Here is a 230,686-nt window from a genome sequence, read left to right on the forward strand (position 1 = left end):
ATTAACGGATAAAATAATAAAATATTATTAATTATAACTTAAAATTGTCCCACTGCAGTCCCACTAAAAATAGAGTTGTGCGACCTAAAAGGGTTTTGGAGATATTGCTTAATCCTGTCGAGGTCACGAATAAATACTACAATTAGAAAAAACGCCAAGCTCGCTTGAGCGTTTTTTTTGTTGAAGTTATTTCAATACAACATTTAGAATGTATAGTAATCCTTTTTTATATCTAAATATCACAAGCTCCAGATTTCAACTTAATAGTATCTAATGTTTCCCAAATAGAGTGGTCAATCTCTTGAGGTGACAACTTAAAGATAATTATGGAAATTTTTTGGGATTTACAAAAATGCTGCTGTGCTACTATATTAATGTCGATGACGTTTCCAGTATGAAAACCATCAAATAACCTCATTTTTCCTATATAGACTTCATTGTCAGTTTCATTTTTAATAAACAATACGTTAGGGTCTGGAAAATCTGAAGACCAGTGGTTGGGTTTCATAAGACCATCAAAATAAGCATCAAAATTAAGTTCAATAGTTTTAACATTTAATGGAGCGTCAGCCTTAATGCTCCAAGCAATTACTAAAGACCAAAAGCCATCATTTTCTTTATTGGACCAATCTTTATGAAACCTCAATTCTTCAAAACCAGTTAGTGTCATTTTTGGTGCCCAGTCTATAGGAAATTTAATGATTTCCTTTGCCCAAGTACTATCTGCTTCTAATATTGATAGTTGTTCGTTTTCTTGGGTATTAGCGTTACACCATATTAAAAGAATCAATAGCATTGCTAGTTTTTTCATAGTATATATTTTTTGGATAAGATAAAGAAGGTTGAAAACACTTGTGTCAAAAAAATGCAAAAAGAATGTCAAAGTATCATTGGTTGTAAAATTTTATAAAAAAAATGGCTAGTGTTAGCCACCTAACATTTTAATCAGTGTCGCTATTCTAAATTTGTGATGAACAATTTAAATAACGAGCAATGATTAAAAAAACATTTTTAGGATTACTAGCATTAAGTTTATTTGCAGTATCCTGTAGTAGCGATGACGATAGTAATGCGTCAACAACATCAAATTTAACCTTGAATTTTCAAGGTTTGGAAGCCTTAGGAAGTGATTATGTTTATGAAGGTTGGATTATAGTCGATGGTCAACCGGTTAGTACTGGGACATTCTCTAGTGTAACTTTTCCTCAGACATTTCCAGTAAATTCAGTTCAATTAGAAAATGCAACAACATTTGTTTTATCTATTGAGCCAGCAGTAGATCCAGATCCTGCTCCTGCAGCAACTAAATTATTAGCTGGAAACTTTTCGGGCAATGTAGCCAGTGTTAATTCTGATAATATAGTTGTGGCTTTAGGAAGTAGTTTATCCGCTTTAGGAGCTTCAACAGGAAAATATATTCTAGCGACACCAACAGACATGGATGATACCAATGAAGCTAGTGGTGTTTGGTTTTTAGACAATACCAATGCTCCATCTGTTGTGGCAGGTTTAAGCTTGCCAACTTTAGCAGATGGCTGGAAATATGAAGGATGGGTAGTTTTCGATGGTACGCCAATAAGTACAGGAACATTTACAGACGCAGAGAGTGCGGATGATAATGCTGTAACATCAATTTTTAAAGGAGATTCAGGTAATGGACCAGGTTATCCCGGTGAAGATTATTTGCAAAATGCACCTACTGGACTAACTTTTCCTACGGATTTAAAAGGCAGAACAGTGGTAATATCTGTAGAACCTTATCCAGATAACAGTACTGCGCCATTTACATTAAAGCCTTTAGCGCATGTTGTACCGTCGGACGCTATGAACCATACGGTAATAAATATGGGTGATGGGCCAGTGGAAACTTTATCTGGTTCTGTAACAAGAAATTAATAATTGAGAAAGTAAATTTGCCGCTAATGCGATAGATTAAATTGAGTTTATTAAAAGGCTACCAATCGGTAGTCTTTTTTTCTTCTAAAGCATTTTTTGTTATGTAAGCGCGCCAACCGATAATAGCAAGCTGAAGCTTCGTAGCTTTGCTTAGGTCTAATTGCTTTTTAGTAAAACTTGGAAGAATTGCCTTGTTGGCTTTTGCAATAAGCTTAAAGATAGATTTCTTCATGTTTTTTTGATGGTTGCAAAAGTACTTGATGCTTTTGCGTGTTGTCATTTAGTGACAAAAATAGTAAAACTTATTCTAGAACTAAGTTTTACTTTTTTAATTGGTTGTTGGTTTTGGTCGGTTTTTAATTTAGAATATTGAGAAAATAATATCAATAATCAATTTAGCTATTGTCATCATAATTTTTTTGGTTTTGAGGTTAATATTCGTTTTACATTTTTTGATTGAGTTTTCAATATATATCCGCAACGAATAATCTTCCAAACGTTTTTGTAAAAATCGATGAAATTGCATTTATATTTATAAGTAAAATGATGATAATTATTACTATAATTTGTGACTTGCCTACAAAAGATTTATTATTTGTAACTATAAACGATGATTGAGGTTATAAATTTATATGTTTAAAGGGCATTTTTTGAATGAATTTTAAAATCGTAGAGGCATTTCATCTTTAAAATGCCATTATTTGGGCATTTCATCTTTTTGAAATTTATTTTACTGATAAAACTCATAGTATTTTTTAGTAGCTTTTTGTAAATAATATTTACTTAACATTTTTGCTTCATTTTAAGTTTATCTTTGTAAAAAACATGAAAATGAAGAAAATCATTATTTTATTTATTCTGTTTGTTTCCTTAACAACCTATGCTCAGGTTTTAGTGATAAACGAGTTCGATCCTGATTCCCCTAGTACAGATACGGCTGAGTTTATAGAGTTAAAATCTGCAACGCCAAATTTTTCTACTGATGGCTATATTTTAGTGTTTTTTAATGGTTCTTCTAGTGGAGCAGATTCCAGTTACATGGTTATAGATTTGGATGGTTATACAACAGATAACAATGGTTTGTTAGTGATAGGCAGTGAAGGAGTTTCGCCTTTTCCTCAAGTATTAATATCAGAAAATGTTATTCAAAACGGAGCAGATGCACTTGGTGTGTATCAAGCTTCAGTAAACGATTTTCCAGAAGGTACTTTGGCAACGCAAACAAATCTTATAGATGCTATGGTTTATGGGACAAACGATGCGGATGATACAGATTTGTTGACGTTATTGGGCGAAACAATTCAGTATAATGATAATGGTACAAATGCCAATCCTAGGTCTATTCAACGTTTTGTTGATGGTATGGATAATGAATCATATTCTACAGCCACACCAACACCTCGACGCGAAAATGATGGCTCTGGTATTCCAATAAATCCTGTATTTATTTCTGTAGCTGAAAGTCAGTATGATGAAGGTGAGAGTTTTGATATCACATTTATTTCTGAAACCAATGTAACTTCAGATTTAAACTTTACAATAAGCCTGAATAATTTTGGCTTTAATACATCCGATTTTACAGGAAATTTAAGTTTAATGATACCAAATGGCCAAAATACAACCAGCACAACAATAAGTATCGTTGATGATTCTGCTGATGAAGGTGATGAGGTATTGCTAATAAAGTTTGTGGACTTGATAGAACCTATTGTGCCTTCAAATAATTTTGTTGAGGTAAGGATTGTGGATAATGATTTTACAATTGCGGCTTGGGGAACTCCTCTTAATCCTACTACAGGAATAGTACAGAGTACCCAACCAGAAGGATATTACGATAGTTTAGATGGTTTAGCAGATGTAGCTTTAAGACAGGCGCTTCAGGATATTATTGCAGATCCTACGATTGTGAGAGCACAGACCTATGCAGATGTTATTGATATTTTAAATGAAGCAGATCAAAACCCAGAAAACAGTAACCAGGTTTGGTTGTTGTATACGGAAGAAGGTCGCGCTAAATTAGATATTCAGACAGGGAGTAGTAACGCTGGTAAATGGAATAGGGAACATACTTATCCAAGATCTAGAGGTGGTTTTTTCGATATTGAAGAAGACGAAATTGCAGATGGTATTGATGTGTTTTGGACGACAAAAGCAGATTCACTTCGTCATGGTAATTCAGATGCTCATGCATTACGAGCAGCAGATGCCGCAGAAAACAGTTCGCGTGGTAATCAGCATTATGGACAATATACAGGTCCTAGCGGAACTTTGGGTAGTTTTAGAGGTGATGTAGCACGTAGCGTGTTGTATATGGAGATTCGCTATAACGGACTCGAAGTTGTAAATGGTTTTCCGGAGGTTACTGGTCAGTTTGGTGATTTGGCTACTTTGTTAGATTGGCATAGAAACGATCCGCCAGACGATTTTGAAATGAACAGAAATAATGTTGTTTACAATTGGCAAAAAAATAGAAACCCGTTTATAGATCAACCGTTGTTGGTGGAATATATATGGGGAAACAATGTAGGTGATACTTGGGATCAGTCGTTGAGTATAGACGATAACGAATTTTCTGAGATAACTATGTATCCTAATCCGACAAATGGAAGGCTTTATATTTTAGGATTAAATAATGTTGAACTTGTTGAAGTGTTTTCGGTTGAAGGGAAGCTTTTAAGGACTTTTACCGCAGTAAATAATTATATAGATTTAGATATTACATCTGGTTTGTATTTAGTAAAACTGACACATAATAACCGCTCTATAATTAAGAAAGTGATTAAAGACTAAAACTAACAATCGTTTTTAATAGAAAAAGCCAAACTAAATTAAATAGTTTGGCTTTTTCAGTTTTGATTGATTGATGAAATTTATTTTAGTCCTTTTTGGTTTTAATGATTAGGACTCCGTCTTTTCCTTTATCACCATACTTTTCAAATGCACTTTTGTCTTTTAATACAGTTACGGATTCAATAGCGTCTGGTAAGATTTTGTTCATATCTTCTTTAGTCGATTCTTTTCCATCTATGATAATTAAAGGAGTCTTATTGTCATCGCTGGCAAAGTAAATTTTGTTTTTACTGTCTGAGTCATTAAGTATAATGACATTGCTGTCGTCTTTTTTACTAACCCAAACATTTTTGCTATTGCCCTTTCCGTTGATGATAATTTTTTCTTCTATGACTTCTTTATCATCACCATCTTCGTCGATGATAACTTCAATAACTTCGTCATTATCACCAGATATCACGTGAACATCAGTTGAATGCTTGACCTTCTTTAGTTTGCCTTTTTTTCCATTACTCCTAACTATGACTTTTGCATCATGCTCATATTCACTATCATGTTCGTTTTCGTCGTCAGATATTACATAGACATTGCTGCCACTACCTGTTTTATGAATTTTGTGTTTGCCACCATGACGAGTTTCATAAACATAGGTGTTTTTGCCATGTTTTGCATGTCCATTTCCAATAGAGATGGTATTGTTTTCTTCATCAAAAACGATTTTAATAGGTTCAATGGTTTCGTCATCTGAGCTTATATGATAATTAGTGCTAGAGTTTTTTGATTTGGCGTCAATTTTAATAGCCATAATCTCACCTTCTTTATTTCGTTTTACACTTTTGAACTTTATCGTTAGTCCTTGCTTTTTTAGGTCTTCTTTAATTTTGTCTAATTCAGAATCCGTTGTGTTTTTGTCAATTATTGTTATTGAGATGTCTCCTATAACATTTGAACTGTTTTTAGCTGCTTTGGTAGAAGAAGCTTGAGTAGTTAAATTATTATTCTGATTATTTTTTTTAGGTGTATTCGTGCTTTTTGAATACTCCGTTTCGGTTTCTTTGTCAAAGTCTACATGGTCATTGAAGTTATTTGGTTCAACAGAGGCTTCAATCTGAGGTGTATTATGCAAATTTAATTGGTCTTCGATTTCAATAAAAACTTCCTTAGTATTAAAGCTCATTAAGAAAAGTGCTAATGCTGGAAGAATCAATCCATATTTCCAGGCATTTAATCTGTTTGATTTTGTTTTGTGTAACATAATTATTCGTTTTTTGATTTGTGAATTATAGAAATTGTTTGTAACCAAAAGGTTGTGTTTTGGGATACTCGATTTTAATAATACGAGTTGATAACTTTTTTCGCATTCTGAAAAATTTTGCGCTTTTTTATCGGCTATGAATTCCAGGTTTTGCTGAATTTCTTTTCTGTACAGCCATATAAAAGGGTTAAACCAAAAAAGTACGCAAGCCAATTGAGTTATTATGATATCAATAGAGTGTAGCTCATTAGCGTGTGCTTTCTCATGATTTAAAATATGTTGTAATTCTTCCTTAGAATATTTATTTGGATTATAAACTATCCAATTAAAAAATGAAAAAGGAGGAATGTTATTCTCCGTTTCTATCAATAGGTATGATCCGTTTCTATAATAATTATGCTTGTTAAATAGGAGTTTAAGCGAGGCTAATTCTATTAATAATTTGCTTAGAAAGAATGCAACTCCAATACTATAGATTGTAAATAATAATTGCAACCAATCAAATGCCACAGTAGTATCAGGTGTTTGATGAATTTCAGAATTTATAGCAAAAGGCATTGAAGTTTCTACTATAGAAGGGGTGATTTCCACATAGATTGGTATAACAATCAAAGGAATAAAAACGGATGCTAATATACCGACCATCAAGTATATGCGGTTAGTTTGAAAAAATGTTTCACGCTGTAAAAACAGCCAGTAAAACAAATAAAATATTACTATTACAGCCGAAGCTTTTAAAAGATATTCCATTGTTATTTCTTGTTTTCTATTAATGCAATAATTTCCCTCAGTTCGTCAACACTTATTTTTTCTTCTTTAGCAAAAAATGAAACCACGTTTTTATACGAGCTATTAAAGTAATTTTCAATGGCTGTATTCATAAACTTAGTTTTGTAATCCTCTTTAGAGACAATAGGGAAGTATTGGTGTGTTTTGCCAAAAGCATTGTAACCAACATAACCTTTTTCTTCTAAGTTTCTAATGATTGTAGAGAGTGTATTGTAGTGTGGTTTTTCGTCTTCAATTTCTGCTAATACATCTTTAACGAAAGCCTTTTCAAGCTTCCATAAAATGTGCATGATCTCTTCTTCCTTATTTGTTAGTTTTTGCATTGATATATTAAATTTCATTTTGTTGAACTCAAATATAACTATTTTTGTAGTTATATAACTAAAATGATAGTTATTTAACGAAATTTTTAGTTTTTAGTTGCTTTGAAAATGAAATGTTATCTTCGCGACTTTATTAAAAACGTGATTAAATAATTGAAAAATAGATGAGTGTATTCCTTGTTATAGCTGGTTTGGCTTTGTTGGTAGTAGGTGGTGATTTTTTGGTAAGAGCCTCTGTTGGGTTATCATTTAAGCTTAAAATTTCAAAGTTAGTAATTGGTATGACGGTTGTCTCTTTTGCAACCTCTGCTCCTGAGTTGTTGGTGAGTCTCCAAGCTGCTCTAGATGGAGTTTCGGATATTGCTTTGGGTAACGTTATAGGTTCTAACATAGCTAATATAGGACTCGTATTGGGTATTACAGCGATAATATCTCCACTTGTAGTAGATCGAGATTTTTACAAACTTAATTGGCCAATGATGATGTTAATGTCATTTGTGCTTTATTATTTTTTGAAGAACGATGAGGTCTTAACTGCTGTTGAAGGTTTAGTGATGTTTATTGCATTGGTGCTTTTTTTAATCATATTAATTAGAAGTTCTAGAAAGCTAACAAAAGCTAATTTAGAGGAGGTTGATGATGCACTTGCTGAAGTTTCAAACTTTAAAATTGTGATGTGGTTATTAATTGGATCTGCTGGTTTATACTATGGTTCTGAGTGGCTCGTTGAAGGTGCAAAAAGATTAGCTGTGGCTGTAGGTATAAGTGATTATGCAATTTCAGTTACCGTAATTGCGATTGGTACAAGTGTGCCAGAGTTAGCAGCTTCTGTAATTGCAGCGCTTAAAAAGGAAAAAGCTATCTCATTAGGAAATTTAATAGGCTCTAATATTTTTAATATTGCTTCGGTATTAGGTTTAACTGCTATTATAAAGCCTATTGTGGTTAATCCAAATACTCCTCAAATTTTATCGACTAATATTTTTTGGATGATTGCCTTTGCTGCTATACTTATTCCATTGATGCTTATTCCAAAACGTTTTGAGATTGGCCGACTTAAAGGCATGCTTTTGTTTGGAGCGTACATTGTATTTATATATATCACACTGGCATAAAAAAAGCTCCAATAACTATTGGAGCTTTTTAGTTTATACGTAGTTAAAACTGCTTATATCTTAGCACTTTTTACGGTTTTAATAATTCTACCAGCAATTTTGTATGGGTCACCATTAGAAGCAGGTCTTCTGTCTTCTAACCAACCTTTCCAGCCTTTTTCTACAGTAATGATAGGAATACGAATTGAAGCACCTCTATCTGAAATACCATAACTAAAATCATCAATAGAAGCTGTTTCGTGTAAACCAGTTAAACGTTGGTCGTTAAACTCACCATAAACTGCAATGTGTTCTTTTACAACAGGTCTGAAAGCTTCACAGATTTTTTCATAAACTTCTCGACTTCCACAAGTTCTTAATGTTGAGTTAGAGAAATTAGCGTGCATACCAGAACCATTCCAATCCATATCTTTTCCTAATGGTTTAGGATGATATTCTATATAGTAACCGTATTGTTCAGTTAAACGATCTAATAAGTAACGTGCTACCCAAATTTCGTCACCAGCTTTCTTTGCTCCTTTAGCAAATAATTGAAATTCCCACTGACCAGAAGCAACCTCTTGGTTTATACCTTCAAAGTTTAATCCAGCAGCAATGCATAAATCAGCGTGCTCCTCTACTAAATCTCTACCATGAGTATTTTTTCCACCAACAGAACAATAATACATTCCTTGAGGTGCAGGATAACCACCAATTGGGAAACCTAAAGGTAACTGTGTAGCAGTGTCCATAATAAAGTACTCTTGCTCAAACCCAAACCAGAAATCATTATCCTCGTCCTCAATTGTAGCTCTTCCGTTAGAAACGTGTGGTGTTCCATCAGCATTTAAAACTTCAGTCATTACTAAGTATCCATTCTTTCTTGCAGGATCTGGATAGATTGCAACAGGCTTTAATAAACAGTCAGAAGAACCTCCTTCAGCTTGTCTCGTTGATGAACCATCAAAAGACCAGATTTCGCAATCTTCTAGTTTGCCACTAAAGTTATCTACTACTTTAGTCTTACTTCTCATGTTTTGAGTAGGCTTATAACCATCAAGCCAGATATACTCTAATTTAGATTTACTCATTGTGTATTTAATTTAAATAAATTCGCAGTACAAATATTGTGTTTTTTTTCTTTTGGTCAAAAAAAATAGGGTCTTTTAGACGAAAGGTTATTAATAATTGTTGATAACCCTATTTTTACATGGGTCTATATCGTAAATATTAAATAATTCGTATTTTTGACCTATAAAATTTATTAATATGTCAACACTTAGATTTCACGCAGTAAAAGAATCATTAAATAGAGTACCATTAAAGATTAAAGAGTCCAAAAGACGCTCTGAAGTTTTTGGTGGCAATGTCTTTAATGAAACAGCAATGCGTCAATACTTAACCAAAGATGCTTTAGTTAGTGTTATTGAAGCAATAAATAAAGGAACAAAGATAAACCGATTAATAGCCGACCATATTTCAACCGGAATGAAGGAATGGGCTATTTCTAAAGGGGCAACACATTACACGCATTGGTTTCAGCCTTTAACAGGTGCCACAGCAGAAAAACATGATGCTTTTTTTGAAACTATAGGAAATGGATTAGCAATAGAAAAATTTGGTGGCAGCCAATTGGTGCAGCAAGAGCCAGATGCGTCTAGTTTTCCAAACGGAGGTATAAGAAACACATTTGAAGCTAGAGGTTATACAGCTTGGGACCCAACGTCTCCAGCTTTTATATATGGTACAACATTATGCATACCAACAGTATTTGTTTCGTATACAGGTGAAGCACTAGATTATAAAACACCTCTTTTAAGAGCGCTTCAAATTGTTGATAGCGCAGCTGTAGCAGTATGTAAATATTTTGATAAAAATGTAAGGAAAGTTAATGCTTCATTAGGCTGGGAGCAAGAGTATTTCTTAATTGATAGTGCACTAGCTGCATCGCGACCAGACATTATGTTAACAGGAAGAACCCTTTTTGGACATTCGCCAGCCAAAGGTCAACAGTTAGATGACCATTATTTTGGAACCATACCTAATAGAGCAATGGCTTATATGCGAGATTTAGAAAACGAATGCATGTTATTGGGTATTCCTGTAAAAACAAGACATAATGAAGTAGCTCCAAATCAATTTGAATTAGCACCCATATTTGAAGAGGCTAATTTGGCGGTAGACCATAACTCTTTACTTATGGATGTCATGCAGAAAGTTGCAGAGCGTCACAAGTTTAAAGTATTAATGCACGAAAAACCGTTTGCAGGTGTTAACGGTTCTGGTAAACATAATAACTGGAGCTTAAGTACAGATACAGGTGTTAATTTGCTATCTCCTGGGAAAACGCCAATGAGTAACCTTCAGTTTTTAACCTTCTTTATTAATACAATAAAAGCGGTACAAACTCATGAGGAATTATTAAGAGCTGCAATAGCATCTGCTAGTAATGATCATAGATTAGGAGCTAATGAAGCTCCGCCTGCAATTATTTCGGTATTTATTGGAGAGCAATTAACTAGGGTTTTAGAAGAATTAGAAACCGTAACCAAAGGCAAGTTATCGCCAAAAGAGAAAACAGACCTTAAATTGAATGTGGTTGGAAAAATTCCTGAAATCCTTTTAGATAATACAGATAGAAATAGAACGTCTCCTTTTGCCTTTACGGGTAATAAGTTTGAATTTAGAGCTGTTGGGTCTACGGCAAATTGTGCTAATCCTATGACTGTTCTTAATACAATTGTGGCAAAACAATTAATTGAATTTAAGACTGAGGTAGATGAGTTAATAGACAAAAAATCCATGAAAAAGGATGATGCAATTTTTAATGTGCTTAGAGAGTATATTAAGACATCTAAAGCTATCTTGTTTGAAGGTAATGGTTACAGTGATGAATGGGAGAAGGAGGCTAAAAAGAGGGGTTTAAGCAATAACAAAACCACTCCAGAAGCTTTAAAGGTAAAAGTTGCCAAACCATCAATAGAACTTTTTGAGAGTTTAGGAGTAATGAATAAAGTAGAGGTAGAGGCACGCTATGAAATAGAAATGGAAGAGTATATTCTTCATATTCAAATTGAAAGTCGTGTTATTGGTGATCTTGCAAGAAATCATATAGTGCCAACTGCTGTCCGTTATCAAAATATATTGATAAAAAATGTAACGGGCTTAAAAGCTATTTATGGAGATGAATTTAAAAATTTAGCAAAAGAACAATTGTCTCTCATCGAAGAAATTTCTAGTCATATTGAAGCTATTAATTCATTGGTTACCAAAATGACTGATGAACGTAAAACTTTAAATAAATTAAATGATATTGAGAAAAAAGCAGGTGGCTATTGTAACAAAGTAAAACCAATTTTTGAGGAGATTAGATATCATTGTGACAAGCTAGAATTAATGATAGACGACGAGCTCTGGCCACTAACTAAGTATAGAGAGTTATTATTTACCAAATAGCCAAGAAATAGGATTCTTAACGCATAAATTTAATTAATAAAGAGATAACCTTATGTTAATATCTAAGTAATAATACGTAGTTGATTAAATTTTAAATTGCAGTTTAGTGTCGTTCGTCGATTACAATGGCTAATTATCGAAAAGCCTATATTTTATTGTTAAAAAACAGTGATTCTTCATTTACACAAGGAGTTAATTTAGTATTTTTGAAGTGCTATTAATCAATATTTGTAAATATGAAGAAGTTACTACTTAGTGTAGCTATTCTTGTAGGCGCGACTTTAATTCTTTCTCAGGATAATTCTGAAGACATAAAAGATGTTGTAAAAGATGAGGTTGTAAACATTCAACCAGAGCTACAGACAGAATCTTAAAATTTAAGATAATTCGAAAGGCTTAATCGCCTTTATGGATAAAAAAGGACATAACTATATATTATTGTTGTGTCCTTTTTTTATTGCCTTAATTTTAGATTTTTTTATGATTTGAAGAATATTTTTCTATATTGCGCCGCACCCTAATCTTAAATGACGTCAACTTATTTGTTAATTAAGTTATATGATTACCAAATATAAGCACGTTTTGTTTATTGTCTTTGTGGTTTTTTTCGGACTGAGCCATGTTAATGCTCAGGAGCAAGAAGAGGACAAAAAGGTAAATGAAAAACTTTATAGAAAATTAGAATTCTTCGATTTGCGCGGTACAAATGCTTTTGATGCAGCAGTTGGTACGGCACTTCTAGGTGGTGACTTCCCTAAACCTGAATTTGAAACTTATTTTAGGTTGGGCTATAAGCGCTTTATAAATGAACATATTGGAATTAGTTTTGGTTTCAATAAATATAGCCTTGCGTTTGACGATACCTATTACCAAGGCTTCATGTCTTTTGATTTAAATCTCGAATATTTTATAACTCCGTATAACAATGTTAGTCCTTTTATTTATGGAGGATATGGTTATAATGCATCAAATTACTTTGAGGGCACAGGCGCAAAAGTTCAAGGAGGTTTGGGAGTTGAGTTTATTGCCGTTGAAAAAATAGGTATTAAACTTTTTGGTGAGTATAACCATGTTATTTCCAATGAGGCAAATCCTATAATATTAGAAGAGAGTAGTATTAGTTTTCTTAGAATTGGGTTGGGTGTTAACTTCTATTTTGGTGGTAAAAAGAAAAAAGAAAGGCTGCTTGAGGAAGTCGAAACAGTAATTCAATCGAATTATATTAAATAATAGATATCAATTCTTACTTTTGCAGTACCAAAGTATAAAATTCTTCAATGAGTAATTCGGTCAGCAAAAGATATGCGCAACGAGGTGTTTCAGCTTCTAAGGAAGATGTCCATAATGCCATAAAAAATATAGATAAAGGTTTATTTCCTAAGGCGTTCTGCAAGATAGTTCCAGATTATCTAACCAACGATGATGATTATTGCCTAATTATGCATGCAGATGGTGCAGGTACAAAGTCGTCTTTGGCTTATATGTATTGGAAAGAAACAGGTGATATTTCAGTATGGAAAGGTATTGCACAAGATGCTTTAATAATGAATATAGATGATTTGTTGTGTGTTGGTGCTACAGATAATATTATGTTATCCTCCACTATAGGTCGTAATAAAAACCTTATTCCAGGAGAGGTGATCTCTGCAATTATCAATGGAACAGAAGAATTAATAGAAGATTTAAAGTCTTTCGGTGTAACCATTCATTCTACTGGAGGTGAAACTGCAGATGTTGGCGATTTGGTAAGAACAATTATTGTAGACTCTACTGTTACTGCTCGGATGAAACGCTCAGACGTTATTGATAATGCAAATATTAGTGAAGGTGATGTAATTGTAGGTCTCGAATCTTTTGGACAAGCATCTTACGAAACCGAATATAATGGTGGTATGGGAAGCAACGGTTTAACTTCTGCCAGACATGATGTGTTTTCAAAATATTTAGCAAAAAAATACCCAGAAAGTTTTGATGCAGCTGTACCAGAGGATTTAGTTTATTCAGGACAAGTAAAACTTACAGATTCTGTAGAAGACGCTCCAATAGATGCAGGTAAATTAGTGTTGTCGCCAACCAGAACCTATGCACCAATTATAAAGTCAATATTAAAAAAATATAAAAGTGATACTATTCATGGAATGGTACATTGTAGTGGAGGTGCACAGACTAAAATTCTTCATTTTATAGACAACCTTCATATTGTAAAAGACAATATGTTTACTATTCCACCATTATTCAAATTAATACAAGAGCAATCCAAAACAGACTGGAAAGAGATGTATCAGGTTTTTAACTGCGGACATCGTATGGAATTATATGTAAAGCCAGAAGTTGCTGAGGATATTATTGCTATATCAAAGTCCTTTAACGTTGAAGCTAAGATTGTTGGTAGAGTAGAGGCTTCAAAGAAAAAAATGCTAACAATAAAAAGCGAATACGGTACGTTTTCTTATTAATTTTTTTAGCATGAAAATCTATTCTTGGATTACATTTTGTTTAGCCATACTGTGGTCAGCCCAGTTATTTTCGCAGCCAGATTCGTTGTTTTTTAATAAAAAAAACAACGACCAAATTAAAATAGGATGGAGAACCAAAAAGGAAGTGGGCTTCTATCTTAATCAAGTTTCGTTTACTAATTGGAATGCTGGTGGTACTAATTCTATTTCAGGAATTATAACAGGAAAAGCATCTGCAAAGTACAAACAAGAAAAATGGTTTTGGAACTCTAACTTCAATATACGTTACGGTTTAAATAAACAAGAAGGACAAGGAGTTAGGAAAACCGAAGATGTTATAGAGGTGATATCTAATATTGGATTAGAAAAAGATCCACAGAGTAATTGGTTTTATTCTGGTAGATTTAGTTTTAATACACAACTTGCCAACGGATACAATTATCCAGACAGAGACGAGCCAATATCTAAGTTTTTAGCACCTGGCTATATGTTTTTGGGATTAGGAATGGAATATGGTAGGCATATAGAGCGCTTATCTTTTTACGCTTCGCCATTTACTTTAAAAACCACATTTGTTTTAGATTCTGATTTAGCAAACCAAGGAGCATTTGGTGTAGATCCAGCAATTTATGATATGGAAGGTAATATTATAAAAGATGGAAAGAAAGTAAGGCAGGAATTCGGGATATTATTCACAAATCAATTTGAAGAAGAGGTTTTTGAAAACATAAAAGTAAATAGCCTTTTACGGTTATATACAGATTATATAAATAGTTTTGGAAATATAGATGTTGAGTGGGAACTCAACTTAGATATGAAAGTCAATAAATATGTAAAAGCAACATTTGGCTCTCATATTAGATACGATGACGATATTAAGATTGAAGTTGAAAGAAATGAAATGACCAATGAAGAATTTGTCATAGAAGGACCAAAATTACAATGGAAACAAATTTTGGGAGTAGGTGTTGTTGTCGATTTAGATAATTTTATCAAAAATGAAGTTACTCCGTAGCAAAAGCCATGCTTAAATAAACCCTTTAACCAAGTGTATAAACACACAGGTTATAGTACAATCCAGTAAAAAGATTACACTAAAAAATTTCAAATTAGAAACTCCGCTAATTCTATAAAACCTTAGACGTTGTCTTAGTTTTCTATCGCTCAGCATAAACCATAAGATGAAGACCAAAAATAATTTGGTGCTTATGGCAAGAATTAATTCCGGATTAATTATGGTAATCGTTAGGGTTACCATAAAGGAATATAATGCCATTGACTTGTAGTAGTTTAGTATAGAGACAACTTGCCTTCGCATATAAACTAAAACGTTAAATATTAAAAAAATATTTTCTAAGACTCTAAAGAATTTTTCAAGCATATAAAATTCATAAATTATCGTATTTTTGAAATTCAATTTTTTGAAGAGAGATGTTAGAGAAAATACAGATAGTTAAGCAACGTTTTGATGAGGTTAATGACCTGATTATTCAACCAGATATTATATCAGACCAAAAGCGTTATATACAACTTAATAAAGAATATAAAGACCTTAAGCAGATTGTAGATAAAGGTGATATATACAAAGAGCTTTTAGATAATATTTCTGAAGCCGAAGAGATAATTGCAGATGGTTCTGATGCCGAAATGGTTGAAATGGCAAAAATGCAACTCGATGAAGCTAAGGAACAACTGCCTAAGTTAGAAGAAGAAATTCGTTTCCTTTTAATTCCAAAAGATCCAGACGATGCCAAGAACGTTGTTGTTGAGGTGCGTGCTGGTACAGGTGGTGATGAAGCAAGTATTTTTGCTGGAGATTTGTTCAGGATGTATTCAAAATTCTGCAGTGATAAAGGTTGGAAAGTTGATGTGGTAAGCCAAAGTGATGGAACATCAGGTGGTTTTAAAGAAATTATTTTTGAGGTTTCTGGTGAAGATGTTTATGGCACAATGAAGTTCGAAGCAGGTGTACATCGTGTACAACGTGTACCACAAACCGAAACGCAAGGTCGTGTACATACAAGTGCAGCAACCGTAATGGTACTGCCAGAAGCAGAAGAGTTTGATGTTGAGCTAGACATGACTGAAGTGCGTATTGAGCGTACAACGTCAACTGGTCCTGGAGGTCAGTCTGTAAATACAACGTATTCGGCAATTAAATTACATCACGAGCCAACAGGTATGATAGTAAGTTGTCAAGACCAAAAATCATCTCATAAAAACTTAGAAAAAGCCTTAAAAGTTTTACGATCGCGTTTATACGAATTAGAATTGGCTAAAAAGCAAGCTGCTGATTCAGAAAAACGTAAAAGTATGGTAAGTTCTGGTGATAGAAGTGCTAAGATTAGAACCTACAACTATCCACAAGGAAGAGTTACAGACCATAGAATTGGTTTAACGCTTTACGATTTATCAAATATCATTAATGGTGATATTCAAAAAATAATAGACGAATTAATGTTAGCTGAAAACACAGAGTTGTTGAAGGCTAATGATGACGTCATTTAAATCTGAAAGGTAGTTTTGTCCTTTTCAAATGCTAGAAAAAAAAAAGACTGTATGTTTTCAAAGTAAAGCATACAGTCTTTTTTTTAAATAATTAAAAGTTAATTATTGAAACTCACATTATCTAATGTAAAGGCTGAAGAGTATATTGTGTCAGATACATCTGTAATTGTAAAAATTACTAAAGCATCGTTTCCAACATTTCCAAAATTTATTGTCTTTGTCATCCAACCTGTTTCTCCGGAATAATTATCACCATCATCTGGCATACCAGCAAAATCAGAACATTGTGTATTGTTAGTTCCTACTGTATTAACACTAGTTAGAAATTCAGAGTAAACATTGTCTGTACCTACAATAGTTATCATAACGGAGTCATCAAATTCACTATCTACATATTCTTGGAATTCAGAGGATAAAAAATTATAGTCAAAATTTATACTTGAGAATCCATTACTAATTGTACCTAAAATCATCATACTAGATGCTTGACCAATTGACGATTGTGAACTGACTAATGAATTTCCAGATGTTATAGCTGCAAAACTATTACCATCTGTAGGTGAAACACATCCTTGGGTACCTGATAGTATATTTCCATCTCCTAAAAATAATACACCATCATCGCCGTTTTCAAAACTTAAATTATCATCAAAATTACCACCATCTTGTGAATTAGTCTGAAAAGATAACGTGTAATCCATATCAAGATTTAAATGATTTCCACTTGCATCCTGAATTCCGTTTTTGAGTGTTAAAACTATAGTTGAATTTGAAGAAAAGGTATTTTTTGGCACAAATGTTAATATAGCATAACCATTGGCGGCTTCATTAATATAAATTGTTCCACCAATTAACTCATCATTTTGGGTAACTTCAAAATTACCTTTAAGGGAATCAAAATAAACCTTGTCATTGAGGAATAATAGAATAGGTAGTGATTTTGGATAGATCTCATTTTGTACAGCAGGAACTGCTTGAGCAACACCTAAGCCAGTAACATCACCAGAATTTGATAGTGTAGTTACAGCACCACCTCCATTATTCACAAAGGTATAAAGTTCATTGTTATCATTTGAGCTGTCATCATTAGAACAGCTAAAAATAACGAAAAACACAAGTAAGCCAAGATTTTTTAAAAGTTTCATAATTTATAATGTGTTGATTAATAGCGTTATAAAGATAAGTAAAAATTCTCATTTTATTATGTGTATTGCATTGATAGCCAATTATTATTAATAGGATAAATTTTTTTTGATACAAAAACGAGAAGTTAATTAATTTAGGTTTGTTAAAAGGTCATATAATTATGAGTGTCTAATTTTTCTTTATTTACATTTGTACAGAAACTTTTTATTCTAATGACAACAACTCAACTAATCAACCAAATAACAAAAAAGAAATCCTTCCTCTGTATAGGATTAGATGTAGATTTAAATAAAATCCCCAAACACCTATTAAAAGAAGAAGACCCAATCTTTGCTTTTAATAAAGCGATTATCGATGCAACACATCATCTCTGCGTGGCTTACAAACCAAACACAGCGTTTTATGAAGCTTACGGAATTAAAGGTTGGCAAGCTTTAGAGAAAACAATTAATTATCTCAACGAAAATCATCCTGAAATTTACACCATTGCAGATGCAAAACGAGGAGATATAGGCAATACAAGTAGTATGTATGCCAAAGCATTTTTTGAAGATTTAGGGTTTGATAGCGTTACCGTTGCGCCATATATGGGAAAAGATTCGGTAGAACCGTTTTTAGCTTTTAAAGATAAACATACCATTCTGTTAGCGTTGACCTCAAATCAAGGAGCATTCGATTTTCAAACAAAAACTGTTGATGGAGTCGAACTCTATAAGCAGGTTTTAGAAACGTCTAAATCTTGGGAAAATTCAGAGAATTTAATGTATGTTGTAGGTGCTACCAAAGCAGAATTTTTAGCTGATATCAGAAAAATTATTCCAAATAGCTTTTTATTAGTTCCTGGTGTTGGTGCTCAAGGTGGTAATCTTCAAGATGTTTGTAAATATGGTATGAATGATTCTGTTGGTTTATTGATAAACTCTTCAAGAGGAATTATTTATGCATCCCAAAATGAAAATTTTGCTGAAGCTGCTGCTGAAAAAGCAGAGGAACTGCAGCTGCAGATGAAAGAAATTCTATCTAATTAATTGTTATACTGAACTCCTGTACTGAGCATAGTCGAAGTATGTTTCAGCATTATAATCATGATATTTAAAGACCAACTCAATAGAGAGCTTGAACTCAAGCGAACACCCAAACGAATTATTTCGTTAGTGCCTTCGCAAACAGAGTTATTGGTAGATTTGGGTTTGGAAGATTTTGTAGTTGGAGTTACAAAATTCTGTGTGCATCCAAAACACCTTAGAATGTCTAAGAAAGTTATTGGAGGAACTAAGCAGATTAATATTGAAAAAATTAAATCACTTCATCCAGATATAATTCTGTGTAATAAGGAAGAAAATACAGAAGCTATAATTGAAAGTTTAAAGGATGTGGCGCCAATCCATATCAGTGATATTTATAATCTTGAAGATTGCTTTGAGCTCATCAATATGTACGGTACGATTTTTAAAGTTGACAAAACCGCTTCAAGCTTGATTTCTAATATTCAAAAAGAACGTGAAAATTTTCAAAATCAACTTCAAAATAAAGAGCGACCTAAAGTTGCCTATTTTATATGGAAAGATCCTTGGATGGTAGCGGCTTCAAATACATATATTGATTATATGCTTGGCGAAGCTGGTTATCTTAATGTGTTTAGCAACGAAGAACGTTATCCTGAAATTGACTTAAGCCATTCAAAATTAAAAGAAACCGATATTATTTTTCTTTCTTCTGAGCCTTATCCTTTTAAAGAAAATCATATTTCAGACCTAAAAACACAGTTTCCTGAAAAGAAAATTAAAATTGTTGATGGCGAATTGTTTTCTTGGTATGGAAGTAGGTTAAAGCAATCTTATAGTTATTTTAGCTTGCTTAAAAGTGGAAAATAAAAAAGTCGATACCTAACTAAAATACCGACTTTACTAACTAACTTCGTAATCTTAAAAGATTTAACTAACTCTCTTTTGCACTACAAAGATGCTGACTTTTAGTGCGTTTAATGTTATGTTAATATTAGCATATAATTAAATGTAGTTTAATAACTTAGGGGAAACTATCAGGCATGAAAAACGTATTACCACTATTTGTTGCATTGATTTTTACGGTTTCTTTAAGCGCGCAATCCAATCAATGTATTTGTTGTACAGAGAAGCACTCAGAATTCGATTTTTGGATTGGAGAATGGGAAGTGACCAATCCAGATGGTTCTAAAGCTGGTAAAAACAAAATAGAAAAAGTTCAGGATAGCTGCGTGTTACAAGAAAACTGGATAAGTGCCTCACCTGGTTATACAGGTACTAGCAACAATTTTTACAATTATAAAACCAAGCAATGGGAGCAAATTTGGATTGATAATAAAGGATCGAGTTTGCACCTTAAAGGAAATAAAGTTGGCAATCAGATGATAATGAGAACAGATGATGAAACCAATGCAGAGGGCAAAACTTTTTTTCATCGTGTCACTTGGACAGATAATGAAGATGGTACCGTGAGACAGTTATGGGAAACTATAACAGATAAAACCGAAATTTCAATAGCTTTTGATGGACTTTATAAAAGGGTAGAGGAATAGTTACTAGATATAATTTTATTGGTATCCTCTAAGTTTTTAAAAACGTCAAACCCTTTGCCTTGAGTTCTCATAGCGCCAAGTGCATTGGCATAATGCGCTGCTTTTACGTAGTCGTTGTGTAAGGTAAATCCATAAGACAAACCACCAGCAAAAGAATCTCCACAACCTGTGGTATCTACAACATTACTCACAGCTACAGATTTTATGAATTCTTGCTTTAAGTCGTTGTTTTCTTTAAAGAAAATAGCACAACCTCTTGAGTCTAGAGTAACATAAAGATATTCTACGCCTTTGTTTAGTGTTGCTTTGGCGAAATCGTTAAGGTGATCGGTTCGGTTTTCATCATATAACTCACCGGTTGAATAGTCTTCGTCAACCCAAGAACAGATAGATTCTTCGAGGTTCATTTTTAAGACATCAATGTATGGTAACCAATCGTCCTTGTCTTTCCAATACTTTCTTAAGCGTTTACCTTGGTTAGTTACGTAGGTCGTTGGGCCATGTGCATCGAAAATGACCTTAGCGTCACTGTTTTCTTTTATGAATTTTAAAGTGTCAAGTTCAACTTCAAAATCGGTAATGGGCACAAAAACAAAAGCATCAACATCTAAAAATGGTTTAACATCTTCAGGCGAAATAGGCTTCATGTTAGACAATTGCTTTTCTTGTCTGTTATTCTGATCTAAAAACTTCAGTTCTATGGTTGTACCTTGGTTGGCATCAGAAAGAATACCATTGGTATTAATATTTGAATAAGGTTTAAATAACTCTGTAATCTCAGAAACATCACGCTTATTAACTTGCGAAATTGGGATAACTTCACCCAAACCTTCTAGTAGCCTAGATAATGCAATTGTAGGATGAGTAACGCAGCCATATTTTATTATGGTTTCTCCTTTATGTGTTATAATGGTATCATGCGGAATTGGTCCTACTACTGCAATTTTATAAGCCATAAGTCTTAGTCTTGTAATGCAAACACTTTCTTTAATAAGTCAGTGGTGCGTGAAGCAACTTTGTTTCTGATTTCCTTTTCTTCTACTGCAATCATTGTATAAACTCCTTTTAAAGCTTCTTGGGTTACATAGTCCGTTAAATCTGGGTTAACGTTGTTTGTAAACGGAATTGCGTTGTACTTATTAATCAGGTTATTCCATATCTGATCAGCACCAACCTTAGAAAAAGAATTATTAATAACAGGCTGAAATTTATTATAAAGCTCAGTTTGTGTTTTTGTGGTTAGGTAACTCGTCGCCGCATTGTCATCACCTAAAAGGATGTTTTTGGCATCATCAAATGTAATATCTTTTACCGCATTGACGAAGATAGGAGTTGCTTCTTTTACGGCATCTTCTGCAGCTCTATTTAAAACTTTAAGACCTTCATCAGCTAGATTGCCTAAGCCAATATCTCGTAAGCCTTTATCAACTTTTTGTAATTCTTCAGGCAAAAGAATCTTTACCAAATCGTTTTTAAAAAAACCGTCTGTTTGAGTTAGTTTTGTAACTTGTTTCTCAATACCTTGGTCTAGAGCTTGTCTTAAACCAGATGCAATATCAGCATTACTAAGCACTTCAGATTGCGGAAGCGAATCAACAACTTGTTGTAGTTCAGCACAAGCTGTTAAATTAAAAATCATAAGTAGGGCAAAAATTCTTCTAATCATGTGTATGGTTTTATATCTTTAACAAAGATAATTTATACTATTGAAAAAAGTTTCAATATTCATACCTAATATTGCTAATGCTATTATTTAATTGTGAAAAACACTTCATAGTTGGGTTTAGGTTTGCTGAGTAAGGAGACAATTTTGAGTTCTAGTAAGCGTTTAATATAAATCAATATATTAAAAGTGTTATTTTTAGCACAGTATTTGATTATCCATTAGTAAATTATATTATTCATTATGAATGGTTTTATGAAAAAACGACTTTCATTAATTATAATTTGCATCCTAACAGCAACTTATTCTTACGGTCAAATTAAGGTTTCAGAATTTATTCAAGAATCCAAAATAGCATCTACAGATAATAATAAACTATTTTTTGTTGATTTTTGGGCTACTTGGTGTGGGCCTTGTATTACGGCAAAAGAGCATTTAGGAGTTTTGCAAAAGCAATTTCCTTCGGATTTGTATATCGTGTCTCTTTCTAGCGAAAATCCATTAATAGTAGAGCGATTTTTAAAGAAAAAGCCTACAGGTTTGGCTGTAGCTATTGATTATTATGGTGAAACCTTCAAAGCTTATAATGTACAGGCTCTGCCAGATGGTGTGTTGTTTAATGCAAGTGGAAAAGTACTGTGGCAAGGAGGAGCTCCAGATTTAAAGAAAGAAATCATTTCAAAATATTTAAGACAACAAACTAAAAGAGCATCATCTGAGTCTTTTTTCAATGTTATTTCTGATACGGAGGAAAGTATTTCTGAATATTTGCCTACTGAAGCATTGGAAATAAAACCATTAACTGGCAAGTTGGATGAGTTGCAGGTTATAGACAATGATAACTATTTAAAACTGTCTGGTTCATTAAAAAATATCATAGGCTATTTAGCAAAAATATATAAGAATCAAATTGTATTAGAAGAAGGTTTAGATACTGATTATGAGATTTATTTAAAGAAACCGTTTAGTGCAAACGAAAATCTGGCATACAAGCTTATTACAAAAATGAATTTAGGTGTAGATAGAAAGTCTAGTGAAGGTGAAGGTGTGACTTTTATGGTTGAAACTCCAAAATTCTGGGATACCAATCAGATAGATTGGGGACAAAATAATGCACGATTTTTAATAGGTGATTCTCAAATTAAGGGAGATAATGTTTCCTTAAGGGATATTGCATACCAATTGGCTTATGTGTTGGATATGCCAGTAATTGTGCCAGATGATACTGCAATTAGTCTTAGTCTGCACGATTGGGATTTTCATTATAAGTTCTTCCAGCTTATGCAATCAGATCTTGAAGATAATTACGGTATCAAAGCCGAAAAGAAAATAGTTACTTATCCAGTATATCACATACAAAAAAAAGCTCCTTAATTAAGGAGCTTTTTTATCTTAAAAACGTTTTGTGTTTAATCTTAGTTACTTAAAACTCTAAACTCAGTACGTCTGTTTCTTTGGTGTTGTGCTTCTGAACACTCAACTCCATTAGAACATCTGTTAGTTAAACGAGACTCACCAAAACCTCTTGCAGTTAATCTGCTTCTAGAGATTCCTTTAGAAACTAAGTAGTTTACTACAGAGTTTGCTCTTTGTTGGGATAAAGACTGGTTAAAATCATCGTTACCTCTAGAATCTGTATGAGACATTATCTCAATGCTTACATTAGAATCTGATAAGATTGGTAATAAAGTGTCGTCAATAGTTTTCTTAGAAGCTGACGTTAATCTAGCGCTACCCAGTTCGTAAAATACTGGTAATACATTTGGATTTAGTAACTCGCAATCAACTTCTTCCCAAGTAGTAATACCACCTTTTTTATCTAATACAGTTCTAGTAACTGTTTGGTATTGCGCTGGGATTGTGTTAGTAGTAGTAGAAGCTGGTGTATCAATCACTCTTCTTTTAATAGTAGCATATTCAGCAGGAATTTCAATTTCGTCCATTCTTGCTGGAGTTTTAACTACACGCTTTTTGTATGTTGCAGTTGTTTCTGGTACAGGTACAGAATTTGTGCTAGCATCCGATGATAATGTCGTAAAAGTTACATCTCTTGATTGAGCTGGATACTCAACAAAACAAGCAGCAACACAATCGTCCTTATTCACAGATGGGCAATCTTCCAAGACTTTATACTCCCATCCTGAGGTTTGAGGGTATATTTCAAAAGTTCTAGAATCATTGCCAAAAGTTGCAGGTACAACTTTTAAATCCGTACGCCCTTCTTGGCTTACGTAAGGGACTTCAACAGTCTCGTAAGTAGCAGGTACGTAAACAAACTTCTTAGAAGCTTCTTTTACTAATACACGCTCTTCAACGGTTCTGTAAGTAGCAGGTACAACTTTTAAAGTTGTGTAAGCAGGATAAGTTTGGATTGTTTCTTCAACTTCCTTAAATTCATCTTTTGTAATACATTTTACATAGCATTTACCTGGTTCTGGATTTGTTGGTAAGCCTTGAGCATGAGAAAATCCAATCCCAGCGACAAAGCAGACTAATAATAATAGTTTTTGTTTCATAGAAATAAAAATTAGTTAATGGTTATAGTTTATCTTATACGTAAGAGGTTTTCTCACGTATTTGTTTAGACACACATTTTTTAATAAGAGTCACTATTAACTTTTTTGAAGTTAGGGTAAAGTTAATGGTAAGCGTTAGCTAGTTAAGTGGATATTTGTCTTATCAATCAAATATTTGTTAAAAATATGAAAAATTAATAAAAAATTAACATATTTTTTGAATTAATATAAATTCGGAATGATTATAAGCCAAAACATGCTGTTAAAAAGAAATAAATTTTAAGAAAAAATGACAGTTTTGTTATTGAAAACCATAACTTTTCTATTCGCGTGAAGCTTAATGGCGTTCGATAAAACAATTTTCTCTAAATCCCTTCCTTTTGAAATTAGATCATTTATTGAATAGGAGTGTGAGACATGTGCAACATCTTGTTCTATTATTGGTCCTGCATCTAGCTCTTCGGTTATATAATGACTCGTTGCACCTATAATTTTTACACCTCTTTTATAAGCTGAGTGATATGGTTTTGCACCTACAAATGCTGGTAAAAATGAATGATGAATATTAATAATCTTATTTTGGTATTTATCAATTAGAAGGTTAGAAATAATTTGCATATATCTTGCTAAGACTATGAAGTCTATTTTATAGGATTCTAACAATTCCAGTTGTTTTAATTCTGCTTTTTGTTTAGTGTCTTTTGTAACTGGAACATGATAAAACGGGATGTTGAAACTGTCGGCAATTGGTTTAAGATCGTTATGATTACTTAATATAAATGGTATTTCTAGAAACAGTTCACCAGAATTATACCTTCCTAAAATATCGTACAAACAGTGATCGTATTTAGATACAAATAAAGCCATTCTTGGCTTTCTTTCAGCCGCATACATTCTCCATTTAAGCTTAAATTTTTCAACCAATGCATTATTGAATGAGGTTTTAAAATTCTCAATAGAAAAGGTCTTTGAGTCAAACTCACATTCCAAACGCATAAAGAATATATTTTGCTCTCTATCTACATGTTGATCTATATATACAATATTACCTTTATTGTCTGCCATAAAGTTGGTAACCGATGCGATAATATTTGGTTGATCTTCACAGTTTATGAGTAATGTAATTTTATTCATGTTAATAGCTTAAATGAGTAAGTAAAATTAACTAAAATAGCATACTATCATACTTTTGCACAAGTTTTAGATAATTAATATTATCTGCTTAAAATTTTTGAATATTCCGTAAATTTGCCACTCAAATAAGCTAGATTTTTACGAATGGAACAAGTTGCACCCTATAAACCAAAATATAAAGTACGAATTGTAACCGCAGCATCACTCTTCGATGGACACGATGCTGCCATAAATATTATGCGTCGTATCATCCAATCAACTGGAGTAGAAGTGATTCATTTGGGTCATGATAGAAGTGTAGAGGAAGTGGTGAACACAGCAATCCAAGAAGATGCTAATGCAATAGCAATGACCTCTTATCAAGGTGGACATAATGAGTACTTTAAATACATGTACGATTTACTTAAAGAAAAAGGAGCAGGTCATATAAAAATCTTTGGTGGTGGAGGTGGTGTCATACTTCCTGAAGAGATTAAGGAATTAATGGATTATGGTATCACCAGAATTTATTCGCCAGATGATGGGCGAGAACTTGGCTTGCAAGGCATGATTAACGATTTAGTTCAACAATCAGATTATGAAAGCCCATCCTTAGTCCTTCCCAAAGGGAAGGAAATCACTCAAAGCCTTAAAGATAAAGATGTAAATACAATAGCACGACTTATTTCATTTGCCGAAAATCAACACGATAAATTTGAAGACTTATTTTCAAGCCTGAGTAAGAGTTCTTCCCCTTTGGGGAAGCTAGAAGGGGCTTGTCCAGTATTAGGTATTACTGGAACAGGTGGAGCTGGTAAATCATCATTAGTAGATGAGTTGGTAAGACGTTTTCTAATCGATTTTCCGGAGAAAACAATTGGATTAATTTCTGTAGATCCATCAAAAAGAAAAACAGGTGGTGCTTTATTAGGTGACAGAATTAGAATGAATGCCATTAACTCACCACGAGTTTACATGCGTAGTTTGGCAACACGTCAATCTAATTTAGCATTATCTAAATATGTAAACGAAGCTATTGAAGTTCTAAAAGCTGCAGAGTATGATTTAATTATTCTTGAAACTTCTGGAATCGGACAATCGGATACCGAAATTATAGAACACAGTGATGTGGCTTTATATGTAATGACTCCAGAATTTGGTGCAGCTACGCAGTTGGAGAAAATTGATATGCTAGACTTTGCTGATTTAGTAGCGATCAATAAATTCGATAAAAGAGGTTCGCTTGACGCTTTACGCGATGTGAAGAAGCAATACATGCGTAACAATAATCTTTGGGATATTCCGCAAGATCAGTTGCCTGTTTATGGAACCATTGCATCTCAATTCAACGATCCAGGAATGAATACGCTTTATAAAGCTATCATGGATAAATTGGTGGAGAAAGCAGATTCTCAATTAAAATCGACATTCGAGATTTCTAAAGAAATGAGCGAAAAGATTTTTGTGATTCCACCTAGCAGAACACGTTACTTATCTGAAATTGCAGAGAACAATCGTGCTTATGATAAAAAAGCGAATGAACAAGTTGAGGTTGCTCAGAAGCTTTATGGAATATTTAAAACTCTTGAATCTGTTTTAGATGCTACACCAGAACTAGATAAAGCTGGCATTGCTTCTGAATCTGTCAGTTCGAGCGTAGTCGAGAACCAAGACTTTATCAAATTATTAATTGGTGAATTTGACCGTGTAAAACTAAACTTAGATCCATATAATTGGGAAGTCATTACAGGTTGGGACGAAAAAGTAAACAAATACAAAAATCCTATCTATTCCTTTAAAGTAAGAGACAAGGAAATAAAAATTGAAACACATACAGAATCGCTTTCGCATACACAAATACCTAAAGTAGCTTTACCAAAGTACCAAGCTTGGGGAGATATTTTAAGATGGTGCCTCCAAGAAAATGTACCTGGTGAGTTTCCTTACACTTCAGGATTATACCCATTCAAAAGAACAGGTGAAGATCCTGCACGTATGTTTGCAGGTGAAGGTGGGCCAGAGCGTACAAACAAGCGTTTTCATTACGTGAGTATGGGCTTACCAGCAAAGCGACTTTCTACTGCTTTCGATAGTGTTACACTTTATGGAAACGATCCAGATTTACGTCCTGATATTTACGGTAAAATTGGTAATGCAGGTGTGTCTATTTGTTGTTTAGATGATGCTAAGAAATTATATTCTGGTTTCGATTTAGCAAACGTAATGACGTCTGTAAGTATGACGATAAATGGGCCAGCACCAATGTTGTTAGGTTTCTTTATGAATGCTGCGATTGATCAACAATGCGAAATCTACATTAAAGAAAACGGATTAGAAAAAGAGGTTGAAGCAAAAATTGCTAAACTTTATAAAGGTAAAGAACGACCAAAATACAATGGCGAATTACCAGAAGGGAACAACGGTCTTGGCTTAATGTTATTGGGAGTTACTGGCGACCAAGTATTACCTGCTGACGTTTATTCTGAGATTAAAAAGAACACCATTGCTCAGGTAAGAGGAACTGTTCAAGCTGATATTTTAAAAGAAGATCAGGCACAGAATACTTGTATTTTCTCCACAGAGTTCGCATTGCGACTCATGGGAGATGTACAGGAATATTTTATAGAAAATAATGTTCGTAATTTCTATTCGGTTTCAATTTCGGGTTATCATATAGCAGAAGCTGGTGCAAACCCAATTACACAATTAGCATTGACTTTATCTAACGGCTTTACTTATGTAGAATATTACTTAAGTAGAGGTATGGATATCAACAAATTTGGACCTAATTTATCATTCTTCTTTTCAAACGGAATTGATCCAGAATATGCTGTTATTGGTCGTGTTGCTCGTAAGATTTGGGCGAAGGCTATGAAAAATAAGTACGGAGCTAATGCAAGAGCACAGATGTTGAAATATCATATTCAGACTTCTGGGCGTAGTTTGCATGCTCAAGAAATCGATTTTAACGATATACGTACAACGCTTCAAGCATTATATGCCATTTATGACAACTGTAATTCATTACACACCAATGCATATGATGAAGCCATTACTACACCAACAGAAGAATCTGTAAGAAGAGCAATGGCCATTCAGTTAATTATTAATAAAGAATTAGGTTTAGCTAAAAACGAAAACCCAATTCAAGGGTCTTTCATTATAGAAGAATTAACCGATTTGGTTGAAGAAGCGGTATTGATGGAATTCGATAGAATAACAGAAAGAGGTGGAGTACTAGGTGCCATGGAAACGATGTATCAACGAAGTAAAATACAGGAAGAAAGCTTATATTATGAAACGCTAAAACATAATGGTCAATTTCCAATCATTGGTGTCAACACTTTTTTAAGCAGTAAAGGTTCTCCAACTGTTATTCCTGCTGAAGTTATTAGAGCAACTGAAGAAGAAAAGCAATTTCAAATTAAAACATTAGAAAATCTTCATAAGGCTAATGATACTGAAGCTTTATTGAAAGACCTACAGCAAAAGGCAGTTAATAATGAAAATATTTTTGAAGCCTTAATGGATGTTTGTAAAGTATGTTCATTAGGTCAGATTACGTCTGCGTTGTTTGAAGTTGGTGGACAATATAGAAGAAATATGTAAGCAGGATTCCAATTTTTAAAAAGTTTGCGCATTCAAAATTGTGAATATCGCTTATCCCGAACTTGTTTCGGGATCTCAGAGAATCACTTTTTTATATTAGTAAAATTGCATCTTTTTGAAGTATTAGTCGTCTATTCGTAAAACGAAAAAATGACTAAACTACAGCTAAAGCAAGAATTTTACAACCAATTAAGTTTAGGTAAAACAGCTCTAAAGCAGAAAAGCTATTCTGAAGCTTTTTATCACTTTGAAAACGCTCATATTCTTGGGCAAAAACATGTGTGCAGACATACCATAAGTCATTTGTGGATGTTGCTTTATGGTGTAAAAACTAAGAATGTAAAAGAAATTATTGGGCAAATTTTAAGAACTATAGCTTCAATTTTTTTTACCTTAGTATGGATTCCTGATGGCAATACAGGTGGAGCAAACGTTTCGGCAATAAAACCTATGCCTATTAGAAATGAGTTGCAAAAATATTTTGACTAAACAATGCATCTTTTTAATGCTTTCTTCGTCTATTATATGAACATTAAAAAATCTTGAATTATGAAAAATAATAATGAATGCACTTGTAATTGCTCATCCTGTATAGATGGTCAATGTAGTAACTGCACGTGTGAAAATTGTACTTGTACAAATTGTAATTGTTAATTTAATCGTCAGTTCGAGTGAATTTGGTGTTGCCAAATTTGTATCGAGAACATTTGAAGACTTCTCAATACAATTCCGAAATTTTTCGGAATCACTCGAAGTGACTTATTAGTTTTGTGTATGACAACAAATGAAGTTTGGAAAACCTATTCAGAAGACTTAAGACGTTTCATTTTAAGTAAGGTTAAGGATGCTGTAATTACAGAAGATATATTACAAGACACGTTCATAAAAGTGCATACCAAATTACATACCTTAAAGGATGAAAGTAAACTAAAACCTTGGTTATTCTCTGTAGCACGATATACGTTACTAGATTATTTTAAAGCAACTAAGCATACACTTCAAGTTGCTGATTTAGAAATAGAAGCAGAGTCCTCAATTAAAGAACATACAGAACAAGATTGTCTTAGAGGGATCTTAAAAAACTTACCCAAAAAATATAGAGACCCTTTATTTCTATCAGATATAAAAGGGCTGAAACAACAAGAAGTAGCAGACCAATTAAAATTACCATTAGCTACAGTTAAATCGCAAATACAAAGAGCACGAAAGCAAATAGCACAAGGCTTTATGGACTGTTGTGGTTTTGTTATGAATGACGAAGGGCACTTAGTTGGTGAAATACAGGACAAGGCAGATTGTAAAGTCTGTGGTTAATAGTATCTTTGAAGGAAATTGTTTTAAATGTCCTTTAAAAAACTACATCCTTTATTAAAAGAATCTTTAGAAAATGCAGGTTATGAAACCTCTAATGCGTTTCAGAAAAAAGTACTACCAACTTTAAAAGGAGGTGCAAGTGCTTATGTTATTGCTCCAAAAGGAAGCGGTAAAACAACAGCATTAATAATTGCTACAATTCATAAATTAAAAGCAGCCGCTTTTGAAGATTCTCCTAGAGCTATAATTGTTGTTAGGGATAAAGCAGATGCTTTAGCTTTAAAGGAAGAATTTGAAAGGTTTACCAAAAACACGGACCTTAGAGTCTATGCACTTTATGATGAATATGATATTGAAAAACAAAAGGAAGAAGTGTACTACGGACAAGATATCGTCATCGCAACTCCAGCGCGATTAAGTAAACTGTATTTTTTAAATGGTATTCATTTAGGCGAAATTCAGTTGTTCGCTATTGAAGATGCCGATTATTTAGGTAGAAATAACGCTTATAATCATATTTTACGATTATCGGAAAGCTTAAGTAAATGTCAGTATGTAATTATTGCTGATGAGATGAATTCTAAAATTCTCAATTATCAGAATTCATTTATGAATAATGCACATCTTGTAAAGGTAAAATAGTAATTACAAAGTCATCATCCAACTTCGTTGTAGTTTTCTAAATTTTTTAAGCTCACCTCTAAGAATAGGTAAATAATCTCTACCGTTACTATTAGAACGTTCTAGTCTTCGGCAGTTACTATACATTTTTGCTGTTAGAAGTTCTAAACTCTCTAAATGCTTATGCTTTTTGTCCGAAAAGCGCTCGCGCTCTGCATTAATAATTTCTGGAGCGAGATTGGTAGATTGCTGTATAATATCTCCAGTAAAATAAATATTATTGTCTTCAGTACCATCCGGATTTAAGTAAGATAAATCTTGACTTATATAGGTAGATATGCTTCGCGAAAGCATAATAATATCCATTGCCTTCTTATATATAGGCAAATCTGATAAGTGAGATGGTAGGTTATAATTCATAATTCAATAGCAATGCACACGAAATTAAGCACTAGAAATGATATTTTACTTTAATTATTAAAGTAAAAATGTATATTTGATTTAATTATTATGTTATTATAGATCATTTTCTTTAAATATGAGTATAGATAGTTTAAACTGGAAGATTTTGAAGTGCTTGCAACAAAATGCAAGAATGTCTAATGCCGAAATTGGCAGACGTGTAGGCATAAGTTCACCAGCCGTAAGTGAACGGATAAAAAAGATGGAAGACGCAGAAATTATTCAAGGCTATACTACGTTTGTATCTCCATTTGAAGCAGGTTATCAGCTAAAAGCTTTAATCACGCTTCGTGCTTTTATGGGTATGCTAAAACCTTTTCTAGAAAAGTTGAAAACTTATGATGAGGTAGTTAATTGTTACAGAATTACAGGCAATGAAAATATAGTGATGGAAGTAGTGTTGAAAAACCAAAAACACTTAGAATCATTTATTGATCAATTGATTAGTTATGGTGAAACTAAAACGCAAATAGTATTGTCTCATGTCATTAAATACAGTGAGATAAAACCTTTAAAGTAGAAGTTTAATTAATTCGCCAAGGTGGATTCTTCCTGTTTTTTCCAGCGTGATAGATGATAATTGCATTACCATCAGGATCATTTAAATATGCTTCATTCCAAAGCCAAGGTTGTTCTAATATTTCAGTATTAAAAGTAATACCTTTTTGTTTTAAGTCGCTAATTGTTTCTGGAAGATTATCGACTTCAAAATATAAGATTATACCATTACCTTTAGGTAACGCTTCAACTTTATGAATAGAAAATGTGGAGTCTCCATCAGGACATTCAAACCGTACATATCTTGGCAGAGACTTTACAATTAATTTTAAGCCTAATTTTTTATAAAATTCCGTCGCAGTCTCAACATCTAACGACGGAATTGTAACTTGATTTAAATTCATATTAATAGGTGCTATATTCAGATGATGTTTTTAAACGTTTTAATAAGTACAAGGTTAGTAAACCAGCAAATAAGAGCACTAAAAATAATATAACCCAAGTAGTATTATAACCAAATTGATATATAGAATTTAGAACCGCATTATGTCCAATAATATGAGAGAATGAAAAACTCATACTAAATAAACCCATGTAACTACCTTTACGACCTTTTGGTGCCATGTCTAATGCTAATGCACTAGAAAAGGGTGAACCAACCATTTCTCCAAGTGTCATTAGTATCATTCCTATTATTAGCACTCCAAACCAATCTGAAAAGATAAGTATTATAAAACTTAGAGCTAATAAGATGATACCCCAAAAAGTTGCTATAGTTTTAGACATTTTTTTGCGTTCTAGCCAAGAGATAAGAGGCATTTCAAGAAATACTATCATTACTCCATTGAGAAACATTATCCAGCCAATAACATCTGCTGAAAGTTTGTGGTGATCACTATAATACAAAGGTACAGACGAAAAGTATTGAACGAATACAATGCTATTTATCACCATTATTATAAAGAAAAGTAAAAATAAACCATTCTTGTATGGTTTTACACCTTGTTTTTCAACATTTGTATGTTCTTCTTTATGTTCAACTTTCTTTGGCTTTAGTGCAAATAAAAGCATTAAAGATGCTAGAATACAGGTGGCACCATCTACCCAAAATATTGAATTGTAGCTCACTTTAGCAATTAATAAGCCACCAACTACAGGACCAATAGAAAATCCTAAATTAATTGCCAGTCTAATTAGACCTATATTTCTAGTAGTGTCACTTTCCTTTCCATAAGTACCAGCAGCAACGAATATACCTGGACGATAAACATCTACTGCAAACATTAAAGTGAAAACGCCAATACACATGGCAATATATGTTTCTATAAATTGAATTGCGATAAAGCCTAATCCACCAAAAAAGAGACTTAAAACAATGGTTTTATAAAAGCCTATAATGTCTGTTAGAATACCACCAACATAATTGCCCAATAATGAACCAACACCATAGCAGGTCATTATCATTCCTACTTGTGGTAAAGAGAATCCTTTATTGTTTACCAAGTATATTGATAAAAACGGAATTACCATTGCGCCAGCTCTATTTATAAAGGTAACGAAAGATAATATCCATATTTCGGGAACTAATCCTTTAAAGGAATTTACGTAATTGGCATAGAGTTGTTTCATTTTGGTTGTTGTTATAAAAATAAAAAGTCCGACGGTATCGTCGGACTTTTAAATATTGTTTAATAGAATATAGGTATTGCTACAATAGATAATGCGTCCGAATGTTTTCCGTAGAAATCACACAGGTTTGCTTGGTATATCTATTGATTTGTAACATTATTTTATTTTGTTTAACTAATCAAAGCTACAATAAAATTCAATAAGTTGTATTTTTGAACTTTAAATAATTACAGATGAAGAATTTATTTTTACTCTTTTTAATGGTCTTTTCAGTGGGTTGTGCCCAAGAAAAACAAACAATTGTTGGCGAAACTGAATGGCAAAAGAAGCAGAATGCCGATTTTAAAGACGCTACTAAATCGCCATTAAAAGACAAGGATAGAAAGACGTTTAAAGGTCTTGATTTCTATAAGTTTGACTCTACTTATGTAGTAACAGCCAAGTTGACTAGAACACCTGATGCAAAACCTTTTAAAATGAAAACCACAACTGAAAGGCGTCCAGATTATGTACAATATGGAGTTGTTACCTTTACCTTAAAAGGTCAAGAATATCAATTAAATATTTATCAAAATTTAGGATTATTAGATACAGAAGGATATGAGGATTATTTGTTTCTGCCTTTTTTAGATGATACTAATGGAAATGGTAGTTACGCAGGTGGACGTTACACAGAAGCAAGGATTCCTGAAGGAGATACCATAATTATTGATTTCAATACAGCGTATAATCCGTATTGTGCCTATAACGAAAAATATTCTTGCCCAATTGTGCCGAGAGAAAATTACTTAGCTACAGAAATTAAAGCAGGAGTAAAGGCGTTTAAAAAGCATTAAGCTTTAACCAAATACAATCCGAGAAAAACAGCTAAAAACCCAACTACAAAACTAGCAATTGTATAAAGTGCAAAACTTGTAAAGTCACCCGATTTTAAAAACACATGATTCTCATAAGCAAAGGTAGAAAAGGTGGTAAAGCCACCACAAAAACCTGTGGCTAGTAATAATGTCTGACTTTCGGAAAGTGTATCATTTTTAGCAGCGAGTCCTAAAATAATTCCAATTAATAAACTGCCAACTATGTTTGCCGCAAAAGTGCCATAAGGTATACCGTTTTCAGAATTATTAAGCCACTTGCCAATAACAAAGCGAAGTACACTACCAAAGCCACCTCCTACAAATACAAGTAATAATTGTTTCATATTTATTTTACAGCAACATATATTTCCGTCACCCAATCCGCAGGATTTGGTTGGCTCATAGGATCTGTTATATAAGTTTCAAGCATAGGACCAGCATCTATTATTTCTAAATTATTTTCGGTAATGTATTTCATAGTAGCTTCCCAAGCCTCTTTTAGATTGTCATAGTTTCCTTTTAAAACGGTTTTTACAGCTTTAAAAGATTCTAACTGACCCGTTAAAATACCAGGTTCTTCAGATACAATTTTTGAGTTTGTTGGTACACAACATGAAAAAATAACAGCATTATTTTCTTCGTCCCATTTATGGTATAATACAAAAGGAGGGCCAGCCAAAGTAATATTATGTGTCATAGCATAAGCACCAACTTTAGGGAGCATAGCTTTCATGTTTTGTTCAAATTCACTGAATTTACAAGATGTGGTATTGTACAAATAATAGCCACCACTATGCTGTGTTACGCCTTCAATATTAATGCTATAGACTTTCATTTCTTCTTGCAAAATACTATCTAATAATGTTAGGCCTCTTTCGTAATGAGGTCCAATTTGCTTTTCCATTCCTCCCATAAGAGTTGAAAATGCCTTAAAAATAAAAGGTAAATCTTTACCAGATATAGTCCATGTAACTTCAGTTGTACCGTCTTCATTTGGTTTTAAATCCCAAGTCACATCGTTTTTAGGAAAATCATCAAACTGCATTTCTTGAGTAATGGAATTATTTGGAGTAGTGGCTACCGTTTTCATAGTGCCAATACCATCCTCATCTTCCCATGAAAAAGAACCTCCAACACCTTTGGTTTGTTCTGGAAGTGTAACTTTAGTCTCTGGCTTTGCTTCAACCCAAGAGTTCCATGCTTCCCAGTTTTTAAAATCTATGACATTATTATAAACCACAGCCTGAGGTGCCTTAATAGTTTTTGTTCTTGTTACCTCAAATGAATTGGGCTGTACTGCAATATAAATTGAAAAGCCAATGATTAAAACTAACAACAACAGCAGAATATATTTAAGTGCTTTCATTTTTTGATTTGATTTAGTAGTTATCCAAAGATAGTAATTTTATGATATGTGATATATATGTTACATTTGTGTACAATTCAAAAATAAACTTACTAAAATGAAACTAAAATCAATAATCGTAATTTGCCTTATTACTGTAATGGCGTGGTCTTGTAAAGATGATGCTAAAGATTCAGTTAATACTGAGGTTAAAGAAAACGTTGAAGCTAAATTTGACTTTAACGTAGAGCAATTTGCCGACATTAAAATTCTTCGTTATCAAATTCCTGGATGGGAAAATCTAAGTCTTAACGAGCAAAAATTAGTCTATTATTTAGTTGAAGCTGGTTTGGCTGGTAGAGACATTATGTGGGATCAAAACTACAGGCACAATCTTAAAATTAGAAAGGCTTTAGAAAATGTTTACACAAAATATAATGGTGATAAAAGCACTAACAATTGGAAAGCTTTTGAAACCTATCTTAAACGTGTTTGGTTTAGTAATGGTATTCATCATCATTATTCTAACGATAAACTAAAGCCAGAGTTTTCTAAAGATTATTTAAATGAATTATTCTTAGCTACAAATACCAAATTAGATGGAGAAGCTTTTGATGTAATCTTTAATGATAAAGACTCAAAGAAAGTAAACCAAGCAAAAGGTGTAGACAATGTAGCGCTTTCTGCGGTTAATTTTTATGGGCCAAATGTAACCAATGCCGATGTAGAAAATTTCTACAAGAAAAAGAAATCACCAAACCCAAACAGACCATTATCTTATGGGTTGAACTCTCAATTAGTTAAAGAAAATGGTGTTCTAAAAGAGCGTGTATACAAATCTGGCGGTTTGTATGGCTCTGCAATAGACGAAATTGTAAAGTGGTTAGAAAAAGCACAAGGTGTCGCAGAAAATAAAGCACAAGGTGATGCTATTGGTCTTTTAATTCAGTATTACAAAACAGGAGATTTACAAACTTGGGATGACTATAACGTAGCTTGGACCGCTGCCACTGATGGCAATGTAGATTATATTAATAGCTTTATTGAAGTGTACAACGATCCTTTAGGATATAGAGGTTCTTATGAAACTATTGTACAAATTAATGATTTTGATATGTCTAAAAAAATGGCTGTGCTTTCAGAAAACGCACAGTGGTTTGAGGATAATTCACCATTAATGGATGCACACAAAAAAGATAGCGTAGTAGGAGTAACTTATAAAGTTGTAACAGTTGCTGGTGAAGCTGGTGATGCGTCTCCAAGTACACCAATTGGTGTCAACCTTCCTAATGCAAACTGGATTAGAAAAGAAGTTGGAAGTAAATCGGTTTCTTTAGGAAACATTATCAATGCTTACAATAACGCTGGCAGTACTGGTCGTTTAAAAGAATTTGTTCATGACAAAGAAGAGTTAAAGCTTGAAGAAGAATATGGTCAGTTAGCGGATAAACTTCATACTGCACTTCATGAGGTTATTGGGCATGCATCAGGTCAGTTAAATCCTGGAGTTGGTGAAACAAAAGAGACTTTAAAAAATTATGCTTCAACGTTAGAAGAAGGTCGTGCTGATTTAGTAGGTCTTTATTATTTATACGATTCTAAGTTGCAAGAACTAGGTTTGGTAGAAGACTGGAAAAAAGTTGGAATGGCTGCTTATGATGGTTATATTAGAAATGGTCTAATGACACAGCTTATTCGTTTAAACCTTGGAGATGATGTTGAAGAAGCACATATGAGAAACAGACAGTGGGTAAGTGCTTGGGCTTATGAAAAAGGAAAAGCTGATAATGTAATTGAAAAAGTTACCAGAGATGGTAAAACCTATTTCAACATTAATGATTACGATAAATTACACGAATTATTTGGTCAATTATTAAGAGAAACCCAACGAATTAAATCTGAAGGCGATTATGCAGCTGTAGAGGCTTTGGTAGAGGGTTATGGTGTTAAAGTAGACCAAGCTATTCATAAAGAAGTATTAGAGCGTAACAAACAATTTACGTCAGCTCCTTATAGTGGTTTTGTTAATCCTGTAATTATACCAGCTAAAGATGGTGATGGTAATATTACAGCATTTAAGATTGAACAACCTAAAAGTTTCTCAGAGCAAATGTTAGAGTACAGTAAAAAGTATAGCCATTTGCCAGAGGTGAACTAGTAAAGCTACAGATATTAGTAATTATTAAAAAGCAACTATTTAGATGGTTGCTTTTTTTTGTTTTTACTAAATCTTAAAAGAAATGTATTGATGCTTAATAATATGAAAAGTACAATCATAATTGTTGTTTTATATTGGTTGAATAATAGATCTTCTAAAAGTAGGGGTCGTTAATCCATAAAAAAATCCCCAACAATGGGGATTTTTATTGATAGCTGGTTTTTATTTCCCTATGATTAATAGTAACTCAACTATCCCGATTAACAACTAACTAAATCATCGTTTTTAAATTCTTTCAAAAAAGAGTGCAAAATACTCCTCTTCTCCAGTATCTGGATCTACATAATAATCGCCACCAATAACCAAAGAACTATTTGTTAGTGTAAAGATTATTGCAGATGGGTAGCCATTTTCCATTATTACATGCTCAAATCCTTCATAAGAACCAATTGTATAGCTAATAGTATCCTCATAGTCATAATCACCATCGCAGTCATCATCTTCTTTTGCTGTGATTTCTGTACTTGTTATAATCATTCGAGATTCGGTACTGCAACCAGCATTATAAGTTTCGGACATGCCGTTATAGTATTCTACTTCTTTTTTAAGTTTCCATTCTCCTTCAATAAGGTTTATGTTAATTGGGCCGTTTGGGTCACTGCTGCTGTTACTATCGTCATCTTTACTACATGAAAAAGTTAAATTCAATAAAATTGCTAATGTAGTACACAAAAAATGTTTTTTTAGTTTCATGATATTGTCGGTTTAAATTAATTAAATGCAATTTACTTTATCATAGGACACAAAAAAATCCCCAATACTGGGGATTTTTTAAATGAGATATCTTAATTGGTATTACTTTCTATAAATAGGAATCTTTAGTCCCAAATATACGTCTGTTGTCTTGGAACTATCAGTTAATAAATTTGAAAACACGGATCCTGAACCAACCGTTAAAGGTCCTAATCTAAAACCACCTCCAAATGCTACATCTCCGTATTCCCTAAAACTAACTGGTGCATAAAAACTAAACCACTTGGTTTCTAAACGAGGTGCTAGAGTAACTGTATTTAAAACAGAGTTTGAGAGTTCACTTTCCTTATCAGTCATAGACAAGCTTGCATGGGCACTTACAAACCACTTTTTTGCCAAACGATAATCTACTGATAAATTTAATGCAGTAGGTAGTTTTACCTTTACCTTTTCCGTAGTTTGTGTGCTACCATAGTTGTCTTCAAGGAATTCTTCAGTGTCATCATCATAATCAGAAGTGCTTACACTGTTGTTCATATCGTAAGTGGTAACTTCACTATCCTTATAGCTAATAGATCCAAGGTCGTTTAAAGAAACTCCAACTTTAAGTTTATATTGATTTTGAAACACTCTAAGGGAATCTTCTCGTTCAGAATGCCACTCATAGGTAAAACCTATATCGGCTCCATAACCAGCAGAAAGATTATCAAAATTGATATTGTCATTGTCAAAATCCTGAGTGGTGCCATAGTTAAGAGTGCCTTGTGTATCTAATGTTTCGGAAGATGCGGTGTATTGACCTTGAAGTCCTGGACTAGATATAAAGAGACTACCAGCGCCTTGTAGGTATTTTAAAGTAACTCCACCTTTAAGGATGTGGTTAGGTTTGTCTATTAATATTCTTCCGTAAGCTACACCAAATTCAGCCCAAGCATGTAGGGTTCCGCTTAGATTGGACGAATCGAAGTCAAAATCGTTATCAGTATCAAAGTCATCGGCTAAATTTTCATATAGCTCTCCATTAATATTATTTAAGTTAAAGAAAGCTCTTGCTCTAGTAATAATTCCTATGCTGCTTTTTGGTGTAAGGTTGAACATAAAAGAAGGCCCAAGTACATCTGTATTTAAAAAGAAGTTATTATCGTTTTTTGGGAATTTTTTAATGTCTTCATCAAAATCAAAACCATCATCAGACTTTAAAGCTGTACTGATATCTATACCGAAATAATCGCTTCCTACTAGAGCGCTACCAGATATAAGATTAATATCAGTTTTAAATTTTGAGCCTACCACATTAGAAGGGTTAAAACTAACAGCATGAATACCTGCATAATTGTCTAAAGCATGACCCACGTAACTTTGTGACGTTAAGGTGTTACTATAACATAGTAGTGTGATTGATAAAATAATAAGTAATCGTTTCATAAAAATTTATTGTTAAGTTAATAGCTAAGCAAACCTAAATACATATTTCAATAAAAAAAATCATTGTACAAGGTTTTTTTAAAATTTATATTTTTTTTCTAGTGCATAGCGCATCAATTCGCCTTTGCCGTGAAGTCCAAGAATCCGAATCATATTTTTCCGATGTGTATCTACTGTATGAATACCAATGAAAAGCTCATCGGCTATTTCACGCGATGTTTTGCCTTGAGCTATGAGGCCTAAAATTTCAATTTGTCGTTTGGTAAGCATACCTTTTCCTTTTTTGTTGCTATTGTTTTTAACGTCAACTTTAATGTTAGCATCAAAATAAGTATTGCCTTCATAGACAGAGCGTACTGCTTTTAGTACTTCTTCTAATGGTGAGTTTTTTAAAAGGTAACCAGAAGCTCCAGCATCTAGCATTTGCTGTATGGCTTCAGTTTGGTCAAACATGGTAAATCCTAGAACTTTAGTGTGTGGTAATTCTTTTTTAATCTCTCTTGTTGCTGAAATACCATCAACTTTGGGCATTCTGATATCAGTAATGACGACATTAGGTTGTTTTAATCTTACTAAGTCCATGAGTGCCTCGCCATCATTGGCAGTGCCTACAATTTCAATATCTTCTTCATATTCTAGTAATAACTTAATACCGTCAATGAGGGATTGGTGATCTTCTGCTATGGCTAATCGTATCATAATGGTATATCTATTATTACAGTTGTCCCTTTATTTTTTTCAGACTCAATAGTGAGTTTTCCGTCTAAATGCTCAATGCGTTTATCAATACTACTTATGCCCATACCTTTATTGTTTTTAGTAATTTGGTTTGGGTTAAACCCTTTACCATTATCCTCTACCATAATATTGATGCTATCTTCGTGATTGGTTAAATGAATAGTGATTTCAGTAGCTTCAGCGTGTTTTATAACGTTGGTGATTAACTCTTGTATAACCCTGAAAATAGTGAGCTCTAAACTATTTTCTAAGCGGTTGTCCAAACCATGGTCTAGAACTTCAATCTGTATTTTGTTTGAAGTAGATACTTTATCAGCCATATGCTGTACAGCTTTTAAAAGGCCTTGTTTTGCAATAACTCCAGAGTTTTTGGCATGTGCTACAGTGCGTACTTTTTGGTAGGCTTCTTCAATAAGGTTATTGGTTTTTTCAAATAGTTCAGGTGAATCTTTTTCTTTTAAGGCATTAAAATGAAGTTTAACATTTGCCATAAGGCCTCCTAAATCATCATGCAAATCGTTGGCAATGCGTTGGCGTTCTTTTTCCTGACCTTCTATCATAGCATCGATGGCTGTGAGCTCTTGTTCTTTTAAAACAGTTGCTAGTTTTTGGGATTCTATTTCTTTTTCTTGCTCAGCAAGTTTTTGCTTACGTTTTGTATTTTTAAAGAGAAGAAAAGCTATTATACTTCCTAATGCTAAGCTACCACCTAATCCAATGGCTATGTTTTGGTTTTGTTTTCTTTTGGCTTCAATTTCAAGGTTATTTGCTCTTAACTTCTCATTTTGATATTTTTCTTCGATATCTGTAATTGCAGAATTTTGTTCTTTTAAGTTTATAATATCTTTTATAGAATCGTATTTGTATAAGTAATCGTATGCATTAGCCCAATCTTCCATATAGTAATAAGTTGCATCGATATTAGAAAAAAGAATTTTTTTGCTTTTGGTATTTAATTTAGGTAAATCAATTTGTTCTGCTACACTGTAGAATTCTAAAGCTTTACTGTAGTCTTTTTTTCTTCTGTATGCATTTCCTAAATTATTATATATATTAAATTCTGTGTTTAAGTTTTTATAGGTTAAGGTATCGCTGTAGTAATTTTTTAAAGCATTATTGTAATAAAAAATTGCAGAATCCTGATTTTTGTATTTTCGAGAATACGTAGATCCTATATTAATTGAAATGTTTGTTTGCATTTGAGTGCTATCAATCTCTTCAGCTAATTTTAGAGCTTTAAAAAAATAAAGTTTAGCAGAATCACTGATATTATTTTTCAATTTATCTACTCCGTAATTAGTGTAATATGATGCTAACCATTTTTTTGATTTTGTAGAGATGGCATAATTATACACTTCTTTCAAATAGATATCTTTGTTTGCCACGAGATTATTCTGACTATCTAACAACAAATAGATTTCAAGGTTAGTTTTGGCAATGTTTTCATGTGCTTGTTCTGCTTTAAACAAGTCTAATGCTTTTTTGTAATAGCTTAGAGCAGTGTCTTCTTGGTTTAAATTTTCATAAGACTTAGCCATTATAAAATTTAATTTAGCAAATTCTAATTTACTCTGGTAAGCTACTTTGGTTATGTCTATTGATGTAAGTGCTTTGTATTTTTCAAATTGATATAAAGAATCAATTTCAGCATACTCTACAGTAGAATTCCCTTGCCCATAAAAAATAGTAGGCAAGAGAATTGATAGAACTATTTTTAGTTTGAATTTATCCACCAGTAATGATATCACCACCATCTTCGTTGGGTTTAATAAAGTCATTTTTAGGCATAAGACAACTTGACTTAGAATATTTGTTAATAGTTTTTAGACAGTTATGATAAAATGCAGTATGGGCAGAAATATCAGAATTATTTTCATTTAGGATAATAATTTTAATTTTCTTATCCTTACTAAGCTCATTTTCATCTAGATTTAAACTCTTAATGCTGAAGTCTTTTTTGATGACTTTAGTTATTGGTAATTCTTTAGTATCATTATCAGAGCTATTACTTATTCTAATTAATAAAGCATTAATATCCGGTGTCGAAATATCTCTGTAGTGTTCAATTTTTAATTTATCATCAGTAACAGGAATGAATACTGTAAGTCTATCTTCTTTAATTGAAAAATCACCAAAAACATCATATCTTCTAATATTTTCAATATCCATATTTGTCTTATCTAAGGCAACAAATTCTTGAACGATATTACCATTTTCAAGTTTTGGGTAAGCTAATAAATCTAAATATTGAGATTCATTTATAACTGCGTTAGCATTTTTTAATTCTTTTGATATTTCATCATTCTTTTTCTGACAATCTAGTTTTTCGTTTTTTAATTCTTCACAATCACAACATCCAAAAAAAAGTGTAGCTGCCACAAGAACAAAGCCAAGTTTAAACAATCTAGTTTTCATACATATAGGGTTTTATTGGTTAGTTACAAAAACAAAGATGCAAAGCAGGAGTACATCAAAACATACCCATTACAAGGTATATTGATGTAAAAATTAAGAAATAAAAGTGAGTTAATAGGAAAATTAAGACAAACGACTTGAAAAAAAGGTGATTACACCGAAATAGCTTTTCTTAACCTATTCAGTTTTATTTACACTAAAGCCTAACAAAAGAAAATTAAAGGCAATAAGGACTATAAGCGAAAGTACCATCTTGTTACGTTTTTTGTAACATCGCATAATTAGTAGAATGTCATCAAGATTGAGATTTAAATCTACATTTACTTTTAATGATAAGGGTAACTTACATAAAAATAAACTTAACCGCAGCAATCATACCTATAAAGCCAATAAAAGCAATCAGTATCCAAACGGTACCTTTGTAATGGGCTTTATGAACCTTAATATCTTTACGATATTGATAGCCAACAGCAAAGACAAAAGCTATAAAAAATAAAATTCCAAAAATCCATTGACCAGTTGTAAACATTAGCTTATTTTTATGCAAAAGTACAAAATTAAAGACTAATAAATAAAGACAGATGCAAGATAAAATCAATGCTGTTAAGGCATTTCATACAGCTTTCAAGATAGGACACAGAGAAACACCAAAAGCAGATTTAGGAATAGAAAAGAACATGTTACGCTATAAATTAATGCGCGAAGAAAATGAAGAATACCTAGAGGCTGCAAATGATAATGATTTGGTTGAGGTTGCAGATGCTCTTGGAGATATGTTGTACATTTTATGTGGAACCATAATAGAACATGGTTTACAATATAAGATAGAAGAGGTTTTTAATGAAATTCAACGAAGTAATATGAGCAAACTAGGTGAGGATGGTGAGCCAATTTACAGAGAAGATGGTAAAGTGCTAAAAGGACCAAACTATTTTAAGCCTCACATTAAAGAAATTTTAGAATCTTAAATAAAAAAAGCAGCCAAAAAGGCTGCTTTTTTTAGTATTACTTATTTTACTTCATACCTCCAACCGTGTTTGTCTTCAGATACGTTATGTTGTATATTTAATAAACTCTTTTTGAAAAGTTGACCATAAGAATTTTCGAGTTCTGGGATTTCAAAAAGCTCATTTTTATGCTCAAATGCTGAAACCGGACTAACAACAGCAGCAGTTCCTACTCCAAAAACCTCTTTTAATTCACCTGCTCTTGCTGCAGTTTTAATTTCTTCTACTGTAATTTGTCTTACTTCACATGTTATGCCCAAATCACTCGCCAGCTGAATGATACTTTTTCGTGTTACTCCATCTAAAATTCTATCATTATTTGGAGCCGTAATCAATTTGTCATTGACTCTAAAAAAAATATTCATCGTACCTGCTTCTTCAAGGTATTTGTGTGTGTTGGCATCTGTCCAAATCACTTGCTGAAATCCTTTTTGTTGCGCTAAGCTTGTTGGATAAAATTGCGCAGCATAATTACCAGCTGCTTTGGCATAACCAACACCACCATCTGCAGAACGACTATATTCCTCTGCAATTAAAACACGCACAGGAGAATTGTAATACGACTTGGCAGGCGAACAAATAATAATAAACTTATAAGAGTTTGCAGGTGATGCAGAAATTGCAGGTTCTGTAGCTATTACAAATGGACGAAGATAAAGTGAATTACCTACACCTGGCTTAATCCATTCACTATCTAGTTTTAACAATGCTTCTAAACCTTTAAAAAAATAATTTTTAGGAAATTCTGGCATTGCCAAACGTGCTGCAGATTTATTAATCCTAGCATGGTTTTCGTCTGGTCTAAACAAAAAGATCTTACCATTATCATCTTTATAGGCTTTCATGCCTTCAAAAACGGCTTGTCCATAATGAAATACACGTGCCGAAGGTTCAAAAGATAATGACTGATATGGCATAATTTTAGGTGCTTGCCATTTGCCATCTGCAAAATCACAAACAAACATATGGTCCGTAAAAACGCGCCCAAAGTCTAATTTATTAAAATTAACACTGTTAATTTTAGAAGTTTCGGATTTTTCAATTTGCAGATTTTCAGTATATTCCATGGTCGTATAGCATATCGTTTATTCAGCAAAAGTAAACAATCAAAAGCGTTAATAAAAGGCAATATTCTCTTAAATTGTGTAAATTTGTAATTCAATAAAAATTCAATTTAAAATATATTAATAATGAAAAAAATAATCTTATTCCTTGCAGTTGGTTTAGTAATAATATCTTGTAAAAACGAAGCTAAGGAAGTAGAAACTAAAGTTGAAGAAGTAAAAGAAGAAATTGCTTATGCTTCTTATGGTATGGAAATTAATGATGTCGATGCTTTAACGTCTGAACGCATGATGGAACACTACAAAGGCATGAAAGCAGGTGATACTGTACCAACTAAAATGAAAGCCAAAATTATAGAGGTTTGCTCTAAAAAAGGATGCTGGATGACGCTAGATATGGGTGAAGAAAATGAAGTAATGGTTAAATTCAAAGATTACGGTTTCTTTATGCCTTTAGATGCAAAAGGTGATGTTGTAGTCAACGGTTTAGCTTATGTTGCTGAGACACCAGTAGATGAGCTAAAGCACTATGCTGAAGACGCAGGTAAATCTAAGGAAGAAATTGATGCTATTACAGAGCCAAAGTTAGAATACCACTTTTTAGCTGATGGTGTATTGCTTAAAAAGTAATTTTTGAAACGAAAAATCATCACCACTTCTGATGGTTCTAAAACCATACAGATTGAAGAATGGAATGAACAATACCATTCTATTCATGGTGCAATACAAGAAGCAAACCATGTGTTTTTAAAACATGGTTTGCTTTTCTTTTGTGCTGAACTTGTTTCGGCATCTCACAAAAATTGTCATTCTGAACTTGTTTCAGAATCTAAACCCATTTCAATTCTAGAAATCGGTTTTGGTACTGGTCTCAATGCCTTTCTTACATTAATAGAAGCCGAAGCGTTACAATTAGATATCAATTATGTTGGAGTAGAAGCTTATCCTGTAAGTTTAGATGAAATAAATCAGCTTAATTATGTTGAGCTTATTTCAGAAAAACATAAAGATGAATTTCTAAAAATACATGAAGTATCTTGGGAGGCAAGACATGAAATTACACCACTTTTTCAATTGCTAAAACAAGAAAAATTCTTCAAAGATATTAATGCAGAAAATGAATTCAATATCATCTATTTTGATGCTTTTGGAGCTCGTGTACAACCTGATTTGTGGACAGAGGCCATTTTTGCTATAATGTATAGAGCACTTAAAGAAAATGGTGTTTTAGTAACGTACTCTGCAAAAGGAAGTGTGAGGCGTGCCATGCAAGCTGTTGGGTTTTTTGTAGAACGACTTCCTGGACCTCCTGGCAAGAGAGAGATGCTTAGGGCAACGAAGCATCCAACGAATGAAATGAGTTAAATGCTTAGGGCAACGAAGCGCACAGCAAACGAACAGTGAGTTAAATGTTACGAGCACGCAAAATGTGCTATCCAAACGTTAAATCCAATCTAAAACAGGACTTAACGATTTCTACCTTTCGTATCTTTATAAAAATGAAAAAGACGGTTTTAATAACAGGAGCAACAGGTTTAATTGGGCAAGAAATTGTAAAGCAATGTCATGCTGAAGGTATTAATGTTCATTATTTAACGACTTCAAAGTCTAAAATCAGTACTACTTCGAATTATAAAGGTTTTTATTGGAATCCAAACACTAATGAAATAGACCATACCTGTTTTAAAGATGTTACCTCAATTATAAATTTGGTTGGTGCTTCAATTGCTAAGAGATGGACCAAAGCTTATAAAAAAGAAGTCATAGAAAGTAGAACCAAAACGGCAGAACTTCTACAAAATACAATACAGGTGCATAATTATAAAATTGAATACGTTGTCTCTTCAAGTGCTATAGGTATTTATCCAAATAGCTTAACCAAATATTACGATGAAAGCTACAATGAGATTTCAGATACATTTTTTGGTGAAGTAGTTGAGCAATGGGAAGCTGCAGTAGATGGTTTTAAAAGTTTGGGTTGTAAAGTTGCTAAAATAAGAACTGGTTTGGTTTTAGCTAATAAAGGAGGTGTTTTACCAAGATTGGTAAAACCCATTAAATATGGTGTGGGAGCTGCTTTTGGTAGTGGCAAACAATGGCAAAGTTGGGTTCATGTTACAGATATTGCATCGCTTTATATGTATGCCTTAAAGTATCAGCTTGAAGGAATTTATAACGGTGCTGCTCCTAATGCCGTGACAAACCAAGAGTTAACTAAAATGGCAGCACGTATATTACATAGACCGTTGATTTTACCAAATATTCCGAAGTTTGCTATGAAATTAGTGCTTGGTGAAATGCATATTCTTTTATTTGAAAGCCAACGTGTCAGTTCTCAAAAAATTGAAGAGAAAGGTTTTCATTTTAAGTATGCTAATTTAAGACCAGCTTTAGAAAATTTACTACACTAACTTTTTTAAACACAATCTATTTATTCCAATTCTGAAGGCGATCTAGATATAAATAGCTTTCCACAAAATTTTTATGTTCAGGACTTGTCATTTTTTCTAATAAATTCAATGCAGAAATGTAACTCGCTAAATTTCCATTAGAAGAGCTGAATTTTCCATCTTCAACAAAGGTTACTAAACTGTCGTTTTCAACTTTTAAATTAGGATAATCTTTCTGTAATTGTTCTCCGCCACCAATCCAGGTTACAATTTTATGTCCATCAGCAATACCAGACTTTCCTATAAGTTGTGCACCTGCACAATTGCTTACAACGTAATCAGTTTCTTTATTCTTTTCTTTAATAAAATCTATTACTTCTTTATTATGAACTTGCGCATACATATCATAAGCGCTAGGAACAAATAGAACAGTTAATTTTGGGCAATTCTCAAATGTATAATCTGGAACGATTTTAATTCCTTCCTCAGTTGTAATTATGTGTTCTGTTTCTGCAATGGTAATAACATTAAACAGTTGTTTTCCGCCTTCAGAAGGTTTTGCAAAAACATCGGATGTTGCAATAACTTCACTTTGCAAAACACCATTAAACATCAATAACCCAATAGTTGGTAAATCTGACTTAAAAGGTTTCAAGTGTTTTGTGAGCGTATCGGTTTTTGTGTTTTCTATACTATTTGTTTGATTATTTGCCGTTGTTTTAGATTTATTCGAGTTACAGCTAAATGTTGTAACGAATAAAATCAATGCTATAATAATTTTAAAACTTTTCATCTTCAATGTTATTTAGTGTGTCTTTCAGTAGGTTTAATAATCATTCTAAAGTATTGGTCCTTATAAATGTAATAGCCTAGCCAATTGTATAATGTTCTTATTTTGTTTTTAAAATTGACTAGTCCCATAATGTGAACAAAAATCCAAATTAACCAAGCTACAAAACCTTTTAAAGAGCGTTTTTGATTTGGAAAATCTAATACAGCTTTGTTTCTGCCAATAATAGCTAAAGAGCCTTTGTCGTTATACTGAAATGGTTTCCAACTTTGTGTTTTGCCACTTAAGTTAAGAGCCAAATTTTTAGCTTGCTGAAGTGCTGGTTGTGCTAATTGAGGATGGCCGTTGGGATACTTTTTATCTCCAAGAACTAAGGCGCAATCTCCAAGAGCATAAATATTTTTATAGGAATGTACTAAGTTAAATTGATCTGTTTTCAGCCTTTTACCAGCACCAAAACTGTCTTTTGAAAAGCCTTCAAACGTTTTTGCAGATACACCAGCTGCCCAAATAAGATTTCTAGACTGTATTTCACTTCCGTTGGATAAATACACAGTCTCACCATCAAAATCCTTAACCATAGTGTTCATAATTAATGTAACACCGAGTTCAGATAATTTTTTAGACGTATATTCTTGTGCGTTTTTAGACATTGCCGCTAAAACTGAACCTTGACCATCAATTAAACTAATTTCGCCAAGGTCAGTTTTGCTTAACTCAGGATAATCTTTGGTAATGATTGAGTTTTTCATTTCAGAAAGTATGCCAGAAAGTTCAACTCCTGTAGGTCCAGCACCAGCAATAACAAAGGTTAAGTACTTTTTTCTTTCCGCTTCGTTAGCAATTCTGGTTGCACGATCTAATCGTGTAAGAATAACATTTCTAAGCGATAAAGCATCACTTATGGTTTTCATTGGTAAGCTTTTTTTAGCAATATTTTCATTGCCAAAAAAGTTGGTTTCAGTACCAGTTGCCATCACTAAGATATCATACTCTAGTTCACCGTTACTCAATATTATTTTGTTTTCTTCAGGAACTACTTTTTCTAGAGTACCAAGTCTAAAACGAGCATTTTTAAATTTTCGTAGAATTTTTCGAAATGGGTAACTTATCGCTGATGGCTCCATAAAACCTGTGGATACCTGATAAATTAATGGTGGAAAAAAATTGTAATTGTTACTGTCTACTAAAACAATTTTGTGGTTTGCTGAATTTCCTAACCGTTTAACAAATTCTAAGCCAGCAAAGCCTCCTCCTACAACAACAATTTTTTTGGTATTTTCCATAGTAATTCTGCTCTTTATTTATGGTAAAACAAAGGTAGTTAAATCGATTATGACAAAAATTAAACTGGTTTAAGAAAGTTGTTTTCTTTTAATTTCGCTTAAATATTCTGGAGTTAAACCCAGAAAACTAGCTAAAAGATATTGTGGTACACGTTGTACAAATTCAGGGAACTCACTCCTAAATCTAAAAAACATTTCTTCCTTGGAATAACTGTTCAAATATTTAAAACGCATTAAAGCAGAGCCATAGGCTGTTTCGTAAATAGCTCTAAAGTATTTTTCCATTTTTGGAAATTCATCTAATAACTCATTATATTTTGAAAACGAGATTGATAATACTTTTGAATTTTCGACGGCTTCAATATTAAAATTAGAAAGCTTTTGATTTTGAAAAGCTAGAAAGTCTGTTAACCACCAACTTTCTATTGCAAATTGAGTGGTTTTTTTGTTGCCTAAATTATCTATAAAGTATAATTGCAGACAACCCTTTGCAACAAAAAATAATTCTTCACATCGGGTTTCTGAAAATAACAGCGTTTCCTTTTTCTTATAAATTTTATAATCGAAAAACGAAACAATTTCTGATGATTCTTTTTCTGAAAGAACTACATAAGTTTTTATATGGTCGATTAAATTATTCGTCATTTTAAAGTTCTTGAGTATGTCTCACAAACTGTTTTAATTAAAATCTAAGTGTATCATAAAAAAAAGCACCTACAATATAGTAAGTGCTTCAATTTTTTAAAAAAAGACAGCTTTTACTATTCTTTTTCAGCAACTAAAGTTACTTTCAATTCTATGTCGTCATTAATAAACTTATCTCCTAAGTTGTCAAAAAATGATTTAGAACCATATTCTACATTCCACTTAGAACGGTCGATAGTAAAGGTTTCACTTGTTAATGTCATTGTGTCTCCTTCAATTTTGGTGCTCACAGGAATACTAATATTATTCGTGGCATCTTTCATCTTTAAGTTTCCAGATAGCATTGTTTTTCCTTCTGTAGTAGTCACTCCAGTAACCTCAAATTGAGCATTTGGGTAGGTTTCTACATCAAAGAAATCAGGACTCTTAAGGTGGGTAGTAAGTTTGGTATTTCCTTCTGCTTCAGCTGGCATATCTTTTACGACAATACTGTTCATGTCAATAACAAACTTTCCACTTTCTATAGCGCCATTGTTTACTTTTACTTTACCTTGTTTTATACCAATGGTACCAAAATGAGAACCTGTTGGTTTAAATCCTTTCCATTCTATAGTAGATTTTTCAGTATTAGCATTATAGGTAACGGCTGCGTCTTCAGATTTTGCGACTGCTTCAGCTTCTTTTGTTTCAGCTTCTTTGGCTTTATCACCACAACTGGCGAATGAAATTAAAGCTACAATTGCAAAAATTTTTAAAAGTGATGTTTTCATGTTAGTGTTTTTTAATTTTTCTTTTGATTTTGTAAAGATACAAATTTGGTAAGCCAAATAATTATAAAAAATTGTTAATGACATTTTGACATTTTTATAATAATGGCAGTACTTTTGCACCTCTAAATCGAAGATTTAAAAATAAATATCAAAATAGAACTCAAAAATGAGTAAAAAAGATAAAAATAAAAAGGTTGAAGAACCACAAGTTGAAGATACAGCAACTGAAACAGCAGAGGCTGAAGTAGAGCAGCAAAAACAAGAGAAATCTGCTGAGGAGCAATTGCAAGACCAGTTAGTTGCTGAGAAAGATAAATTTATGCGTTTGTTTGCTGAATTTGAAAATTACAAAAAACGAACCAATAAAGAGCGCATTGAACTCTTTAAGACTGCTAGCCAGGATGTTATGATGTCTATGCTGCCAGTGTTGGATGATTTTGAACGTGCCTTAACGCATATTGAAGAAGACAAAGAAGCTGAAGAGTTACGCAAAGGTGTGTTGTTAATTTACAATAAACTACTAACAACCTTAGAGCAAAAGGGCTTATCAAAAATTGAAGTAAATAAAGGTGATGCTTTTAATGCAGATGACCATGAGGCTGTAACTCAAATTCCTGCGCCAAGTGATGACCTAAAAGGGAAAATCATTGATGTGGTTGAGCGTGGCTATAAATTAGGAGATAAGGTTATACGTTTTCCTAAAGTGGTTATTGGACAATAATACTAAAAAAGTGTTTCCATTGCTGTGGAAATGAATAACAAGTCATTTAGATGAAAGAAGATTATTACGACATACTAGGCATTGACAAAAATGCAACTGACGCTGAAATAAAGAAAGCCTATAGAAAGATGGCTTTAAAATACCATCCAGACAAAAATCCAGATGATAAAGAAGCTGAGGAAAAATTCAAAAAGGCTGCAGAAGCTTACGAGGTTTTAAGTAATGCCGATAAAAAAGCACGTTATGACCAGTTTGGTCACCAAGCATTTGACGGAGCAGGTGGCTTCGGTGGAGGTGGCATGAATATGGATGACATCTTTAGCCAATTTGGTGATATTTTTGGTGGCGCTTTTGGTGGTGGTGGATTTAGTGGCTTCGGTGGTGGCGGCAGACAGCGTGTTGTTAAAGGTAGCAATCTGCGCATCCGTGTAAAGCTTTCTTTAGAAGAAGTCGCCAATGGTGTTGAAAAGAAAATAAAAGTAAAACGAAAAGTACAAGCGCCTGGGACAACTTATAAAATCTGTGGAACGTGTAATGGTTCTGGTCAGGTAACTAGAGTTACCAATACTATTTTGGGTAGAATGCAGACAGCTACTACTTGCCAAACATGTGGAGGAGCAGGACAAACTATAGCTAAAAAACCATCTGATGCAGACGCTCAAGGTCTTAAAGTTGCAGAGGAAACAGTTTCTGTAAAAATTCCTGCAGGTGTTGTAGATGGTATGCAACTTAAAGTCACTGGAAAAGGTAATGATGCACCTGGAAATGGTATTGCAGGTGATATGTTGGTTGTAATCCAAGAAGAGGAACATGAAACCTTAAAGCGTGAAGGAGATAATTTACACTACGATATGTATGTAAGTTTGCCAGATGCTGTTTTAGGAACTTCTAAAGAAATAGATACAGTTACTGGTAAGGTGAGGATTAAGATTGAAGCAGGTGTGCAATCTGGAAAAATATTAAGACTTCGCGGTAAAGGTATTCCAAATATCAATGGATATGGGAAAGGTGATCTTTTGGTTCATGTAAATGTTTGGACACCAAAGACTTTAAGTAAAAAACAAAAAGAGTTCTTTGAAGATATGCGCGAAGATGAGCACTTTGAGCCTAAACCAGAGAGTTCTGATAAATCTTTTTTTGAAAAGGTAAAAGATATGTTTTCTTAAAAAGCCTATAATTCATAAAAAATACTATCTTTGAATTATCGCTAATGCTAATTAGCGGTAATTTTTCTTTTTCATAGCAATTTTTTCCCATCCTTATCTAACCATAAGGGTGGGTTTTGTTTTTTATATCAACACCTTATTATTTATTTGTGAAAATTGCCATAAGAAGTATAAGGAATATGCTTTAAAACTCTGTAACATTTAATATATTTACAGACTAACCTTCTATAAAAAATCGAGTTATATATGAATGACTTATTAGTTGCTGATTCCGTGTCTAAAAACTTTGGGAATTTTAAAGCGCTAAACCAAGTATCTATTGCTGTACCTAAAGGTAGCATATTTGGCTTGCTTGGTCCAAACGGAGCTGGTAAAACGACATTGATTCGTATTATTAATCAAATTACAATGCCAGATCAAGGTTCTGTTTTATTAGATGGACAACCTCTAAAACCAGAACATATTAGAGATATTGGATATTTACCAGAAGAACGTGGGTTATACAAGTCTATGAAAGTTGGTGAACAATGTTTGTATTTGGCACAATTGAAAGGTATGTCTAAAGCAGAAGCTAAAAGCCGATTAAAGTATTGGTTTGAAAAGCTAGAAATTGGCGACTGGTGGAACAAGAAAATCCAAGAACTTAGTAAAGGACAAGCACAAAAAATTCAGTTTGTTGTAACGGTTTTGCATAAACCTAAACTTTTAATTTTTGATGAGCCATTTTCAGGTTTCGATCCTATAAATGCCAATTTAATAAAAGACGAAATTTTACAATTAAGAGAGGAAGGAGCAACAGTAATATTTTCTACACATAGAATGGAATCTGTTGAAGAATTATGTGACCATATTGCATTGCTTCACAAATCAAATAAAATATTAGACGGTAAACTAAATGATATAAAACGCCAATACAAAACCAATACGTTTGAAGTCGGTTTGCAATCCAATAACAGTGAAATGGTTTTAAATGAAATAAAGGATAAGTTTGAAGTGCTTCCTGCAACTTTCAAAAATTTAAATGATGATATTAAATTGAATATTAAGATAAGTGAAACAGCATCATCCAATGATTTGTTGTCATTTTTAACTTCAAAAGCTGAGGTTCATCACTTTGTTGAGGTTATCCCAACGGCAAGTGACATTTTTATTCAAACAGTAAAAAACAACTAAGATGAATCATTTACCACTTATTATAAAACGCGAATACCTCACTAAGGTAAAGAATAAATCATTTATTATAATGACATTTTTAAGCCCATTGATAATGATTGCTTTAATTGCAGTTGTGGCTTATTTGTCGCAATTAAATAACGATAAACAACGTACCATTTCAGTATTGGATGAATCAGGATATATGACCGATGTTTTTCATAATACTGATAACACAACTTATAATAACCTAGGTGATTTAAGACTGGAAGACGCTATTGCTTTAGTAAAAGAAAGTGGAGATTATGGTCTGTTGCATATTGCCAAAGTAGATTCGATAGATGCTTTATCTAATAATGTGAAATTTTATTCAGAAGAGTCTCCTTCATTATCAGTTATGTCTGGTTTAGAGCGTAGGATTGAGAAACGCGTTCAAGAAATGAAACTTAAGAAAGAAGGAGTTTCGCTAGCGCAAATTGAAGCTTCTACAATAAATTTAGACATCGCCCAAGAAAGTTTTGATGGAGAAAAAAGCTCAAAAGAGGGCAATGTTGTAAAGTTGATTTTTGGTGGTGTAGCAGGTTATTTGTTGTTTATGTTCATTATTATTTATGGTAATATGATAATGCGAAGCGTTATCGAAGAAAAAACCAGTAGAATAATTGAGGTTATTATATCATCGGTTAAGCCTATACAGCTTATGTTGGGTAAAATAATAGGCACATCTTTAGCAGGTATAACACAATTTGCTATTTGGGTTGTTTTGGGAGGTGTATTAATGGTAGTGGTCTCTGCAATTTTGGGTATAGATTTAAGCCAGTTACAAACACCACAACAAGAATTGGTCAATCAGGCTATGGAAGCAAAAGGAGCTCAGGCAGTTGCGGAAAATGTATTTATAGCAGTGACGAATTTGCCTCTTTTTAACCTTATCATTGCTTTTATATTCTTTTTTATAGGAGGTTACTTATTGTACAGCTCACTTTATGCTGCTATCGGTGCAGCAGTAGATAATGAAACGGATACACAGCAGTTTATGCTACCTATTCTTATGCCATTGATTTTGGCGGTTTATGTTGGTGTATTTACGGTTATTGAAGATCCGCATGGAACTGTTTCAACAGTATTCTCTTTTGTACCATTAACTTCGCCAGTAGTGATGTTAATGCGTATTCCATTTGGTGTACCGATTTGGCAGCAAGGCCTATCTTTATTAATTTTAATTGGTACATTTATATTTGCTGTATGGTTTGCAGCTAAGATTTATCGTGTTGGTATTTTAATGTATGGAAAGAAACCAACATATAAGGAACTATTTAAGTGGTTAAAATATTAATGATTCAAGATTTAAGTAAAATAGAAGAAACATTAACTGAGAGTTCTGCTTGGGAAGCTACCAAGGAATTCTTAGGAAGACATATAACTATTGGTAAGGATATAAGTATTTCAATATTTGATGTATTGGTAATAATTACCGCAATTTTTATAACCACTATTATACTTAGAATTGTATTGAGAGTAATCACTCGTAATCTTCCAGAGGATGATAAAGGGAAATTCAATGTTGTGTATGGGTATTTCAGATGGTTGATTTATCTAGTTATTTTGCTCATTACCTTACATTCTGTTGGGGTTAACGTTACTGCCGTATTTGCAGCTTCTGCAGCATTGTTAATTGGTGTTGGTTTAGCGCTTCAAACATTGTTTCAAGATATTATTTCTGGTGTGTTTATATTAATAGACCAATCGGTACATGTTGGAGATATTATTGAAATTGAAGGCAAAGTAGGTAGAGTGGAAGAAATTAAATTAAGAACCACAAGAGCAGTAACTATTGATAACAAAGTATTGGTAATTCCTAATCACTTATATTTAACCAATTCTTTATACAATTGGACACAAAACGGAACAACAACACGAGAAAGTGTAGAAGTAGGTGTGGCCTATGGTAGTGATGTGCAGTTGGTAAAAAAACTATTGTTGCAAGCAGCAAGCACACATGAAGCTGTAATAAGTGAGCCAGAGCCTACTGTGGTGTTTACTAATTTTGGAGATAGCTCATTAAATTTTAAGCTTGTATTTACACTTGCCGATAGTTTTAAAGCACAATTTCCTAAGAGTGATATTCGTTTTGAAATTGATAGGTTATTTAGAGAGCATAACGTTACAATTCCATTCCCTCAACGCGATGTTCATATTATTAAAAAATAAAGACTTTGTATGATTTTACGCTTTTCAAAATGTATTACGGTATTTATAATTATCTTTTTTAATGTACATTTTGTAGAAGCGCAACTTACTGATTTAGCTAGGTTGGAGTATTCGTTTATCCCAAAAGGAAATTCAGAAGACCAATACACAAGATTGAGAGCACTTGTTAACTATCCTATTGAAACAAGTGAAGATTGTTACTTAATTTTTGGTGCAGAATACAACAGGGTTATCCTAAACTTAGAAGATGATTATCCTTTTGATAAATCATTATTAGAAACCATCAATATCATAGATCTTAACATAGGTTATACATTTAAGTCTAGTACAAAATGGCGTTTAGGTTTAAAATTCAATCCAAGGATTGCATCTACGCTCACTGAAAAATTAACCTCTGACGATTTTCTTCTCAATGGAGGTGTTTTTGCCATAAATGATAGGACTAAAGATGAAACTGCAAAAAAACCTTATCGTTTAGTACTAGGACTTACATACAATGCAACTGCAGGTGTGCCATTTCCGTTGCCTTTTGTTAGTTATTATAGACGTATCAATGAAAATTGGTCTTTTAATGCAGGTGTGCCTAAATCCAACATTAAGTATTTTTTTAATGAAAAAAATATGCTTCAAACTTTTGTAACTTTAGATGGTTACTATGCTCACCTACAAAGGCCACAACAAGTTAATGGTAAACAAGTAGATAATATATCATTATCTTTAGCTGTTGGTGGACTTGGGTACGAATATTGTTTTACAAAACATTTAGTAGCCTATCTATACACAGGTTACACATTTAGATTAAACAATGCTTTACGAAATGAAAATAGAGATGAAGTATTTAAATTAAATGATGTTAATACGTTTTACTTAAGAACAGGATTAAAATTTAAAATATAAATATGTCTAAAATATTAATTATAGAAGATGAAGCTGCTATCCGCAGAGTATTAGTTAAGATACTATCTGAGGAAAGTGATACATATCAGGTAGAAGAAGCTGAAAATGGATTAGCCGGAATTGAGAAAATTAAAAAAGACGATTACGATTTAGTGCTTTGCGATATTAAAATGCCGAAAATGGATGGTGTTGAGGTACTGGAAGCTGTAAAAAAAATAAAACCAGAAATACCAATGGTAATGATTTCTGGTCATGGCGATTTGGACACAGCAGTAAACACGATGCGTCTAGGTGCCTTTGATTATATCTCTAAACCGCCAGATTTAAATAGACTTTTAAATACGGTTCGTATTGCTTTAGATCGAAAAGAACTCGTAGTTGAAAACAAAATGCTGAAGAAAAAAGTCAGTAAAAATTACGAAATGATTGGTGAAAGTGATGGTATCGCTCGTATTAAAGATATGATTGATAAAGTTGCACCAACAGATGCTAGAGTTTTAATTACTGGGCCAAACGGAACAGGAAAAGAACTTGTGGCACATTGGTTACACCAAAAAAGTGAACGTTCTAAAGGGCCGATGATTGAGGTGAATTGTGCTGCAATTCCAAGTGAATTGATTGAAAGCGAATTATTTGGTCACGTTAAAGGTGCTTTTACATCTGCTGCAAAAGATAGAGCGGGTAAGTTTGAAGCCGCTAATGGTGGCACTATATTTTTAGATGAAATAGGTGATATGAGCTTGTCTGCACAAGCCAAAGTATTACGTGCGTTGCAAGAAAGCCGTATTCAACGTGTAGGAAGTGATAAGGATATAAAAGTTAATGTAAGGGTTGTTGCTGCAACAAATAAAAATCTTAAAAAAGAAATAGAAGACGGTAAGTTTAGAGAGGATTTGTATCACAGGTTAGCCGTAATTTTAATTGAGGTTCCTGCTTTAAATGATAGACGAGAAGATATTCCGCTGTTAGTGGACTATTTTGCAGATAAAATTTCGAGTGAACAAGGTACAGCTAAAAAATCATTTTCTGATAAAGCTATAAAATTGCTTCAAAATTATGATTGGACAGGAAACATACGTGAACTGCGCAATGTAGTTGAACGATTGATTATCTTAGGAGGTAAAGAAGTTAGCGAAGCAGATGTAAAGGCTTTTGCTTCAAAATAATATGAAATTAAAATTAACTACATATAACAAAAGAGCTGTTTTCGGTGGTGTTATCTCTGCAGTAGTTATTGGTTTGGGAGCCTACGGTCTGGGAAATATAAGTGGCTATGAGGCAAAATCATTGATAACATCTTCTTTACCAGGCATTAATGCACTTTGTAACACTATAGTGCTTGCTTCTGCAACAATTCTGGCGCTCTTATTAACACTTTTAAGTATAAGTTCTAGTACAAAGTCTCAACTTAAAGACGAACATTACAAACATGTTTTACTAATTGCCAAGATAGATACTATAGTCTTTGTTACGGCAATGATAGTTTTTCAATTAATGAACATCCCTGTAACTGAAGCGGATAATGTGCCTAATTCTTGGTATTCAATTATATATTATATCAGTTTGGCTTTGTCTGCTATTTTAAGTGGTGGATTGATAAGTGTTGTGTTAATGTTATATAATACTGTAGTTAGTATCATTAAAATAGTTGGTTTAGGTATAGATGACCATCCACTTGCCCATAATGAAGAAGATGAAAGTAATGATGAATAAAAAAGAAAAAATAGTCAAAATTATAGATGGATGAAAGCAATTAAAATCGAGGAATTTAAAATCTCATCTGAGATAAATATTAAAAACTTGCCAACTCATATAGACTTAGGTGCAAGTGAAAAAGACCTAGAAAAAGCTTTAAGAAAAGTTAGTAAAGAATTAGCAGACATACAAAATGCCATGTATGCCCATGGAAAATATTCGGTTTTATTTTGTATTCAGGGCATGGATACAGCTGGAAAAGATAGCTTGATAAGAGAAGTATTTAAGGAATTTAATGTTAGAGGAATAGTTGCACATAGTTTCAAAAAACCAACGGAATTAGAGCTAAAGCACGATTATTTGTGGAGACATTATATAGCACTTCCGGCAAGAGGTAAATTCGGGATTTTCAATAGAACCCATTACGAAAATGTTTTGGTTACTAGAGTTCATCCCCACTATTTAATGTACGAAAACATGCCAGACATCAACTCTGTTAATGATGTTACTGATGCGTTTTGGGATAGACGTTTTAAAGAAATTAATAATTTTGAAAAGCATATTGCAGACAATGGCACAATTATCTTTAAGTTCTTTTTAAACTTGTCCAAAGACGAACAAAAAAACAGACTGCTTAGACGATTAAACAAAGCAAATAAGCAATGGAAATTTTCATCAGATGACTTAAAAGAGCGAAAACTTTGGGATAAATACCAAGATTGTTATGAGGATTTACTTAATAGAAGTTCAAAGCCTCATGCACCTTGGTTTAACATTCCTGCTGACGATAAACCAACTGCACGATATGTGGTTGCGAAGATTTTGTTAGATACCTTAAAAACCTATACAGATATTAAAGAACCAGAGTTGCCAACAAAGGAGAAAGAAAATATAGATGTGTACAAACAACAATTAGAAAATGAAAATTAGAGTACTTACCATAATTTTATGTTGCTTTTATGCATTTAGCTTTTCACAAGAAGATGAAAGTGTACTAAAAACAATATACACAACTTCACTAACTAATGGAATGAGTTACCAGTGGTTAGATCATTTATCTAATCAAATTGGTGGAAGGTTATCTGGCTCAAAAAACGCAGAGCTTGCGGTACAATACACAAAAGCAGAGCTTGAAAAATTAGGTTTAGACAAAGTGTGGCTACAACCTGTTATGGTACCAAAATGGGTTAGAGGTGAAAAAGAAACTGCATATATAGTTACAGCAAATAAGGACCATAAAATTAATCAAGATGTAAATATTTGTGCCTTAGGTGGTTCTGTGGCTACTCCTAAAGATGGCATTACTGCTAATGTAATTGAAATTAACACCTATAAAGACTTAGAGCTTTTAGGAGAAGAAAAAATAAAAGGTAAAATAGTGTTTATTAATAGATCTTGGAATCAAGAACTTGTTAGTACATTTCAGGCTTATGGTGGTTGTGCTTCAGAACGTTATAATGGAGCTGCAGAAGCGGCAAAATACGGTGCTGTAGGTATGATAGTGCGTTCGTTGAGTTCTCGCCAAGACGATTATCCACACACTGGCAGTATGAGTTATGGAGATTTACCAGTAGAAAAGCGTATTCCGTCCGCAGCAATTAGCACTAACGATGCTGTAAAATTGAGCGACGCTTTAAAAGAAAATAAAGATCTAAAATTTCACTTTAAACAAAGCTGTCAACAATTTGAAGATGTACTGTCTTATAATGTTATTGGAGAAATCACAGGAAGCGAATTTCCAAACGAATACATCATTGTTGGTGGACATTTAGATTCTTGGGATTTAGGTGATGGAGCACATGATGATGGAGCAGGAGTAGTACAATCTATGGATGTTTTAAGACTTTTAAAAGAAAGTGGCATAACACCTAAGCGAAGTATTCGTGTAGTGTTGTTTATGAATGAGGAAAATGGTTTGCGAGGTGGACGTAAATATGCTGAAGTTGCAAAAGAAAAAAATGAAAAGCACGTGTTTGCTTTAGAAAGCGATGCAGGCGGATTTACACCAAGAGGCTTCAGTTTTGATTGTAGTGACCTTATGTTTTCAAAAATTGAAGCATGGCGACCATTATTCAAACCTTACTTAATCCATTATTTTGAAAAAGGAGGTAGTGGAGCAGACATTGGCCCATTAAAGAATGATGATATTGTTTTGGCAGGACTACGACCAGATTCTCAACGTTATTTTGACCATCACCATGCAGCTAATGATACTTTTGAGCATGTAAATAAACGTGAGTTAGAATTAGGTGCTGCAACCATGACAGCCTTAGTGTTTTTGGTAGATAAGTATGGTACAGAGACCATAACCAACATTAAAGAAATTAAAGACTAATTTAATTGCTTTGGGAAGCTTTATTGCAGAAACAATAGCCTTTATTTTAGAGAGTTATCTCGATATTAAATTTTGGTTTAAAAAAAGAAAGCGACGAAAGTTTGAAAAGGAAAATAATTTACCAAAGAAACTAATGGTTTATCCTTCGGATAAAATCCATATTATTTTTTTTGTAATTGTTGTTGTTTTGGTATCGTTTTATATGTTTTTTATCCAACCATCTATAGACATCAACAGAACAGAAAAGAAGCTCAATGAAATATCTCAAATATTAGAAAAGGAAAAACAAACAATAGGACATTTTCCTAAAGAATTAAAAGCAATAATTAGAAACAACCCATTGCGAAAAAGCATAGTGTATGATGCTTGGGATAATGAGATTCAATATAATTTAGAAATAGACGAGCAAAGTTATGTGTTGTTTTCAGTTGGAAGAGATGGACTTTCTAATACAGAAGACGATATTTATTTAAAACATTAAACATATTCATATGAAAAGTATCCCATTTGTATTTGCACTTTTTATAACCACGATTGGTTTTTCACAAGAAACTTCTGAAGATTCACTTCCATATTACGAAATCCCAGAATATTCTGAGGAATTTACAGCTGGTACAATGGCAGCACGAATGGTTGATGCGTTAGGTTTTCGATTTTATTGGGCTACGGATAGTTTAACCGAAAAAGACTTGGCTTATAAGGCTAATGAAGATGGAAGATCTGCTGAAGAAACCATCGAGCATATTTATAATTTATCTAAGGTTATTGTCAATTCAACGCTAAAAAAGCCAAACACTAAAGTTGACGAAGATTTATCTTATGAAGAACTTAGAGCACAAACGCTCAACAACCTTAAAACCGCTGCAGATATTTTAAGATCTAGCGATGATATATCGCAATACAAAATCATTTTTGGAGAACAAGAGATTCCGTTTTGGAATCAAGTTAACGGACCAATTGCCGATGCTATTTGGCATTGTGGGCAAATTGTAATTTACAGACGCACCACAGGAAATCCAATCAACCCAAAAGTGAACCATTTTTCAGGTAAAGTAAAAAACTAGCCTATATTTTCCGTTTGTAGTACTTGCCTTGTTTTAATTTTTTTCTCTTCTGTCCTCTAAAATGAAAAGGTATTGATATTCCACCATACTTATATAAAACCAAATGTAAATGAGGTATTGTGGTAAAACCGGTCATGCCAGAAATAGCAATGGGTTGACCAGCTTCAACCATATCTCCAATATCAACCAAGGCTCCTTCAAAATCTAAATGAACATAGTGGGCCATTGAACCATCATCATGCAAAATATAAATTTTGTTGGCATTATTAATGCATTTTTTTGTTTTACAATGTTCTTTAGAGTCTTCTTTTACAAAAAACACTTTTCCAGATCTTACAGCAGTTATGGTATCTCCAACTTTTAACCCAAAATCGATAGCGTATTTAGAATGTGGTTCATTATGAGAAAATTTTCCACCAAAAGATTGTATTATTTTATAACGTTTTCCTTTTGTGTATGGCAACAAATAAGAGTGGTTTTTATTAAAATCGGTATTAGGATTGCCAAAATTGGCTTTAAAATTGAGATAAGATTTAATATTTATTTTAGAGGTGTCAGCGATGCGATTTAGTGGAATAACGACTGCATTTTTAAGTGTGTCCCTATATTTTATTAAACCAAATGAACTAACCTTAATAAAAGAAGCAGTAGAATCCAAGGGAGATAAATTTACTTCCATCGGAGCGTAATACGGATTAATAAAATTTATATATACAGTGTCATTATCAATATGCTTATAGCTCTTTATGCTTTGACTATGACAATGTTGAATGGTGACGATCCCTATAATAAGGGCTATCAATTTTTTCATATAGTAGAGATACGGATATAATTAAATTGTTACATTTATAAAGATAAATATTAAAAAAAATGTCCAAAGGATATCTAAAACAAATTCATCCTGTATTACCTGTTAAAAGTGTAATTAAAGCCATAGATTTTTACGTAGAAAAGTTAGGTTTTAAATTAGCTTTTACAGACACCTCAAGTGATAGCGGTTATGCAGGAGTAACTCGTGATGGTGTTGAAATTCATTTGCAATGGCATGACGAAAAGGAATGGATAGAAGGTTTAGATAGACCAATGCTGAGAATTCAAGTAGAAAATATTACCAAACTGTATAAAGAATACAAAACAAAGGACGTTTTCCATGAACGAACGTCTTTAAAAGAAACACCTTGGGGAACTAAAGAGTTTGCTTTTTATGACTTGTATGGTAATGGTCTAACGTTTTATAGAGATTTATAAGGACAATACATTGCTTAATCATTCTCGTTTATTCTACTATCAATTTGTTTAATTAATTCAATAGCATTGTTTTTATACTGTTTTGTGGCGTTGAGGTGATTTCCAACAGCTAGCATTGAATGCGATGCCACACGAGTTCTATAATCTTCACTTAGAACAAAGTATTCTATCATCTCATCACTAATTTTATTTTGAGATAAGTCTACAAACCATGGATGTTTTTCAAACTCATAAAAATTCTTCATTACTATAGCTTCCATTCTATCATTATTTTTTTCTATCACAGGTGAAAATATAGAATAAACCTTAGTAATATCATTTATAAGACTGTCTTTGGCTATGCCTTTATCGTTAGTGTAATTTTGCAATAGATTTATGCCTTTTTTTTGTATTGTAAATGGTTGGTAAATAGTAACTAGACTAATACATTGTGGACACTCTTTATAGTTGTCCATTGTAATTTCTCTGTTAATAATCTTATTACTGTTTTTCTGATTTTCTTCATAAAACTTAATAATACCTGTTGCTAAAAGCGTATCAGCTACCAAATCTGTTTTAATGGTTTGCAGTACAGCATTAAGTTGGTTTTTTTGTTTTCGTTCTTCATTTAGATTATTTACATAGAGGGCTAATAAAATACCAATCATAACTAGGGCAATTTCACCGATAGCATAAAGCAAATAACTACTTACTTTTTTTGAGAAGAGCATATTTTTTCTAATTTTTCTAAAGATGTTAATCATAGTTTGTTGTCATTTTTGTTAGCGTCATCTTCACGTTTCATTTTTATATATCTTGATACTAATCGTACTCCTAATCTTGCGAAAAGGATAACCGCAAACACCATAACAATATCAAATCCATCCATATTCATTGGTTTACTATATGTATGTATAAAACGGTCATAGTTACAAATAACTCAGCCATGATTTGTCTTTATCAGTTAGAGTTCAAAAGACTTGAGGTGTTTAAAGGTATAAAAAAAGCGTTGCAATTTTGCAACGCTTTAAATTCTTTTAGAAGCTAATTTCAACTTGGTTATTTAATATATCATCAAAGGTTTCTCGCTTTCTAATGAGTTGAGGTTTGCCTTTGTATATAAGTACTTCTGCAGGTCTGTAGCGCGAATTATAGTTGCTAGCCATAGAGAAGCAATAAGCTCCAGCATTTTTAAAACATAAAATATCACCTTCATTTATTTCAGAAATACGTCTGTTATTAGCAAATGTATCTGTTTCGCAGATATAACCAACTACTGAGTAAAAACGCTCTCGTCCTTGTGGGTTTGATATGTTGACAATTTCATGTTGAGAACCATATAGCATAGGCCTTATAAGGTGGTTAAAGCCTGAATCTACCTGAGCAAAAACAGTAGATGTGGTCTGTTTTACAACATTGACGTTTACTAAAAACACTCCAGCTTCACTCACTAAGAATTTTCCAGGCTCAAAAGCCAAGGTTAAATCTTTACCATAGCTTTTGCAAAATTCATTGAATCGCGTTGATAATTTTTCACCTAATTCTTCAATATTAGTTTCAATATCTCCTGCCTTATATGGCACTTTAAAACCAGAACCAAAATCTATAAACTCTAGGCTTTTAAAATTCTTGGCGGTTTCAAATAAAATCTCACTGGCATATAAAAACACATCAATGTCCAAAATATCACTACCAGTATGCATATGAATACCATTAATATTCATTTTAGTATTCTCTACAATACGAAGCAATAATGGAATTTGATGAATTGAGATGCCAAACTTACTATCTATATGTCCTACCGAAATATTGGTGTTACCACCAGCCATAACATGTGGATTAATACGAATACAAACAGGTGTTTTTGGGTGTTTAGTTCCAAATTGTTCTAGTATGGAAAGGTTATCAATATTAATCTGAACACCAAGCTTTGCAACAGCTTCAATTTCTTCAAGGGAAACACCGTTTGGTGTAAATATGATGTTTTCTGGCTTAAAACCTGCTTTAAGGCCTAGTTTTACTTCTTGTATTGAAACAGTATCCAATCCAGAACCTAAGGTATTAAATAACCTTAAAACAGAAATGTTAGATAAGGCTTTAGCAGCATAGTTAAGTTTCAATTTTTTAACCTTACTAAATGCTTGGGTTAAGCGTTTGTATTGACTGGTAATGGTGTCAGCATCATAGACATAAACAGGGCTTCCAAAGTCCTTGGCAATCTTTAATAAGGTGTTGCTATTCATTAGTGGTATCTTAATATTATATGTAATGTGCTAAAGTATAAGTATTATTAAGTATAAACATAAAAATTAAAAAATATTGCTATTTTTACACAATATGTTAAATAGTTAACAAAATGAAAACCATTGCATCTTGTGTCGAAGAAATCATTATATCCAGTCCTTTTCTAGAAGAAGGTTTGTCTCGTGAAATTATTAACTATTCTGCTTTGGCCAAAGAATTAAATAAGCCAATCTCAGATATGTTGCGAAAGCCTGTTAAAGATGGTGCAATAATGATGGCATTAAGGCGACATCATCAACCTTTAAATCTTGATAATTCTGTTCGTTTAAAAAAGGCATTTGAAAATTTAGGTGATATAACCGTACGCTCAAATTTAAGTGATTTTACATTTCAAAATTCTAAGACTTTAATCCATAGTCATTCTCGGATTTTAGAAAAAATAAGTGCAAATCATCAAATATTTTATGCATTTACTCGTGGTATGTTTGAGAGTAATATTATTATTTCAACTTCTGAAAAAGAAAATATTCTCAAGGCATTTAAAAATGAAACACTTATCGGTTCTCAAGAATGGCTCTCAGCCATCAGTATTTATTTGCCAAAAGGAAACTCTAAAATTGCAGGTTTGTATTATCAAATTTTTAAACGCTTGGCTTGGGAAAAGATTACCTTATACGAAGTAGTTTCTACAACTAATGAGTTTACCATTGTGGTTGAAGATAGTTTGGTTGATAAAGCGTTTTCTGTAATTAAGAGTCTAAAGAATTAAATCAATATAAAAAACTATTGGTAAAAACGTTTAAGTATGCTTACTTTTGTGGCACGAAATAAATTTCTGATAACAAATGAATTTACACGAATATCAAGGAAAAGAATTATTAAGCAGTTTTGGTGTACGCATCCAACGCGGTTTAGTAGCAAAAAACGCTAAAGAAGCTGTTGATGCAGCAAAGCAATTAACAGCCGAAACAGGTACAGGATGGCACGTTATTAAAGCTCAGGTTCATGCAGGTGGACGTGGAAAAGGTGGTGGAGTAAAGCTGGCTAAAAACCTTCAAGAGGTTGAAACAATTGCTGGTCAAATCATAGGAATGAATTTGGTAACACCTCAAACTTCTGCTGAAGGTAAAAAAGTACATCAGGTATTAATTGCAGAGGATGTTTATTATCCAGGCGAAAATGAACCAGATGAATATTACATGTCTGTATTATTAAATCGTGGAACAGGAAGAAACATGATTATGTATTCTACTGAAGGTGGTATGGATATAGAAACTGTTGCAGAAGAAACACCTCATTTAATTTTTACTGAAGAGATTGATCCTTCTACTGGAATTTTGCCTTTTCAAGCACGTCGTGTAGCATTTAACTTAGGTTTGTCTGGTACAGCTTTTAAGGAAATGACAAAATTTGTTACAGCATTATACACAGCTTATGTAAAATCTGATGCCTCTTTATTTGAAATCAACCCAGTTTTAAAAACTAGTGATAGTAAGATCATGGCAGTCGATGCTAAAGTTACTTTAGATGATAATGCACTATATAGACACAGAGATTTAGCAGAAATGCGCGATTTACGTGAAGAAAACCCAATTGAAGTAGAAGCAGGAGCTTTAGGACTTAACTATGTTGACCTAGACGGAAACGTTGGTTGTATGGTTAATGGTGCTGGTTTAGCAATGGCAACTATGGATTTAATAAAGCAAGCAGGTGGTGAGCCAGCTAACTTCTTAGATGTTGGTGGTACTGCTGATGCGGCTAGAGTGGAAGCAGCTTTTAAAATCATATTAAAAGATCCTGCTGTTAAAGCCATTTTAATAAACATATTTGGTGGTATTGTACGTTGCGATAGAGTAGCTCAAGGTGTTATTGATGCCTATAAGAATATGGGTAATATCAATGTGCCAATTATTGTACGTTTACAAGGTACTAATGCTGACATTGCTAAGGATTTAATTGATAATTCTGGATTAGATGTGTTAAGTGCAACTGAATTTCAAGAAGCTGCAGATAAAGTACAGAAAGTATTAAGTTAGTTTATAACTATCTTAAAATTAAAAGTCTGCTATATTTTAGCAGACTTTTTTTATTATTAATCGTCTCATTTTTAGTAATTTTAATGCTGAATAAAAACAATACACTATGAAAATAAAATTACTCTTTACTTTATGTACATTATCAATGATGGCCTATTCACAAGCTCCCATCAATAGTTATTTTAGTGAGCCCTTGTCTGAATATGCAATTGTAACTGGTACAATAGATCATAGCCCAACTGGTGCTAGTGCAAATTGGAACTTTACTTCGTTAACGGCATCAGGTACAAATACCGATACTTATGCTGCACCAACAGCAGGCGAGTTAACGGATTATCCTGGCACAACAGAGGTGTTGACTATTACGGATAACTCTATGAACGAAAATCAGTTTTTTTATAAAGTTGAAACTTCAACATTATCTTTAACTGGTGCTAGTAATGCAGAATTCACCTTAAATTATAATACTGATAATGCACTTGTTGGTACGTATCCATTAGCTTACGGAAATGCAGCAACAGTAGATAATATAGCTGGACAGATTATGGCTCAAGGACAGTCACCAAATTATACTGGTACAATAGAAACTGAAGTAGATGCCTATGGTACATTAACTTTTGATGTAGCAGGTCAAGGCAGTTACACAGGTAGTGTTACGCGCATAAAAACAGAGCAAAATGTTTCTTTTAGTATTGCAGGTATTTTTCCTGGAACTGCAAATCTTGTCAACTATAATTATTATAAAGATTCAGATGGTTCTTTAGTTTTTAGAACTTCGGATGGTGCAGTTGAAGTTAGTGCTCTTAGTATTAACGAAACATTTTCAACGTCTGAAGCATTAATTACCAATACCTTGTCAACTAATGAAAATGCACAGGTATTAAACGCTGTTAAGCTTTATCCTAATCCAGTTGAGGACATTTTAAATATTGAGTTGGGTGATAACATTTCAGTTGCATCAGTACATATTATGGATTTAAATGGTAGAACGGTATTGGTTTCTCAAGGAAATACTATAAGAACAAGTCAATTACAGAGTGGTTTCTATGTCTTGAGAATTGATACGGAAGTCGGATCTGTAACTAAGAAATTTATAAAGAAGTAAACATCTTTATATTAAAATTATGAGGCTGTCTGAAGAGTAAATGTTACGGTCATTCTGAAACAAGTTCAGTGTGATAAATCTACTTTTCAGACGGTCTCTTTTTTTGTTTAGGCTTATCAGATTCACCTTTTTTTGGCATAGGTCCTCTTAGATGGATAATTAACCCATTAAGAAAATTCCTTAGTATCTGGTCACCACACTCCATATATTTAGGATGATCTTCTTTTCTAAAAAAGGCATTAAGTTCACTTTTAGAAATTCTAAAGTCAACTAGCGCTAAAATTTTTACAATATCATCGTCTCGTAGCTTATGTGCTACTCTTAGCTTTTTAAATATGTCGTTGTTTGTCATAATTTGATTTTTAGTTATTATTTGTTGATGTGAGCCATTGATAAGCATTGGCAAAATGAGATGACCAAAGGGCTTCATTGTGCTTTCCGCCTTCAATCACGTGACTTTTTATTTGACTATCCTTAACTCCTTTCGATTTTAGTAATGCTACCATACGCTCTTGATCTGGAACCATGTTTTCACCTTCTTGGTCACCGACCAGAAAATAAAACATAGAAGATTCAGGGATTTCTGTTGATTGAGCCAAATCAAATATTTTTTCACTAAACCAAAACGATGGAGAGAACACGCCAGCTTTACCAAAAGTTTCAGGATATTTTATGGCTCCATAAAAAGATATTAACCCTCCTAAAGAGGATCCAAATATAGTTGTGTTTGCTGCATCAGGCTTAGTTTTATAAACCACATCAATATGAGGTTTTAGTGTGTTTTTTATAAAAGTGAGGTATGCCTCTCCTTTTCCTCCGCCATATTTCTCATGTATATAAGGAGTTAATTCGTCGATACGTTTTTCGTTACCATGCTCTATACCGATAATTATACTTTCATTGTTTGTTAACTTATCCATATACTCATCAATTTGCCATTCACCAACATAAGATGTTGAAGCATCAAACAAATTTTGAGCATCGTGCATATATATTACAGGATAGCGTTTTTCAGAATTTTGATAATTTTTAGGTAAATACACCCAAATAGTCTTTAGAGTATCTAATTGAGGAGCAGCAATAGTAAATTTCGTAATCTGTTTAGAAGCAGTACTTTGAGCATTAATTTTAACGAAAAAACATGCTATAAAAATTATGAAAATATGCTTGAATCTCATGCTATAAGTGATGTTTCGGGTTGACAAAAGTTTAAAAAAACCGACAAAGTACATTTAATTTTTCGACAAGATACATTATATCAACGACAATAAAATAATACAACTATTTAACTTTACATTGTAAAATAATTCCCTCGACACTATGATTAATCGTGCTGAAAAGTTGAGCTTGTTATCCGAGATGATAGCATTCGCACAAACAGATGACAATATAAAATCCATTGAATATAACTTTTTGTTTAGTATTGCAAAACAATTAGACATATCTAAAGAAGATTTTGAATACCTTTTTGAACATCCAGTAACCTATGTGCATTTAAAATCGCACAGTGAGCGCATTGTTCAATTTCACAGACTCGTATTATTAATGAATTTGGATCATAGGATAGAACCAAAACAATTGGTTAAGATTCATAATTTTGGATTACGCATGGGATTAAGCCATGAGTCGATTAATCGTGTATTGGATTTAATGGATAGTTTTCCTAATAAAATTGTACCACCAGATTTTTTAATTGATATTTTTAAAGTTCAATACAACTAAAAGCTTTTCTCGCAAAGGCGCTAAGACGCAAAGGAATAGTTGAACATTGTGTTTTATCTTTGCGACTCTGCGCCTTTGCGAGGGCAGTATCTACTTAACCTTCAACTTCTCCAGTTTCTCTTGGTAAGCTGTAATTAGGTCTCTAAAACGTGCTGCTTCCATAAAATCTAAGGCTTTGGCAGCTTGTTCCATCATCTTACGGTTTTCTCTAATTTTCTTTTCCAGTTGACTCTTTGTAAGATATTTACTTTCTGGCTCTGCGGCAATTTTGGCATCCAATTCTGTGCGGTAAGTACTTACAGAATTTTTTGCTAATGCACTGTCTAAGCTTTTGTTTAAGGCTTTTGGTACAAGGTTGTTTTCGGTATTGTAAGCAATCTGTTTTTCGCGTCGGTAATTGGTTTCGTCAATAGTTTTTTGCATGCTGTTGGTAATCTTATCTGCATACATAATCGCTTTACCGTTGAGGTTTCTTGCTGCTCTACCAACCGTTTGTGTTAGAGAACGTGCAGAACGTAAAAAACCTTCTTTATCAGCATCTAAAATAGCAACTAGGGAAACTTCTGGTAAATCTAAACCTTCACGTAACAAGTTAACACCAACTAGAACATCAAAAATACCTTTTCGCAAATCTTGCATAATTTCTACACGTTCAAGCGTATCTACATCACTATGAATGTAACGACAACGGATGGAAATTCGAGTTAAATATTTCACTAATTCTTCAGCCATTCTCTTGGTTAGCGTAGTGACTAAAGTACGCTCATCTTTTTCAACGCGATTTTGTATCTCTTCAATTAAATCATCAATTTGGTTGAGACTTGGTCTAACTTCAATTATAGGATCTAATAATCCTGTTGGGCGAATAACCTGCTCAACATAGATACCATCTGTTTTTTGCATTTCGTAATCTGCTGGTGTTGCAGAAACATAGATGACTTGGTTTTGAAGCGCTTCAAATTCTTCGAATTTTAAAGGTCTATTATCCATTGCGGCAGGTAAACGGAAACCGTAATCAACTAAATTTACCTTCCTACTTCTATCACCTCCATACATGGCATGTACTTGTGAAATCGTCACATGGCTTTCATCAACGACCATTAAATAATCATCTGGAAAATAATCCAACAAACAGAACGGACGTGTGCCAGGAGCTCTGCCGTCTAAATACCTTGAATAGTTCTCAATCCCAGAGCAGTAGCCTAATTCGCGAATCATTTCCAAATCAAATTCGGTACGTTCCTTCAGACGCTTAGCTTCAAGATGTTTTCCTATTTCTTTAAAATAGTCGTACTGTTTTACCAAATCGTCTTGAATATCCTTAATGGCTGCATTTAGAACATCTGGTGATGTTACAAACATATTCGCAGGATAGATGTTCAATCTATCATAGCGCTCAATAATTTCGTTGGAATGCGCATCAAAAGCTTCGATTTCTTCAACTTCATCGCCAAAAAAATGTATTCTAAAGGCATGGTCTGCATAACCTGGAAAAACATCTACAGTATCACCTTTTATTCTGAAGTTTCCATTTTTAAAATCGGCTTCAGTTCTAGAATACAAACTTTGCACCAGTTGATGCAATAATTTTGTACGAGAAATGACTTGGTCGCGTTCAATGGTTATAACATTCTTTTGAAACTCAACAGGATTTCCAATACCGTACAAACAAGATACGGATGCTACTACCAAAACATCACGTCTTCCTGATAATAGGGAAGAGGTAGTGCTTAATCGCATTTTTTCAATTTCCTCGTTAATGGATAAATCCTTTTCTATATAAACACCAGAAACCGGAATATAGGCTTCGGGTTGGTAGTAATCATAATAGGACACAAAATATTCGACAGCATTTTCTGGAAAGAATTGCTTAAACTCAGAGTAGAGCTGTGCTGCTAAGGTTTTGTTGTGTGCTAAAACCAAAGTTGGTCGTTGCACTTTTTCAATAACATTGGCAACCGTAAAGGTTTTTCCAGAGCCTGTAACACCTAAAAGCGTTTGGTATTTTTCATTTTGAATAATACCATTTGCCAATTGCTTAATAGCTTCTGGTTGATCTCCTGTAGGCTTAAATTCTGACTCAATCTTAAATCGCATAGAGCAAAGTTACGATAAAGTTTTTGTCAATCCATAGTAGATTTTAAGTCTAAATTATAGTTGCTGATTTTAGTTTTTTGATAGTAATTTTCTGATTGATGCTAACTCAGCTTCAATGCTATCAAAACGTTTTAATTTTTCGTTTTGTGATTCAATTATGCTTTGTTGTTCTTTTATAGCTTCTAACAATACAGGAATCATCTGTATATAACTTACACCTAAGTATTGGTTTTCTGAATCTATAACGGATACCATTTCAGGGAATACCTTTTGTAAATCTTGCGCAATAACTCCGTATTCTCTTTCTTTTGTTTCATCAGAAATCATATTATAAGAATAACCTTTTATATTTTGAAGGCGTTCTAAAACATTGTTTATAGGCTCTAAATTTTCTTTTAGACGTCTGTCTGAAACGTCGGTAATTGTACCTGTGTATTCTATATCGCCAACAACAACCAATTCTGCATTAGGATTTGTAGCTGCAGGACCAATACCTATACCAACATTATCAGAAAAATAGTTGGCAGAACCACCAAAACCATAACTAAAATAAGTACCGTTAAACCATAGGGCTTCTGCACCATTGACACGTAATGCCACTCCTGTTCCAGCATTTCGGCGAAGATTGGCTTCTCCACTTACCTGAAAGTTTCCATTAACCCGTATAAAATCGTTATCAAATTCTCCGTAGATTAAAGCATTGTTGGCATCTGCACTAGAGTTTTCTATGTAAAGTTTATTACTGCCTAGTTCATTGTGTCCTGCATTATTTCCAAGGAAAACATTTCGACTTCCAGATACATTTGACCATCCAGAACGATTCCCTAAAGCGGTGTTGTAATTTCCATTATTGTTCTGATAAAATGAATAATTTCCTATAGCCACATTACCATCACCACTTGTATTGCTTGTTAATGCAATGCTTCCGAGTCCTATATTATCAGTACCATCGGTGTTATTTTGTAGTGCATATGCTCCAATACCTAAGTTTTGATTATCTGTGCCATCATCACTTAGGCCAGCATCAACTCCTAAAAAAATAGAAGAACCATTACTAATATCACTTTTACCATCAGTCAGATCATTTATTCCGTGGTCTATTGTAAAATCTGTCCAACTCAAACTACCAGATCCATCAGTTTGTAAAACTTGGTTTACTGTGCCATCTACAGTTGGAAATTGATAAGCATTGTTAATGTCTAATGTACCATTGACGCGTAGTAGGTCATTGTCAAACTCACCATATATTAGAGGTGAAGAAGAGTTTGAGTTTTCAATGTACAGGCGGTCACTATTAGTTTCATAGTAACCAGACGCATGACCAATGAATATATTGTTTGATTTGGTATGTCCTAAAGAACCTGCGCCTGAACTATTGCCAATCAATATATTATTAGAGCTATTGCCATTCAAATGCCTACCTACGCTTGTGCCAATGCCAATATTACCATTTCCAACAGTGCTATAATAAAATGATTCATAGCCAATTCCTATATTAAATGCACCTGATGTAATTGACCGAGTAGCTGAAAATCCTACAGCAATATTATTATAACCACTATGATTGGTATGTAGAGCCGAAGTACCGATTCCAACATTTCCATAACCGTTAACGTTATTTTGCAATGCGTTATTTCCAAGTGCGCTATTCCAGGTACCAGTTGTATTTCTTCTCAATGCATTATATCCAAATCCTGCATTATGATTACCAGAACCATCATCGTTTTGTCCTGCGCCAACTCCCAGAAATATAGATGAACCACCTGTATCAGATTTCCCATCGATTAGGTCATTGACCCTTTCCGCTCCTTGAATATTTATCCAAGAGGTTACATTATTATCCCAATAATAAAACCCTTTATTATAAGTTACTGAAGCGATTATTACATCTGCTGTGAGATATACCATCATACCATCCATAACAGCCGTTGGGTTTGTAGCAGGAAAGTTGTCAATTTTTGGAATTAAAATTCCGTCCGTATTAGCAGGACTTGCTTGGTCAGAAGAGCGAATATCTAGCAAAACTTCTGGATTTGTAGTGTTAATACCAACTTGACCATAAAGTACGCCAATGAATAGCATACTGATTAAAGATAAGCGTATATGTTTTTTCATAGCTAATGTATTTATCGTTAAACTTTTTTAAAAGAAAGCCGTTCCCTACAACGGCTTTCTTGGTATATAGATAGATGCCGAAATACCTATCTAGATTTAGTTTTTATTTCCGTTTTAAGTGATTCAACACTTTGTTTTAGGGCATTGAGCTCAGCTTCTAACCTTGAAATATTATTATTTTGATTTGAAATTATCTCTTGTTGTTCTTGTATGGCCTTTACCAATACTGGAATAAAATCGTTGTAACGTAGACTCATAAAACCGTTGTCATCAGTAGTGAGAATGCCTTGATCTTTATAACCTAACTCTTCTAAAAGTTGCTTGACATCTTGGGCAATAAAACCAGCTTCACGAGTTTCGTGCTCGTTATTTTTGCGGATATAATCTACAGGTCGTAATTGTGAAACCATATCAAGACCGTATGGTAAATCTCTTACCTTATCTTTCCATCGTTTGTCTGAAGTGACAGTCCATGCCACCTGTATACCTGCATACGTTACTGAAGTATTACCAACTCGCACTTGGTTGGAACCTGTAGCATTAGGTACTTGAGCACCTCTTCCCAATCCTGTGTTATTGTTGCCTGTTGTAAGAGTAGTTAGTGAACCGTATCCTAGCGCAGTATTACTGTCTCCATCGATATTTCCTATTAAGGCACTTCGTCCTACTGCAGTATTTTCGAAACCTATTGTAGTTGCTTTCATCGCTTGTGCGCCTACTGCTGTGTTAGAATTGGTGGTGTTGTTAAGAAGCGCCTCCATACCTATAGCAGTATTATTATATCCTTCCATATTTTCTTTCGATGCCGACCAACCCAAAGCGGTATTATTACTTCCGTCATTATTTTTCTGCATCGCATAAGGGCCTATACCTACAATATTGTTTGAGTAGCCACCTAGACTAGAAGCTGCCTCAACGCCAATACATAAACCAAATGTGCTAGAAACGCTTACATCACTAAAGTCCCATATGTGAAAATTATTGAACTGGCTATCAACAAATTCCTTTGTTACAAGTGCTTTATACCCAGCGGTTTCAATTAATGAGTTTGTTAATGATGGTGCAGTAATAGTTCCGTTTTTTAATACGGTTAAAGCATTTTTACTAGCAGAAAAGTCTCCTATACCAATTTCAAATATAGGATCTGCTTCAAACCATTCCAAAGGGTTTCCCCCACCAACATTATACCTCCCGATTGAAGTTGAATAGACTGATTCTGCTTTAGTTTGCGACCCCATTGATGTAGATAGTCTTCCCGATGCAACTGTAAGACTTCCCAATGCGACAGATCCAAAACCTGTTGCGGAAGTAAAATGACCCATCGCAGTTGAATATCGTCCTGATGCTGTTGTAGAATAACCAGTAGATGTTGAGGCTTCACCAGTTGCACCATTACTTTCTGTATCCGCATTGCTAATACTTAAATCTACAGCAGTTTCTCCAATATTCCCATAATTTTGTGGATTCCTACCTTTTATCCGCCATCCAATCCCATTGCCTTCGTCTAAGGCTTCTAGTCCAGATGCCAATAAATTGGCGTCAGCATATTCTTTTGTAATAAGCGCCTTGTCTCCAGCGGTTTCGATTAAGGAATTGGTTAATGAAGGTGCAGTGATAGTACCATTTTTTAAGATGGTTAGGGCATTATGCGGTGTTGCGAAAGTGCCATTTCCAATTTCAAATAATGGGTCAGTACCAACCCAGTTATTTGGGTCTCCTCCTCCTATGTTATGGCGACCCAATGCAATAGAGTTGTGAGATTCAGCTTTAGTTTCAAAGCCCATTGCTGTAGAATTATAGCCAGATGCAACTGTTTGACTTCCCATTGCGGTTGAATAAGTCCCACTCGATTCAGTTGCAGACCCTAAGGCAACTGAATTTCTTCCCGTTGCATCTGTATAAAGACCTATCGCAGTAGATTTTTCTCCTATTGCTTCAGTATAAGTCCCAATTGAAGTTGAAAAATCGCCAGATGCAATGGCTCCAGATCCTATTGCTATCGCTAAATTTCCAATGGCTTCAGATGTTGAACCCATAGCAGTTGAGATAGAACCAGAAGCTTTTGTTTGATATCCTGAAGCAAATGAATAATCTCCGGTTGCCCCGTTTAGTATAGAATTAGTATTGCTATAACTTAAATCAATCGCTTCATTTCCAATATCACCATAAAAATTTACATCCCTACCTTTTAACCGCCAACCTATTCCATTACCCTCATCTATGGCTTCTAAACCGTTAACATTCTTCGCTTTTTCTGCGATGAGTGCATAAGGGACGTATGTAAACGGTGTTGTTCCCATATCCATAAAGCCGTCTCCAATATTCACTAAAACTTTTAAGTAATGGTCGTCTGCATCCCAATCTATTGCCGAATATGTTCCAATCGTTGGGAATCCTGATCCAATTTCTAGAATTACGATGCCGTTGGCATCGGTTGTTGGTTTATGCGACTCTGTAAACACATTGGTTTGTGCAGCACCTTCTAAAATAGAAAAGTCCACCTCCACGAGTTGATTTGCTACAACCGATCCCATATCATCTTTGATGACCGCTTTGTAATTTATTCCGCTTTGCGAGAAAAGAAAACAGGTAATTAATAGTGCTATGAGTGTACTAATATTTTTCATTTTTTATAAGTTTAGTTTATTTTATAAGTGATAAATGTAAAATGTGCCTGTACCCAGTCATTATTGGGGTTTACAAAAACTACTTGAATTGTTCCAGGAGCAATAACCCAACTTGATGATATATCATCATTACCTGGAAACGCATTATTAATCACCGTAATGTAATTGTACCATTGAGTATTTGTCTCATTTGTTATTGCGATATGGTAGGATTCGTCTATAGCATTCCAAGTCGCGGTAAAATTCCCTGAACCAGCAAGTATAGTCCCGTTAATATTAATTGCACCATAAGCAAGAGGTACAAGTGCCGCTGAAGTTTGTACCGTATTATCACCAAATTCAATTGACTGTACTTTTGCCGTACCATCAACAACTAGTTTCTTGTCTGGTAATAGGTTGCCAATTCCAACATTTCCATTATTTAAAACGCTTAATGCATTATTTACTTCCAATGACCCATTGATTCTCAAAAAATTGTTGTCAAATTCACCATAAATTAAAGGGTTAGATGTATTTGAGTTATCAACATACAATCGGTTATTATAGTCTGCGCCAGAGCCAGCTTCATTACCAATTACAATATTTCCGGAGTTTGTTGAGTTTGGTAACCCTAAACCTGCACCTCTTCCCACAAATACATTATTGTTGCCATTGACATTATCACCTGCGCCATTGCCCACAGCTGTATTGTTGCTCCCAGTTGTATTGTCTCTTAAACTACCATGTCCCATTGCGGTGTTTCCTGGGCCTGTTGTGTTGGATTGTAGAGCATGTCTTCCAAAAGCATTATTGAAAAAGCCTGTTGTATTTTCTCTTAATGCATGAGTTCCATAAGCATTATTATTTACACCTGTTGTGTTACTGAACAAGGCTTCATAACCAATAGCTAAATTATCACTCCCAGAAGTATTTGTAAATAAAGCACGGTATCCTAGACCAATATTAGCGTTCCCAGTTGTGTTTTGTAATGAGGTAGTTCCTATAGCAATATTTGAGTGTCCGGTTTGATTGGCGTATAAAGCTTGAAATCCAATTGCCACATTATCAACACCAGTTGTATTTGTATAAAGCGAGTGATAACCAATACCTACATTTTGATTGTATGTACCATCATCATTGTGTCCTGATTCTGTTCCCAAAAATATTGAATACCCATCGTCATCAGATTTTCCGTCTGTAAGATCATCTATGCTTTTAACTGAATTTGCAACACTTAAAGCATAAGGGACAGTTTTAAACTCACTTGTTCCCATATCTACAAAGCTCCCGTCCTGTTCTGGGTCAATTTCTGTTTTTAGTGAATGGATATCACTTTCCCAGACTATATCTGTAAATACATCGGTTGTTGAACCCTCTCCTATGTTAACAATTACAATTCCGTTACTATCCGTTAAAGCAGTGTGCGTTTCTTCATAAACATTTGGGTTGGTTGTGTTTAAAATTGTGAAGCGGATATCTACGTTTTGGTTCGCAATGACATTACCTAGATTGTCTTTAATAACAGCTTTGTAACTAATACCATTTTGGGCGAAGCTTGAAAAAGTAATACTTAAAAGTGCGATTAATGTGATGATGTTTTTCATTTTACGTTTTTTTTTAGATTATCAAACAATAATTAGCTACTGGATGTTTTAGTGACTTCGTGTTTTCTATACCGACAAAATAGCTTTCTATGTTTTTTTTATAATTTTAACCGTTTTAACGATTTTGTTTTTGTGTGTGATTTTAAGAACGTACTTACCAGGCTCTAAATGGTTAACATTGAGATAGATTGTTTTTGTGTGGATATGGTCTATCTCACCGTGGTGTGTTGTACGTTTTTTTTTCATACACATCAAATCTAATCGGAAGGCGAATAGAACGTTGTGAGGCATGTAACAAAAGTTGCAACTGATGTAACATGCCAGTTATAGCATACGATGTGATGAATGTTAATATGAAGTATTTGTGGGTTAGCTCCGTTTTGAAAACTCAGTTGGCGTACAATTGTAGGCTTCCTTAAAGCATTTGGCAAAGTAGGAATGGTCATTAAAACCTACGGAATAACCAACTTGAGAGATGTTAATGTCTGAAGACTTTAATAGTTTTGCTGCCAATTTAAGACGTTGCGAACGTATAAATTCTGATGCTGTAAGACCTGTTAGAGCTTTTAGTTTTCTGTGTAGTTGCATTCTACTCATACCAACGGCTTCAGCAAACTCGGTTACATTGAACGACGATTCCACTAGGTTTTCATCGAAAACGGTCTGGACTTTTTTAAGAAACTTTTCATCTATATTGGAAATGGCAATGTCTTTAGGCATTAATACCAATTCCTGGCTGTATCGTAATTGCAATTGGATTCTCGACTCTATTAATTTCTCAACTTTAAGAGCCAATAACCTCTTATCAAAAGGTTTTGTAATATAATCATCGGCACCTGTATCAATACCTTTAAACTGGTTTTCTACTCCTGCTTTAGCCGTGAGCAAAATAATGGGAATATGTGCAGTACGCTCGTCATTCTTTAATTCTTTAGTAAGTGTAATGCCATCTTTTTCTGGCATCATAATATCTGAAATAATGAGGTCTGGAATGTGCTCTAAAGCCAGTTCTAATCCAATTTTTCCATTTGGTGCAGCAATTACATTATAATTGTTCTCAAAGGTTTGCCTTAGTAGATTGCGTAAGTCGTCATTGTCCTCAACAATTAATAAAATCGGTAAATCACTATGTGTAAATTCTTCATCTTCAATAATAGAATTATAAACATAATCCCGTTTTTCAGTTTCTAATTTATTATTCGAAGCGGTAAAAATAGCATCGTTTTTAAAACTATTTTTATCTATTGTAAGACTAATACTAAATGAGGTTTTTTTGTTTGAAGTACTTTTCGCCTCAATATTACCTTTATGAAGTTCAACAAGCTCTCTAACGAGTGCTAAACCAATTCCTGTGCCTTGATTTTGTTCATTGGTTTGGTAAAAGCGCTCAAAAATATTATTCAATTCATAATCTGTTAACCCTTTTCCTGAGTTAGTGATTTTTATGACTAGTTTGTTTTTTTCTATATAGGCTTTGCATGAAATTGATCCATCTTCTGGTGTGTATTTTATGGCGTTTGACAAAAGGTTGACCGTAATCTTTTCTACAGCATCTTTATCGAACCAAACATTTTCATCATTTTGAGCTATGTCGATGTTATAATCAATATTTTTTTTGTTTGCTTGAAACATAAAGGATTCACTGAATGCAGAAATAAGCTGAAGCACATTGCCTTGCTGAAGGTGTAGTTTTAAATGGCCTGCATCAATTTTTGATAGATCCAACAATTGATTGACGAGTTCTAATAGACGATCAGAGTTTTGTTTGGCAACAGTGAATTGTTGCCGTTTTTTAACTGATATATTATTGTCTGCCAAAACATCGTCAATAGGACTGGATATTAACGTTAAAGGTGTGCGGAACTCATGGGAAATATTGGTGAAGAAGTTAGATTTTAATGCATCCAATTCTTTTAATTTAGTATTTGTTTTTTGATGATTACGATAGAGGAAAAATAAAAATAATCCTGCAATGGTGGTTATACCAATACCGCTTAGCATGAGGATTCTTTGGTTTTTTTTCTGTTGTTCTACGGTTTCATTTTGAGATTTTAAGAGGTTAATCTCTTGTTCTTTCTTTTCGGTTTGGTATTTTTTTTCGAGCTCTGATATATTCTGTTTATTAAAATCTGTTTGTATGACTCTAAGATGATCTCTTGCTTTTTCAGATGCTTCAAAAGCCTCTTTATAGTTACCAAGATTAAAATGTACACTGGCAAGAATGGCCTGGATATCGTACTTATGTTTCTCACGAACCAAATAGGCATCTTTCATTAAATTCTGGGATATGATAAGATGGTTCAGTGCAGCTTTTGGGTTGTTATTTTTATTATAAAATCCGGCAATCTTATAATTGGTAATGGCTTTCAACAATGTATCATTAGTTTTGTTGATAGCTACCAACTCTTTTTTAAAATAATGCAGGGCAGAGTCTTGCTGTCCTTGTTTATTATATAGGTTTGCCAATCCATCATATATGGAGGATTTCCTAAGATGATTGTCATTGGCTATGGTATTGCTAAGTGCCTTTTTGAAATTAGCAATGGCCTTTTTTGATTCGTTTCTTTCAAGATAGATATTTGCTTTTTTTTCATAAAGAATAGCTGCTGGAACATTTAGGTCATGTACATCAAAAAAAACTAGGCTATCTGTACTAACTTTCAAACCAGATTCTATAAGCTTAAGCCCATCCTCAATATTTTTGTTCATTTGAGAAAAGTGACTAGTATCCATGGCAGTACGCGAATCATTTAATACATTGACAATACTTACCTTTGTCATTGCCGCTAGAAAATAATTATCTTTTCTCACTTCTAAAAGAGAATCTAATTTTAAAAAATGAGATAGGGCACTCTCATAGTGGGACCTGAAGTAATAGATGGCTCCTCTTGTGTGGTAGATGTCTTCTAGATACTTCCATTGCTTGTTTTTAATGGCCAATGGTTCTGATTCTGATAAATAAGACAATGCTTTTTCCAAATCTGGTTCGAGATTGCTCAAAAGATCTACAATATCCAATTGTAAAGAATCTGCCTTACTAGCTTTGGCTAAATGATAACTTCTCTTTGCGTAACAGTAAGCACTGTCTAACCGACCTTCTTTATAAATTTTTTTTGATGTACTAATTAATGTTTTTAAAGAATCTATTTCTACTTGGCTTTGACCAATGCAAAAAAAGGGCATTAATAAGATAATAATGACGCCTTTTAAATTCATAATACTTTACAAATAGGATAATTAAATATAAACAATATTATGAAGATGAATTTGTTAACTCTGATAATTTTGTAGATTAATCAGTTACATAAATTATATCAACTTTACTTTAATCCTTATAAAAGTAAAGCTGTTGCATAGACTTAAAAATAATTTTATGATTTATTCCTTGACAAATCTTTTGATTGTTGTTTTGGTACCAGTAAAAACTTTTAATAAATACACACCAGAATTATATTCGCTAACATCTAAAGTTTTAGTGTTATAAGTATTTATCAGTTTTCCGGTAATATCATAAAGTTCTACCTTATCAAGAACTAAATCAGTGTTAACTGTAATCTTATTTTTTGCAGGGTTAGGATGGATACTGAATTCTAATGTAGGTACTTCATCATCAATTCCCAATGTGCCGAACATAAAGCTACCTTGACCAGCAGCAATACCACCAAAATAGTCTTGGGTACTGGTATTGTCTATGTTTGAATTATAAAAACTATCAAACGCTCCGCCAAGACCTTGGGCGATAGGATCGGAATTGGCTAAGATTTCTAACTGACCAGAAGTGGGCATATTGGTTATGTCAAAACTGGTGACAACTATTAGTTGGCCAGATGTATGAGCTAATATGGTTTGTCCTGGTGGTAGGTTTATTAGAAAACTATCTCGAGTACCATCACCAAGTCCATTTGCACTGAGGGTTGCAGCATCAACTTGTGTTGAGGATAACACGCGACCATTAAATTGAGCTAAATTGGCTACATCAGCGTTACCAGCTGGTAACATTAATGCAAAACCAATATCTGATATGTCTGTATCGCCAACAGAATCAAAATCTGGTATTGCTACTACCGAGAAATTATAGCCTCCGTTATGCACTAGTGCAAATTCATAACTTTGGCCTAGAGCACATGTTAATGTAAAAAGCGTTATTAATGTAAAGTAAAATCGTTTCATAAGTTAAGTTTTTAATTGTTAATTGGCGGAACTGTTGTTGATATTGTATAAGTTGGTATGTTTAGAAAGTTTCCAGGATGATCTAAGATATTATCTTTAATAAGGTTGCTGTCATTGAAAGGGCCAGAAAAACGCGCAATACCATCTAGGTTAACATCTTCCAATAGATACCCTGTTGAGGAAAATGTTATTAAATTAAGAAAATTGCTTGGGTCTCCTAAAATGTAATCTTTTATGGCATTGGCGTCATTATTTGCACCAGAGAATATTATCGTATTGCTAGCATTTGCATCACCTGTCCATAGCGCAGTATCACCACTGTCAAGTACAACCTGTGCATTATTGCCAAAAGTATTAAACGCACTATCTGTAAAATCAACAACTGTTGTTGTGCTTTCTGAAAGTGTAATGGATAAGTTGCTCATTGCTCCTAAATGATTGCGATGTTTTACTACTACATAGTGGTCTTTCGGAGGAGCATTCATTGTTAATGTAGATGTGCCATCTGTGGCAACTACATCACCATCGCGCTGCAATAGTGCGGATTTACCATTTATAAGCTTTGTGTTGTCATTACTAGCACGCAATTCTACCCAAACCCAATCTACTATGGCATCATCACCAGTTATAGAAAACACAGAGGCATTACAAGTAGCATTATCTTCGTAAGGACTTGTAGTCGGGATGAGGTCCGCAACACGTAAGTCGTCATTCATTAAACTAGGATTGTCAGGATTAAGAATTGGTCCTTGTAGATACATAATTGGATCTACTTTAACTTTAAAACTAGAATTTATAAATCCTTCAGAAATTGATAGAGTAGGCGTGCTAACTTCTTGTACAGCTACTTCGCCTATGGTGTAGAGTATCTCAATACCTCCTGCCGAAGCTGATGCACCACCAGAATCTATACTCGATTTTTCGATTTGCTGAGCATTCAAAGAAAAACCTATACCAGTTAATAAAGCGAATAAGAGTATTTTTATTTTTTTCATAATTAAAAAGCGTTTAATATTTATATTTTTTAGCAAACTATATCAAAAGTTACCGTAAAATCACCTCCGCAAATACCATTGAGGTCTCCATCTATAGGCCGATTATTAATGTCTAAAACGTTATTTCCTCCATCTCCTTTAATGGTTAGGGTTAGCCCTCCGCTAAAACAAGGTGATAAAGCAGTGAATGACTCATTGGTAGTTATTACCAAACGTGTTCCTCCGTTGTGCCAAGACAGTGTACCAGTAGCAGTTCCTCCCGAACCTGTTAAGGTCACTGAGCTGCCCAAAATAAAAGTGGCTTGGTTCATTCTTATATTAAAGGTGACTTCAACCCTAACACGGCTTCCACTAATTAAACTGAATTCTGTATAATTCAAATCCAAATATCTAGGTGAAGTAACAACAGCATTAGTGGGTGCATTATCTGCGGAAGCAGCATAAGGCACATGTTTAAACTGTGTGGTTCCCATATCGGTAAATCCATTGCCAATATCAACTTTAACATTTAAAAAATGGTCGTCGCTCTTCCAGTTTATATTGCCAAAGACGTCATTGTTTTCAGGTGTGCCTTCACCAATACATACGGTAATTATCCCGTTGTCATCAGTGGTTGGTTGATGCATTTCTGCATATTCTGTTGTGCCCGAAGGTGAACCCGAAATAATTGTCAATTGTAATTCAATACTTTGATTTGCAACTACATTACCTAAATTGTCCTTTATTACAGCTTTATAGTTAAATCCATTTTGTGAAAAAATTGACGTAGAAATCAATCCTAATACGATTACATAAAATAAACGTGTCATTTTAAAATAAGCTTAATTGGTTAATTATGTCAAATTTCGTGTAGATTACTGTTTTAGGGTATGTCATATGTCACATATGATATTACATATGTAACATTGGTAGAATTAATAGCCCTTGGTAGGCTATACATACTATCTAAATAATTCAGGTTGAAATTTATGACTGTCTAATCCGTATAATTAGACCTTATTGTATTTCTTTATCAACGCCTTAAGGCAAAATGACCAGTATAGGTTTTGCCATCTATAAACTTAGCTACAAACCAATAATCACTACTAGGTAATAGCTTACCATTGAGGCTTCCATCCCAAGCGCGATTTGAGGCATTAATTTCAGAAAGAAATTTTCCGTAACGATTAAAAATACGAATGTGTTCTATAGCGTTATATGGTGTGTCAAAACCTAAAACTTGCCAAACATCATTAGTGTTGTCTCCATTTGGCGTAAAGAATTTTGGAAACCCTAAAACCGTAATTGTTTCTTCAGTAATGCCACAGCTGTTTATGTCCCTTACATAAACTGTGTGATAACCATGAGAAACATTGTTAAAAACATTACTTTCTTGGTAAAATCCGTCAGCATCATCTAAAGCAAACTCATACACACCTTGTCCAGAAACAGAAATTGTTACTGAGTTATTAGGCGCAATACCTTCTACGGAGATATTTTCTATAATTGCAGTTTCAGATGGGTTTACTATAATTGTTCTACTAGACGAACAGCCATTTGGGTCAGTAACAACTACAGTATAACTGCCTGTTTGGTTAACTTCATTAAATAGTGTTGTAACGTCCGTTAGTGCTCCGTTAAAATACCATTGGTAGTAATAATTGTTAGGTATATCATTTTGTACTCCACCAAAAATTGTAATAGGTTCAGGGAAAGTGTTTAAACAATATATTACAGTTTCATCATCTTCAATAACTGGAGTATGAATAACGCTTAGGTTTACTGTGGAAATACTAAAACACTGATTGTCACTTTCGATTTTAGCGTATATGGTTTGAAAGTTGATAGAGGTATTTACGTAATTATTTGGTAATTCATTAGACTCGCTAAAAGCATCTGCTTCGGATTCATAATAGCTTACCTCGGCACCAGTGGGAATCTGATTGATAATTGAAGCTTCAATATCACTTAATGTAAAGGTTGCAAAACCATCCAAATCATCTCCATCACAAGCTTCTAAATCCGGGATATTAATTGTATTGTTAGATGTTTGCAACTCAAGTTCAACAATATCAAAACAATTTACGTCATTTACAACTCGAGCATATACAGTTTGAAAAGGAACCGTATTCTGAAAATCAGTTTGGTTACTTATAGGATTGGTGTCTGTTAAGGCATCAGTTTCGGTAAGATAAAAATCTAAAACTTGTAGCGCTTGGTCATTATTGATTAAATCATCAGAAGCAATAAAGAGGTTGAAAGTTGTTAATCCATCATTATCAACATCGCACTCAATTAAAATAGCATTCTGACCCATTGGAACAGGAGCATATTCAATAACAACTTCGCCGTATGAAATACAATTGTTATTCAATCCAACTTCTACAGTATAAGTTCCTGGTTCGGTAACTGTATAAGTTCCACAAGTACCACATCCAGTAGGGACACCTTGTACCAAAACACCATCTCTATACCAATCGTAGGTGTTTTGACCATTTTGATATGCAAATAGTTCTAGTGTTTCCCCTTCACACAAAGCATTTCCTGTAGCGATTAACCTATTTGGTCCTAAGTCTGTTGATAGCTGAAAACTTCCTGCTTCTAAAAAAACGGCTGAATCATACCTGTAGTTTTGTTCGTCTGCAATAACCAATTTTACATGATAGGTTTCGTTAGGTATAACATTAGCTGTAGCAGTAAGAATAGCGGTTTGTCCATTGAAATTTATTGGTGAATTAACTCCATTGTAACTACCGAAATAAGTCTCGTTTTGAGGAGGACAAGCTCCAGGCACTCCTGGTGTAACAGTCGTCGCTTTTACAGGTGTATTTGTATCTGGTACTAAAGCTATATTCTCATATTGATTTTGACCATTAACAGGCCTAATTAAAAAACCAAATAAATCGGAATACTGACAACTATTAGAGTTGTTCTCTTGGTATTCTTCTGAAGCAAAGATATATCTAAAGCTAACTTGAGTAGCTACGGAAGTAAAATCAAACTCTAAAATTGTTGCATTTAATGTATTGGATTCATTTAATGCCATTTCTAAATCTAAATCTCCTTGCCAGTTTGGAGCATCATCATCACTTAAGCTATTATTTGGACCAGGAACATTTGTTAAACGTCCTGTGCTCATTACAATACCACTTTGAAAAGGAAATGCTGTGCCAGTAGCGTCAAAATAACCATAACTTTGGTCATTGCCACTAAAGTCACCACCAACAACATTGGTTACGCTAATATTAGTGATACAGTCACTATCAATTAAAATATCTTCTATAAGCTGCTGTGGAGTATAGGTTTGACTATCTACGGTAATATTTTGCGAATATGCAGTTAGTGCAAGTAAAAAGATATATAATTTAAATATTTGTTTCATTACAATTTGTAAGGTTGGCAAAGATAAGTATGAAACATAAATTAGAATTTAAAAAAGATGTTAATGTTAGACTTATCGTCTTAAAGCAAAATGCCCTTTAATTTCAAATCGTTCACCATTTTGAACAACTTTTGCAATGTACCAATAATCACCGGCAGGCATGTCGTTACCATTGAAGGTGCCATCCCAACCTGGAGTATTATAGCCAAGTTCCTTTAATAGTTTTCCGTAACGGTCAAAGATATGGATAATGGTTCCTGGTAGCGTTTCTACACCAGTAATATGCCAAGTATCAAAATCACCATCTCCATTAGGTGTCATATGTTTAGGGACATCAATTACTAGTACTTCGCGAGTAATGCGAGCACAACCATTTTGGTCAATAATTGTAATGGTATTATAGCCAATAGGTACATCCACAAAAACATTAGAGCTTTGGAATGGTAAATCATTGAGCTGATAGAGGTAATCACCAATACCAATTACGGTTAAAGTAATGTTGTTAGGGTCCGAAAAATCTATGGTCTCTACCACATCAATAACAGCAGATTCAGAAGGTGTGACATTGAAGGTACTTGTGTGCTCACAACCAAAGGCGTTGGTTACGGTTACACTATATGTTCCGATATCGGTAATCTCAATTTGTGACGTAGTTGCATTTGTAGACCAAAGATAGGTGTCTAGAGGATTTTCTGTTTCTGCAGAAACTATCAACGGTAGGTCATTTAAACAAAGTACTTGATCTTCAATAGCAACGGAAGGTAATGGGTTGATGATTATTGAAAACTGGGTAATATCAAAACAACCAGTGGTATTGTTTTCTACTCTTGCAAAAATAATTTCGTTGTTAAATGCTATATGGTCAGTTTCCAGTGCATCTGTATTTTCGATAGCATTATCTTCAGAGCTATGGTAGCTTACAGAATACTCATATGGGTCTTGCCCACTTAAGATCACAGTGTTTTGCAGGGATAAATCAAATTCAAGAAAGCCATCAAAATCATCATCGCAGGCAATTAAGTCACTTGGTTGCGTAACAATAGGAAGAGGATTGACAATTAACTGAAAAGGGTAAATGTCATAACAATGCGTAGTGCTGTATTCTGCTCTGGCATATAGTGTTGTATTTGTGTTGGTATATGTGTAATCTGTGTTTAAGGCATTTTGGTTGGCTTCAGCATCAGCCTGATTTGTATGGTAACTTACAAGTACATTGAACGTGTTGTCTAGAAGAACTTCGTTAATCTCTGATAAGTCTACAAAGTTGTCATCATTTTCACAAATATTATAGGCTTCAATATCATTGAATTGTGGTGGCATATTTACAATTAACTCTATTTGGACAGAGGTGTAACATTCGGTAGTGGCATTTCTAATTTTTACATAAATAGTCTCAGGATTTGAGCTATTAACATAAGATTCAGGGTTTGCAATGGGATTGGTGTTGTTTTCTAAGTCCGCTTCTGACGTAAAGTATGTAAAATCTATATTGTATTGTCTACCATCTAGAATTTCAATTTCTTTTGAGGTTAAATCCCATTCTATGTTAGTGTCATTGTTAATAGCACAGCCAACAAAAGTGTGTTCAAAGGTTACTTCTGGAAGTGATAGAGCATTGACAAAGAACGTTGAAACTTCAAAACAACCAGAATCTGTATTTTCAATTCTGGCATATAGTATTTGTGGATTTTCAGTAGAGGTGTAGTTTAAAGGTAGTGGGTTGGCACTTACACGCGCGTTAAGATATGTAGTATGAAACGTTACGTTTAGGTTTTGTGATGTTCCATCTGTTATCTCAGCGATTTTTTCATTCAAGTTTGTAGAAACCAAGCCATTGTTATTGATGTCACATTCATAAACATCATTAGGTTCATTATATATAGGTGCTTGCTTAACTTCAATGCGCATTGGAGCTATTTTATAACAACTATTTTCATTAACGTTTTCTAATCTAACATATATGGTTTGCGGATTAGAATTGGCAAAATACATGCTGTTTTTGTCGATGGGATTGTCTTTGTTAATCGCATCGTTTTCAGTCTCATAATACTGAACTTCCATATCGTTTTGCCCATTGATGATCTCAAAATCTTTGTTTACGAACAAAAATCCTGAAGGGTCAGTAGGGTCTAATTCGCAATTAATAAAATCTGAAATGGTATTTAGTTGTGGGTCAGCATTAACTGATACATCAAAATTGAAAATGGAAAAGCAGCCTAAAGTACTATCTTCTGCTCTCAGAAATATTTCCCTACTTGTGGTTGTGTATGTCGTTGGGTTTTCAATTTGGTTAATATTATCTAAGGCATCATCAAAGGATTCAAAGAAATAAAAGTTAATATTACTAACGTCATCGGAAATACCTTCAAGTACAGTTTCTAAGTTTAAGGTAGTTGTTAAATCTTGGTCTGCATCGCAAATGATTATGGACTCGGGATTAGAAACATTAAATGAGTTGGTAATATTTACCTGCATTGTCGTAATATCATAACATCCTGTGAAGATATTAGTCATTCTTACATAAAAGACTTGTTGATTTCCAGAAACGTTATAGGTATCAGTAATTCTGTTCTCTTGATTTTCCGCATCCAAGATATTGGTGTAAAACTCAACAGGTCCAGTAATGGTCATATCACTTAAAAATTGTTCCTCTAGAGGAGGTATGGCAATATTAGAGGTGTTATTTTCAACGTCTGTACTACCGCAAACATCAATTGATACAGGTTGTAAGTTCAGACCTGGATCTATGTTTAAAGTAACTTGAGACCTGTGCGTACAACCATCATAGGAAGAGAATAGGTATAAACTTTGACCTTGGGCCATAGCAAGCGTGCTATTAATATCTAGTGGGTTTGACTGATTGTTTCTGTCTTCTTCAGTAAGGTAAAAATTTATATCAATATCAAAACCATCTTTTAATTCTTCAGATAAATCAGATAGGCTAACATCTACAATGCCATCATTAGAATTGTCATCGCAACGCCTTATTTGGTAATCACTTTCCAATAAATTATAAAGAAGATTTTTATGTATTTCAATACTCATAAGAGTAGGGCAGTTCTCACCTACATATCGTATGCTTATAGGAATAAATAAGCTTGGTGCTGAGGTAGTGATAAGAGGTGGTACACCTATAACAAGAGTTTCTAATTGCGCTTCAATTTCTGGGTGTTGTGCTTGGAGTTCATCAAAAAGCTCAAAAACATCATAGGTTACAGGTAATGTTTCGTAGTTGAACGTTTCTCCGTCAATAGTCTCTGTATAAGAAGGTGACATACAAGAATCGAGTATGTAACGGCCAATATCTGGTTGGTCTGCATAGACCAAATGAATAGGAACAATAGAGGGACAGCCAGTAAAGTCATTAACCACTCTCGCGTAAAAGGCTTCTGGCTCATTTTGAAAATCTGGTATTTCAGTAATTTCATTATCAAAACTCATTGCATCTTCTTCAGTTAAATAATAACTAACAGTTGTGTTAAATTCAAAATTTGAAACTGCAAAATCAAAAAAGCTTAAAGTAGTATATGCCAGGTCTGAAAATGTATTATTACATACTTCAGCTGTTAACTCATAAGTGTTTGGTGAATAGTAAACCGAAATATTAAAGTTTCCTATCTGAAGGCAATCTCCATCTAAACTCTCTATCCTTACATATATGGTTTCCGTTTCTTCAGTGTTCTGGTAATCTCCTATAATTGGGTCTATATTATTTTCGGCATCAGCTAAACTTAGGTGATATGAAATATTATAGTTAACAGAAGGTAATTCCGATAAAATCTCACCATCTTTTAAGTCGTGAAAATCAAAATCGTAAAAACCATCGCTAGGAATTGTATCACAAATTGAAAGATCTGCAATTGGTGCTGCTTGTTGAAAAGGGATTATTTCTATTTCTATGCTATCGGTGAGAATACAATTTGTACCTCCAAATGGTAAAGATACTTCTACAGTATATGTGCCTGATTGAGTAACTTGTAAGGTAGGATTGGTTTCAGTAGCAATTAACTGATTATTTAAAAACCACGCATATACTGCTGCTGGGTTATTAACTTCAGCATTTAGGGTTAGGTCACTACCACAAATAAATTGGTCTGGTCCTAAATCAATAGAACTACCAAAACCTTCACCTGAAATAAATACAGAAGAGTCAAAACGTTCATCAATATGGTCTGCAATTACAAACTTTATGTGATAAGTTTCATTTGGTATAATATCACTGTATGCAGTTAAGACTGTTGTATTACCATTATAGTTAGTGTGTCCAAGATTATAACCTTGGTAAAAATCTTCATTTAGTGCTTCACAAAACCCATTGATTGTTGGTCGAACAGAATTAGTACTAATTTCTGTTGCTGTTTCTGGAACTGTAGCAATATTTACATAAGGATCTGTAGTTCCTGCTCTTTTTATAAGAATGGCAAATACATCTTTAAAAGTACAAGGGTATTCTTGTTGGTATTCGTCTGAAGCAAATAAATATTTAAAAGCTATAAAGTTATTGGCTGAAGTGAAATCGAATTCTATAGAAGTAGCATTTAATGTTTGATCTATACCTAAAACATCCAAGATATCAGAATCTGTTTCCCAATCAATTCCTCCTTGGCTTAAATTTTGGGCAATTACATTATTTCCAGCTGAAGAAATATCACCAGTTGATAGAATTAAACCATTTTGAATAGGGAAATCCGATGTGCCACGATCAAAAGTTCCAAACGTATTTAGATTATTAATGCTTCCGTTAATTGATGAGGTTATGTTGCTTGCAGTAGCACAATCATCGCCTACAAGACTTTGAATAAGCTCATTGGGTTGTTGAGAACTGTCTGTAGTTATCTGTTGCGCATATAAAAAACAGATATGCGTGAAAAGGAATAAGAATATGAAAATACTTTTCTTTTTCATCATTAATTAATAAAACAATAGCAATGTAGGAAACGAGTCTCCTTTTTTTTGTATAAATGTAAGAAAAAGTAATTTAAGCTAAGCTATAAAAGAGTTGTATTAACTAATTAAGAGGTTAAACTTTAAAACTTAGATCCTTTAAACTCATAAAAGAAAATCAACGACGAATGGCAAAATGCCCTTTAACTTCAAAAGATTGGCTACCACGTTTTACCTCTGCTAAAAACCAATAATCACTTGCTGGTAATTTATTACCATTAAAAGTGCCATCCCAACCAGGAGTATCATGTCTTAAAGTAGTTAGATGCTTGCCATAGCGGTCAAAAATATGGATAATGGTTCCTGGTAATGTTTCTACACCTATAATATGCCAAGTATCAAACTGACCATCATTGTTTGGTGTCATGTGCTTTGGTATATCAATAACTAAAACATCTCTTGTAACCTGTGAGCATCCATTTAAATCTATAATAGTTATCGTATGGTAACCCATGGCGACATTTTCAAATACATTAGATTCTTGCGGTTCTCCGTCATCTAACTGATAAAGGTAATTACCAATACCACTAATGGTTACAGTAATGTTGTTTGGATCAGAGAAATCAACTACCTCAGTGGCTTCAATTGTGGCTGCTTCAGATTCTGAAACAACAAAAACACGCGTGTTTTCACAACCAAATTCATTTGTAACGCTTATCCAATATGTACCTATTTCTGTAATTTCAATTTCAGGAGTTGTTTCTCCGGTTGACCATAGATAATCATCTGCTGGATTATTTGTATTAGCAGAAACAAGCAGCGGTAAGTTGTCTAAACAAATTACCTGATCTTCAATATCTATTACAGGCAATGGATTAATGATAGCCGTGAATTGCGTAATTGCATAACAACCTGTGCTGTTATTTTCAATTCTTGCAAAAATTTGTTCACTGTCAAAAGCCATATAGTCTGTATCTAGTGGAGAATTATTTTCATTAGCTTGCAACGCTGTATTATGGTACGTAATAGTGAATTCTGAAGCATTTTGAGTTCCAAGAATTCCAGCATTTTGCTGCGTTAAATCAAATCCTAATATACCATCGAAGTCATCATCACAAGCTATTAAATCATTAGGCTGATTGGCAAATGGCAATGGGTTAACATTTAAGATAAACTCATAAATCGTATAGCAATGTGTGGTGCTAAGCTCTGCTCTGGCAAAAAGTGTGTCATTAGTTGTTAGATAGGTGTAATCTGTGTCTAATGCATTTGTATTTGCAATGGCATCTGCTTCATTTGTATAATAACTAAACAGGACATTGAAACTTTCATCCATTAAGACTTCGTTTATTTCATTTAAATCGAAGCTACTGTCATCGTTTTCACAAATACTATAAGATTGAAAATCGTTAATTACTGGTGGTGTATATACAATTAATTCTATTGGAACCAAGGCATAGCAATTAGATATAGTATTGGTGATTTTTATGTAAACCGTTTGTGGATTACTTGTATTGGTATAGGTTTCAGGATTTTGAATCGCATTAATATTTGCTTCAGCATCATCAAAATTTTCAAAATAACTGATTTCAATATCATCTTGTCTTACGTCTAGTATATCAAATTCTGCTTCTGTTAAATCAAATTCAGTGAATCCATCATAATCTTCATCACAAGAGGTAATAGGAATAGATTCGTTAACCTCTGGTACTTGTATGACATTTAATTCAAAAGAGGTTATGGAATTACATATTGTACCATTATCTATCTGAACAAATATAGTTTGTGGATTTACGGTATTTGTATATTGAAGCGGTAGCGCATTTGTGCTATTTTCTGCATTGGCAAGAGATAAATAAAATGTTACTGATAAATTATCTGGTGAACCATTTGAAATTTCTTCAACTTTGGTTGATAAGTCAAAAGTTTGAAAACCATCATTATCTATATCATCACAAACAAACCAATCTGCAGGTTCATTAAATATAGGATTGGTACCTACCTCAATAGTAAAGCTAGATGTACCAAAACAATTTTCATCGGTTAAGTTTTCAACTCTAACAAAAATACTTTGCGGGTTATTTGTATTTTGAAAAACAATATCCTTATCAATAGCATTGGTTCTGTTATCAGCATCATTTTGATTGAGATAATACAGCACTTGTTTGCCAGTTTGGCCATTCAAAATTTCGGCATCCATGGTGTTGAAAATAAAATCACCAAAACCATCACTATTATCTTCACATATTTTATAGTTATCTATAACCGTGAAAACAGGTAATGTATTAACCGTAATACTTAACGTTTCAGTAGAAAAACAACCTGTTGATGTGTTTTCTACACGAATGAATACGGATTCCGTTTGTGCATTGTAATTATTAGTGCCAGCTATAGGATTTGTGGCATTATCTGCATCTTCCTGGCTATTATGAAAGCTAATTTCTCTTTGATTGGTGCTGTTTACAACTTCTGGTATAACATCCAGTAAATTAATTATAGAAAATCCATCATGGTCATCGTCACATATTACGATATCTGATGGTGCAGAAGTAATAGGTGCATCTAGCACTGTAATTTGAAAAGATGTTACATCTGAACAGCCAGTTTCATCAGATAATATTCTTGGATAAACCGTAAAAGGATTTGTTGTATTGGTATAAAAATTAGGTAATACATTGGTGTCATTTCTGGCATCATCTTCAGTTAAGAAATAAGTGACGCTAAAACCTTCTTGGGCATCTGAAACTAAGACATCAAATTGAGATAAATCGGTTGTGGTAATGCCATCTTGATCTTCATCACAAACAGATTGATTGACTATAGATTCAAACTCTTGTACAGGAGTTAAAGTCAACTCAATTTCATCCACATCCATACAAGTAGGACTATAGAGGTTTAAATAAATAATTTGAGGATTATTCTGTGGAGTATAAGGTACAGATTGATCTAATGCGTTGATTTGATTATCTCTATCATTAGCCGTTTCGTAAAATTCAATTGAAACATCTGGTACGTTATTAATTATGGTAAGTGCTATAGCTGCAAAACTAAACTCTTCGGTACCATCATTTCCTATATCACAAATTGAAAAATCTCTAATATTTGTTGCTGTAAGCAAAAGATTGGTATGTATTTCTATAGGTGTAACAGAAGCACAGCCTGTTGTATTGTCTTCAACTCTTATATATACAATCTGCTCATTTGCATTAATGTTGGCGTAATTGGTGTCATCTACTATTGGGTTTGTACCTGCCAATGCATCTTCGTTTGTTTCATGGAAAGTTACTGTAACACCTGTTAATCCTTCAAGGACATCAGGAATTATACTTGTTAAATCAAAATTTGCAAAACCATCATGGTCTTGATCACAAGCATCTATATAATGGTCTTCGGTATTTATAACAGGATTATCAAAAACTTCGATATCTAAAGTTGTAGTACTAATACAATCTGTTTGAGGATTTCTTACACTTACAAAAACCTGCTCCGTAACATTGGTGTTAACGTATGGCATTGGTAATGCATTTGTTCCAGAAGCAGCATCAGCTGCAGTACTATGGTATGTAACGACTAAATTGGTTTGTCCGTTAGTGATTTCATCATCTTTTATACTGAGGTCAATGGTTGTAACACCATCTGCCGTTTGGTCATCACAAACCTCTAAAGGTGTTGGGTCTGTTATAACTGGAAGAGGATTCACAACTAAATCAAAATTTGAAAATGCCAAACAACCGTTATCAATATCTTCTATTCTTACATGGATAGTTTGCGGATTTATTGCATTCTGAATTGTTCCAGAAATAGCATTGATTCCAGCTTGTGCCTCGGCATTGGTATTATGATATGATATGGTATAGTTTGAAGCTGGTACAGACGCCAATACTTCAGCATTTTTAGTGGATAAATCAAAAGTTTCAACACCATCATTACTAATGTCATCACATAATTCATAATCCATAATTGGACCTGAAGATTGTGTAGAGCTAAGCGTAATGTTAATGTCGTCTTCTATAATACACGTGCTTCCTGATAATGGAATTTCTATTTCAACACGATAATTTCCTGTTTGTACAGCATCAAAAGTAGGTTGTGTAGCTCCGGGAATAATAGCATTGTTAAAATACCAAGAGTATGTTGCTTGCGGATTTTCTATGTTTCCATCTAAGATGACATTGCTTGCACAGGTAGAAAAATCTTCACCTAATTCTACAGTAGCATTAAAACTATTACCTTCTATAAAAACTGCAGAGTCATAATTTTCATCCGTTTGATCTGCAATAATGAGTTTTATTTGGTATTGTACATTTGGTTGAATAGCAGCAGTTGCAGAAAGTACGGTTGTTCTACCATTATAGTTTGTATCTCCTAGGTTATAGCCTTCAAAAAATTGTTCGTTTGAAGCATCACAAAATCCCACAATTTCGTCATGAACTGTATTAGTGTTAACAGGAGTCGTTGTTCCTGGCACTAATGCAATATTGGTATAAGGGTTGCCTGAGCCAGCTTCTCTGATTAAAAATGCAAAACCATCAGAATATTGGCAAGGAAAATTACCGAAGTATTCCTCAGAAGCGAGTATATAATTAAACTGAATTTGATTTGAGATGGATGTAAAATTAAATTCAATGGATGTTGCATTTAGGGATCCTGTGATTCCTAAAGTTGCTTCAAGATCTGGATCTGTTGTCCAACTTGCGTTTCCATCATTTAAAATCGTTGTGTTTTCTCCGTTTCCTGCGGAATTAGCATTTCCTGTTGTTAAAACAATTCCGTTTTCAAATGGGAAATCAGAAGCTCCACGTTCAAAATAACCATAACTTCCCAAGCCTATTGAGCTACCGTTTGAAGGAGAACTTATGTTAGAAACCTCTACACAACCTTGAATTAAAGTGTTTTCAATTAGCTCTTGCGGAGATACCGTATTGTCAACAGTTATTTGTTGGGCATAAGTTATGCTGCAAATAATGCATAAAAATAAACTGAGGGAACGACGAAAACAATCCATTAGTTGCGGTTAAGTTTAAAGGGTACAAATAAGTTTAGATTTGGGGCTAACTCTCAATTTGTACGGGTTAAGCGAGGAAAAATAGATTTAATAAAGATTAAATACAAAAAAACACGACGAAATGCACAAAACGTTAACATTTATGTTTGTTAATGTTGTGTGTAACTTTAAAAAGACCTCAAAAAGAGGTCTTTTTCCCAAATTGAAATTTCGAAACATTAAAGCCTCAATATATAATGTTTCTTAACCCGAAACTCAATATTGTTATGTTATTTGAATAAATGAAATGCATACTTAAAAGGGTAATTCTTCAATGCTTTTGAGGGAGGTGATTCAATGATTTATAATGAATTCAAAGAATGAATTAATCAAGGGTCTTAAAGTTAAATAAAGTCATTAATATGGGCAAAAGAAAAAGACGAATGCACTAAAAACTTAACATATTTAGTAATTTACGTACACCCAACCTACCATTGGTCGATAGTTGGAATCGTTGAGGTTTAGAATATAAAAATATGTACCAACAGGAACTGTTTCTCCATGGTTGTTTAAACCTCTATTAATAACACCATACCAAGGCTTGTCATTATTGCCTTCAAAAATAATCTCTCCGTAACGGTTATATATTTGGAGTTCGTGCTCGGTAAAGATGTTATATAATCCTTGAATGTTGAACCAGTCGTTGCGAGAATCATCATTAGGAGAAAATCCATCAGGAACATATGGTGGACAATTTTCAGTGGTTAAATTGAATTGAAATATTTCGTAACAAGGAGGACTTTCTAGCCTTACGTATATGGTTTCTGGATGACTAGAATTGTTATATGAAGTAGGAATTAAAATGGCATTAGATTCCGTTTCCAAATCTTCAAGAGTGGTATAAAATGTAATATCTTCCTCCGTATAGTCAAAACCTTCCAATACGTCAAATAGATTGTAAGTTGAGGTTTCAAAACCTTCGTTGCAGCCAATGAGTCGTGGTAACGTTACGATATCTGGTACAATCAGCAATTCAATATCAACAAAATTTATATTATTGTCCTCGTTGCTCTCTGTTACAGTACCTTCCATAATACCGTTGTCATCTACACTAGCAATGATTGTTAAATTGGGATCTGCATCATCTGGTATAGTAACCATTATAGAATTACTTTCACTTGCACCAATCGCAATATCATTTACAGTTAGACTCTGACCAATTAGCAATCCATCTAAGTAAAAAGCAATTGGTGTATTGGCAGGTAAAACAGCTGTACTATTAAAATTATTAACTGTGTAAAATAGCTCAATACTATTATCTCCACAATTAACTATGTAATCATCAACTGTGATAGTAGCATCTGGTAATTGGCTATTGAGTACGGTAATAATATTGTTTATCATCACGTAATCCTGGCCAGAAGTAAGTGTAATTGTAGCTGAGGTATCTCCGATGTTTATATTGTTTTGAATATTGTAAACATCAATATCCATATTATATAAATCCGTTGCTCCAGTAAATGAATTGGTACCATTAAATGCATTATTGGCAGGATTCAATGGTAAGTTACTAATAACGTTACCGTTTATGGTGAGTTGCTCATTAACAGCTAAAGCTCTGTCTCCTTCCCAAGCAATAAATCCTATTTTAGCATCTTCGTTATCCAAAACATTTAGGTTATTTAGGGTAATGCTCAAAAATGTAGGAACACTTTGTAAACCATCATAAATGTTTAATTGGTTTAAAGGTAAACTTGCGTCTTCATAAATAATAGTTATGGCCCAGCCACCAAAATTAGTGCCTGTTGGGCAATAGGGAGAAATAACACCTGTAAGATCAAAATCTGAAATGGTATAAGTGCCACTACCTTGCGTGGTTATAATGTCAGTGACATCAGCAAAGGCTGCAAAAAATATTCGTGTAGCATCTAAAGCATCACTAAACGTACGTTCAGCACTGATAGGAACTCCATTAATAGCGATATCAAAATCACCACTCCCAGATCCAGCCCAATACAAATAAGCTGCTGTTACATTTTGTCCAGCATTAAGACTTAAATCTGCAGAAGAGGATGTTAGAATTGAACAAGGTCCACCTAAACCATTTTCTACAGTGTTTAATGTATTGCCAATTGCGACATAATCATATCTACCATTAAATTGTTGGAACAATGAAACATCTTGTGCAAGTAAAGGGATTGTTGCGCCAAATAAAGTGAAGTAGAGTATGAGTTTTACGTTTTTCAAAATGTTAGTTTGGTGGGACTAAATTAAGGTTTTTAATTTACCGTTTCAAACTAAAATGACTGGTAAAGGTTCTTCCATCTTGTAGCTTTACTTTAAACCAATAATCACTTGTTGGCATGTTTATACCATTATAAGTCCCATCCCAACCTGGACCCAGAGGATCAAGTTCTTTGAGTAGTTTTCCATAGCGATCAAAGATTAAAATTGATGAGTTGGCTTGAAACACATTATTAATGCCCTTAACCTGCCAAAAGTCGTTGGCATCATCATTGTTTGGAGTGAAAAATTTTGGGAAACCAATAACAGAAACCAACTCTTCAATAACACCACAATTATTTTTATCTCTAACAAAAACAGTATAAAGACCAGGTTGCACATTGTTGAAAACATTACTATCCTGATATGGTCCATTTATATCATCAATAGCAAATTCATAATCACCTTCGCCACTAACAAATACCGAAATGGAATTATTTTGTGAAGCGTCAATGATTTCAATGTCAGTGACAGTTGCAATGTTAGAAGGTAAAACTGTTATAGTTCTGTCTTTATAACAACCATCGGTATTGGTAACCCTTACAGTATATGTGCCTGGTGAATTGACCTCTATTGTTGCCGTGTCTTCTCCTGTAGACCAATCAAAGAAATAATTACTTGGAGAATCATCAATTACTCCAGCATCTAGCACAATAGTTTCTGGGAAAAAGTTAAGGCAGTATTGCGTCTCAAACTCAGTTTCAATATTTGGTAATTCAAAAACGGTAAGCGCTATCTCACTAATGCCATAACACGCATTGACATTCTCTACACGAGCATAAATTGTTTGGTTATAAGGAATGGTATTGGTAAAAGTTGTACCTAATGGATTAGCTTCTAAAAGAGCATCTAAATAGGTTTCGTAGTATTGTAAATTCATTCCTGCTGGAGCACCAGCTAGGACAATAGCATTGGTGTCGCTAAGATTAAAGGATGCAAAACCATCTTCGGTGCCATCGTCATCACAAACAGAAAGACTGGCATTGTTTGATGATGTTGTACTCACTTCTAAGGAAACTTCACTAAAACTTACACAACCCGTTGTGGTGTTACTTACTCTTGTGTAAATAATCTGTGGGTTAAAGAAATTTTCAAAAGCATTAGCATCTATAGCATTAACATCATTTTCAGCATCTATTTGTGAAAGGTAATAGGTTATAGATGCATCTGGATTCCCTCCTGTAATGGCATCTGCAGCTTCGGTAATATTAAATGTGGTAAACCCTTCAGGAATGCCATCTTCGTCACATTGTATGAGTGAAACATCATTAGAAATAGGTTTTTCTGCAACAACAATATTAAATGACGAAAAGCCTACACACCCTGTATTAATATCTTCAATACGAACAAAAATCTCAGTAGGAGTTGGAGTTGTATTGGTATAGTTTGTTGGAAGTGGGTCAGCAGCGGTTTCAGCATCAGCCTGACTTAAGTGATAGCTGATATTATAATTAGCACCTAAAATTCCATTTGTTATTTCTTGGGTTTTTATATCAAAATCAAAGGTCGTTATACCGTTCTGGTCGTCTCCATCGGTATCATCATCACATAACTCATAAGGCGTCGGTGTATTGAAATTGGTTAAGTTAGTAACGTTGATTTCAAAATCATTAATGATGAAACAACCTGTGGTGGTATTTTCAATTCTTATAAAAATCGTTTGATTACCACTTGTAGTATTAAAAATATCTCCTAAGGCAGCAGTTTTTATATTAGCATCACTTTCCGAAATATGGTATGTAACAGCAACATCTCCTACACCATTAATTATGTCTTGAGTTAACGTCGTTAAATCTATTTCTGTAATGTTATCATCAAAGGGAGCATTTCCATCACATACTTCCATGCTTGGTAGGCTTGTAGAGTTAGGATTAGCTAAAACTGGGTTTGAAGGGCTATCAGGGAAAGATGCTGTTCCTGTCCATTCTAGTGAAAAAGGGCTGTTACCAACAGGTCTGTCAATCACCAAAAAATAGGTTTCACCAGCTAGTACATCTAAATCACTTACAAAGCTATCACCATCAGCTCCTGGACCTTCATCTGGATCTGGATCTGTAGCGCTCATACCAGTTAAATTATTTCCTTGATTAGCAGCTGCAGGATTTGTTGTAGAACAACGTATGGTTTGTCCGAGGTTTCCACAAGTTGCATTTGGACCAAATAAGAAAAAATCGTAGTCTTCATTTATTGATGTACTTCCAGGTGTTAGTGTAAATGCTAATGTGCCAGATGTAGCTATGGTTACTTGAAACCAAATACTGTTGTTTTCTCCACTGCCGCAAGCACTTAATCCTTGAACTTCTTCTACCCCTTGACCATTAACATCAAAACTAAAGCTAGAATTACCACAAACCGTTACTGCATTTTGGCAGTCGTTTGGTTCTTGACTAAAGCCTACAAAAGGTATACTGAATAGCAAACAGAGTAAAAGTGTAGATTTAAAAATAAGATTTGGATTTAGATTCATCGTTTAAGTGTAAAATGACTGGTAAATGTTCTCCCATCTTGTAGTTTCACCCTAAACCAATAATCACTTGCAGGCATTCTTGCTCCATTATAGTTACCATCCCAGCCAGGACCAAGTGGGTCTAGCTTTTGGAGTAGTTTTCCATAGCGATCAAAAATATAGATTAATGAATTAGCTTGAAACTGATTGTTAATACCATAGACTTGCCAAAAATCGTTAGTGTCGTCATTGTTTGGTGTAAAAAACTTTGGAAATCCTATTACAGAAACCAGTTCTTCCGTAATTCCGCAGTTGTTTTTATCTCTTACAAAAACTGTATATAAACCAGGTTGTACATCGTTAAATATATTACTATCCTGATAAGGACCATCAATATTATCTAAGGCATATTCATAATCGCCTTCGCCAGTAACAAATACAGAAATTGAATTGTTTTGTGAAGCATCAACAATGTTAATATCAGTAACGGTAGCAATGTTAGATGGTAAAACGGTTATAGTCCTGTCTTTAAAGCAACCATTAGCATTGGTTACTCTTACATTGTAGGTTCCAGGAGCATTTATTTCTATAGTTGCTGTGTCTTCTCCAGTAGACCAATTAAATAGATAATTACTTGCTGAGTCGTCAATAATTCCAGCATCTAATACAATTGTGTCTGGAAAAAAGTTGATGCAGTAGAGTGTCTCAAACTCAGTCTCAATATTTGGCAATTCTAAAACTGTAAGTTCTATTTCGCTAATACCATAACATGAATTTGAATTTTCAACACGAGCAAAAATCGTTTGATTATACGGAACAGTATTGGTATAAGTTGCACCAACTGCATTAGTTTCAAGAAGTGCATCTAGATAAGTTTCGTAGTATTGAACATCCATTCCTGCAGGAGCACCAGCCAATACAATGGCATTGGTGTTACTAAGATCAAAAGAGGTAAAACCATCTTCGGTACCATCATTATCACACTCAGAAATACTAGCATTGTTGGATGATGTTGTACTCACTTCTAATGAAATCTCACTAAAATTAACACAACCAGAAATGGTGTTAGTAACTCTGGCAATAATATTTTGAGGATTGAAGTAATTTTCAAAAGCATCTCCATCTATTTCATTTTCTTCATTCTCGGCATCGGTTTGCGATACATAAAAAGTAATAGTTCTATCTGAAGCATTATAAGTGATATCTGGTATAAATTGACTAATGTTAAATGTTGTAAAGCCTTCAGGAATACCATCTTCATCACATTGAACAATAAAAATGTCATTGGCAATTGGTGCATCGTTAATCGTTAATTCAAAACTTGCAGTACTATAACACGATGTGTTGGTTGTGTTTTCTATTCTAACAAAAATAGTTTCATTAAAAGCGGTGTTATTGGTGTAAGTTAATGGGAGCGGAGAGGTGTTGTCGTCTGCATCTGCTTGTGTTGGGTGAAATGTGATATTGGTTTCGGTTTCACTTTGTGTACCACGAATTGTTGGTATTAAATCTCCAAGTTCAATGGTTGCAATACCATCCATTTCATCTCCTTCGTTATCGCAAAATTCAATATTATTGAGTTGAACGATTTGTGGTGTGTTAAAAACTTCCAGTTCAAAAGAATTTATATCATAGCAATTGGTGTTTTCAACATTATCCACACGAACATAAATAGTTTGTGGATTACTCACATTAGTATAAGGGAACGTGATTTCATTTTCAAGATTGTTGGCATCATCTAGCGATTCAAAATAACGAACATTATGTAGTAATGGATCTTGATTCAATAATGCCTCAGGATTTTTGTCTGTGAAGTCGAATTGATAAAAACCATCATTAGCAAGATTGTCACATACCTCAACATCTGTCAGTGGATTTGCAACAGGTATTTCATACACTCCAACTACTGCACTACCAATTATTGGGCAATCACCATTATTGGGTTCAATATAAACTTCGTAGAGACCTGGTGTATCAACAAAAAGTTCAAATGTATCTTCAGTAACTGGATTGCCATCAAATGTCCAAAAATAGTCAGCACCTGCAATATCATCGGCTCTTAGTGTGTAACTATCTCCAGTACAAAGCCGTAGTTCAGTTGCGCTTATGTCATTTCTTATAATATCAATTTCAGAATTAAATAATGATTGAATAAAAGGTGGTAAGCCAATTTGACTTAAGTTTTGGTTAGTGCCGTTAATATCTAACAGAACACCTTGTTCATTATAATTAACCATAGCTCCATCAGCCTCTGGGTTATCAATAACACCAATAAAACGATTAGACCCATCTACAGTTGTGAGACTCAATTGTGCTCTATATATTCTTCTATCTAAACCAAGTTGTAGTGCACCAGCACTAATATTTCCAGAGCTATGTACAACTTGTAATGAAGCAGGAATGTCAATGCTTTCTAAATCCCATTGTACCACTTGACTAGATCCATTTCCTGTAATACCTAAGCCTATCGTAGCATAAGCTTTACTATTGTCAGCAGAAAATTCTACACCATAAGGACTGTCATTATTCTCCGTGCCGTAAAGCTCTAAACCATTTGAAATAACACCAGTATTGTTGTCAAAATCATACAAGTGTACACTGCCTGCACCATCACCACCAGTAGTAGTTGCTTCTCCATAATGCGCAACAATAATTTTTGAACCATTCGGAGAGGCTTTGAGATAGCCCAAGGCATTACGTCGATAACCAGTAACTGGAATATTTGGGCCAACTGTAGAAATAACAGGAGTGGTGTCTACACCATTTACATCTACTCGGAAAGCATAAAACGAATTTGTAAAATGTGTAATTACCCAAAAGGAGGAACAATCTTCAGCTCTAACAGCAGTGATTTTTTCAGAACATTTATATTTAACCTCTTCAGAATCATTTTCGTCGTAAGTAACCAAATGGATGTTCTTTTCAGCAATATCAACATCTCCTAATCCACCATTTAAGTTCATATCTACTAACGAGTAGTTGAATCCGTTGTTAAAACCATCATCAACGCTTGGTACAGTACCTCCTCCGCTAATATAGGTGCCTGTAAATTGATTAGGGTAAACTGCTGCATTTTCGTGATGCGGTTCGTCAACTGTAAAAATGTAATATTTTGTTGGGTCTTCTGGTTTTGGAACAATAAGACCAGATGAGGTGCTCGATGGGTCACCTAGTAAACCAGTACCTCCAAAATAATTACCATTAGGCATAATTTGGTGGTTTTGGTTCCAAACTGTTCTACCATCTGTATAAAATCGTAGATTACCATTTTCATCCGAAATGGATGTACAGCCTTCTAAAGTGTTAATCTGTCCGTCAGTTAGTGCTGTAACTGCTCCAGTATTAGCATCAAAACGTAAACCTGCGTTTCGTCCAAAGTACCAATAAGATGCCTCGTTTTGCCCAAAAATTGGGATGCAAAAAGTTAGTAAGAGAAATACGAAACTTATCTTTTTCATAACATCTTTAGTGTTGAAAACACAGTAGTATATACTATATAACAACTAGAACTCTTATTCTCCTAGTTTTAGTATTAACTCAAAATTAAATAGCAATTGCTATCAAAGATATTACAAATCTCTCTTTTTTAATAATCGGTACGACAAAAAGATAAAAAGGGCTGACCAACCAATTACAGTAGCAATCTCATACCAATGTACAGCGTAATCGTAGATAATATCAGTCTTCTCAGGGAATTTAGTCATTACAATACGTTGAATAGGCTGGTCTATTAGTTTGTACATCGATTCTAGCGGCAAAAAGTTTTTTAATTTAAATGCACTATCGGCATTTCCAAATGCTTCGTAAGCTCCCCAGAAAACAAGCCATTCAGCTATATATAATACTACTAAAAAGCCTAATGCAAATGCGGATCGTTTTAATAGCATACCAAAGAAAAGACATAAACTAAAGAAGCCAACAAGTTTTACAAAATAGGCTAACAAGAATTCAATTTCTCTAAAAACTATGGTTGCTTCAGTGTAACTAGAATAGTACATACCTATGAAAAAGGATGCGACACCAATTAAGATTGTTGCACAAAGTGAAAAGAAAACAATTGTATCAAATTTTGATAGTATAAACTCTTTTTTACTTAATCCATCTATAAGATTTTGTTTCAGTGTTTTGTTGCTATATTCATTTCCAATCATGCTAACCACAACTATAGCAAAGAAAAACTTAAAGTAGGATGCAAAAAATGTTGTAATATGCCAGATTATTGGGAAATTAAATATACCAAGTTCTCCTAGCTCTAGTGTGAAAAATCCAAAGAAATTAATTTTAATTGATGATAGAATTAATACTGTAAAAGGGAGTATAAAAGATATAAATATAAGTATTCGGCTTACTTTATTAAGCCAAAGTTTTTGTAATTCTAATTTTATAAGACGTAACATAATAATGATTGGTTGTGCTTAATTTTTTTAATAAATTATGCTGTTTTTTGATTGGTTTCTAAAGTGTCGGTTAGCTGTAAGAACTGTTCTTCTAAGCTTTCTTTACGCTTTACTAAATGCGAAAGTATGATGCCTTTTTCAAACATTAGCTTATTAAATTCTGAAGCAGACATAGGCTCGTTTAAGAACGCTGTGATTAAATCTCCTTCAACTTTTATCTTACCAAAATTTGAATTTGTTTCAAGCAGTGAAATTAATACATCATGCTTTTCAGTTTTTAATTCAAAAAAACCATGACTACTAATCATCTCATCAACGCGACCAGAATATAATTTTTCGCCTTTTCGTAATACAACAACATGCGAACACACTTTTTCAACTTCATCAAGTAGGTGAGAGGCTAAGAGAATGGTAGTTCCGTTTGCCGCAATATCTTTTATGATTTGACGTATTTGATGTATACCTTGTGGGTCTAATCCATTAGTTGGTTCGTCTAAAATTAAGATTTCAGGATCGTTGAGAAGGGCAGAAGCAATGGCCAATCGCTGTTTCATACCAAGAGAATACGTTTTGAACTTATGGTCTTTTCGGTCTAATAAACCAACAACTTCTAGCTTTTCTGAAATTTTACTGTAATCAACTCCTTTTATTCTACATACAAGCTTTAAGTTTTGCTCTGCAGTCATATAGGGATAAAAGTTTGGTCGCTCTATAATTGCGCCTACTTGTTTCAGCGCATCGTGAGTGGTTGTATTGCCATCAAACCAATGAAAGTCTCCATGGGTTTTGTTGACAACATTCAGAACAATACCTAATGTTGTGGATTTACCACTTCCGTTAGGTCCCAAAATGCCATAAACATTCCCTTTGTTTATAGTAAAACTTAAGTCTTTAACGGCTGTTAAATAGCCGAACTTCTTTGTAAGATTGTTGATTGTAAGGATTGGCTCCAAAATATGATTGGTTTTTAATTGATTGGTTGAACAAGATTCTGAAACAAGTTCAGAATAAATTGGTTATGTAGGTAAGACGATTGAAGCTTTTATTTGTTACAATAAAATAAAAAAAGCATCATAATTGATGCTTTTTACTGTTTATATAGGTCTGTTTTTAATTCCAATTCTCGTCAAAATCTAAATCGCTGTAATCGTCAACGTCGATATCGTCTTCAAACTCATTGTAGTCATCATCGTCACTGTCTGCTTCAAAAACTTTTTCTGGTGCTTGGTCTGGAATTTGCCCATGTACAAACATTAGATTAGGATAATCTGTACTCTGAGCTTCTTCAACAATTTCTCCAAGTTCTACATAGAAAGTCCACATCGACAGAAAGTCATATACATAAATTAGTCGTGTAGATGCTTCATGTACAATAGCGTTAATAATTGTAGTACTCATCATCTTAACTTCATTACCAGTTTCGCTCATATCAAACATGGCAATTTCTTCACCTTGATTCCACTGGTCGTCACTAACATAAAAAGATGCCATTTCCATACCATCAAACCCAAAAGATTGAGCTATAGCATTATGGAGATCTTCCATGGTATCCGTTTCACGGATTTCAATATCGCGAAACACATCGTCTTCTGTGTCGTTGTCTAAGATGACTCTAAATCTGTAAATCATTTTGCAAAGATAAGATTTCTATATTCCAAAATCCAAAAACTAAATTCCAATTTTTTAAAACAGAATTCAACGTTAATTACTTTAAAGATTATTTTTTTATTTACTAAAACGATGAAGTGTAAAAGTCATAGTACTCAATAAAATAAACGCTCCAACCTGATGCAATACACCTAACCATACTGGTACAGCAAGTATAAGTGTTAGTACACCCAATAAAAATTGTACTCCAACCATAATTATAAGTGCATTGACACCTTTATTTTGCCATTTGGTTAAATCCACTCGTGTCGCTTTGTACCAAATAGCAAGTATCAATATTACTACAATATAAGCTAGTGTTCTGTGTACAAACTGCACACCACTTTTGCCCTCAATAAAGTTAAGGTATGTTGTGCTTTGTTCTGTGTAAACAGTTTCGTGAATAAACTTTCCTTCATTCATAAACGGCCAATGATTATGAATCCAGCCAGCATCTAATCCTGCAACAAAAGCACCATAAATGATTTGTATAACCAAAACGACCAAACCAACTCTTATGAAATTTCGCAGTTTTTTATCGATGATTTTTTTGTTAGGAAACATTAAATCTAGAGCTACCCAAAACGTATAAGCAAAGGTTAAAAATGCCGTGGTTAAATGTGCTGCTAATCTATAATGACTTACATCTGGTCTGTCTACCAAACCACTTTTAACCATGTACCAGCCTAGAAATCCTTGAAAACCACCCAGTATGAGTAGTATGATTGATTTTTTTATGGTTGATTTTGAAAGCCTTTTTTTAATTAAAAAATACACGAATGGTATGATAAAAACCAAACCAATAAACCGACCAATAACACGGTGAATCCACTCCCAAAAGTAGATGTCCTTAAACTCTTCTAATGTAAAGTGGCTATTGAGTTTTTTGTATTCTGGATATTGTTTGTATAAATCAAAGGCTTCGTTCCATTCTAATTCATTCATTGGTGGAATAGTACCAGAAATAAGCTTGTAATTAGAAATGGATAAACCAGAATGTGTTAACCTTGTAATACCGCCAACGATAACCATTATAAAAATTAAAATACAACCAGTAAGTAACCAGTAGATTACGGCTTTATTATCTTTTTTCATTTATTAAGATTTTTTTTGAAACAAAGACTATTTTCTATACCAACATATTGACCATAGTTAGGAATAATGTTGTACAAATTTTTTTTATAAAATTCAACGGCTTCAACCTGCCTAATTCCAGTTTCTAATATGCAATTTGAATAGTTTAACTCTTTAGCCCAATCTTCCAATTCTTTTAGAATTACTGATGCAACACCTTTTCCGCGAGTTTCGGGTAAAGTAAACATACGTTTTACTTCTACAGTTGTATTATTAAATGCCTTAAAAGCACCACAGCCAACAGGTTGCCCATTTTTATAGGCTACTATAATGTGCTTTAAAACATCAATATTGTTGAATTGGTTGTAAAAATCGTGTTCATCTCCATCGGTTATTTTTAAATACGCATCGAGTTGTTTTACCAATAAAATAAAGTCTTCGTTTTCTGAGTTGGTTCTAACAAGCTTTATCATTTTCAGGAAGTTTTTAAGCCTAAAGCTTTGCCTTTTTCTAACATTAATTGAAATGCTGCTTCGTGTTCGTTTGGAATTTCACCTTCTAAAATAGCTTCTTTAATTGCTTCTTTTATGATACCAATTTCTTTTGAAGGCTTTAAATTAAAAGTTTCCATAATCTCTTCACCAGTAACTGGAGGTTGAAAATTACGAATTTGGTCACGCTCTTCAACTTCAACTATTTTATCCCTAACGAGTTTAAAGTTGTGATGGTATTTTTTAAACTTTTTAGGATTTTTTGTTGTAATGTCGGCTTCACATAATGTCATTAAGTCATCAACATATTCTCCTGCATCAAAGACCAAACGCCTAACGGCAGAGTCTGTAACTTCGGATGCTAATACTATTGGTCGCGAACTCATCATTACCATTTTTTGAACAAATTTCATTTTGTCATTTTGTGGCATCTTAAGTCGTTTGAACAATTTGTAAACCATTTTTGAGCCTACAAATTCATGGGCATGAAACGTCCAACCTATTTTTTTATGGAATTTTTTGGTGGGTGCTTTTCCTATATCATGCAATAATGCAGCCCAACGCAACCATAAATTATCTGTGGTTTTGGCAATATTATCAACAACCTCTAGTGTATGGTAAAAATTGTCTTTGTGTCGTTGCCCTTCAATTTCGTCTATGCCTTTTAAAGCTGTCAGTTCGGGAAGAATATAATCTAATAACCCTGTTTTTTCTAAAAGAATAAATCCTATAGATGGCGTATTGCTTTCAAGGATTTTATTTAGTTCAACGACAATACGTTCTTTTGTAATAATTTTTATACGGTCTTTATTGTTGGTAATGGCCTTAAGCGAAGCGTCTTCAATTTTAAAATTTAATTGCGTTGCAAAACGTATGGCTCGCATCATACGCAATGGGTCGTCACTATACGTAATATCTGGATTTAAAGGTGTGCGGATTATACCTTGATCTAAATCTGCAATGCCATTAAAGGGATCTAATAATTCTCCGAAATTATTCTTGTTGAGACTAAGTGCAAGTGCGTTAATTGTAAAATCACGTCGGTTTTGGTCATCTTCTAACGTTCCGTTTTCCACAACTGGATTCCTGCTATTTTCGTTATAACTTTCCTTTCGTGCACCTACAAATTCAATTTCTATATCGTCAAAACGCAACATAGCTGTACCATAGGTTTTAAAAATTTGAACTTTTGGTTGTGAGGCTATATTTTTAGAAACCTGATTGGCCAAATCTATACCACTACCTACAGCAACAACATCTATATCTTTTGCATCACCACGTTGTAAGAGATAATCGCGGACAAAGCCACCGATTACATAAGAATCTAGCTGTAATTCTTCAGCAGATTGTGAGATGATTTCGAAAATTTGATGCTTTAATGCCTGTTTGTAGTTCATTTTTAAAAACCATTTTAAAATGGCTGTGCAAAGATACGATTCGTTGGTAATCTTTTAAAATCAATTCGTATTAAAAGAAAAAAACTAATTGTAGTTTTGTACTATGAAATATGAGATTAATTCTAGTTTTTTAGACATTAAGGATTTCTTAGATGATTGTATAAGCAATTTTGAAACTAAGGGAGAACCTTTTGGTGACCAAAAGCGGAATTCACTTAAATTATTTTATAAAGACGACCTTGTTATTAATATTAAGTCGTTTAAGATTCCTAATATTTTCAATCAAATAGCTTATCGTTTTTTTAGAAAAAGTAAGGCACAACGTTCTTTTGAATATGCTTTAAAACTTAAAGAATTAGGGATTGGTACACCAGAGCCCATTGCGTATTATGAGTTTAGAACTCCGTTGCTTTTTAAAAATAGTTATTATCTCAGCAAACAATTGGAGTGCGATCTTACTTACCGCGAATTATTAAACAATCCTGAATATCCAGATTACGAGAACATTCTCCGTCAGTTTACGCGTTTTACTTTCGATTTGCATGAGAAAGGTATTGAGTTTTTAGATCATTCTCCCGGTAACACACTTATTAGTAAATCAGATAATGGTTATACGTTTTCTCTAGTTGATTTAAACCGGATGAAATTTGGTGAAATGGATTTTGATAAACGTATGAAGAACTTTGCCAGACTATCTAAATACAAAGATATGGTAGAGCTTATGAGTGATGAATATGCAAAATGTATTAACAAACCTTATGATGAGGTTTTTAACGCTATGTGGAAAGAGGTAAAGGCTTTTAGGGCTATTGTTGAACGAAAAAAACGCGTAAAAAAACGATTTAAGAATTAGTTTTTTTAATCCACAACTCTCTCAGCTTAGAGTATTTTAAAAATGTAATGTTTGCAGTTTGATAGCAAATTATTAATCCATTAAATCCATCTAAAAAGCCTAATTTTAGAATATAAGATTTGAAAAAAGCCCAACTAGGATTCCAAATGATTTTCCAAATTGGCGCTTTTTTTCCTTTGTCAAAGTATGCTTTTGCTGCAATTGTGGAGAAATATTCTGTTTTTTGATTAAATTCTGAATAACTCTGATAAGTCTTATGTAGTATATCTCCTTTTAATTGACCTGTTTTTGCAGTTGCATCATGTAATTGTACATTGTCGTGAGGGTTGGTACCTTTCCATGCAGCTTTTCGTCTATCAAAAATGCGTAATTTTTTATTAGGATACCAATCGGAATGTCTTATCCATTGTCCGCAGAAATTATTAAAACGGTTAGCAACATATCCATCAAATTTCCAATTGTTTTTTAAATCAATTATAGATTTTTGTAGTGTTTCAGACAATGCTTCATCTCCATCTAAAGATACGATGTGGTCATAACTTGCTTGAGTTAACGCGAAATTTTTCTGCTCAATATATCCCAAGAATTCTTGTTCAATGAAATTAACATTAAAGTCTTTGCAAATAGATTTGGTATGGTCTGTAGAAAACGAATCCACTACTACGATTTCATCTACCACATCAACTAAAGATTCTAAACACTGTTTTATGTTACGTTCTTCATTAAAAGTTATTATGACGCCAGATAGTTTTATCATAGTTTGATTTCCCTGCTGTAAAAATAGTATTTTTGCGCTTATGCAGGCAAAACCAAAAGCATCAGTTATAATTAGTACTTACAATCAGTCAGAATGGTTGAGGTTGGTTTTGTATAGTTATCATATTCAAACGGTTAAAGATTTTGAAATTGTGATTGCGGATGATGGCTCTGACGAAAGAACAAAAACTATTATTGATGAATTTTCTGCAGAAACTGATATAAGTGTTTTTCATGTTTGGCAAAAGGATGATGGTTTTAGAAAAACAAAAATTGTAAATAAAGCTATCTTAAAAACCAACACTGACTATTTAATTTTTACTGATGGAGATTGTATAGCTAGAAAAGATTTTGTTGAGACACATCTTAAATTAAGACAGCCAAAGAATGCCTTGTCAGGAGGTTATTTTAAGCTAACTGCAGCTATTTCTAAAAAAATTTCAAAAGCAATTATTTTAGAACAAAAATGTTTTGATAAACAATGGTTGTTAGAATGTGGACAGCCCAAAAGCTTTAAGTTAAATAAATTGACAACTTCAAAGTTTAAGGCTCAATTTTTAAATACAGTAACTCCAACTAAAGCTACTTTTGATGGTATGAATGTGTCTTGCTGGAAAGCTGATATTTTAGCCGTGAATGGCTTTGATGAACGTATGGAGTATGGTGGAGAGGACAGAGAGGTTGGTGAAAGAATGATGAATAACGGAGTTAAGTTTTTGCAGGTCAGGTACAGTACAATTTGTGTACACTTGCATCATGAAAGACCATACAAAAATGAGTTGAGCCAAACCTTGAATAAACAAATAAGACAAACTACAAAAAAGGAAAAGGCGAAGTGGACAGCTTATGGGATTGAGAAGTAGAAAACACAACTTTTGATGGTTTTATAGTATTGTGCAATTTCTTTTTATTCTTTACACATTTTTCCTTCCATAACCTGCTCATGTTCTTCAACTTTCATAATTGATTTATAATAAAAACAATTTCCCTCAATTTTAATCACTTCAGTTGTTATTCCTCCAATGCTATTTATGAATTTTTGACTTTCAGTCAATTTAGATTTTGAGTCGTCATATGTTGCTCTATATGAACAATCGTCAATCCATTCAATTTTTACATAATGTGGGTCAGAAGGATAACCCAAATCTTTGTATTCTTCAGGTATTTCTTTTATTATTTCTGTTTGTTCATTTTGTGTGCGAATTATTTCCCATTTAATTTTTATAGGTTCTGAAACCTCTGTTTTAAATGTCCCTTCTTTAAAATCTTCGCAAGTCAATTCTTGTCCAAAACCGCTAATTCCGCACAAAATCGTTAGCATAAATATTGTTTTTCTCATATTGTGACATCGTTTATGTATAAGGAAAATCAGAAGCTAGCAAACAAGCAACTCACTTTGGTTTAGGTAAAACTAGCAATATTTTTATACGGTGTTACCTACAGTATTTTTAATTCAGATTCGTGTATATTAAATCTAAGAATAATTTCCGATACATTATTTTTTGAAATTTATTTTCTGGAATTTTATTCAGCGCATCAATTAAATATTCACTATTACTGTCTAAATTTCCGTAAGCCTCAAATTTGTTATATGCTAGACCAAATTCAAATTGCCAGCTTGATTTATCTAAAATTTTTAATTGTTCAAATAAATAACCATAACAAGATAAATGGGAATTAATTGGAAATAACAAATAAGGGTCAAACCCTAAATCCGATTTAAGTTTCTCAAAAAATTCAGGTTTTATTTCTTTCCGATTCGCTTTTTTTAATAATTCCGAATATCCGCTTTTGCTTATTTCAGTCAGATATTTTTCTTGAAGTAGTGAATTTTCTAATAAACTATGAATATTCTGTTTGTAAATCAGTTTACCCTCAATCGATCCAACTTCCGTTACGAGTCGATTATATTTGATTTCAGAGCATAATTCAAACTTTTCATCCGCAATTAGGTCAGCCGTATTTTTAGTTGAACCGCAAGCTGTGATTAAAGTCAGAATTATTATTTGAAGCAATTTTTTCAATAATGTTAAGTAACTTAATTTAATTATAACTCTTCAAAATTTTATAACGTGTTTTTAACTTTCTAAAGGTTGAGATTTTACGTTTTTCGGGTACTTTATTTGTTTTTAAATAGTCTTCTACTGCTTCTACCATTCTCAATGCAGACTTTCCATCGTTGTATGGATGGTAATCTCTTATAATATTTTGGCGTAATTGTACATTACTATCATTCTTAAAAGTATCTAAAACCTCAGTATTTAAATTATCATATGATTTAAGATCTTTCCATACAATATTTTCTGAAATACTATTAAAAGTAATCACAGGTTTATTTAAAAGTAAAAACTCATAGACAACTGAAGATGTGTCGCTTATAAGCAGGTCTGAAATGATCAAAAACTTAGTAATATCGCTTTCTGTCTGGTAGATTATATTTTCTGTTTCTTCAGCAAGTTGTTGGTACTTGTTTACCCATTCTTCTGCCATTAATGGGTGAAACTTCAACAGGATTAAATAGTTTTTATCTGTTGCTAGTGATTTTATTTCTTCAAGTAGGTGAGGAGCTGAAGTGAGTTTAGGAGAGAACGTTGGTGCGTACAGAATTATATTTTGAGCCTTATAATTTTTTAATAACGAATTTTTATAATGATTTAATTCGTCATTGTTTTTATAATAAACATCGAGTTTTGGCCAGCCAGTTTCTATAACATCAAAATCTTTGTGTATTTCCTTTAATTTATTAAACCGATTTGTGAAGTATGGTCCTTGGGTTAGGTATAAATCAAAGTATTCTCTTATTCTAAAATGCCCTTTTTTTTCACCAGCCAGACCATGAAAAATTTGTGTTTTAAGTCCTCTTAAAAAGTAAGGAACTTCGTTTCCTGGTGCAAAAATGACATCGCTTTTGTAAGCTTTTAAATCTTTTATTTTAGTAGTAAAATTTTCATTTTTATAAGGAAAACTACTTTCTATTTTAGGTGTAACATACCAAATATAGTCTTGTTTTCTATCTTCTAGTACAACTTTTATTGGCTGTAAAATAGCAAATGCATAATTATTAAGGCAAAAGAGCACATACTTCATTACAGTCGCTTATTTACTTCATCTAAATCTTCAACAAAGTCTATTTCCATACAATCGTATTTAGAAATATCCACAGCCTGAATTTTTAAATTGTCTTTTTCAATAGCAATTTCTAATCCTCGTTCAAAGTAATCATTGTCATCGCATTCTTCTAAACGTGTTATAAACGTTTTTATATCATTTGACGAAATAAAATTAATACCAACAGCTTCTCCCAAACCATTTTTTACAGTTTTTGATAATTCATCAATATAACCGTCTTTTAACGTGTATTTTACTTCTTCTTCTGCAACTTTACTAGTATTTACTGCAACAAAAGAGGAGTTGGATTTCATGTATGGATCTAAGATATCGAGTAAGTTCTCGTCAAAAACGACATCACCATTAAACCAGAGTACAGGCTTATCTTTATGTTTTTTTAGTGCTTGCAATAAGCTTTTAGAGGTATTTGTTCTGTCAAAAAAAGGATTATAAACATAGGTTAATTCTGGAAAACGCTCCATAATCAAGTCTTTTTTAAAACCCACAACAACATTGATGTCGTCAATATCATAACGAGAAGCAATATTGTCGGTTTGCATTTTCATAATGCTTTTGCCATTTTTTAATGGTGTTAAGGGTTTTGGAAATGGGTTTCCTAGTCTAGAGCCTATGCCAGCAGCAAGTATTATTATCTTCATCTATCTATAAAAGTCTAAAGTGTTTTCAAAGATAAAGCTTAAAATGAAGTATAAAAAAATATGTCATTTTTTAATATGAAAACCTAATGCTTTGCTCACTGAATAATAACTATTAAATTAGCTTTATGATTCAATTGGAAGACAGGCATTACATTGGAGAAGGTGAAATAAGATTTTGCTATGAACACCCTAATAAAAAGGGTTTGTGTATAAAAATTCCACGACCAGAAACTACAAGAGCGTACACCAATAAAGAACTTTTGTATTTTAAAAAATTGTCTAAACGTAACAAAACAAAATACAATTACCCTTTTTATTCAGATTTTTATGATGAAATACAAACGAATAAAGGTTTGGGTCAGGTATTTGATTTGGTAAGAGACGAAACAACTGGAAAAATTTCTAAAACCTTAGAATATTACCTAATACAAAGCAACGAAATAGATGATAAAAAACTTGAAAATGCTCTATTAGAATTAAAACATCAAATGACAAAGCATAAAGTTTTTACCAGAGACTTAAGAGCTAGGAATATTTGTTGTAAAATAAACAAAGATGGTTCAATAAGGTTAATTATTATAGACGGTATTGGGCACAGAGATTTTTTTCCATTTGCAGATTGGTTCCACTATTTTTCACAAAAAAAGGTAGACCGTACATTTACTAAATGGCATTTTAATAGTATAGATGAGCAACGAAATTTTCTTAAAAAAGGCTAATATCAATTTAGTTAAAACGATTTGTTAACCAATTTGTAATGTAGTTTAAAATATGTTCTGGACTTTTATTTAAACTCTGCAAGCCCATAAAAAGTTTGTTTTTTGAGTTTATATTTAATTTAAACTTATACCAGAATAAAGGTTTTTTATAAGATCTGAAATAAAGTAATTGTAAATCTGTTTGTTTACGGCATGTTTTGTTTTTTATCTCAAGATGATTTGCAAGTGCCACAGGTAAAAATTGTGCTTTATTCCTGAATTTGTACTTTATGTTCTCTAAAAAGATTTCTGGATTTTCATTAAAAAATTCTGTTAATGTAGATTTACGTATTGGGTGAGGAGTGTGTTTAAATCTAAATAGTTTTTTGAATCCAAGAAGTTTCGCAGCTTCATCCTGTGCTTTTTTATGGCCAGCTTTATCTTTTTTCTTCGTGTCAAATTTTTGCCATTTACCTCTTAATACAGGAAATCCTTTTTCAGTAAAAAAATCACTTTGAGTTGTTGGGTTTATGATAAAAAAATCATCATTAAGGTAGATAAAATGCTCTGATAGTTCCGGTATTCTATGTATACAAGTCTCTATTGTTCTACTATTAAAAGTAGGTAAATTACTTTCATAACCTTTGAAAAGCACCGTGTGATCTACAATTTTTACTTTAGAATAGTTGTCGTTATGTTGGTTCTGTTTTAAAAAAGGTGGTGTTTGGTTATCAGTGACTATAAATATAGTGTCTACAAAAGGAGCATATTTTAATATAGATTTTACAGAATATTCTATTTCGTTTACCTGTACATATCTAGAGTTGAAACTTTTTGTAGCATTAGGTTGCTCATCTAAATAAGGTGAGAGTTTAGAATGATACGCTTCATCATTACCATCTACCCAAAGTATAACGGCATCAATCTTTATGTTTTTGATTGGCTCTGTATTCATGATGTATAAGCAAGTTTAGTACTTAATATCTTCAAGCGTTGTAATAACATCATTTGAAGCGTTTAGTTTTGGTAATTTAAAATAATCACCAATGATTTTATTGTATTCTTCTGGGTAAAATTTCTTTCTGGCATCAGAAGGATAAAATGTCAATTCACCAAATATAGTTTTTCCATTTACAGAATAAAAATCTACTCTAACAAATGGTAATTGTGTAGATAATTTTCTGGATAATACTACCATTTCCTCAAGGTTAGAGGGTTTTTTTAATTCTGATGAAATGCTCTTATAGCTTTTGCTTTTTCCAAACGGAAGTAAATTCCAATCTAAATCAAAGCAGCCTTGTTTGTGGTCGTCTTCCCTATCTAAATGTACATCTATAAATTTTGGCTCACCATTAAAACAATAAAACTTATAATCAACCAAAGTGTTTTTGTCGTCTTCTTTCAAGAATTTTTCGATGATGATTTTTGGCTTAATATCTTTATAAGCCCATTCCTGACCTCTTCGATAATATTGGTTTTTACCCAACCATTTTTTAAATGTTTTAATTACTTTTTCTTTGTCAAGGTCTTCTTTGTTTGTTACGATAAGATTATGACCATTGGTGTGATTGGCTTTTATAATAAATTTATTTGGTAATCCATCAAAATCCATCTCTTCCGGATTGTCATAGACAGCATAAAGCTCATTAAGATATTGCGCACCAATCTTTTTTTTTACATAAGATCTTACCTCATATTTATCTGCTAATGTGTTTAACAGTTTTGGTCTGAAAAAAACTTTGTACCACTCAATTTTAGCATTAAACTCTTTAGGATTTTTTAAATCTAATTTTTTGCCACTAAAATATTCGTAGTGAATTTTAGCGTAGAGCTTTGGTGGCAAAAACCGCATTTTGCGCAGATGCCTTAAAAAAAAACGTCTTATTTTTTTAAGCATTCAAGAGAGTATTTTAAGTAAATATAATCGATTAAATTTATTGTAAAAAGTGGTTGTTGTTGTTATTGGTAATTAAGTTAACTACTTTAGCCTGTAACCAAACCCATCAATAACATATTGCTTGCATGGAGCACACTCTCCACAAGGTTTGTCTCCAGAACGATGACAGAACCAAGTAGCGTTTAAAATATCTATAAATCCTTGTTCTTCAGCTTGGCTTTTCATCTCTAACTTAGAAATATAACAAAGGGGAAACCTAACATTTTTAAAAAGTTGTCTTTTTAGGAAGCCCATTTTTTTGGGATTAACCTCCCAGTTTTTTCCACCAGTTTCATCTTTTATCTCAGTCAATTCAGTAATTGAGATTAACTGGTCTCTATCTTCTTTGTGAAAGCACTGTTCTAAATTAGGATACTTTTTTGCTAAACTCGCCAGCCAATAATATTGTTTACCAATACGTTGTCGTTTTTTAATTTGCTTATAAATAAACTTGAGATAAGGGTTTGAAGGAATGTTTTTCCGCTTTATAAATATCGGAGGATGTATAGCGCCTTTAGAGTCTTTGAATCTTTCCTTTATTTTCTTAGTGAGTAATTCAATAGTTTCTATTTCTTTTTGTGCAGACTTTCTATTATGATCTATAACATAAATTGGCTTAATTACGACATCTCTTTGATAAAGCTGAATGATTCTAAAAGTAGAGTCCCAGCCACCAGTCCATAAAGCAAATTGTTCTACACTCATTCTATACGGCTACATTATACTCTCTCAAAGCGTCATTAAGTGATGTTTTTTTATCCGTACTTTCTTTACGTTTTCCAATAATTAATGCGCACGGCACCTGAAACTCACCAGCCTTAAATTTCTTGGTGTAACTTCCAGGAATTACTACAGATCGTGCTGGTACAACGCCTTTTGTTTCAACAGGCTCGTCACCAGTAACGTCAATAATTTTTGTGCTCATAGTCAATACTACATTAGCACCTAAAACAGCTTCTTTTTCCACACGGACTCCTTCTACAACAATACAACGACTGCCAATAAACGCACCATCTTCAATAATTACGGGAGCAGCTTGTAATGGCTCTAGAACACCACCTATACCAACACCACCAGAAAGATGTACATTTTTACCAATTTGAGCACAACTACCAACGGTTGCCCAAGTATCTACCATTGTACCTTCATCTACATAAGCTCCGATATTTACATAACTCGGCATCATAATAACACCTTTAGAAATATAAGCTCCATGTCTTGCGACTGCATGAGGTACAACTCTGATTCCTTTTTCGGCATAATTGCGTTTTAGAGGGATTTTATCGTGATACTCAAAAATACCAACCTCAAAAGTTTCCATTTTCTGAATTGGAAAATATAAAACCACAGCTTTTTTTACCCATTCATTTACTTGCCAACCATCTTTAATTGGTTCAGCAACTCTTAAAGTGCCTTCGTCAATAAGGTTAATAACGCTCTTAATAGCATCAATAGTAACATGGTTAGTTAAAAGAGAGCGATCCTCCCAGGCATTTTCTATAACGGTTTGTAGTTGTTTCATCCAGTAAAAAATTTCGTCAAAGATAAGCCGATATTAAGGCTTCAGAAAATTTTTTCATAAAAATTGTGACCTATAAAAAAATAGTGTGTCTTATATTTGTTAAATCCGATGATTATTTATTTCATAATAATTAATCTGAGAATTTAATTAATAGCTAATTATGAAAACTCCTCTCCCCATAAATTGAGGAGTTTTCTTTTTTTGTGAGAAAAAAGTGACTTAAATAAAATTATTGGGTCTTAAAAAATAATTAACGTGATTTATTTATAGAGGGTAATAAAATCATAGACTTAATTAATAGCTAATTTGAAAACGCTTCTTTTCTTAAGAAGCGTTTTTTTTGTTTATAAGAATTATTTAAAAAAAGTATAGTTAAACTAATCCAAAATTTTCTTTTGAAACATTCTCTAACCTATAACATTCAATAATCATATCTTTGTACCGATGGGAAGAATATTAGCCATAGACTACGGAACAAAACGAACAGGATTAGCTGTTACCGATGAGATGCAAATTATAGCCTTTGGGTTGACCACTGTTAATACCAAAGACCTTATGGTTTTCTTAAAGGATTATATGCTTTCAGAAAAGGTGGATAAATTTGTTGTAGGCGAGCCTAAACAAATGGACAACACAGCTTCTGAGAGCGAAATTTATATTCAGAAGTTTTTAGAGAAGTTAGAAAAAGAAATTCCTAATGTTCCAATTGAACGTGTAGATGAGCGTTTTACTTCAAAAATGGCATTTCAGACGATGATAGATAGTGGACTAAAGAAAAAACAAAGACAGAATAAAGCACTTATTGACGAAATTAGTGCGACGTTGATATTGCAAAATTATTTAGCTTCAAATTCTTAAATAAGAATTGTATTTTTGCATCCGAAAATGAAAAAATCATGATTTTACCAATAGTTGCCTATGGCGATGCCGTACTTAAGAAAAAAGCTAAGGAAATAGATAAAGATTACCCTAAGCTTTCAGAACTTATAGAGAACATGTACGAAACTATGTATGGCGCTTATGGTGTTGGTTTGGCAGCTCCACAAATTGGCTTACCTATTCGTTTGTTTTTAGTTGATACAGAACCGTTTTCTGATGATGAAGACCTATCTGAAAAGGATAGAGAGCAAATGAAAAACTTTAAGAAAACATTTATCAATGCTCAAATATTAGAAGAAGAAGGTGATGAGTGGGCTTTTAATGAAGGTTGTTTAAGCATACCAGATGTAAGGGAAGATGTCTTTAGACAACCAAAGATTAAGATTCAGTATCAAGATGAGAATTTTGAAACGCATATTGAAGAATATGATGGTTTAATTGCTAGAGTTATTCAGCATGAGTACGATCATATTGAAGGTATTTTATTTACTGATAAACTATCATCATTCAAAAAGCGTTTAATAAAAGGTAAGCTTACTAATATTTCAAAAGGAAAGATAAAAATAGATTACAGAATGCGTTTTCCTGCCATGAGTAAAAAACGCTAATTACAATATATATGAGTTTAGATAAAATTTTATCCATTTCAGGAAAACCTGGATTATATCAAATAGTTACACAAACCAGAACAGGTGCTGTTGTAGAATCATTAATTGATAAAAAACGTCTTACTGTTGGTGCACATAGCAACATTAGTATCCTTAGTGAAATTGCTATTTATACCTTAACAGAAGAAGTGCCATTAAGAGAGGTGCTGAAAAAAATTAAGGATAAAGAAAATGGCAAACCAACTTCTATCAGCCATAAGGATGGTAAAGACACTTTAGAAGAATACTTTTTTGAAGTATTGCCAGATTATGACGAAGATAGAGTGTATGCATCAGATATTAAAAAGGTGGTGCAATGGTATAATTTATTACAAACAAATGACCTTTTAGGTGATTTAGAAGAAGAACCTACTGAAGAATCTGACACTTCTGAGGAAGAATAACATGTCTGATAAAACAGCCCAATTAAAAGCTTTTGAGCGTTTGTTGATCATTATGGATGAGTTGCGTGAGCAATGTCCATGGGATAAAAAACAAACGTTAGAATCGTTACGTCATCTTACCATTGAAGAAGTTTACGAACTTGGAGATGCTATTTTAGATAATGATTTAGATGAGGTTAAAAAGGAATTGGGAGATGTTTTACTTCATATTGTTTTCTATGCCAGAATAGGAAGTGAAACCAACGATTTTGATATTGCAGATGTATGTCATAGTATCTGCGATAAGCTTGTGGATCGTCATCCGCATATTTACGGAGATGTAAAGGTTGAAAATGAAGAAGATGTTAAGCGCAATTGGGAGCAACTAAAGCTTAAGGAAGGTAAGAAAAGTGTGCTTGAAGGTGTGCCAAAAAGTTTACCAGCTATGGTTAAAGCTAATCGCATACAAGATAAAGTTGCTGGAGTTGGTTTTGATTGGGAGCATCCTGAACAAGTTTTTGAAAAGGTAGAAGAGGAGCTAGCAGAGTTAAAACTAGAAATTACAAATGGAAACAAAGATGCTATAGAAAGTGAATTTGGTGACGTTTTGTTTTCTATGATAAACTATGCACGTTTTCTCAAAGTAAATCCAGAAAACGCTTTGGAACGCACCAACAAAAAATTCATTAAACGCTTTCAATATCTCGAAAGTAAAGCTAAAGACCTAAATAAATCCCTAAAGGATATGACACTATCTGAGATGGATGTCTTTTGGGAGGAAGCGAAATCACTTTAGTTGTTTCTCGTCATTCCGCAGTGTCCCGCTGAGCGTAGTCGAAGTGTGACGTGGAATTTACTTTTATACTTTTTTAAATTCCTGCCTTGCACCTTCGCTAAAGCTATGACGACACATGGACGCAGGAATGACAAAAGGTATAGATCTGTTAAAAATTTCTAAAAATTTAAAACCAAACATCCAAACAGAATTTTCGTACGTAAATAGAATATATAAAAGCAAAAAACGTTTTTATAATCTTAGTAGGAGATCTTAATTATTATTTAAGCGGTTGTAATTAAGGTTAATTTAGTTTAGTTAGGGCAAAACCCATCTGTAAGGAACAGATGGGTTTTGATTTATTCCGTACTTGATACGGAATCTTTTTATTGAAATCACTCGTTGCAAACGAGCGCTAGCGAATGTTTTTTATTTTTTTTAAGAATACATACCACGAAGTTTGCTCAACTTTTCTTTCCAGGTTTCTAATTCTTTTTTGTGCTTTGCAATGTTTTTATGAACATCCTTAACCAATGGATTATCAGATTCTACATTAGAGAAAAACTGTAAATTGTTTTCCAATTGGTTAATCTCAGATTTTACCTCGCTTATTCTTTTGCGAATAAAGTTTTGCTCATTATCAAGCAATCTGGTGTCATTATCGTCATTGGCTAAATTTTCAAGCTTGCTTTCAAATTTTACCATTTCTAATTTAGACTTTTCCATTTTTAATTTGTCAAAAGCTTCATCAATGGCTTTGTAGAATTTGCCATCTATGTAGCGTTTGTTTTGCGGAACGTATCCTATGGATTTCCAGTCCGCAATTTTAGTTTTTAAAGTCTCAACATCAGCTTTGTTATCTCCACTAAGCTCTAAAGTTTTTAGCTCGTCTAGGAGTTTTACTTTTTTGTCAAAAGCATCATACAAATGCTGGTTTTCAGCTTTACGTTCAGCATGCATTCTGTCAAAATAATGATTACATGCAGCTTTAAATTGCTTCCAAATCTTATCACTATCGCGTCTTGGTACATGACCAATTTTTTTCCAATCGTTCTGAATTTTCTTCATCAACGGAGTTACAACTGCAAAATCCTCACTGTCTTTGTTTTCTTCAGCAATTTTAATAAGTTCTTTCTTTTTCTGAAGATTTTCGTATTGGTCTTTTTTAAGTTCCTTGTAGAATTTATTTTTTCCACGGTTAAAGGTTCTAACTGCATCTTTAAATTTAGACCAAGTTGCTTCGTTTACTTTTAAAGGAACTTTGCCTGCATTAAAAAATGCTTCGCGTAAAGCTTCAACTTCTTTTATTTTCTTCTGCCAAGCACCATGAGAATTTGCTTTATCCTCAGCAATAACTTGTATTTTTGAAATTATATCTTCTTTCTTTTCAAGGTTTTTTTCGTAAGCTTTGTCTAAATCAGCATAATATTCCTGACGTTTGTCATGTATGGTTTTAGTAGCATTACTAAAACGTTCCCAAATGTCTTCTCTGTGTTCTTTTGCCACAGGCCCAAGCTCTTCTTTCCAAAGTTTATGAAGTACTTGTAGCTCTCTAAATGAACGGTTGATATTGTCATCTTTAGCAAGTTCTTCCGCACGTTCTATGATTTTTAACTTTTGCTCATAGTTGTGCTTAAAGTCCATATCTCGCAAATCATTATTGAGGTGCAAAAAATCATAGAAACGTTCTACATGGTGATGATACGTGTTCCATGCATTATTGTACTTGTCTCTAGGAATTGGACCAGCATTACGCCACTTCTCCTGTAGTTCCTTAAAGTGTTTGTATGTGGTGTTGATGTTTTCTTCAACATTCAGTAAACCTTTAATTTCCTCAATTATGGCTAACCTGTTTTCTAGATTTTGCTTTAAATTTTGTTCACGCTCTTTGTAATATGCGTTGATAGATTGCTTATAATCTTTATAAAGCTGGTTGAACAGTTTTTTTGTATCGTTGGTATAATAGAAGTCAATTTCATTACCACCATCATTTATAAACTCTTCTTTTTTCTCGTCGAGTAACTCACTAAACTTAGAATTAAATTCAGATTTAATTTCATTGACCTGTTTAGATATGGTCTGGATTTTATGGTGTTTTAAAAGACGGTTGAATTCCGTTGCTAAATCTTGCATAGACATAGCATGATAGTCCTTTTCTTCTACCTCATGACGCTCAGCATTTGACTCATCTTCTGCATCTTCTGCAATTGAAGAGTCGATTTCATCTACGTAATCGTCATCTTTTGCTTTGGTTTCTGTTTCAGTTACTTCAGCATTTGCTGAATCTTCTGCCGTTACCTCAGTTGCTTCTGTATCAGCTTTAGTTTCAGAAACCGTTTCTTCTTTTGGAGTAGGTTGTTTCGTTTCTACTTCGTTTTTTCCATCTGCTTCTTGCAGGTTATCATTCTCAGACATATGTCAATAATTTTTAATAGGAGGTTAAAGATACTAACAACTCGTTGAAATACAAAGGAAATAGAGGGTTTGCTAAATATTAAGACTTATTCCAGATCTTCCAAGATTTTTCTGCTTGTAATTTTAACATTTCTAACCCATTGATTGTTGTTGCTCCTTTTATGTCTCCACAACTCAAAAATTTTGTTTGTTCTGGGTTGTAGATAAGGTCGTATAGAATGTGCTTTTCTGTGATAGCATCGTAAGGAATATCTGGACAAACATTAACATTTGGAAATGTCCCGATAGGTGTACAATTTATAATAATGCTGTATGAAGAAATGATGTCTTCTGTTAAATCTGAATACAAAAATTTAACACCTTCTTTTTCTGAACGAGACACATAATCATAGCTAATCTTTAATTTTTTTAAGGCATGAGCAATAGCTTTTGATGCTCCTCCTGTGCCTAAAATAAGTGCGCGTTTATGGTATTTCTTTAAGTGTGGTTGTAATGATTTCTTGAAACCATAATAGTCTGTGTTGTAGCCGATTAATTTTTGGTAACGTGTAATTCTTATAGTGTTTACTGCACCAATCTTACGAGCACGTTTATCCAAATCATCTAGTATCGGAATTACATCTTCTTTATAAGGAATTGTAACGTTTAGTCCTTTTAAGTTCTCAGTGTTTCTGATGATAGCATCTAGTTCGTCAATAGATTGTAAATCGAAATTGACATAAGAATGTGGTAAATCTTCTTGCTTAAATTTTTTAGCAAAGTAATCACGTGAAAAAGAGTAGGAGATATCTCTACCTACTAATCCGAACTTAAATTTTGATTTGTCTTGTGCGTTGTCCATACCATTCCAATCCTAAAACTATTAAGATTCCAAGGGCAATATAAGCAATTGCAATATAAGTTTCGGTGGACGCTTCAGGGAAAAATCGTTGGTAATTTTCAATGACTTGTTTTCCAGTGGAATCTAAAATAAAAGCTCCTTCAGAATTAGCTTTATAAATGGTTTCTTTCCATGGCCAAACCACTCCTAAAGAGCCAATAATAAAACCCATTATGGTTGCAAGAGTGATTTTTTTGTAGTGCTTGAGGATATAATTTAAGATATGGGAAAAGGTAACCAAACCTGTTACAGAACCTAATGTAAATACTCCAAGAACCTTCAACATTCTTATTCTTGCTTCGTTTTTAATAAATTCAAAATTACCACTAAAAACTTCAGTAATTGTATCGTAGAGTGCGTTTACAGAATCTACAAGCAGTAACACATAATTCCCCAATAAAATAAGAATAAAAGACCCGGAAAAACCTGGAAGCGTCATGCCTGAAACACTAATAATTCCACAAAAGAAAACAAAAAATAAATTGTCATTTTCCTTGGCAGGATCTAAAAAACTTATGCTAATTCCAACAGCAGCACCCAAAATCAGTGCTATAACGGTTTTTCTATTCCAAGCTTTAAAATCTTTACTGATATAGTAAATAGAGCCTAAAATCATTCCGAAAAATGTACTCCAAACATATAATTGGTAATTAACTATGAGGTAATCGAGAATTTTAGACACACTAAAATAACTCACCACCATACCCAAGAACAGTAAACTTAAAAACTTACCATTGATGTAACGGTAGAAGCTTTTAAAACGACCGTTAAACAAAAGTTTAAATGCTGTTTTGTTAACACGTTGAAGTGAGTAAATAAATTCTTGATAAAAGCCTGCAACAAAAGCGACTACACCACCAGAAACGCCAGGAACTTTATTGGCGGCTCCCATAGCCAAACCTTTAATGACCAAAAATATACGATCCTTAAGGGTTCTGGTACTTTGCATTAAAGGCTGTTTTTTTGATTGCCCAAGCGTTCCAAGATCAGAATGGTAAAAAAGCCTACAATCATTAGGATAATGGCATATAGAACCTGTGGTTCTCCACTAAAATCAGTTGGTAAAACACTTTCTTCCTTAAATGGTACCTTAAGACCTTCAGAGTCCGTTCTCCAAGAAAGTACGCGTTTCCATGGCCATACTTTATTGAGAGACCCTATAATAAAACCCGATAACAATGCCAAGGTTGCATTGTGGTAGTTTTTGAAAAGCCATTTTAAAACTCTGCTGAATGATAATAAACCGATAATTGCTCCTGCTATAAAAATGGCTAAACGTTTAAAATCGAAATCGTGTATGGCATCGCTGAGTGTTTTGTATGCTCCAAGGACGACTAAAATAAAAGATCCTGAAATACCAGGAAGTATCATAGCACATATAGCAATGGCTCCTGCGAAAAAGAGGAAGAGGCTACTATTACTATTTCCCATCGAAGGTAAGGTGGTAATATAAAAAGCAATTAAAGCACCAACTATTATAGCAACTAGCGTTAAAATTCTCCATTTTGTGATCTGCTTGGCAACATAATAAATACTCGCAACAATAAGCCCAAAAAAGAAAGACCAAATCAAAACAGGATGGTGCTCTAGAAGGTATTTGGCAAGTCGCATAAATGTTACAAAACTGACAATAATACCAGATAATAAAGCTAAAAGAAAACTACCGTTGGCTGCTTTCCAGAAGGTCTTAAAACCTTCTTTTCTCCAAACCGTTATCAGTGATGGTTTTATGTTACTGATAGTAGTTATTAGTTCTTCGTATATGCCAGAAATAAATGCTATGGTACCACCAGAAACTCCAGGAACCGCATCTGCCGCTCCCATGGCTATACCTTTAAAAGCTATGATGAAGTAGTCTAAAAAACGTCTTTGCATTCCTTTAAAATATAAGAAACGCTAAGGTATGGATTTTTTTAGTTTGAAGGCTTTTTAGATTCTGAAATTATAGCTTTAACCATTTGCCTTTCATTAAGTCTTGGAAATAATTCTGAAATGATAAAACTATAATCTGCATTAAGTCTTACTGCATTTTTTAAGTGAAAGCGTCCTTCTTCCGATTGGTGTGTTGTGAAGTATAAACCACCAAGGCGGTATTCTATTTCGGCATTTTCTGGATAGAATTCCGCAGCCTGAATCAAATTAAAAATAGCAGCTTCGTATTCGCCTAAAGCTATTAAAATATCACTTCTATTTAGCCAAGTATCTAATTCGTAATTGCCAAGCTCTAAGGTACGTTTGTATCCTATTTCGGCTTCTTCAAGAAAATTTAAGCGCTTGTTGATCGTTGCAAAAAGTTTCCAGTATAATACGTTTTCACCATCAATATTTACAGCTGTATTAATGTATTCTAGCGCTTTTTGATAGTTTAAGCGCTTCATGTAAAATTTGGTGATTGCAATCCAACCTTTGTCTAACAACACGTCTTCTTCTACAGTTTTCTTAAAGAATTGTATTGCCATATCTTCTTGGTTCAATTTGTCATAGCAATGACCTATACGCAATAAGGCAAACGAAGTAGGCTCATCTAAAGCTAAAGTGATTTTATAGTTTTCTATAGCTTCTTCATAGTGTTTTAATTTTTCTAACACTTTACCTTTTTCAATGTAAGCACTTACAAAGGTATCGTCTGATATAATAGCAAAATCAAAAGCTGCATTTGCTTTGGCATAATCTTTTATGGTAAAATATTGACGACCCAATTGGTGCCAAGCTACTTCGCAATACGGATGGCTATCTAAAAATTCATTAAGGTAAGTAATGGCCTCTTCATTTTGATTTAAAAAATCATAGCAATAGACAATGTTGTGTAGTGCAGAATAATCAGATGTATCAGTTTCTAAACACTTTTTAAAATAAATGATAGCATTTTCAAACTGGTCTAAGAATAAATACTCCATACCAACCAAAGCGTAAAGATCAGCATCGTCTTCTGGTGTGCTGGACATGTCTATAGCAATAAGAAGTGTATCTATAGCTTTTTCGTGTTCATCTTGTTTTGATAAAACATTAGCTTTTTGAATAAAAATTTCCTCATTATGAGGTTCCAATTCATGAAGCATATCCAATATATCGTCAGCCTCGGAAAACTTGTTTTCAATCACCAATATTTCAACCTTAAATAATCTCAGGCTAATTGAAGTAGGGTGTTGCTCTAGCCCTAATTTAATAGCCCTTTTTGCTAAAGCAATTTTACCATTTTCGAGATAGTGGTGGATGATATTTTCAAATTCACTTGAATCAAAAAACAAAATATCATTTGTCTTAAGCATGGATTCAAATCTGGTAAGCGGAAAGTTTTCGTCGTTCTGACTGTAATTCATAAGCGGTTTAATGATTCACGCAAATAAAATTACTCTTATCGTTTGCACTTTGTCGATTTTTGGAGTAATGTTTTTAACAAATTAATTAACATTGAAACAACACTTTACTTAAGGTGTGGTTTGTGTATTGAAAATCAATATGTTAAATTGTTTGAAATATAATTAAATAGAATCTAAAATTGAAGTTATTATCTTACAACCTTCAATGATTTCATTATTAGAAATTGTTAATGGAGGCGTAATTCTGATAGCCTTAGGCTCAAAAAGCAACCAAAATAGAATCAATCCTTGGTCTTGAGCGCGTAAAATTATCTCATTTGCCATTTCCGAAGTCTCAACTAAAGCAGCTAACATTAACCCTTTTCCTCTAATAGATTTAATATGCTTATGCTGAAGGTGCTTTCTTATGAGTTGTTCTTTTTCTAAAGCTTCAGTCATGAGGTTAGAGGTCGTAATTTCCTTTAACGTGGCAAGAGCTGCTGCAGCTATTACAGGATTACCACCAAAAGTTGTGATGTGTCCCAATTTTGGATTATCACTCAAAGTAGCCATCATTTCTTTTGATGTCGTAAACGCACCAATTGGCAAGCCACCTCCTAAGCCTTTACCAGTTACCACTATATCTGGTTGGCAGTTGTAGTTTTCAAAACCAAATAGCTTACCTGTTCTGCCTATTCCAGGCTGAATTTCATCTAAAACAAAAACAGCACCAACCGCATTGCAACGTTCCTGTACTTTCTTTAAGTAATTATTTGTAGGTTCTATAAAACCTGCACCACCTTGTATGGTTTCAAGTATAACAGCCGCTGTGTTTTTGGTTATTTGAGCTAGGTCGTTTTCGGCATTAAATGTAATGTGCTTTATATCTGGTATAAGAGGTAAAAAAGGGGTTTTGCGTTCTTCATAGTCCATTAAACTCAATGAACCCATAGTGTTGCCATGATAAGCATGTTTTGCAGCAATAATTTCGCTTCTGCCAGTATATCTTCGAGCTAGTTTAAGGCTACCTTCTATGGCTTCAGTGCCAGAGTTAACCAAATATGTGGTTTCTAAAGGTGCTGGTAAATGTTTTGCTAATAATTTTGAAAGCTCAACTGAAGGCTCTTGAATATATTCACCATAAACCATAACATGAAGGTACTTCTCCAATTGGTCTTTTACAGCGCTAACTACTTTAGGATGTGAATGGCCTAAACTGCAGGCAGACACTCCAGCAACAAAATCCAGATAAGCGTTACCAGATTTATCATAGATATATGAGCCCTTAGCATGGCTAACTTCCATAGCTAATGGATGTGGTGTTGTCTGTGCCTGATATTTAAAAAAGTCGCGTTGCAATTATTGACCTTCTTTTTCTTTTGTTTCTTTTGATGCTTCAGCTGGTTTTGCTTTTGGCTTTTTTGGTACTGAAGGAGGTGCTTCTGTAGGTAAATTTCGAGCCGCCTTGTTAGGTTTGTTTGGCGTGGATTTACCTGCTTCTTCTACACGTTCGTTTACACTATCGTCAACAAACTCTTCTGGTGGAACATAGTCTTCAAGTCCTTTTATTTTAGGTAATTCTAAAGGAGGGTCGTCTTTAAATAAGTCTTCAACAGACATTGGTTGTTCTTCACCTCTCCAATCAAAACCTCTGAGTCGTCTTCCGCTTTTAGGAAATTCAGATTCTGGAAAAATATTTCCATCTATTTGATTGATGAATCGGACTTCCTCAATGGCTTTTTCAATAATTTGAATGTTAATACTTCCGGACTTCGATTTCTGAATTCCGATTAATTCATTTTTATCATTTCGCATATAGCGAATGGTTTCAGCATTTTTAATGATGTCCACATTATAGAGTTCATTGTCTCTAAACAAACCAATAAGGCGTTGCCCTTTTATTTGATTATAACCATCTTCACTTAGCGTGTCTTTACTAACCAAAAAAGCGTTATTGAATACTTTTAATGAATCTAGTTTTTCAGTTTCTACATTGGAAATCAAATGAATAGTATCTCCTGTCATTTGATTACCTAAGTTCCACAACACAGGTTTTCGTTTTGTAGCAAAAGCATCTGTAGAGTTAAAACGATTTAGGTTTATAAGTTTTGTTAATCCTGTTTGGTGGTCAACGTGAATGGAATCTGCCTTTCCTGCTAAATCACTTTTGTATAATCTGGCATTGTAATAAGCTCTTGTAATACGGTTATCTTCTTTGCCAGTGACCATTAAGGTATCCGCATGCAAATACACCGAATCTTTTTCTTGCACTGTAATTGCTAAAGCGCGTTTAGTGATAAATAAAGAATCTTTATTGCGCCAAACTTCGGCATAATGGCCTCTAACAATACTGTTATTTATGGTGTCTGTAACGGTTATGTTATTTGTAGCAGAAGCAAAACTTTTGTCACGATCAAAATAAAGACTATCTCCTTCTACAATTCTGTTTTCGTAATAAATTTTAGCGTTGCGTTGAAAATGACCTGTATTGCTTTTGGTGTCGTAAAAACCACGTTCGGTATATATTTTATTTTGTTCACCAACGATGGTTGAAGGTCCAAATAAGTACGCATGACCATTATCAGGAAAAAAATCGAGACGTTCAGTATTAAGGGTGTAATCTGGATTTACCAAAACAACATCTTGAGTGAATTGGTACTTTTTGGCATTCATATAATAACGTCCAATTTGGCTAGTAATCGTACCAGAAGAGTCTCTTACAACCTTACCTGTGGTATTGTAATATGCTAATTGTCGGTTTCTGTCAAAGTAAAGCTTGTCTGTTGTTAATGTAGATTGTGGTTCGGTTAGCACAACATCGCCTTGGGCAAAAGCCAGTTGCGTTTTACCGCTATATTCCACATATTTAGAAACCATATTTATGGTATCTCCTTGCTTCATTACCACATTGCTAAAAGCTTCTATAAAATCTTGATCTTCGTAATAGATAGCTTTATCGCACCACATGTTTACACCTTTGTGCTTAAAATGAACTTGCTGTGACTCATCACGTAGAAAAACAAATGCACCTTCTTCGATCTCTGGATTAGAAGAAGCAATACCAGCATATTCTATGGTAATTCTTTGTTTTTCTTGTGCAAAGCTGAGTGCAGATATGCTCAGAAAAAGTATAAAAAGTAGATTCTTAAAACTATTCAAAACCAAATGTTTTTTACAAAGTAACACTTATAGATTTGCTTTAGTATGGGTTAACAGTTTTTTTAACAGAATCTAATGATTTTACTATAACTCTTTCCTAACAATCGTCTGCTTTCGGTCTGGACCTACAGATACAATCGTTATCGGTATGTTAAGCTCATTTTCTAAAAACTCAACGTATTCGTTGAATTCTTTTGGCAATTGTGAAGCTTCAGTCATTTGTGTTAAATCCTCTGACCAACCTTTAACTTCGGTGAAAATTGGCGTTACATTTTCTGCTTCAATATTATATGGTAAATGCGAAATTTCTTCACCTTTATATTTGTAAGACGTACAAACTTTTAGGGATTTAAAACCAGAAAGTACATCTCCTTTCATCATTATTAATTGTGTAACTCCGTTGACTTGACAAGCATAACGTAAGGCTACTAAATCTAACCAACCACAACGTCTTGGACGACCAGTAGTTGCTCCAAACTCATGACCAACACGAGCCATAGTCTCGCCATCCTCATCGAACAATTCTGTTGGAAAAGGACCAGACCCAACACGCGTTGTGTAAGCTTTAAAAATTCCGAAAACATCACCAATTTGGTTTGGTGCAACACCTAAACCAGTACATGCACCAGCAGCTGTGGTGTTTGATGATGTTACAAATGGATAGGTTCCAAAATCGATATCTAATAAAGAGCCTTGTGCTCCTTCTGCCAAAATAGTTTTTCCAGATACTTGTGCTTGGTGTACAAACTCTTCAGAATCAATAAATTTTAAAGATTTTAAAGTTTCAATTGCAGCAAAGAAATCAGTTTCTAACTCTTTTAAATCGTATTGAATATCTACGTTGTAGAAGTCAATCATAGCTTCGTGCTTGTCGGCTAAAGCTCTGTATTTTGTTTTCCAATCGGCGAGCTCAATATCTCCAACTCTTATGCCATTTCTACCAGTTTTGTCCATGTAAGTTGGGCCAATACCTTTTAGTGTAGAACCTATTTTTGCTTTTCCTTTTGAAGCTTCACTAGCAGCATCCAATAAGCGATGCGTAGGTAAAATAATATGTGCCTTGCGCGAAATACAAAGGGATTTTTTATAATCAACATTTTGCTCATCTAATTTCTCTAGTTCCTTTTTAAAAATAACAGGATCTATAACCACACCATTACCAACAAGGTTTACAGTGTCGTTGTGAAAAATTCCTGAAGGGATGGTATGCAACACATGTTTTTTGCCATTAAAAACCAAAGTGTGTCCTGCGTTTGGGCCACCTTGAAAGCGCGCAATAATATCGTATTTAGAGGTAAATACATCGACAATTTTTCCTTTGCCTTCATCTCCCCATTGTAATCCAAGTAGTAAATCTACTGCCATTTTTAAAAATTAGTTAGTCGTCTTTTTTACGGTTGCCGTAAAAGTATAGTGAATGATTAGTTATTTTGATGTCAAAAACCTCTTCGATGGTTTTTTTGATAGACTGAATGCGTGGGTCACAGAATTCTATAACTTCACCTGTATCTGTAAGGATGACGTGATCATGTTGTTTATCGAAGTATGACTTTTCGTAATGCGATTGATTTTGACCAAACTGATGCTTTCGAACCAATGCACATTCTAAGAGTAATTCAATTGTGTTGTAGAGCGTTGCACGACTTACACGATAGTTTTTGTTTTTCATTTTGATGTATAATGATTCAATATCAAAATGTTCGTCACTATTATAAACTTCTTGAAGTATAGCATAGCGCTCAGGCGTTTTTCTATGGCCTTTATCTTCAAGGAATTGTGTAAAAACACGTTTTACAATTTCCTGATTACTCTCTTCTGTTGTTGCATTCATAATTAAGGTGCAAATTTACATAAATTTTGTAGGATATGAGTTATTAAATATAGCTTTAAAATAGAAAAGAAATGAACAAGTTTTCAAGAATAATTTAAACCTATAGAATAGCTTAAACTCTAGTCACCTTATCTATACCATTAATTTTTTTGAGCTTATCAATAAGGTTTTTAAGCATGGTCTGGTTTTTAACTTCAACCGTGATTTTTCCCGTAAAAACACCATCGTCACTAGAAAAACTGATGCTTTTCATATTTACATGTAAGTTTTGTGAAATGAGTTTGGTAATATCGTTTACCAAGCCCAAATTATCAATTCCGGATAAAGTGATTTGCGATGTAAAAACTTGTTGGGACGAATCTATCCATTTTGCAGCTATGATTCTATAAGCATAGTTAGATTGGAGGCTTACCGCATTTGGACAGTTTTTTTTATGAACATTTATACCATCGTTTACGGATACAAATCCAAATACTTTATCACCAGGAATTGGGTTGCAGCAGTTGGCAAGAGAATAGTCTAATCGTTCTTCCTCCTTACCAAATACCAACATATCATACTTTGAGGTAATCTCATCCTTGTGTATGTCTTTTGGTACAGTTGGTTTATAGATTTTATTTTTAATATAACTTACAAAAGCGTTGCTACGTGACGATGCAAAAGCCTTAAGTTTAGTATTGTCAATGGTGCCAATGCCAACTCGGTAAAATAAATCTAAAGACGTACTGAGCTTAAAATAATTGACCAACTCATTAATCGATTTTTCATTTAAGGTAATTTTGAGTTGTTTAAGCTTTCGTCTTAATATTTCTTTGCCTTCCTCTGCAATTTCTTTTGTATGCGCATTTAGAGCCGATTTAATTTTACTACGAGCTCTCGCTGTTGTAGCGTAATCTAACCAGTTTACATTTGGTTTAGCATTCTCTGAGGTTAATATTTCTACACGGTCTCCACTTTGTAACTCGTGGCTTAATGGTACTAATTTACCATTTACCTTTGCTCCACGTGTTTTCATACCAACTTCGGTATGTATGCTAAATGCAAAATCGAGTGGAGTAGCACCTTTTGGTAATGATTTTAAATCACCTTTGGGTGAGAATACAAATATTTCTTTGGAATAGAGGTTGAGCTTAAACTGTTCTACAAAATCTACAGCATCTGCTTCATTATTTTCTAATGCTTCTTGTAAACGATTAATCCAAATGTCCAGATTATCCTCTTTATCATTTTCGTTTTTATACTTGTAGTGCGCAGCATAGCCTTTTTCTGCAATCTCATTCATACGCTCACTACGAATCTGAACTTCGACCCAGCGTCCTTTAGGGCCAACTACAGTAATATGCAATGCTTCATAACCTGTAGATTTAGGCGAAGAAATCCAATCTCTAAGTCTAATTGGGTTTGGAGTAAAATGATCTGTAACCACAGAATAAATCTTCCAAGCTATGAATTTTTCATTTTCCAAATCTGACTTGTAGATTATTCTTACCGCAAACTTATCATATACCTCTTCAAAGGAAACGCCTTGTTTTACCATTTTTCGTCTGATACTAAAAATGGATTTAGGTCGTCCTTTAATTTCATAGTTGAGCCCTTCTTTATTCAATGATTTTTCAATGACTTTAGAAAACGCTTTTATATAAGCATCTTGCTCTTCCTTACTTTCTTTTATTTTTTCTGCAATGTCATTGTAGACTTCTGGTTCGGTGTACTTAAGTCCTAAGTCTTCGAGCTCAGTTTTTATATTGTAGAGTCCAATTCTATGGGCAAGAGGTGCATATATATACAATGTTTCTGATGCAATTTTCACCTGTTTATCTGCTCGCATGGAATCCATGGTTTGCATATTGTGCAAACGGTCTGCTATTTTTATAATGATAACACGAACATCGTCGTTGAGCGTGAGTAACATTTTTCGGAAATTCTCAGCTTGCAACGAGACATCCATGTCTTTTTTTAAGGATGAAATTTTGGTCAACCCATCTACAATTCTAGCCACTGTTTCACCAAAAAGGCGTTCCATATCTGCTATGGTGTAATTTGGGTTGTCTTCTACAACATCATGAAGTAAAGCAGCAGCAATAGAAGTGGCATCTAAGCCTATTTCTTTTGCTACAATTCTTGCCACAGCAATAGGATGAAAAATATAAGCTTCACCAGATTTGCGACGCTGATCTTTGTGCGCATCAAGTGCAACCTCAAAAGCATGACGAATTAATTTCTTATCGTCTTCGCTCAAAGTCTGGTAACTTACCTTAAGCAATTCTTTATATGCTTTGGCAATGGCTTTGTTTTCTATTTCTATGGCTTCCTCAGTCATAGAACTAAAGTAGTGAAAGCTTATTTAATGTGCAATGGTTTTTTAGTAGTAAATTTTAGTTCTCCGTTACAGTTGCTGTGTTAGTTTCAAAATTATAGATAATTGTTGCGCTATTTCCAGCTGTGTTATTTATTGTTCCAGTTTCGTCCATAACTTCGTTCTGGTCTGATACTTTTGTTAGAGTAGCATTAACCCAACTAATATTACCTGTTACAGCTATAATTTTTACTCCAACAACTTTATATTCTTTTACTATTCTTGAGTCAAGTGTATAAGTGTCTGTACAACAATTTACTCCTGAATAAGTTTGAGCGTCCTCAACTAAAACATTATCTCCGTTTGTAGTCATATAAATGGCTTGGAATTCGAATGGCTCACCCATTGTAGTAGATTCTACTCTTATGGCAAGTTCATAATCTGGAAACTGGTTTAGATCAACTGTTGCGTTTTGATTTTTGCTAAAAGTTTCAATAAGTGTTCCTTCACCATTTATTTCTGTTCTCCATTTTAGGGTGGATTCATTAAGCTCCAGTATTTCTAAAATATAGTTTTCGAGTCCTGGGTCTGAATCGTCCCAGTTAATAGTTAAAAGATTTTCATTTTTTGTCCAATCTCCAAATTCAGAAATGTCTTCTCCGTTATTTCCTGAATTTTCATAAACAAATTCTACACGATTATCTGATGTAAATCTTAAAATACTATTATCAGGTATTCCAGAGTTATTTCCATTTAGTGTACTTGAAATTCCATACCACGTTCCTATTAAGTCATCGTTGTTTCCATTGTCATTTTCATCACTAGACGAACAAGATAAAATTATAATTCCGATAAAAATTGTAAGTAGTAAATTCAGTTTTTTCATTGGGTTGATTGGGTTTAAATTATTTAGTATCAAATTATCTGTTTTGGATCAATATTAAGTTATGTAGTAGTTATCTCACATAATGTCATGGCGAAATTCGGATTTTTATTTTAAAATGTCAAGTGCTATAATTTTTTTTTGAAGTATTATTCATTTTGATTTTAGTGGCGTTTTCCGCTTAAAAATTACACATATAAAAGGCGCTTTAATACCAATTTTTAGTGATTAGAGTTCTTGTTTATGTTTTTTAGTAGAGGTTATAAAATAAAAGGAAATTTGTAAATTTAGAAATCTAACCCTATTAAATATGAAAGTAGATTTAAACCCTTTTAAAAATATAGCACAATTTATCAAAATTAATAGTGGTAAAACCAATTTATGTGTTTTATTTCTGCTAGTTTCTAGTTATATGTTTGCACAGAATTTAGGTGTTGATTCCTCTGTTCCACCTCCTCCTTGCTATGCCAATGGTAATGTTGGTTTTGGTGGAGCAGTAGGTGAAGGACATTTTTTAACAACGGATCCTAATACTATTGTGTACTTTCATATGTCAACGTCTTCTAATCCTATGAATGATATTTTAGTATTATACATTGATACTGGTGCGCCAGGACGTAATGTCATTGACCAGAGTATTGATGATAGTGCAGACGCACACCGTATTGCCATAACAAATAGTAACGCTTTTGGTTTTGGTAGTGTTATACAATTTCCGCCTGGTTTTGAAGCTTCTTATGCTGTAGCTATCAATGTAGATTTTGCTGGTTTATGGGCAATACCAAATACAGGCTCTGTCGGCAATGGAGGTTTAAATTTTGTTACTGCAGTTAATTCTACATTAACTTCTAGTACGCAAGGATTTTACGATTTTGATTTTGGTTGGGCAGATATTGGCTTAACCGAAACAGATACGTTTAATTTTGTAGGAGTATATGTTAGCAACACAGGTTATTCGTCTGATGAAGGTTATGGTAGTGGTATTGTAAGTGGAACACAAGGCGCTGATAACATTACATTTAATGGTTATATTTCATTTCCTACTTGTAGCGAAACCTTAAGTGATGAAGATTTACAGGATGATGTTAGCGTAAATTATGTTAACAATCAGTTGTTTATTAAAGGCATTAATGATGTTGCTATAATACGAGTTTATGATATGCTTGGTAGAGAAATATATAAGAAAACCCATCAAGCACAAGATTCTGAACCTATTACTTTAACGCTAACTAAAAGTGAATTACAATTTATTGTCATTGAAAGTTCTGATAAAAAAAAGGTGCTAAAAGTTATTCCTAATTAGTTGTGCTTTATAGCTTTATTGACTGCAGGTTTATGTCATTTTTGTTTAACATGGGGAAATTTATCTCCTATTAAATTCAGTTTAATTCCAAATTCAAGATATGCTTTAAGACCGTCTAACACAGTTGTAAATCCGCCAGTATTATTCTTAATAGCTTCAATCAGGTCATTCCCAGTTTGTTGAAATCCATAATTCTTGATTACAACATAGGTGTTTTTATTGGATAATTCTGAGAACTCAAAATCTACTGTTGTTGAAGGGTTGCCCCATATGATTGATATTTTTTGATTCAGTATAAGCTCAATGACCTTTATTTTATCAGAAACACCATACATTTCCCATTCCCAAGTAATACTTTTTTCTTTTTCAAGAATTCCACTTGATTTTGTAAACCAAAACTTGGTTGTGATTTTTGGGTCAACAAATGCTTGAAACACTTCCGAAATCGGTTTTCTTATCATCATTTGGCATTCAACAATTGGTTTTTCTGTTTTATCCATTTTTCAAATCAGATTTTATTTTTATTTAACTTAAAACTAGCGGTCTGGTATTACTACAGTTAAGTTGGGTTTGATACTAATTTAGTTAAAAATTAAGAATGTTTGGCACTAAAGAGGATTCCCTAAAAGGAAAGCCTGAAACAATTACAGTTAGATTGTTTTAGTAGGCTTATTTGGTTTCAAAAACCAAAGTTAAGACCTAAACTTATGGTTGACGCGCTTCCTCCTTTTTCATTAATGTTAGAGTAAGAACCAATAAATGCAAATTTTTCTTTTAGATTATAAGTTATATTTGGTCTAAAATAAAATCCACCTCCTTCATTAATTGTGTTTGCACTAATTCCATATCCAATATCTGTTCCTAGTGTAAACTCTTTTGAGATATCAACCCGACTAGCAATGGCAATTGGTATATACACATCAGGAATAGAACAAAAGAAACAGTTAGAACCACTTGTATAATTTCCATCACCTAAGAAAACCAGAACACCTGTAGTAGGTCCAATAGTTATGTTATCTGATACATTCCATAAATAATAAAAATTGCCTAAGAGTGTATAAGAAAAGTATTCACGCGAATCACCTGTAGTAGGTCCAATTCCAACTTCAATTCTAAAACCTTTTTGTGCATTTATAGAGGAAATAAATAACAACGCTATAATAGTCATAAAAATTAATCTCTTTTTCATAGCAGTTAGTTTTATTTTGATATCTGTACGTTTGTTCTGCCTGCAGGTTAGGGTTTTGCGTATGGTTAGGTCGGTGAAAATGAGCTATGATGGGCGACTGTAACTTAAAGATAGCAAATTGCAATGAATTTTAATCAGAAATTCAACAGCAATACGCTGTAAATATTACTTTGTGTATTATTTGTTTTACTAAATGTAAAATTTATTTGTCATTTAGTTTTATTTGTTTTACATTTGCTCAGAATCAAAACCTGTTTTATTATGAAACTAAATTTTTTATTTCAGAATAAGTTTAAAAAAATTGGGTGGTTTATTCTTATTCCTTCTGCAATTATTGGTTTAATAACACTCATCTATGATTATGAACCAAGTTTTTTCGATTTTAATGTTCCTGCAATTTTTGTAGGTGAAATACTTTCTGATGGTAAAAAAACTTTTAGAATGGTTAATAATAATGTTTTAAATGAAATTCTAGGCGTTTTAATTATTATCAGTTCTTTATTAGTTGCTTTTTCAAAGGAAAAGTCTGAAGATGAATATATTTCTAAAATAAGATTAGAGTCTTTGGTTTGGGCTGTCTATTTTAATTATGCTATTCTTTTATTATCATTTATGTTTATTTATGATTTGTCTTTTTTATGGGTTATGATATTCAATATGTTTACAGTCTTGTTATTTTTCATTGTTAGATTTAATTGGCAAATTTCCAAACTAAAAAAATCAGCTTATTATGAAGAATAGTATAAAAGTCGAAAGAGCAAAAAAGAATATTACACAAGCTGAATTAGCTAAATTGGCAAAAGTTAGTAGGCAAACAATAAATGCAATGGAATTGGGTAAATATGTTCCGTCAACAGTTTTAGCTTTAAGGTTAGCTCAAATTTTTGAAGTCGAAATAAGTGAAATCTTTACTTTGGAGGATTCTGATTGGGATTAGGTAGAATTAATGCCAGCGGTCTCCGCTATGAATGTTTGTAATTGCTTATAGTTATTATTGTAATCAGTTATTTTCTAGTTTGGCAAAACTTTCTAATTCTATAAAAATCTCTGGTTTTTATTTTATTAAAAATTTTATTGCTTTATATCCAGACTTTTCAGGAAGATGCTAATTTTTTCTAAATATATTTTTCTTTGGTCTAGCCAACCGTAATGACCGCATTTGTCTATAAAAAAAATGGTTGATTTAGAAAATACTGAATTTGTTCTATATGCTATTATATCCGGAAGTATATCTTGCTTACCCTGAAGAATAAGTACAGGTTTGTCAAATGATTTAAGCCTATTCTTACAATCAAAATTTATTGCACGCATATCATTCCAAACCATTCGATTTAGCTCAGTATTTCCTTGCATTAAACGATTTGCTACGGTCGGTATATGCTTTTTATCGTAAACATAGGCAGAAGCTAAAACCGAATTGTACTTAAACCTGTTTGAATAATTATTTTGATTTAACATTTTTGTTCTCCAAAATTGAAGAGAGTCTATTTCTTGGTTTGTTAGTCTAGCATAAAGGTTCTCTTGAGCATTTTCTAAAAGATGCAAATCCAAACCTCCTGAAGAAGAATGAATCATAGCAAGTACCTTTTCAGGATATATTGATGTGTAATAATTAGCTAACATCCCTCCAAAAGAATGACCGAACAAAATCCATTTGTCGATACCCAGATCTTTTCTGATGGACTCAATATCAAGAGCCATTTGTCTCATAGATATGGTGCTGGTGTCAATTTTTTTTAAGGTAGATTTTCCTGTGCCTCTTTGGTCAAAAAGTATGGATTTATATCCTAAAGAAGATAATTCCGTTGCAATATCCTTAAATCCTTCACTACTAAAACCTGGTCCACCATTAATGATTAGAATTGGTTTTCCATCACCAATAGTTTCATAATACAACACACCATCCTGTGTTTTGAGAAAGTGCGATTTTTGACCAAAACATGTCAAAGTGCTAAAAAGTAAGTATAATATTTGTACTGCTATTCTCATTTGCTAATTGATTACTATGTTCTCGTGCAACTATCTGTTACAGATAAATATACGGAGTTTTTGGCTTAGTACTGAAGTTAATAATTCTCCGCATGTGTTGGACTACGTCTAAATCTATTCAGAATAACGGTTATGCCTTCTTGGTACCACTTATTTATATTTCCAGTTATTTAAGATATCAGCTATTTCCTTTCCAACCTCCGTTTTTAAACGAGTCGATAATTCCAAATCAGAAAGTATTTCGGTTTTGCTTAAATCTGTGTTAATTAAAAATTCATGTAACTTTATTAAAATATCACTTTTATTGGAGTCAATTATTGACTTTGCGTTTTGATAGAATTGCATTTGATACCATTCATAATTTTGTGGAGACAGTTTCTTAACATATTTTTCCTCAAAGTCTTTAAGGGTTTTAAATTCAGCCATTTTATCTCCAGATTGAATTACAAATTCTGGATAGGTATCCATTAATTCAAAAGAAAAATTAGATGCCTCTTTTACAAAAGAATACATACTCATTGTAGCAAATAATTCTTGTAGCCACTTTCTTTGCGGTTTAGTTCCTTCTTTAAAATGATAAAGATGAGCTAATTCGTGAATAGATAAAGTCTCTCTGTAAAAGAGGTCCAAATCAATTTCCTCTCCGTAAACTGGTTTTAGTGAAGCCCAATATTGTTCAGGTAGTTGAGTTATCATTTTTTCTACCTCTTGTGAAATTACGGATTTGTCTAATCCGAGTATTACATTTCCCTTTCCTGCTTGTGGTAAACCTGGAGGTGGAAAATAAGCATGATTGTTCCATTCTTTATTTTCAATGAATAGAACCGCAAAGTCTAAATCTGTTTGAAAAATTTTATCAAAGTATAGTTTAGCATTGTTTAAGTTGTTTAGAGTTTCTGCTGTAGTTTTAATAGAATCATTAGAAACCAAAGTTTTAAAAGAATAATCTGTTTTTAGTTCTATTAATCCACTATGAATAGAAGTGTCAATCCAAGCCTCTTGACAGTGTAATTGAGTTGTTAAACAACAACTAAAAATTGCAATTAGATTCGTTAAAATTGTTTTTTTCATGGTTACTGTTTAGTTATGCTACGGTTTTGTAAATGTTTAATGGCGTGTGTAAGCACTTAAATTTAGCAAATATTCACGAATCAGAGGAATTACTGAAGGGAATTTCGAGCCTATCTAAACCTGTATTAATAATACACGTTGCTGAATGTAGTTTCTTACTTTTTAATAATCTCATTATTGGATTTTATAGTTTTATAATCATTTTCAAACATTCTCATAACGTCATTAGAGGGTGGTTTAATTTCATACTCAGAATCACTATTTTTCATTATTTTTCTTATGTCTTGTGCTTTTTTATTCTTCCAAAAACCAGCTTTAGTAAATCCTATTGCACATATTTGACCATCTTGTTTAAATGTTTGTCGATGGTAAACCCATTTTTCATCAAAGCCTTCAATGACAAGTGTTATATCAAATTTTTTAAAAATTTTCAATGGCTTTTTGTAAATTATTTTTTGTGACGCTAGTACACCAAACATTCCTTTTTTTACAGTTTTATCATATAGTTTTGACCTAAATACAATTTCATACCTAATAAGATCCATGTAATAGAAATATTTTGAATTTGCCATAAATCTAAAAGATTCACAATCCAATAAATTTACTCTCCTTGTTCGAGTTAATTCAGAAGCGGGTTTAATTTTTTTCCAGAAAAATCTTGATCCAATGAAGATATAGATCATATGTAACCAATAATAAATCATTTTAAGAGATTTAGTTTTGCAGGTTGCTTACTTGTTCAGGATGGGGTCAATATAGTCGCTAACGGTCTCGGCTTTGAGTAATTGTTTGGCTTAGCAGTTAACTTTGCAAGTGCACTCTAAACTGAAAATCTGCGAAACACAATGGAAGCGAACTGGCAAAAGCAATTATAAGAAGTAGACAAAAACGGTACCATTAAATATAGCTAGTGTGGTAATACGCTTACTTTTTCCGCCTCAGAGCTATTCCACTAATTAAAAAAGTTACTCCAAGTAAAACCAGAAAAAACTTAAACCAACCTGGATTGCCATAAATATCTGTAAATTCTATTACGAGATACAGTACTAACGAAAGCCCAGCTAGAATTAAATAATTTGTTGACTTTTTCATTTATGGTATTTTTATGAGCTACAACATGTCTGTATATAGTTTGTTACCTGGTTAAACTACTAATTTAGGAAATAAAAACAAAACTAAAAATCCACGAAGTCAAGAGCATAGCAAACAAGCGAAAACAATTTTTTTAGAAGTAAACGAGTACGCTACCATTACTTATAGCTAGTGTTGTGCTTTCGTTATTTTTTAAGATTTAATCATTGGTAATCACAATTATTTTTTCGACTATATTTTGCAACCTTTCCAAAGTCATTTTATAATTTACTACTGCCCAACCAAGATTATCTAAATGATTTTCAAATTCAATATCATTAAATAAATCTACATAATTGACTTTAAATTTTGATTTATCTTCCCACTTCATTAATGAATATTTATCTATGTTTCTCATAGAAGCTTTTTTAGTTAAATATGGTAAAACTAAATTTTGATTAAAATCATCTAATGTTTGCCAAGATTCTTCTTTTTCATTCAATTCCGCTGACCATTCTAATAACATTGTTTTTAAGGAATCTTTAGTTATCAGTTTTAAATTTCCAGTAGCCAAAATTTCAGTTAATGAATTTTGCGTAGGGCTATAATCGTAAACATCAATAGACTTTGCAATTAAACTATCAATATTTGTTTTATTTAATTCGTCTGAAGAAAATTGCATAAATGACATAAGTCGTCTTATAGATTTATCAGTTTCTTCATACTGGATTCGTAAATCATTAAGCTTAAGAAGGTTGTTTTTAAATTCCGTATTGAGATTTTTCATCATCACTTTCTCTAAACTTGCATTGTCGCGTTGTTCTTTCCAGCTATTAACTTGAAATGCTAATAAAATCCCAATCATTACCAGTGCAATCTCGCCAATTGCATAAATAAGATATTTACTGAACTTATTTTCAGAGAGTAGTTTTTGTCGAATTTTTCTAAAGAATTTTATCATTTGGTTGGTGGTTGGTCATAATGAAGGCTATTGGTTTTGTGTATAGTTTGTTGCGAGTTTAAGTAACTAATTTAGCAAACAAAAACGAACGCGAGAAAAGTCCGAAAGAATTTTTCAAATAATTGCAGGCTGAAGCAATTAATTATTCATGTTGTTGTATAGCGTTTTCTTTTTGTTTCCATTCTATTTCATCCATTAGCATTTCAAATAACTTGAAAATATTTGATAAACTTGAGAAATTTTTTTTTCTTATTTCACCTTCAAAAATCAGAGATTTGCCTTCCAATTTAATTCTTGGATTTCTACTATCCATTAAATATTGAGTTTCAATACTTTCGAGTAATAATTCTGAGTATTTGCTTTTCTTTCCAGAAAAATTATATGTGTCAGATCTACTTAGAAAAGTAAGGAACTTAGATTTAGTTAGTGAACAACTGGAAAAATCAGTTTTCAAATCCGTTTTCCTTGAATTTAGATTTATTCTAATATGTTTTTTATTCCATTTCACAAAAGCCTTCACTATCCATTTATTATAACTTTTAGAAAATGTAATTTCTCCCTTGAGAAGAGTTTTCATCGAATTAATAATTGGTTCAGTAAATTTATGTTTTTCTTCCAAGTCAGAGTTTTTCAAATGTTACACAACGAGTTTGTATATAGCTATTTGCGTGTTTAAGTAACTAATTTAGCAAACAAAAATGAACGCGAGAAAAGTCCGAAGGAATTTTTCAAATAATTGCTTGCTAAAGCAATTAATTAGTCACGTTATTGACTAATATTTATTATAGGTAATTGAAAAATAGTTCTACAAAAATACCAAGGATAGCACTGAGGACAGCCGCTAAAATAGATAAGCGTTTTAATTTAAAAGTGTTTGTAAATGCCAACCATAGACATAACAGAGCACAAACCGATAATATTATAGTTCCATACAAAGGTACGATGCTATTAAAAATCCCTATTTGATTAAAAATGGGATCTAGCAAAGCCGTAAAACCAAAAAGAGCTAAAGTGAAATTTGTCTTTTTATGTCCAATAAATAAGTAATAACTTGCAATTAGTAGTTCTACACTTATGGCTAAAGGACCAAATTGGTTATAATATTCTCTTTTAAAATATGCCTCGAAACCTTGGGGAAATTCAATCTTAATTATAAAGGCAGTACTTAGAACAATTCCGATAATAAAAAGTAATAATGCAATTGTCTTTCTTTTTTTCATGAGGTATTGCTAAATGTTTGCAACGTGTTTGTGTAAGCGTCAGTAACGGGAAAATGTGCTAATATTTTCCGCTGACGCACGTAATTTAATAAATAAGCATGAAATTTCGATAAGGAATTTCCACCATTATTGCGTTTACATGGTGTTGATGTGTCGTTTTTTATTCCACAAACACAGTTATTAATTCCTTATTAGACTTGTTGCTCAAAATATCATTTATAAATTGCTCTATTATTTTAAGATGCTTTATGTAACTTATTAAGTTATTCTTGAATACTTCTTTATCTGCCTGAACAATTTTATCGTCTATGAAATATCTCGAATAGAATGCGGATAAATATGCATTATGATGAAATTCAAGTTTTGTAGATACAAATGTTTTTTGCTTGAAGGATAGATTGTCAAAAACAGAAAATGGTTCTTCTTCTCCTGTAGCGGCACAAAACAATGCAGGAAATGGATAAGTGGCTTTTTTCACAAAGATTTTTTCATATAACTCTGGCCACATATCTTTTATAATTTTCTTGTCTTTTTTAAACTCTAAAGTTGTTTCCAATGAAACTATTCCTTTTATAGAATTGTTGTTGTTAAAGGTTCTCAAACCCATTTGCGCACCCCAACTATGTCCAATGTAAAATATGTCTTTTGAATTGGTCAATGAATGGGCAAAATCAAGAATGAATTTTAAACTTTCCTCACTTTCATTTTGTACAAGCTTATCAAACGGTATAAGTCCAAATGTTGTGTTTTCAAAAGGAAGGTGAAAGTTTGAAGCCACAAAAATGAACCCTCTGGAAGCAAAGTATTCTGCCATAACATAGTTGTCAAAAGAGCAGCTTTGCGAGCCATGATGATAAATTATTACAGGAAATTTTGAAGATTTCTTAATTTCTGAACGAATGCTTTGAGTTTTAGTTTTTTCAACCAATTCTAAAATTTCATTATGCGAAAAATTTCCAAAATCACTTTTTTCAAACGTATTTAGATTTGTAGAGATAAAATCCTGGATAAAAATTTCTTGGATGTTTTTTTTGAGTTGATTATGTATTTCCGATAAACTTGTATCTGTTTCAAATTCAAACAAATCGTTAACTGAAAGTCTGTTTTCTAGGTTGCTTTTTTGTTTAATCGGATGCCAAATTTGTACAAAATAGGGTTTACTTCCATTATAGTTATAGGCTTTGTAGGTGAATTTTGAGTCGAATAAAAGTGTGTCTTTGAATCCAATTTCATGTTTTCCCAATTTTACATAATCATATATTGTTTCCTGTGAGTTAGCTGTAAAAGCTAGGGCTATTATTATATAAAAAAGAAAAAAGGCTTTATTCATTAACTGTGGTTTTAATTTTTACTAACCGTCAACGTATATGTATATGGAAAGTTGCGTGTTTGGTCAACTAATTTAGTAAACAAAAACGAGCGCGAGAAAATTGCAACGGAATTTTACAAGTAAGCACGTAAATAGCAATTAATTATACTTGTTGTTGTACGCTGGCTTTTATCTTAAAAATTTAATTTTCGGATTGTAAATTATATCACTTCCATTACTAATTCTTAATGTATTTAGTAATATGAAAATCAAATTTATAAAGTACATAACTCCAATAAATATAAAAATCCTGCTTAGAGTTAAACTTTCTAATATTCCAATTTGTGAAAAGAGAAACCATAAAAAAGGAATAAAAAACAGAAGTATTGTCCAAGTTATCTCAAAATTGATTAGATCTTTTCCTAATTTATTGATGTTTTTGATTTTTCCTTTTCGTGATGTCCATAATATGAATGGTATTAAAATTCCAAGTATAGGAAAGAACAGAAAAGTTAGGGCTGAGAGATTTAGAAACGTTAAATATTTTTTGTCCTCTTTTATAGACCAATCAATTAATTCATCTGGATTTACATTCAATGCATTTGATAATCGTTTGAGTGATTCACCAGTTGGATTTGTCTCTCCATTTTCAATGCGTTGAATAGTTCTCAAACTCAGTCCTGATTCTTCGGATAGAAACTCTTGGGACATCCCTTTTTGTTTTCTTAATTCTTTTATTCTTAGTCCTAAGAGATTTTTATTCATCTTCTAAAGTATTAGCTTTTTTTATCTCATTTTTTCTATTGCTCATAAATGCAATTGTTATTGAGCCTAATATAAATCCAGGTATAATTTGTACCAGTGACCCATAACCTATATGATTTAATAGAGCTTGTCCAAAATTATTAAAATATAATCCATAATGCGTGCCTATTTCCCAGTTAGTGTCAATCCACCAAAACAACGCAACAGGAAACCTTGAAATTGGTGAATAAATTAGCAAACTCAACAATAGTAAAAGATAGGCATGTTTTGTATTATATAACTTTGTTCCCCAATAAATTGCAAATGCTAATGTTAGCCAAAGCAATCCAATAAAAAAAATGGCACTATCAGGTAATCCAATAAGTTCAAGTGAGAAGCGAATTGGTGTTAAAATTAATGCTATTATTATTGGAATTTTGGCGAGTTGAAAAGCTCGATAAACTGTTGATTTTTGATTGATGTCAGCTTCTGTTTCCATTAATATAATTATGATTAAATGTCTGAAACAAAAGTAAAACAGTAGCGTGGACATTGATGTCGTCATGTTTATGACATTATTACGTCATCTATGTTCAATATGAGAAGAATCAATAAAGCATAACTTATTTTTCAGCTTGCGTAACGGTCTCTTATAACCGTTACGGGTTTTAAGTTACTTTTTTCGGTCAAGCACTGTATTTAGCAATTCCGAGTGGATTTGGACGTAGTCGAATCCGCCGACCAAGCGTAGCGACCGATGAACACCTTAAAAAATATTAAACTGTGAATAAATTGCGGTTATACATTGTTGCCCACAGTTATTTTTCCATTCGGCTAAATTCAATTCGTTCAGATTCGCAATTACCTAAATCAGTTCTTCCCCAAACGTACTCAGTTATATTTTCACAATCAACGTAAATTTTTCCGTTTTTAATTGTCAAATTCTTAAGTTTTGGTCTTTCAGAAGGTAAAAAGTTGCTTTCCAATTCGGTAATCAATATTTCATTCTCTCTAACATCAATAGTTCCGCTTAAAGACATTTCACGATTTTGTTTTTCCGCAAGAGTTTCTTCAGATATTTCTATTGGCCATTCATCTAACACAAAGAATTGTATTGAGTCCATTTCGGAACTTATCCAAAGCCCATAGAACAAATCATTATTTTCCGCTTTAAACTGTCCTCCGTTTTTGAATTCCACTTCCTTACAATTTTGAAATAATAAAGTCAGTAGTAATAAAGTTAAAATTCTTTTCATATGAGATTTGTGCTAATTGTGGGCAACGTCCGCGCAGCTATGCGCAGTTTTGCGAAGTTGAAAATAGTGAAACATTTTCACTTTGTGAAATTGCGTATAGCTGACTGTTCTGCGGCGTCCTCGCCGAAGGGCAGGCAGCGTAGCTGCGCGGACGTTCGGCGGTATTTGGTCCGATAGGATCGGATGCCGCCGAACGGTTACGTATAAGAATAGTGCGTAGTTTGAGTGCGAGGATTTTCCGAAGGAAAATCAGATGCAAGCAAACAAGCACTAACTTTTGATTTAGGAATAAACTTACGCATTATTTTTATACAATGTTAGCAAACGTTTTTTAATTTTTTCCGATTATTCTCCACTCAGTATCGATGTCCTTTTGAGCAGAAAAAGTTTTTTCTTTATATTTTTTTTCGCCTTTCAGTAGTAAAGTCAGAGTTGCATTTCCACTTTTTCCACTACTATCCATTTTCGAACTAATTGTTCCAATTGGTAGAGCAACAACATTGTTTATCTGTCCGATTTCATTTATCAATTCCGTGTTGTTTTTTACGTGATTTTCTATTGTTTTAAAAGCGTCAGAATTATTGAAAATCAAGTTTATTAATGCAAACATACCAATGCTTAAAAAAATAAATGCCTTTCCAATTATCAGTACGATATTTGATTTGGATTCGGATTTTCTTTTTTTTGATTCAGAGTTTAAAACAAAAAATATTCCAATTAAAAATACAATTCCGCTTAAATACAAACTTTCCCAAAAGAAATAGATTGGAATTATTCGGCAAATTATTCCGTAAATGAACATGACTAATGCAAAAAAGAAAGTCAGTTTAGATGTTAAATTAATTCTTTGTAGGATTTCCATTTAAATGTTTGCTAACGGTGTTGTATATGAAAAGTAGCGGGTTTTACTCACGGACTTTTCGGTTTGGTACAGTCCTTAAATTTATAAAATTCATTTTCGATTAAGCGCTTAAACCGCTATTTTTTATATACGTTGTTGTACGCTGGCTTTTTTCCATTTTCTATTATTCTACATTGTTCAAATTCCATTTTGGGATAAGCTTCATTTGCCCAATCACTTAACAACTTTAAAACGGGTAAAAGTCCAACTGCTTTTTCGGTTAATGAATATTCAACTCTTGGTGGAATTTCAGCAAAGGACTGTCTTAAAAGTAATCCATCATTTTCCAATTCTTTCAATTGATTAGTCAGTACTTTTTTTGAGATTGTAGGTATAAGTGCATTTAACATTCCAAATCGCATAGAACCATTAGATAGTAAATATAAGATAATCGGTTTCCATTTGTTTCCAATTATGTTCATCGTATGCACAAGGGAACAAGCATTCGGGTTGTCTATATATTTTCTTGCCATTAGTTACTTTTTGGTTACCACTATTTGTTCAATTGAAAACTAAATAGTTTCTTTTTTAAACTAATATTAGTTTCTTTGCGATACAAATGTAATTAAAATTTTAAAATGAAAAATATTTTTATAATCAACGGTCATCAGAAATATCCATTTTCTGAAGGAAAATTAAACGCAACTTTAACTGAAAAAGCGGAAAGCTACTTTAAGAGCAATGGTTACAATATCAAGAAGACTACAATGGAAGATAATTATGATGTCAATGAAGAAATTGAAAAATTCAAATGGGCAGATGTGGTCTTTTTTCAAACACCATTGAACTGGATGGGTGTAAGTTGGTCTTTTAAAAAATACATTGATGAAGTATTTTCAATGGGTATGATGGGCGAAATGTCTGATGGTGATGGAAGAAGTAAAGAAGCACCCAAGAAGAATTACGGTTTAGGTGGAAAGCTAAAAGGAAAGTATATGATGTCTGTAACCGCTAATGCACCTAAAGAGGCATTTAATAATCCAGAAGAAATATTTTTTAATGGAATAAGCGAAGATGAGCTTTTAAAGCCAATGCATCTTAATTTTAAATGGTTTGGTTTTGAACCTTTACCAACTTTTATGGCATATGATGTAATGAAAAATCCAGAAATAGAGAATGATTTTATTCGTTTTGAAAATCATTTGAAAGCAAACTTTTAAAGTATTTATTATGAATAGACCAACACCAAAACATACAGCACCAGATTTAAAGTTTCCATTATTAGATGGAAATCAATGGGTTTTAGCAGACCAAAATCCAGACAATTTTACTTTGGTTGTTTTTTATCGTGGGTTACATTGTCCACTATGCAAAAAGTATTTACAACAATTACAAGAATTGCTACCAGAATTTGAGCAAAGAGGCGTTAATGTTGTAGCTGTAAGTATGGATACCGAAAAGAGAGCTAGACTTTCTCGTCAAAAGTGGGAATTGTCTAATCTTACTTTGGGCTATGGTTTATCTGAAAAATCAGCAAGAGATTGGGCTTTGTATTTAAGTGCAGGTGTAAAAGATGGTGAACCAAGTGAATTTAGTGAACCAGGATTATTTTTAGTTGACAATAGTAATCAAGTTTATTATTCAGCTATAAACAGTAACCCTTGGGGAAGACCATATTTGCCATCTTTTGTGAAAGCTGTAGATTACATCGTTCAGTCAGGCTATCCTGCAAGAGGTGAAGTGCTATAAATGTGTGATATGGATATAAAAACAAAAGAAAGATTGATAAAATTGGCAGAAGAAGAAATCCCAATTCATAAACATTTTGGATTAAAAGTTGAAATTGTAGAAAAGGATTTCATTAAAGTACGAGTGCCATTTAGAAAAGATTTAGTCGGTGATATTCGCACTAATCATTGGCACGGTGGAATTATTGCTACAATTTTAGATTCCGTTGGTGGTGCTATAGGGATTGCCAATTTCAATTCATCAGAAGATAAACTGTCAACAATAGACTTGAGAGTAGATTATTTGAGATTTGCAGATGGAAATGATTTAGTTTTTGAAGGAAAATTGGTCAGAATGGGAAATCGAATAATGGTGACCAAAATGAAAGCATTTCAAGAGGATGTATTAGTAGCCGAAGGAAAAGGTGTTTATAATTTTATTCGAGCGTGATTTTCAGCTTGCGTACAACGTCCGCGCAGCTATGCGCAGTTTTGCGAAGTTGAAAATAGTGAAACATTTTCACTTTGTGAAATTGCGTATAGCTGACTGTTCTGCGGCGTCCTCGCCGAAGGGCAGGCAGCGTAGCTGCGCGGACGTTCGGCGGTATTTGGTCCGATAGGACCGGATGCCGCCGAACGTTAGTATATGTAAACTTAGCATTTTTTGTAACTATATACAACTGAATTGATTAGGTTATCCATACTTATTGTTAATCTGCGCTATAACCTCTCAATAAAGAGTTATGCCACACTTTTATACATTTCATTAAGAGCTAAAAGAGTATAGCAAAACTATTAATACTATGTATATGCAACGTTAAATGTGTTTATTTCTGTAAATTCCTTACACGTTCCAAAAGCGTAGGATGCGAATAATGCATAAACACATAAGCTTTGTGTGGTGTTAAATTGCTAAGGCTGTTTTTAGATAGTTTTTTTAATGAAGTAATCAACGGCTCGGCTTTGTAGGTGTTTTTGGCATAATTATCTGCTTGGTATTCAAAAACACGCGAAACGTAATTCATTACCAAACCTGTAAGTTCTGAAATAGGTGAGTAGAGCAAACCAAAGGCAATTAAGCCAACATGAAAACTGGGTTGTTCTACACCTATGGCATTAGATAGCAATGGGTTGGAAATAAAAACAGATAGTATGTAAAGCGTTAATCCTGTAAGTAGTATTGAGGTAGTTAAATTAAAAATAATGTGCTTGCGCTTGTAGTGCCCAACTTCGTGAGCTAATACGGCAACAATTTCTTCATCGTCTAAATCATTGACCAGAGTATCGTAAAGGGTAACACGTTTTTCGTTTCCAAAGCCAGAAAAATAAGCATTGGCTTTGGTGCTGCGTTTAGAACCGTCGATAATAAAAATTTTATTCAAACTAAAACCAACAGACTCCGCATATTCCGAAATTTTGTTACGTAACTCTCCTTCTTCTAAAGGCGTTTGTTTATTAAATAATGGCACAATGAGTTTAGAGTAAAACATATTCATAAACACGGTAAAAAGCGTTACAATTCCCCAAGCATAAAGCCAAAATTGATTTCCGGTAAGTTGGTAAAACCAAATAATCAATGCTATAATACCACCACCTATAATTACCATCATCAGCAAGCCTTTTAGCTTATCTAGTACAAAAGTCTTTTTCGTGGTTTTATTAAACCCAAAACGTTCTTCAATTACAAAGGTTTTGTAATAAGAAAAAGGTGTGGTAATAATGTCGCTGGCAATCATAATAATCCCGAAGAAAATTAAGCCTACAATTATTGGGTTTTCAGAATAGCTTCTGGCAATATTATCTACAAATTCAAATCCATCTAAAAACAGAAAAGCTAAAGTTAATACCAATGAAAACAAAGATGACCAAATGCCAAATTTGTAATTCACAGCTTTGTATGCTTGCGATTTTTTGTAGTCGTCTTGGTCATAAACATCGCTTAATTCTTCAGGAATAGGATCGTTATAATGTTTTGCATTTATAGCATCAAGGATTTTGTCTTTGATAAAGTTGATGATTATTATGCCTATGATGATGTAGAAAAGGGTCTGTGCGTTCATTATTTTATAGTTAGTTGTCATTGCGAGCGAAGCGTGGCAATCTGTTTGTAGCTTTTGGTATTTTTATGAGACTGCTTCGTACCTCGCAGTGACGTCTTGTTTTGGTATTTGCTTTTTAGTTTTTGTTATTTGCGAAATTTTCAGAGAAAATTTCGTTGTCGTTTGGCTTCAAAAATAAGAATTCCTGCTGCAACAGAGACATTCATTGAGTCAATAACACCTTGCATTGGTATGCTTATGTTCTGTGTTGCGGCTTCTCGCCATTCTTGGGTTAATCCTGTAGCTTCTGTGCCAACAACAATGGCTGTTGGTAAGGTGTAATCTTGCGAATGATAAGGTTCTGACTCTTGCAGTATTGCCGAAAAAATATTGAAATTATAATGCTTTAAAAACGCTATAGCTTCCGTTGTACTTGCCATGGCAATTTCGGTAGTAAACACACAACCAACACTAGAGCGAATAATATTAGGATTGTATAAATCTGATTTTGGATTGGCAATAATCACAGCATCTACATTAGCTGCATCTGCTGTTCTTAACAAAGCACCTACGTTACCAGGTTTTTCAGGTGCTTCGGCAACTAAAATTAACGGATTTTTAGATTGAAGTTTTAAATCTTCAAGCTTATGATTTTTAGATTTTACCACAGCAATAACACCTTCAGTAGTATCTCTATGTGCTAATTTTTGAAATACCTCTTTTGAGATTTCAATAATCGTAATACCATAACTGCTCATGGCTTTGGCTTCGCTTTCAGAAAACAAATCAGGAAAAAACAAAAGCGTTTCAATCTTATAACCGCCTTTTATGGCTAAGGACAATTCGCGTTTGCCTTCAATTAAGAATTGCTCAGTTTTTTTGCGCTCTCTGGACTTATCTTTTAATAGAACGAGTTGTTTAATTAATGGGTTTTGAGGACTGGTTATTGATTTTATCATATATTTGAGAGTCTATCTATAAGTGCAAATTTAAACCTTATATTATTAAGCCATTTAAAATAACTTATGAGACGCAACCATTTTACCTTTTTGTTATCTACAGAATGTAACTATCAAACCAACCAACTATGAATCAAAAATTACTCAACGCTTTTTTTATATTATTTACAGTTCTAGCATCTTTTGCTCAAGTGGCTAATGGTCCTCAAGTTTTAGAAGTTTGTGATGATGGCAATAATGATGGATTTTCTCAGTTTGATTTAAGTGTTTTAAACCAGCAAATATTAGGATCTCAAAGTCCTAATGATTTTGACATATCTTATTTTGAGTCACAAACAAATGCAGTAGCAGATGTAAATCCTTTACCAGTAAATTATTCAAATACAACCAATCCACAAACGATATTTGCTAGAGTAACTGATATTAATTCTGGTGATTATGCAATAACAGAAGTCACATTAATTGTTAATGTTTCTCATGAAGTTGATTTAGGGGATTTTAGTATTTGTCCAGGTAGCTCAGTTATATTAGATACAAATTTAGATAGTACATCTTACAGCTTTATTTGGTATTTAGATGGTTTTTTTATATCAGAAGAAGATCAGCCATCTATTATCGTAAATCAGCCAGGAATCTATCAGGTTCAAGTTTTTAATGTTGTAACAGGTTGCTTAACAGAAGATACCAGTATTGTTTCAGATGGAGCACCGACGCTTACCACACCGACACCATTGTTTGTTTGTGACGAGGATATGGATGGTTTTGCATTATTTGATCTTACAACAAAAGATGCTGAGATATTAAATGGTCAAGTAGATATGATTATAACGTATCATGAAACGCAAAGCGATGCTGATAATGGAGTCAATGCTTTAGTTTCTCCATATACTAATAGTGCTCAATTTAGCCAAACTATCTTTGCTAGAGTAGAAAATACTGCAGGTGATTGCTTTTCAACAATAAACTTTGATATTGTTGCAGAAAATTGTCCTGCCAACCCAAATGTTGTTGTTGACGATACAACCTATACGGTTAACGAATTGGTAGAGGATGTTTTGTTAGCAGGTCAGTGTAGTCAAGTTTTTAATATTACTTACTCAACAGGTACTAATTTTGGTACTTTACAGCCTAATGGTATAGGTTATTTTTCTAATTCTGGTAATGATTTTCCATTTACCGAAGGTATCGTATTATCTAATGGTAGTGCAAGTGATGCTGCAGGACCAAATGATAGCAATCACAGTAGTGGAAGTAATCAATGGCCGGGAGATGTAGATTTAGAAGCTACAACAGGTATTCAGTCTACTAATAATGCAACTCTGATAGAGTTTGATTTTGTTCCAGTTGTTAACGAAATCAATTTTGAGTTCATAATGGCGTCTGAAGAATATGATGGATCAAATTTTGAATGTACTTTCTCTGATGCTTTTGCCTTTTTACTTACAGATGCACAAGGCAATACAACCAATTTAGCTGTTTTGCCAGGAACACAAACACCTATTTTAGTAACAAATGTACATCCACAAAATGATTCATGCGCAGCCGTAAACGAAACATATTTTGGTGGTTATATTCCTGAAAATGCACCTCCTATTGGTTATAACGGAATGACTACGGTTTTCACTGCACAAGCACCAGTTGTTATTGGTGATTCTTACCATATTAAATTAGTTATTGCTGATGCATTAGACTCTGCATTTGACAGTGCTGTATTTTTAAAAGCTGGTAGTTTTGATGTAGGTGAGCTGTGTAATGATATTGGTTTAATTAATGTTAAGGCTTTTAATGATACTAACAGTAATGGACTATTAGATGCTGGAGAAACCGATTTTACAAATGGCTATTTTACCTACGAAAAAAATAATGATGGTGTTATAAATGAAGTTAATACTTCTATTGGTAATTTTTCAGTTGTTAGTACAGATGAAAATGATACTTACAGCATATCGTTTAATGTGTACGATGAGTATTCCAGTTGCTATACACAAACCATAAGTTCATTTGATGCGGTAAGTGTTATGAATGGAGATATTATTACGCTAGAATTCCCTATAACAGATAATTTAGTTTGTGAAGATTTGGCGGTTTATTTACTGAGTGCAGCAGGCTCTCCACGACCAGGTTTCGATTACGAAAATCAAATCGTAATAGAGAATATGGGTTCCACAACTATTGCCTCTGGTACAGTTGAGTTTACTTATGATGAGTTATTAACTTTTAATAGTGTAACAGGACTTAACCCAAATTATACAGTTACAGCTACAACAAATGGCTTTACTATAGACTTTGTGAATTTAGCACCTGGTGAAAGTGAGGTTGCAGACGTGTCTTTACATTGTCCAGCAAGTGTAAATTTAGGAGAATTAATTACCAACACAGTCAATTACACAACAGATACTAACGATTTATTTGCAAGTAATAATACGTCGTCAGTGGCTGAAGTAGTTATTGGCTCTTACGATCCTAATGACAAGATGGAGTCTCATGGACCAGAAATTGTATATGATGATTTTATAACCTCTGATGAATATTTGTATTATACAATTCGCTTTCAAAATGTGGGTACAGCAGAGGCTATATTTGTTAGAATTGAAGATGAGTTAGATACTATGTTAGACGAAACAACATTCCAAATGTTGAGATCTAGCCACGATTATCAAGTAACACGAACAGGTACAAGTTTAGAATGGTATTTCGAAAATATTGATTTACCAGCAGAGCAAGACGATGAAGAAGGAAGTCATGGCTTTGTATATTTTAAAATTAAGCCAAAGCCAGGATATTTGGTTGGCGACGTAATCCCGAATTCAGCTGCAATTTATTTCGATTTTAATGCGCCAATAATAACAAACACCTTTAATACAACTTTTATAGAGCCACTTTCTGTTGATACTTTTGAAAGTAATGGTTTTACGATGCATCCAAATCCTGCAACAGATAATGTGGTTATTGCGCTTAATAATGTAACTAATGCTAATCTAAGAATTTACGATGTTCAAGGAAAAACCATAATTATGGATGCTGTGCATACACCAACAGCAATTGAATTTAATGTAGCTTCATTAAAATCGGGTCTATACTTTGTTGAGGTTTCTGCGAATAATACATCCAAAGTTCAAAAATTAATAGTTAACTAAACTTAAAAGAAATCATAAATTAAAAAGCTTCAGATTATTTCTGAAGCTTTTTTGTAATGCCTTATGTTTGATTACGTCAAAGACAGCAACTAAAAACCATTTCATGAAAAAAATAGTATATGTAGTTCTTGTAGCAGTTTTAATTTCTGCTTGTAAGAATGAAACCAAAACCGAAACAACCGTTGTAAATGAGGTGTCTAAGGAAGACATCACTACAAGTATTTATCCAGAAACCATAACGAAAATATTCAATGCACATGGAGGCATTGACCAATGGAATAAAATGCAAACATTGTCCTTTACGATGGAAAAACCAGAAGGAAAGGAAGTGACTACAACACATCTAAAAACAAGAGCTGAGCGAATTGACACACCTACCTACACATTAGGTTATGATGGAAACAATCTTTGGCTTGACGAAAAAGATGGCAATGAGTACAAGGGCAGACCTTGGTTTTACAAAGGATTGATGATGTATTTCTACACCATGCCATTTATAGTTGGTGATAATGGTATTATTTATGAAGAAGCTGAACCTCTAACTTTTGAGGGAAAAACATATCCTGGACTATTAATTTCCTATGAAGCGGGAATTGGTGTCTCTCCAGACGACCAATATATTATCTATTATGATGCTGAAACAGGCCAGATGCAATGGTTAGCTTATACAGTTACATTTGGTAAAAATGGTAAGAGTAAGGAGTTTAAATTCATTCGTTATAATAATTGGCAAACCGTAAATGGATTAGTAGTACCAAAAAGCGTAGATTGGTATAAATATGAAAATAGCGTGCCAACAGAAAAGAGAAATACAGTTGAGTTTATGGATGTTGTACTTTCTGAAGATGCACCAGATAATGCAATGTTTTCAAAACCCGAAACTGCAAAAGTTATAGAGCAATAATTAAGTTAATGTCATTGCGAGCGTAGCGCGGCAATCTCAAAATTATATTGTGAGATTCTGAAACAAGTTCAGAATGACATAAAAAGTTAAAAAGCGAGCCATTTGGCTCGCTTTTTTATTTAATCTTCTCTGGTAAGTTTCTCAGAGTAGCGTTTCCAAAGTTCGGTTTGGTGCGACTCTAAACTTATGTTTCTACCATCAATAAACGCATGTGTCAGTTGATTGGTACGCATATCTAATGCATCGCCTTCACTGATAAAAAGTGTAGCACTTTTACCAACCTCAAGTGTTCCGTACATAGCGTCAATTCCCAAAATTTTTGCAGGATTCTGAGTAATTAACTGTAAAGCTTGTTCTTTAGTTAGACCATAAGCAACCGTTGTGCCAGCATAAAACGGAAGGTTACGCGAATTCATACGTTCCATTTGTCCGCTTGGTTCTAAAGCAACTAAGATACCAGCATCAACCAATTTTTTGGCTTGCTTAAAAGTATAATCATAATCATCATCTTCCAATTCTGGTCTGCTGTGTACACGTCTTAAAAATACAGATACGTCGTTTTGCTTTAATAAGTTTGCAACATTTCCAGCTTGGTATGCACCAACAATAGTAAGCTTATCAATACCTTGTTCTTTGGCTAAATTAACAGCATCAGTGATACCTTTTTCATCATCTACGTTAATGTATAAGCGTTTTGAGCCATCAAATAAACCAGCTAATGCTTCAAAAGGTAAATGCTTTTCAGATTTGTCACCTTTGTTATAACTTTTAGATTCGTTGAGGTAATCGGTTAGTTCTTTTACTTGCCTCGCATAATTTTTATTTGGTTTTAGTCCAGGATCTTCACCAAGCCACCAACGCCCACGAGTAAAGCTACTTGGCCAATTAACATGAATACCATTATCTGTTTTTATTGCCGCATCTTCCCAATTCCAAGCATCGTACTGTACTACAGAAGACGAACCAGAAATACGTCCACCTCTTGGTACAACTTGTCCTAATAAAACTCCGTTAGGACGCATAGATTCTACGACTTTAGATTCGGTGTTATAGGCAATAATACTTCGTATGTGTGGATTGTAAGTTCCCATCTCCGAAAGGTCATCAGAGGCTTTAACAGCATCTACTTCAACCAAACCTAATGTTCCGTTAGAAACAATAAAACCTGGGTAAACATCTTTGCCTTTGGCATCAATAATATCCATAGCTTGTCTAGTTAATGGAGTAGTGGCTTCTGGTCCAATAGTCGTTATTTTTCCATTACTAACCACAATAACACTATTTTCTATAACAGTACCATTACCAATATGTGCAGTTGCACCAACAATAGCGAAGTCTTTAGTTTGCTTTGGTGCAGGAGTTTGTTGTGCAAATCCTAAGCTAATACACAACAGAAACAATATGCTATTTATTTTATTTAAAAGTTTCATTTTCTATATAGTTTTAATTGTGATTGTGAGACGTATGCTCGTTATCCATTGAGTCGCAGTGCAACAATTCCTTTTCTTTTTTCTTTACAGGTTGTGTTTTTAAACCTTTGTTTTTCTCTTGAAGCATTAAATTAATTAATTCACTTTTCTCTTTTTTAATGGCTTCACGCATTTGTTTGTCTCTTTCTAAGTCAAAATAAGTAATACCTTCAATAATGGTTTTTTCAGCTTTTGCATAGATAGATAAAGGATGATCCGACCATAATACAACATCTGCATCTTTTCCAACTTTAAGGCTTCCAACTCTGTCATCTAAATGCAGTAATTTTGCAGGATTTAGGGTTACAAATTTTAGAGCTTCCTCTTCACTAACTCCACCATATTTAACTGATTTTGCAGCCTCTTGATTTAAACGACGAGACATTTCGGCATCATCACTGTTTATAGCAACTGTAACTCCTGCATTGTGCATAATTGCAGCATTGTAAGGAATAGCATCATTTACTTCGTACTTATAAGCCCACCAATCACTAAAAGTTGATCCACCAACTCCGTGTTCTTTCATTTTCTCAGCTACTTTATAGCCTTCAAGAATATGTGTAAATGTATTAATGTTAAAGTCGAATTGTTCTGCAACCTTCATTAGCATATTAATTTCACTTTGTACATAAGAGTGACAAGAAATAAAACGTTCCTTATTCAAAATTTCTGCTAAAACTTCCATTTCGGCATCTTTTCTATAAGGTTTTCCGCTTTTCTTTAATTTGTCATAAGCTTTAGCTCTAGTAAAGTAATCGACATACACTTGCTCAACTCCCATTCGTGATTGTGGAAAACGAGAATTAGATCTGCTACGCGATTGTTTTACGTTTTCACCTAAAGCAAACTTTATGAATTTAGGAGAGTTATCATAAACCAAATCATCTGCTGCTTCGCCCCATTTTAGCTTAATAATCGCAGAACGACCACCAATTGGGTTTGCTGAACCATGTAAAATTTGAATAGAAGTAACTCCACCAGCCAGGTTTCTGTAAATGTCAATATCTTCATCATCTAAAACATCTTCAATGGTGACTTCGGCAGAAGAATTTTGTCCTCCTTCATTAATTGAAGCTGCTGCAATATGTGAATGCTCATCAATAATACCAGCAGTGATATGTTTGCCTGTAGCATCAATAACTTTAGCATTTTTGTCAGATAAGTTTTTACCTATTTTTGAAATCTTTCCGTCTTTAATTAATATATCTGTGTTTTGTAAAACACCATCTTTTTCATTAGTCCATACCGTAGCGTTTTTGAATAATAGCGTTTCAGATTTTGGCTTCTCTTTGAATCCATAAGCCATATTAGGATATGTAATTGGACTCATAGTATGTGCTTCGTCATCTTTATCCTTTTTACCTTTTCCTTTTTCCTCTTTTGAGTCTTCTTTTTGAGTTTTACTAGCATAAAATGATAAATCATTGCCATTAGGCATGGTTGCTTTTCCACTTAAACCGTCACCATTAGCAGCATTAGCAACAATTCTTATAAACTCATTTTTAGTGCTATCTGCAGTTTTAAAGGTTAGGTTCACCCAATCATCAGTATAATTGATTTTAGTACCTAAACTTTTATCTCCAGATTCTAATTTTGCATCTGTCTTACTTGTACTACCAGAAATAGTGAGTTTGTAATCGTCGCCAGCTAATTTAAAGGTGTAATCGCCATCAATGTCTTTTATAGTCATGTCATTAATAACATGAGACGTACCTTGAACCCAGTTTTCAAAAAGTTTTGTTTTCTTTTCAAAAATGTCACCATCTGTAATTAAGAAATTTGCATAGCTTCCAGATTTTAGTGTTCCTAAAACATCTGATTTGCCTAATAATCCTGCAGGAATCGTAGTTAAAGCTTCTAAGGCTTTTTGTTTAGAAAGTCCACTTTCTATAGCTTTCATTAAGTTTGAAGAAAAACTTTTTGGAGATTTTAATCCGTGAGTGGTCAATGCAAACTTAATTCCATTTTCAGCTAATAATCTTGGGTTATGTGGTTCTTGATTCCAAGATCTCATATCGCTTAGTGACAATGTTGAAGCCATAAAAGGATTATCAACATCGTAAGCCATTCTAAAATCTATTGGAAGAATAAGTGTTGCATTTGTAGCTTTTACTTGCGCAATGCGTTCGTATTCATCTCCACCACCAACAATGGTGTATTGAATATTAAAAGCGTCACCAACTTTATCGGCACGCAAAACATTGGCTCTGCTACCAGCTTCAAAAATTTGTAGTAAATTTTTATTACTGTTAAGTGCTTCCAAAGATAAATCTTTGGTGTCAATATTGCCATCTGCATACCATTTAGCATCATTATACATTTGACGCAGTAAAGCCATACTTCCCATAATAGAAGATGGGTACGATTGACGAGACGTTACACTTTTACTAAATGATAAATGTTGGGAAGATTCGCCATCAACAACACGCATAGAGTTGTCCGCATCATTGTTTAATGCGATTAAAGCTCCTGTTCCGCGTACAATACCATTTGGCATATAAGTATTCACCACACCAAAACCTAGTTTGTGCAGTTCTGATGCGGATTTGGCATCGTACTTAAAACTTGCCATTACATTTTGTTCTGGCATAATGTGGTCATTCCAATAGTAACCACTTCTACTTGGTCCATATTGCGGACCATCACCACCACGTTTTGGTTTTTCAACTCCAAATGTGGTGTACATATCTATAAAAGAAGGGTAAATTGTTTTTCCGGAAAGGTCAACAGTTGTTGTGTTCTTTGGAATAGTCACGGATTTGCCAACACTAACAACTTTTCCATCTTTAATAAGAAGGGTTCCGTTATCAATAACTTCGGTTGGTGAAACATGAATTGTTGCATTAGTAAATGCGGTGTAGTTAGAATTATTTGCTATAACTCCCGTATTACTAGGGAAATAATCTTGTGCAAATAATGAAAAACTGCACATAAATATGAGCAGCCGTAAATGTATTTTCATCATAAAATGGTTAGTTAAATTAGACTTCTAAAGATAGGAATTATAGCTTTAAGGAAAATTTAATTAGAGTATTTTAACGTTTACAATGTTCTACTCTCGTAATAATTAACAAGTAGTGCAACGACGTAGCTATAGCTTTTCATACCAGCAGATTGATTATTGGCTTTAAGAAAGCTATCAAAAGTTTTTTCAAAAAATGGCTCTAAAGGATTTTCGTAAGACATCCAAAAGGCTTGCAATTCTTGATAGTTCTTTATAATTCCTTTATTAACCGTAGGCAAAATTGTATTATATATTTCTGGATCTCTTCTAAATATTTCAGCTAAACAATATCTAAGCGCAAAGGTGTAACCAGAATATTTAAAATAAATATCTTCATTGTGTATGGCTGCCATAGCACCAATAAAGTTAGCCTCGTTTTCAGCAGCATAGCCTAATTGATGTGCAGCTTCGTGGCAAGATGTTGTTGGAAATTTATAAGTTGGTAGAATACCACCAACTTGCGCTTCATTTGTAAACGGGTTGAGATAACCAGAAAAACCCATATATATTAAAGGTGTGCTGTATATCGATTTTTTAATGCTTCTTGGATGGTATTCCAAATGTGGATAAGTCTTAGCCAACTCATTATAGCCATCTTTTATTTTATCAAATATTTCAGATTTAGAATAGGGTAATTCTATTCTTAACGTGTCATTAGCACTTAATTGATTGTGTATGGCGTTTGACTTGTCAATGAGTTTTTCTGTAAACGATACGAGAGCATTAGTGGTGTACTCAGCTTCAAGATTTAGGGATTTGTGTAACGGTTGTCTGTAATAATTAAAAGCCCAAAGGATATGAAAAGCAAAATAGGCTATAGAAATTGTGGCACCTATATCCAACAACCAATTTTTAGTGTCTTTTACAATACGTTTTCTATTGATAATTAACCACCTAATGAGATAAATTATAGCTAATGTGTAGAAGATGTCGCCTATAGAAAATGGAATCCATCCAAAGGCATAGTGCATCAATTTTGAAATAAAAACATAAATACCATTGCTATAGAATTGCTCAACAAACTCAGGAAATCGCTTTAATATTGAAATCACAATAATTTGGACTCCTAAAAATATAACTAAAGCAGGTTTTTTGTTTTTAAGCATGAATCAAAAATAGGGAAAAGTTTAATTAAAATGAGTCAAGATTGCTTTGCTTTTAGAATTGGGAATAATGAATCAAGAACCATGATGAAAAACTTTGAAAAGACTAATTAGAAATTTATAAACAGTGTTTAATGTTTTCTTGAAACTTAAATTAAACTTGAAATTCCGACAAGGTCGGAAGCAACGATTTTCAGAAATAATGAGCTAAAAAGTCTATTCTGAAAACTAAACCAAGGATTACATTAATTATATTCATTAAACCTAAAATTCATAATGTATTAGTGAATGGTGCTTAGCAATTTCCTAACAAATCGTTTTGATTTTTTGATTCGTTTTGTATCAAGACAAAATGAATGACACTAATAAAGCAACATTTTGAAACAAGTTGAGAATAACAAAACCGACTAAGTCTTTTTTGTACTTTTGTATACAGAATAAAATCAAGTATTAATTTAAAAGATACCCACTTTCGTGGGCATGAATATGAGTTCAGAAATAAGAGCATTAGAACCTAAACAACTTTGGAATAAATTCGCAGACCTAAATGCTGTACCGCGACCTTCTAAAAAAGAAGAACGCGTTATACAATTTATGAAAGATTTTGGTGAAAATTTAGGTTTAGAAACTATAGTGGATGAAGTAGGTAACGTTATAATTAGAAAACCAGCCACAAAAGGTATGGAGGATCGTAAGCCAATCGTAATGCAATCGCATTTAGATATGGTGCATCAAAAAAACAACGATACCGTTTTTGATTTTGATACCCAAGGCATTGAAATGTATGTAGAAGGTGATTGGGTTAAAGCCAAAGGCACAACACTTGGTGCTGATAATGGCTTAGGTGTAGCAACAATTATGGCAATTTTAGAAAGTGATACTATTGCTCATCCTGCACTTGAAGCCTTATTTACTATAGATGAAGAAACAGGTATGACAGGTGCTATGGGCTTAAAAGGTGGATTGTTAAAAGGAGAAATTCTCTTAAATCTAGATACAGAAGAAGACGATGAAATTGGTGTAGGTTGTGCTGGTGGAGTAGATGTAACAGCGACACGAGAGTATAAGGAAGAAGAAACGCCTGAGTTTAAAATTGGTTATAAAATTGTTGTAAAAGGGTTACAAGGTGGGCATTCTGGAATGCAAATTCACGAAGGTTTAGGCAATGCCAATAAACTAATGAACCGTATGTTGTTTGATGGCTTTGAAAACTACGGACTTCGTATTTCTGAAATTGATGGTGGTAGCTTACGAAATGCAATTCCTAGAGAAAGTAAAGCTATCGTTGCTATTGATGCTATACACGAAGCAACTTTTGAGGCTGAAATGAAAGCATTAGCAGATACTATTAGAAATGAATTTAAAACCATGGAACCAGATTTAAAGATTGAAGTTTCTAAAATTGATACTCCAAACAAAATCATGGATTTGGGTGTGCAAGAAGGTATTACCAGAGCTTTGTATGCTGCTTTAAACGGTGTCTATCGTATGAGCCCAGATATTAAGGATTTGGTAGAAACATCTAATAACATTGCTAGAGTTATTATAAAAGATGGAGCTATTAAAATTGGATGTTTAACACGTAGTTCGGTTGAAAGTTCTAAACTGGATTTAGCTAATACATTACGTGCAACTTTTGAATTGACAGGTTGTGAGGTAGAGTTTTCTGGTTCGTATCCTGGTTGGGCTCCTAATATGAATTCTGATATTTTAAAAGTTATGGTGCCTATTTACGAACGGTTAAATAATGGTGAAAAACCACATGTAGCAGCTTGCCACGCAGGATTGGAATGTGGAATCCTTGGACAGAATTACCCTAGTATGGATATGATTAGTTTTGGACCAAATATTAAAGGTGCACATTCACCAGACGAACGCGCTCAGATTTCCTCTGCACAGAAGTATTGGGAGTTTGTTTTAGAAATACTTAAACATATTCCTAAAGCTTAAATATTTAGAATGGTTTCATAAAAAAAAAATGCAGCTCAACGAGCTGCATTTTTTTTATAGAAAAATTTAATTATTCTTTTATGCTTGTTAATTCAATATCAAAAATAAGGTTAGTCTTTCCAGGAATTACAGGTGGTCTGCCAGCTTCTCCATAGCCTAAGTAATATGGAATGAAGACTCTGGCTTTGTCTCCAATCTTCATATTTAGCATCGCTTCTCTAAAACCAGCAACTAAACTTGCAGTTTCATTATACGGCATACTAAATGGTGCATATCCACCTTGGCTTTCCTGTCTTTCATCATATTTACCGTTCTTTTCAGCAACTTCTTTCCAAGTGGTCCAAAACAGCGTACCGTCTTCAAAATAACCTGCACAATCAATATTTACACGTTGTGCTGAAGTTGGTTTTACACCATCTCCTTCATGAGTAAAAATCATTGCCATACCAGTTGGTGACTCAATACGTCGACCTTTTAATTCTTCATTCTTCTTTAAAAACTCTGCTTTGGCAGCCTTAGCTAATTCTTCAGCTTTCTTTTTTGCTTCTTCAGCTAGCTTTGCTTTTCTTTCTTTTATTTTAGGCATTTCTTCTTCAAAAACCTTAGGTGCGTCAAACTTCTTAGCAGCAGCACCTTTTCTAATAATATTAATAGATGTAATAACAACATCCTCTACAGGTTTATGATTTCTTCTTGCAGGATCTATAACCTTCACATTAGAAATTGAATCGTGCACATCCATACCTTCTATAACTTGTCCGAAAACAGCATGCCTATTGTCTAAACTAGGCCATTCCTTTTCCATAATAAAAAATTGGCTACCGTTAGCATCACGACCTGGATTAGCCATAGATAGTACACCTGGCTTATCGTGCTTTAAATCTGGGTGAAATTCATCTGGAAATTTATAACCAGGATCTCCAGTTCCATCAGCACTTGGGTCACCACCTTGAATCATAAAGTTATTTACAACTCTATGAAACGTAAGGCTATCATAATAACGTTTCCCTTTGTATTCATCTTTAACTAAAGGATGATTTCCTTCAGCTAGTGCCACGAAATTAGCAACCGTTACAGGAACTTTATCATAATATAATTCTGCAATCATAGTGCCTTTAGTTGTTACAAATTCAGCATAAAGACCATCTTTTAGTTCAGGATAACGTTCTTGGCATGAGATGTTTACCAAAACTAATAGTACAATAATAGTTGTAAGCGCTTTTTTAATCATTTTCTTGTTTAATTGTATTTAATGTTACTTCACAAATTAAAGGAATATTTGTTCCTATTTTATTTTCGTCACCATAATATCCAAAAGCTTTTTGAGATGGGAAGATAAAGGTGATACTTTCTTCGGGTTTCATAAGTTTAAGACCTTCACGTAATCCTGTGAATAATTCTTGCTTATCCATAACGTAAGTTCTGTTTTCCATACCGTAAATTTCTTCACCCTTGATGTTAGAAATGTTGTAATCAAAATCCACTATATCACCAAACTGTGGTTGAATAGTATCACTTTCTACTTTTGTGTTATAGTAATACCAAAACCCACTTTCGGATGCGATATAGTTTTTGTCAGGATTGTTTTTTATGATTTTTTGAATGAGCTGATTTTCTTTCTCGTTGAGCTTTTTATTTCGCTCAGCAGACTCTTTTAAAAATGAACCTGACTGCACAGATTCTGGCATTCTAGCTTCAGGTGATTTACAACCGTAGCATAGTAGCAATAATGTAGTTATGATGAGTAGGTTTCTCATTTTTAATAATTTAATGCCCAATTTGGGCTGTTTGGGACAAATCGTTTCTATATTGCGGTAATATACTAATAAATTTTTCAACTGTAGCTTCTAAGCTATCATCACTGCGTCCTCCAGCAGCATTATCATGACCGCCTCCGTTAAAATGTGCCCTTGAAAACTGATTTACCGAGAAGTTCCCTTTACTACGGAACGATATCTTAATAATGTTTTCTTGCTTGTTTTCTATAAAAATAGCAGCGAAAATTATATCTTTTAGTGATAGACCGTAATTAACAAAACCTTCTGTGTCTCCCTTTTTAAAGTTAAACTCATCAAGCTCAGCTTGAGATAATGTAATGTAAGCTGTGCTTAATTCTGGTATTACTTTTAAGTTTTGCATTGCTCTTCCTAAAAGTTGTAAACGACTATACGTATTGGTATCGTATATATTATTGTGAATATCAGAATTGTTGGCACCTTTATCTATTAAGTTTCCGATAATTTGATGTGTTCTACTTGTTGTAGAAGGAAATCTAAAAGAACCTGTGTCCGTCATAATACCAGTGTACAAGCATGTTGCTATTGTAGTATCAATTTTGTTAAGGTCACCAAGCATTTCTATGAAATTATATACCATTTCACAGGTTGAGGACATACTAACATCAGAGTAGGTGTAAGTGGCATAATCATCTGGTTGCTGATGATGGTCTATCATAATTTTAGTAGCCTTAGTAGCTTCTAATACCTCTGCCATATCATTTCCTGCACGATGAAAAGCGTTAAAGTCTAAAGTAAAAAGCAAATCTGCGTTGTCTATTAGAGTTTTACTTTCCTCTTGTTGGCTTTCAAATTTTAAAACCTTATCATCTCCTGGTAACCATTTTAAAAAATCGGGATAGTCATTTGGTGCAATAACTACAGCGTTATGGTTGTAAGATTTTAAATAATGATACAACCCTAAAGTAGAGCCCATGGCATCACCATCAGGATTTTTATGCGGTACAATTACAATACTCTTAGGCGTACTTAATAATGATTTTATTTCAGGAATTTGTGCTTTAATCATAGTTGACGAAGATACAATTTTTTAATATTCGAAGGACTTGATTAATTAAAGAAATACATTACTTTTGCACCACATTTAAAAAAATATACATGGCAACTAACAGAACATTTACAATGTTAAAGCCAGATGCTGTTGAAAAAGGACACATTGGCGCAATATTAGAAAAAATTACTGCTTCGGGTTTTAGAATCGTAGCAATGAAGTTAACACAAATGACTACAGCTGATGCTCAAGCATTTTATGCAATACATAGTGAGCGTCCGTTTTTTGGTGAGTTAGTAGAATATATGACTCGTGGTCCTATCGTTGCAGCTATCTTAGAAAAAGATAACGCTGTTGAAGATTTTAGAACTTTAATCGGTGCTACTAATCCTGCTGATGCAGCAGAAGGTACAATCCGTAAATTATATGCAGCTTCTATTGGCGAAAACGCTGTACACGGAAGTGATAGTGATGAAAATGCAGCTATTGAAGGTGCTTTCCATTTCTCTGGTAGAGAGATGTTTTAAGAAAAACATTTTATATTATATTGAAAAAGACCGTCTGTTAGGATGGTCTTTTTTGTTTTTATTTTTTATGGTGAAATGAATATTAGCATCTAATTACTATTCTGGATCAAGAGTCATTTCAAAGAATTGATGCCAATTATCTTCTCTTTTATATTCTCCTTTTTCGAGCCATTGTCCACTTTCGTTCAACCAGATAATATACCTTACATTTTCATTAGGATACCAATAGAGTTTGTTGTCCTTTAATTCTGCCTTAAATTCTGCATTTAGACCGCTTGGTAAATAAGATCTAAAGGTATAGTTATCTTCTGCTTTATTATATGTGAGAATAGCAAGAGCGTTATGAACCACTTTACCGTTTGATTTTCCGACACCTTCAATTAAAATTGCTGTTGAGTCTAGTTTAAATTCAATTTTCTCTGTTTGTTCAAAATTAGATTTTCCTCCTTGACCCATCATCCAGCCTGTTCCTTTCCAATTGCCAACCATAAAACTTAATTCAGTTATTTTTGATTTTGAAATTGAATCGGTTTTTGAAGATTGAGAAAAAGAGTGAAAACTAATGAACACTGTTAAAAGTATGCTTAATACTGATTTCATAAGTTTAATTTTATTAGTTGAAACTATTTTTATTTAAATGTTTGTAGCTTTATTGTTAGTTAATTTTCAATCTTTCTTTTTGCTACAAAAGTTCCATTAGGTTGTATAAATTTTATTTGATTTATTTTCCCATCAGTTTCTATAAACTCTATTTTAAAACCTTCTAAAACTTTAAAATTAAACTTATGTAAAGCTGTAGGTATAAGCTCATATTCTGGTTGGTTAGGCACAAAGACATAAAGTACGTTTTCGTCTTTTATGTAGGCTTTTATTTCTGTACCCATTAAATCGTATTTACCTACATACTGCTCTAATGTTTTGGCATCGACATCTAAGGTATTTGGTGTGCGTTTAAAAGCAATAGGGTCTGTCATAGGCTCAATATCTGTTTTTAAATAATCAATATCACCAGCAACGTTTGTGGTAAAGGTGACTTTTAGAGATTTACCAATAGCAGACGTGTCAATTTTTTTATCGATAATATCGATAAGTTCAAAAGTATCGTAATGGAAATGATGCAAATACAAACGGTCTCCGTTAAATTCTGTAAAAAGTGTGTCATTTTCTACAATAATATCAAACTTACCATAGCCTTTGTTTTCGTATGAGCCAGTGTAATCTAATTTGGTATGCGACGGTCTGGTGTTTTTTACATTAGAAATTTCACTTGTTTCTTTTGCTTTTTCCATGGCTTCTAATGCCTTTTCTACATCTTCTTTATGCTTTTTTGCCCATTCGGTTTTGTCAACGTTTAACATATGGTCTGCGGCAATATTTCTAATAAGTCGTGGAACAGCCGAACCATTTTGGTTAGTTAATACCACAATACCTAAACTATCTGATGGATATAAAGCAACATTGGCAGAGAATCCATCTATGTTTCCACCGTGCTCAACCATATAATGCCCCTTGTAAGAATGTAACAACCAACCGTAACCATAATTGGCAAACTGTACATTTGGTAATTCTTTAGATGGGATACCACCAGAAACTACCATTTGAGAGCTCATAGCTTCTTTTATATAGTTTTCTGGTATAATTTGCTCCTCACCATATTTACCATCATTTATCCATGTAATTAGCCATTTACTCATATCGTTAACACTGCTGTTAATACTTCCGGCAGGAGACATGCCAGAAATATCATAGTAATCCATTTTCTTTATGTTTTGATTTTCATCTAATTCATAACCAAAGGCTGCATTAGAACTTGTTTTCATGCCTTCGATCATTGTTTTAGAACGATTCATACCCAAAGGTTTAAAGAAGTGTTCTTCAATATTTTCTTCCCAAGATTTTCCTGTTATTTTTTCGGTAATAACACCTTGTGCTAAAAAACCAAAATTATTATAATACCATTGTTGACGTACACCTGTAAAAGGTTCTTGGTATTTTATTCTAGCTATCAAAGTATCTTTGCTTTTATGCGGAAAAAAGTACCAAGAGCCATCATGTCTTGGTAATCCAGTGCTATGACGCATTAAATCTTTTATAATAATTTGATTATTCATATCATTATTAAAAAACTCTAATTCTGGAATGTATTTTCTTGGGCTATCATCAAAGGATAATTTACCATCTTCGCGATGTAATCCTAAAAGCGCAGAAGTAAAAGCTTTAGTAGAGGAGCCAATAGCAAATAGCGTGTTAGCATCTACTGGAACTTTGTTTTCGTAATCTGCATAGCCAAAACCTTTGGCATAAATAATTTTATCACCTTCTACAATGGCAACTGCAAAACCAGGTGCTTTTGTACTTTCTAATACGGAATTAAATTGTTTTTCAATGCCTTTTAGTCGTTTGTCAGTTTGTGAGAATACTAACGTAGAAACTAGCGTTAAGGCGATTATTAAAATATAATTAATTCGCTTTTGATTTTTGCTGATTTGAGATAACAGAAAATGTTTTGATTTCATTTTGGTTGGATTTTAATGCTATGGTTATATAGTATATGTATATAAATACCTTACTAAGTTACTCTTTTTTAAAAAGAAATTTAAATGTATTACAATTCGTCATTAAATTTTTACAGTTCAGTAAGTCTTGTTTTAAAAACCTTATGATGCTTTGGATATTTGTATCAAATTAAAAACACAATGTTATGAATGTATTAGTAAAAGTAGCTGTAGTATTAATCATTGGTCTTATGAGCTCTTTAATAGAGGCACAAACCAATTTTGAAAAAGGCATGACCAAAGCTTTTGAACTTTGGCAAAATGGAAAAACTGATGAAGCCGAGAATATGTTTGAGCGTATTGCTAAAGCAGAACCAGAAGAGTGGTTGCCAAATTATTATGTAGCCCAAATCAACAGCCTGAAAAGTTGGACTGAAAAAGATGAAACCGTATTAAAAGCACAGTTAGGTAAGGCACAAGAGCATTTAGATGCAGCAATGTTAAAAAGTGAGGACAATGCAGAATTATTGATAATGCAAGCGCAAGTATATACCAACTGGGTTGTTTTTGATGGCATGACTTACGGAATGAAATATGGTGCAAAGGTTAGCGAATTATATGCTAAGGCCTTAGAGTTAGAGCCAGAAAACCCAAGGGCAGCGTTTTGTAAAGCCGATTGGGCAATGGGAAGTGCTAAATATTTTGGACAAGATACAGCGCCTTATTGCAAAGAAATTGAGGCAGCAATAGAACTTTTTGATACCTTTAAACCAGAGAGTGCATTTCATCCTAATTGGGGAAAAGAAAGAGCAGTACAAGTTGCGGAATCTTGTAAATAATAACAACTATTAAGTATTATGACAAAGTCAATTAAAAATATCATTATCACTTTTTGCATTGGATGTATTGTATTCGTTTTGGGATCATTGTTTTCAACCGGATTTAATTTTGAAAGTATAAATGAGTTTTTAATCTACTTTTCAATATATCAGTTGTACACTTTTGTATTGAGTTACGTTAACACTTTGGTTTTTAATTATTTAGAAAAACGAAAGTTTAGTAGTAATGAAATTGTAAAACGTATCGTGTACGGAATTTTAGGAAGCACCATCGTAACACTCATAACCATTTTTATTTTGCGAGTGTTTATAGAGGTTGTCATTTTTGGAGATTCCTTTGATCATTTTATAACACACGAAAGCTGGAAAGGGTATTCTTTTGGATTATGGATTACTTTAACTATCGTTTCTGTTTTCTATGTCATTTATTTCTACAACCGTTATCAAAAAAATAAGATAAAAGAACAAAAAGTAATTGCTGGTACGGCAAGTGCTAAGTTTGATGCTTTAAAGAACCAGTTAGATCCACATTTTTTGTTTAATAGTTTAAATGTATTAACGAGTTTAATTGAAGAAAATCCAGATGCTGCGCAAAAGTTTACAACGTCTTTATCTAAAGTATATCGTTATGTTTTAGAGCAGAAAAATAAAGAGTTAGTAACGGTTGATGAAGAATTGAATTTTGCAAGAACCTATATGTCGCTTTTAAAAACTCGCTTTGAGGACAGTATTATTTTCGAAATTCCAGATAAAGCATCTAATCCTGAAAGTAAAGTTGTGCCATTATCGTTACAACTATTATTAGAGAATGCAGTAAAACACAATATGGTTACGTCTAGTAAACCATTGCATATAAAAATATATGAAGATAAAGGTCACTTAGTAGTGATGAACAATCTTCAACCCAAACAAATCGTAAAAAAGAGTAGTGGAGTAGGTTTAGAAAATATAAAACAACGCTATAGTCTTTTATCCAATAGAAAAGTCATCATCAATCAAAGAGCAAAGGATTTTGCAGTTGCTATTCCAATGCTTACAAAACAAGTATCAATTATGAGAACAACACATCAATCACAAGAACGTCTAAACGACGATTACGTAAGAGCACGAAAACGTGTAGAAGAGCTAAAAGCGTTCTACTATAGCTTAATTTCCTATGTTTTTGTTATTCCATTTTTAGTTTTTATTTGGTATAACTATTCATCTCATACCATACAGTGGTTTTGGTTTCCAACCTTTGGTTGGGGCTTAAGCTTGGTTATTCAGGCGTACAGAGTCTTCGTAGATGATGGGGCTTTTGGTGCAGGTTGGGAAAAGCGTAAAATAGAAGAGTACATGAAAAAAGAAGATGAAAAAAAACGTTGGAATTAATTTATAGAAATCATGGAAACACAAAATTCTAATTTAAAATATTTGAAGGCTAAAAATAAAGTTGAAAAACTAAAGCGCTTCTATACACATGCAGTAGTTTATTTAGTCATTAATACAGTTATTACTACTGTAAAAGTGATGAATAACATGAATAATGGAGAATCATTTGATCAAGCTTTTTACGACTTCTCCACATTGGCAACCTGGTTGGTTTGGGGAATAGCGTTAGCCATTCATGCATTTTCAGTATTTGGTTTACCTTTAATAGTGGGAGACGACTGGGAAGAGCGTAAAATAGAAAAACTTATGAACGACGAATTACGAAAAGATAAATACAACTAATATTATGGAAAAGTATAGTATAGAACCTTATGACGAGCAACAAGAAACTCGTGATTTTAGAAAGGAAGAAGCGTATTTAAGAGCAAAGAAAAAAGTAGATGCTATAATAGGATTCTACTGGCACTTGGCGGTTTATGTTATAGTAAATTTATTTTTAATTATATTAATAGGTGTTAACTCAAACCAAGGTTTTTCAGGGTTTGGACCTTATGCAACGGCTGTTTTTTGGGGCATTGGCTTAGTATTTCATTTTTTAGGTGTTTTTGGTCCTAATTTTTTCTTTGGAAAGAATTGGGAAGACAAAAAAATTGAAGAGTTTATGGAAAAGGAACGTAAGCGCTGGGAATAGTTATTAAACCTTTAGAATTATGGAAATAAGTAATGAAGAAAAAGATATTTATATAGAAGCGAAGCGTAAAGTAAGACGTATTAAAGTTTTCTATCTACACCTAGTGTTATACCTTATAGTTGTTGCACTAATTTGTTATAATTTTTACATTATGGAAGGACCATATACTAAAATAATTACAGGTTTAAATATTACGGTATTGGTATTTTGGACTATTGCTATTATACTCAATGCTGTAAGAGTGTTTAAAGGAAGATTATTTTTTAAGAAAAGTTGGGAAGATAGAAAGATAGAAGAAATTGTAAATAAAGACAAAGAGGTAGAAACTACCTTTTGGGAATAAAATCATTAAAATAGGTATTGTAAGTAATGAACGTAATTATAATAGAAGACGAAAAACCATCAGCAAGACGCCTACAACGTATGCTCGCAACTTTAGATGTTGAAGCAGAAACTATGTTACATTCTGTAGAAGAGTCTATAGATTGGTTTCAGAATAATGAGCATCCAGATTTAATCTTTTTAGATATTCAACTTAGTGACGGTCTGTCTTTTGAAATCTTCGAAGCTATTGATATTAAATCGGCAGTAATCTTTACAACTGCTTATGATGAGTATGCACTACAAGCATTTAAACTTAACAGTATAGATTATCTTTTAAAACCAATAGATGAAGATGACTTAGCTGCTGCTGTAGATAAATTTAAAGCTAGAGCTCCGCAAAAACAATCGGTAACTTTAGATTTTAATGACATTAAAAAGTTATTGGTCAATCCTATTGAACGTGAGTACAAAAAACGTTTTTCTGTAAAAGTTGGTCAGCATTTAAAACTTATTAATATCGAAGATATTGAATGTATTTACAGTGAGAACAAAGGTACTTATGCTTATACCAAAGAAGGAAGAAATTACCTTTTAGACCTAACCTTAGATCAGTTAGAAGATGAGCTAGAACCACATGTGTTTTTTAGAATCAGTAGAAAATTCTACGTTAATATTAATGCTATAAAGGATATGGTAAGCTATACCAATTCGCGTTTGCAAATAAAACTGAACCATTTTAATGAACAAGAAGTTATTGTTGCAAGAGAGCGCGTCAAAGATTTTAAGCATTGGTTAGAGTGAAAATCGGATAGATATATTTTTTAGTTCAACCGATATTTTGTACCTTTGAGGTGTGTGGGATGTTAATACAATATATAGAAAAGAATTGGAGCCTACATTCAGTAGGTTATTAGACAAGGTCAAGGTTTTAAATTCAGCCAGACCATTGCCCAATATAATATTGCAAAATATTAAAGAGGCATTCCTTATAGAATGGACATACAATAGTAATAGTATTGAAGGTAACACGCTTAGCCTTAGAGAAACCCAAATGGTTTTGCAAGAAGGCATTACTATAAAAGGAAAATCTTTAAGAGAGCATTTTGAAGCCAAAAATCACGAAACAGCTATCCATAAACTCTATAGCTTAGTTAAAGACAACTATGTGCTTAATAGTAAAGATGTTTTAGATCTTCATGGTTTGGTACTTCGTTCAATAGAAGATGAATACGCAGGTCGTTTACGTAATGCAGGTGTGCGTATTTCTGGAGCTAATTTTGTACCTCCTAATGCGCACAAAGTTTCGGAGTATTTAGATAGCTTAATAGCTTACATAAATACTAATCCACAAGACTTAAATCCAATAGAGCTTGCCACTGTTTTTCATCATAAGTTTGTATGGATTCATCCTTTTTTTGATGGTAACGGTCGTACAGTTCGTTTAGCAATGAATTTACTTTTAATGCGTCATGGCTTTCCGCCAGCCATAATACTTACCAATGATAGGGCTAAATACTATTCGGCATTAAATCAAGCTAATAATGGTAACTATGGTAAGTTAATGTTGCTAATGAGTCAGGCTACGGAGCGTACTTTAAATATTTACCTCAGTGCTATTCCTGGTTCTGATAAAGATTATCAGGTTATATCTAATATTGTTAACGAACCAGATATACCTTATGGGCAAGAATATATTAGTTTATTAGCTCGCCAAGGTAAAATAGATGCACATAAAGAAGGTAGAAATTGGTACACTACCAAAGAAGCAGTTTTAAATTATATAGAAGATAAGGGCAAATAGCATTAGTCTTCTTCATCTATTCTATTATCATCAAAAGCAGAAGGTAATAGTTTAGGAATAAACTTTACAAACAAAGGTAAAAGCAACATACCACCTGGTAACATAAAGATTGCCAAACTAGGTATAGACTTAAAAATATCTAATAATTGCGATTGAATTTTCTTCTGTTCTTCATCAGTAAGGTTCCGTTGTGTGGATTGCGCTAAAAGTGCCATAGCTTCTTTGCTTTCCGATAACTCTTTAATAAGTCGTTTGCTATTTCTCTTAATGAGTTTAGAAACGACTTTGCTACTGTTATCATAAAAACTTTGTGCCAAGTTTTTAGAACTTAAAAAGGCAACATCTTCTTTGTGTTCGTTATAAAATGTATTGATATCATCAACAGATAAGGTAATGACGTTACTGTCTAAATCTAAATCCGTTTGTAATTGATTTAAGAAGGCAAGTTCTTCTTTATCAATAATTTTATCTGTCCAAGAAGCCATACAAACCAAATCGATGACATATAATTTTTCTAAAGGAGTGCTAATTAATGAAACCGCTTCATCATAAGAAAGCAATTCCGTATTCTTATGACGAATAGATCCTTCAAATAACTTAATAAGATTGTTGTCGTATTCTGTTTTTTCAGCCTTATTATCAATTACAGAGAATATAATGGTTTCTAATGCAGATTCAACCTTGTGAACGTAGTTTCTAATGTTATTTTCATCCTTTAAAAACCGTTGGTAACCTAAAACATCTACAAACAAAAGAGCGTTGATTAAAAAATAATTAAAGCTTTTTGAAATAAAATTATCATCTATATGAATACGTTTATGAATCATTTTTTCTAGTAAGCTATCAGGCTTTTTATCTCCGAATAATTCTTCAAAAAATGATTGCTTTTGGTCACTAATAGATTTGTAATATCGAATTAAATTGTCTATAAAATCTTCATTTGGTTGTTCTTTTCTGTAGATGAAATAAAACGTAAGTAATAAATTGATTTTGCAGCGCTCCTCTTCAGTAAAATCAAAGGGTTTCACGATATTCAGAACAACTTTAATGTTGCTCCCATAGATGAATCCGGCTTGCTTCAATTTATTGTAAAACTCAGATGTTTCTGTTTGCGAATACATCGTTTCAGAAACTTCTTTGAGTAATTTTTTTATCCAGCCACTAGCTGATGGATTCATAGACTTATAATTATAGGATAAAGATACTTTTTATCTCACAGAATTTTAGCGATTATAATTTTTTTCAAAAAAAAATAAAACCGCCTCTTTCATTTTTGCGTAGGTAGAACAGAGACACAAATAATTAACAAAATCTCAAAATTATGAAAAAAACAAAAATTTTAATCGCAAGTGCAATATTAGGTATTGCTACTTTCGTCGCAATTGCAGCAGATCATATTGATGCTCCTGCTGTTTCAGGTGGTACAAGTGATATCACTGATTTTTACGCCTTCCAAGGTGCTAATACTTCAAATTTAGTATTTGTTGCTAATGTGCAAGGGCTTCTAAGTCCAGAGGCTACAGGCTCAGCTTCTTTTGATGAAAATACATTGATTGAGTTTAATATAGATACTGACAGTGATAATGTTGAGGATTTAGTCATACAAGCAACTGCAAGAGATGGTAAAATGTATTTCTTTGGACCAACAGCACCTTCACAAACTGGATTAAACAGTACAATTTTAGCAACTACAGCTGTACAAGGTTCTGTAGATATTACTGACTATGGACAAACCGCTGTAATTGGAAGTGCAAATGGTATGCAATTTTTTGCTGGACCTAGAGACGATCCTTTCTTTATGGATTTTAACCGTTATGGAGAAATCATTGGTGGTACTGCCACTAGTTTTAATAATCCTGGTGCAGATACATTTGCAGGTTTTAATGTAATGTCTGTAGTAGTTGAGGTGCCAAAATCTATGATTGGTGGTACAGGTACTATAAACACTTGGGTAGAATCTAAAAGAAAACAATAATCTTAAATCTTAAAAAACAAGAAAACATGAAATTAAATAATATAAAACTATATGCTATTGCAATTTTAGTGTCAGTGACAGCTTTTAATTGTAGTAACGACGACGACAATAGTGGTGGGCCAACTGGACCTAACTTTACAGGAACTTATGCTCAAGAAGATCAAATGGGAAGACCAGCAGTTAATACTGTATTTGTGTCTGCAGGAATGAAAGACGCTTTCAATACTACAATTCCTTCTCAACAAGGAGCATCATTTCAGGCGATGTTTCAAGCCAACTTAGAAGCATTGAGTCCCGCTTATGCAAATCCAGGTGATACAAATGCATTAGGATTAGACGCTGCAACATTTACTGGCTTATTAGCTACAGATGTATTAAACGTTTCCTTAGATGGACCAACATCATTTTATGATCCTTCAACAACACCTGCAACCGTTTTAACAGGTAGAAGATTAGCCGATGATGTTATAACCGTTGAGTTATTATTAATCTTTGGAGGAGAAGATTTTTCTGAAAACCCAGGATTATCTAATGACAATGTAGATGCAAATGATAAACCATTTTTATCATCATTCCCATACTTAGCATCTCCTTGGTAAGATACTGAACCTAAATTCTGGAGTAAGGCTTAGTGCTTTACTTCAGAATTATTTTAAACACATAAAAAAAACTCACAAAATATTTATTTATCATGATACTAAAAAAAGTCTTTCCCTTCATTTTATTAGTTCTAACCTTTGGTTGTAATTCTAAATCTGTTACTGATATAGATGACTATAAGGATTACTTAAATACAGTAATTGATCAGGAACAGTTAATGTCCGAAGCTCAATTTTTAACTAACAAAATAGAAGCTACGCCAAATCAATTCTCACAATTAGGAAAGCGCGCAAGCGCATACGCACAAATATTTAATACTACTGGAGATATTTCATATTTAATTAAAGCTGAAAAAGATTTAATTGAAGCCATAGAAATAACTGGTAGAAAATTTCCAGGCCTTCTAAAAAGCTTAGCTGCTAATTATATTTCGCAACACCGATTTAAAGAAGCTTTAGCTCTTTTAAAAGAAGCGGAAGCAAATGGTGAAAAGCTAAATGGTACAAAGAAAATGTTGTTCGATGTACATTTAGAATTAGGAAACTACATCTATGCAGAATCGTATTTAAAAGACATAAAAAACAATTCGGATTTCGATTATTTAATTCGTTTGTCTAAATGGGAAGACCATAAGGGCAATTTAGATAAAGCTATAATCCACATGGAAAGAGCTATGGAGATTGCTGAATCGTCTAACATAAGTTCTACAAAACAATGGGCTTATACTAATTTAGCAGATTTTTATGGTCATGCAGGTAGAATTGACGAATCCTATAACTTGTACTTAAAGGCTCTAAAGCTAGATCCTAATGATGCTTATGCAAAAAAAGGAATTGCTTGGATTATATATTCTTATGAAAAAAATCCTGAGCAAGCGCTTAAAGTTTTAAATCATATTTCAAGTTATTATTCTGCGCCAGACTATAGTTTATTAAAAGCAGAGATTGCAGAATATACGAATAACGAAGCGTTAAAGACAAAAGCACTGTCAGATTATAGTGCTGCAGTAAAAAATCATCAGTATGGTGAAATGTATAATAAATACAATGTCATTTTATATTCTGAAGATTTAAAACAACCAGAATTGGCGTTGGAAATTGCAAAGCGCGAAGTTGAAAACAGACCAACACCACAATCTTACGACTTGTTGGCTTGGAGTTACTTTAAAAAAGGTGATGTAAATAAGGCGAATGAAATTATTGAAACTTACGTAGATGGTAAAACATCAGAGCCAGACGTACTATATCATATTGCCGAAATTTATAAAGCTGCAGGAAAAACCGATAAGGTTAAGCCTATAAAGCAAGAATTAACAGCAAGCTTGTACGAGTTGGGTCCAACAATGAAAGATAAAATTAAACAACTGTAATTATGAAAAAGCAATTATTAGCAGTGCTAATGTTTGGTTGTTTTTTTATGATTAGTAACGCTCAATCTATAAAGGGTGTTGTTGTTAATGAACTCAATCAACCGTTAGAGGCTGTATACGTATACAATATAAATTCAGAGAATCATACACATAGCTCAGAAAATGGCGTGTTTGTGATAACTAATACTAAGATAGGTGATTCTATTAGATTGGGACTTCTTGGTTACAAAACCAAAACCCTTAGAGTAGAAGACAACACAGCTCTAAAAGTAATTTTAGAAGAAAAAGTATTTCAATTAGACGAAATGGTACTAAATGAAGAATTAAATACAGCAAGTACAATATCAAGGTTAGACTTGAAGGTTACACCTGTAAATTCTTCTCAAGAAGTTTTAAGAAAAGTGCCAGGTTTATTTATTGGTCAACATGCAGGAGGTGGTAAAGCGGAACAAATTTTTCTTAGAGGTTTTGATATAGATCATGGTACAGATATATCCATTTCTGTAGATGGTATGCCAGTAAATATGGTGTCTCATGCACATGGTCAAGGCTATAGTGATTTACACTTTGTTATACCAGAAACAGTGAATAAAATTGATTTTGGAAAGGGTGGTTACTACGCTCAAGAAGGCGATTTTAATACAGCTGGCTATGTTGATTTTAATACAAAGGACTATTTAAAAGAGAGTAGTATTTCATTTTCTGCAGGTCAATTCAATACACTTAGAACTGTTGGTTTATTTAACCTTTTAGAAAACACAAAGAATAAAAATGCTTATGTAGCATTAGAGTACATAGCTACTGATGGCCCTTTTGAGTCACCACAAAATTTTAACCGTTTAAACCTATTTGGAAAATACGTAATCTATTCGCCAGAGAATGATAAGTTAACATTAACAGCATCACATTTTACAAGCCGTTGGGATGCTTCAGGGCAAATACCACAGCGAGAAGTTGATAATGGAAATATTACACGTTTTGGCGCAATAGATGATACTGAAGGAGGTACAACAGAGCGTACCAATTTCAATATTACTTTTGATAAGTATATTTCAGACAATACTAAGCTAAGTGCTAATGCTTTTTACTCGCATTATGCTTTTGAGTTGTATTCAAATTTTACATTCTTTTTAGAGGATGATGTAAATGGTGATCAGATAAAACAAAAAGAGGATAGAAATATTTTTGGTGCTAATACTTCAATTAATTACACCACTTATTTAGGTGAAACGGAATTTAACCTAACAACAGGTTTAGGTGTTAGACATGATATTGTTGATGATGTGGAATTATCAAGAACTTTAAATAGAACAACAACTTTAGAGAATATTCAGTTAGGAGATATTAATCAAACCAATATTAGCGGATTTGTTAATACAGAGTTTGAATTTGGAAAACTAAAAATAGCTCCAGCGCTGAGGTTAGATTATTTTAAGTTCTTGTATGTAGACGCATTACAAGAAAACTACGAAACGCAATCTGAAACCAAAACGATTTTAAGTCCAAAACTTAATTTCTATTATAACGCTAATAACAATCTGCAGCTTTATTTAAAATCTGGTTTAGGATTTCATTCTAATGATACTAGAGTCGTTGTGGCTAATAACGCAAAAGATATTTTACCACGCTCTTATGGAGCAGATTTAGGTACGGTTTGGAAACCATTCTCTAAACTCGTAGTAAATTCAGCCGTATGGTATTTGTTTTTAGAACAGGAGTTTGTGTATGTGGGAGATGCAGGTATTGTAGAGCCTAGTGGAAAAACAAAACGCTATGGCTTAGACTTAGGTTTAAGGTATCAGTTTAACGATTGGTTGTTTTTAGATACAGATGCTACACTAACAAATGCGAGGAGTATAGAAGAAGCTGATGGTGAGGATTATATACCATTAGCACCAGATTTTACCTTAACCAGTGGTTTGTCTGTAGATAACTTAGATGGTTTTTCAGGAGGATTAAGATTACGTTATTTAGACGATAGACCAGCAAATGAAGACAACTCTATTGTTGCAGAAGGCTATTTCGTTACAGACTTAAATCTTAATTACGAATTTAAAAATATTACACTAGGTATTGCCGTAGAAAATTTATTTGATGTGGATTGGAATGAAACTCAATTTGCAACAGAATCGCGTTTACAAAATGAAGCGCAATCTGTAGAAGAGATTCATTTTACGCCTGGTACACCATTTTTTATAAAAGGTACGGTTACGTATAGATTTTAAAAACATAATCAACTTTTATAATTCGTGGGGAAGCGAATAATTTAGGTTGATTGATTGCTGGCAAGAAAGATGAACCGCTGATTACGGTTAATCGGTATCATAAATTTTTATGATATTTTTTGAGTTTTTTTGTTAGTTGAGTGCCCACGTGAAAGCGTGGGTGCTCTTTTATTTTGTAGCTAGACTAATCTGCTTCCCAAAAATAGCAGCAATACCTGCAGCCAATCCACCAACAAGTCCTGTAACTAATATTAATACATAAGGACTACCACCTAAAGGCAATAAAACAGCTATACGTTTGGCTAAAGTAAAATCATTGCCATTGCTAAGTATAAAACTATAAACTACCCAAAAGATTAGTATTGCAAAAAATGGTACAAAAAACACAGCGGCTTTCTTAAGTGGAATAAATAATGCTGTGGCTAGTGCAGCAGTCATAACAGACCACCATGGTAACACGAATGATAATATAAAAGCTAATGCTATGGTAGCTATAAAGTTGGTTATGTTTTTATTCATTAGTAGAAGGTGTTAGGGTTTGTGTGCTAATTATAGCGTCTGTTGCTTCATTAGATTGTAAATAATTAAGGCTATGATATTTGCCAACTGCCCAATCATCTATAAAATTATCGTAGTATTTGCTTCCTGGATTTCCAGATTGTCCGCCAGGATAAATGCCTAATGCTGTTGGTGGTGAGGTCATTTCTACAATCATGCGCCAAGAAGGTCCCCAATTTTTTCCTGCAGCATTTACGGTGTTTCTATCTCCTCCAATAGGAAGGTCGAACCTTGAAAATGCAGGTAAGCCTTGCAATAAATGACCGACGTAAGTGCCTTTGTATTGTTGCCAATTGTAATCTCCGTTTTTGGACTTCCAGTCAATAAGTTCTTTTGCAGTTTCTTTAAAAGCAATTAAAAATAAATCGTGAGATGTTTCCTTTTCAGGAGTACTAAGAATATCCATAAATTCATCTTTAGGATTATTTTTAAGCATAGAAATTGCTTGATAGGTAAAAGGTGTTTCTAATACCATGTCTTTATCTTTATACTCATCCCAAATTAATACATAGAGGTTGCTCCACCATGCATCCCAAATACTAGGTGCTAGTTTTTCTATATCGCTATTAAAATCCCAAGCTTTTATAATGTTTAGAATCTCTTTTTCTTCATCTGTAAGCGTTGATGTATCCATATGGCTATACATATATGGTAATAGCTCAGAAGCTTTCTTATTAAAATTTGTGTTTTGTAAGTCTTTAAAATCTTGAATATTGAATTTTTCCTTAGATCTAAAAAAATCATTTATTACTCTATTACGATAAGAATCATAACCATCATTAAAGACATAAAAAGGGTAAAGAGAATCCGTAGGATGTTGGTTGGAAGAACTTACAAAACCACGTTCTGGGTTTTTAGTATGAGCATTAAATTCCTTTGGAATAAAACTTTGCCAATCATGATCAGGATTACTGCCATCCATCAAAAACTTACCTTGACCTTCCCATTTATTAGGAAATTTACCCTGAACCCATATAGCAATGTCACCTTCAGTTGAAGCAAATACAAAATTTTGAGCTGGAGCCACATGGTCTGCTATAGCTTCTTTATAATCTTCGTAATTCTTTCCGTTATTCAATTTTAAAAAGAGGCTAACAAAATCATGACCTATATGTCCTGCCCATTTCATAGCATATCCTACCTTTTCACTATCTCCTTTAAAAGTATGGTCATAACTCACAGGACCATGATGCGTGTAGATAACAGAATCCTTAAAGGTTTCTTTCCCTTTTATTTTTATTTCTTCAACTCGTACACTGGTGTTTTTCCACTCGTTACCATATTTGTATTTTGTTCTTGTTTCATCTTGAAACTCAATTTTATACCAATCTTTAACATCTCTTGTGGCATTTGTTTCTCCCCAAGCTATATGCTGATTAAACCCAGAAATAACACCTAGAGTTCCTGGTAAGGTGGCTCCCATAGAATTATGCTCTGGTGTAGCAATTTGCATAACATACCATATTGAAGGGAGGTTAAGACCCAAATGTGGGTCGTTAGCAAGAATGGGATGGCCTGAGTAAGATTTGCTAGGTCCAACAGCCCAATTGTTACTACCGTTATGTGGATTAGGTTTTTCCATAACAGATTGTAATGAATCAATTGGTAATTCACTTTGAGGTGTTTTAGTTTGCTCAATATCTATAAAACTCCAATCAGTGTCTGTTGGTATTACTGGATCGTCAAAATCATAAAAGTCTGGATATAACATATCAAACCGCTCTTTTCCAAATTCCCTGAGTGCATTGGTGTATTCAAAATCACTATCACCACCACAGAGCATATCTGTCATATACATTAATAAATGCATGGTTTTGTCAATAGACCATTGTTCGGGTTTGTAATCGAGTAATTTATACTCTACAGGATAATTTTCTGGCTCAAGTTGGTTGATGTAAGCATTCACACCATCGCAGTAGGCTTGCAGATGGGATAGAGATTTCTTATCTTTTTTAATAATCTCTAAGCTGTTATCTGCACCATAAATCATTCCTTTTCTTCGTTGTTCTCTATCATAGTTAAGGGCACCTTCTCCAATTATCTCTGATAAACGACCAGCTGCAGCATAAGTCTGAAACTCCATTTGCCATAAACGATGTTTAGCCGTAATGTAGCCTTGCGCTTTATATAAATCAAGGTCGTTTTGCGCAAATAGGTGTGGAATCAGTTGTGCATCATAATGTACAGTGACCTTATCTTTTAATCCCGGAATAGCTATATCTCCTGTTATTGATTCGTCAGTTTCATTTTGCCAAACACCAGTATAAGGGTTAAGAAACTTAGCAATTGGAGGAACTGCTCCCAATTTTGTGTTTAAAACGAAAAAAATCCCTACGGTTAATAGGAAGGAAAGAACAAGTTTTGTGTATTTCATAAAGCGATAATAAAATGCGTACGAAAAGTACTAAATAAATCTGAGGTTATTAAAATTGAAACTTAATTTGTTTAGCTAATTTTTTGATTTTTTTGAAAGCTTTTTGCTGAGAGTGTTAATAGTATTACTTACAAATAATTTGACACATTAATTATATTTCTGCAATGCTTAAACTTATAAAATGAGCTTAGGTTACTCTTTGAAGCTCTTTTTTGAAAAGTTTTGTTGGTAATGATTTAAATATCTGTTATTGAGTTGTTTGCGGTGTTGTTTTAGCTTTCAAATTTCGGTAAATATTAAAAACAAATGCTATATATATAGTATAACTATTTATACATTGTGGTATCAATAACTAACTTTTAAAATGAATACACTATTAATTTAAATCCAAAAACCAATGAAAAAAATTACGTTTTATTTAATGATGCTTTTTAGCATTACGGCTTTCTCTCAGGTAGAGATTATCGAAAACTTTGATAATGCTCCAGATTTTGGGCTTCCAGCCGGCTGGACTGGGACAGGATTCTTTGAAAGTGCACCATATTTTGCATGTGGAGACACTGGTAAGAGTGCACTAACTGGTTTTTCTTCTGATCCATCTTCGTTACCAGGAGAAACCATTTTAACTTCACCAAATTATTCAAACGTTACTAATGCCACTGATTTAACAGTTAGTTTTTCAGTTAATGTATTTGAAGAAGGTCCTGTTTTTATTTTTCCTATTACATATTACGCTCCGTCGGCTAATTGGGGTAGTGTAACGTTAGAGTACTCTGTGGATGGTGGTTCAAATTGGACGTCAGCTATTACCATTGATGATTCAAATTTTACTTATGTTGATAATACTACTTGTACTACAATACCAGCATCTAATCTTGGAGCGCTTACTGCCGGTAATGACTTTCAAGCAAGATTTGTCGTTAATGTAGAAAATGTTGATCCACAAAATGGTAGCTTATATGTAGTTATAGACAACGTTTCAATTACACAATTAGCAAGTTCACCACCAAACTGTGATGTTCCATTGCTATCACCAACGGATGGTTCTGATACAACAGATTTAAATGATACAATAACATGGCAAGCAGCAACTGGTTTACCTACCGGTTATACCTTGTCAATTGGTACAAGTTCTGGAGCAACAGATGTTTTAAACTCTGCATCTACAGCTGAAACGAGTTATTCATTAGCTGGACTTGGCCTGACTTATGACACTCAGTATTTTGTTAATATTGTAGCCTATAATGGTATTGGAAGTGCTACAGGTTGCATTGAGCAAAGTTTTACAACTCGTACGGCCCCTGTAACAGGAGCAACATGTACAAATCCAATTGAAATTACTACATTTCCTTATGTTGGAATGGGTGATGACACCTCGAACTACGAAAATAATATTAATGAAGGTCCTTGTGGTAATTTTTCGGGAGCATATATGACTGGATATGATGTATTTTATGAAATTACTCCAGCAACAGATATGTCGATTAATATAGAGCTTGCACAAGTTTCTGAATACGGAGCTGCTATACATGTTATGGAGGGCTGTCCAGATACTGCAACAAATTGTGTTGCTCTAAAAGGAGATAACTATTCAACAGCACCTCCTTACGATCTAGCATTAGAGAATGTTGTATTGTTTGCAGGTAATACTTATTTTATTGTGTTGAGTAGTGGCGGGACAGATAGTTCATTTAGTTACGATCTATTACTGATAACTCAAAATTCGTGTATTAATCCAGAATTTACCCTATCTCCAGTTCCTACATGTGCAACGGGTGATTTTACTGTGGATGTTGATGTAACTTATATGGGTGATGCCACAACATTAACGTTGTCTGATAATTTTGGAAATTCAATTGGAAATGTTAGCGCAACAGGAATCGTAAATATTGGTCCATATGCTAGCGGTTCGGATGTAAATATAACATTAACAAACGATCAAGATAATAACTGCTCATTTAATGATTCAACTTTTTTCTATTGTCCTCCAGTAAATGATGACTGTGTAAACAGTATTGTTTTGGATGTAAATACCGATGATTCTTGTACATTGGTTACAAGTGCAACAAATGCTGGTGCAACAGAATCTGCTAGCAACCCAATTAACTGTGAATTTACAAATAACAATGATGTATGGTACAGTTTTGTAGCCACGGATGAAACAATAATTTTAGAATATTTAAATATAACCGCAGCAATTGGAAATGGTGGTACAAACCAATCTTCAGAACTGCTTGAAGGCAGTTGCGGGTCATTTACTAGTATTGACTGCTTTAATGGGAATTATGTTACTCTTAATAATTTAACGATTAATAATACATACTATATAAGAAACAATTCTAATTTTGCTGGAGAGTATGCTCAAAACTATGATATTTGCTTAAGAGCTGCCCCTACACCACCAATTAATGATGAGTGTGCTGATGCCACAGTACTAACCCTTTCTACTGATGAAACTTGCAATAATCTAATATATGGTACAACTGTAGGTGCTACACCATCAGCAGAAAACACATGTAATGTTGGATTTTCTGCTAATTATAAAGACGTTTGGTATCAATTTACGGCCCCAGAAACAGGTATATATGAATTTACATTTAATACAGCTAATACAGATGTAAGCTCTAATTACTTTATTTATTCAGGGAGTTGTGGTGCTTTAATTGAAGAAAGTACGAACTGCTATAACACAGGTTCTCAAGTGCAATCAATGAATAGTGGTGAGGTTCGTTATCTTAACGTAAGATCAGGCGATAATGGACCTGTTATTGATTTCGATTTATGTGTGTTTCAATTACCACCAGCGGCTTCAAATAATGATTGTTCTACACCAACTGTTATAATCGAATCTACTGATGCTAATGGAAATAATATGATTTCTGGTGATTTTGCAAACTCATATCCATCGTCTGAAGCTTGTGATGTAGGTGGTAAAACTATATGGTACAGTTTTACCCCAACTTATACAGGAGAATATACTTTTAATCTAATAGCTGATGTAGGGTTCCCATACTATTCAGTATTTAATACCGATGATTGTTCATTGACATCTAATAATTATGTACCGAATTCAGGCTGTTATGATAATGGTGAGCTTATCACAAGTTTAGTTGGTGGTAACACGTATCTAATTTCTGTCTATAGTTTTAATAATAATCAAACAGAATCTTTTGACTTATTAGTTTATCCAGATGCTTCATTAAGTATAGATTCAAATGAGTTTGAAGCGTTTAAATATTATCCTAACCCAGTAGTAAACACTCTAACAATTGAGGCTGAAAATTCAATTACAAAAGTTAGTATATACAATATGGTTGGACAAGAAGTTCAGCGCGTTTCACCTAATGACTTAAATGCTACAATTGATATGAATGAACTTAATCAAGGTGTATACTTTGTAAATGTAACAATCAATGAGGCGAAACAAACTTTTAAGGTTATTAAAAAATAGAGGTTAATAGCAAACTTATATTTTAGTAAAAGGGTAGCATGAGAATGTTGCCCTTTTTTTTATGGGCAATTTCTAGACATTAATATGGCATTTTAAGGAGTATTGTTTTAAATAATTAAGTTGTTATAAAACTCGTATTTTTTTATTTAAAACTAAAAATCAGACTATTATAATAAATATTAGTGTGGATTATCAAGAAAATCAAGTGTTCGTAGTACTTTAGTTGAGGTATTTCTAATTTAAAGTTTATTATATTTACTGATTATTGCCATAATACTATTAAAATTAAAATACTCTATCTTATGTGATGGTTAGGTCAATAAATTGTTGTGTATATGATGAAACAAAGTCAAATCTCCTTTTATAAATACTTATGCTTAGTGGGTTTATATGCTAGTCTATGCTATGTGTCAAAAGGGTATGCACAACAAAATGATCTTATTATAAAGGCAAAAGAACTCATATTTTCAGATCCAGATGAGTCAATAAAAATAACAGAACATTTATTAAGGGCAAGTAAAGAGCCCAAAGAAAGAGCAAATCTCAATCTTTTGATAGCCAAGAGTTTTTTAGTAAAAGGTAATTATGCCAAAGCTATATCACATGCTTTTGATGATAGTAATCTTTCCATTGACGTTTCTGTCAGAACAAAAATTGAGCTTAATATTCTTAAGGCTAAGATTTTAAGAAAATTGTATTTAGACAAACAATCTAAAGACTACTTGACGCAGGCAAAAAGTTTAATAAAAAGTGTAAATGACTCTACAAATAATGCCATGCAAGGTCATGTGATTTTAGAACAAATTAATATGCACGTCTCTAGAAGAGAGAACCAGGAAGCGCTTAAGGTAATAAATGACGTAGAAACTAAGTTTAGTACTTTTTTTAATAACAACATCAACGAAAAGATAAACTTATACTTAGCAAAAGTAGGTGTTTACAATAGTATATCTGAAATAGATTCTGCAACTGTTTATATCAATAAAGTCTTGGTTTTATCTAATACTTCAACGACCAATAATTTATATCAAAAAGCAAATATTTATAACGAGATAGGCCGGTTACATTTATATAAAAAAGAGTTCAAAGAATGTGAAGAAAGTCTATTCATTGCTTCCCGATTTGCTGAGATAATTGAAAACGCTAGTTTATTAATGGAAATTAATAAGAATTTGGCAATTAGTTACTTAGCGTCGAATGAAAAGAACCAACATAAAGTATATAATGATAAATTTTTAGCGCTTAGTAATCAAGTAGATTTACTTGAACAAGAATCTCTTAATACACTTTATAATTTATTGTCAGAGCAAGATGATGCCGTATTGATTGAAGAAGAACAGAGGTATAAAAATTATGAGTATATTTCATTTGGTGGGTTATTCTTTGTGTGTTTTGTGGGCTTTTTTGTCATTTTAAAAAGCGAAGGTAGAAAAAAGAGATTAAGAGAAATTATAAGTTATATTGAAATTACAAAAAACAATTACCTACAAACCAAACCTTCTAAAAAGGTCAAAACAAAGCGTATTGAAATACCAGAAGAAACAGAACAAAATATATTAACTAAACTAAAACGATTTGAAAACTCCAGGAAGTTTTTAAATAAAGATATGTCATTAGCCGTATTGGCTGGACAGTTTGAAACTAATACCAAATACCTTTCGGGTGTTATCAATAAACATTATCATGACAATTTTAACACCTTTATTAATAAATTAAGGATAAACTATATTATTGATAAATTAAAGAACGATTCAAATTATATCAATTATAAAATCAGTTTTTTGGCTGAGGAAAGTGGCTATTCTTCGCATAGTAGTTTTGCAACGGTATTTAAGTCTGTAGTTGGGATGTCTCCTGTTACTTTTATAAAATTGATACAAGAAGAAAGAAAAGAACAAAATTCTAAACCTGTAGTATCATGATCTCTAGATTTACATATGGTTTTGTGCTTTTGGCAATTAGTTTTCATGTATCAACCTTTGCTTTTGATTTGCCTGTTAATCAACAACAAGCTGATAGCTTACTTGAAGTAACAACAAATCATATTTATGAAAATCCTGATAAATCAATTGAATTAGGATTGAATATCTATAATAACACCAATTTTTCAAGAAAATCCAGAGCACGATCTTTAATGTTAGTGTCGTTAGCGTATACCTCTAAGCGCGATTATCAAAAAGCGTTGGAGTATGTTGTGAAAGCTGATGAGTTTACCAAGGATCTTAATGATAAGGTTTTACAAATTGAAATTTTATTTAGAACAGGAATTCTATACCAGCAACTTAAAATATTTGACAAATCCATTGAATATTTAGAAAAAACAGAACAACAGGCATTGTTGTACCCTGTTCGTGATTCTGTTGGAAAACTTTTAGCTAACAGTTATACTGTAAAAGGATTTATTTACAAGGATAATTTAAATTGCGATATTGCTTTAGAGTATTTTAACAAAGGTATTAAAGAGTACCAAAGGCTCAAAAACACTGATGTTAATACTAATCTAAGTATTGTACATTACAACAAAGGAAACTGCTATACATTACTCTCAGAATATAATGAAGCTATAAAGAGCTTTAATAAATCTATTGCATTTGCGCAAATAGAAAATGCCAATAGCCTCATCGCTTTTGCGCAAAAAGGGTTAGCCGAAGTCTATACGCTACAAGGCGAATACCGGCAAGCTTTAAACTTATTGCATACGGCTTTAAATAAATCTAATAATGTAGGGGATTTGGTGTTGAATTTAGGGATATACAATGGCTTGTTCGAAAATTATTTAGCGCTTAACCAATGGGATGAATATCAAAAATACTATGATCTTTATGCAAAAACACAATTGGGTATAAAACTGTCTGAACGTAACTCAATTAGTGCTTCACTCGAAGAAACTTCTAAGATTCAAAATCAAAATTTAAACGCTCTAAAGAGGCGTTTTAATTCGAGGTTAAATTGGATTTTTGGAGCCATAATTTTTATCATTTTTGGAGTTTTACTGGTAGAAAGGAAAAACTTAAAAGTCATGAAATCACTTCGAAATAAGCTTAAAACCATTCAAAACAAAAAATAACATCTACAATAGATATTTTAGATTTATATTTATTTAAAAAGCTGTTTGTCAGAGTTTTGAACTTAAATTTTAGCTTTTAAATTTCAGTAATTGATAAAGGTATACTTTATATTAATGCTGTTTTTAGTTGTATATTTAGGTTATCAAAAATCTATTTTAACTCCAACTGAAAATATCACAATATGAAAAATAAGTTACGAAACAAAGTAGCAACAAATCAATTATTTTCGCCTAGTAATTTTTGTAAATCAAATTCTTCAAAATGTACAAATTTTAAAGGCATCCTACTAATTACATTTGTCTTACTGTTTTCAAGCAAAAGTTTTGCGCAACTCACAGAAAATTTTGATAGCGGAATTCCTAGTGAATGGACGCTTATAGATAATGGAGTTGGAACACAAAATTGGGCAACTTCAGCAGACGGTTACTTGGGTACAAATGGTGCTTCAGTAAATCCAAGTGCTGACAATATTGGCGATCAAAACACGGCACAGTACTTTTTGGTTACACCACAGCTGGCAGTGCCTCAAAATGGTGAAATACATTTTTACACCAAGCAAGCTAATGAAGCAGATAATGGTGCTCAATACGAAATAAGGCTTTCTACAGCTGCACAACCAGATATTAATGGATTTAATATTACAATACAATCTTATACAGAATCTAATCTTAATTTAGGAGCTCAAACTGCTTATGAAAAGAAGGTAATAGAGATCCCAACATCAATTCCGGCAGGATTAAACATCTACATTGCCTTTGTAGCAATTAACACCCAAAATGGAGCGACACCAACTGGTGATGAATGGTTTGTAGATAGTGTTTCAGTTTTAGAAGGTTGTATCGAGGTTGAAGATGACGATGTTACTATAGATGCAATTACAGTGGATGGAGCTGAGGTTACATGGTCGCATCCTACAGCAACTAACTTTGAGATTCAAATTTTACCTACAGGTGGCGTACCTGCAAGTAGTGGTATTCCTATTACTGGAACTTCATATACACTTAATAATTTAGATGAAGATACGGAGTATGACATTTATATTTCAGCAGTTTGTGATAATAGTACACAAAGTGCTTTTACAGGGCCTTACACATTTAAAACCTTAAAGTTTGGTTTATCTTGTGACGCTCCTATAATAATCCCAGATATTTCATCAACGCCTTATGTTTTAGTGGATAACTTAGATCAATGGGCTAATCCCGATATTTCTTACTCTACACAGGGAACTAATTGTATATTAGGTACATCAACGACAAATTATTTAGCGGGTAACAAAATATTTTTATCCTATACGCCAACAGAAGATGGTTTATTAACCTTAACACAAGAAACAGGTACTGATGGAGGTGCCAATGGTAACAATTGCTATAACAGTAGAAGTTCCTTGTTTGTTTACGATAGTTGCTCAGATGTAGGTGTAAACTGTATCGCTGGTACAATAACAATTGATGCTTTTGATCCTAAAACAATATCTAACTTATTGGTGCAAGCTGGACAAACCTATATTATTGTTGTATCAACTGAATTTACAACTCCTACAGCAGGTGTTTGTTTTGAATTGGAGATTTCAAGTCCAACATGTGCGCCTCCTGGAGATATAGTTTATAATAATCTAACAGAAGATAGCGTAAATTTTTCATGGGATAATATAGGAGGTTTTTCTGATTCCTGGGAGTATACAGTAGTACCAACAGGTTCTGGTGAGCCGACAGGTGCCGGAACAGCAACAGCAACTAATATTGATAATACTATCAATACAGGTCTAGCACCAGCTACAACTTACGATTTTTATGTAAGATCCGTTTGTAATGGGACACCTGGTGTGTGGAGCAATCCTTCAACATTTACAACCCAATGTACCGTATTTAATACACCTTACTCAACAGATTTTGCTAATGCTACAAATGAAAACCCTGAGCCATGCTGGACAACTATAGATGCTAATGGTGATGGTACAACTTGGGCTTTTATTGGAGGCTATGCTACAACTGTAGTTAATGCTAGCCAGTATGAAAACCACGATTTTTATGTATCTCCTCAAATCAATTTTGAAGGAGTTCAAAAAAGATTAAGATATAAGCATAGAGCAACCCAAGGAACAGCAACCTATACTGTGAAATTATCTACAACTGGTATTGGGGTTGATGATTTTACAACTACTATTTTGCCAGAAACATCGATTACGAATTCAACTTTTCAGGAAATAATAGTAAATATTCCAGAATCAATTACAGGTAATGTAAATATTGCATTTATAGTAGAACCAAATACTTCAGAAACTGCATTAAGACTTTCTATAGATGATGTGTTTATTGAAGACAAACCATCATGTCCAGACCCATTAAATCCATTCGTTCTTCAAATTACAGACGATTCTGCGTGGTTGTTTTGGACAGCTGGGGATTCAGAAACCGAGTGGGAGGTCGTAATACAAGATTTAAATTCTGGAATACCTACAACATCAGGGGTTTTAACAACTTCTAATTTTCCATATATAGCTGATGGTTTAGATTCAGGAAATAGGTATGAGTTTTATGTAAGAGCTGTTTGTGCTATTGATGATACTAGTCAATGGGTAGGTCCTGTAGAGTTTACAACACTCTGTGCATCTTATGATACACCATTTTACGAAAGTTTTAACGACGATGACCAAGATACTCAAAAATTTTGCTGGGAAATAAATGATGCTAATAGTGATGGTACAGCATGGAGCATTAATGAAACTTATGCTACTTTACAGACCTCTATTTTTACTCCTCCATCTGGATTTAATGACTACTTAATTTCTCCAGCAATTAATTTAGATGGTAGTCCTAAAGCCTTAAAATTTAAAGTTAGAGCAGATTTCTCATTGTTTTCAACTGCTACCCGTTTTGGTTTAGAAGTGTTAATGTCTACAACCAATACAAATCCAGCTAGTTTTTCGGTTATTTCGCCTCTTGAAATAATTACCAATAGCTCATTTGAAGAAAAAACAATCATAATTGAAGGCTCTGGTACAGTTTATTTTGCCTTTAGAGTTCCACCAGAATTTACAGGTGTTTGGTCAATATTAAGTATTGATGATGTTAGTATTACAGATGCACCAGCATGTCCAAATCCATCGAATTTAGCAGTAGATAGTGTATTTACAAACGCAGCCAATTTATCTTGGACAGCTGGTTATCAGGAGGCATCATGGAACATTGTTGTGCAACCTGTAGGTTCGGGAGTACCAACAACAAATGGAGAAAATGTTACAAGTACTAATTACTCTGTATCTGGTTTAGATCCAAATACAGAATACGAATTTTACGTCATGGCAAATTGTGGTGCTGAGGGAAGTGAATGGGTTGGGCCTGTTACTTTTAACACTATATGTACACCTTTTGTTGCGCCTTTTGTAGAAACTTTTAACACTGATTCAACCTCCGAAAGTTGTTGGCAATCAGTTAATAATAATGAGGATTATTATAATTGGGAGTTTAATAGTGTTGTAAACCCTTATGAAGGAGATCAATCTGCAGCTATTTTAACAACAACAAATGGTAATAGTGACGATTGGTTAATTTCTCCAACAATTACAATTACAGAGAACCAACGTTTGCGATTCTATTATAGAGCGGTTAGTGATTTATATATTGAAGATTTGGAAGTGCTACTCTCCACTAATGGAGTTGGTTTGGATCAATTTACAACAGTATTATACGATTCAGATGTAGACCCCGTAATAATTAATAATGAGGAATATAAAGTAAAAATCATCAACTTTCCAGCTGGTATTAGTGGTAATATAAATATTGCTTTCCATGCGCAATATTTTCCACCATGCCCTTGTGGTTATAGAGGTTATGGTCTTTTTATAGACAATGTAAATATTGAAGATATTCCAGAATGTGCAGAACCATCTAATATCACTTTTAACAACATTTCAGATACTGAAGTAGAAGTGGAATGGGATGCTAATGGATCTGAAACAGCATGGGAGATCTCAGTTCAGCCTTCAGGTACACCAGCTCCTGTGGGTGATACAGACCCAAGTTATTTATACAATACAACAACTAATCCGTTTACAATTACAGGTCTAGATGCTTCTACTATGTACGATGTATATATTAGAGCAATTTGTAGTGGATCAGAAAGTCAATGGACAGGTCCAGAAGAAGTAACAACAAGATGTGATTTGGATAATTTATGTCTATATACGTTTGTATTGACAAGTGATTTTGATGTGTCTGCATCACTAGATATAACTCAAAATAATCAAGTAACGCAATCCTTACCATTCAATGGTGAAGTAGCTGAAGAATTTCAGGTCTACTTTTGCTCTGGTGTAGAATTTTCGGTTTTCTTTTCAACTTTAGGTAGTGCGCAGTCCCAATATGACAATTATCAATTTGAAATTAAAAATAGCGACGGGATTACAATTTATACTAGTCCGTTTAGTCCTCCTATTAGGCGAACTGTTTATGAGGGTACAGCAATTTGTGGTGAAATTTCTTGTCCACAACCAACCAATTTAGCAATAAGCCCAACTAATACAATGTCTTGGATCCCAGGCGGTACAGAAACACAATGGGAAATTGCAATTCAGCCTTTTGAAAATGGAACTATACCACAATCAGGAACTATAGTTTCTACAAATTCATATACTCCAACTGCTTCTGATTTTAATGATCCTAATGCTGCAACTTATGAATATTTTGTGAGAGCAGTTTGTGGTACAGGTGATGAAAGCTACTGGTCTGGTCCTTTTGAATTTGTTAGAAACGATGATGTTACTACAGCTTTATTGCTTCCTATAAATTCTGAAAATTCTTGTGAAACATCTGCAACCGAAGTGTCATTTATAGGAGCAACAGTTTCTACAGAAAGTATGACATGTGATGGCGCTAATATTGGTGATGTATGGTTTGATTTTACAGCAGAGTCAATTGTACATATTATAGAAGTAAATGGATTTACAGGCAGTTTTTATGAAAGTAGTGGTGACGAGCCTTATCCAAATGTTACTATGACACTTTATAAAGATAATGGTGGTAGTCTTGAAGAAATTGCTTGTACTTATGATAAAGTATTGGTTGCAATGTATACTACTGAATTAACTGTAGGTGATAATTATAAATTAAGGCTAACTCTAAATAGTTCAGAACCTAATAGTCGCAGATTTAACGTATGTGTAAAAACACCTACAGATCTTTGTTCTATAGAAACAGTTAATGGTAATTTTGAAGAGCCTATTTTAGGTTATTTAAGTGGTATTTCTTCTATAGGGACTATTCAAGCCGTTCCAGGCTGGCGTACAAGTTTAGACTGGCAAGCAATATTTATTTGGGAAGGATTAGTTGCGCCTGGTTTTGAACCTTATGAAGGTAGTCAATGTGTTCAAATCCTTTCAGACGGTGATCCAATAGATCCAAACGATCCTAATATTAAAGGTTATTACAGAGATTTTGATTCTTCGGAAATTACTTTATATGATTTTAGCTATGCACATTTAGGAAGGTCTGAAAATAATATTATTCAATTATTTGCAGGGCCTCCAGATGGACCTTATACACTAATTAATGAAAACTTAGCAGTTGTTCAGGCTTGGACAGAAATCTCCGGGCAATATCAAGTTCCTTCTGGTCAAACCACTACACGATTTGTTTTTAGAGCTTTTGGGGATAATTCTGTTGGTAATGTTATAGATGCTGTAAATATTACACCAAACAATGAAATCATCACGGAGCCATTTACTGTAGATTGTGATAATGTTGTTGCTAATGTAGAGGCAAACGGAGTAGGATCTTGGGTGCCAAGTGATTCTAACCCTGGAACGGTTACAATTGCAGATGCTAACAGTAACACCACAGAAATTACAGATTTTGTACAACCTGGGTTATATACTTTTACTTGGCAAACAAGGTATTGTTCGTATGATTTAGAGATTGTTTATAATGGTGTAGCTGAAACACCAACAGTAGAGTCACCTGTTGAATACTGTTTAAATGATACAGCAGAACAACTTACTGCATCAGCATCAGGTACCTATACTTTAGTGTGGTACACTCAGGCTGTTGGTGGAACAGGAAGCGCTACTGCGCCAACACCAGATACATCGGTTGTTGCAACAACATCTTACTACGTAGCTTATATGGATTCTGAAGGCTGTGAAGGGCCTAGAGCTGAAATAGTTGTTACAGTTAGTGATTCATTTATACCAGAGTTAACCTTCGGTTATGATGATACTTGTGTTGTGGCTGCTACTAATCCAATGCCTACATTGGCTACTGGATTTGCAACAGGAGGAACATTTACGTCGCCAGTATTAACGGTCGATGCTAATACGGGAGAAATTGATATGGCTTCTGCAACTGAAGGTGTACATGATGTAACTTATACTTATGATGGAGATGAAGCTACATGTACTGCTGCTGGAACTTATACAACAACAATTGAGTTTACTCCAGCTACTGTACCTGTTACTGGGTTTAATTACGGCAATATAGGATTCTGTGTATTGGAATCAACAAACCCACAACCTAGTTTAGATGCAGGCTTTGCAACTGGTGGACAGTTTAGTTCATCAACTGTTACAGTAGATGCTACAACTGGTGAAGTGGATTTGTCTACAGCGACTGCAGGTACACATGATATAACTTATACGATTGCAGAAGAAAGTGCTACATGTACAGCTTCAGGAACTTTTATAACATCAATTGAAATTGTAGCAAGTACTGAGCCTGTAACAGCATTTTCATATAATGAAGACATTTATTGTGCAGATAGTATGAATGTGCTTCCAGAATTAGAAGCTGGATTTACAACAGGTGGTACTTTTAGTGCAGCACCTGGACTTTCAATAAATGCTGCAACTGGCGAAATAAATATCGCAGCAAGTAGTGTAGGTAATTATACGATTACTTATGAAGTTGCTGAGGACGCTTCAAGTTGTATGGAAAGTGGAACAAGTACGTATGATATAAGCATTTTAGATTCAATAGAAGTGGCAATTGAAGGTGCTTGTGAAGATGCTGACTTTATGTTAACAGCTTCTCCGGTAAATAATTCTTATAATCCTGATGAAGTGACTTATACTTGGATGGATTCTAATGGAAATGTGGTTGGGCAAGATTCTGAAACATTTAATGTAACAGATTATGCAGATCAAACTCCAAATGTAATGGTGCCAACAGTATTTTCTGTAACCATAGACTATGGTGAATGTACAACAACAGCATTTTATACTGCGGAACGATTATCATGTAGAGATATTCCAAGAGGTATTTCACCAGATGGAAATAATAAAAATGACAGCTTTGATTTAACTGGATATGGTGTAACTAACCTTTTAATTTTCAACAGAAATGGTAGAGAAGTATATAAGTTTAATGGGACATACTCAAACCAATGGCACGGACAGTCTAGTAAAGGTGATGACTTGCCAGACGGAACCTATTTCTATACCATTAGAAAAGATGATGGTAGTAAATTAACAGGTTGGGTTTTTATAAATAGAGCTCACTAATCATAAATGAAAACCAAAATGCAATATAAAATACAGATGAAAAATATATATATTACAATAGCCTTTGCACTTATGATAATGTTGAGTGCCAACGCACAGCAAGACCCTCAGTATACGCAGTATATGTATAATATGAATGTTGTAAACCCAGCTTATGCTGGTTCTAAAGAGGCTATAGCAATTGGGTTGTTATACCGTTCGCAATGGGTTGGTATTAATGATGCACCTAAAACAGCTACATTATCGGTTCATAGTCCAGTTGGTAAAAATGTTGGTTTAGGATTGTCAGTTATTTCAGATCAAATAGGTCCTGTTGAAGAAAATAATGTGTATGCGGATTTTTCTTATACCCTTAATTTAGGAGGTGAGCGTAGATTAGCCTTTGGATTAAAAGGAGGTGCAACTTTTCAAAAAATAGGTTTATTCAGTGAAATCGGAAATGGCTATGTACCAGACCCAAGTGACGAAGCATTTAGTGAAAACACGAGCAACACATATTTAAATGTAGGTTCAGGTGTGTTTTATTACACAGATAAATTTTATGTTTCTTTTTCTGTGCCTAATATGTTTAAGAGTACATATTTAGACGTTTCCAATAATGGACAAGAGTTTAAATACGGTTCAGAAGTATTACACTATTTCTTTTCGTCTGGTTATGTATTCAATTTATCACCTAATACAAAGTTTAAACCATCATTTTTATTAAAGTCAGCATTTGAGGCACCTACATCATTAGACTTGTCAGCTAACTTTTTGTTTAATGACCGTTTTGAGTTTGGTGCAACCTACCGCTTAGACGATTCAGTTGGTGCTATGGCAAATTTTGCTGTAACACCAGAAATTAGAATTGGATATGCCTATGATTATGTAACATCAGACCTTAATATAAAGACCTCTGGTTCTCATGAAATTATGTTATTGTTTGATTTAAATTTCTCAAAAAAAGTATCTATTTCACCTAGATTTTTCTAACCAAAAAACGCATTTAAAAATGAAAAAAATATATAGTTTTTTAAGCTTGTTTCTAATAATTACGGCAAGCTTTGGACAAAATAAACAATCAGAAAAAGCAGATAAACTATATGATGGATATCAGTTTGTTGATGCTATTGAAGAATATCTAAAGCTTACTGAGAGTGGTGAGGCTGATAGTTATGTTTATAAGCAACTTGCTGACAGTTATTACAATATTTTTAATATAGAGGAAGCTTCAAAATGGTATGGGAAAGCTCTAGAAGATAGTCAAGATGCCGAAACACATTATCGTTATGCTCAAGTATTAAAATCCCAAGGAAAATACGAAGAAGCAAATAAGCAAATGGATGCATTTTCTAAAATGGTGCCTAATGACGAGCGCGCAAAAGCACATCTGCAAAATCCTAATTATATTCCGCAGTTAGCAGATATTTCTAAAGCGTTTAATGTAGAAGAAACAGCTATTAACGATGCTGAAAACAGTGATTTTGGTGCTGTGTTATCTAATGATAATATCCTTTATTTTGTGAGTACTAGAAAGGCATCAAAGAAAGAAGATGCATGGACCAACCAACCTTACTTAGATATCTATAGATCGATAAGAAATGAGGACGGTTCTTTATCAGCACCAGAAGAGGTTGAAGAATTAAATACAATCTATCACGATGGACCACTGACAATAAGTGCAGATGGAAAAACTATGTATTTTTCTAGAGATGGTCATAGTGAAGGCTCTTACAAAAAAATAAAAAATAAACGTGTAAAATTAGCGCAACAAGGCATTTATAAAGCAACTATGGTTGATGGTAAATGGGGGAATATTGAAGCATTGCCAATCAATAGTAAAGATTATACGGTTAGTCATCCAAGCTTAAGTAAAGATGGAAAAACACTTTATTTTGCTTCAAATATGCCAGGCGGAATAGGTGATACAGACATTTGGAAAATCACTATTAACGGAAACACTTATGGCGATCCTGTAAACATGGGGCCAAAAGTTAACAGTTCAGGAAAAGAAGGATTCCCGTACATAAGTGATGATGGTATTCTGTATTTTGCTTCTAGCGGGTTGCAAGGCTTTGGTGGTTATGACATCTTTAAATTTGATACAAATAAAAATGATGCTGCTGTAAATTTGGGAAACGCGATTAACACTAAAAGAGACGATTTTGCTTTTAGTGTGAATATTTCAAAAAAAATCGGCTTTTTCTCATCTAACAGATCTGGTGTAGATAATATTTATAAGGCAATCCCTATTTGTAATTTTCAAGCGATTGTTGTTGCAAAAAATGCGGATAATAATAAATTAATTCCTGGTGCTAGTGTATCACTTACAGATGCTCAATTTTACGAAATAGCAGCACAAGCTACTAATTTGAGTGGTGAAACAAGTTTTGATATTAGCTGTGAAAATAATTACACAGTAAATGTTTCCATGGATGGTTATGAAACAGCTTCATATCAAGTGGAAGTCTCTGACGGAGAAAATGTGACTATCAATGCGGATTTAAAACCAATTAATGAATTGGTAACAGAAACAGAAGTGAAATTAAATAATATTTACTTTGAGTTCAATAAAAGCAATATCACACAAAAAGGTGCTTTTGAGCTCGATAAGCTTGTTGAAATTATGAAGGATAGACCAGAAATGAATATTTTGGTGAGATCGCATACAGATTCTAAAGGTAGTCCAAGTTATAACTTAAAGCTATCTGAAAGAAGAGCACAGGCAACAGTACAATACCTAATTTCTAAAGGGATTAGTAAAGATAGATTGTCTGCAAAAGGATTAGGAAGCAGTGAGCCAAAGATAAATTGTGGTTCTAATTGTACAGAAGAGGAAGATTCTCAAAATAGACGATCTGAATTTTTAATTGTTAAGGATTAATATTTGTCCTTCTTTGGTAGGAAAATGTTATGGTTAACTGTTTTATTTCAGTAAGAAACAGAATATTTATAAATAGAGTTTACTAAAGTTTCAATAGCCAGAAACACAGGGTTTATTGGCTGTAAAATAGTATGATATAAGGATTTAGGTGTAATGAATAGGATTTTAATTGTAACAGTTTTCTTAATACTTTTTTTTCAAACAAATGCGCAAGAACCAAATGATTGTGTAAATGCCATTACAGTTTGTGGTAACGGTAATTTTATGTCTAATGCTACAGGTTCTGGTAATGATTTTGAAGTAGATGGCTGTGGTGGGTTTGAGCATAATTCAATTTGGTTAGAAGTTAATATTGTTCAAGCAGGAACTTTAGGTTTTGATTTAATTCCAAATGACCCAGATATTTTGGTCGATTACGACTTTTGGGTTTATGGGCCAAACCGTGTTTGTTCTAACTTAGGTAGTCCAATACGTTGTGCCACTACTAACCCAAATCAAGCGGGTTTATCAAATAATCATACAGGTATTAATGGAAGTACAACACTAACACAATCAGGACCAGGTGCTAATGGTAATGGTTATGTATTTTGGTTAAATGTTAATGTTGGCGAATCTTATTATATTGTAATTGATAGACCAGCTGGTGATGGTGGTTTTGAGCTGCAATGGACAGGTACAGCTGCTACAGGAACTGGTGCTTTTCCTTCTCCACCAGAGGCTAATGAGATAGACGATGTAAAGCAATGTAGTAGTAACCCAGATATTGCAATTTTTGATCTTAATAGTTTAAGAAATAGTATCAATTCAGACGCAGGTAATACAATTGATTTTTATGAAAGTTTAGCAGATGCAACTGATGATATTAATGAGTTGCCTGGGATTTATGCCAATACATCCAATCCACAAACTATATATGCAAAAGTTAAATCTGCAGGAACGGATTGTTATACTCTAATTGATTTTGATTTAATTGTAACTCCAATCCCTGATGCGTCATTGACTGTTTCTAGTAACGCTATTTGCGAAGGTGAAGATGTTACATTTACAATTACTGGTACACCAGATGCAGCTATTAATTACAATATAGATGGAGGTGCATCTCAGCAAACGGTTTTAGACGATACAGGTGTGGTTAATATTACACTTTCGCCTACAGCAGATATTGTTTTTAATCTAGAATCCGCACAAATTCTTGCTACAGATGGTTCAATAGTATGTTCACAGGGTCTCATGGATTCTGAAACCGTAACGGTTACAACAAATACTTTACCAACTATTATTAATAATTCACCTATTTGTGAAGGCGAAGATGGCGAGTTACAGTTTTCAGGTGATCCTAATTCCACCGTTTCTTATAGTATTGATGGAGGTGCAACGCAAACATTTAATTTTGATGCTTCAGGCAATTTTACTTTAAGTTTACCTGCTTTAACGGCTAATACAGATGTTGAGGTTATTTCTGTTACTACTGCATCAGCTCCAAACTGTGTGCTTAATATAAACACTACTGAAACCATTATAGTTAATCCGCTACCTACAGTTATTGATCCTAATCCACTTGTAGAATGTAATGATGGTGTTAATCCAAATTCTGCTACTTTCAATTTAGATGCACAAAGTGCTGCAATTTCAAATAACGAACCAAACGTTACAGTGAGTTATTACGAAACCCAATTACTGGCAGAAACTGGCAACGCAACGGATGCCTTGGCTTCTCCTTACGATAGTACTTCAGCAAATCAAACTATATACGTTAGAGTAGAGACAGACCTTGGGTGTGTTGATTATACAACTTTAAATTTACAGGTTATTGATGCTCCTATTGCTAACATTCCAACAGGATTGCAAGCGTGCGACGCATCAAGTAATGGTATTGGTAGTTTTGACCTTACAGAAACTGAGGCAGAAGTTATTGCCGGAAATACGCAAGTCGTTCAAGTGACGTATTATGTAACATTTGCAGAAGCTGAAGATGGAACACCTCAAATTGCTGATCCTACGTCATTCCAAAATACTGCAGCTTATAACCAAACGGTTTATGCACGTGTGGACTCAGATGCGACAGACTGTTATAACATTGCTGAAATAGATTTAGAAGTTTTTGATACTCCTGTAATTGAACCTGTTTCTTCTCTCGAGGAATGTGATGATATTAGTAATAACGGTACCGAACAATTTGATCTCGATTCTCAAACCGCATTACTGCTCAATGGAGCTACTGATGTTACAATTACATACCATTTTTCGCTTACAGATGCAGAAGATGGAATAGGTCCTTTAGCGAGTCCATATACCAATACAAGTAGTCCGCAAACTATTTACGTAAGAGCAGAAAACGATTTTAATACAGATTGTTATATCATTTCAACTTTCGATTTAATTGTTACACCTGTTCCAGGAGTAGTGAATCCAACACCACTTCAAGTATGTGATGATGGAACTCCAGATGGTATTACTAGTATAGACTTGTCAATTAAAGACACTGAGATTACAGCAAATAATCCTAATTACACAGTTAGTTATCACATTTCACAAGCCGATGCAGATAATGATGCTAATCCATTAGCAATACCTTATACCAATACGGTTAACGGACAAATTATTTTTGCTCGTGTTGTTGATACTGTTACAGGCTGTTACAATACAACAACATTAGAATTAAATGTAGAGCAAGCACCAACTGCCAATACACCAACACCACTTGTTTTTTGTGATCCAGATAGTGATGGTTTTGGGACATTTGATTTAACAAGTAAAGATTTTGAGATTATAGGTGGAGACCCAACACTTACGGTGAGTTATCACGATACAATGGCTAATGCGGATAACAATGTAGATGCGTTAGTGAGTCCTTACAACAATATTGTTCAAGGTACACAAATTGTGTATGCTAGAGTGGAAAGTTCTACCATTGCCACAGATTGTGATACTATTGTAGAATTAGAATTGATTGTCAGCCCAACTCCTCAGTTAGGTAATCCACCAAGCCCTTTAGAAATATGTGATGATGCTTCTGGAGATGGATATGGTCAATTCGATTTAACTAGTAAAGATGGTGAAATACTTCAAAATTTAGCAGATCCTTCACAATACACCGTTTCCTATTATGTTGATGAGCAAGATGCGGAAGATGCTATGAATGCCATAGCAAACATTAATAACTATACGAATGCTTCTGCTTTCAATCAAATTATTTGGGTGAGGGTAGATGATGACAATTCAGACTGTTACAAACTTACCACACTAGAGCTTATAGTGAATGCTTTACCAGTTTTGGAACAACCATCACCATTAGACTTGTGTGATGACAATAATCCTGGAGACGAGGTAGAATTTTTCATGCTAGACGATGCTGCTGCCGAAATCCTTAATGGACAAACAGGAATAAGTCTGTCGTACCACGAAACACAAATGGATGCTAATACCGGAAGTAATCCAATTACAAGCCCTTATCAAAATACAGTAAATCCACAAAATATATTCGTTAGAGCAACTAATGATGCCACAGGTTGTTCAAGTACTATTACGATGCTGTTAAGGGTGAACCCTATTCCTAGCCCAACGACACCTACAGATTTAGAAGTCTGTGACGAAGACAACGATGGGTTTGGTATTTTTAATCTTGAAGACAAATCAATAGAAATCATTGGTGGCGAATTAAACACGCAAGTTACCTATCACGAAACTTTAGGTGATGCCAATACTGGGATTAATGCGCTTGTAAGTCCATATACCAATATTGTAATGAACGAACAAACAGTTTATATAAGATTAACCAATACCATTACAGGTTGTTATAATGCTTCAGAAACATTAACGATAAGAGTTGTTGAAGCACCAGAAGTACCAACAAGTATTGATGATCTTACGATTTGCGATACCGATAGTAATGGTTTTTCAGCTTTTGATTTAACATTAAATAATAATGCAGTCATTGGAACACAAACGGGAGTTACTATAACCTATCATGTTTCTCAAGCAGATGCCGATTCTGGTAATAACCCAATTTCAAATCCTCAGAGTTATACAAATACGAGCAATCCTCAAGTTATTTATGTAAGATTGGCAAGTGATACAACTCCGTGTTACGATACAGGCATGTTTAATATTAGTGTAGAATTACCACCAGTTGCTGTTTCACCCTCTCCATTAGAACTTTGTGATGATGCCATTGCAGATGAAGTTACTGTTTTTGATTTAACCGTTAAAAACACTGAAATAACTGGAGGTAATAACAGCTATGCGGTAGCTTATTATGAAACGCAGGCAGAAGCGCAATCGCAATCGAATATGATTGATGCGGAAGCCTATACCAATACTTCGGTTAATGGAGCTGTTGCTAATCCGCAAACCATATATGTTGTAGTTACTGATACTGATACAGGTTGTGTGGATTATACAACGTTAACTTTAAGAGTACTGCCAAACCCAACACCAACAGAAGTTTTACCGAGTTTGTTACTTTGCGATGATGATAACGCTGGTGATGAGGTAGAAATTTTTGATTTAACTACAAATGAATCATTATTACTTAATGGTGAAAATGGCGTATCTCCAACCTATCATATATCGTTAGAGGATGCTGAAGATGGTGTTGATGCCATTGTAGATCCAACAATGTATAGTAATATAAGTTCACCTCAAACCATATATGTTAGAGTAACCAATAATACAACAGGCTGTTTTACTATTGTAGATTTTGAAATTGAAGTACAACCGTTACCAGAAATGATAGCCATTACCGATTTTATTGAGTGTGAACTCAATACGGATGGTTTCTATAGTTTTAACCTAAACATGAAGAATGATGAGGTGCTGAACGGACAGGATGCTTCATTGTTTCAAGTAACGTATCATATTTCTCAGGCAGATGCAGACAATTTAGATAATGCTATTGTGAGCCCTTATATCAACACAAGCAACCCTCAAGAAATATTTGTCGCTATTACTAATATTAATACAGGTTGTTCAGTAAGTACTGCTAGTTTTAACATAGAAGTACAAGAGGCAGCAGAGGCCAATAGTGATGGTGAGGCTATTGTCTATCAAATTTGTGATGATGAAATGGATAGTGATGGTAATCCAGCAAATAATACAGCCGAATTTGACCTAGCATTAATCGATGCTGAGGTGCTAGATGGTCAGAATCCACAAAACTATATTGTGAGTTACTATGCAACAGAAGAAGATGCAAATCTTAATGTAAATCCATTGCCATTACTCTATGAAAATAGTGTGAATCCTCAAGTAATTTATGCAAGGGTAGATAACGATACCTTAGATGGTATGGGAGATGATACCTCTATATGTTTTGCTGTGTCGCCTGTAACGCTTCAAATAAATCCTTTACCAGAATTTAGTCTCGATGAAAATTATATCCTTTGTGTAAATACTAATGGCACTGAAGTTCTAAATCCGCTGGTTATTGATACAGGTTTGTCGGATATGAATTATAATTTTGAATGGAGTTATAATGGTACAGTAATCCCAACAGAAACCAGCTCAAGTATTTCACCAACTCAAGGTGGTACATATAGTGTTGTTGTAACAGATATTAGTACTTCTACAGTAACTAACTGTGTTAGTACAGCGAGTACGTTAGTAATTGAAAGTGAACCACCAATGTTGGAGGTTAACCTGGTAACTCAAGCTTTTGCGTCTAATAATGTTATTGAAGCGTTGGCTACAGGAATAGGTGAATACGAGTATAGTTTAGATGGAGGTCCATGGCAAGATCATGGCACTTTTACAAATGTTACTGCTGGAGAGCATCAGGTAACCGCAAGAGATAAAAATGGTTGTGGATTGGTGTCTGAACTCATTTTTGTGATTGATTATCCTGTATATTTTACCCCTAATGGAGATGGAAATAATGATACTTGGAATATTTCAGGTATAGGAAGTAGTGCTAAAATTTACATATATGACCGCTACGGAAAGTTATTGAAACAACTAAGTCCTACAGGTACAGGTTGGAACGGAACTTTTAATGGCAACCTAATGCCAACAAATGATTATTGGTTTGTGGTAGAGTACATTGAGCCGATGACAAACAAGCAAAAAGAGTTTAGAGCACACTTTACCTTAAAACGATAAAACTTATTAATTTTTAGTTTAAGATTAGGCTACTCTAGCGAAGAACAAGTTTTTTTACAACCTCTTTGCCTATGGCTTCATTAAGCATTTTTACGATTTTTTCATTGCCATAGCTCAGCTCTTCTCTCAGTACACTAGAACTTAATTGCACATAAAGGGTTTCGTGTTTAAGTTCTATTGCTGTGGTATAGTTATTAACTCCGTTACCCATAAGGTTTACCCATGCTTCACGCACGTTTACCTTATCTAAACCAGATTGTAAATTATTAGTCTTTACAAACTCTTTTAGAATAGCTTCTATAGGCTGGTTGTCATTATTTCGTTTTGCCATTTTTAGTTGCCGTGAAAACGGTAAGATTTTAATTATTCAACATCCAAATTTATTGGTGTGTAACGTTTGTATAAATATACGTCGTTATTTTCATTTACAATTTTAAGATAGTCATTAGAAGCTTCAATAACGGTCTCTTTCCATTGTGCATAAGGCGTACTGTAGTATATGTTTAAACTGTTATTCTCTATTTTAAGAGTTAACGATTCAGAATCTCCAGATGTAAAATAGGTGTTGTTAATACCTGGTTTCAACTTTTTTCTAAAACCATGTAAACTATCATTTATGCTAATATAATCAATTGTTTCATTGAATTTGTATTGTTTTGTTGTACCATTGGATAATGTCACTTCATCTATCTCCCAATAACCGTCTATATGTTCTATATAAGTTTCAGGATTTACGGAGCAACTACTAATAATTAAAAGGCAAATTAGCCACAGTGATTTTTTCATCTATTTAAATTTTTACAACAATCTGATAGTTAGTAATTTAATTATTTCACTGGGTATTGATCATGGCCTGCCAAATACCCATTATTGGCTTTTATAACTTAAACAATTTATAAGATTGATGAATTTGTTTTATAATAGCTTCAGTACGGTCTGCGTGCGTGTCGCTGATAAAAATCTGACCAAAATGATCATCATCAACTAAACTGATAATTTGGGCTACACGGTTTTCATCAAGTTTATCAAAAATATCATCTAATAATAAAATTGGAGATACTCCACTTTGTTGCTTAATAAAGTCAAACTGCGCTAACTTTAGTGCTATTAAAAATGATTTTTGTTGTCCTTGACTACCAAATTTTTTAATAGGGAAGTCATCAATCAAAAAGACTAAATCATCTTTATGAGTACCAACACTTGTGTATTGTAACGCTTTGTCTTTGTTGAGGTTTGATTGTAAGATGTCCATTAAACTACCACTAAACAAATCGCTTTTATAGGTTAAATCAATAACTTCTTTACTTTGGCTAATGGCTTGGTAACGCTCTTTAAAAATCGGAATAAAAACCTTTAAAAAATCATCACGCTTTTTAAACAAATCTGTACCGTAAGTGTTGAGTTGTTCATTATAAATGGCCAATGTGTCTCCATTAAATGTGTTGTTGAGTGCAAAGTATTTTAGCAGAGCATTACGCTGTGAGAGTACTTTGTTATATGCAATGAGTGACGATAAATAGGCTTTATCACTTTGCGAAATTACACTGTCTATAAACTTTCTGCGTGTGTCACTGCCTTCAATAATTAAATCGCGATCAGCAGGTGAAATAATAACCAGTGGAATAAAACCAATGTGGTCGCTAAACTTATCGTAAGCTTTTCCATTTCGTTTTATTATTTTTTTCTGACCACGTTTTAGAGAAACTATAATTTTTTCGGTACGATTGTTCTTTGTGAAATTGCCATCAACAACAAAAAACTCGGTATTATGCTTTATGTTTTGAAGCGCAATAGGATTGAAATAACTTTTTCCGAAAGCCAAGTGATAAATAGCGTCTAAAGCATTGGTTTTTCCAACACCATTAGCACCAACAAAACAGTTGATTTTAGCGTCGAAATCGAAAACCTGAGTTTCAAAATTTTTGTAATTAACTAAAGATAGCGTGTTTAGAATCATAAAAATAACACTGCTTTATTGAATTTGTTGAGGTTTAGAAGCATTATACAAGAGGTGCAAATTATTCAAAAATAACAAATAAATAGGCTTTCAAATCCCAATAAAAATTTTATTTTTGCGCACGCATTAATAGACAAGATATGGCAACGTATAAGAAAAGAGGCTACAAACCAAAAAACCAAAAGGAAAAGGAAGAGGTTATTGAGGAAAACTCAACAACAGCTGAAGTATTTAATACTTTAGACGAAGGTGCTTCCAAGACCGAAGAATGGGTAGTTAAAAATCAAAACTACATAATCGGAGTTATTGCTGCGATTGCATTAGTTGTATTAGGCTACTTAGGTTATAACAGATTTGTTGCTGAGCCTCAGCAGGAAGAAGCTATGAACGAAATGTACCAAGCTAAAAAGTATTTTGAGGATGCTGCTAATGGTATTTCATCAGATTCGCTTTACACTATGGCATTAAATGGTGGCGAAGGAAAATATGGTATGTTAGATATTATAGATCAGTATGGAGGTACTCCTGCTGCCAATTTAGCGAATTACTATGCTGGTGTGGCTTACCTAAATTTGAAGGATTATCAGAATGCAATAAACCACTTGAGCGATTTTTCAGGTGATGCTACAATTCCTAGTCCTGTTGCAAATGGTGCTATAGGTGATGCTTTTGTTCAGCTTGAGCAATATCAAGAAGGATTAGAGTATTATGAAAAAGCCTTTAAAGCTAATGTTAACGAATTTACTACTCCTATGTTTTTAATGAAAGCAGCTAGGATTGCTATTCGTCTAGAGCAATATCAAAAAGCATTGGATTATTTAAAACGTATTGAGTCTGAATTTTCAGCTTCTACAGAAGCGAGTCAAGCTGAAGTTTTAATAGGAATGGTGGAAGCAAAAATGCAATAAATGGCTACTGCAAATCATAATTTATCTAACTACGATAAAACAACAATCCCAAACGCGAAAGACTTTCGGTTTGGGATTGTTGTTTCAGAATGGAATGACAAAATCACGGAAGGTCTTTGGCAAGGTGCTTTTGATGCGCTTATAGACTGTGGTGCGGTTAAAGAGAATATTGTACGTTGGAATGTTCCTGGTACTTTTGAATTAACCTATGGTGCTGCCAGAATGTCTAAAAGTATTTATGCAGATTCTGGTATGTTAGATGCTATTATTGTGATTGGTTGTGTTATACAAGGTGAAACAAAGCATTTCGATTTTGTATGCGAAGGTGTTACTCAAGGCATCAAAGACCTTAATCTTAGTGGTGATATTCCTGTTATTTTCTGTGTGCTTACCGATAATAATATGCAACAATCCATCGATCGTTCAGGTGGTAAACATGGTAACAAAGGTACCGAAGCTGCTATTGCTGCCATAAAAATGGCGGACTTAAGAAAAAAGACTAAGTAGTTAGTTATGGTAAAAGTGAAAGGATTTAACCTGAAATACTTTTACTACATACTTTACACTTTATACTTCCAATCTTCATCATGGCATCCTTTTTGTTGATAATTTTAAGGAATTCTTAGGCATTTTTTCCTAGTATTTTAAGTACTTTTGAGATATATCAAGTTTTAATTCATAAGGTAGCTTGTTAAATCAGCGAAAAAATAAACGATTTAGTTATAAGCCTCGTTTTCAGGATTCTAAAGAAAAAGAGTCGAAAGACGACTTGGAGGCGAAATGGAATGAATTGAGAGGTAACACCAGACGCAGAGGTAATATACTTACGTCACTACCTGTTCTAATTATAATTTTAGCTTCGCTTTTTGTTTTAATTTATATTCTTAACGGATATATTAAATAAAGATATTATGGGTCCAATAAAATTCACTTTAATAAAAAAATTACCTAGAAATAAAAGGTTTAACTATACACCTAGATATTATAAAGGTAAAGAAGGAACAGATGCATCACAATATTCAACAAAATTTGATGCGTATGCTGATACCTATAATAAAAATGACTTTTCTGGACAGTGGCACGAATCTAGAATAAACAATAGAAATAGGAACAATTCTGGGTTTAACAGAACGATTTTAATCTTGGTAGCTTTATTTATTTTAATTTTTCTTTATTTCATAGATTTCGATCTTTCTATATTCTCTCTTAACCGCTAATGACAGATATCATTCAACTTTTACCAGACCATGTCGCCAACCAAATAGCAGCAGGCGAGGTGGTTCAACGACCAGCTTCTGTAGTTAAAGAACTTCTTGAGAATGCCATAGATGCTGAGGCTTCAGAAATTAAGCTTATTATAAAGGATGCTGGTAAAACCTTAGTACAAGTTATTGATAACGGTAAAGGCATGAGTGTTACAGATGCACGCTTAAGTTTTGAGCGTCATGCCACATCTAAAATAAAATCGGCTGAAGACTTATTTCAGTTAAATACCAAAGGTTTTAGAGGTGAGGCACTTGCCAGTATTGCCGCAATTGCTCATGTTGAATTAAAAACAAAACGACCAGAAGACGAACTAGGTACTGCTATTGAAATTGAAGGTAGTACAGTAAAATCACAAGAGGTTTCCGTTACTCCTACAGGAACTTCTGTAGCTGTAAAGAATTTGTTTTTCAATATTCCTGCAAGACGAAATTTTTTAAAATCAGATACGGTAGAACTTAGACATATTACAGACGAATTTCACCGTGTGGCTTTGGCGCATCCTAATATTGCATTTGCATTTTACCATAACGGAAGTGAACTATTTAACCTTCCGAATGAAAATTACAGACAGCGTGTTGTGCATATTTTTGGAAACAAAACCAATGAAAAACTGGTGCCTGTTGAAGAAGAAACTGAAGTTTTAAAAATTTCGGGATTTGTAGGAAAACCGGAGTATTCTAAAAAGACAAGATCAGAACAATTCTTTTTTGTCAACCAACGATTTATCAAAAGTCCATACCTGAACCATGCTATTAGCGCAGCATTTGAAGGTTTGCTTAAAGATAGTTACCATCCTAGTTATTTTCTTAATCTTACGGTAGATCCAAAAACTATTGATATAAATATTCATCCAACAAAAACTGAAATAAAGTTTGATGACGAGCACACATTGTACGCTATTTTACGTTCAGCAGTTAAGCATAGCTTAGGGCAATTTAATATCGCTCCAGTTTTGGATTTTGAACATCAGAGCAGTTTAAATACACCTTATAGTTATAAGGATAAAGCTGCATCAGCACCTGCTATTGAAGTAGATAGAAGCTTTAATCCGTTTGCAGATGATGCTCCTAGTACAAAACAATATGGTCAACAAAAAAATCATAAGAAAGCACCAACTGCATCGTGGGAAAGTCTTTATGTTGACTTAGAGTCTAAAGGCAATAACTCTAATGACGATTTTAGCCAAGTAACTTTTGAAAGCGATGCTAAAACGGCATCAATTTTTAGTGATTCTTCTGTTGAAGGGACTAAAACAACATTTCAATTACAGCAAAAATATATCGTTAGTACATTGAAATCTGGTATGTTAATTATTGACCAGAATAGAGCACATCAACGTGTATTGTACGAAAATTTTTTAAAGCACATTACAATTAAGGAGGCAACTAGTCAACAATTATTGTTTCCGTTGCAATTGCATTTTACGCCAAACGAGAGTAATATTATAAAGAACTTAAAATCAGACTTAGAACATACTGGTTTTGTGTTTTCTGGTTTAACTGAAGAGGAAATAACTATAACAGGAGTTCCTGTAGGTGTGCCAGAAAGCGAAGTATCTATAATACTAGAGCAGTTAATTAGTGATGTAGAAAATGATGTGCCAGATACTAATTTTAGCACTACGGATTTATTAGCCAAATCCATGGCAAAGAGTTTGGCGATAAAAAATGGGCAATCTCTAAACAGTACAGAACAAGAGCATTTGGTCAATAGTCTATTTGCTTGTAAGGAACCCAATGTATCACCAACCAATAGACCAACGTTTATTACTATGAAAGTTGATGATATTGAGAAAAAATTTATGTAGAGTATGAGAGCACAGATAACTGATGCTGTTAAGCATTTATTGATTATAAACGTTATAATGTTTCTTGGAACTTACCTCGTAGGTAATAGAGAAATGTTTTACGAATGGTTTGCTTTATTTTTTCCTAAGAACCCACTTTTTGAACCTTGGCAGATTATAACACATATGTTTATGCATGGAGATTTTATGCATATTTTGTTTAATATGTTTGCGCTATGGATGTTTGGTACAGCCGTAGAACAGATATTTGGAACGAAAAAGTTCTTGATTTTTTATCTCTTATCAGGTTTAGGAGCCGCAGTTATTCAAATTGCTTATTTGTATTTTCAATATAACACAGGTTTGTCAGCTTTAATAGAAGCAGGAATATCACAAACTGAAGTTGCTAATATTATTGCTGAAGGAAAATATGACCAACGTTGGGTTACAATATTAGGTGACGGTTGGGATAATTTTAGAAACGCCATAAATACAACTATGGTTGGTGCTTCTGGTGCAATTATGGGAGTTTTGGTGGCTTTTGGAATGTTATATCCTGAGTCTAAACTTATGTTGATTTTCTTGCCAATTCCAATTAAGGCAAAATATTTTATTCCAGGTATAATTTTACTTGACTTATTTTCTGCTATTACTGGTCAATCAATATTTAGTCCAAGCAATACAGCCTATGTTGCTCATTTAGGTGGTGCATTAACAGGATTTTTGCTTATGTATTTTTGGAAGAAAAATGAAAGGGACAAATACCGCTGGAATTAACCATGAGCACATTACAAGATTTAAAATATAAGTTTGCCAGGTTTAATGCTTTTGAAAAAATCATTGTTGTTAACATCATCGTTTTCATCATTGGTCAGCTGATAAAAGTATTTGGAAGAACAGCTAACTCACTTTCTTATTTGCGATTACCATCTGATTTTTTAGATTTTATTTGGCAACCATGGTCAATTATTACTTACGGTTTTGCACATTATGGTTTTTTCCATATTCTTTTTAATCTCTTGGTATTGTATTTTATCTCTCAAATGTTGATGAACCTCTTCCGTCCTAAAATGGCATTAAACATCTACTTGTTGGGAATCATTGTAGGTGGATTGGCATTTCTTTTAGTTTATAACGTTTTGCCAAGTCGATTATTGGTTAATACCTCTGGAGTAGTTGGAGCGTCTGCAGGCATTAGAGCTTTGTTGATCTTTTTAGGGGTTTATATGTCCCAAACCGAAGTTAGGCTGATTTTTTTCAATGTAAAGCTTAAATATATTGCTATTGCCTTGGTTATTATGGATGTAATTGGGTTGTTTGGGTGGAACCAAGGCGGAAACGTAGCACATCTTGGTGGAGCCTTATTAGGTTATTTGTACGCGACTAAGCTGCAACAAGGAAAGGATATAGGTACAGGTTTTGAAAAAAATATGGATGCCGTTGTAAGTTGGTTTCTGCCAAAATCGACATTAAAAACAGTGCATCGCAATAAGAAAAAGACGATTTATGCAGGTAAGACTAAAGAAGAATTTCAAACGTTTAATAAGCAGAAGAGAATAGATTTAATACTCGATAAAATAAGTAAAAGTGGTTATGAAAGCCTAACTGCAGAGGAGAAGGAGTTTCTCTTTAAAGCAGGAAAGTAAAAAGAGTTTCCATTATTAAGGGAAATTTATATGAAGAAGTTAAAATTCTTTGGTAAGATTATGTTTGTCATCAATTCGTTGGCAGCATTTTTATTGCTTATTTCTTACATATTACCTTTTGTCCCACCAAAAAGTTTTGCGTCTTTATCGGTTTTAAGTCTTAGTGTGCCTTTACTCATTTTACTCAATATTTTCTTTTTTATTTATTGGTTGCTTCAAGTAAAAAAGCAAATGCTTTTGTCTTTAGTTGTATTAGCATTGGGTTGGGGTTACTTAGGTTCTTTATATAAGTTTTCGTCTTCTAAAAAGATTGAAGATCCTAATAATATGTCTGTAATGTCTTATAACGTAAGGCTTTTTAATCATTTTCAATGGTTGCCTAGCAAAACGGTTAAAGAAGATATTGTAAAATTAATTCGCGATGAAAATCCAGATATAATTTGTTTACAAGAGTATAGAACTAAAGATCCTATTACTTTGGATGGTTATTTTGGTTTTAATACGACCTTTAATAATACTGTAAAGCGAGGACAAGCGCTTTTTTCTAAATTTCCAATTGTTAATTCTGGCTCTTTGGAATTTCCTAATACTAGCAATAATGCCATTTTTGTAGATGTTGTAAAGGAAAAAGATACCATACGTGTCTATAACTTACACTTGCAATCTTCAGGTGTGAATACTGATGTCGATAAACTTAAAAAGGAATCTTCAGAGCAATTATTCAAGCAAGTAGGGACGACATTTAAGGAACAACAAGCACAAGTAGAGCTGTTTCTTAAACACAAGTCCAAGTGTAAGTACAAAACTATTGTTACAGGAGATTTTAACAATACTGCCTATTCTTACATCTACAAAAAAATCAAGGGAGATAATTTGATAGATACTTTTGAGGAAGCTGGTAATGGTTTTGGTAAAACCTACGATTTTAAATTCTTTCCGCTTAGGATAGATTTTATTTTAGCTGATAAGAGTTTTACCGTTAATGGCTTTAAAACTTTTGAACAAAAGCTCTCGGACCATTATCCTATAAAAACGACAATCAAGTTAAATTAGCCAACAATCCACACTATCTGAAATGATATGCGCCAATAAGCCTATGGCGAAAATCCGAGTTTGTTTTGGTATGAGCATTAAAAAATATACACCAATAGCATAGTAAGAGTGAAGTGGATGAAAATTGATGCTACATCGATTGGAATCAAATACTGGATTGGCTAGTAAATGGTCTAAATCTATGACAAATGCCGCTAACATAATTAAGTAAGCTTTAAGCCAATTTTTTCTAAAAAACAGCAACGCTATAATTAGGGGCAAACCAAAGTGAAAACCATAATGTAGGCTGAATCTTAACATTGGTTATATGTTCTGCTTTTTTAAATACAATTCCGTGTTTGGGCCTTCGTTAAAGAGCAAGTCTAAAATACTGAGGTTTGAAATAAAACCATGTTTTTCTGTAAATACTTGAGTGTATTTTTCAAATGTATTTACCTTATAATTTCGATTGACTAATGCTCTAAAATCCTTCTTGTTTACTGGCTCAATCTCAAAACTTTGGGTTTCGTTTATTGAGATTTCGAGCTGAAGACTGTCTAGAAGTATATCAAAACAATGATGATTAAAATCTAAGATATAATCAAATCGTTTTTCAAAAAGAACCATTAAATCATCAATATAATATTCAAAAAAAGGAGACATGCTATAAGCAGATTGTAATGATTTTAGGTGATGTAATTGCCAGTTATCATCATTAGCAATTTTTACATCCTTATAAAGTTGTCTGTTCTTTTGGGTGTACTTTACAGGGACTGTTAATGCCATTTTTCCATTGGCACCATAAATTTCAGTACGGTTTCTAAAGCTTTGTTTTTGATAATTATCACAGACTTCAAAACAAACCGAATCAGAATTTACCATTGCTACAAAATGTGCAACATTAGGTATATAAGTTGGATGTATGAGACAATCCATAATAGCTTTATTGAAGACTTTAAGACTTAGCCTTCTTTTTCTTTCTCCATTTGTTGTAGAAAGTGATACCAAAAATAATAACTAGAAATGGTATTAAGTAAGAAGTACGTTTACCACTACCACTAACAGTTGTAAAGATTCTGTCCCAACGGAAACTCCAGTTTTTAAGACCATCGTTAATGCCATCAATACTCATCCAAATAAACACAGGTTTACCAAAGATGTGGTTATAAGGTACAAATCCCCAATATCTACTATCTATGGAATTGTGTCTGTTATCTCCCATCATCCAATAGTAATCTTGCTTAAAGGTATACGATGTTGAAGGTTGATCATTGATAAATATTTGATTTCCTTTGGTTATAACTTTATTACCTTCATACTCACCAATAGCACGTTTGTAAAGCGCAATATTTTCAGTGTTGAGTTGTAAGGTAGCACCAGCTTTAGGAATCCAAATTGGTCCAAAATGGTCAATATTCCAATTGTAACTAGGATCATGAGGAAAAATTTTACCATTTACGCCTTTTTCAGTTCTTAAAGGGACTATGCTTGCTACTTCTGGATGCGCTTTTAATTTTGCGATAGCCTCTTCTGTTGCAGCAGGAATCCTATAAGAGCCTTCCGTTGTGCCATAACCAAGACCATCTGTAATATCGTGCTTTTTTAGGATGTCTAGAATTCTTGCTGGTTGTAGATTGCGTTTAAAAATAACATCGTAAGAAAATTGCAAATGACTTCTAGGAGGTAGTTGGTTTTGCTTTCCATTGATAAAAACGTATCCATTTCTTATTTCTAAAGTATCTCCAGCAACTCCAACACAACGCTTTACTAAGTTTGTTTTTTTGTCAATAGGTTTGTAGTAGTTACGATCTGGATTAAAATCGTTCATATCCAACAACGTATCTGCTGGTTGGTTGAACACTACAATATCGTTGCGTTCTACGTTTTCAAATCCTGGTAATCTAAAATAAGGCAACTGCAATTTATTCATCCAAGATGTATTACGCTTGTCGTATTCATCATTAAATAAATAAGATTTTGTACCTAATTTCGGAATGGTGTCATGTACCATTGGTGCTGCAACAGTAGTCATTGGCGCTCTAGGTCCATAATGTATTTTGCTTACAATAAGAAAATCTCCAACTAACAACGACTTTTCTAACGACGAAGACGGAATAACAAAGGGTTGAAAAAAGTACGTATGTACAATGGTTGCGGCTACAATAGCAAATAGGATAGAGGTAATCCATTCGCCAGTAGAGGTTTTTGGTTTTGTGTCTCTGTTTTCAATATAATTAACGTCTGCTACATAATTGAGATAGTATAAATAAAAACCTAAAGTGACAATACATAGTAATGCATCTAACTTAGTATCTTTTCCAAAAGCTCTTGCTGTTTCTACCCAAGCCGCAGGAATCATAATAAGATTTACAATAGGTAAGAACATTAAAATCACCCACCACCAAGGACGTGAAATAATTTTCATTAAAACCACTGCATTGTAAACAGGTACAAAGGCTTCCCAAGCTTTTTTGCCAGCTTTAACGTATAATTTCCATGTACCTAAGCCATGTATTATTTGTAATATCAGTAAAAATATAAACCACTGTGTCCAGTTCATAATATAGGAAATGATTATTGTCTAATGACAATTGATTAATTAGTAAGATTCAAATTTGCAGTTTTTCTTGATGAAATAAAAATTCTAGTCAATTCATCCGCTTCATTTAACAAAGATTTACAATTGTCCGAAGGTAAAAGTTTTTCGTCAATAATAAACTCTAACCAAAAATGACTTTCATCAATTTCTTCAATTACAATGCTTATTTTAGAAATAAAACTTCGTTTTGATTGTGCTATACAAGTGGCTCTGTAATTTGCGGCGACTGATGTTGCGCACCTAATGAGTTGTTTTTTTATATGATTTGACAAATAATCATTAGGTAATTGAGAAATTAATTTAATTGTATTATGAGCAAATAATTTTGTGCGTTGTTTTAGGTCATTCTTCATTATTCAATCAGCATTAACCATTAATTTTTAACACATCTTTCATGCTAAAAACTCCTTTTTTGTCCTTTATCCATTCTGCAGCAATTACAGCTCCGAGTGCAAAACCTTGCCTGCTGTGTGCTGTGTGCCTTATACTTATGGAATCTATTTCAGAATTATAAGTAATCTCATGCGTGCCAGGAACTTCTGGAATACGTTTAGCTTCAATATGAATTTCATCAGCCTTAGGCTGCTCTAAAGTCCAGTTTTTATAATTTGTTTGTTCAATAATCTGTTCCGCTAAAGTAATGGCTGTGCCACTTGGTGCATCTAATTTTTGGGTATGATGAATTTCCTCTATTTCAGTACTATAGTCTGGAAAACCAGCCATTAACTGACTGAGCTTTTTGTTGATTTCAAAAAAGATATTGACACCCAAACTAAAATTTGAAGCATATAGAAATGTTCCGTTTTTAGTATTGCAATAGTTAATAATGTCATCGTAGTTTTCTAGCCAGCCTGTAGTTCCTGAAATTACTGGCACTCCAGCGTCTAGAGCCTTTTTTATATTAGTAACAGCTGCATTTGGAATACTAAAATCTATGGCTACATCTACATTAGAAAAATCATAATCATCGGTAGCATTGGCTATTTTTAGTGTGATTTTATGGTTGCGATTAAGAGCAATTGCTTCAATGCTTTTACCCATTCTGCCATAACCAAGTAAAGCTATATTCATTCTAAAATTTAAAATTTAATGTCAATCCCAAATCTGTGGAATTTTCCATTTGATTGTATTTGTAATGTGGACTTAAGCTTAAGTTTTCATCCACATTAAATTGCATAAGATGTGCATCTACGTTTGCATCTATAATATTGAGTGCATATAGTCCTACAGTAATTAAAAGGGAAACTTCTTTATTTCGTCTAAACTGTTCTTGAGCACGTCTTAAACCATCATCAGAAATGAGATGATTGCCATCAGCATCAGTAAACTCATCATCCTTAAAACCAGCCAAACGCCTTTTGTAAGCATCTCTGTAACGGTCATATTGCTGATCGTTTCTTACATAAAAATAAATACCAGTACCAATGGCTCCCCAAACAATAGGGATTTTCCAATATTTTTTATTGTAAAATTGTCCTGCGCCTGGTAAAATTGCAGAATAAAATGCAGCTTTAGTAGGTCTTAAAGGGTCAATTTCTTTTTTTTCAATAGCTTGTTCTTCAATAACGACCAATTCTTTATCCAAATCAACACTAGTACTGTCTTTTTTTGTTTGAGCAAAAGACAGCATTACTGTAAACAAACACAGTAAAAGAATAAATGGTGTTCTATTTAGCACGCTGCACTAGTTTTTTAATTCTATTGAAGTCTTCCTCAGAATGAAAAGGAATAGTAATCTTTCCGCTACCATTCTTAGCTACTTTTACGTCTATTTTGTGGCCAAAATATTCCGAAAACTCCTTAACCCCTTTTTTGATGTATTTAGGGATTTCAACAGTACCACTTTCTGGTTTTGTTTCGCTTTCAGAATTTAAGTTTTTAACCAGTTGTTCTGTTGCTCTAACCGATAATTTATTGGAGATGATCTTTTCATAAACTTCCAACTGGTCGATTTGGCTTTCAATATTAACCATAGCTCTACCGTGACCCATTGAGATAAAACCATCTCGCATACCAGTTTGTATTATTGGGTCTAGTTTTAGTAATCTCAAGTAATTGGCGATTGTTGAACGTTTTTTTCCAACACGCTCACTCATTTGTTCTTGAGTGAGTTGAATTTCATCAATTAAGCGTTGATAAGACAATGCAATTTCTATTGGGTCTAAATCTTGGCGTTGAATATTCTCAACCAATGCCATTTCTAAAGACTCTTGGTCGTTAGCTATCCTTATATACGCAGGTATAGTTTCTAGTCCAATTAATTTTGAAGCTCTAAAACGACGCTCACCAGAAACCAATTGGTATTTGTTAAAAGCAAGTTTTCTAACAGTTATAGGCTGTATAACACCTAACTCGCGAATAGAAGATGCTAATTCTCTTAACGATTCTTCGTTAAAATTGGTTCTTGGCTGAAAAGGGTTGACCTCAATACTGTCAATATCAAGTTCTACAATATTACCAACAACCTTATCGGCATTTTTATCCTCAGCAGATTTTATATCATTTTCAGGATCTTTCAGCAATGCAGAAAGTCCACGTCCTAATGCCTGTTTTTTAGTTGCTTTTGCCATTATAATTCATTTTTCTTTATAAGCTCTTTGGCTAAGCTCAAATAATTTGCTGCTCCTTTACTACTCACATCATAATTAATAATGCTTTCTCCATAACTTGGTGCTTCACCTAGTCTAACATTACGTTGAATAATGGTTTCAAACACCATTTCACTAAAGTGTTTCTGAACCTCTTCAACCACTTGGTTAGACAGACGTAAACGCGAATCAAACATCGTAAGAAGTAAACCTTCAATATCTAACGCTTCATTATGTATTTTCTGTACACTTTTAATAGTATTTAACAGTTTTCCTAAACCTTCAAGTGCAAAATATTCACATTGAATAGGAATAATTACAGAATCCGAGGCTGTTAAAGCATTCAAAGTTAGTAATCCTAAAGATGGAGCACAGTCAATTAAAATATAATCGTAATCAGATTTTAATTCTGAAATGGCTCTCTTCAGCATATATTCCCGGTCGTCCTTATCTACAAGCTCTATTTCAATAGCAACAAGATCTATATGTGCAGGAATAACATCTACATTTGGTGCATTAGAAGCAATAATAGCTTCTTTTGCCGATTTTGTGTGTTCTAGTACTTGGTAAGAACCTATTTCTACAGCATCTACATCTATGCCTAAGCCAGAACTAGCGTTGGCTTGAGGGTCTGCGTCTATAAGTAGGACTTTCTTCTCTAGTGCGCCTAAAGAAGCGGCTAAATTTACAGAGGTTGTTGTTTTACCAACACCTCCTTTTTGATTAGCAATTGCAATGATTTTACCCATTAAATGATTTGGTTTATTAAGGGTTTAAAAATACAATTATTTATGAGTTTAGGAAATTGAAGTTGTTAACATTGATTATAAGCATAAGTGGCCTGAAAATCTTGTTTTTACAATTCCGAAATTTGTTCAGAAACTAAAAACAATCCAGCTTCATGTTTGTGCTGGAACCTCAAACGGATTAAGAAATACAATTTCTATGCTTTTAATGGGATATTAACTCAAGTTTATACAGGTGTTGTTAGCTGTATTTTTAAATCTGTTTTAAGCTTTTTAAAATTCGGTGTGTGTCATTCAAAGGTTTCATATTAAATTCATTAGAAGAAAAATTAGATTTATTTAACATCTATTTAAGGTCTTTATGTTTAATTTTAGAGCAACTATAAAAAATAATCAAAAAATGAAAATCAATTTACGTACTACTTTAGTACTTATGTTTGTCATCTGTTGTTCTGTTACAATAAATGCACAAGCTAAGAAAACGGCCTCAGTTGAAGGCATCACAGAGTATAAACTGGATAATGGCCTTAAGGTGCTCTTATTTCCAGATAACTCTTCTCAAACCGTAACCGTTAATATCACCTACAAAGTAGGTTCCAGACATGAAGGTTATGGAGAAAAAGGTATGGCTCACCTCTTAGAGCATTTGGTATTTAAAGGAACTCCTAACCATCCTGATATACCTAAAGAATTAACGGCTCGTGGTGCTAGACCAAATGGAACTACATGGTACGACCGTACCAACTATTTTGAAACCTTTAATGCTACTGAAGACAATTTAGATTGGGCTTTAGACCTTGAAGCAGATCGTATGGTTAACTCTTACATTGCAAAAAAGGATTTAGATTCAGAATTTTCAGTTGTAAGAAACGAGTTTGAGTCTGGTGAAAACTCACCAACGTCAGTATTAATGCAAAAAGTGATTAGTTCTGCGTTTTTATGGCATAACTACGGTCAATCTACCATTGGAAACAAATCAGATATTGAGCGTGTGCCAATAGATAACTTAAAAGCATTTTATAAAAAATATTACCGACCAGACAATGCTGTATTGATGGTTACAGGGAAGTTTGATACAGATAAAACACTTGCGCTTATTGAAAAGAAGTTTGGTGGTATTAAAAATCCAGATACGCCATTAATAGATGTTCCTACAATTGAGCCACCACAAGATGGTGAAAAGAGAGTGGAATTAAGTAGAGTAGGTGACCTACAGTTAGTGTCAGCATTATTCCATACACCTGCAGGTTCGCATGTGGATTATGCTCCTTTAGCTATTGTGGAAAATATACTCACAGACCAACCTTCTGGGCGTTTGTATAAAGCTTTAGTAGAAAGTAAGAAGGCGTCTTCATTATGGAGCTTTTCTCCATTTACCAAAGAGCCTGGATTTATGTATTTTAATGTTGATGTGCCTTCTGACAAGTCGTTAGCTGAGGCTGAATCAGCACTTTTAACTATGTTTGATGGACTTAGAAGCAACCCAATAACCGAAGAAGAATTAAAGCGTGCTAAGGCTAATCTGGTTAAGCAGATGGATCAAATCTTGAGAAATTCTTCATATTTAGGAACTTATACCAGTGAATTTATTGGAGCAGGTGACTGGCGATTAATGTTTATTCACAGAGATCGTATTGAAAATGCAACATTAGAACAAGTGAATGATGTGCTGAGCCGTTATTTCATTAAAACAAACAGAACTGTTGGTAATTTTATACCAACAAAGCAGCCAATGCGAATAGAAATTCCACATACTGAAGGTCTTGAGGATTTGGTAACAAATTATAAAGGTAAAGAGGCTTTGGGAGCTGGTGAGGCGTTTGACGTGTCTTACACTAACATTCAAAATCGTTTTGACTCTGGAGTGCTTGGAGGAACAGGTATTGAGTACGGCTTCATTAAAAAAGATAATAGAGGAGAAACGGTTAATGTCAATTTTACGTTTAGAAACGGAACGGTTGATGATTTAATGAACAAAGGCAACGTTGCTAGTTACACAGCAAGAATGCTTAATAAAGGCACAAAGTCTAAAACCAGACAAGATATAGAAGATAAGTTGAGTGAATTAAAGTCTAGTGTTTACTTCAGTGGAAGTAATGGTAGAACGACTGCTTATGTAACTTCTACGCGAGAGCATTTAATGGAAACTCTAAAGCTAATGACTGAGATGTTAAAATCTCCAGCTTTTGATGAGGGAGAATTAGATAAGTTGAAAACTCAGGATATTGCCAATATTGAGCGTAATAAAACAGAGCCACAGTATTTGGTACAAAAACGATTAGGTGAAATTAATCAGAAGTATAAAAAAGGTCATCCTTTATACAATATGAGTATGGAAGAAGAGCTTGCGGCTATTAATGATGTTACTGTTGCAGATATGCAAGCCTATTATGATGATTTCTATGGTATTTCTAATAACGCAACTTTAATAGCTATCGGTAATATCGATGAACAAGCATTAAAAAGTTATTTTGAAACGGCTTTTGCTGACTTTAAATCGGATTTACCTTATTCTGAAATTAAAGATCCTTTTGCGGCAAACAATCCAGCAAACGATAAAATAAAAACACCAGACAAGAAAAATGCTTTCACTTTAGGGTTCTTAAACTTTGAGTGCAGTCAATACGATGAAGACTATGCAGCATTACAGGTTGCTGGTTCTGTATTTGGTGGAGGTTTCTTAAACTCTCGTATCGCTACAAGATTACGTCAACAAGATGGTGTAAGCTATGGTGCAGGTGGTGGAGTTAATGTAGATGGCGATAAAGAGGATAAAAACTCTGGAATGTATATCTATGCCATTTACGCACCAGAAAATGAAGCAAAAGTTCAGCAAGGCTTTAAGGAAGAAATAGCACGTTTTATTAAGGATGGTATTACACAACAAGAGTTAGATGATGCTGTAGCTGGTTGGGTACAAGCGCAAAGTGTTTCTAGAGCTAAGGATAATGAATTAGCGAGCACACTAAACAACAACTTGTACTATGATAGAGATATGACCTTCCATAAAAATATCGAAGACAAGGTTAAAAGCTTAACAGTTGAAGATGTTAATAAAGTTATTAAAACCTATTTCAAAAATATGGAAGAATGGTCTGTTGTAAATGGTGGAGACTTTAAGGAGTATGATATTAAAAAGGATGATAAAAAAGTTGATGATTAATTGATTGTCGTCTTTTAAAAATAAAGAAGCTCTTCGTTTTGAAGGGCTTTTTTTTGCGAAGTAGAGTATTAATTGTTTGAAAAAATCAATCTTCTTTATTCAATTTTCGCTCATTTTTAATCTAAAAATCCACTCGAAGTGATAAATTTTATCAAAATACATAGCGGTTTTAATAATATAGTTTTGCAGGTGTTGATAATGATAATATATTGGTTGCCGAAACATTAATCATGTTTATAAAATGAATAGAAATTTTTTTATCACTTCTACTACTGTATTGTTCTTTTGCTTGTTCTCTTATGCTCAGGACACAGACTCAGATAAAGATACATATCGAAATCAAGGGTTTTTCAATATTTCAAAAATCAGTTTCGGTAAATCCAATAAAATAAAGCAAGAAGTCTTTATTTCTGGTGAAGGAAATTTTTTCAGCGACTTAGATACTGCTGGTTCAGATACATGGAGTTTTCAAACCATTAATGGCTTTTTTCTTTCGCCTAGTTTTTCCTTAGGAATTGGTATTGGTCTTGAAAATCATGACAACCCAGATTTTAACGTTCTCCCTTTATTTTTAGATGCAAGAGCATATTTTTCTGATGATGGAGAATCACTTTACACATTTTTAGATATTGGTCCCACAATTAAACTTGATGGTAATGAGTCTGGATTAAACAAAGGAGTGATTTTTAATCTTGGAATAGGATATAAATTTCAGGTTGCTGATAATCTATTTCTCGTATCAGATGCCTTTTTTTCTCATAAAACAGTTAGTCTTACTGACGAAGGTATAGGTAAATCAGATAATATTGTCAAAGTCAATGGGCTTGGTTTAAGCCTTGGTGTAATTTTTTAGAATAATTTATAAGCAACTAAATATTTACCTTTTGGGGAAATTTTTTGTATTGAAGCTTTTTTAAATTTTTGAATCTAATCAATCAAAATCTCCAAAATCTGAATAGCAGCATCACTAATTTTAGTACCAGGTCCAAAAACGGCAACTGCACCAGCATCAAACAAATATTGGTAATCTTGTTTCGGGATTACTCCACCTACAATAACCATAATATCATCTCTACCGTAAGCTTTTAGTTCTTCAATAACTTGCGGTACCAGCGTTTTGTGTCCTGCAGCTAAACTAGACACGCCTAGAATATGCACATCATTTTCAACGGCTTGTTTGGCAGCTTCTTTTGGTGTTTGAAATAGTGGTCCAATATCTACATCAAAACCAACATCTGCATAACCTGTTGCAACAACTTTTGCACCTCTATCATGACCATCTTGTCCCATTTTGGCAATCATAATACGAGGTCTGCGACCATCTTGCTCAGCGAATTTATCGGCAAGTGCTCTTGCTTTTTGAAAACTCTTATCGTCTTTTATTTCTTTACTATACACTCCGCTAAAGGATTTTATTTGTGCCTTATAACGTCCAAATTCGGCTTCTAATGCATCGCTTATTTCACCTAATGTAGCTCGTTTTCTGGCAGCATCTACTGCTAAAGCTAATAAATTCCCATGAAAATGGGAATCTCTTGAATGAGATTTCGAAGTTTCGTTAGAGTTTTTATCAGCATTTGACCAATTGCGTGCTGCTTCGGTTAATTTTGATAAGGCTTCTGATACCTCTTTATTGTTTCGTGTGGATTTGATATAATTTAAACGTTCTATCTGTTGCGTGCGAACAGTTTGGTTGTCAACTTCCAAAATATGCAATGGGTCTTCCTCTTTAAGCTGATACTTGTTTACACCAACGATGATATCTTGCCCAGAATCAATTCGTGCTTGCTTACGTGCAGCAGCTTCTTCAATCCTCAATTTTGGTATACCAGCTTCAATTGCTTTGGTCATTCCGCCTAATTCTTCAACTTCTTCAATAAGTTCCCATGCTTTTTGGGCAATATCGTGAGTTAGTTTTTCAACATAATAACTACCAGCCCAAGGGTCAACTGTTTTGGTAATATGGGTTTCTTGTTGCAAGTAGATTTGCGTGTTTCTGGCAATTCGTGCCGAAAAATCTGTTGGCAACGCTATAGCTTCGTCTAAGGCGTTGGTATGCAAACTCTGTGTGCCACCAAAAGCTGCGGCAGATGCTTCAACACAAGTTCTTGCCACGTTGTTAAAAGGGTCTTGTTCTGTTAAACTCCAGCCAGAAGTTTGGCAATGGGTTCTTAAAGCTAAAGATTTTTGGTTTTTTGGATTGAATTGTTTTACCAATTTTGCCCATAACATACGTGCTGCACGCATTTTAGCAATTTCCATAAAATGATTCATGCCAATTGCCCAAAAGAAGGAAAGGCGAGGCGCAAAGGTGTCAATATCCATACCAGCTTCGAGACCTTTTCTAATATACTCTAAGCCATCAGCTAAGGTGTATGCCAGTTCAATATCGCAAGTGGC

The 230,686-nt window shown here is 33.4% G+C and carries 198 protein-coding genes (1 of these 198 cut by a window edge); 85 read left to right on the plus strand and 113 right to left on the minus strand.

The window, feature by feature from the left end:
- Positions 1 to 232: 232 nt before the first annotated feature.
- Positions 233 to 811 (minus strand): hypothetical protein, encoded by a 579-nt coding sequence (locus tag ACFFGA_RS11980; protein WP_386064356.1) that lies wholly within the window; start codon positions 809 to 811, stop codon positions 233 to 235.
- Between the two features lie 182 nt (positions 812 to 993).
- Here ACFFGA_RS11980 and ACFFGA_RS11985 point away from each other — a divergent pair, with 182 nt between their 5' ends.
- Positions 994 to 1,896, plus strand: coding sequence for an anti-sigma factor (locus ACFFGA_RS11985; protein ID WP_386064358.1), 903 nt, complete (start codon positions 994 to 996; stop codon positions 1,894 to 1,896).
- Between the two features lie 58 nt (positions 1,897 to 1,954).
- Here the strand turns inward: ACFFGA_RS11985 and ACFFGA_RS11990 are convergent, their stop codons facing one another.
- Positions 1,955 to 2,128: an SsrA-binding protein gene (locus tag ACFFGA_RS11990; protein ID WP_386064360.1), complete on the minus strand. Its 174-nt coding sequence runs from the start codon at positions 2,126 to 2,128 to the stop codon at positions 1,955 to 1,957.
- Positions 2,129 to 2,727: 599 nt separating this feature from the next.
- Between ACFFGA_RS11990 and ACFFGA_RS11995 the strand changes: the two genes are divergently transcribed.
- Positions 2,728 to 4,686, plus strand: a complete 1,959-nt coding sequence (locus ACFFGA_RS11995; protein WP_386064362.1) for an endonuclease — start codon at positions 2,728 to 2,730, stop codon at positions 4,684 to 4,686.
- 85 nt (positions 4,687 to 4,771) lie between these two features.
- Here ACFFGA_RS11995 and ACFFGA_RS12000 read toward each other — a convergent pair whose 3' ends face one another.
- Positions 4,772 to 6,586 carry a M56 family metallopeptidase gene (locus tag ACFFGA_RS12000; protein ID WP_386064364.1) on the minus strand — a complete coding sequence of 605 codons (1,815 nt, stop codon included), beginning with the start codon at positions 6,584 to 6,586 and terminating at the stop codon, positions 4,772 to 4,774.
- Between the two features lie 107 nt (positions 6,587 to 6,693).
- Positions 6,694 to 7,053: a BlaI/MecI/CopY family transcriptional regulator gene (locus tag ACFFGA_RS12005; protein WP_386064366.1), complete on the minus strand. Its 360-nt coding sequence runs from the start codon at positions 7,051 to 7,053 to the stop codon at positions 6,694 to 6,696.
- Between the two features lie 164 nt (positions 7,054 to 7,217).
- On the opposite strand from ACFFGA_RS12005, the gene ACFFGA_RS12010 reads away from it, so the two are divergent.
- Positions 7,218 to 8,168: a calcium/sodium antiporter gene (locus tag ACFFGA_RS12010; RefSeq protein WP_386064368.1), complete on the plus strand. Its 951-nt coding sequence runs from the start codon at positions 7,218 to 7,220 to the stop codon at positions 8,166 to 8,168.
- Between the two features lie 53 nt (positions 8,169 to 8,221).
- On the opposite strand, the gene ACFFGA_RS12015 is transcribed toward ACFFGA_RS12010, so the two are convergent.
- Positions 8,222 to 9,238 carry a glutamine synthetase beta-grasp domain-containing protein gene (locus ACFFGA_RS12015; protein WP_386064370.1) on the minus strand — a complete coding sequence of 339 codons (1,017 nt, stop codon included), beginning with the start codon at positions 9,236 to 9,238 and terminating at the stop codon, positions 8,222 to 8,224.
- 178 nt (positions 9,239 to 9,416) lie between these two features.
- On the opposite strand from ACFFGA_RS12015, the gene ACFFGA_RS12020 reads away from it, so the two are divergent.
- The 6 genes from ACFFGA_RS12020 (at position 9,417) to prfA (ending at position 16,567) form a co-directional block, all read left to right on the plus strand.
- A complete protein-coding gene (locus ACFFGA_RS12020) occupies positions 9,417 to 11,603 on the plus strand; it encodes a glutamine synthetase III family protein (protein WP_386064372.1) in 2,187 nt (728 codons plus the stop codon).
- 236 nt (positions 11,604 to 11,839) lie between these two features.
- Positions 11,840 to 11,977, plus strand: a complete 138-nt coding sequence (locus ACFFGA_RS12025; protein WP_157957276.1) for a hypothetical protein — start codon at positions 11,840 to 11,842, stop codon at positions 11,975 to 11,977.
- A 184-nt stretch (positions 11,978 to 12,161) separates the two neighbouring features.
- Positions 12,162 to 12,833, plus strand: a complete 672-nt coding sequence (locus tag ACFFGA_RS12030) for a putative outer membrane beta-barrel protein (protein WP_386064374.1) — start codon at positions 12,162 to 12,164, stop codon at positions 12,831 to 12,833.
- Between the two features lie 47 nt (positions 12,834 to 12,880).
- Positions 12,881 to 14,059, plus strand: coding sequence for an AIR synthase related protein (locus ACFFGA_RS12035; protein ID WP_386064376.1), 1,179 nt, complete (start codon positions 12,881 to 12,883; stop codon positions 14,057 to 14,059).
- Positions 14,060 to 14,069: 10 nt separating this feature from the next.
- Complete coding sequence (locus ACFFGA_RS12040; RefSeq protein WP_386064377.1) at positions 14,070 to 15,074, plus strand: DUF3078 domain-containing protein; 1,005 nt, start codon at positions 14,070 to 14,072, stop codon at positions 15,072 to 15,074.
- 416 nt (positions 15,075 to 15,490) lie between these two features.
- The gene (gene prfA / locus ACFFGA_RS12045; RefSeq protein ID WP_386064378.1) at positions 15,491 to 16,567 is read left to right on the plus strand and encodes a peptide chain release factor 1; all 1,077 of its coding nucleotides are present in this window, start codon (positions 15,491 to 15,493) and stop codon (positions 16,565 to 16,567) included.
- A 98-nt stretch (positions 16,568 to 16,665) separates the two neighbouring features.
- On the opposite strand, the gene ACFFGA_RS12050 is transcribed toward prfA, so the two are convergent.
- Positions 16,666 to 17,712: an Ig-like domain-containing domain gene (locus tag ACFFGA_RS12050; RefSeq protein ID WP_386064380.1), complete on the minus strand. Its 1,047-nt coding sequence runs from the start codon at positions 17,710 to 17,712 to the stop codon at positions 16,666 to 16,668.
- A 213-nt stretch (positions 17,713 to 17,925) separates the two neighbouring features.
- Here ACFFGA_RS12050 and pyrF point away from each other — a divergent pair, with 213 nt between their 5' ends.
- From pyrF to ACFFGA_RS12065, 3 genes are all read left to right on the plus strand, one after another.
- Positions 17,926 to 18,741 (plus strand): orotidine-5'-phosphate decarboxylase, encoded by an 816-nt coding sequence (pyrF, locus tag ACFFGA_RS12055; RefSeq protein WP_386064382.1) that lies wholly within the window; start codon positions 17,926 to 17,928, stop codon positions 18,739 to 18,741.
- A gap of 57 nt (positions 18,742 to 18,798) precedes the next feature.
- Positions 18,799 to 19,587, plus strand: coding sequence for an ABC transporter substrate-binding protein (locus ACFFGA_RS12060; protein ID WP_386064384.1), 789 nt, complete (start codon positions 18,799 to 18,801; stop codon positions 19,585 to 19,587).
- A 173-nt stretch (positions 19,588 to 19,760) separates the two neighbouring features.
- Positions 19,761 to 20,270, plus strand: coding sequence for a hypothetical protein (locus ACFFGA_RS12065; RefSeq protein WP_386064386.1), 510 nt, complete (start codon positions 19,761 to 19,763; stop codon positions 20,268 to 20,270).
- Here the strand turns inward: ACFFGA_RS12065 and ACFFGA_RS12070 are convergent.
- Together ACFFGA_RS12070 and ACFFGA_RS12075 are read right to left on the minus strand one after the other, a co-directional pair.
- Positions 20,249 to 21,226, minus strand: coding sequence for a carbohydrate kinase family protein (locus ACFFGA_RS12070; protein ID WP_386064387.1), 978 nt, complete (start codon positions 21,224 to 21,226; stop codon positions 20,249 to 20,251). The two genes, ACFFGA_RS12065 and ACFFGA_RS12070, sit on opposite strands and share 22 nt — an antisense overlap.
- Before the next feature lie 5 nt (positions 21,227 to 21,231).
- Positions 21,232 to 21,936, minus strand: coding sequence for a DUF4197 domain-containing protein (locus ACFFGA_RS12075; RefSeq protein ID WP_386064389.1), 705 nt, complete (start codon positions 21,934 to 21,936; stop codon positions 21,232 to 21,234).
- A 252-nt stretch (positions 21,937 to 22,188) separates the two neighbouring features.
- On the opposite strand from ACFFGA_RS12075, the gene ACFFGA_RS12080 reads away from it, so the two are divergent.
- The gene (locus ACFFGA_RS12080; RefSeq protein WP_386064390.1) at positions 22,189 to 23,307 is read left to right on the plus strand and encodes a TlpA family protein disulfide reductase; all 1,119 of its coding nucleotides are present in this window, start codon (positions 22,189 to 22,191) and stop codon (positions 23,305 to 23,307) included.
- A gap of 41 nt (positions 23,308 to 23,348) precedes the next feature.
- Here the strand turns inward: ACFFGA_RS12080 and ACFFGA_RS12085 are convergent, their stop codons facing one another.
- Both ACFFGA_RS12085 and purU read right to left on the minus strand, forming a co-directional pair.
- On the minus strand, positions 23,349 to 24,449 hold the full coding sequence (locus ACFFGA_RS12085) for an OmpA family protein (RefSeq protein ID WP_386064392.1): 1,101 nt from the start codon (positions 24,447 to 24,449) through the stop codon (positions 23,349 to 23,351).
- 279 nt (positions 24,450 to 24,728) lie between these two features.
- Complete coding sequence (gene purU / locus ACFFGA_RS12090; protein ID WP_386064393.1) at positions 24,729 to 25,583, minus strand: formyltetrahydrofolate deformylase; 855 nt, start codon at positions 25,581 to 25,583, stop codon at positions 24,729 to 24,731.
- 144 nt (positions 25,584 to 25,727) lie between these two features.
- Between purU and ACFFGA_RS12095 the strand changes: the two genes are divergently transcribed.
- The 4 genes from ACFFGA_RS12095 to ACFFGA_RS12110 all read left to right on the plus strand — a co-directional run bounded on the left by ACFFGA_RS12095 (position 25,728) and on the right by ACFFGA_RS12110 (position 31,127).
- Complete coding sequence (locus tag ACFFGA_RS12095; protein WP_386064395.1) at positions 25,728 to 29,171, plus strand: methylmalonyl-CoA mutase family protein; 3,444 nt, start codon at positions 25,728 to 25,730, stop codon at positions 29,169 to 29,171.
- Positions 29,172 to 29,321: 150 nt separating this feature from the next.
- Positions 29,322 to 29,660 (plus strand): DUF3703 domain-containing protein, encoded by a 339-nt coding sequence (locus ACFFGA_RS12100; protein WP_386064397.1) that lies wholly within the window; start codon positions 29,322 to 29,324, stop codon positions 29,658 to 29,660.
- 285 nt (positions 29,661 to 29,945) lie between these two features.
- Positions 29,946 to 30,485, plus strand: a complete 540-nt coding sequence (locus ACFFGA_RS12105; protein ID WP_386064398.1) for a sigma-70 family RNA polymerase sigma factor — start codon at positions 29,946 to 29,948, stop codon at positions 30,483 to 30,485.
- A gap of 27 nt (positions 30,486 to 30,512) precedes the next feature.
- Entirely contained in the window at positions 30,513 to 31,127 is a 615-nt protein-coding gene (locus ACFFGA_RS12110; protein WP_386064400.1) for a DEAD/DEAH box helicase, read from the plus strand.
- A gap of 3 nt (positions 31,128 to 31,130) precedes the next feature.
- Here ACFFGA_RS12110 and ACFFGA_RS12115 read toward each other — a convergent pair whose 3' ends face one another.
- Positions 31,131 to 31,526, minus strand: coding sequence for a hypothetical protein (locus ACFFGA_RS12115; RefSeq protein ID WP_386064401.1), 396 nt, complete (start codon positions 31,524 to 31,526; stop codon positions 31,131 to 31,133).
- 118 nt (positions 31,527 to 31,644) lie between these two features.
- Here ACFFGA_RS12115 and ACFFGA_RS12120 point away from each other — a divergent pair, with 118 nt between their 5' ends.
- Positions 31,645 to 32,088 (plus strand): Lrp/AsnC family transcriptional regulator, encoded by a 444-nt coding sequence (locus ACFFGA_RS12120; RefSeq protein WP_386064403.1) that lies wholly within the window; start codon positions 31,645 to 31,647, stop codon positions 32,086 to 32,088.
- Positions 32,089 to 32,092: 4 nt separating this feature from the next.
- Here the strand turns inward: ACFFGA_RS12120 and ACFFGA_RS12125 are convergent, their stop codons facing one another.
- A complete protein-coding gene (locus ACFFGA_RS12125) occupies positions 32,093 to 32,470 on the minus strand; it encodes a VOC family protein (RefSeq protein ID WP_386064404.1) in 378 nt (125 codons plus the stop codon).
- 1 nt (position 32,471) lies between these two features.
- Positions 32,472 to 33,695, minus strand: a complete 1,224-nt coding sequence (locus ACFFGA_RS12130; protein ID WP_386064406.1) for an MDR family MFS transporter — start codon at positions 33,693 to 33,695, stop codon at positions 32,472 to 32,474.
- A 233-nt stretch (positions 33,696 to 33,928) separates the two neighbouring features.
- Here ACFFGA_RS12130 and ACFFGA_RS12135 point away from each other — a divergent pair, with 233 nt between their 5' ends.
- Complete coding sequence (locus tag ACFFGA_RS12135) at positions 33,929 to 34,531, plus strand: DUF1684 domain-containing protein (protein WP_386064408.1); 603 nt, start codon at positions 33,929 to 33,931, stop codon at positions 34,529 to 34,531.
- Here the strand turns inward: ACFFGA_RS12135 and crcB are convergent.
- Positions 34,528 to 34,896, minus strand: coding sequence for a fluoride efflux transporter CrcB (crcB, locus tag ACFFGA_RS12140; protein ID WP_386064409.1), 369 nt, complete (start codon positions 34,894 to 34,896; stop codon positions 34,528 to 34,530). The genes ACFFGA_RS12135 and crcB overlap by 4 nt on opposite strands.
- 2 nt (positions 34,897 to 34,898) lie before the next feature.
- Positions 34,899 to 35,918, minus strand: a complete 1,020-nt coding sequence (locus ACFFGA_RS12145) for an SRPBCC family protein (protein ID WP_386064411.1) — start codon at positions 35,916 to 35,918, stop codon at positions 34,899 to 34,901.
- Positions 35,919 to 36,015: 97 nt separating this feature from the next.
- Between ACFFGA_RS12145 and ACFFGA_RS12150 the strand changes: the two genes are divergently transcribed.
- The gene (locus ACFFGA_RS12150; RefSeq protein WP_386064413.1) at positions 36,016 to 38,055 is read left to right on the plus strand and encodes a dipeptidyl-peptidase 3 family protein; all 2,040 of its coding nucleotides are present in this window, start codon (positions 36,016 to 36,018) and stop codon (positions 38,053 to 38,055) included.
- Between the two features lie 285 nt (positions 38,056 to 38,340).
- Here ACFFGA_RS12150 and ACFFGA_RS12155 read toward each other — a convergent pair whose 3' ends face one another.
- From ACFFGA_RS12155 to ACFFGA_RS12180, 6 genes are all read right to left on the minus strand, one after another.
- Positions 38,341 to 38,808, minus strand: a complete 468-nt coding sequence (locus ACFFGA_RS12155) for a hypothetical protein (protein ID WP_386064415.1) — start codon at positions 38,806 to 38,808, stop codon at positions 38,341 to 38,343.
- A gap of 102 nt (positions 38,809 to 38,910) precedes the next feature.
- Positions 38,911 to 40,233, minus strand: a complete 1,323-nt coding sequence (locus ACFFGA_RS12160; RefSeq protein ID WP_386064416.1) for a DUF5723 family protein — start codon at positions 40,231 to 40,233, stop codon at positions 38,911 to 38,913.
- 78 nt (positions 40,234 to 40,311) lie between these two features.
- Complete coding sequence (locus tag ACFFGA_RS12165) at positions 40,312 to 40,932, minus strand: response regulator transcription factor (protein ID WP_386064418.1); 621 nt, start codon at positions 40,930 to 40,932, stop codon at positions 40,312 to 40,314.
- On the minus strand, positions 40,929 to 42,749 hold the full coding sequence (locus ACFFGA_RS12170; protein WP_386064420.1) for a tetratricopeptide repeat-containing sensor histidine kinase: 1,821 nt from the start codon (positions 42,747 to 42,749) through the stop codon (positions 40,929 to 40,931). Before ACFFGA_RS12170 ends, ACFFGA_RS12165 begins: the two co-directional genes overlap by 4 nt.
- Positions 42,697 to 43,386, minus strand: a complete 690-nt coding sequence (locus tag ACFFGA_RS12175; RefSeq protein ID WP_386064421.1) for a hypothetical protein — start codon at positions 43,384 to 43,386, stop codon at positions 42,697 to 42,699. The genes ACFFGA_RS12170 and ACFFGA_RS12175 overlap by 53 nt, the downstream gene beginning before the upstream one ends.
- Positions 43,387 to 43,729: 343 nt before the next feature.
- The gene (locus ACFFGA_RS12180) at positions 43,730 to 43,915 is read right to left on the minus strand and encodes a hypothetical protein (RefSeq protein WP_386064423.1); all 186 of its coding nucleotides are present in this window, start codon (positions 43,913 to 43,915) and stop codon (positions 43,730 to 43,732) included.
- A 52-nt stretch (positions 43,916 to 43,967) separates the two neighbouring features.
- Between ACFFGA_RS12180 and ACFFGA_RS12185 the strand changes: the two genes are divergently transcribed.
- Positions 43,968 to 44,354 (plus strand): pyrophosphohydrolase domain-containing protein, encoded by a 387-nt coding sequence (locus ACFFGA_RS12185; RefSeq protein ID WP_386064425.1) that lies wholly within the window; start codon positions 43,968 to 43,970, stop codon positions 44,352 to 44,354.
- A 41-nt stretch (positions 44,355 to 44,395) separates the two neighbouring features.
- On the opposite strand, the gene ACFFGA_RS12190 is transcribed toward ACFFGA_RS12185, so the two are convergent.
- Positions 44,396 to 45,460, minus strand: a complete 1,065-nt coding sequence (locus ACFFGA_RS12190) for a branched-chain amino acid aminotransferase (protein ID WP_386064427.1) — start codon at positions 45,458 to 45,460, stop codon at positions 44,396 to 44,398.
- Between the two features lie 123 nt (positions 45,461 to 45,583).
- Here ACFFGA_RS12190 and ACFFGA_RS12195 point away from each other — a divergent pair, with 123 nt between their 5' ends.
- The 3 genes from ACFFGA_RS12195 (at position 45,584) to ACFFGA_RS12205 (ending at position 47,868) form a co-directional block, all read left to right on the plus strand.
- Positions 45,584 to 46,087 carry a DUF4920 domain-containing protein gene (locus tag ACFFGA_RS12195; RefSeq protein WP_386064428.1) on the plus strand — a complete coding sequence of 168 codons (504 nt, stop codon included), beginning with the start codon at positions 45,584 to 45,586 and terminating at the stop codon, positions 46,085 to 46,087.
- A gap of 3 nt (positions 46,088 to 46,090) precedes the next feature.
- A complete protein-coding gene (gene mnmC2, locus ACFFGA_RS12200) occupies positions 46,091 to 46,822 on the plus strand; it encodes a tRNA (5-methylaminomethyl-2-thiouridine)(34)-methyltransferase MnmC2 (protein WP_386064430.1) in 732 nt (243 codons plus the stop codon).
- Between the two features lie 134 nt (positions 46,823 to 46,956).
- On the plus strand, positions 46,957 to 47,868 hold the full coding sequence (locus ACFFGA_RS12205; protein ID WP_386064432.1) for a TIGR01777 family oxidoreductase: 912 nt from the start codon (positions 46,957 to 46,959) through the stop codon (positions 47,866 to 47,868).
- A 16-nt stretch (positions 47,869 to 47,884) separates the two neighbouring features.
- On the opposite strand, the gene ACFFGA_RS12210 is transcribed toward ACFFGA_RS12205, so the two are convergent.
- From ACFFGA_RS12210 to ACFFGA_RS12225, 4 genes are all read right to left on the minus strand, one after another.
- A complete protein-coding gene (locus tag ACFFGA_RS12210; protein WP_386064434.1) occupies positions 47,885 to 48,640 on the minus strand; it encodes a DJ-1/PfpI family protein in 756 nt (251 codons plus the stop codon).
- Between the two features lie 8 nt (positions 48,641 to 48,648).
- Positions 48,649 to 49,923 carry an NAD(P)/FAD-dependent oxidoreductase gene (locus ACFFGA_RS12215; protein ID WP_386064435.1) on the minus strand — a complete coding sequence of 425 codons (1,275 nt, stop codon included), beginning with the start codon at positions 49,921 to 49,923 and terminating at the stop codon, positions 48,649 to 48,651.
- A 69-nt stretch (positions 49,924 to 49,992) separates the two neighbouring features.
- A complete protein-coding gene (locus ACFFGA_RS12220; RefSeq protein ID WP_386064437.1) occupies positions 49,993 to 50,568 on the minus strand; it encodes a Crp/Fnr family transcriptional regulator in 576 nt (191 codons plus the stop codon).
- Positions 50,569 to 50,684: 116 nt separating this feature from the next.
- On the minus strand, positions 50,685 to 51,338 hold the full coding sequence (locus ACFFGA_RS12225) for a YceI family protein (RefSeq protein WP_386064439.1): 654 nt from the start codon (positions 51,336 to 51,338) through the stop codon (positions 50,685 to 50,687).
- Positions 51,339 to 51,504: 166 nt separating this feature from the next.
- Here ACFFGA_RS12225 and ACFFGA_RS12230 point away from each other — a divergent pair, with 166 nt between their 5' ends.
- The 12 genes from ACFFGA_RS12230 (at position 51,505) to ACFFGA_RS12285 (ending at position 62,579) form a co-directional block, all read left to right on the plus strand.
- Entirely contained in the window at positions 51,505 to 52,059 is a 555-nt protein-coding gene (locus ACFFGA_RS12230) for a nucleotide exchange factor GrpE (protein ID WP_386064440.1), read from the plus strand.
- 50 nt (positions 52,060 to 52,109) lie between these two features.
- Positions 52,110 to 53,225, plus strand: coding sequence for a molecular chaperone DnaJ (gene dnaJ, locus ACFFGA_RS12235; protein ID WP_386064442.1), 1,116 nt, complete (start codon positions 52,110 to 52,112; stop codon positions 53,223 to 53,225).
- Between the two features lie 246 nt (positions 53,226 to 53,471).
- The gene (locus ACFFGA_RS12240) at positions 53,472 to 54,398 is read left to right on the plus strand and encodes an ABC transporter ATP-binding protein (RefSeq protein ID WP_386064443.1); all 927 of its coding nucleotides are present in this window, start codon (positions 53,472 to 53,474) and stop codon (positions 54,396 to 54,398) included.
- 1 nt (position 54,399) lies between these two features.
- The gene (locus ACFFGA_RS12245; RefSeq protein WP_386064444.1) at positions 54,400 to 55,713 is read left to right on the plus strand and encodes an ABC transporter permease; all 1,314 of its coding nucleotides are present in this window, start codon (positions 54,400 to 54,402) and stop codon (positions 55,711 to 55,713) included.
- A complete protein-coding gene (locus ACFFGA_RS12250) occupies positions 55,713 to 56,588 on the plus strand; it encodes a mechanosensitive ion channel family protein (RefSeq protein ID WP_386064446.1) in 876 nt (291 codons plus the stop codon). Before ACFFGA_RS12245 ends, ACFFGA_RS12250 begins: the two co-directional genes overlap by 1 nt.
- A gap of 9 nt (positions 56,589 to 56,597) precedes the next feature.
- On the plus strand, positions 56,598 to 57,485 hold the full coding sequence (locus tag ACFFGA_RS12255) for a DUF6268 family outer membrane beta-barrel protein (protein ID WP_386064448.1): 888 nt from the start codon (positions 56,598 to 56,600) through the stop codon (positions 57,483 to 57,485).
- Between the two features lie 2 nt (positions 57,486 to 57,487).
- Positions 57,488 to 58,651 carry a sigma-54-dependent transcriptional regulator gene (locus ACFFGA_RS12260; RefSeq protein WP_386064449.1) on the plus strand — a complete coding sequence of 388 codons (1,164 nt, stop codon included), beginning with the start codon at positions 57,488 to 57,490 and terminating at the stop codon, positions 58,649 to 58,651.
- Between the two features lies 1 nt (position 58,652).
- A complete protein-coding gene (locus ACFFGA_RS12265) occupies positions 58,653 to 59,198 on the plus strand; it encodes a hypothetical protein (protein WP_386064451.1) in 546 nt (181 codons plus the stop codon).
- 30 nt (positions 59,199 to 59,228) lie between these two features.
- Positions 59,229 to 60,110, plus strand: coding sequence for a polyphosphate kinase 2 family protein (locus ACFFGA_RS12270; protein WP_386064452.1), 882 nt, complete (start codon positions 59,229 to 59,231; stop codon positions 60,108 to 60,110).
- A complete protein-coding gene (locus ACFFGA_RS12275; protein WP_386064453.1) occupies positions 60,100 to 61,515 on the plus strand; it encodes a M20/M25/M40 family metallo-hydrolase in 1,416 nt (471 codons plus the stop codon). Before ACFFGA_RS12270 ends, ACFFGA_RS12275 begins: the two co-directional genes overlap by 11 nt.
- A 10-nt stretch (positions 61,516 to 61,525) precedes the next feature.
- Positions 61,526 to 61,996: a type II secretion system protein GspG gene (locus tag ACFFGA_RS12280; protein ID WP_386064455.1), complete on the plus strand. Its 471-nt coding sequence runs from the start codon at positions 61,526 to 61,528 to the stop codon at positions 61,994 to 61,996.
- A 10-nt stretch (positions 61,997 to 62,006) separates the two neighbouring features.
- Positions 62,007 to 62,579 (plus strand): DinB family protein, encoded by a 573-nt coding sequence (locus ACFFGA_RS12285; RefSeq protein ID WP_386064457.1) that lies wholly within the window; start codon positions 62,007 to 62,009, stop codon positions 62,577 to 62,579.
- A 1-nt stretch (position 62,580) separates the two neighbouring features.
- Here ACFFGA_RS12285 and ACFFGA_RS12290 read toward each other — a convergent pair whose 3' ends face one another.
- A complete protein-coding gene (locus ACFFGA_RS12290) occupies positions 62,581 to 63,390 on the minus strand; it encodes a M23 family metallopeptidase (RefSeq protein ID WP_386064460.1) in 810 nt (269 codons plus the stop codon).
- 59 nt (positions 63,391 to 63,449) lie between these two features.
- Here ACFFGA_RS12290 and ACFFGA_RS12295 point away from each other — a divergent pair, with 59 nt between their 5' ends.
- Positions 63,450 to 63,827 (plus strand): glyoxalase superfamily protein, encoded by a 378-nt coding sequence (locus tag ACFFGA_RS12295; RefSeq protein ID WP_386064462.1) that lies wholly within the window; start codon positions 63,450 to 63,452, stop codon positions 63,825 to 63,827.
- A gap of 14 nt (positions 63,828 to 63,841) precedes the next feature.
- On the opposite strand, the gene ACFFGA_RS12300 is transcribed toward ACFFGA_RS12295, so the two are convergent.
- The 3 genes from ACFFGA_RS12300 to lysA form a co-directional block, all read right to left on the minus strand.
- The gene (locus ACFFGA_RS12300; RefSeq protein ID WP_386064465.1) at positions 63,842 to 64,570 is read right to left on the minus strand and encodes a DUF6090 family protein; all 729 of its coding nucleotides are present in this window, start codon (positions 64,568 to 64,570) and stop codon (positions 63,842 to 63,844) included.
- Positions 64,567 to 64,695: a hypothetical protein gene (locus ACFFGA_RS12305; RefSeq protein ID WP_386064468.1), complete on the minus strand. Its 129-nt coding sequence runs from the start codon at positions 64,693 to 64,695 to the stop codon at positions 64,567 to 64,569. The genes ACFFGA_RS12300 and ACFFGA_RS12305 overlap by 4 nt, the downstream gene beginning before the upstream one ends.
- Before the next feature lie 148 nt (positions 64,696 to 64,843).
- Complete coding sequence (gene lysA, locus ACFFGA_RS12310) at positions 64,844 to 66,049, minus strand: diaminopimelate decarboxylase (protein WP_386064471.1); 1,206 nt, start codon at positions 66,047 to 66,049, stop codon at positions 64,844 to 64,846.
- A 113-nt stretch (positions 66,050 to 66,162) separates the two neighbouring features.
- Between lysA and ACFFGA_RS12315 the strand changes: the two genes are divergently transcribed.
- The 3 genes from ACFFGA_RS12315 to ACFFGA_RS12325 all read left to right on the plus strand — a co-directional run bounded on the left by ACFFGA_RS12315 (position 66,163) and on the right by ACFFGA_RS12325 (position 69,191).
- Complete coding sequence (locus tag ACFFGA_RS12315; protein ID WP_386064473.1) at positions 66,163 to 66,819, plus strand: hypothetical protein; 657 nt, start codon at positions 66,163 to 66,165, stop codon at positions 66,817 to 66,819.
- Positions 66,820 to 66,895: 76 nt separating this feature from the next.
- Entirely contained in the window at positions 66,896 to 68,086 is a 1,191-nt protein-coding gene (gene sucC / locus ACFFGA_RS12320; protein WP_386064476.1) for an ADP-forming succinate--CoA ligase subunit beta, read from the plus strand.
- Positions 68,087 to 68,192: 106 nt separating this feature from the next.
- Entirely contained in the window at positions 68,193 to 69,191 is a 999-nt protein-coding gene (locus ACFFGA_RS12325; protein WP_386064479.1) for a T9SS type A sorting domain-containing protein, read from the plus strand.
- Positions 69,192 to 69,270: 79 nt separating this feature from the next.
- On the opposite strand, the gene ACFFGA_RS12330 is transcribed toward ACFFGA_RS12325, so the two are convergent.
- Both ACFFGA_RS12330 and ACFFGA_RS12335 read right to left on the minus strand, forming a co-directional pair.
- On the minus strand, positions 69,271 to 69,543 hold the full coding sequence (locus ACFFGA_RS12330; protein WP_386064482.1) for a DUF1456 family protein: 273 nt from the start codon (positions 69,541 to 69,543) through the stop codon (positions 69,271 to 69,273).
- A gap of 10 nt (positions 69,544 to 69,553) precedes the next feature.
- Positions 69,554 to 70,369, minus strand: a complete 816-nt coding sequence (locus ACFFGA_RS12335; protein ID WP_386064484.1) for an alpha/beta hydrolase — start codon at positions 70,367 to 70,369, stop codon at positions 69,554 to 69,556.
- A gap of 142 nt (positions 70,370 to 70,511) precedes the next feature.
- Between ACFFGA_RS12335 and ACFFGA_RS12340 the strand changes: the two genes are divergently transcribed.
- A complete protein-coding gene (locus ACFFGA_RS12340) occupies positions 70,512 to 70,913 on the plus strand; it encodes a TerB family tellurite resistance protein (RefSeq protein ID WP_386064487.1) in 402 nt (133 codons plus the stop codon).
- 90 nt (positions 70,914 to 71,003) lie between these two features.
- On the opposite strand, the gene uvrB is transcribed toward ACFFGA_RS12340, so the two are convergent.
- The 21 genes from uvrB to ACFFGA_RS12445 all read right to left on the minus strand — a co-directional run bounded on the left by uvrB (position 71,004) and on the right by ACFFGA_RS12445 (position 111,464).
- Complete coding sequence (uvrB, locus tag ACFFGA_RS12345; RefSeq protein ID WP_386064490.1) at positions 71,004 to 73,010, minus strand: excinuclease ABC subunit UvrB; 2,007 nt, start codon at positions 73,008 to 73,010, stop codon at positions 71,004 to 71,006.
- A gap of 69 nt (positions 73,011 to 73,079) precedes the next feature.
- Positions 73,080 to 75,125: a tail fiber domain-containing protein gene (locus ACFFGA_RS12350; RefSeq protein ID WP_386064492.1), complete on the minus strand. Its 2,046-nt coding sequence runs from the start codon at positions 75,123 to 75,125 to the stop codon at positions 73,080 to 73,082.
- An 86-nt stretch (positions 75,126 to 75,211) separates the two neighbouring features.
- The gene (locus ACFFGA_RS12355) at positions 75,212 to 77,752 is read right to left on the minus strand and encodes a tail fiber domain-containing protein (RefSeq protein ID WP_386064495.1); all 2,541 of its coding nucleotides are present in this window, start codon (positions 77,750 to 77,752) and stop codon (positions 75,212 to 75,214) included.
- Positions 77,753 to 77,763: 11 nt separating this feature from the next.
- Positions 77,764 to 79,335 carry an autotransporter outer membrane beta-barrel domain-containing protein gene (locus tag ACFFGA_RS12360; protein ID WP_386064498.1) on the minus strand — a complete coding sequence of 524 codons (1,572 nt, stop codon included), beginning with the start codon at positions 79,333 to 79,335 and terminating at the stop codon, positions 77,764 to 77,766.
- Between the two features lie 87 nt (positions 79,336 to 79,422).
- The gene (locus ACFFGA_RS12365; protein ID WP_386064500.1) at positions 79,423 to 79,581 is read right to left on the minus strand and encodes a T9SS type A sorting domain-containing protein; all 159 of its coding nucleotides are present in this window, start codon (positions 79,579 to 79,581) and stop codon (positions 79,423 to 79,425) included.
- Positions 79,582 to 79,704: 123 nt separating this feature from the next.
- Complete coding sequence (locus ACFFGA_RS12370) at positions 79,705 to 82,551, minus strand: response regulator (protein ID WP_386064503.1); 2,847 nt, start codon at positions 82,549 to 82,551, stop codon at positions 79,705 to 79,707.
- Between the two features lie 162 nt (positions 82,552 to 82,713).
- Positions 82,714 to 83,505: a T9SS type A sorting domain-containing protein gene (locus tag ACFFGA_RS12375; RefSeq protein WP_386064505.1), complete on the minus strand. Its 792-nt coding sequence runs from the start codon at positions 83,503 to 83,505 to the stop codon at positions 82,714 to 82,716.
- 11 nt (positions 83,506 to 83,516) lie between these two features.
- The gene (locus tag ACFFGA_RS12380; protein WP_386064507.1) at positions 83,517 to 84,500 is read right to left on the minus strand and encodes a COA_001 N-terminal-type choice-of-anchor domain-containing protein; all 984 of its coding nucleotides are present in this window, start codon (positions 84,498 to 84,500) and stop codon (positions 83,517 to 83,519) included.
- A 29-nt stretch (positions 84,501 to 84,529) separates the two neighbouring features.
- Positions 84,530 to 85,309, minus strand: a complete 780-nt coding sequence (locus ACFFGA_RS12385) for a DUF8740 domain-containing protein (RefSeq protein WP_386064509.1) — start codon at positions 85,307 to 85,309, stop codon at positions 84,530 to 84,532.
- 203 nt (positions 85,310 to 85,512) lie between these two features.
- Positions 85,513 to 87,861: a T9SS type B sorting domain-containing protein gene (locus tag ACFFGA_RS12390; RefSeq protein ID WP_386064510.1), complete on the minus strand. Its 2,349-nt coding sequence runs from the start codon at positions 87,859 to 87,861 to the stop codon at positions 85,513 to 85,515.
- A gap of 72 nt (positions 87,862 to 87,933) precedes the next feature.
- Positions 87,934 to 92,769, minus strand: a complete 4,836-nt coding sequence (locus ACFFGA_RS12395; RefSeq protein WP_386064512.1) for a T9SS type B sorting domain-containing protein — start codon at positions 92,767 to 92,769, stop codon at positions 87,934 to 87,936.
- 154 nt (positions 92,770 to 92,923) lie between these two features.
- On the minus strand, positions 92,924 to 97,750 hold the full coding sequence (locus tag ACFFGA_RS12400) for a T9SS type B sorting domain-containing protein (protein WP_386064514.1): 4,827 nt from the start codon (positions 97,748 to 97,750) through the stop codon (positions 92,924 to 92,926).
- Between the two features lie 444 nt (positions 97,751 to 98,194).
- Positions 98,195 to 99,976, minus strand: a complete 1,782-nt coding sequence (locus ACFFGA_RS12405) for a T9SS type B sorting domain-containing protein (protein WP_386064515.1) — start codon at positions 99,974 to 99,976, stop codon at positions 98,195 to 98,197.
- Between the two features lie 37 nt (positions 99,977 to 100,013).
- Entirely contained in the window at positions 100,014 to 102,479 is a 2,466-nt protein-coding gene (locus ACFFGA_RS12410; RefSeq protein WP_386064517.1) for a T9SS type B sorting domain-containing protein, read from the minus strand.
- Positions 102,476 to 105,916 (minus strand): T9SS type B sorting domain-containing protein, encoded by a 3,441-nt coding sequence (locus ACFFGA_RS12415; RefSeq protein WP_386064519.1) that lies wholly within the window; start codon positions 105,914 to 105,916, stop codon positions 102,476 to 102,478. Before ACFFGA_RS12415 ends, ACFFGA_RS12410 begins: the two co-directional genes overlap by 4 nt.
- A gap of 111 nt (positions 105,917 to 106,027) precedes the next feature.
- Positions 106,028 to 106,855, minus strand: a complete 828-nt coding sequence (locus ACFFGA_RS12420) for an ABC transporter permease (RefSeq protein WP_386064521.1) — start codon at positions 106,853 to 106,855, stop codon at positions 106,028 to 106,030.
- A 35-nt stretch (positions 106,856 to 106,890) separates the two neighbouring features.
- Positions 106,891 to 107,808 (minus strand): ABC transporter ATP-binding protein, encoded by a 918-nt coding sequence (locus tag ACFFGA_RS12425; RefSeq protein ID WP_386064523.1) that lies wholly within the window; start codon positions 107,806 to 107,808, stop codon positions 106,891 to 106,893.
- Positions 107,809 to 107,965: 157 nt separating this feature from the next.
- Entirely contained in the window at positions 107,966 to 108,484 is a 519-nt protein-coding gene (locus tag ACFFGA_RS12430; RefSeq protein WP_386064525.1) for an IS1096 element passenger TnpR family protein, read from the minus strand.
- A 96-nt stretch (positions 108,485 to 108,580) separates the two neighbouring features.
- Positions 108,581 to 109,597 (minus strand): COX15/CtaA family protein, encoded by a 1,017-nt coding sequence (locus ACFFGA_RS12435; RefSeq protein ID WP_386064526.1) that lies wholly within the window; start codon positions 109,595 to 109,597, stop codon positions 108,581 to 108,583.
- Complete coding sequence (locus ACFFGA_RS12440) at positions 109,594 to 110,049, minus strand: GNAT family N-acetyltransferase (protein ID WP_386064528.1); 456 nt, start codon at positions 110,047 to 110,049, stop codon at positions 109,594 to 109,596. The genes ACFFGA_RS12435 and ACFFGA_RS12440 overlap by 4 nt, the downstream gene beginning before the upstream one ends.
- Before the next feature lie 2 nt (positions 110,050 to 110,051).
- Complete coding sequence (locus ACFFGA_RS12445; protein WP_386064530.1) at positions 110,052 to 111,464, minus strand: CCA tRNA nucleotidyltransferase; 1,413 nt, start codon at positions 111,462 to 111,464, stop codon at positions 110,052 to 110,054.
- Positions 111,465 to 111,567: 103 nt separating this feature from the next.
- On the opposite strand from ACFFGA_RS12445, the gene ACFFGA_RS12450 reads away from it, so the two are divergent.
- Entirely contained in the window at positions 111,568 to 112,317 is a 750-nt protein-coding gene (locus tag ACFFGA_RS12450) for a lipopolysaccharide kinase InaA family protein (RefSeq protein WP_386064531.1), read from the plus strand.
- Here ACFFGA_RS12450 and ACFFGA_RS12455 read toward each other — a convergent pair.
- The gene (locus tag ACFFGA_RS12455; protein ID WP_386064533.1) at positions 112,307 to 113,074 is read right to left on the minus strand and encodes a glycosyltransferase family 2 protein; all 768 of its coding nucleotides are present in this window, start codon (positions 113,072 to 113,074) and stop codon (positions 112,307 to 112,309) included. The two genes, ACFFGA_RS12450 and ACFFGA_RS12455, sit on opposite strands and share 11 nt — an antisense overlap.
- A gap of 40 nt (positions 113,075 to 113,114) precedes the next feature.
- On the opposite strand from ACFFGA_RS12455, the gene ACFFGA_RS12460 reads away from it, so the two are divergent.
- Positions 113,115 to 113,936, plus strand: a complete 822-nt coding sequence (locus ACFFGA_RS12460; protein ID WP_386064534.1) for a glycosyltransferase family 2 protein — start codon at positions 113,115 to 113,117, stop codon at positions 113,934 to 113,936.
- A 44-nt stretch (positions 113,937 to 113,980) separates the two neighbouring features.
- Here ACFFGA_RS12460 and ACFFGA_RS12465 read toward each other — a convergent pair whose 3' ends face one another.
- From ACFFGA_RS12465 to ACFFGA_RS12480, 4 genes are all read right to left on the minus strand, one after another.
- The gene (locus ACFFGA_RS12465) at positions 113,981 to 114,412 is read right to left on the minus strand and encodes a hypothetical protein (RefSeq protein WP_386064536.1); all 432 of its coding nucleotides are present in this window, start codon (positions 114,410 to 114,412) and stop codon (positions 113,981 to 113,983) included.
- Between the two features lie 109 nt (positions 114,413 to 114,521).
- Positions 114,522 to 115,097 carry a hypothetical protein gene (locus tag ACFFGA_RS12470; RefSeq protein WP_386064537.1) on the minus strand — a complete coding sequence of 192 codons (576 nt, stop codon included), beginning with the start codon at positions 115,095 to 115,097 and terminating at the stop codon, positions 114,522 to 114,524.
- Between the two features lie 19 nt (positions 115,098 to 115,116).
- A complete protein-coding gene (locus ACFFGA_RS12475) occupies positions 115,117 to 116,160 on the minus strand; it encodes a CDP-glycerol glycerophosphotransferase family protein (RefSeq protein WP_386064539.1) in 1,044 nt (347 codons plus the stop codon).
- Positions 116,160 to 116,840, minus strand: coding sequence for a phosphocholine cytidylyltransferase family protein (locus ACFFGA_RS12480; RefSeq protein WP_386064541.1), 681 nt, complete (start codon positions 116,838 to 116,840; stop codon positions 116,160 to 116,162). The genes ACFFGA_RS12475 and ACFFGA_RS12480 overlap by 1 nt, the downstream gene beginning before the upstream one ends.
- A 125-nt stretch (positions 116,841 to 116,965) precedes the next feature.
- Here ACFFGA_RS12480 and ACFFGA_RS12485 point away from each other — a divergent pair, with 125 nt between their 5' ends.
- Positions 116,966 to 117,559: a YrbL family protein gene (locus ACFFGA_RS12485; protein WP_386064542.1), complete on the plus strand. Its 594-nt coding sequence runs from the start codon at positions 116,966 to 116,968 to the stop codon at positions 117,557 to 117,559.
- A gap of 7 nt (positions 117,560 to 117,566) precedes the next feature.
- On the opposite strand, the gene ACFFGA_RS12490 is transcribed toward ACFFGA_RS12485, so the two are convergent.
- The 4 genes from ACFFGA_RS12490 to ACFFGA_RS12505 all read right to left on the minus strand — a co-directional run bounded on the left by ACFFGA_RS12490 (position 117,567) and on the right by ACFFGA_RS12505 (position 120,996).
- A complete protein-coding gene (locus ACFFGA_RS12490) occupies positions 117,567 to 118,493 on the minus strand; it encodes a stealth family protein (protein ID WP_386064544.1) in 927 nt (308 codons plus the stop codon).
- A gap of 15 nt (positions 118,494 to 118,508) precedes the next feature.
- Positions 118,509 to 119,390 (minus strand): ATP-grasp fold amidoligase family protein, encoded by an 882-nt coding sequence (locus ACFFGA_RS12495; protein WP_386064869.1) that lies wholly within the window; start codon positions 119,388 to 119,390, stop codon positions 118,509 to 118,511.
- 126 nt (positions 119,391 to 119,516) lie between these two features.
- Entirely contained in the window at positions 119,517 to 120,179 is a 663-nt protein-coding gene (locus ACFFGA_RS12500; RefSeq protein ID WP_386064545.1) for a hypothetical protein, read from the minus strand.
- A 1-nt stretch (position 120,180) separates the two neighbouring features.
- On the minus strand, positions 120,181 to 120,996 hold the full coding sequence (locus tag ACFFGA_RS12505; RefSeq protein ID WP_386064547.1) for a 2,3,4,5-tetrahydropyridine-2,6-dicarboxylate N-succinyltransferase: 816 nt from the start codon (positions 120,994 to 120,996) through the stop codon (positions 120,181 to 120,183).
- A 444-nt stretch (positions 120,997 to 121,440) separates the two neighbouring features.
- Here ACFFGA_RS12505 and ruvX point away from each other — a divergent pair, with 444 nt between their 5' ends.
- Genes ruvX through mazG form a run of 4 tightly spaced genes read left to right on the plus strand, consistent with a single transcriptional unit; the run spans position 121,441 to position 123,701 of the window.
- A complete protein-coding gene (ruvX, locus tag ACFFGA_RS12510; protein WP_386064549.1) occupies positions 121,441 to 121,854 on the plus strand; it encodes a Holliday junction resolvase RuvX in 414 nt (137 codons plus the stop codon).
- Between the two features lie 38 nt (positions 121,855 to 121,892).
- Positions 121,893 to 122,483, plus strand: a complete 591-nt coding sequence (gene def, locus ACFFGA_RS12515; RefSeq protein WP_386064551.1) for a peptide deformylase — start codon at positions 121,893 to 121,895, stop codon at positions 122,481 to 122,483.
- Positions 122,484 to 122,494: 11 nt separating this feature from the next.
- On the plus strand, positions 122,495 to 122,926 hold the full coding sequence (locus tag ACFFGA_RS12520; RefSeq protein WP_386064552.1) for a DUF5606 family protein: 432 nt from the start codon (positions 122,495 to 122,497) through the stop codon (positions 122,924 to 122,926).
- Position 122,927: 1 nt separating this feature from the next.
- The gene (gene mazG / locus ACFFGA_RS12525) at positions 122,928 to 123,701 is read left to right on the plus strand and encodes a nucleoside triphosphate pyrophosphohydrolase (protein WP_386064554.1); all 774 of its coding nucleotides are present in this window, start codon (positions 122,928 to 122,930) and stop codon (positions 123,699 to 123,701) included.
- Positions 123,702 to 124,118: 417 nt separating this feature from the next.
- On the opposite strand, the gene ACFFGA_RS12530 is transcribed toward mazG, so the two are convergent.
- The 11 genes from ACFFGA_RS12530 to ACFFGA_RS12580 form a co-directional block, all read right to left on the minus strand.
- Entirely contained in the window at positions 124,119 to 126,095 is a 1,977-nt protein-coding gene (locus ACFFGA_RS12530) for a DUF349 domain-containing protein (protein WP_386064556.1), read from the minus strand.
- Positions 126,096 to 126,174: 79 nt separating this feature from the next.
- Entirely contained in the window at positions 126,175 to 126,936 is a 762-nt protein-coding gene (locus ACFFGA_RS12535; RefSeq protein WP_386064558.1) for a shikimate dehydrogenase family protein, read from the minus strand.
- Positions 126,905 to 127,924: a DUF368 domain-containing protein gene (locus ACFFGA_RS12540; RefSeq protein WP_386064560.1), complete on the minus strand. Its 1,020-nt coding sequence runs from the start codon at positions 127,922 to 127,924 to the stop codon at positions 126,905 to 126,907. Before ACFFGA_RS12540 ends, ACFFGA_RS12535 begins: the two co-directional genes overlap by 32 nt.
- Positions 127,924 to 128,850: a polyprenyl-phosphate transporter gene (locus ACFFGA_RS12545; RefSeq protein WP_386064562.1), complete on the minus strand. Its 927-nt coding sequence runs from the start codon at positions 128,848 to 128,850 to the stop codon at positions 127,924 to 127,926. Before ACFFGA_RS12545 ends, ACFFGA_RS12540 begins: the two co-directional genes overlap by 1 nt.
- 38 nt (positions 128,851 to 128,888) lie before the next feature.
- The gene (locus ACFFGA_RS12550; RefSeq protein WP_386064563.1) at positions 128,889 to 130,295 is read right to left on the minus strand and encodes a tetratricopeptide repeat protein; all 1,407 of its coding nucleotides are present in this window, start codon (positions 130,293 to 130,295) and stop codon (positions 128,889 to 128,891) included.
- Positions 130,296 to 130,457: 162 nt separating this feature from the next.
- Entirely contained in the window at positions 130,458 to 131,633 is a 1,176-nt protein-coding gene (locus tag ACFFGA_RS12555) for an aspartate aminotransferase family protein (protein ID WP_386064565.1), read from the minus strand.
- Positions 131,634 to 133,433: an OstA-like protein gene (locus ACFFGA_RS12560; RefSeq protein WP_386064567.1), complete on the minus strand. Its 1,800-nt coding sequence runs from the start codon at positions 133,431 to 133,433 to the stop codon at positions 131,634 to 131,636.
- An 84-nt stretch (positions 133,434 to 133,517) separates the two neighbouring features.
- Positions 133,518 to 134,798 (minus strand): adenylosuccinate synthase, encoded by a 1,281-nt coding sequence (locus ACFFGA_RS12565; RefSeq protein WP_386064569.1) that lies wholly within the window; start codon positions 134,796 to 134,798, stop codon positions 133,518 to 133,520.
- Positions 134,799 to 134,811: 13 nt separating this feature from the next.
- Positions 134,812 to 135,264 carry a Fur family transcriptional regulator gene (locus tag ACFFGA_RS12570; RefSeq protein WP_386064570.1) on the minus strand — a complete coding sequence of 151 codons (453 nt, stop codon included), beginning with the start codon at positions 135,262 to 135,264 and terminating at the stop codon, positions 134,812 to 134,814.
- Between the two features lie 112 nt (positions 135,265 to 135,376).
- A complete protein-coding gene (locus ACFFGA_RS12575; protein WP_386064571.1) occupies positions 135,377 to 137,584 on the minus strand; it encodes a RelA/SpoT family protein in 2,208 nt (735 codons plus the stop codon).
- Positions 137,585 to 137,639: 55 nt separating this feature from the next.
- The gene (locus tag ACFFGA_RS12580) at positions 137,640 to 138,446 is read right to left on the minus strand and encodes a hypothetical protein (RefSeq protein ID WP_386064573.1); all 807 of its coding nucleotides are present in this window, start codon (positions 138,444 to 138,446) and stop codon (positions 137,640 to 137,642) included.
- A gap of 307 nt (positions 138,447 to 138,753) precedes the next feature.
- On the opposite strand from ACFFGA_RS12580, the gene ACFFGA_RS12585 reads away from it, so the two are divergent.
- On the plus strand, positions 138,754 to 139,746 hold the full coding sequence (locus ACFFGA_RS12585) for a hypothetical protein (protein WP_386064575.1): 993 nt from the start codon (positions 138,754 to 138,756) through the stop codon (positions 139,744 to 139,746).
- A 35-nt stretch (positions 139,747 to 139,781) separates the two neighbouring features.
- Here ACFFGA_RS12585 and ACFFGA_RS12590 read toward each other — a convergent pair whose 3' ends face one another.
- Positions 139,782 to 140,246: an SRPBCC family protein gene (locus tag ACFFGA_RS12590; protein WP_386064577.1), complete on the minus strand. Its 465-nt coding sequence runs from the start codon at positions 140,244 to 140,246 to the stop codon at positions 139,782 to 139,784.
- Positions 140,247 to 140,425: 179 nt separating this feature from the next.
- A complete protein-coding gene (locus ACFFGA_RS12595; RefSeq protein ID WP_386064578.1) occupies positions 140,426 to 140,935 on the minus strand; it encodes a hypothetical protein in 510 nt (169 codons plus the stop codon).
- Between the two features lie 261 nt (positions 140,936 to 141,196).
- Here ACFFGA_RS12595 and ACFFGA_RS12600 point away from each other — a divergent pair, with 261 nt between their 5' ends.
- Together ACFFGA_RS12600 and ACFFGA_RS12605 are read left to right on the plus strand one after the other, a co-directional pair.
- On the plus strand, positions 141,197 to 141,676 hold the full coding sequence (locus tag ACFFGA_RS12600) for a hypothetical protein (RefSeq protein WP_386064580.1): 480 nt from the start codon (positions 141,197 to 141,199) through the stop codon (positions 141,674 to 141,676).
- Positions 141,666 to 141,872, plus strand: a complete 207-nt coding sequence (locus ACFFGA_RS12605) for a helix-turn-helix transcriptional regulator (protein ID WP_386064582.1) — start codon at positions 141,666 to 141,668, stop codon at positions 141,870 to 141,872. Before ACFFGA_RS12600 ends, ACFFGA_RS12605 begins: the two co-directional genes overlap by 11 nt.
- A 134-nt stretch (positions 141,873 to 142,006) precedes the next feature.
- Here ACFFGA_RS12605 and ACFFGA_RS12610 read toward each other — a convergent pair whose 3' ends face one another.
- From ACFFGA_RS12610 to ACFFGA_RS12670, 13 genes are all read right to left on the minus strand, one after another.
- Positions 142,007 to 142,924 carry an alpha/beta fold hydrolase gene (locus ACFFGA_RS12610; protein WP_386064584.1) on the minus strand — a complete coding sequence of 306 codons (918 nt, stop codon included), beginning with the start codon at positions 142,922 to 142,924 and terminating at the stop codon, positions 142,007 to 142,009.
- Between the two features lie 150 nt (positions 142,925 to 143,074).
- Positions 143,075 to 143,995 (minus strand): hypothetical protein, encoded by a 921-nt coding sequence (locus ACFFGA_RS12615; RefSeq protein ID WP_386064586.1) that lies wholly within the window; start codon positions 143,993 to 143,995, stop codon positions 143,075 to 143,077.
- 155 nt (positions 143,996 to 144,150) lie between these two features.
- The gene (locus ACFFGA_RS12620) at positions 144,151 to 144,699 is read right to left on the minus strand and encodes an acyl-CoA thioesterase (RefSeq protein WP_386064588.1); all 549 of its coding nucleotides are present in this window, start codon (positions 144,697 to 144,699) and stop codon (positions 144,151 to 144,153) included.
- A gap of 220 nt (positions 144,700 to 144,919) precedes the next feature.
- Positions 144,920 to 145,087, minus strand: a complete 168-nt coding sequence (locus ACFFGA_RS12625) for a hypothetical protein (RefSeq protein WP_386064590.1) — start codon at positions 145,085 to 145,087, stop codon at positions 144,920 to 144,922.
- 199 nt (positions 145,088 to 145,286) lie between these two features.
- A complete protein-coding gene (locus tag ACFFGA_RS12630) occupies positions 145,287 to 146,027 on the minus strand; it encodes a DUF6090 family protein (RefSeq protein ID WP_386064592.1) in 741 nt (246 codons plus the stop codon).
- A 142-nt stretch (positions 146,028 to 146,169) separates the two neighbouring features.
- Positions 146,170 to 146,661: a hypothetical protein gene (locus tag ACFFGA_RS12635; protein ID WP_386064594.1), complete on the minus strand. Its 492-nt coding sequence runs from the start codon at positions 146,659 to 146,661 to the stop codon at positions 146,170 to 146,172.
- 148 nt (positions 146,662 to 146,809) lie between these two features.
- Positions 146,810 to 147,247 carry a hypothetical protein gene (locus ACFFGA_RS12640; RefSeq protein WP_386064595.1) on the minus strand — a complete coding sequence of 146 codons (438 nt, stop codon included), beginning with the start codon at positions 147,245 to 147,247 and terminating at the stop codon, positions 146,810 to 146,812.
- A 160-nt stretch (positions 147,248 to 147,407) separates the two neighbouring features.
- Entirely contained in the window at positions 147,408 to 148,577 is a 1,170-nt protein-coding gene (locus tag ACFFGA_RS12645) for an alpha/beta hydrolase family protein (RefSeq protein ID WP_386064597.1), read from the minus strand.
- A 168-nt stretch (positions 148,578 to 148,745) separates the two neighbouring features.
- Complete coding sequence (locus ACFFGA_RS12650; protein ID WP_386064598.1) at positions 148,746 to 149,321, minus strand: helix-turn-helix domain-containing protein; 576 nt, start codon at positions 149,319 to 149,321, stop codon at positions 148,746 to 148,748.
- Positions 149,314 to 149,799, minus strand: coding sequence for a hypothetical protein (locus tag ACFFGA_RS12655; RefSeq protein ID WP_386064600.1), 486 nt, complete (start codon positions 149,797 to 149,799; stop codon positions 149,314 to 149,316). The genes ACFFGA_RS12650 and ACFFGA_RS12655 overlap by 8 nt, the downstream gene beginning before the upstream one ends.
- Before the next feature lie 319 nt (positions 149,800 to 150,118).
- Complete coding sequence (locus ACFFGA_RS12660; RefSeq protein WP_386064602.1) at positions 150,119 to 150,556, minus strand: hypothetical protein; 438 nt, start codon at positions 150,554 to 150,556, stop codon at positions 150,119 to 150,121.
- A gap of 331 nt (positions 150,557 to 150,887) precedes the next feature.
- On the minus strand, positions 150,888 to 151,418 hold the full coding sequence (locus tag ACFFGA_RS12665; protein ID WP_386064604.1) for a hypothetical protein: 531 nt from the start codon (positions 151,416 to 151,418) through the stop codon (positions 150,888 to 150,890).
- A 116-nt stretch (positions 151,419 to 151,534) separates the two neighbouring features.
- A complete protein-coding gene (locus tag ACFFGA_RS12670) occupies positions 151,535 to 151,930 on the minus strand; it encodes a winged helix-turn-helix transcriptional regulator (protein ID WP_386064605.1) in 396 nt (131 codons plus the stop codon).
- A gap of 105 nt (positions 151,931 to 152,035) precedes the next feature.
- On the opposite strand from ACFFGA_RS12670, the gene ACFFGA_RS12675 reads away from it, so the two are divergent.
- Genes ACFFGA_RS12675 through ACFFGA_RS12685 form a run of 3 tightly spaced genes read left to right on the plus strand, consistent with a single transcriptional unit; the run spans position 152,036 to position 153,575 of the window.
- The gene (locus tag ACFFGA_RS12675; protein WP_386064606.1) at positions 152,036 to 152,617 is read left to right on the plus strand and encodes an NAD(P)H-dependent oxidoreductase; all 582 of its coding nucleotides are present in this window, start codon (positions 152,036 to 152,038) and stop codon (positions 152,615 to 152,617) included.
- Between the two features lie 10 nt (positions 152,618 to 152,627).
- Positions 152,628 to 153,146 carry a peroxiredoxin-like family protein gene (locus ACFFGA_RS12680; RefSeq protein WP_386064608.1) on the plus strand — a complete coding sequence of 173 codons (519 nt, stop codon included), beginning with the start codon at positions 152,628 to 152,630 and terminating at the stop codon, positions 153,144 to 153,146.
- Entirely contained in the window at positions 153,147 to 153,575 is a 429-nt protein-coding gene (locus ACFFGA_RS12685) for a hotdog fold thioesterase (RefSeq protein ID WP_386064609.1), read from the plus strand.
- 376 nt (positions 153,576 to 153,951) lie between these two features.
- On the opposite strand, the gene ACFFGA_RS12690 is transcribed toward ACFFGA_RS12685, so the two are convergent.
- Both ACFFGA_RS12690 and ACFFGA_RS12695 read right to left on the minus strand, forming a co-directional pair.
- Positions 153,952 to 155,184 (minus strand): M48 family metallopeptidase, encoded by a 1,233-nt coding sequence (locus ACFFGA_RS12690; protein ID WP_386064610.1) that lies wholly within the window; start codon positions 155,182 to 155,184, stop codon positions 153,952 to 153,954.
- A 140-nt stretch (positions 155,185 to 155,324) separates the two neighbouring features.
- Complete coding sequence (locus tag ACFFGA_RS12695; protein WP_386064612.1) at positions 155,325 to 156,122, minus strand: TrmH family RNA methyltransferase; 798 nt, start codon at positions 156,120 to 156,122, stop codon at positions 155,325 to 155,327.
- A gap of 128 nt (positions 156,123 to 156,250) precedes the next feature.
- Between ACFFGA_RS12695 and ACFFGA_RS12700 the strand changes: the two genes are divergently transcribed.
- Positions 156,251 to 159,259, plus strand: a complete 3,009-nt coding sequence (locus tag ACFFGA_RS12700) for a DUF7619 domain-containing protein (RefSeq protein WP_386064613.1) — start codon at positions 156,251 to 156,253, stop codon at positions 159,257 to 159,259.
- A 103-nt stretch (positions 159,260 to 159,362) separates the two neighbouring features.
- Entirely contained in the window at positions 159,363 to 160,163 is an 801-nt protein-coding gene (locus tag ACFFGA_RS12705; protein ID WP_386064615.1) for a DUF6503 family protein, read from the plus strand.
- A 119-nt stretch (positions 160,164 to 160,282) separates the two neighbouring features.
- On the opposite strand, the gene ACFFGA_RS12710 is transcribed toward ACFFGA_RS12705, so the two are convergent.
- The 3 genes from ACFFGA_RS12710 to ACFFGA_RS12720 form a co-directional block, all read right to left on the minus strand.
- Positions 160,283 to 161,593, minus strand: a complete 1,311-nt coding sequence (locus ACFFGA_RS12710; protein ID WP_386064617.1) for an amidohydrolase family protein — start codon at positions 161,591 to 161,593, stop codon at positions 160,283 to 160,285.
- A gap of 13 nt (positions 161,594 to 161,606) precedes the next feature.
- Positions 161,607 to 164,594, minus strand: coding sequence for an amidohydrolase family protein (locus tag ACFFGA_RS12715; protein WP_386064870.1), 2,988 nt, complete (start codon positions 164,592 to 164,594; stop codon positions 161,607 to 161,609).
- 80 nt (positions 164,595 to 164,674) lie between these two features.
- Positions 164,675 to 165,742: a DUF3810 domain-containing protein gene (locus ACFFGA_RS12720; RefSeq protein WP_386064619.1), complete on the minus strand. Its 1,068-nt coding sequence runs from the start codon at positions 165,740 to 165,742 to the stop codon at positions 164,675 to 164,677.
- A 483-nt stretch (positions 165,743 to 166,225) separates the two neighbouring features.
- Between ACFFGA_RS12720 and ACFFGA_RS12725 the strand changes: the two genes are divergently transcribed.
- Entirely contained in the window at positions 166,226 to 167,689 is a 1,464-nt protein-coding gene (locus ACFFGA_RS12725; RefSeq protein ID WP_386064620.1) for an aminoacyl-histidine dipeptidase, read from the plus strand.
- A gap of 70 nt (positions 167,690 to 167,759) precedes the next feature.
- On the opposite strand, the gene ACFFGA_RS12730 is transcribed toward ACFFGA_RS12725, so the two are convergent.
- From ACFFGA_RS12730 to ACFFGA_RS12740, 3 genes are read right to left on the minus strand one after another with little or no spacing between them, the layout of a single operon-like run.
- Positions 167,760 to 168,920 (minus strand): peptidylprolyl isomerase, encoded by a 1,161-nt coding sequence (locus tag ACFFGA_RS12730; protein WP_386064622.1) that lies wholly within the window; start codon positions 168,918 to 168,920, stop codon positions 167,760 to 167,762.
- Positions 168,913 to 169,446, minus strand: coding sequence for a gliding motility-associated peptidyl-prolyl isomerase GldI (gene gldI, locus ACFFGA_RS12735; RefSeq protein ID WP_386064624.1), 534 nt, complete (start codon positions 169,444 to 169,446; stop codon positions 168,913 to 168,915). The genes ACFFGA_RS12730 and gldI overlap by 8 nt, the downstream gene beginning before the upstream one ends.
- A 10-nt stretch (positions 169,447 to 169,456) precedes the next feature.
- A complete protein-coding gene (locus tag ACFFGA_RS12740; RefSeq protein WP_386064625.1) occupies positions 169,457 to 170,494 on the minus strand; it encodes a DHH family phosphoesterase in 1,038 nt (345 codons plus the stop codon).
- Positions 170,495 to 170,583: 89 nt separating this feature from the next.
- Between ACFFGA_RS12740 and ACFFGA_RS12745 the strand changes: the two genes are divergently transcribed.
- A complete protein-coding gene (locus tag ACFFGA_RS12745; RefSeq protein WP_386064627.1) occupies positions 170,584 to 171,003 on the plus strand; it encodes a nucleoside-diphosphate kinase in 420 nt (139 codons plus the stop codon).
- A gap of 96 nt (positions 171,004 to 171,099) precedes the next feature.
- On the opposite strand, the gene ACFFGA_RS12750 is transcribed toward ACFFGA_RS12745, so the two are convergent.
- A complete protein-coding gene (locus tag ACFFGA_RS12750) occupies positions 171,100 to 171,603 on the minus strand; it encodes a hypothetical protein (protein WP_386064629.1) in 504 nt (167 codons plus the stop codon).
- 59 nt (positions 171,604 to 171,662) lie between these two features.
- Positions 171,663 to 173,519 (minus strand): serine hydrolase, encoded by a 1,857-nt coding sequence (locus ACFFGA_RS12755; protein WP_386064631.1) that lies wholly within the window; start codon positions 173,517 to 173,519, stop codon positions 171,663 to 171,665.
- Positions 173,520 to 173,704: 185 nt separating this feature from the next.
- Between ACFFGA_RS12755 and ACFFGA_RS12760 the strand changes: the two genes are divergently transcribed.
- The 7 genes from ACFFGA_RS12760 to ACFFGA_RS12790 are packed head-to-tail and all read left to right on the plus strand — an operon-like array spanning position 173,705 to position 178,524.
- A complete protein-coding gene (locus ACFFGA_RS12760) occupies positions 173,705 to 174,337 on the plus strand; it encodes a tetratricopeptide repeat protein (RefSeq protein ID WP_386064633.1) in 633 nt (210 codons plus the stop codon).
- An 18-nt stretch (positions 174,338 to 174,355) separates the two neighbouring features.
- Positions 174,356 to 175,708, plus strand: a complete 1,353-nt coding sequence (locus ACFFGA_RS12765) for a histidine kinase (RefSeq protein ID WP_386064635.1) — start codon at positions 174,356 to 174,358, stop codon at positions 175,706 to 175,708.
- A gap of 12 nt (positions 175,709 to 175,720) precedes the next feature.
- A complete protein-coding gene (locus tag ACFFGA_RS12770) occupies positions 175,721 to 176,050 on the plus strand; it encodes a 2TM domain-containing protein (RefSeq protein WP_386064637.1) in 330 nt (109 codons plus the stop codon).
- Positions 176,051 to 176,054: 4 nt separating this feature from the next.
- Positions 176,055 to 176,399, plus strand: a complete 345-nt coding sequence (locus tag ACFFGA_RS12775) for a 2TM domain-containing protein (protein ID WP_386064639.1) — start codon at positions 176,055 to 176,057, stop codon at positions 176,397 to 176,399.
- A 19-nt stretch (positions 176,400 to 176,418) separates the two neighbouring features.
- On the plus strand, positions 176,419 to 176,742 hold the full coding sequence (locus ACFFGA_RS12780; RefSeq protein ID WP_386064641.1) for a 2TM domain-containing protein: 324 nt from the start codon (positions 176,419 to 176,421) through the stop codon (positions 176,740 to 176,742).
- A 26-nt stretch (positions 176,743 to 176,768) separates the two neighbouring features.
- Positions 176,769 to 177,524, plus strand: coding sequence for a LytR/AlgR family response regulator transcription factor (locus tag ACFFGA_RS12785; RefSeq protein ID WP_386064642.1), 756 nt, complete (start codon positions 176,769 to 176,771; stop codon positions 177,522 to 177,524).
- A 52-nt stretch (positions 177,525 to 177,576) separates the two neighbouring features.
- Entirely contained in the window at positions 177,577 to 178,524 is a 948-nt protein-coding gene (locus ACFFGA_RS12790) for a Fic family protein (RefSeq protein WP_446697948.1), read from the plus strand.
- Between the two features lie 2 nt (positions 178,525 to 178,526).
- Here ACFFGA_RS12790 and ACFFGA_RS12795 read toward each other — a convergent pair whose 3' ends face one another.
- Positions 178,527 to 179,702 (minus strand): LETM1-related biofilm-associated protein, encoded by a 1,176-nt coding sequence (locus tag ACFFGA_RS12795; protein ID WP_386064646.1) that lies wholly within the window; start codon positions 179,700 to 179,702, stop codon positions 178,527 to 178,529.
- Positions 179,703 to 179,845: 143 nt separating this feature from the next.
- Here ACFFGA_RS12795 and ACFFGA_RS12800 point away from each other — a divergent pair, with 143 nt between their 5' ends.
- The 4 genes from ACFFGA_RS12800 (at position 179,846) to ACFFGA_RS12815 (ending at position 184,693) form a co-directional block, all read left to right on the plus strand.
- Positions 179,846 to 180,499, plus strand: coding sequence for a DUF4331 family protein (locus ACFFGA_RS12800; protein ID WP_386064647.1), 654 nt, complete (start codon positions 179,846 to 179,848; stop codon positions 180,497 to 180,499).
- Positions 180,500 to 180,525: 26 nt separating this feature from the next.
- On the plus strand, positions 180,526 to 181,098 hold the full coding sequence (locus ACFFGA_RS12805; RefSeq protein WP_386064649.1) for a DUF4331 family protein: 573 nt from the start codon (positions 180,526 to 180,528) through the stop codon (positions 181,096 to 181,098).
- Positions 181,099 to 181,190: 92 nt separating this feature from the next.
- Positions 181,191 to 182,468: a tetratricopeptide repeat protein gene (locus ACFFGA_RS12810; RefSeq protein ID WP_386064651.1), complete on the plus strand. Its 1,278-nt coding sequence runs from the start codon at positions 181,191 to 181,193 to the stop codon at positions 182,466 to 182,468.
- A gap of 2 nt (positions 182,469 to 182,470) precedes the next feature.
- Positions 182,471 to 184,693, plus strand: a complete 2,223-nt coding sequence (locus ACFFGA_RS12815; protein ID WP_386064653.1) for a TonB-dependent receptor — start codon at positions 182,471 to 182,473, stop codon at positions 184,691 to 184,693.
- 168 nt (positions 184,694 to 184,861) lie between these two features.
- On the opposite strand, the gene ACFFGA_RS12820 is transcribed toward ACFFGA_RS12815, so the two are convergent.
- Positions 184,862 to 185,212: a hypothetical protein gene (locus tag ACFFGA_RS12820; RefSeq protein ID WP_386064654.1), complete on the minus strand. Its 351-nt coding sequence runs from the start codon at positions 185,210 to 185,212 to the stop codon at positions 184,862 to 184,864.
- Positions 185,205 to 187,625 (minus strand): penicillin acylase family protein, encoded by a 2,421-nt coding sequence (locus ACFFGA_RS12825; protein WP_386064656.1) that lies wholly within the window; start codon positions 187,623 to 187,625, stop codon positions 185,205 to 185,207. Before ACFFGA_RS12825 ends, ACFFGA_RS12820 begins: the two co-directional genes overlap by 8 nt.
- Before the next feature lie 397 nt (positions 187,626 to 188,022).
- Here ACFFGA_RS12825 and ACFFGA_RS12830 point away from each other — a divergent pair, with 397 nt between their 5' ends.
- The 7 genes from ACFFGA_RS12830 (at position 188,023) to ACFFGA_RS12860 (ending at position 210,595) form a co-directional block, all read left to right on the plus strand.
- On the plus strand, positions 188,023 to 191,076 hold the full coding sequence (locus tag ACFFGA_RS12830; RefSeq protein ID WP_386064658.1) for a T9SS type A sorting domain-containing protein: 3,054 nt from the start codon (positions 188,023 to 188,025) through the stop codon (positions 191,074 to 191,076).
- Between the two features lie 335 nt (positions 191,077 to 191,411).
- Positions 191,412 to 192,998, plus strand: a complete 1,587-nt coding sequence (locus tag ACFFGA_RS12835) for a helix-turn-helix domain-containing protein (RefSeq protein WP_386064660.1) — start codon at positions 191,412 to 191,414, stop codon at positions 192,996 to 192,998.
- Complete coding sequence (locus tag ACFFGA_RS12840; RefSeq protein ID WP_386064662.1) at positions 192,995 to 194,143, plus strand: tetratricopeptide repeat protein; 1,149 nt, start codon at positions 192,995 to 192,997, stop codon at positions 194,141 to 194,143. Before ACFFGA_RS12835 ends, ACFFGA_RS12840 begins: the two co-directional genes overlap by 4 nt.
- Before the next feature lie 182 nt (positions 194,144 to 194,325).
- A complete protein-coding gene (locus tag ACFFGA_RS12845; protein ID WP_386064664.1) occupies positions 194,326 to 201,636 on the plus strand; it encodes a choice-of-anchor J domain-containing protein in 7,311 nt (2,436 codons plus the stop codon).
- A 36-nt stretch (positions 201,637 to 201,672) separates the two neighbouring features.
- Positions 201,673 to 202,608, plus strand: a complete 936-nt coding sequence (locus ACFFGA_RS12850) for a PorP/SprF family type IX secretion system membrane protein (RefSeq protein WP_386064666.1) — start codon at positions 201,673 to 201,675, stop codon at positions 202,606 to 202,608.
- A 19-nt stretch (positions 202,609 to 202,627) separates the two neighbouring features.
- Positions 202,628 to 204,499: an OmpA family protein gene (locus ACFFGA_RS12855; protein WP_386064668.1), complete on the plus strand. Its 1,872-nt coding sequence runs from the start codon at positions 202,628 to 202,630 to the stop codon at positions 204,497 to 204,499.
- A 153-nt stretch (positions 204,500 to 204,652) separates the two neighbouring features.
- Positions 204,653 to 210,595: a T9SS type B sorting domain-containing protein gene (locus tag ACFFGA_RS12860; protein WP_386064669.1), complete on the plus strand. Its 5,943-nt coding sequence runs from the start codon at positions 204,653 to 204,655 to the stop codon at positions 210,593 to 210,595.
- Between the two features lie 34 nt (positions 210,596 to 210,629).
- Here the strand turns inward: ACFFGA_RS12860 and ACFFGA_RS12865 are convergent, their stop codons facing one another.
- The 3 genes from ACFFGA_RS12865 to recF all read right to left on the minus strand — a co-directional run bounded on the left by ACFFGA_RS12865 (position 210,630) and on the right by recF (position 212,552).
- On the minus strand, positions 210,630 to 210,926 hold the full coding sequence (locus ACFFGA_RS12865; protein WP_386064671.1) for a DciA family protein: 297 nt from the start codon (positions 210,924 to 210,926) through the stop codon (positions 210,630 to 210,632).
- A 32-nt stretch (positions 210,927 to 210,958) separates the two neighbouring features.
- A complete protein-coding gene (locus tag ACFFGA_RS12870; protein WP_386064673.1) occupies positions 210,959 to 211,381 on the minus strand; it encodes a lipocalin family protein in 423 nt (140 codons plus the stop codon).
- Positions 211,382 to 211,472: 91 nt separating this feature from the next.
- Positions 211,473 to 212,552: a DNA replication/repair protein RecF gene (gene recF / locus ACFFGA_RS12875; RefSeq protein ID WP_386064674.1), complete on the minus strand. Its 1,080-nt coding sequence runs from the start codon at positions 212,550 to 212,552 to the stop codon at positions 211,473 to 211,475.
- A gap of 140 nt (positions 212,553 to 212,692) precedes the next feature.
- Between recF and ACFFGA_RS12880 the strand changes: the two genes are divergently transcribed.
- From ACFFGA_RS12880 to ACFFGA_RS12910, 7 genes are all read left to right on the plus strand, one after another.
- Positions 212,693 to 213,460 carry a tetratricopeptide repeat protein gene (locus tag ACFFGA_RS12880; protein ID WP_386064676.1) on the plus strand — a complete coding sequence of 256 codons (768 nt, stop codon included), beginning with the start codon at positions 212,693 to 212,695 and terminating at the stop codon, positions 213,458 to 213,460.
- A complete protein-coding gene (ribH, locus tag ACFFGA_RS12885; RefSeq protein ID WP_386064678.1) occupies positions 213,461 to 213,967 on the plus strand; it encodes a 6,7-dimethyl-8-ribityllumazine synthase in 507 nt (168 codons plus the stop codon). It abuts the gene before it with no gap.
- Positions 213,968 to 214,371: 404 nt separating this feature from the next.
- A complete protein-coding gene (locus ACFFGA_RS12890) occupies positions 214,372 to 214,677 on the plus strand; it encodes a hypothetical protein (RefSeq protein ID WP_386064680.1) in 306 nt (101 codons plus the stop codon).
- Positions 214,677 to 216,533, plus strand: coding sequence for a DNA mismatch repair endonuclease MutL (gene mutL / locus ACFFGA_RS12895; RefSeq protein WP_386064682.1), 1,857 nt, complete (start codon positions 214,677 to 214,679; stop codon positions 216,531 to 216,533). The genes ACFFGA_RS12890 and mutL overlap by 1 nt, the downstream gene beginning before the upstream one ends.
- Positions 216,534 to 216,536: 3 nt before the next feature.
- Positions 216,537 to 217,289 (plus strand): rhomboid family intramembrane serine protease, encoded by a 753-nt coding sequence (locus ACFFGA_RS12900; protein WP_386064683.1) that lies wholly within the window; start codon positions 216,537 to 216,539, stop codon positions 217,287 to 217,289.
- Positions 217,290 to 217,291: 2 nt separating this feature from the next.
- On the plus strand, positions 217,292 to 218,158 hold the full coding sequence (locus ACFFGA_RS12905) for a rhomboid family intramembrane serine protease (protein ID WP_386064685.1): 867 nt from the start codon (positions 217,292 to 217,294) through the stop codon (positions 218,156 to 218,158).
- A gap of 30 nt (positions 218,159 to 218,188) precedes the next feature.
- The gene (locus ACFFGA_RS12910) at positions 218,189 to 219,211 is read left to right on the plus strand and encodes an endonuclease/exonuclease/phosphatase family protein (protein ID WP_386064686.1); all 1,023 of its coding nucleotides are present in this window, start codon (positions 218,189 to 218,191) and stop codon (positions 219,209 to 219,211) included.
- Here ACFFGA_RS12910 and ACFFGA_RS12915 read toward each other — a convergent pair.
- From ACFFGA_RS12915 to ACFFGA_RS12950, 8 genes are read right to left on the minus strand one after another with little or no spacing between them, the layout of a single operon-like run.
- Positions 219,203 to 219,511 carry a DUF6122 family protein gene (locus ACFFGA_RS12915; RefSeq protein WP_386064688.1) on the minus strand — a complete coding sequence of 103 codons (309 nt, stop codon included), beginning with the start codon at positions 219,509 to 219,511 and terminating at the stop codon, positions 219,203 to 219,205. The genes ACFFGA_RS12910 and ACFFGA_RS12915 overlap by 9 nt on opposite strands.
- A gap of 3 nt (positions 219,512 to 219,514) precedes the next feature.
- Entirely contained in the window at positions 219,515 to 220,126 is a 612-nt protein-coding gene (locus ACFFGA_RS12920) for a WbqC family protein (RefSeq protein ID WP_386064690.1), read from the minus strand.
- 19 nt (positions 220,127 to 220,145) lie between these two features.
- Positions 220,146 to 221,750, minus strand: a complete 1,605-nt coding sequence (gene lepB, locus ACFFGA_RS12925; RefSeq protein ID WP_386064692.1) for a signal peptidase I — start codon at positions 221,748 to 221,750, stop codon at positions 220,146 to 220,148.
- 35 nt (positions 221,751 to 221,785) lie between these two features.
- Positions 221,786 to 222,142, minus strand: coding sequence for a four helix bundle protein (locus ACFFGA_RS12930; RefSeq protein ID WP_386064694.1), 357 nt, complete (start codon positions 222,140 to 222,142; stop codon positions 221,786 to 221,788).
- A 13-nt stretch (positions 222,143 to 222,155) separates the two neighbouring features.
- The gene (dapB, locus tag ACFFGA_RS12935) at positions 222,156 to 222,860 is read right to left on the minus strand and encodes a 4-hydroxy-tetrahydrodipicolinate reductase (protein WP_386064696.1); all 705 of its coding nucleotides are present in this window, start codon (positions 222,858 to 222,860) and stop codon (positions 222,156 to 222,158) included.
- Position 222,861: 1 nt separating this feature from the next.
- Entirely contained in the window at positions 222,862 to 223,467 is a 606-nt protein-coding gene (locus tag ACFFGA_RS12940) for a DUF5683 domain-containing protein (RefSeq protein ID WP_386064698.1), read from the minus strand.
- Complete coding sequence (locus ACFFGA_RS12945; RefSeq protein WP_386064700.1) at positions 223,457 to 224,359, minus strand: ParB/RepB/Spo0J family partition protein; 903 nt, start codon at positions 224,357 to 224,359, stop codon at positions 223,457 to 223,459. The genes ACFFGA_RS12940 and ACFFGA_RS12945 overlap by 11 nt, the downstream gene beginning before the upstream one ends.
- On the minus strand, positions 224,359 to 225,126 hold the full coding sequence (locus ACFFGA_RS12950; RefSeq protein ID WP_386064701.1) for a ParA family protein: 768 nt from the start codon (positions 225,124 to 225,126) through the stop codon (positions 224,359 to 224,361). Before ACFFGA_RS12950 ends, ACFFGA_RS12945 begins: the two co-directional genes overlap by 1 nt.
- A 397-nt stretch (positions 225,127 to 225,523) precedes the next feature.
- On the opposite strand from ACFFGA_RS12950, the gene ACFFGA_RS12955 reads away from it, so the two are divergent.
- Both ACFFGA_RS12955 and ACFFGA_RS12960 read left to right on the plus strand, forming a co-directional pair.
- Positions 225,524 to 228,286: a M16 family metallopeptidase gene (locus tag ACFFGA_RS12955; protein ID WP_386064703.1), complete on the plus strand. Its 2,763-nt coding sequence runs from the start codon at positions 225,524 to 225,526 to the stop codon at positions 228,284 to 228,286.
- A gap of 241 nt (positions 228,287 to 228,527) precedes the next feature.
- Complete coding sequence (locus ACFFGA_RS12960) at positions 228,528 to 229,139, plus strand: hypothetical protein (RefSeq protein WP_386064705.1); 612 nt, start codon at positions 228,528 to 228,530, stop codon at positions 229,137 to 229,139.
- 74 nt (positions 229,140 to 229,213) lie between these two features.
- On the opposite strand, the gene scpA is transcribed toward ACFFGA_RS12960, so the two are convergent.
- A protein-coding gene (scpA, locus tag ACFFGA_RS12965; protein ID WP_386064706.1) for a methylmalonyl-CoA mutase crosses the window boundary here: on the minus strand, positions 229,214 to 230,686 show its 3' portion. It continues 714 nt past the right edge of the window; the window shows 1,473 of its 2,187 coding nt (coding positions 715-2,187); its start codon lies beyond the right edge, outside the window; it ends in the stop codon at positions 229,214 to 229,216.

The organism is Winogradskyella pulchriflava, assembly GCF_042434315.1.
In the GTDB taxonomy this organism is placed as follows: domain Bacteria; phylum Bacteroidota; class Bacteroidia; order Flavobacteriales; family Flavobacteriaceae; genus Winogradskyella; species Winogradskyella pulchriflava.

Excerpts from the sequence above, each read along its gene's own strand:
- ACFFGA_RS12850 (WP_386064666.1), top strand. The coding sequence starts at position 201,673 with ATGAAAAATATATATATTACAATAGCCTTTGCACTTATGATAATGTTG.
- ACFFGA_RS12725 (WP_386064620.1), top strand. The coding sequence starts at position 166,226 with ATGAGTTCAGAAATAAGAGCATTAGAACCTAAACAACTTTGGAATAAA.
- ACFFGA_RS12835 (WP_386064660.1), top strand. The coding sequence starts at position 191,412 with ATGATGAAACAAAGTCAAATCTCCTTTTATAAATACTTATGCTTAGTG.
- ACFFGA_RS12505 (WP_386064547.1), bottom strand. The coding sequence starts at position 120,996 with ATGAAACAACTACAAACCGTTATAGAAAATGCCTGGGAGGATCGCTCT.
- ACFFGA_RS12865 (WP_386064671.1), bottom strand. The coding sequence starts at position 210,926 with ATGGCAAAACGAAATAATGACAACCAGCCTATAGAAGCTATTCTAAAA.
- ACFFGA_RS12355 (WP_386064495.1), bottom strand. The coding sequence starts at position 77,752 with ATGAAAAATATTAGTACACTCATAGCACTATTAATTACCTGTTTTCTT.
- ACFFGA_RS12590 (WP_386064577.1), bottom strand. The coding sequence starts at position 140,246 with ATGGATAAAACAGAAAAACCAATTGTTGAATGCCAAATGATGATAAGA.
- ACFFGA_RS12665 (WP_386064604.1), bottom strand. The coding sequence starts at position 151,418 with ATGGAAATCCTACAAAGAATTAATTTAACATCTAAACTGACTTTCTTT.
- ACFFGA_RS12800 (WP_386064647.1), top strand. The coding sequence starts at position 179,846 with ATGAAAAAAACAAAAATTTTAATCGCAAGTGCAATATTAGGTATTGCT.
- dapB (WP_386064696.1), bottom strand. The coding sequence starts at position 222,860 with ATGAATATAGCTTTACTTGGTTATGGCAGAATGGGTAAAAGCATTGAA.
- ACFFGA_RS12275 (WP_386064453.1), top strand. The coding sequence starts at position 60,100 with ATGAAAATTAGAGTACTTACCATAATTTTATGTTGCTTTTATGCATTT.
- ACFFGA_RS12335 (WP_386064484.1), bottom strand. The coding sequence starts at position 70,369 with ATGAGATTCAAGCATATTTTCATAATTTTTATAGCATGTTTTTTCGTT.
- ACFFGA_RS12625 (WP_386064590.1), bottom strand. The coding sequence starts at position 145,087 with ATGAAAAAGTCAACAAATTATTTAATTCTAGCTGGGCTTTCGTTAGTA.
- ACFFGA_RS12915 (WP_386064688.1), bottom strand. The coding sequence starts at position 219,511 with ATGTTAAGATTCAGCCTACATTATGGTTTTCACTTTGGTTTGCCCCTA.
- pyrF (WP_386064382.1), top strand. The coding sequence starts at position 17,926 with ATGACAACAACTCAACTAATCAACCAAATAACAAAAAAGAAATCCTTC.
- ACFFGA_RS12225 (WP_386064439.1), bottom strand. The coding sequence starts at position 51,338 with ATGAAAACATCACTTTTAAAAATTTTTGCAATTGTAGCTTTAATTTCA.
- ACFFGA_RS12020 (WP_386064372.1), top strand. The coding sequence starts at position 9,417 with ATGTCAACACTTAGATTTCACGCAGTAAAAGAATCATTAAATAGAGTA.
- ACFFGA_RS12570 (WP_386064570.1), bottom strand. The coding sequence starts at position 135,264 with ATGAATGCAACAACAGAAGAGAGTAATCAGGAAATTGTAAAACGTGTT.
- ACFFGA_RS12815 (WP_386064653.1), top strand. The coding sequence starts at position 182,471 with ATGAAAAAGCAATTATTAGCAGTGCTAATGTTTGGTTGTTTTTTTATG.
- ACFFGA_RS12535 (WP_386064558.1), bottom strand. The coding sequence starts at position 126,936 with ATGGACAACGCACAAGACAAATCAAAATTTAAGTTCGGATTAGTAGGT.
- ACFFGA_RS12135 (WP_386064408.1), top strand. The coding sequence starts at position 33,929 with ATGAAGAATTTATTTTTACTCTTTTTAATGGTCTTTTCAGTGGGTTGT.
- ACFFGA_RS12415 (WP_386064519.1), bottom strand. The coding sequence starts at position 105,916 with ATGAAAAAGATAAGTTTCGTATTTCTCTTACTAACTTTTTGCATCCCA.
- ACFFGA_RS12295 (WP_386064462.1), top strand. The coding sequence starts at position 63,450 with ATGTCCAAAGGATATCTAAAACAAATTCATCCTGTATTACCTGTTAAA.
- ACFFGA_RS12430 (WP_386064525.1), bottom strand. The coding sequence starts at position 108,484 with ATGATTTACAGATTTAGAGTCATCTTAGACAACGACACAGAAGACGAT.
- gldI (WP_386064624.1), bottom strand. The coding sequence starts at position 169,446 with ATGAGAAACCTACTCATCATAACTACATTATTGCTACTATGCTACGGT.
- ACFFGA_RS12830 (WP_386064658.1), top strand. The coding sequence starts at position 188,023 with ATGAAAAAAATTACGTTTTATTTAATGATGCTTTTTAGCATTACGGCT.
- sucC (WP_386064476.1), top strand. The coding sequence starts at position 66,896 with ATGAATTTACACGAATATCAAGGAAAAGAATTATTAAGCAGTTTTGGT.
- ACFFGA_RS12615 (WP_386064586.1), bottom strand. The coding sequence starts at position 143,995 with ATGAAAAAAACAATTTTAACGAATCTAATTGCAATTTTTAGTTGTTGT.
- ACFFGA_RS12175 (WP_386064421.1), bottom strand. The coding sequence starts at position 43,386 with ATGAAAACTAGATTGTTTAAACTTGGCTTTGTTCTTGTGGCAGCTACA.
- ACFFGA_RS12040 (WP_386064377.1), top strand. The coding sequence starts at position 14,070 with ATGAAAATCTATTCTTGGATTACATTTTGTTTAGCCATACTGTGGTCA.
- ACFFGA_RS12795 (WP_386064646.1), bottom strand. The coding sequence starts at position 179,702 with ATGAATCCATCAGCTAGTGGCTGGATAAAAAAATTACTCAAAGAAGTT.
- ACFFGA_RS12365 (WP_386064500.1), bottom strand. The coding sequence starts at position 79,581 with ATGAAAAAAAAACGTACAACACACCACGGTGAGATAGACCATATCCAC.
- ACFFGA_RS12900 (WP_386064683.1), top strand. The coding sequence starts at position 216,537 with ATGAGAGCACAGATAACTGATGCTGTTAAGCATTTATTGATTATAAAC.
- ACFFGA_RS12015 (WP_386064370.1), bottom strand. The coding sequence starts at position 9,238 with ATGAGTAAATCTAAATTAGAGTATATCTGGCTTGATGGTTATAAGCCT.
- ACFFGA_RS12205 (WP_386064432.1), top strand. The coding sequence starts at position 46,957 with ATGAAAAAGACGGTTTTAATAACAGGAGCAACAGGTTTAATTGGGCAA.
- ACFFGA_RS12110 (WP_386064400.1), top strand. The coding sequence starts at position 30,513 with ATGTCCTTTAAAAAACTACATCCTTTATTAAAAGAATCTTTAGAAAAT.
- ACFFGA_RS12675 (WP_386064606.1), top strand. The coding sequence starts at position 152,036 with ATGAAAAATATTTTTATAATCAACGGTCATCAGAAATATCCATTTTCT.
- ACFFGA_RS12410 (WP_386064517.1), bottom strand. The coding sequence starts at position 102,479 with ATGAATCTAAATCCAAATCTTATTTTTAAATCTACACTTTTACTCTGT.
- ACFFGA_RS12710 (WP_386064617.1), bottom strand. The coding sequence starts at position 161,593 with ATGAAACTTTTAAATAAAATAAATAGCATATTGTTTCTGTTGTGTATT.
- ACFFGA_RS12870 (WP_386064673.1), bottom strand. The coding sequence starts at position 211,381 with ATGAAAAAATCACTGTGGCTAATTTGCCTTTTAATTATTAGTAGTTGC.
- ACFFGA_RS12775 (WP_386064639.1), top strand. The coding sequence starts at position 176,055 with ATGGAAAAGTATAGTATAGAACCTTATGACGAGCAACAAGAAACTCGT.
- ACFFGA_RS12165 (WP_386064418.1), bottom strand. The coding sequence starts at position 40,932 with ATGATACGATTAGCCATAGCAGAAGATCACCAATCCCTCATTGACGGT.
- ACFFGA_RS12475 (WP_386064539.1), bottom strand. The coding sequence starts at position 116,160 with ATGAAGTATGTGCTCTTTTGCCTTAATAATTATGCATTTGCTATTTTA.
- prfA (WP_386064378.1), top strand. The coding sequence starts at position 15,491 with ATGTTAGAGAAAATACAGATAGTTAAGCAACGTTTTGATGAGGTTAAT.
- ACFFGA_RS12660 (WP_386064602.1), bottom strand. The coding sequence starts at position 150,556 with ATGAAAAGAATTTTAACTTTATTACTACTGACTTTATTATTTCAAAAT.
- ACFFGA_RS12540 (WP_386064560.1), bottom strand. The coding sequence starts at position 127,924 with ATGCAAAGTACCAGAACCCTTAAGGATCGTATATTTTTGGTCATTAAA.
- ACFFGA_RS12030 (WP_386064374.1), top strand. The coding sequence starts at position 12,162 with ATGATTACCAAATATAAGCACGTTTTGTTTATTGTCTTTGTGGTTTTT.
- ACFFGA_RS12270 (WP_386064452.1), top strand. The coding sequence starts at position 59,229 with ATGAAAGCAATTAAAATCGAGGAATTTAAAATCTCATCTGAGATAAAT.
- ACFFGA_RS12155 (WP_386064415.1), bottom strand. The coding sequence starts at position 38,808 with ATGAAACTAAAAAAACATTTTTTGTGTACTACATTAGCAATTTTATTG.
- ACFFGA_RS12490 (WP_386064544.1), bottom strand. The coding sequence starts at position 118,493 with ATGAATACAGAGCCAATCAAAAACATAAAGATTGATGCCGTTATACTT.
- ACFFGA_RS12720 (WP_386064619.1), bottom strand. The coding sequence starts at position 165,742 with ATGCTTAAAAACAAAAAACCTGCTTTAGTTATATTTTTAGGAGTCCAA.
- recF (WP_386064674.1), bottom strand. The coding sequence starts at position 212,552 with ATGATTCTAAACACGCTATCTTTAGTTAATTACAAAAATTTTGAAACT.
- ACFFGA_RS12115 (WP_386064401.1), bottom strand. The coding sequence starts at position 31,526 with ATGAATTATAACCTACCATCTCACTTATCAGATTTGCCTATATATAAG.
- ACFFGA_RS12530 (WP_386064556.1), bottom strand. The coding sequence starts at position 126,095 with ATGTCTGAGAATGATAACCTGCAAGAAGCAGATGGAAAAAACGAAGTA.
- ACFFGA_RS12670 (WP_386064605.1), bottom strand. The coding sequence starts at position 151,930 with ATGGCAAGAAAATATATAGACAACCCGAATGCTTGTTCCCTTGTGCAT.
- ACFFGA_RS12180 (WP_386064423.1), bottom strand. The coding sequence starts at position 43,915 with ATGTTTACAACTGGTCAATGGATTTTTGGAATTTTATTTTTTATAGCT.
- ACFFGA_RS12645 (WP_386064597.1), bottom strand. The coding sequence starts at position 148,577 with ATGAATAAAGCCTTTTTTCTTTTTTATATAATAATAGCCCTAGCTTTT.
- ACFFGA_RS12450 (WP_386064531.1), top strand. The coding sequence starts at position 111,568 with ATGAAATATGAGATTAATTCTAGTTTTTTAGACATTAAGGATTTCTTA.
- ACFFGA_RS12845 (WP_386064664.1), top strand. The coding sequence starts at position 194,326 with ATGAAAAATAAGTTACGAAACAAAGTAGCAACAAATCAATTATTTTCG.
- ACFFGA_RS12630 (WP_386064592.1), bottom strand. The coding sequence starts at position 146,027 with ATGATAAAATTCTTTAGAAAAATTCGACAAAAACTACTCTCTGAAAAT.
- ACFFGA_RS12305 (WP_386064468.1), bottom strand. The coding sequence starts at position 64,695 with ATGGATGGATTTGATATTGTTATGGTGTTTGCGGTTATCCTTTTCGCA.
- ACFFGA_RS12325 (WP_386064479.1), top strand. The coding sequence starts at position 68,193 with ATGAAAATAAAATTACTCTTTACTTTATGTACATTATCAATGATGGCC.
- ACFFGA_RS12700 (WP_386064613.1), top strand. The coding sequence starts at position 156,251 with ATGAATCAAAAATTACTCAACGCTTTTTTTATATTATTTACAGTTCTA.
- lepB (WP_386064692.1), bottom strand. The coding sequence starts at position 221,750 with ATGAACTGGACACAGTGGTTTATATTTTTACTGATATTACAAATAATA.
- ACFFGA_RS12910 (WP_386064686.1), top strand. The coding sequence starts at position 218,189 with ATGAAGAAGTTAAAATTCTTTGGTAAGATTATGTTTGTCATCAATTCG.
- ACFFGA_RS12585 (WP_386064575.1), top strand. The coding sequence starts at position 138,754 with ATGAAAGTAGATTTAAACCCTTTTAAAAATATAGCACAATTTATCAAA.
- ACFFGA_RS12920 (WP_386064690.1), bottom strand. The coding sequence starts at position 220,126 with ATGGATTGTCTCATACATCCAACTTATATACCTAATGTTGCACATTTT.
- ACFFGA_RS12610 (WP_386064584.1), bottom strand. The coding sequence starts at position 142,924 with ATGAGAATAGCAGTACAAATATTATACTTACTTTTTAGCACTTTGACA.
- ACFFGA_RS12245 (WP_386064444.1), top strand. The coding sequence starts at position 54,400 with ATGAATCATTTACCACTTATTATAAAACGCGAATACCTCACTAAGGTA.
- ACFFGA_RS12905 (WP_386064685.1), top strand. The coding sequence starts at position 217,292 with ATGAGCACATTACAAGATTTAAAATATAAGTTTGCCAGGTTTAATGCT.
- ACFFGA_RS12750 (WP_386064629.1), bottom strand. The coding sequence starts at position 171,603 with ATGAAATCAGTATTAAGCATACTTTTAACAGTGTTCATTAGTTTTCAC.
- ACFFGA_RS12580 (WP_386064573.1), bottom strand. The coding sequence starts at position 138,446 with ATGAAAAAACTGAATTTACTACTTACAATTTTTATCGGAATTATAATT.
- ACFFGA_RS12685 (WP_386064609.1), top strand. The coding sequence starts at position 153,147 with ATGTGTGATATGGATATAAAAACAAAAGAAAGATTGATAAAATTGGCA.
- ACFFGA_RS12105 (WP_386064398.1), top strand. The coding sequence starts at position 29,946 with ATGACAACAAATGAAGTTTGGAAAACCTATTCAGAAGACTTAAGACGT.
- ACFFGA_RS12080 (WP_386064390.1), top strand. The coding sequence starts at position 22,189 with ATGAAAAAACGACTTTCATTAATTATAATTTGCATCCTAACAGCAACT.
- ACFFGA_RS12890 (WP_386064680.1), top strand. The coding sequence starts at position 214,372 with ATGGGTCCAATAAAATTCACTTTAATAAAAAAATTACCTAGAAATAAA.
- ACFFGA_RS12360 (WP_386064498.1), bottom strand. The coding sequence starts at position 79,335 with ATGAAAAACATCATCACATTAATCGCACTTTTAAGTATTACTTTTTCA.
- ACFFGA_RS12000 (WP_386064364.1), bottom strand. The coding sequence starts at position 6,586 with ATGGTCGGTATATTAGCATCCGTTTTTATTCCTTTGATTGTTATACCA.
- ACFFGA_RS12375 (WP_386064505.1), bottom strand. The coding sequence starts at position 83,505 with ATGAAACGATTTTACTTTACATTAATAACGCTTTTTACATTAACATGT.
- ACFFGA_RS12065 (WP_386064386.1), top strand. The coding sequence starts at position 19,761 with ATGAAAAACGTATTACCACTATTTGTTGCATTGATTTTTACGGTTTCT.
- uvrB (WP_386064490.1), bottom strand. The coding sequence starts at position 73,010 with ATGCGATTTAAGATTGAGTCAGAATTTAAGCCTACAGGAGATCAACCA.
- ACFFGA_RS12260 (WP_386064449.1), top strand. The coding sequence starts at position 57,488 with ATGTCTAAAATATTAATTATAGAAGATGAAGCTGCTATCCGCAGAGTA.
- ACFFGA_RS12300 (WP_386064465.1), bottom strand. The coding sequence starts at position 64,570 with ATGATTAACATCTTTAGAAAAATTAGAAAAAATATGCTCTTCTCAAAA.
- ACFFGA_RS12520 (WP_386064552.1), top strand. The coding sequence starts at position 122,495 with ATGAGTTTAGATAAAATTTTATCCATTTCAGGAAAACCTGGATTATAT.
- ACFFGA_RS12485 (WP_386064542.1), top strand. The coding sequence starts at position 116,966 with ATGATTCAATTGGAAGACAGGCATTACATTGGAGAAGGTGAAATAAGA.
- ACFFGA_RS12810 (WP_386064651.1), top strand. The coding sequence starts at position 181,191 with ATGATACTAAAAAAAGTCTTTCCCTTCATTTTATTAGTTCTAACCTTT.
- ACFFGA_RS12005 (WP_386064366.1), bottom strand. The coding sequence starts at position 7,053 with ATGCAAAAACTAACAAATAAGGAAGAAGAGATCATGCACATTTTATGG.
- def (WP_386064551.1), top strand. The coding sequence starts at position 121,893 with ATGATTTTACCAATAGTTGCCTATGGCGATGCCGTACTTAAGAAAAAA.
- ACFFGA_RS11990 (WP_386064360.1), bottom strand. The coding sequence starts at position 2,128 with ATGAAGAAATCTATCTTTAAGCTTATTGCAAAAGCCAACAAGGCAATT.
- ACFFGA_RS12095 (WP_386064395.1), top strand. The coding sequence starts at position 25,728 with ATGGAACAAGTTGCACCCTATAAACCAAAATATAAAGTACGAATTGTA.
- ACFFGA_RS11980 (WP_386064356.1), bottom strand. The coding sequence starts at position 811 with ATGAAAAAACTAGCAATGCTATTGATTCTTTTAATATGGTGTAACGCT.
- ACFFGA_RS12170 (WP_386064420.1), bottom strand. The coding sequence starts at position 42,749 with ATGACTTTATTAAACCCAACGAAGATGGTGGTGATATCATTACTGGTG.
- ACFFGA_RS12035 (WP_386064376.1), top strand. The coding sequence starts at position 12,881 with ATGAGTAATTCGGTCAGCAAAAGATATGCGCAACGAGGTGTTTCAGCT.
- ACFFGA_RS12565 (WP_386064569.1), bottom strand. The coding sequence starts at position 134,798 with ATGGCAGTAGATTTACTACTTGGATTACAATGGGGAGATGAAGGCAAA.
- ACFFGA_RS12290 (WP_386064460.1), bottom strand. The coding sequence starts at position 63,390 with ATGAAAAAATTGATAGCCCTTATTATAGGGATCGTCACCATTCAACAT.
- ACFFGA_RS12285 (WP_386064457.1), top strand. The coding sequence starts at position 62,007 with ATGAAAAGTATCCCATTTGTATTTGCACTTTTTATAACCACGATTGGT.
- ACFFGA_RS12340 (WP_386064487.1), top strand. The coding sequence starts at position 70,512 with ATGATTAATCGTGCTGAAAAGTTGAGCTTGTTATCCGAGATGATAGCA.
- mutL (WP_386064682.1), top strand. The coding sequence starts at position 214,677 with ATGACAGATATCATTCAACTTTTACCAGACCATGTCGCCAACCAAATA.
- ACFFGA_RS12945 (WP_386064700.1), bottom strand. The coding sequence starts at position 224,359 with ATGGCAAAAGCAACTAAAAAACAGGCATTAGGACGTGGACTTTCTGCA.
- ribH (WP_386064678.1), top strand. The coding sequence starts at position 213,461 with ATGGCTACTGCAAATCATAATTTATCTAACTACGATAAAACAACAATC.
- ACFFGA_RS12330 (WP_386064482.1), bottom strand. The coding sequence starts at position 69,543 with ATGACAAACAACGACATATTTAAAAAGCTAAGAGTAGCACATAAGCTA.
- ruvX (WP_386064549.1), top strand. The coding sequence starts at position 121,441 with ATGGGAAGAATATTAGCCATAGACTACGGAACAAAACGAACAGGATTA.
- ACFFGA_RS12120 (WP_386064403.1), top strand. The coding sequence starts at position 31,645 with ATGAGTATAGATAGTTTAAACTGGAAGATTTTGAAGTGCTTGCAACAA.
- dnaJ (WP_386064442.1), top strand. The coding sequence starts at position 52,110 with ATGAAAGAAGATTATTACGACATACTAGGCATTGACAAAAATGCAACT.
- ACFFGA_RS12825 (WP_386064656.1), bottom strand. The coding sequence starts at position 187,625 with ATGAAATACACAAAACTTGTTCTTTCCTTCCTATTAACCGTAGGGATT.
- ACFFGA_RS12445 (WP_386064530.1), bottom strand. The coding sequence starts at position 111,464 with ATGAACTACAAACAGGCATTAAAGCATCAAATTTTCGAAATCATCTCA.
- ACFFGA_RS12060 (WP_386064384.1), top strand. The coding sequence starts at position 18,799 with ATGATATTTAAAGACCAACTCAATAGAGAGCTTGAACTCAAGCGAACA.
- ACFFGA_RS12240 (WP_386064443.1), top strand. The coding sequence starts at position 53,472 with ATGAATGACTTATTAGTTGCTGATTCCGTGTCTAAAAACTTTGGGAAT.
- ACFFGA_RS12730 (WP_386064622.1), bottom strand. The coding sequence starts at position 168,920 with ATGATTAAAAAAGCGCTTACAACTATTATTGTACTATTAGTTTTGGTA.
- ACFFGA_RS12070 (WP_386064387.1), bottom strand. The coding sequence starts at position 21,226 with ATGGCTTATAAAATTGCAGTAGTAGGACCAATTCCGCATGATACCATT.
- ACFFGA_RS12455 (WP_386064533.1), bottom strand. The coding sequence starts at position 113,074 with ATGATAAAACTATCTGGCGTCATAATAACTTTTAATGAAGAACGTAAC.
- ACFFGA_RS12420 (WP_386064521.1), bottom strand. The coding sequence starts at position 106,855 with ATGTTACGTCTTATAAAATTAGAATTACAAAAACTTTGGCTTAATAAA.
- ACFFGA_RS12145 (WP_386064411.1), bottom strand. The coding sequence starts at position 35,918 with ATGAAAGCACTTAAATATATTCTGCTGTTGTTGTTAGTTTTAATCATT.
- ACFFGA_RS12250 (WP_386064446.1), top strand. The coding sequence starts at position 55,713 with ATGATTCAAGATTTAAGTAAAATAGAAGAAACATTAACTGAGAGTTCT.
- ACFFGA_RS12315 (WP_386064473.1), top strand. The coding sequence starts at position 66,163 with ATGAAAACCATTGCATCTTGTGTCGAAGAAATCATTATATCCAGTCCT.
- lysA (WP_386064471.1), bottom strand. The coding sequence starts at position 66,049 with ATGAATAGCAACACCTTATTAAAGATTGCCAAGGACTTTGGAAGCCCT.
- ACFFGA_RS12770 (WP_386064637.1), top strand. The coding sequence starts at position 175,721 with ATGGAAACACAAAATTCTAATTTAAAATATTTGAAGGCTAAAAATAAA.
- ACFFGA_RS12640 (WP_386064595.1), bottom strand. The coding sequence starts at position 147,247 with ATGAAAAAAAGAAAGACAATTGCATTATTACTTTTTATTATCGGAATT.
- ACFFGA_RS12435 (WP_386064526.1), bottom strand. The coding sequence starts at position 109,597 with ATGAAAAAAGATAATAAAGCCGTAATCTACTGGTTACTTACTGGTTGT.
- ACFFGA_RS12620 (WP_386064588.1), bottom strand. The coding sequence starts at position 144,699 with ATGATTTATTATTGGTTACATATGATCTATATCTTCATTGGATCAAGA.
- ACFFGA_RS12125 (WP_386064404.1), bottom strand. The coding sequence starts at position 32,470 with ATGAATTTAAATCAAGTTACAATTCCGTCGTTAGATGTTGAGACTGCG.
- ACFFGA_RS12025 (WP_157957276.1), top strand. The coding sequence starts at position 11,840 with ATGAAGAAGTTACTACTTAGTGTAGCTATTCTTGTAGGCGCGACTTTA.
- ACFFGA_RS12100 (WP_386064397.1), top strand. The coding sequence starts at position 29,322 with ATGACTAAACTACAGCTAAAGCAAGAATTTTACAACCAATTAAGTTTA.
- ACFFGA_RS12130 (WP_386064406.1), bottom strand. The coding sequence starts at position 33,695 with ATGAAACAACTCTATGCCAATTACGTAAATTCCTTTAAAGGATTAGTT.
- ACFFGA_RS12690 (WP_386064610.1), bottom strand. The coding sequence starts at position 155,184 with ATGAACGCACAGACCCTTTTCTACATCATCATAGGCATAATAATCATC.
- ACFFGA_RS12390 (WP_386064510.1), bottom strand. The coding sequence starts at position 87,861 with ATGAAACAAATATTTAAATTATATATCTTTTTACTTGCACTAACTGCA.
- ACFFGA_RS12220 (WP_386064437.1), bottom strand. The coding sequence starts at position 50,568 with ATGACGAATAATTTAATCGACCATATAAAAACTTATGTAGTTCTTTCA.
- ACFFGA_RS12930 (WP_386064694.1), bottom strand. The coding sequence starts at position 222,142 with ATGAAGAATGACCTAAAACAACGCACAAAATTATTTGCTCATAATACA.
- ACFFGA_RS12265 (WP_386064451.1), top strand. The coding sequence starts at position 58,653 with ATGAAATTAAAATTAACTACATATAACAAAAGAGCTGTTTTCGGTGGT.
- ACFFGA_RS12600 (WP_386064580.1), top strand. The coding sequence starts at position 141,197 with ATGAAACTAAATTTTTTATTTCAGAATAAGTTTAAAAAAATTGGGTGG.
- ACFFGA_RS12705 (WP_386064615.1), top strand. The coding sequence starts at position 159,363 with ATGAAAAAAATAGTATATGTAGTTCTTGTAGCAGTTTTAATTTCTGCT.
- ACFFGA_RS11995 (WP_386064362.1), top strand. The coding sequence starts at position 2,728 with ATGAAGAAAATCATTATTTTATTTATTCTGTTTGTTTCCTTAACAACC.
- ACFFGA_RS12460 (WP_386064534.1), top strand. The coding sequence starts at position 113,115 with ATGCAGGCAAAACCAAAAGCATCAGTTATAATTAGTACTTACAATCAG.
- ACFFGA_RS12695 (WP_386064612.1), bottom strand. The coding sequence starts at position 156,122 with ATGATAAAATCAATAACCAGTCCTCAAAACCCATTAATTAAACAACTC.
- ACFFGA_RS12960 (WP_386064705.1), top strand. The coding sequence starts at position 228,528 with ATGAATAGAAATTTTTTTATCACTTCTACTACTGTATTGTTCTTTTGC.
- ACFFGA_RS12195 (WP_386064428.1), top strand. The coding sequence starts at position 45,584 with ATGAAAAAAATAATCTTATTCCTTGCAGTTGGTTTAGTAATAATATCT.
- ACFFGA_RS12740 (WP_386064625.1), bottom strand. The coding sequence starts at position 170,494 with ATGATTAAAGCACAAATTCCTGAAATAAAATCATTATTAAGTACGCCT.
- purU (WP_386064393.1), bottom strand. The coding sequence starts at position 25,583 with ATGAATAAAATTACATTACTCATAAACTGTGAAGATCAACCAAATATT.
- ACFFGA_RS12160 (WP_386064416.1), bottom strand. The coding sequence starts at position 40,233 with ATGAAACGATTACTTATTATTTTATCAATCACACTACTATGTTATAGT.
- ACFFGA_RS12550 (WP_386064563.1), bottom strand. The coding sequence starts at position 130,295 with ATGAATTACAGTCAGAACGACGAAAACTTTCCGCTTACCAGATTTGAA.
- ACFFGA_RS12215 (WP_386064435.1), bottom strand. The coding sequence starts at position 49,923 with ATGGAAAATACCAAAAAAATTGTTGTTGTAGGAGGAGGCTTTGCTGGC.
- ACFFGA_RS12395 (WP_386064512.1), bottom strand. The coding sequence starts at position 92,769 with ATGATGAAAAAGAAAAGTATTTTCATATTCTTATTCCTTTTCACGCAT.
- ACFFGA_RS12185 (WP_386064425.1), top strand. The coding sequence starts at position 43,968 with ATGCAAGATAAAATCAATGCTGTTAAGGCATTTCATACAGCTTTCAAG.
- ACFFGA_RS12150 (WP_386064413.1), top strand. The coding sequence starts at position 36,016 with ATGAAACTAAAATCAATAATCGTAATTTGCCTTATTACTGTAATGGCG.
- ACFFGA_RS12820 (WP_386064654.1), bottom strand. The coding sequence starts at position 185,212 with ATGAATAAAAACATAACCAACTTTATAGCTACCATAGCATTAGCTTTT.
- ACFFGA_RS12655 (WP_386064600.1), bottom strand. The coding sequence starts at position 149,799 with ATGGAAACAGAAGCTGACATCAATCAAAAATCAACAGTTTATCGAGCT.
- ACFFGA_RS12210 (WP_386064434.1), bottom strand. The coding sequence starts at position 48,640 with ATGAAAAGTTTTAAAATTATTATAGCATTGATTTTATTCGTTACAACA.
- ACFFGA_RS12075 (WP_386064389.1), bottom strand. The coding sequence starts at position 21,936 with ATGATTAGAAGAATTTTTGCCCTACTTATGATTTTTAATTTAACAGCT.
- ACFFGA_RS12085 (WP_386064392.1), bottom strand. The coding sequence starts at position 24,449 with ATGAAACAAAAACTATTATTATTAGTCTGCTTTGTCGCTGGGATTGGA.
- ACFFGA_RS12755 (WP_386064631.1), bottom strand. The coding sequence starts at position 173,519 with ATGAAATCAAAACATTTTCTGTTATCTCAAATCAGCAAAAATCAAAAG.
- ACFFGA_RS12855 (WP_386064668.1), top strand. The coding sequence starts at position 202,628 with ATGAAAAAAATATATAGTTTTTTAAGCTTGTTTCTAATAATTACGGCA.
- ACFFGA_RS12780 (WP_386064641.1), top strand. The coding sequence starts at position 176,419 with ATGGAAATAAGTAATGAAGAAAAAGATATTTATATAGAAGCGAAGCGT.
- ACFFGA_RS12385 (WP_386064509.1), bottom strand. The coding sequence starts at position 85,309 with ATGACACGTTTATTTTATGTAATCGTATTAGGATTGATTTCTACGTCA.
- ACFFGA_RS12765 (WP_386064635.1), top strand. The coding sequence starts at position 174,356 with ATGACAAAGTCAATTAAAAATATCATTATCACTTTTTGCATTGGATGT.
- ACFFGA_RS12575 (WP_386064571.1), bottom strand. The coding sequence starts at position 137,584 with ATGACTGAGGAAGCCATAGAAATAGAAAACAAAGCCATTGCCAAAGCA.
- ACFFGA_RS12230 (WP_386064440.1), top strand. The coding sequence starts at position 51,505 with ATGAGTAAAAAAGATAAAAATAAAAAGGTTGAAGAACCACAAGTTGAA.
- ACFFGA_RS12440 (WP_386064528.1), bottom strand. The coding sequence starts at position 110,049 with ATGATAAAGCTTGTTAGAACCAACTCAGAAAACGAAGACTTTATTTTA.
- ACFFGA_RS12400 (WP_386064514.1), bottom strand. The coding sequence starts at position 97,750 with ATGGATTGTTTTCGTCGTTCCCTCAGTTTATTTTTATGCATTATTTGC.
- ACFFGA_RS12465 (WP_386064536.1), bottom strand. The coding sequence starts at position 114,412 with ATGAGAAAAACAATATTTATGCTAACGATTTTGTGCGGAATTAGCGGT.
- ACFFGA_RS12745 (WP_386064627.1), top strand. The coding sequence starts at position 170,584 with ATGGCAACTAACAGAACATTTACAATGTTAAAGCCAGATGCTGTTGAA.
- ACFFGA_RS12370 (WP_386064503.1), bottom strand. The coding sequence starts at position 82,551 with ATGAATTTAAAAGGCGTCATTATTATCTTATTAATGCCCTTTTTTTGC.
- crcB (WP_386064409.1), bottom strand. The coding sequence starts at position 34,896 with ATGAAACAATTATTACTTGTATTTGTAGGAGGTGGCTTTGGTAGTGTA.
- ACFFGA_RS12605 (WP_386064582.1), top strand. The coding sequence starts at position 141,666 with ATGAAGAATAGTATAAAAGTCGAAAGAGCAAAAAAGAATATTACACAA.
- ACFFGA_RS12860 (WP_386064669.1), top strand. The coding sequence starts at position 204,653 with ATGAATAGGATTTTAATTGTAACAGTTTTCTTAATACTTTTTTTTCAA.
- ACFFGA_RS11985 (WP_386064358.1), top strand. The coding sequence starts at position 994 with ATGATTAAAAAAACATTTTTAGGATTACTAGCATTAAGTTTATTTGCA.
- ACFFGA_RS12680 (WP_386064608.1), top strand. The coding sequence starts at position 152,628 with ATGAATAGACCAACACCAAAACATACAGCACCAGATTTAAAGTTTCCA.
- ACFFGA_RS12500 (WP_386064545.1), bottom strand. The coding sequence starts at position 120,179 with ATGAGTGTAGAACAATTTGCTTTATGGACTGGTGGCTGGGACTCTACT.
- ACFFGA_RS12805 (WP_386064649.1), top strand. The coding sequence starts at position 180,526 with ATGAAATTAAATAATATAAAACTATATGCTATTGCAATTTTAGTGTCA.
- mazG (WP_386064554.1), top strand. The coding sequence starts at position 122,928 with ATGTCTGATAAAACAGCCCAATTAAAAGCTTTTGAGCGTTTGTTGATC.
- ACFFGA_RS12840 (WP_386064662.1), top strand. The coding sequence starts at position 192,995 with ATGATCTCTAGATTTACATATGGTTTTGTGCTTTTGGCAATTAGTTTT.
- ACFFGA_RS12760 (WP_386064633.1), top strand. The coding sequence starts at position 173,705 with ATGAATGTATTAGTAAAAGTAGCTGTAGTATTAATCATTGGTCTTATG.
- ACFFGA_RS12255 (WP_386064448.1), top strand. The coding sequence starts at position 56,598 with ATGATTTTACGCTTTTCAAAATGTATTACGGTATTTATAATTATCTTT.
- ACFFGA_RS12595 (WP_386064578.1), bottom strand. The coding sequence starts at position 140,935 with ATGAAAAAGAGATTAATTTTTATGACTATTATAGCGTTGTTATTTATT.
- ACFFGA_RS12350 (WP_386064492.1), bottom strand. The coding sequence starts at position 75,125 with ATGAAAAAACATATACGCTTATCTTTAATCAGTATGCTATTCATTGGC.
- ACFFGA_RS12480 (WP_386064541.1), bottom strand. The coding sequence starts at position 116,840 with ATGAAGATAATAATACTTGCTGCTGGCATAGGCTCTAGACTAGGAAAC.
- ACFFGA_RS12190 (WP_386064427.1), bottom strand. The coding sequence starts at position 45,460 with ATGGAATATACTGAAAATCTGCAAATTGAAAAATCCGAAACTTCTAAA.
- ACFFGA_RS12380 (WP_386064507.1), bottom strand. The coding sequence starts at position 84,500 with ATGAAAAAAATAAAAATACTCTTATTCGCTTTATTAACTGGTATAGGT.
- ACFFGA_RS12650 (WP_386064598.1), bottom strand. The coding sequence starts at position 149,321 with ATGAATAAAAATCTCTTAGGACTAAGAATAAAAGAATTAAGAAAACAA.
- ACFFGA_RS12880 (WP_386064676.1), top strand. The coding sequence starts at position 212,693 with ATGGCAACGTATAAGAAAAGAGGCTACAAACCAAAAAACCAAAAGGAA.
- ACFFGA_RS12010 (WP_386064368.1), top strand. The coding sequence starts at position 7,218 with ATGAGTGTATTCCTTGTTATAGCTGGTTTGGCTTTGTTGGTAGTAGGT.
- ACFFGA_RS12955 (WP_386064703.1), top strand. The coding sequence starts at position 225,524 with ATGAAAATCAATTTACGTACTACTTTAGTACTTATGTTTGTCATCTGT.
- ACFFGA_RS12495 (WP_386064869.1), bottom strand. The coding sequence starts at position 119,390 with ATGCGGTTTTTGCCACCAAAGCTCTACGCTAAAATTCACTACGAATAT.
- ACFFGA_RS12785 (WP_386064642.1), top strand. The coding sequence starts at position 176,769 with ATGAACGTAATTATAATAGAAGACGAAAAACCATCAGCAAGACGCCTA.
- ACFFGA_RS12050 (WP_386064380.1), bottom strand. The coding sequence starts at position 17,712 with ATGAAACTTTTAAAAAATCTTGGCTTACTTGTGTTTTTCGTTATTTTT.
- ACFFGA_RS12545 (WP_386064562.1), bottom strand. The coding sequence starts at position 128,850 with ATGCAAAGACGTTTTTTAGACTACTTCATCATAGCTTTTAAAGGTATA.
- ACFFGA_RS12950 (WP_386064701.1), bottom strand. The coding sequence starts at position 225,126 with ATGGGTAAAATCATTGCAATTGCTAATCAAAAAGGAGGTGTTGGTAAA.
- ACFFGA_RS12715 (WP_386064870.1), bottom strand. The coding sequence starts at position 164,594 with ATGAAAATACATTTACGGCTGCTCATATTTATGTGCAGTTTTTCATTA.